At 65.9% G+C, this 226,871-nt stretch carries 218 protein-coding genes, 1 tRNA gene, 1 pseudogene and 1 riboswitch (1 of these 221 only partly in view); of the genes and pseudogenes, 101 read left to right on the top strand and 119 right to left on the bottom strand.

From position 1 onward, the window contains the following. From ASE90_RS14570 to ASE90_RS14540, 7 genes are all read right to left on the bottom strand, one after another. Window positions 1-94: the 5' end (the start) of a hypothetical protein gene (locus ASE90_RS14570; RefSeq protein WP_056002136.1), read on the bottom strand. Its footprint begins 881 nt before the window's first position; only the first 94 of its 975 coding nucleotides appear in the window; its start codon is at window positions 92-94; the stop codon falls past the left edge of the window. Further along, complete coding sequence (locus tag ASE90_RS14565; protein ID WP_056002133.1) at window positions 87-656, bottom strand: Maf family protein; 570 nt, start codon at window positions 654-656, stop codon at window positions 87-89. The genes ASE90_RS14570 and ASE90_RS14565 overlap by 8 nt, the downstream gene beginning before the upstream one ends. Before the next feature lie 29 nt (window positions 657-685). Beyond that, on the bottom strand, window positions 686-904 hold the full coding sequence (gene infA / locus ASE90_RS14560; protein WP_003049127.1) for a translation initiation factor IF-1: 219 nt from the start codon (window positions 902-904) through the stop codon (window positions 686-688). Window positions 905-1,131: 227 nt separating this feature from the next. After that, on the bottom strand, window positions 1,132-3,087 hold the full coding sequence (locus ASE90_RS14555) for an alpha/beta hydrolase family protein (protein ID WP_056002130.1): 1,956 nt from the start codon (window positions 3,085-3,087) through the stop codon (window positions 1,132-1,134). 123 nt (window positions 3,088-3,210) lie between these two features. Continuing rightward, on the bottom strand, window positions 3,211-5,385 hold the full coding sequence (locus tag ASE90_RS14550) for a sodium-translocating pyrophosphatase (RefSeq protein ID WP_056002380.1): 2,175 nt from the start codon (window positions 5,383-5,385) through the stop codon (window positions 3,211-3,213). 220 nt (window positions 5,386-5,605) lie between these two features. After that, the gene (thiL, locus tag ASE90_RS14545; RefSeq protein WP_056002377.1) at window positions 5,606-6,481 is read right to left on the bottom strand and encodes a thiamine-phosphate kinase; all 876 of its coding nucleotides are present in this window, start codon (window positions 6,479-6,481) and stop codon (window positions 5,606-5,608) included. Further along, window positions 6,478-7,509, bottom strand: coding sequence for a DUF2332 domain-containing protein (locus ASE90_RS14540; RefSeq protein WP_056002127.1), 1,032 nt, complete (start codon window positions 7,507-7,509; stop codon window positions 6,478-6,480). The genes thiL and ASE90_RS14540 overlap by 4 nt, the downstream gene beginning before the upstream one ends. A 50-nt stretch (window positions 7,510-7,559) precedes the next feature. Here ASE90_RS14540 and hisG point away from each other — a divergent pair, with 50 nt between their 5' ends. The 3 genes from hisG (at window position 7,560) to nusB (ending at window position 10,231) form a co-directional block, all read left to right on the top strand. After that, a complete protein-coding gene (gene hisG / locus ASE90_RS14535; protein ID WP_056002124.1) occupies window positions 7,560-8,210 on the top strand; it encodes an ATP phosphoribosyltransferase in 651 nt (216 codons plus the stop codon). After that, entirely contained in the window at window positions 8,207-9,490 is a 1,284-nt protein-coding gene (gene hisD / locus ASE90_RS14530) for a histidinol dehydrogenase (RefSeq protein WP_056002121.1), read from the top strand. Before hisG ends, hisD begins: the two co-directional genes overlap by 4 nt. Before the next feature lie 273 nt (window positions 9,491-9,763). After that, window positions 9,764-10,231: a transcription antitermination factor NusB gene (gene nusB / locus ASE90_RS14525; RefSeq protein WP_056002116.1), complete on the top strand. Its 468-nt coding sequence runs from the start codon at window positions 9,764-9,766 to the stop codon at window positions 10,229-10,231. 378 nt (window positions 10,232-10,609) lie between these two features. Here the strand turns inward: nusB and ASE90_RS14520 are convergent, their stop codons facing one another. Genes ASE90_RS14520 through ASE90_RS14505 form a run of 4 tightly spaced genes read right to left on the bottom strand, consistent with a single transcriptional unit; the run spans window position 10,610 to window position 13,378 of the window. Beyond that, window positions 10,610-11,488 (bottom strand): alpha/beta fold hydrolase, encoded by an 879-nt coding sequence (locus tag ASE90_RS14520; protein WP_056002113.1) that lies wholly within the window; start codon window positions 11,486-11,488, stop codon window positions 10,610-10,612. Continuing rightward, window positions 11,485-12,387: a pirin family protein gene (locus ASE90_RS14515; RefSeq protein ID WP_056002110.1), complete on the bottom strand. Its 903-nt coding sequence runs from the start codon at window positions 12,385-12,387 to the stop codon at window positions 11,485-11,487. The genes ASE90_RS14520 and ASE90_RS14515 overlap by 4 nt, the downstream gene beginning before the upstream one ends. Next, entirely contained in the window at window positions 12,387-13,091 is a 705-nt protein-coding gene (locus ASE90_RS14510) for a glutathione S-transferase (protein ID WP_056002107.1), read from the bottom strand. The genes ASE90_RS14515 and ASE90_RS14510 overlap by 1 nt, the downstream gene beginning before the upstream one ends. Continuing rightward, window positions 13,088-13,378, bottom strand: coding sequence for a BolA family protein (locus tag ASE90_RS14505; RefSeq protein WP_056002105.1), 291 nt, complete (start codon window positions 13,376-13,378; stop codon window positions 13,088-13,090). Before ASE90_RS14505 ends, ASE90_RS14510 begins: the two co-directional genes overlap by 4 nt. Window positions 13,379-13,414: 36 nt before the next feature. Here ASE90_RS14505 and ASE90_RS14500 point away from each other — a divergent pair, with 36 nt between their 5' ends. Then, the gene (locus ASE90_RS14500) at window positions 13,415-14,029 is read left to right on the top strand and encodes a J domain-containing protein (protein WP_056002102.1); all 615 of its coding nucleotides are present in this window, start codon (window positions 13,415-13,417) and stop codon (window positions 14,027-14,029) included. A gap of 177 nt (window positions 14,030-14,206) precedes the next feature. On the opposite strand, the gene ASE90_RS14495 is transcribed toward ASE90_RS14500, so the two are convergent. The 6 genes from ASE90_RS14495 to ASE90_RS14465 are packed head-to-tail and all read right to left on the bottom strand — an operon-like array spanning window position 14,207 to window position 17,738. Continuing rightward, window positions 14,207-14,662 (bottom strand): SRPBCC domain-containing protein, encoded by a 456-nt coding sequence (locus ASE90_RS14495; RefSeq protein WP_056002099.1) that lies wholly within the window; start codon window positions 14,660-14,662, stop codon window positions 14,207-14,209. Beyond that, on the bottom strand, window positions 14,659-15,144 hold the full coding sequence (locus ASE90_RS14490; protein ID WP_056002095.1) for a VOC family protein: 486 nt from the start codon (window positions 15,142-15,144) through the stop codon (window positions 14,659-14,661). Before ASE90_RS14490 ends, ASE90_RS14495 begins: the two co-directional genes overlap by 4 nt. Beyond that, the gene (locus ASE90_RS14485; RefSeq protein ID WP_056002092.1) at window positions 15,141-15,908 is read right to left on the bottom strand and encodes a VOC family protein; all 768 of its coding nucleotides are present in this window, start codon (window positions 15,906-15,908) and stop codon (window positions 15,141-15,143) included. The genes ASE90_RS14490 and ASE90_RS14485 overlap by 4 nt, the downstream gene beginning before the upstream one ends. Beyond that, window positions 15,905-16,630, bottom strand: a complete 726-nt coding sequence (locus ASE90_RS20935; RefSeq protein WP_082449829.1) for a DUF1428 domain-containing protein — start codon at window positions 16,628-16,630, stop codon at window positions 15,905-15,907. Before ASE90_RS20935 ends, ASE90_RS14485 begins: the two co-directional genes overlap by 4 nt. After that, the gene (locus ASE90_RS14470) at window positions 16,627-17,316 is read right to left on the bottom strand and encodes a glutathione S-transferase family protein (RefSeq protein WP_056002089.1); all 690 of its coding nucleotides are present in this window, start codon (window positions 17,314-17,316) and stop codon (window positions 16,627-16,629) included. Before ASE90_RS14470 ends, ASE90_RS20935 begins: the two co-directional genes overlap by 4 nt. After that, window positions 17,313-17,738, bottom strand: a complete 426-nt coding sequence (locus ASE90_RS14465; protein ID WP_056002086.1) for a VOC family protein — start codon at window positions 17,736-17,738, stop codon at window positions 17,313-17,315. Before ASE90_RS14465 ends, ASE90_RS14470 begins: the two co-directional genes overlap by 4 nt. Window positions 17,739-17,807: 69 nt before the next feature. On the opposite strand from ASE90_RS14465, the gene ASE90_RS14460 reads away from it, so the two are divergent. From ASE90_RS14460 to ASE90_RS14445, 4 genes are all read left to right on the top strand, one after another. Then, entirely contained in the window at window positions 17,808-18,482 is a 675-nt protein-coding gene (locus ASE90_RS14460; RefSeq protein ID WP_056002083.1) for a winged helix-turn-helix transcriptional regulator, read from the top strand. 67 nt (window positions 18,483-18,549) lie between these two features. After that, complete coding sequence (cobS, locus tag ASE90_RS14455) at window positions 18,550-19,548, top strand: cobaltochelatase subunit CobS (RefSeq protein WP_056002080.1); 999 nt, start codon at window positions 18,550-18,552, stop codon at window positions 19,546-19,548. Window positions 19,549-19,740: 192 nt separating this feature from the next. Then, window positions 19,741-20,124 carry an acyl-CoA thioesterase gene (locus ASE90_RS14450; protein WP_056002077.1) on the top strand — a complete coding sequence of 128 codons (384 nt, stop codon included), beginning with the start codon at window positions 19,741-19,743 and terminating at the stop codon, window positions 20,122-20,124. Window positions 20,125-20,248: 124 nt separating this feature from the next. Beyond that, window positions 20,249-20,542, top strand: a complete 294-nt coding sequence (locus tag ASE90_RS14445) for a hypothetical protein (RefSeq protein ID WP_056002074.1) — start codon at window positions 20,249-20,251, stop codon at window positions 20,540-20,542. A gap of 249 nt (window positions 20,543-20,791) precedes the next feature. On the opposite strand, the gene ASE90_RS14440 is transcribed toward ASE90_RS14445, so the two are convergent. Continuing rightward, a complete protein-coding gene (locus ASE90_RS14440; RefSeq protein WP_056002071.1) occupies window positions 20,792-22,627 on the bottom strand; it encodes a hypothetical protein in 1,836 nt (611 codons plus the stop codon). A 94-nt stretch (window positions 22,628-22,721) separates the two neighbouring features. Here ASE90_RS14440 and ASE90_RS14435 point away from each other — a divergent pair, with 94 nt between their 5' ends. Then, window positions 22,722-23,153, top strand: a complete 432-nt coding sequence (locus ASE90_RS14435; RefSeq protein ID WP_235531833.1) for a GtrA family protein — start codon at window positions 22,722-22,724, stop codon at window positions 23,151-23,153. 1 nt (window position 23,154) lies between these two features. After that, window positions 23,155-23,877 carry a class I SAM-dependent methyltransferase gene (locus tag ASE90_RS14430; RefSeq protein WP_056002068.1) on the top strand — a complete coding sequence of 241 codons (723 nt, stop codon included), beginning with the start codon at window positions 23,155-23,157 and terminating at the stop codon, window positions 23,875-23,877. Window positions 23,878-23,963: 86 nt separating this feature from the next. On the opposite strand, the gene ASE90_RS20025 is transcribed toward ASE90_RS14430, so the two are convergent. From ASE90_RS20025 to ASE90_RS14415, 3 genes are all read right to left on the bottom strand, one after another. Next, complete coding sequence (locus ASE90_RS20025) at window positions 23,964-24,437, bottom strand: hypothetical protein (protein ID WP_156361594.1); 474 nt, start codon at window positions 24,435-24,437, stop codon at window positions 23,964-23,966. Window positions 24,438-24,609: 172 nt separating this feature from the next. After that, the gene (locus tag ASE90_RS14420; protein WP_056002061.1) at window positions 24,610-25,827 is read right to left on the bottom strand and encodes an ABC transporter permease; all 1,218 of its coding nucleotides are present in this window, start codon (window positions 25,825-25,827) and stop codon (window positions 24,610-24,612) included. Continuing rightward, window positions 25,824-26,744 (bottom strand): ABC transporter ATP-binding protein, encoded by a 921-nt coding sequence (locus ASE90_RS14415; RefSeq protein ID WP_056002059.1) that lies wholly within the window; start codon window positions 26,742-26,744, stop codon window positions 25,824-25,826. Before ASE90_RS14415 ends, ASE90_RS14420 begins: the two co-directional genes overlap by 4 nt. Before the next feature lie 60 nt (window positions 26,745-26,804). Here ASE90_RS14415 and queG point away from each other — a divergent pair, with 60 nt between their 5' ends. Then, on the top strand, window positions 26,805-27,863 hold the full coding sequence (queG, locus tag ASE90_RS14410; protein WP_056002056.1) for a tRNA epoxyqueuosine(34) reductase QueG: 1,059 nt from the start codon (window positions 26,805-26,807) through the stop codon (window positions 27,861-27,863). A gap of 143 nt (window positions 27,864-28,006) precedes the next feature. Here queG and ASE90_RS14405 read toward each other — a convergent pair whose 3' ends face one another. The 3 genes from ASE90_RS14405 to ASE90_RS14395 all read right to left on the bottom strand — a co-directional run bounded on the left by ASE90_RS14405 (window position 28,007) and on the right by ASE90_RS14395 (window position 30,544). After that, window positions 28,007-29,434: a GGDEF domain-containing protein gene (locus tag ASE90_RS14405; protein ID WP_082449826.1), complete on the bottom strand. Its 1,428-nt coding sequence runs from the start codon at window positions 29,432-29,434 to the stop codon at window positions 28,007-28,009. A 43-nt stretch (window positions 29,435-29,477) separates the two neighbouring features. Next, window positions 29,478-30,140 carry a peptidoglycan-binding protein gene (locus tag ASE90_RS14400; protein WP_056002050.1) on the bottom strand — a complete coding sequence of 221 codons (663 nt, stop codon included), beginning with the start codon at window positions 30,138-30,140 and terminating at the stop codon, window positions 29,478-29,480. 62 nt (window positions 30,141-30,202) lie between these two features. After that, window positions 30,203-30,544 carry a hypothetical protein gene (locus tag ASE90_RS14395; protein ID WP_156361593.1) on the bottom strand — a complete coding sequence of 114 codons (342 nt, stop codon included), beginning with the start codon at window positions 30,542-30,544 and terminating at the stop codon, window positions 30,203-30,205. Between the two features lie 95 nt (window positions 30,545-30,639). On the opposite strand from ASE90_RS14395, the gene ASE90_RS14390 reads away from it, so the two are divergent. Further along, on the top strand, window positions 30,640-31,656 hold the full coding sequence (locus tag ASE90_RS14390; protein WP_056002043.1) for a glycosyltransferase family 2 protein: 1,017 nt from the start codon (window positions 30,640-30,642) through the stop codon (window positions 31,654-31,656). A 217-nt stretch (window positions 31,657-31,873) separates the two neighbouring features. Here the strand turns inward: ASE90_RS14390 and ASE90_RS14385 are convergent, their stop codons facing one another. From ASE90_RS14385 to ASE90_RS14370, 4 genes are all read right to left on the bottom strand, one after another. Further along, window positions 31,874-32,125 carry a ribbon-helix-helix domain-containing protein gene (locus ASE90_RS14385; protein ID WP_056002040.1) on the bottom strand — a complete coding sequence of 84 codons (252 nt, stop codon included), beginning with the start codon at window positions 32,123-32,125 and terminating at the stop codon, window positions 31,874-31,876. Further along, a complete protein-coding gene (gene cobT / locus ASE90_RS14380; protein WP_056002036.1) occupies window positions 32,122-33,951 on the bottom strand; it encodes a cobaltochelatase subunit CobT in 1,830 nt (609 codons plus the stop codon). The genes ASE90_RS14385 and cobT overlap by 4 nt, the downstream gene beginning before the upstream one ends. A 196-nt stretch (window positions 33,952-34,147) precedes the next feature. Next, entirely contained in the window at window positions 34,148-36,238 is a 2,091-nt protein-coding gene (locus tag ASE90_RS14375; RefSeq protein ID WP_056002033.1) for a RelA/SpoT family protein, read from the bottom strand. A gap of 51 nt (window positions 36,239-36,289) precedes the next feature. Then, entirely contained in the window at window positions 36,290-36,589 is a 300-nt protein-coding gene (locus ASE90_RS14370) for a CC_3452 family protein (protein WP_414889316.1), read from the bottom strand. A 146-nt stretch (window positions 36,590-36,735) separates the two neighbouring features. Between ASE90_RS14370 and ASE90_RS14365 the strand changes: the two genes are divergently transcribed. Then, complete coding sequence (locus tag ASE90_RS14365; protein WP_414889292.1) at window positions 36,736-37,203, top strand: winged helix-turn-helix transcriptional regulator; 468 nt, start codon at window positions 36,736-36,738, stop codon at window positions 37,201-37,203. Between the two features lie 16 nt (window positions 37,204-37,219). On the opposite strand, the gene ASE90_RS14360 is transcribed toward ASE90_RS14365, so the two are convergent. The 3 genes from ASE90_RS14360 to ASE90_RS14350 all read right to left on the bottom strand — a co-directional run bounded on the left by ASE90_RS14360 (window position 37,220) and on the right by ASE90_RS14350 (window position 39,367). Further along, window positions 37,220-37,483, bottom strand: coding sequence for a DUF2061 domain-containing protein (locus ASE90_RS14360; RefSeq protein ID WP_056002024.1), 264 nt, complete (start codon window positions 37,481-37,483; stop codon window positions 37,220-37,222). A gap of 105 nt (window positions 37,484-37,588) precedes the next feature. Beyond that, the gene (locus ASE90_RS14355; protein WP_056002022.1) at window positions 37,589-37,987 is read right to left on the bottom strand and encodes an MAPEG family protein; all 399 of its coding nucleotides are present in this window, start codon (window positions 37,985-37,987) and stop codon (window positions 37,589-37,591) included. A 168-nt stretch (window positions 37,988-38,155) separates the two neighbouring features. Then, a complete protein-coding gene (locus ASE90_RS14350; protein WP_056002019.1) occupies window positions 38,156-39,367 on the bottom strand; it encodes an LL-diaminopimelate aminotransferase in 1,212 nt (403 codons plus the stop codon). Window positions 39,368-39,444: 77 nt separating this feature from the next. On the opposite strand from ASE90_RS14350, the gene ASE90_RS14345 reads away from it, so the two are divergent. From ASE90_RS14345 to clpS, 3 genes are all read left to right on the top strand, one after another. After that, window positions 39,445-41,190 (top strand): PHA/PHB synthase family protein, encoded by a 1,746-nt coding sequence (locus tag ASE90_RS14345; protein ID WP_056002016.1) that lies wholly within the window; start codon window positions 39,445-39,447, stop codon window positions 41,188-41,190. Between the two features lie 118 nt (window positions 41,191-41,308). Continuing rightward, window positions 41,309-42,106: a phasin family protein gene (locus ASE90_RS14340; protein WP_056002368.1), complete on the top strand. Its 798-nt coding sequence runs from the start codon at window positions 41,309-41,311 to the stop codon at window positions 42,104-42,106. 135 nt (window positions 42,107-42,241) lie between these two features. Next, window positions 42,242-42,592 carry an ATP-dependent Clp protease adapter ClpS gene (gene clpS, locus ASE90_RS14335; RefSeq protein WP_056002365.1) on the top strand — a complete coding sequence of 117 codons (351 nt, stop codon included), beginning with the start codon at window positions 42,242-42,244 and terminating at the stop codon, window positions 42,590-42,592. Window positions 42,593-42,618: 26 nt separating this feature from the next. Here clpS and ASE90_RS14330 read toward each other — a convergent pair whose 3' ends face one another. Next, a complete protein-coding gene (locus tag ASE90_RS14330) occupies window positions 42,619-42,957 on the bottom strand; it encodes a hypothetical protein (protein WP_056002013.1) in 339 nt (112 codons plus the stop codon). Window positions 42,958-43,100: 143 nt separating this feature from the next. On the opposite strand from ASE90_RS14330, the gene murA reads away from it, so the two are divergent. Together murA and ASE90_RS14320 are read left to right on the top strand one after the other, a co-directional pair. After that, entirely contained in the window at window positions 43,101-44,384 is a 1,284-nt protein-coding gene (gene murA / locus ASE90_RS14325) for a UDP-N-acetylglucosamine 1-carboxyvinyltransferase (protein WP_056002010.1), read from the top strand. A gap of 107 nt (window positions 44,385-44,491) precedes the next feature. Continuing rightward, window positions 44,492-45,631, top strand: a complete 1,140-nt coding sequence (locus tag ASE90_RS14320) for an aldose epimerase family protein (RefSeq protein ID WP_056002007.1) — start codon at window positions 44,492-44,494, stop codon at window positions 45,629-45,631. A 67-nt stretch (window positions 45,632-45,698) separates the two neighbouring features. Here ASE90_RS14320 and ASE90_RS14315 read toward each other — a convergent pair whose 3' ends face one another. From ASE90_RS14315 to cysD, 4 genes are all read right to left on the bottom strand, one after another. After that, window positions 45,699-46,652 carry a cation diffusion facilitator family transporter gene (locus tag ASE90_RS14315; RefSeq protein ID WP_056002004.1) on the bottom strand — a complete coding sequence of 318 codons (954 nt, stop codon included), beginning with the start codon at window positions 46,650-46,652 and terminating at the stop codon, window positions 45,699-45,701. A gap of 193 nt (window positions 46,653-46,845) precedes the next feature. Further along, window positions 46,846-47,592, bottom strand: coding sequence for a 3'(2'),5'-bisphosphate nucleotidase CysQ (locus ASE90_RS14310; protein WP_156361591.1), 747 nt, complete (start codon window positions 47,590-47,592; stop codon window positions 46,846-46,848). Continuing rightward, window positions 47,586-49,508 carry a sulfate adenylyltransferase subunit CysN gene (gene cysN / locus ASE90_RS14305; RefSeq protein WP_056001998.1) on the bottom strand — a complete coding sequence of 641 codons (1,923 nt, stop codon included), beginning with the start codon at window positions 49,506-49,508 and terminating at the stop codon, window positions 47,586-47,588. Before cysN ends, ASE90_RS14310 begins: the two co-directional genes overlap by 7 nt. Then, window positions 49,508-50,425, bottom strand: coding sequence for a sulfate adenylyltransferase subunit CysD (gene cysD, locus ASE90_RS14300; protein ID WP_056001995.1), 918 nt, complete (start codon window positions 50,423-50,425; stop codon window positions 49,508-49,510). The genes cysN and cysD overlap by 1 nt, the downstream gene beginning before the upstream one ends. Before the next feature lie 396 nt (window positions 50,426-50,821). Between cysD and ASE90_RS14295 the strand changes: the two genes are divergently transcribed. From ASE90_RS14295 to ASE90_RS14265, 7 genes are all read left to right on the top strand, one after another. Continuing rightward, the gene (locus tag ASE90_RS14295; protein ID WP_082449825.1) at window positions 50,822-52,186 is read left to right on the top strand and encodes a GGDEF domain-containing phosphodiesterase; all 1,365 of its coding nucleotides are present in this window, start codon (window positions 50,822-50,824) and stop codon (window positions 52,184-52,186) included. Window positions 52,187-52,226: 40 nt separating this feature from the next. Next, window positions 52,227-54,665 (top strand): ATP-binding protein, encoded by a 2,439-nt coding sequence (locus ASE90_RS14290; RefSeq protein ID WP_082449824.1) that lies wholly within the window; start codon window positions 52,227-52,229, stop codon window positions 54,663-54,665. A gap of 61 nt (window positions 54,666-54,726) precedes the next feature. Then, complete coding sequence (locus tag ASE90_RS14285; protein ID WP_056001989.1) at window positions 54,727-55,116, top strand: response regulator; 390 nt, start codon at window positions 54,727-54,729, stop codon at window positions 55,114-55,116. 123 nt (window positions 55,117-55,239) lie between these two features. After that, on the top strand, window positions 55,240-55,446 hold the full coding sequence (gene rpsU, locus ASE90_RS14280; protein WP_056001986.1) for a 30S ribosomal protein S21: 207 nt from the start codon (window positions 55,240-55,242) through the stop codon (window positions 55,444-55,446). Window positions 55,447-55,534: 88 nt separating this feature from the next. Further along, window positions 55,535-56,149, top strand: a complete 615-nt coding sequence (locus ASE90_RS14275) for an FKBP-type peptidyl-prolyl cis-trans isomerase (RefSeq protein ID WP_056002359.1) — start codon at window positions 55,535-55,537, stop codon at window positions 56,147-56,149. A 126-nt stretch (window positions 56,150-56,275) separates the two neighbouring features. Then, entirely contained in the window at window positions 56,276-57,313 is a 1,038-nt protein-coding gene (locus ASE90_RS14270; RefSeq protein WP_162235102.1) for a M48 family metallopeptidase, read from the top strand. Between the two features lie 253 nt (window positions 57,314-57,566). Next, on the top strand, window positions 57,567-57,785 hold the full coding sequence (locus ASE90_RS14265) for a hypothetical protein (protein WP_200909493.1): 219 nt from the start codon (window positions 57,567-57,569) through the stop codon (window positions 57,783-57,785). A 145-nt stretch (window positions 57,786-57,930) separates the two neighbouring features. On the opposite strand, the gene ASE90_RS14260 is transcribed toward ASE90_RS14265, so the two are convergent. Then, a complete protein-coding gene (locus ASE90_RS14260) occupies window positions 57,931-58,713 on the bottom strand; it encodes a metallophosphoesterase family protein (RefSeq protein ID WP_056001980.1) in 783 nt (260 codons plus the stop codon). 143 nt (window positions 58,714-58,856) lie between these two features. On the opposite strand from ASE90_RS14260, the gene galU reads away from it, so the two are divergent. Beyond that, complete coding sequence (gene galU, locus ASE90_RS14255) at window positions 58,857-59,723, top strand: UTP--glucose-1-phosphate uridylyltransferase GalU (RefSeq protein WP_056001976.1); 867 nt, start codon at window positions 58,857-58,859, stop codon at window positions 59,721-59,723. A 34-nt stretch (window positions 59,724-59,757) separates the two neighbouring features. Here the strand turns inward: galU and ASE90_RS14250 are convergent, their stop codons facing one another. Genes ASE90_RS14250 through ASE90_RS14210 form a run of 9 tightly spaced genes read right to left on the bottom strand, consistent with a single transcriptional unit; the run spans window position 59,758 to window position 67,046 of the window. Continuing rightward, on the bottom strand, window positions 59,758-60,093 hold the full coding sequence (locus ASE90_RS14250) for a DsrE family protein (RefSeq protein WP_056001974.1): 336 nt from the start codon (window positions 60,091-60,093) through the stop codon (window positions 59,758-59,760). After that, window positions 60,081-60,830 carry a HesA/MoeB/ThiF family protein gene (locus ASE90_RS14245; RefSeq protein ID WP_056001971.1) on the bottom strand — a complete coding sequence of 250 codons (750 nt, stop codon included), beginning with the start codon at window positions 60,828-60,830 and terminating at the stop codon, window positions 60,081-60,083. Before ASE90_RS14245 ends, ASE90_RS14250 begins: the two co-directional genes overlap by 13 nt. Continuing rightward, the gene (locus tag ASE90_RS14240) at window positions 60,827-61,249 is read right to left on the bottom strand and encodes a hypothetical protein (protein ID WP_056001969.1); all 423 of its coding nucleotides are present in this window, start codon (window positions 61,247-61,249) and stop codon (window positions 60,827-60,829) included. Before ASE90_RS14240 ends, ASE90_RS14245 begins: the two co-directional genes overlap by 4 nt. Then, window positions 61,246-61,683, bottom strand: coding sequence for a dUTP diphosphatase (gene dut / locus ASE90_RS14235; RefSeq protein WP_056001966.1), 438 nt, complete (start codon window positions 61,681-61,683; stop codon window positions 61,246-61,248). The genes ASE90_RS14240 and dut overlap by 4 nt, the downstream gene beginning before the upstream one ends. After that, complete coding sequence (locus ASE90_RS14230) at window positions 61,680-62,486, bottom strand: alpha/beta hydrolase family protein (protein WP_156361590.1); 807 nt, start codon at window positions 62,484-62,486, stop codon at window positions 61,680-61,682. The genes dut and ASE90_RS14230 overlap by 4 nt, the downstream gene beginning before the upstream one ends. After that, window positions 62,473-63,648 (bottom strand): bifunctional phosphopantothenoylcysteine decarboxylase/phosphopantothenate--cysteine ligase CoaBC, encoded by a 1,176-nt coding sequence (coaBC, locus tag ASE90_RS14225; RefSeq protein WP_056001963.1) that lies wholly within the window; start codon window positions 63,646-63,648, stop codon window positions 62,473-62,475. Before coaBC ends, ASE90_RS14230 begins: the two co-directional genes overlap by 14 nt. Then, window positions 63,645-64,733 carry a hypothetical protein gene (locus ASE90_RS14220; RefSeq protein ID WP_235531830.1) on the bottom strand — a complete coding sequence of 363 codons (1,089 nt, stop codon included), beginning with the start codon at window positions 64,731-64,733 and terminating at the stop codon, window positions 63,645-63,647. Before ASE90_RS14220 ends, coaBC begins: the two co-directional genes overlap by 4 nt. Continuing rightward, the gene (ubiB, locus tag ASE90_RS14215) at window positions 64,730-66,262 is read right to left on the bottom strand and encodes a 2-polyprenylphenol 6-hydroxylase (protein ID WP_056001960.1); all 1,533 of its coding nucleotides are present in this window, start codon (window positions 66,260-66,262) and stop codon (window positions 64,730-64,732) included. The genes ASE90_RS14220 and ubiB overlap by 4 nt, the downstream gene beginning before the upstream one ends. Before the next feature lie 52 nt (window positions 66,263-66,314). After that, window positions 66,315-67,046, bottom strand: a complete 732-nt coding sequence (locus ASE90_RS14210; RefSeq protein WP_056001957.1) for a class I SAM-dependent methyltransferase — start codon at window positions 67,044-67,046, stop codon at window positions 66,315-66,317. 96 nt (window positions 67,047-67,142) lie between these two features. On the opposite strand from ASE90_RS14210, the gene mutM reads away from it, so the two are divergent. From mutM to dnaA, 3 genes are all read left to right on the top strand, one after another. After that, the gene (gene mutM / locus ASE90_RS14205) at window positions 67,143-67,955 is read left to right on the top strand and encodes a bifunctional DNA-formamidopyrimidine glycosylase/DNA-(apurinic or apyrimidinic site) lyase (RefSeq protein WP_056001954.1); all 813 of its coding nucleotides are present in this window, start codon (window positions 67,143-67,145) and stop codon (window positions 67,953-67,955) included. 91 nt (window positions 67,956-68,046) lie between these two features. After that, the gene (gene rpsT / locus ASE90_RS14200; RefSeq protein ID WP_056001951.1) at window positions 68,047-68,310 is read left to right on the top strand and encodes a 30S ribosomal protein S20; all 264 of its coding nucleotides are present in this window, start codon (window positions 68,047-68,049) and stop codon (window positions 68,308-68,310) included. A 460-nt stretch (window positions 68,311-68,770) separates the two neighbouring features. Then, complete coding sequence (gene dnaA / locus ASE90_RS14195; protein ID WP_056001948.1) at window positions 68,771-70,183, top strand: chromosomal replication initiator protein DnaA; 1,413 nt, start codon at window positions 68,771-68,773, stop codon at window positions 70,181-70,183. Between the two features lie 185 nt (window positions 70,184-70,368). On the opposite strand, the gene ASE90_RS14190 is transcribed toward dnaA, so the two are convergent. The 4 genes from ASE90_RS14190 to secB form a co-directional block, all read right to left on the bottom strand. Next, window positions 70,369-72,000, bottom strand: a complete 1,632-nt coding sequence (locus ASE90_RS14190) for an alpha-D-glucose phosphate-specific phosphoglucomutase (protein ID WP_056001945.1) — start codon at window positions 71,998-72,000, stop codon at window positions 70,369-70,371. A 103-nt stretch (window positions 72,001-72,103) separates the two neighbouring features. Then, window positions 72,104-73,108, bottom strand: coding sequence for a tryptophan--tRNA ligase (trpS, locus tag ASE90_RS14185; RefSeq protein ID WP_056001941.1), 1,005 nt, complete (start codon window positions 73,106-73,108; stop codon window positions 72,104-72,106). A 12-nt stretch (window positions 73,109-73,120) separates the two neighbouring features. Further along, complete coding sequence (gene murJ, locus ASE90_RS14180; RefSeq protein ID WP_056001938.1) at window positions 73,121-74,701, bottom strand: murein biosynthesis integral membrane protein MurJ; 1,581 nt, start codon at window positions 74,699-74,701, stop codon at window positions 73,121-73,123. Window positions 74,702-74,916: 215 nt separating this feature from the next. Then, a complete protein-coding gene (gene secB, locus ASE90_RS14175; protein WP_056001935.1) occupies window positions 74,917-75,417 on the bottom strand; it encodes a protein-export chaperone SecB in 501 nt (166 codons plus the stop codon). Between the two features lie 179 nt (window positions 75,418-75,596). On the opposite strand from secB, the gene ASE90_RS14170 reads away from it, so the two are divergent. The 4 genes from ASE90_RS14170 (at window position 75,597) to ASE90_RS14155 (ending at window position 79,225) form a co-directional block, all read left to right on the top strand. Continuing rightward, the gene (locus tag ASE90_RS14170; protein WP_414889282.1) at window positions 75,597-76,241 is read left to right on the top strand and encodes a Tim44/TimA family putative adaptor protein; all 645 of its coding nucleotides are present in this window, start codon (window positions 75,597-75,599) and stop codon (window positions 76,239-76,241) included. A gap of 5 nt (window positions 76,242-76,246) precedes the next feature. Further along, entirely contained in the window at window positions 76,247-77,524 is a 1,278-nt protein-coding gene (locus tag ASE90_RS14165; protein ID WP_056001933.1) for a murein transglycosylase A, read from the top strand. Then, window positions 77,505-78,047: a Smr/MutS family protein gene (locus ASE90_RS14160; RefSeq protein WP_056001930.1), complete on the top strand. Its 543-nt coding sequence runs from the start codon at window positions 77,505-77,507 to the stop codon at window positions 78,045-78,047. Before ASE90_RS14165 ends, ASE90_RS14160 begins: the two co-directional genes overlap by 20 nt. A gap of 245 nt (window positions 78,048-78,292) precedes the next feature. After that, complete coding sequence (locus ASE90_RS14155; RefSeq protein ID WP_156357741.1) at window positions 78,293-79,225, top strand: hypothetical protein; 933 nt, start codon at window positions 78,293-78,295, stop codon at window positions 79,223-79,225. Window positions 79,226-79,275: 50 nt separating this feature from the next. Here ASE90_RS14155 and ASE90_RS14150 read toward each other — a convergent pair whose 3' ends face one another. After that, a complete protein-coding gene (locus ASE90_RS14150) occupies window positions 79,276-79,719 on the bottom strand; it encodes a J domain-containing protein (protein ID WP_056001925.1) in 444 nt (147 codons plus the stop codon). A 122-nt stretch (window positions 79,720-79,841) separates the two neighbouring features. Here ASE90_RS14150 and ASE90_RS14145 point away from each other — a divergent pair, with 122 nt between their 5' ends. The 3 genes from ASE90_RS14145 to ASE90_RS14135 all read left to right on the top strand — a co-directional run bounded on the left by ASE90_RS14145 (window position 79,842) and on the right by ASE90_RS14135 (window position 84,111). After that, on the top strand, window positions 79,842-80,582 hold the full coding sequence (locus tag ASE90_RS14145) for a WecB/TagA/CpsF family glycosyltransferase (protein WP_056001922.1): 741 nt from the start codon (window positions 79,842-79,844) through the stop codon (window positions 80,580-80,582). A gap of 105 nt (window positions 80,583-80,687) precedes the next feature. Further along, window positions 80,688-82,835, top strand: coding sequence for a cellulase family glycosylhydrolase (locus ASE90_RS14140; protein WP_056001919.1), 2,148 nt, complete (start codon window positions 80,688-80,690; stop codon window positions 82,833-82,835). A gap of 286 nt (window positions 82,836-83,121) precedes the next feature. Then, the gene (locus ASE90_RS14135; protein WP_056001916.1) at window positions 83,122-84,111 is read left to right on the top strand and encodes a glycosyltransferase; all 990 of its coding nucleotides are present in this window, start codon (window positions 83,122-83,124) and stop codon (window positions 84,109-84,111) included. A gap of 39 nt (window positions 84,112-84,150) precedes the next feature. On the opposite strand, the gene ASE90_RS14130 is transcribed toward ASE90_RS14135, so the two are convergent. The 4 genes from ASE90_RS14130 to ASE90_RS14115 form a co-directional block, all read right to left on the bottom strand. After that, on the bottom strand, window positions 84,151-85,017 hold the full coding sequence (locus ASE90_RS14130) for a hypothetical protein (protein WP_156361589.1): 867 nt from the start codon (window positions 85,015-85,017) through the stop codon (window positions 84,151-84,153). After that, window positions 85,014-86,384 (bottom strand): GNVR domain-containing protein, encoded by a 1,371-nt coding sequence (locus ASE90_RS14125; protein ID WP_056001912.1) that lies wholly within the window; start codon window positions 86,382-86,384, stop codon window positions 85,014-85,016. Before ASE90_RS14125 ends, ASE90_RS14130 begins: the two co-directional genes overlap by 4 nt. Further along, a complete protein-coding gene (locus ASE90_RS14120; RefSeq protein ID WP_056001909.1) occupies window positions 86,381-87,721 on the bottom strand; it encodes an AAA family ATPase in 1,341 nt (446 codons plus the stop codon). The genes ASE90_RS14125 and ASE90_RS14120 overlap by 4 nt, the downstream gene beginning before the upstream one ends. Before the next feature lie 69 nt (window positions 87,722-87,790). Continuing rightward, complete coding sequence (locus ASE90_RS14115; RefSeq protein ID WP_056001906.1) at window positions 87,791-88,942, bottom strand: hypothetical protein; 1,152 nt, start codon at window positions 88,940-88,942, stop codon at window positions 87,791-87,793. Window positions 88,943-89,233: 291 nt separating this feature from the next. Here ASE90_RS14115 and ASE90_RS14110 point away from each other — a divergent pair, with 291 nt between their 5' ends. From ASE90_RS14110 to ASE90_RS14075, 8 genes are all read left to right on the top strand, one after another. Beyond that, on the top strand, window positions 89,234-90,418 hold the full coding sequence (locus tag ASE90_RS14110) for an outer membrane beta-barrel protein (protein WP_056001903.1): 1,185 nt from the start codon (window positions 89,234-89,236) through the stop codon (window positions 90,416-90,418). After that, window positions 90,415-91,206, top strand: coding sequence for a polysaccharide biosynthesis/export family protein (locus ASE90_RS14105; RefSeq protein ID WP_082449820.1), 792 nt, complete (start codon window positions 90,415-90,417; stop codon window positions 91,204-91,206). Before ASE90_RS14110 ends, ASE90_RS14105 begins: the two co-directional genes overlap by 4 nt. Window positions 91,207-91,267: 61 nt before the next feature. Next, on the top strand, window positions 91,268-92,806 hold the full coding sequence (locus ASE90_RS14100) for a lipopolysaccharide biosynthesis protein (RefSeq protein WP_056001897.1): 1,539 nt from the start codon (window positions 91,268-91,270) through the stop codon (window positions 92,804-92,806). After that, window positions 92,803-93,882, top strand: coding sequence for a cellulase family glycosylhydrolase (locus ASE90_RS20220; protein WP_056001894.1), 1,080 nt, complete (start codon window positions 92,803-92,805; stop codon window positions 93,880-93,882). The genes ASE90_RS14100 and ASE90_RS20220 overlap by 4 nt, the downstream gene beginning before the upstream one ends. Then, entirely contained in the window at window positions 93,879-94,997 is a 1,119-nt protein-coding gene (locus ASE90_RS14090; RefSeq protein WP_056001891.1) for a glycosyltransferase family 4 protein, read from the top strand. Before ASE90_RS20220 ends, ASE90_RS14090 begins: the two co-directional genes overlap by 4 nt. Window positions 94,998-95,158: 161 nt before the next feature. Then, window positions 95,159-96,547 carry an exopolysaccharide biosynthesis polyprenyl glycosylphosphotransferase gene (locus tag ASE90_RS14085; protein WP_162233640.1) on the top strand — a complete coding sequence of 463 codons (1,389 nt, stop codon included), beginning with the start codon at window positions 95,159-95,161 and terminating at the stop codon, window positions 96,545-96,547. A gap of 114 nt (window positions 96,548-96,661) precedes the next feature. Beyond that, a complete protein-coding gene (locus ASE90_RS20930) occupies window positions 96,662-97,219 on the top strand; it encodes an acyltransferase (protein ID WP_321163787.1) in 558 nt (185 codons plus the stop codon). Between the two features lie 135 nt (window positions 97,220-97,354). Continuing rightward, entirely contained in the window at window positions 97,355-97,819 is a 465-nt protein-coding gene (locus ASE90_RS14075; protein WP_056001882.1) for a PilZ domain-containing protein, read from the top strand. 4 nt (window positions 97,820-97,823) lie between these two features. Here the strand turns inward: ASE90_RS14075 and ASE90_RS14070 are convergent, their stop codons facing one another. From ASE90_RS14070 to ASE90_RS14060, 3 genes are all read right to left on the bottom strand, one after another. After that, window positions 97,824-99,134: a hypothetical protein gene (locus tag ASE90_RS14070; protein ID WP_056001879.1), complete on the bottom strand. Its 1,311-nt coding sequence runs from the start codon at window positions 99,132-99,134 to the stop codon at window positions 97,824-97,826. A 148-nt stretch (window positions 99,135-99,282) separates the two neighbouring features. Continuing rightward, the gene (locus ASE90_RS20365; protein WP_056001876.1) at window positions 99,283-101,250 is read right to left on the bottom strand and encodes a M10 family metallopeptidase; all 1,968 of its coding nucleotides are present in this window, start codon (window positions 101,248-101,250) and stop codon (window positions 99,283-99,285) included. Next, window positions 101,250-101,690 carry a hypothetical protein gene (locus ASE90_RS14060; RefSeq protein ID WP_156357738.1) on the bottom strand — a complete coding sequence of 147 codons (441 nt, stop codon included), beginning with the start codon at window positions 101,688-101,690 and terminating at the stop codon, window positions 101,250-101,252. The genes ASE90_RS20365 and ASE90_RS14060 overlap by 1 nt, the downstream gene beginning before the upstream one ends. Window positions 101,691-102,409: 719 nt before the next feature. Between ASE90_RS14060 and ASE90_RS14055 the strand changes: the two genes are divergently transcribed. After that, window positions 102,410-103,222, top strand: coding sequence for a hypothetical protein (locus ASE90_RS14055; protein WP_056001870.1), 813 nt, complete (start codon window positions 102,410-102,412; stop codon window positions 103,220-103,222). A gap of 597 nt (window positions 103,223-103,819) precedes the next feature. Here the strand turns inward: ASE90_RS14055 and ASE90_RS14050 are convergent. The 10 genes from ASE90_RS14050 to murB form a co-directional block, all read right to left on the bottom strand. Next, window positions 103,820-107,545 (bottom strand): Calx-beta domain-containing protein, encoded by a 3,726-nt coding sequence (locus ASE90_RS14050; RefSeq protein WP_082449816.1) that lies wholly within the window; start codon window positions 107,543-107,545, stop codon window positions 103,820-103,822. Between the two features lie 144 nt (window positions 107,546-107,689). Continuing rightward, window positions 107,690-107,935, bottom strand: coding sequence for a hypothetical protein (locus ASE90_RS14045; protein ID WP_235531827.1), 246 nt, complete (start codon window positions 107,933-107,935; stop codon window positions 107,690-107,692). Between the two features lie 143 nt (window positions 107,936-108,078). Next, window positions 108,079-110,010: an Ig-like domain-containing protein gene (locus tag ASE90_RS14040; protein ID WP_056001861.1), complete on the bottom strand. Its 1,932-nt coding sequence runs from the start codon at window positions 110,008-110,010 to the stop codon at window positions 108,079-108,081. Window positions 110,011-110,429: 419 nt separating this feature from the next. After that, entirely contained in the window at window positions 110,430-112,019 is a 1,590-nt protein-coding gene (locus tag ASE90_RS14035; RefSeq protein ID WP_056001858.1) for a hypothetical protein, read from the bottom strand. Continuing rightward, window positions 112,019-112,285, bottom strand: a complete 267-nt coding sequence (locus tag ASE90_RS14030) for a spike base protein, RCAP_Rcc01079 family (RefSeq protein WP_056002344.1) — start codon at window positions 112,283-112,285, stop codon at window positions 112,019-112,021. The genes ASE90_RS14035 and ASE90_RS14030 overlap by 1 nt, the downstream gene beginning before the upstream one ends. Window positions 112,286-113,117: 832 nt before the next feature. Next, window positions 113,118-114,842 (bottom strand): TolC family outer membrane protein, encoded by a 1,725-nt coding sequence (locus ASE90_RS14025; RefSeq protein WP_056001855.1) that lies wholly within the window; start codon window positions 114,840-114,842, stop codon window positions 113,118-113,120. Window positions 114,843-114,990: 148 nt separating this feature from the next. Next, a complete protein-coding gene (locus tag ASE90_RS14020) occupies window positions 114,991-116,376 on the bottom strand; it encodes an HlyD family type I secretion periplasmic adaptor subunit (RefSeq protein WP_056001852.1) in 1,386 nt (461 codons plus the stop codon). Then, a complete protein-coding gene (locus ASE90_RS14015) occupies window positions 116,373-118,217 on the bottom strand; it encodes a type I secretion system permease/ATPase (protein WP_056001849.1) in 1,845 nt (614 codons plus the stop codon). The genes ASE90_RS14020 and ASE90_RS14015 overlap by 4 nt, the downstream gene beginning before the upstream one ends. Before the next feature lie 46 nt (window positions 118,218-118,263). Continuing rightward, window positions 118,264-119,556, bottom strand: coding sequence for a UDP-N-acetylglucosamine 1-carboxyvinyltransferase (locus ASE90_RS14010; RefSeq protein ID WP_200910907.1), 1,293 nt, complete (start codon window positions 119,554-119,556; stop codon window positions 118,264-118,266). Beyond that, window positions 119,553-120,572: a UDP-N-acetylmuramate dehydrogenase gene (gene murB / locus ASE90_RS14005; RefSeq protein WP_082449815.1), complete on the bottom strand. Its 1,020-nt coding sequence runs from the start codon at window positions 120,570-120,572 to the stop codon at window positions 119,553-119,555. Before murB ends, ASE90_RS14010 begins: the two co-directional genes overlap by 4 nt. Before the next feature lie 430 nt (window positions 120,573-121,002). Between murB and ASE90_RS14000 the strand changes: the two genes are divergently transcribed. Beyond that, complete coding sequence (locus ASE90_RS14000; RefSeq protein WP_056001846.1) at window positions 121,003-121,983, top strand: SDR family NAD(P)-dependent oxidoreductase; 981 nt, start codon at window positions 121,003-121,005, stop codon at window positions 121,981-121,983. 125 nt (window positions 121,984-122,108) lie between these two features. Here the strand turns inward: ASE90_RS14000 and dapE are convergent, their stop codons facing one another. Further along, complete coding sequence (gene dapE, locus ASE90_RS13995; RefSeq protein ID WP_056001843.1) at window positions 122,109-123,239, bottom strand: succinyl-diaminopimelate desuccinylase; 1,131 nt, start codon at window positions 123,237-123,239, stop codon at window positions 122,109-122,111. A gap of 91 nt (window positions 123,240-123,330) precedes the next feature. Between dapE and ASE90_RS13990 the strand changes: the two genes are divergently transcribed. Continuing rightward, complete coding sequence (locus ASE90_RS13990; protein ID WP_082449814.1) at window positions 123,331-124,356, top strand: esterase-like activity of phytase family protein; 1,026 nt, start codon at window positions 123,331-123,333, stop codon at window positions 124,354-124,356. 274 nt (window positions 124,357-124,630) lie between these two features. Here ASE90_RS13990 and rpmB read toward each other — a convergent pair whose 3' ends face one another. Further along, window positions 124,631-124,933, bottom strand: a complete 303-nt coding sequence (gene rpmB / locus ASE90_RS13985) for a 50S ribosomal protein L28 (RefSeq protein WP_056001840.1) — start codon at window positions 124,931-124,933, stop codon at window positions 124,631-124,633. A gap of 167 nt (window positions 124,934-125,100) precedes the next feature. On the opposite strand from rpmB, the gene ASE90_RS13980 reads away from it, so the two are divergent. Continuing rightward, window positions 125,101-125,334 (top strand): hypothetical protein, encoded by a 234-nt coding sequence (locus ASE90_RS13980; protein ID WP_056001837.1) that lies wholly within the window; start codon window positions 125,101-125,103, stop codon window positions 125,332-125,334. A 60-nt stretch (window positions 125,335-125,394) separates the two neighbouring features. After that, window positions 125,395-125,826, top strand: coding sequence for a nucleoside deaminase (locus ASE90_RS13975; protein ID WP_056002335.1), 432 nt, complete (start codon window positions 125,395-125,397; stop codon window positions 125,824-125,826). Window positions 125,827-125,828: 2 nt separating this feature from the next. Here ASE90_RS13975 and ASE90_RS13970 read toward each other — a convergent pair whose 3' ends face one another. Beyond that, window positions 125,829-126,506 (bottom strand): OmpA family protein, encoded by a 678-nt coding sequence (locus ASE90_RS13970; RefSeq protein WP_056002334.1) that lies wholly within the window; start codon window positions 126,504-126,506, stop codon window positions 125,829-125,831. Between the two features lie 174 nt (window positions 126,507-126,680). On the opposite strand from ASE90_RS13970, the gene ASE90_RS13965 reads away from it, so the two are divergent. The 3 genes from ASE90_RS13965 to ASE90_RS13955 all read left to right on the top strand — a co-directional run bounded on the left by ASE90_RS13965 (window position 126,681) and on the right by ASE90_RS13955 (window position 129,011). Continuing rightward, window positions 126,681-127,985: a hemolysin family protein gene (locus tag ASE90_RS13965; RefSeq protein ID WP_056001834.1), complete on the top strand. Its 1,305-nt coding sequence runs from the start codon at window positions 126,681-126,683 to the stop codon at window positions 127,983-127,985. Window positions 127,986-128,033: 48 nt separating this feature from the next. Beyond that, window positions 128,034-128,468: a hypothetical protein gene (locus ASE90_RS13960; protein ID WP_056001831.1), complete on the top strand. Its 435-nt coding sequence runs from the start codon at window positions 128,034-128,036 to the stop codon at window positions 128,466-128,468. Window positions 128,469-128,660: 192 nt separating this feature from the next. Beyond that, window positions 128,661-129,011, top strand: coding sequence for a hypothetical protein (locus ASE90_RS13955; protein ID WP_056001827.1), 351 nt, complete (start codon window positions 128,661-128,663; stop codon window positions 129,009-129,011). A 319-nt stretch (window positions 129,012-129,330) separates the two neighbouring features. Here the strand turns inward: ASE90_RS13955 and ASE90_RS13950 are convergent, their stop codons facing one another. Further along, window positions 129,331-129,999 (bottom strand): hypothetical protein, encoded by a 669-nt coding sequence (locus ASE90_RS13950; protein ID WP_056001826.1) that lies wholly within the window; start codon window positions 129,997-129,999, stop codon window positions 129,331-129,333. A gap of 3 nt (window positions 130,000-130,002) precedes the next feature. Then, window positions 130,003-131,271, bottom strand: coding sequence for a phosphoribosylamine--glycine ligase (gene purD, locus ASE90_RS13945; protein ID WP_056001823.1), 1,269 nt, complete (start codon window positions 131,269-131,271; stop codon window positions 130,003-130,005). Here purD and xseA point away from each other — a divergent pair. Genes xseA through ASE90_RS13920 form a run of 5 tightly spaced genes read left to right on the top strand, consistent with a single transcriptional unit; the run spans window position 131,270 to window position 135,356 of the window. Further along, a complete protein-coding gene (gene xseA, locus ASE90_RS13940; protein WP_056001820.1) occupies window positions 131,270-132,643 on the top strand; it encodes an exodeoxyribonuclease VII large subunit in 1,374 nt (457 codons plus the stop codon). The genes purD and xseA overlap by 2 nt on opposite strands. A gap of 15 nt (window positions 132,644-132,658) precedes the next feature. Then, window positions 132,659-132,856 (top strand): DUF2093 domain-containing protein, encoded by a 198-nt coding sequence (locus tag ASE90_RS13935; protein ID WP_056001818.1) that lies wholly within the window; start codon window positions 132,659-132,661, stop codon window positions 132,854-132,856. Further along, window positions 132,853-133,659 (top strand): M23 family metallopeptidase, encoded by an 807-nt coding sequence (locus tag ASE90_RS13930; RefSeq protein ID WP_056001815.1) that lies wholly within the window; start codon window positions 132,853-132,855, stop codon window positions 133,657-133,659. The genes ASE90_RS13935 and ASE90_RS13930 overlap by 4 nt, the downstream gene beginning before the upstream one ends. Before the next feature lie 57 nt (window positions 133,660-133,716). Continuing rightward, entirely contained in the window at window positions 133,717-134,244 is a 528-nt protein-coding gene (locus ASE90_RS13925; protein ID WP_056001812.1) for a superoxide dismutase family protein, read from the top strand. 35 nt (window positions 134,245-134,279) lie between these two features. Continuing rightward, the gene (locus tag ASE90_RS13920) at window positions 134,280-135,356 is read left to right on the top strand and encodes a lactonase family protein (RefSeq protein WP_056001809.1); all 1,077 of its coding nucleotides are present in this window, start codon (window positions 134,280-134,282) and stop codon (window positions 135,354-135,356) included. Between the two features lie 181 nt (window positions 135,357-135,537). Here the strand turns inward: ASE90_RS13920 and ASE90_RS13915 are convergent, their stop codons facing one another. After that, a complete protein-coding gene (locus ASE90_RS13915; protein WP_235531825.1) occupies window positions 135,538-136,086 on the bottom strand; it encodes a 5'-methylthioadenosine/S-adenosylhomocysteine nucleosidase in 549 nt (182 codons plus the stop codon). Continuing rightward, window positions 136,049-136,654, bottom strand: a complete 606-nt coding sequence (locus ASE90_RS13910) for a hypothetical protein (protein WP_056001802.1) — start codon at window positions 136,652-136,654, stop codon at window positions 136,049-136,051. Before ASE90_RS13910 ends, ASE90_RS13915 begins: the two co-directional genes overlap by 38 nt. A gap of 496 nt (window positions 136,655-137,150) precedes the next feature. On the opposite strand from ASE90_RS13910, the gene acnA reads away from it, so the two are divergent. Together acnA and ASE90_RS13900 are read left to right on the top strand one after the other, a co-directional pair. After that, window positions 137,151-139,826, top strand: coding sequence for an aconitate hydratase AcnA (acnA, locus tag ASE90_RS13905; RefSeq protein WP_056002331.1), 2,676 nt, complete (start codon window positions 137,151-137,153; stop codon window positions 139,824-139,826). An 85-nt stretch (window positions 139,827-139,911) separates the two neighbouring features. Then, the gene (locus tag ASE90_RS13900) at window positions 139,912-140,916 is read left to right on the top strand and encodes a glycosyltransferase (RefSeq protein WP_056001800.1); all 1,005 of its coding nucleotides are present in this window, start codon (window positions 139,912-139,914) and stop codon (window positions 140,914-140,916) included. Between the two features lie 30 nt (window positions 140,917-140,946). On the opposite strand, the gene ASE90_RS13895 is transcribed toward ASE90_RS13900, so the two are convergent. The 4 genes from ASE90_RS13895 to ASE90_RS13880 form a co-directional block, all read right to left on the bottom strand. Continuing rightward, entirely contained in the window at window positions 140,947-141,714 is a 768-nt protein-coding gene (locus tag ASE90_RS13895; protein WP_156361587.1) for a hypothetical protein, read from the bottom strand. A 276-nt stretch (window positions 141,715-141,990) separates the two neighbouring features. Further along, window positions 141,991-142,737, bottom strand: a complete 747-nt coding sequence (locus ASE90_RS13890) for an HAD-IIB family hydrolase (protein WP_056001794.1) — start codon at window positions 142,735-142,737, stop codon at window positions 141,991-141,993. 64 nt (window positions 142,738-142,801) lie between these two features. Further along, window positions 142,802-143,182 (bottom strand): hypothetical protein, encoded by a 381-nt coding sequence (locus tag ASE90_RS13885; RefSeq protein WP_056001791.1) that lies wholly within the window; start codon window positions 143,180-143,182, stop codon window positions 142,802-142,804. Beyond that, window positions 143,175-143,849, bottom strand: a complete 675-nt coding sequence (locus tag ASE90_RS13880; RefSeq protein ID WP_321163786.1) for an EI24 domain-containing protein — start codon at window positions 143,847-143,849, stop codon at window positions 143,175-143,177. Before ASE90_RS13880 ends, ASE90_RS13885 begins: the two co-directional genes overlap by 8 nt. 149 nt (window positions 143,850-143,998) lie before the next feature. Here ASE90_RS13880 and ASE90_RS13875 point away from each other — a divergent pair, with 149 nt between their 5' ends. Then, complete coding sequence (locus ASE90_RS13875; protein ID WP_056001785.1) at window positions 143,999-144,997, top strand: adenosine kinase; 999 nt, start codon at window positions 143,999-144,001, stop codon at window positions 144,995-144,997. 72 nt (window positions 144,998-145,069) lie between these two features. Here ASE90_RS13875 and ASE90_RS13870 read toward each other — a convergent pair whose 3' ends face one another. From ASE90_RS13870 to ASE90_RS20015, 4 genes are all read right to left on the bottom strand, one after another. Continuing rightward, complete coding sequence (locus tag ASE90_RS13870) at window positions 145,070-146,626, bottom strand: amino acid permease (protein WP_056001782.1); 1,557 nt, start codon at window positions 146,624-146,626, stop codon at window positions 145,070-145,072. Window positions 146,627-146,737: 111 nt separating this feature from the next. After that, window positions 146,738-147,115, bottom strand: coding sequence for a histidine triad nucleotide-binding protein (locus tag ASE90_RS13865; RefSeq protein WP_056001779.1), 378 nt, complete (start codon window positions 147,113-147,115; stop codon window positions 146,738-146,740). Between the two features lie 4 nt (window positions 147,116-147,119). After that, window positions 147,120-147,437, bottom strand: coding sequence for a phosphoribosyl-ATP diphosphatase (locus ASE90_RS13860; protein WP_056001776.1), 318 nt, complete (start codon window positions 147,435-147,437; stop codon window positions 147,120-147,122). A gap of 1 nt (window position 147,438) precedes the next feature. Next, window positions 147,439-147,585: a hypothetical protein gene (locus tag ASE90_RS20015; RefSeq protein WP_156357734.1), complete on the bottom strand. Its 147-nt coding sequence runs from the start codon at window positions 147,583-147,585 to the stop codon at window positions 147,439-147,441. 171 nt (window positions 147,586-147,756) lie between these two features. Here ASE90_RS20015 and ASE90_RS13855 point away from each other — a divergent pair, with 171 nt between their 5' ends. Then, complete coding sequence (locus ASE90_RS13855) at window positions 147,757-148,521, top strand: hypothetical protein (protein WP_056001774.1); 765 nt, start codon at window positions 147,757-147,759, stop codon at window positions 148,519-148,521. Window positions 148,522-148,703: 182 nt separating this feature from the next. Here ASE90_RS13855 and ASE90_RS13850 read toward each other — a convergent pair whose 3' ends face one another. The 9 genes from ASE90_RS13850 to ASE90_RS13810 all read right to left on the bottom strand — a co-directional run bounded on the left by ASE90_RS13850 (window position 148,704) and on the right by ASE90_RS13810 (window position 157,139). After that, window positions 148,704-149,156 carry a MaoC family dehydratase gene (locus ASE90_RS13850; RefSeq protein ID WP_056001771.1) on the bottom strand — a complete coding sequence of 151 codons (453 nt, stop codon included), beginning with the start codon at window positions 149,154-149,156 and terminating at the stop codon, window positions 148,704-148,706. Between the two features lie 39 nt (window positions 149,157-149,195). Further along, entirely contained in the window at window positions 149,196-150,455 is a 1,260-nt protein-coding gene (locus ASE90_RS13845) for an ectonucleotide pyrophosphatase/phosphodiesterase (RefSeq protein ID WP_056001768.1), read from the bottom strand. 67 nt (window positions 150,456-150,522) lie between these two features. After that, window positions 150,523-151,623 (bottom strand): redox-regulated ATPase YchF, encoded by a 1,101-nt coding sequence (ychF, locus tag ASE90_RS13840; protein ID WP_056001765.1) that lies wholly within the window; start codon window positions 151,621-151,623, stop codon window positions 150,523-150,525. Between the two features lie 65 nt (window positions 151,624-151,688). Further along, window positions 151,689-152,270: a TIGR02466 family protein gene (locus tag ASE90_RS13835; protein WP_056001762.1), complete on the bottom strand. Its 582-nt coding sequence runs from the start codon at window positions 152,268-152,270 to the stop codon at window positions 151,689-151,691. Window positions 152,271-152,308: 38 nt separating this feature from the next. After that, window positions 152,309-153,190, bottom strand: coding sequence for an alpha/beta hydrolase family esterase (locus tag ASE90_RS13830; RefSeq protein ID WP_056001759.1), 882 nt, complete (start codon window positions 153,188-153,190; stop codon window positions 152,309-152,311). A 306-nt stretch (window positions 153,191-153,496) separates the two neighbouring features. Further along, a complete protein-coding gene (locus tag ASE90_RS13825; RefSeq protein WP_056001756.1) occupies window positions 153,497-154,366 on the bottom strand; it encodes an AraC family transcriptional regulator in 870 nt (289 codons plus the stop codon). A gap of 167 nt (window positions 154,367-154,533) precedes the next feature. Then, window positions 154,534-155,100 carry an aminoacyl-tRNA hydrolase gene (gene pth, locus ASE90_RS13820; RefSeq protein ID WP_056001753.1) on the bottom strand — a complete coding sequence of 189 codons (567 nt, stop codon included), beginning with the start codon at window positions 155,098-155,100 and terminating at the stop codon, window positions 154,534-154,536. Between the two features lie 199 nt (window positions 155,101-155,299). Beyond that, entirely contained in the window at window positions 155,300-155,974 is a 675-nt protein-coding gene (locus tag ASE90_RS13815) for a 50S ribosomal protein L25/general stress protein Ctc (RefSeq protein WP_056002328.1), read from the bottom strand. Between the two features lie 295 nt (window positions 155,975-156,269). Further along, window positions 156,270-157,139, bottom strand: coding sequence for a TraB/GumN family protein (locus tag ASE90_RS13810; protein ID WP_056001750.1), 870 nt, complete (start codon window positions 157,137-157,139; stop codon window positions 156,270-156,272). A 125-nt stretch (window positions 157,140-157,264) separates the two neighbouring features. On the opposite strand from ASE90_RS13810, the gene ASE90_RS13805 reads away from it, so the two are divergent. The 4 genes from ASE90_RS13805 to ASE90_RS13790 all read left to right on the top strand — a co-directional run bounded on the left by ASE90_RS13805 (window position 157,265) and on the right by ASE90_RS13790 (window position 163,318). Next, window positions 157,265-158,131, top strand: a complete 867-nt coding sequence (locus tag ASE90_RS13805) for a glycine--tRNA ligase subunit alpha (protein ID WP_056002326.1) — start codon at window positions 157,265-157,267, stop codon at window positions 158,129-158,131. Then, a complete protein-coding gene (glyS, locus tag ASE90_RS13800) occupies window positions 158,128-160,353 on the top strand; it encodes a glycine--tRNA ligase subunit beta (RefSeq protein WP_056001747.1) in 2,226 nt (741 codons plus the stop codon). The genes ASE90_RS13805 and glyS overlap by 4 nt, the downstream gene beginning before the upstream one ends. 101 nt (window positions 160,354-160,454) lie before the next feature. After that, complete coding sequence (ppdK, locus tag ASE90_RS13795) at window positions 160,455-163,115, top strand: pyruvate, phosphate dikinase (protein ID WP_056001744.1); 2,661 nt, start codon at window positions 160,455-160,457, stop codon at window positions 163,113-163,115. After that, complete coding sequence (locus ASE90_RS13790; RefSeq protein WP_056001741.1) at window positions 163,112-163,318, top strand: hypothetical protein; 207 nt, start codon at window positions 163,112-163,114, stop codon at window positions 163,316-163,318. The genes ppdK and ASE90_RS13790 overlap by 4 nt, the downstream gene beginning before the upstream one ends. A 40-nt stretch (window positions 163,319-163,358) precedes the next feature. Here ASE90_RS13790 and ASE90_RS13785 read toward each other — a convergent pair whose 3' ends face one another. Beyond that, entirely contained in the window at window positions 163,359-163,967 is a 609-nt protein-coding gene (locus tag ASE90_RS13785; RefSeq protein ID WP_056001738.1) for an NAD(P)-dependent oxidoreductase, read from the bottom strand. 53 nt (window positions 163,968-164,020) lie between these two features. On the opposite strand from ASE90_RS13785, the gene ASE90_RS13780 reads away from it, so the two are divergent. Then, on the top strand, window positions 164,021-164,440 hold the full coding sequence (locus ASE90_RS13780) for a winged helix-turn-helix transcriptional regulator (RefSeq protein WP_082449846.1): 420 nt from the start codon (window positions 164,021-164,023) through the stop codon (window positions 164,438-164,440). A 4-nt stretch (window positions 164,441-164,444) separates the two neighbouring features. Here the strand turns inward: ASE90_RS13780 and ASE90_RS13775 are convergent, their stop codons facing one another. The 8 genes from ASE90_RS13775 to ASE90_RS13740 form a co-directional block, all read right to left on the bottom strand. Beyond that, window positions 164,445-164,990 (bottom strand): hypothetical protein, encoded by a 546-nt coding sequence (locus ASE90_RS13775; protein WP_056001733.1) that lies wholly within the window; start codon window positions 164,988-164,990, stop codon window positions 164,445-164,447. A 72-nt stretch (window positions 164,991-165,062) separates the two neighbouring features. After that, window positions 165,063-166,055 (bottom strand): type II secretion system F family protein, encoded by a 993-nt coding sequence (locus ASE90_RS13770; protein ID WP_200910905.1) that lies wholly within the window; start codon window positions 166,053-166,055, stop codon window positions 165,063-165,065. Window positions 166,056-166,059: 4 nt separating this feature from the next. Further along, window positions 166,060-167,037: a type II secretion system F family protein gene (locus tag ASE90_RS13765; protein ID WP_056001730.1), complete on the bottom strand. Its 978-nt coding sequence runs from the start codon at window positions 167,035-167,037 to the stop codon at window positions 166,060-166,062. Between the two features lie 16 nt (window positions 167,038-167,053). Continuing rightward, a complete protein-coding gene (locus tag ASE90_RS13760) occupies window positions 167,054-168,331 on the bottom strand; it encodes an AAA family ATPase (protein ID WP_056001726.1) in 1,278 nt (425 codons plus the stop codon). Further along, a complete protein-coding gene (locus ASE90_RS13755) occupies window positions 168,328-168,978 on the bottom strand; it encodes a CpaD family pilus assembly lipoprotein (protein WP_056001723.1) in 651 nt (216 codons plus the stop codon). Before ASE90_RS13755 ends, ASE90_RS13760 begins: the two co-directional genes overlap by 4 nt. 11 nt (window positions 168,979-168,989) lie before the next feature. Then, window positions 168,990-170,654 carry a type II and III secretion system protein family protein gene (locus tag ASE90_RS13750; protein WP_056001720.1) on the bottom strand — a complete coding sequence of 555 codons (1,665 nt, stop codon included), beginning with the start codon at window positions 170,652-170,654 and terminating at the stop codon, window positions 168,990-168,992. Next, window positions 170,654-171,691 (bottom strand): Flp pilus assembly protein CpaB, encoded by a 1,038-nt coding sequence (gene cpaB, locus ASE90_RS13745; RefSeq protein WP_056001717.1) that lies wholly within the window; start codon window positions 171,689-171,691, stop codon window positions 170,654-170,656. Before cpaB ends, ASE90_RS13750 begins: the two co-directional genes overlap by 1 nt. Before the next feature lie 44 nt (window positions 171,692-171,735). Further along, the gene (locus tag ASE90_RS13740; RefSeq protein ID WP_056001715.1) at window positions 171,736-172,209 is read right to left on the bottom strand and encodes a prepilin peptidase; all 474 of its coding nucleotides are present in this window, start codon (window positions 172,207-172,209) and stop codon (window positions 171,736-171,738) included. Window positions 172,210-172,255: 46 nt separating this feature from the next. Between ASE90_RS13740 and ASE90_RS13735 the strand changes: the two genes are divergently transcribed. The 4 genes from ASE90_RS13735 to ASE90_RS20210 all read left to right on the top strand — a co-directional run bounded on the left by ASE90_RS13735 (window position 172,256) and on the right by ASE90_RS20210 (window position 176,173). After that, window positions 172,256-173,215 carry an alpha/beta fold hydrolase gene (locus tag ASE90_RS13735; protein ID WP_056001712.1) on the top strand — a complete coding sequence of 320 codons (960 nt, stop codon included), beginning with the start codon at window positions 172,256-172,258 and terminating at the stop codon, window positions 173,213-173,215. Further along, complete coding sequence (locus ASE90_RS13730) at window positions 173,212-174,303, top strand: NAD(P)/FAD-dependent oxidoreductase (RefSeq protein WP_056001709.1); 1,092 nt, start codon at window positions 173,212-173,214, stop codon at window positions 174,301-174,303. Before ASE90_RS13735 ends, ASE90_RS13730 begins: the two co-directional genes overlap by 4 nt. A gap of 77 nt (window positions 174,304-174,380) precedes the next feature. Further along, on the top strand, window positions 174,381-175,958 hold the full coding sequence (locus tag ASE90_RS13725; RefSeq protein WP_056001706.1) for an aldehyde dehydrogenase (NADP(+)): 1,578 nt from the start codon (window positions 174,381-174,383) through the stop codon (window positions 175,956-175,958). Window positions 175,959-176,029: 71 nt separating this feature from the next. After that, entirely contained in the window at window positions 176,030-176,173 is a 144-nt protein-coding gene (locus ASE90_RS20210) for a hypothetical protein (RefSeq protein WP_162233638.1), read from the top strand. Between the two features lie 632 nt (window positions 176,174-176,805). Here the strand turns inward: ASE90_RS20210 and ASE90_RS13720 are convergent. Genes ASE90_RS13720 through ispH form a run of 4 tightly spaced genes read right to left on the bottom strand, consistent with a single transcriptional unit; the run spans window position 176,806 to window position 179,823 of the window. Next, a complete protein-coding gene (locus ASE90_RS13720; RefSeq protein ID WP_056001703.1) occupies window positions 176,806-177,471 on the bottom strand; it encodes a hypothetical protein in 666 nt (221 codons plus the stop codon). Beyond that, window positions 177,468-177,920 carry a ribonuclease HI gene (gene rnhA / locus ASE90_RS13715; RefSeq protein ID WP_056001702.1) on the bottom strand — a complete coding sequence of 151 codons (453 nt, stop codon included), beginning with the start codon at window positions 177,918-177,920 and terminating at the stop codon, window positions 177,468-177,470. Before rnhA ends, ASE90_RS13720 begins: the two co-directional genes overlap by 4 nt. Further along, window positions 177,917-178,870 carry a homoserine kinase gene (gene thrB, locus ASE90_RS13710; RefSeq protein WP_056001699.1) on the bottom strand — a complete coding sequence of 318 codons (954 nt, stop codon included), beginning with the start codon at window positions 178,868-178,870 and terminating at the stop codon, window positions 177,917-177,919. Before thrB ends, rnhA begins: the two co-directional genes overlap by 4 nt. Beyond that, a complete protein-coding gene (ispH, locus tag ASE90_RS13705; RefSeq protein ID WP_056001693.1) occupies window positions 178,870-179,823 on the bottom strand; it encodes a 4-hydroxy-3-methylbut-2-enyl diphosphate reductase in 954 nt (317 codons plus the stop codon). The genes thrB and ispH overlap by 1 nt, the downstream gene beginning before the upstream one ends. A gap of 240 nt (window positions 179,824-180,063) precedes the next feature. On the opposite strand from ispH, the gene ASE90_RS13700 reads away from it, so the two are divergent. From ASE90_RS13700 to ASE90_RS13670, 7 genes are all read left to right on the top strand, one after another. Beyond that, window positions 180,064-180,714 carry a hypothetical protein gene (locus ASE90_RS13700; RefSeq protein ID WP_056001690.1) on the top strand — a complete coding sequence of 217 codons (651 nt, stop codon included), beginning with the start codon at window positions 180,064-180,066 and terminating at the stop codon, window positions 180,712-180,714. 339 nt (window positions 180,715-181,053) lie between these two features. Further along, window positions 181,054-181,142, top strand: a riboswitch (glycine riboswitch). A gap of 174 nt (window positions 181,143-181,316) precedes the next feature. After that, the gene (gene gcvT / locus ASE90_RS13695; RefSeq protein WP_082449845.1) at window positions 181,317-182,543 is read left to right on the top strand and encodes a glycine cleavage system aminomethyltransferase GcvT; all 1,227 of its coding nucleotides are present in this window, start codon (window positions 181,317-181,319) and stop codon (window positions 182,541-182,543) included. A 14-nt stretch (window positions 182,544-182,557) separates the two neighbouring features. After that, on the top strand, window positions 182,558-182,929 hold the full coding sequence (gene gcvH / locus ASE90_RS13690) for a glycine cleavage system protein GcvH (protein WP_056001684.1): 372 nt from the start codon (window positions 182,558-182,560) through the stop codon (window positions 182,927-182,929). Between the two features lie 147 nt (window positions 182,930-183,076). Continuing rightward, window positions 183,077-184,435 carry an aminomethyl-transferring glycine dehydrogenase subunit GcvPA gene (gene gcvPA, locus ASE90_RS13685; RefSeq protein WP_056001681.1) on the top strand — a complete coding sequence of 453 codons (1,359 nt, stop codon included), beginning with the start codon at window positions 183,077-183,079 and terminating at the stop codon, window positions 184,433-184,435. After that, the gene (gene gcvPB / locus ASE90_RS13680; RefSeq protein WP_056001678.1) at window positions 184,432-186,006 is read left to right on the top strand and encodes an aminomethyl-transferring glycine dehydrogenase subunit GcvPB; all 1,575 of its coding nucleotides are present in this window, start codon (window positions 184,432-184,434) and stop codon (window positions 186,004-186,006) included. The genes gcvPA and gcvPB overlap by 4 nt, the downstream gene beginning before the upstream one ends. Window positions 186,007-186,054: 48 nt before the next feature. Next, the gene (locus tag ASE90_RS13675; RefSeq protein WP_056001675.1) at window positions 186,055-186,558 is read left to right on the top strand and encodes a CcdC protein domain-containing protein; all 504 of its coding nucleotides are present in this window, start codon (window positions 186,055-186,057) and stop codon (window positions 186,556-186,558) included. Window positions 186,559-186,601: 43 nt separating this feature from the next. Then, entirely contained in the window at window positions 186,602-187,453 is an 852-nt protein-coding gene (locus ASE90_RS13670) for a formate/nitrite transporter family protein (RefSeq protein ID WP_082449811.1), read from the top strand. 1 nt (window position 187,454) lies between these two features. On the opposite strand, the gene ASE90_RS13665 is transcribed toward ASE90_RS13670, so the two are convergent. Further along, window positions 187,455-188,351: a DMT family transporter gene (locus ASE90_RS13665; protein WP_056001672.1), complete on the bottom strand. Its 897-nt coding sequence runs from the start codon at window positions 188,349-188,351 to the stop codon at window positions 187,455-187,457. A gap of 381 nt (window positions 188,352-188,732) precedes the next feature. On the opposite strand from ASE90_RS13665, the gene ASE90_RS13660 reads away from it, so the two are divergent. Further along, window positions 188,733-189,998, top strand: a complete 1,266-nt coding sequence (locus tag ASE90_RS13660; RefSeq protein ID WP_414889257.1) for an aminoacyl--tRNA ligase-related protein — start codon at window positions 188,733-188,735, stop codon at window positions 189,996-189,998. A 212-nt stretch (window positions 189,999-190,210) separates the two neighbouring features. On the opposite strand, the gene ASE90_RS13655 is transcribed toward ASE90_RS13660, so the two are convergent. Further along, complete coding sequence (locus tag ASE90_RS13655; protein ID WP_056001666.1) at window positions 190,211-190,666, bottom strand: DUF3597 domain-containing protein; 456 nt, start codon at window positions 190,664-190,666, stop codon at window positions 190,211-190,213. A gap of 111 nt (window positions 190,667-190,777) precedes the next feature. On the opposite strand from ASE90_RS13655, the gene ASE90_RS13650 reads away from it, so the two are divergent. Then, the gene (locus tag ASE90_RS13650) at window positions 190,778-193,024 is read left to right on the top strand and encodes a ribonuclease R family protein (RefSeq protein WP_056002315.1); all 2,247 of its coding nucleotides are present in this window, start codon (window positions 190,778-190,780) and stop codon (window positions 193,022-193,024) included. 94 nt (window positions 193,025-193,118) lie between these two features. Then, a complete protein-coding gene (locus ASE90_RS13645) occupies window positions 193,119-194,387 on the top strand; it encodes a methyl-accepting chemotaxis protein (protein ID WP_056001663.1) in 1,269 nt (422 codons plus the stop codon). Between the two features lie 101 nt (window positions 194,388-194,488). Here the strand turns inward: ASE90_RS13645 and ASE90_RS13640 are convergent, their stop codons facing one another. Continuing rightward, entirely contained in the window at window positions 194,489-196,267 is a 1,779-nt protein-coding gene (locus tag ASE90_RS13640; protein WP_056001660.1) for an ABC transporter transmembrane domain-containing protein, read from the bottom strand. Window positions 196,268-196,479: 212 nt separating this feature from the next. On the opposite strand from ASE90_RS13640, the gene ASE90_RS13635 reads away from it, so the two are divergent. Further along, on the top strand, window positions 196,480-197,712 hold the full coding sequence (locus tag ASE90_RS13635) for a polyhydroxyalkanoate depolymerase (protein WP_056001657.1): 1,233 nt from the start codon (window positions 196,480-196,482) through the stop codon (window positions 197,710-197,712). A 60-nt stretch (window positions 197,713-197,772) separates the two neighbouring features. On the opposite strand, the gene ASE90_RS13630 is transcribed toward ASE90_RS13635, so the two are convergent. Then, complete coding sequence (locus ASE90_RS13630; RefSeq protein ID WP_056001654.1) at window positions 197,773-198,252, bottom strand: pyridoxamine 5'-phosphate oxidase family protein; 480 nt, start codon at window positions 198,250-198,252, stop codon at window positions 197,773-197,775. A gap of 125 nt (window positions 198,253-198,377) precedes the next feature. Between ASE90_RS13630 and ASE90_RS13625 the strand changes: the two genes are divergently transcribed. From ASE90_RS13625 to ASE90_RS20715, 3 genes are all read left to right on the top strand, one after another. After that, window positions 198,378-198,452: transfer RNA gene (locus ASE90_RS13625), tRNA-Gln, on the top strand. A gap of 96 nt (window positions 198,453-198,548) precedes the next feature. Further along, window positions 198,549-199,166, top strand: coding sequence for a hypothetical protein (locus tag ASE90_RS20720; protein WP_235531823.1), 618 nt, complete (start codon window positions 198,549-198,551; stop codon window positions 199,164-199,166). 151 nt (window positions 199,167-199,317) lie between these two features. Next, the gene (locus ASE90_RS20715) at window positions 199,318-200,655 is read left to right on the top strand and encodes an integrase (RefSeq protein ID WP_235531821.1); all 1,338 of its coding nucleotides are present in this window, start codon (window positions 199,318-199,320) and stop codon (window positions 200,653-200,655) included. A 23-nt stretch (window positions 200,656-200,678) separates the two neighbouring features. Here ASE90_RS20715 and ASE90_RS13615 read toward each other — a convergent pair whose 3' ends face one another. Next, window positions 200,679-202,022, bottom strand: a complete 1,344-nt coding sequence (locus tag ASE90_RS13615) for a sigma-54-dependent transcriptional regulator (RefSeq protein WP_056001651.1) — start codon at window positions 202,020-202,022, stop codon at window positions 200,679-200,681. Beyond that, window positions 202,019-203,761, bottom strand: a complete 1,743-nt coding sequence (locus tag ASE90_RS13610) for a sensor histidine kinase (protein ID WP_056002311.1) — start codon at window positions 203,759-203,761, stop codon at window positions 202,019-202,021. The genes ASE90_RS13615 and ASE90_RS13610 overlap by 4 nt, the downstream gene beginning before the upstream one ends. Before the next feature lie 162 nt (window positions 203,762-203,923). Here ASE90_RS13610 and ASE90_RS13605 point away from each other — a divergent pair, with 162 nt between their 5' ends. The 11 genes and pseudogenes from ASE90_RS13605 to ASE90_RS13555 all read left to right on the top strand — a co-directional run. Then, window positions 203,924-204,247 (top strand): hypothetical protein, encoded by a 324-nt coding sequence (locus ASE90_RS13605; RefSeq protein WP_056001648.1) that lies wholly within the window; start codon window positions 203,924-203,926, stop codon window positions 204,245-204,247. Between the two features lie 14 nt (window positions 204,248-204,261). Next, entirely contained in the window at window positions 204,262-205,530 is a 1,269-nt protein-coding gene (locus ASE90_RS13600; protein WP_056001647.1) for an SDR family oxidoreductase, read from the top strand. Next, entirely contained in the window at window positions 205,523-205,996 is a 474-nt protein-coding gene (locus ASE90_RS13595; RefSeq protein WP_056001643.1) for a DUF2269 family protein, read from the top strand. Before ASE90_RS13600 ends, ASE90_RS13595 begins: the two co-directional genes overlap by 8 nt. Continuing rightward, the gene (locus tag ASE90_RS13590) at window positions 205,990-206,526 is read left to right on the top strand and encodes a DUF4166 domain-containing protein (protein ID WP_056001640.1); all 537 of its coding nucleotides are present in this window, start codon (window positions 205,990-205,992) and stop codon (window positions 206,524-206,526) included. The genes ASE90_RS13595 and ASE90_RS13590 overlap by 7 nt, the downstream gene beginning before the upstream one ends. Next, window positions 206,519-206,920: a thiol-disulfide oxidoreductase DCC family protein gene (locus ASE90_RS13585; protein ID WP_056001637.1), complete on the top strand. Its 402-nt coding sequence runs from the start codon at window positions 206,519-206,521 to the stop codon at window positions 206,918-206,920. Before ASE90_RS13590 ends, ASE90_RS13585 begins: the two co-directional genes overlap by 8 nt. A gap of 215 nt (window positions 206,921-207,135) precedes the next feature. After that, window positions 207,136-207,853 (top strand): annotated as a pseudogene (locus ASE90_RS13580) (transposase); the annotation flags it as partial. Continuing rightward, the gene (locus tag ASE90_RS21030) at window positions 207,748-208,128 is read left to right on the top strand and encodes a type I restriction-modification enzyme R subunit C-terminal domain-containing protein (protein WP_156361604.1); all 381 of its coding nucleotides are present in this window, start codon (window positions 207,748-207,750) and stop codon (window positions 208,126-208,128) included. The pseudogene ASE90_RS13580 and the gene ASE90_RS21030, both read left to right, overlap by 106 nt. Before the next feature lie 33 nt (window positions 208,129-208,161). Continuing rightward, window positions 208,162-209,643, top strand: a complete 1,482-nt coding sequence (locus ASE90_RS13575; RefSeq protein ID WP_056001634.1) for a class I SAM-dependent DNA methyltransferase — start codon at window positions 208,162-208,164, stop codon at window positions 209,641-209,643. Then, window positions 209,640-210,998, top strand: a complete 1,359-nt coding sequence (locus tag ASE90_RS19330) for a restriction endonuclease subunit S (protein ID WP_082449809.1) — start codon at window positions 209,640-209,642, stop codon at window positions 210,996-210,998. The genes ASE90_RS13575 and ASE90_RS19330 overlap by 4 nt, the downstream gene beginning before the upstream one ends. 15 nt (window positions 210,999-211,013) lie before the next feature. Then, window positions 211,014-211,934: a restriction endonuclease gene (locus tag ASE90_RS13560; protein ID WP_056001625.1), complete on the top strand. Its 921-nt coding sequence runs from the start codon at window positions 211,014-211,016 to the stop codon at window positions 211,932-211,934. Between the two features lie 266 nt (window positions 211,935-212,200). After that, window positions 212,201-212,498: transposase (locus ASE90_RS13555; RefSeq protein ID WP_156361603.1), on the top strand; the 298-nt coding region annotated here is incomplete at its 5' end. Window positions 212,499-212,924: 426 nt separating this feature from the next. Here ASE90_RS13555 and ASE90_RS13550 read toward each other — a convergent pair. After that, entirely contained in the window at window positions 212,925-214,205 is a 1,281-nt protein-coding gene (locus tag ASE90_RS13550; protein ID WP_056001619.1) for a hypothetical protein, read from the bottom strand. Between ASE90_RS13550 and ASE90_RS20010 the strand changes: the two genes are divergently transcribed. Then, window positions 214,204-214,440 carry a hypothetical protein gene (locus ASE90_RS20010; RefSeq protein WP_156361586.1) on the top strand — a complete coding sequence of 79 codons (237 nt, stop codon included), beginning with the start codon at window positions 214,204-214,206 and terminating at the stop codon, window positions 214,438-214,440. The two genes, ASE90_RS13550 and ASE90_RS20010, sit on opposite strands and share 2 nt — an antisense overlap. Window positions 214,441-214,584: 144 nt before the next feature. On the opposite strand, the gene ASE90_RS13545 is transcribed toward ASE90_RS20010, so the two are convergent. Next, on the bottom strand, window positions 214,585-215,541 hold the full coding sequence (locus ASE90_RS13545; RefSeq protein WP_082449807.1) for a Gfo/Idh/MocA family protein: 957 nt from the start codon (window positions 215,539-215,541) through the stop codon (window positions 214,585-214,587). A 305-nt stretch (window positions 215,542-215,846) separates the two neighbouring features. After that, the gene (locus ASE90_RS13540; RefSeq protein ID WP_056001616.1) at window positions 215,847-216,692 is read right to left on the bottom strand and encodes a TrmB family transcriptional regulator; all 846 of its coding nucleotides are present in this window, start codon (window positions 216,690-216,692) and stop codon (window positions 215,847-215,849) included. A 305-nt stretch (window positions 216,693-216,997) separates the two neighbouring features. On the opposite strand from ASE90_RS13540, the gene ASE90_RS13535 reads away from it, so the two are divergent. The 3 genes from ASE90_RS13535 to ASE90_RS20705 all read left to right on the top strand — a co-directional run bounded on the left by ASE90_RS13535 (window position 216,998) and on the right by ASE90_RS20705 (window position 220,701). Continuing rightward, the gene (locus tag ASE90_RS13535; RefSeq protein WP_162235099.1) at window positions 216,998-219,478 is read left to right on the top strand and encodes a S8 family serine peptidase; all 2,481 of its coding nucleotides are present in this window, start codon (window positions 216,998-217,000) and stop codon (window positions 219,476-219,478) included. A gap of 67 nt (window positions 219,479-219,545) precedes the next feature. Continuing rightward, a complete protein-coding gene (locus ASE90_RS19315; RefSeq protein ID WP_082449805.1) occupies window positions 219,546-219,857 on the top strand; it encodes an I78 family peptidase inhibitor in 312 nt (103 codons plus the stop codon). 226 nt (window positions 219,858-220,083) lie between these two features. Then, complete coding sequence (locus ASE90_RS20705; protein ID WP_235519880.1) at window positions 220,084-220,701, top strand: YdeI/OmpD-associated family protein; 618 nt, start codon at window positions 220,084-220,086, stop codon at window positions 220,699-220,701. A 181-nt stretch (window positions 220,702-220,882) separates the two neighbouring features. On the opposite strand, the gene ASE90_RS13525 is transcribed toward ASE90_RS20705, so the two are convergent. Beyond that, window positions 220,883-221,263 (bottom strand): winged helix-turn-helix transcriptional regulator, encoded by a 381-nt coding sequence (locus tag ASE90_RS13525; RefSeq protein ID WP_056001611.1) that lies wholly within the window; start codon window positions 221,261-221,263, stop codon window positions 220,883-220,885. An 86-nt stretch (window positions 221,264-221,349) separates the two neighbouring features. Here ASE90_RS13525 and ASE90_RS13520 point away from each other — a divergent pair, with 86 nt between their 5' ends. Together ASE90_RS13520 and ASE90_RS13515 are read left to right on the top strand one after the other, a co-directional pair. After that, the gene (locus tag ASE90_RS13520) at window positions 221,350-222,117 is read left to right on the top strand and encodes an NADPH-dependent F420 reductase (RefSeq protein ID WP_082449804.1); all 768 of its coding nucleotides are present in this window, start codon (window positions 221,350-221,352) and stop codon (window positions 222,115-222,117) included. A 57-nt stretch (window positions 222,118-222,174) separates the two neighbouring features. Further along, window positions 222,175-223,164, top strand: a complete 990-nt coding sequence (locus ASE90_RS13515) for a zinc-dependent alcohol dehydrogenase family protein (RefSeq protein WP_056001608.1) — start codon at window positions 222,175-222,177, stop codon at window positions 223,162-223,164. A 528-nt stretch (window positions 223,165-223,692) separates the two neighbouring features. On the opposite strand, the gene ASE90_RS13505 is transcribed toward ASE90_RS13515, so the two are convergent. The 4 genes from ASE90_RS13505 to ASE90_RS13490 are packed head-to-tail and all read right to left on the bottom strand — an operon-like array spanning window position 223,693 to window position 226,858. Next, the gene (locus tag ASE90_RS13505) at window positions 223,693-224,277 is read right to left on the bottom strand and encodes a hypothetical protein (protein WP_056001602.1); all 585 of its coding nucleotides are present in this window, start codon (window positions 224,275-224,277) and stop codon (window positions 223,693-223,695) included. Between the two features lie 60 nt (window positions 224,278-224,337). Beyond that, entirely contained in the window at window positions 224,338-225,396 is a 1,059-nt protein-coding gene (locus ASE90_RS13500) for a DUF2235 domain-containing protein (RefSeq protein ID WP_056001598.1), read from the bottom strand. Window positions 225,397-225,432: 36 nt separating this feature from the next. Further along, window positions 225,433-225,765, bottom strand: a complete 333-nt coding sequence (locus ASE90_RS13495; protein WP_056001595.1) for a hypothetical protein — start codon at window positions 225,763-225,765, stop codon at window positions 225,433-225,435. 10 nt (window positions 225,766-225,775) lie between these two features. Then, complete coding sequence (locus ASE90_RS13490) at window positions 225,776-226,858, bottom strand: hypothetical protein (protein ID WP_056001592.1); 1,083 nt, start codon at window positions 226,856-226,858, stop codon at window positions 225,776-225,778. Window positions 226,859-226,871: the final 13 nt, after the last annotated feature.

Raw genomic sequence — 226,871 nt, 5'->3', positions numbered from 1 at the left:
CGTCGGGTTCGATCCGGGCCTCGACAATGTCGCCGTCGACGATACGCGCGGCGCGGACTTCGCCGATGCCGCGCTCGACGATCCAGTCAGCCAAGCGCAACGCCGGCGGTTTCGAGCAGCGCGCGGGTATCGAACAGCGGCAGGCCAATCACGCCCGAATGGCTGCCGGAAAGGAAACGCACGAAAGCTTCCGCGCGCCCCTGAATCGCATAGCCGCCAGCCTTGCCCAACCCTTCGCCGCACGCGATGTACGCGTCGATCTCGCGCGGTTCGAGCCGCTTGAAGGCGACGATCGTATCGGCGATGCGAATGCGCGCCTGTCCGTCGGGCATCAGCACGCATACCGCCGACAGGCAGTGATGGCGACGCCCCGACAGCAGACCGAGCAGCTCGCGCTGCACGTCCTCGCTGGTGGCGGGGGGCAGGATGCGGCGACCGAGCGCGATCGTCGTGTCGCCGGCCAGCACCACCGCACCCTCGACCGGACCGATCGCGCGCGCCTTCGCCTCGGCAAGGCGCAGCGCATAGGGACGCGGCAATTCGCCTTTCAGCGGGGTTTCATCGATATCGGGTGCCTCGACGCGATCGGGCACCGCGCCGATCCGCGCCAGCAGGTCGCGGCGGCGGGGCGAGGTCGAGGCGAGAATCAGGCGCATGGCCGCAGGTCCGGTCACGCGGGGTCCGCTTACTTGAAGCGGTAGGTAATGCGACCCTTGGTCAGGTCATACGGGGTCAGTTCGACCAGCACTTCGTCACCGACCAGCACGCGGATGCGGTTCTTGCGCATCTTGCCGGCAGTGTGTCCGAGGATTTCGTGATCGTTCTCGAGCCGGACGCGGAACATCGCGTTGGGCAGCAATTCGACCACCTGGCCGCGCATTTCGAGAAGTTCTTCCTTCGCCAAACAAATACCTCGTGAATAAGGGCGCACCGGAACCGGGCGGGTCCCCATAGGCGCAAACCATAAAAAAGGAAAGCGCGAACGGCCGGACCCGTGGCTGACACGGCCGGTCGTCGTAGTTTGGACGAAAATAGGCGCGGTGCCGGGCGGGCGCAAGGTGCGGGTGGTCCGCACTCGCACGTCACCCCCGGGTCTAGCCTTCGGGTGACGGTAGGTGGGGGATTGCCCGGTCAGGCCGGGTTATGCTCCTTCAGGAACGCGGTCATCTCTTGCAGGAATTGCAGCCGGTCCTCGCCACGGGAGAAGAAATGGTCGCCGAGCGGCTGTTCGACATAGCGATAGGATTTGCCCGCCCGTTTCAGTTCGGCGGCAAGCATCCGCGACTGTGCGACCGGCACGCGCTTGTCGACCTTGCCATGCATCAGCAGGATCGGCGTCGAGAAGTCGGCGGCGTGGAAGCGGGGCGAGACCGTCTGGAAATCGGGTGCCTGGCTGCGCAGCCAGTCGCCGATGGTGCGGCCGTTCAGGAACTGGCTGTCATAGCGGCGCAGCGCCGCCAGATCGGACACGCCGGCATAGCTGATCGCGCAGCGGTACAAGTTGCCGTCGCGCTGGGCGGCGCGCATCGCCGCATAGCCGCCATAAGACGCGCCGACCATGCAGGCGCGCTTGGGATCGGCGATCCCTTCCTTTGCCAGATGGGTGACCGCGTCGTTCAGATCGTCCTGCATCTTCAGGCCCCATTCGCCGGCCCCCTTCCGGGCGAAGGCGGTGCCATAGCCCGACGATCCGCGATAATTGGGCTGGATCACGACATAGCCGAGCTCGGCCAGATATTGCGTCCACCAATCCCAGCCCTCGCTGTCGCGGGCCGAGGGGCCACCATGCGGCAGGACGATCAGCGGCAGGTTCTTCTGGTTCAGCCGGTGGCGCGGCATGGTCAGTACCGCCTCGATCAAGGTTCCGTCGCGCGCGGCATAGCGGATGGTGCCGACCGGCGAGAGGCGGCGGCTCTGCAACGTCTTGCTGTTCCACGCGATACGCTGCATCCGGCTGAACGCGCTGTCCCAGTAATACAGGCCGCCGGGTTGGGAGGCTGCCGCGACCTCCACCAGGAACTTGTCGCGCTTGCGGTCCCACGACACGATCCGCGCGCGACGGTCGCCGATCGAGGCGTTGATGTCGGTTTGCAGTGTCTTCAACTTCTCGTCGAACCATGTGGTCCGTCCGTAGCGTTCGGTTACGGTCACGCCGGCGACGTCGTTCTCGTCGGCATTGTCGATGATGCCGTCGATGTCGTACCCCTCGAGCGAATAAAGTTTCTTCCCCAGCGCGAGGTCGGGCAGCGATACCTGATAGACCGAGGTGAAGCCGCCTTCGTCGTCCAGCGCGATCGCGCTGCCGTCGGTGCGGAAGGTGATCGGGATGGTCAGACCGTCGTCGTCCTTGCGTTCGCGCCGGGCGATGACACGGAAGCTTTCGGTATTGTTCGCACGGTACAGCAGCGCGGAGCGCCGCGACTGGTCGTTATATTGATAGGCGGCACGGACCTGCCCCTGTCCGTCGGCATACCAGCTATAGACGTTGGGGCGGCCATCGGCGACGCGGCGCGATTTGCCGGTCGATACGTCGACTTCGAACACGGTCGGGTTGAAGTCGGATTCGTTTTCGATCCCCGTCTGGCGCGACAGCAGGATGCGCGGGCTGCCGTCATGCGCGACCCACAGCACATCGTCGGCGCGCAGGCCCGATTTATCCCAGTCGAGCCGACGGGTCGTCTTGAAATCGGCCTTCACGCTCAGCACGCGGGTGACGTAATATTCGTTGCCGTAGAGCAGTTGCTGCGTACCCAGCCCGACGATCAGCCAGTCGTCATTGACCCAGCGCCACCAGTTGATGTCGGTATCCTCGGGCGTGCCCAGCCCGACGTTGCGGGCATCGCCGCTCAACTGCGACAGCACCAGCACCTGTTTGCCGCCGATCGCGCTCTTGGCGACGACGCGGGTACCGTCGGGCGACAATTTGGGCGATTCGATCGATGGCAGTTCGGCGAACGCCTCGATCGGGACCGGCGTGGCGGGATCGACCTTGGCCGCATCGACCTTGGCGGATTTGTCCGCAGGCGGCGGCGTCTGTGCCGGAGCGACGGTGGCAAGGACAAGGCCGATGGCCGCAACGAACCGCATGAACCCCCCTGTTCGGGGGCGGCCGGGATGCGCGCCCCGCGCACCTGTTCCGGCAAGACTGGACGCCCCCATCCGCCGTCGATCCTAACGCGGCGGACGGGGGACGCAATCGATCAAAGGAACCTATCCGGCGGTGTGTCCGGCAAGGGCCGCCAGCAGCAACAGCGCGACGATGTTGGTGATCTTGATCATCGGATTGACCGCCGGGCCGGCAGTATCCTTGTACGGATCGCCGACGGTATCGCCGGTCACCGCCGCCTTGTGCGCCTCCGATCCCTTGCCGCCGTAATTACCGTCCTCGATATATTTCTTGGCATTGTCCCATGCGCCGCCGCCGCTGGTCATCGAGATGGCGACGAACAGGCCGGAGACGATGACGCCGAGCAGCATCGCGCCGAGGGCCGCGAACCCCTGCGCCTGTCCGGCGACCCACGTCATGATGTAATAGACCGCGACAGGGGACAGGACGGGGAGGAGCGAGGGGATAATCATCTCGCGGATCGCGGCGCGGGTGACGATATCGACGGTGCGGCCGTAATTCGGACGGCTTGTGCCGGCCATGATACCGGGATCGGCAGCGAACTGCGCGCGGACATCCTCGACCACCGAACCCGCCGCGCGGCCGACCGCGGTCATGCCGAACGCCCCGAACAGATAGGGGAGCAGCGCGCCGAGCAGCAGCCCGACGATGACATAGGGGTTGGACAGCGAGAAATCGACGGTCAGGTCGGGGAAGAACAGCTTCAGGTCGGTGGTGTAGGCCCCGAACAGGACGAGCGCGGCGAGCGCGGCGGAGCCGATCGCATAGCCCTTCGTCACCGCCTTGGTCGTGTTGCCGACCGCGTCGAGAGCGTCGGTGCGGCGGCGGACCTCGTCCGGAAGGTTGGCCATCTCGGCGATGCCGCCGGCATTGTCGGTCACCGGGCCGTACGCATCGAGGGCGACGACCATACCGGCGAGCGCCAGCAGCGCGGTCGCGGCAAAGGCGACGCCGATGATGCCGGCCAGCTGGTAGGACGCGATCACCGCGATCACGATCACCAGCGTCGGCAATGCCGTCGATTCGAGGCTGATCGCGAGGCCCTGAATGACGTTGGTGCCATGACCGGTGACGCTGGCCTTCGCGATCGACTTGACCGGGCGATAGGCGGTGCCGGTGTAATATTCGGTGATCCACACGAGTGCGGCGGTGACGGCGAGGCCGATCATCATGCACCAGAACAGGTCCATGCCGGTAAAGCTTTGTCCGGCGACCGGGGCCTGTGCCCCCAGCGCCCCCTCGACGGTCAGCGTATCGCCGCCGGGATCGAGGAAGCCCGCGCCGCCGATCACGGCGTTGAGATCGCCCAGCGCCCAGCTGGCCGCGAACCAGATGGCGGGGACCGCCAGCAGCGCGGTGGTCCAGAACCCCTTGTACAGCGCGCCCATGATCGACTGCCCCTTGCCCAGCCGGACCATGTAGGTGCCGAGGATCGAGGTGACGATACACACCCCGCCGACGATCAGCGGCAACGCCATCAACCGCAGCAGTTCGGCGGGCGGTGCCTGAACCAGCAACGCGATCGACACCATCGTCAGGCCGATGGTGACGACATAGGTTTCGAACAGGTCGGCGGCCATGCCGGCGCAGTCGCCGACATTGTCGCCGACGTTATCGGCGATTACGGCTGGGTTGCGGGGGTCGTCCTCCGGGATGCCCGCCTCGACCTTGCCCACCAGATCGGCGCCGACATCGGCCGCCTTGGTAAAGATGCCGCCGCCCAGCCGCGCGAAGATCGAGATCAGCGATGCGCCGAAGGCAAGCGCGGTCAGCGCCTCGATGACTTCGCGGTCGCCCGGACCGTGGCCGGCGATGGCGACGAGGTACCAGAAGATGCCCGAGATCGCGAGCAGGCCGAGGCCGGCGACCAGCATCCCGGTGATCGCGCCCGAGCGGAACGCCATGGTGAGGCCGCCCTGCAGCGAGCCTCGCGCGGCCTCTGCGGTACGGACGTTGGCGCGGACCGAAATTTCCATGCCGACATAGCCCGCGACGCCCGACAGGATCGCGCCAATCAAGAACCCGACCGTCGACAGCGGCCCGAGCGTGGGGAACAGGATGATGGCGACGATCACGCCGACGATGGCGATGGTGCGATACTGGCGACCCAGATAGGCCTTCGCCCCTTCCTGGATTGCGGCGGCGATATCCTGCATCCGCGCGTCGCCCGGCGAGGCGCGCAGCACCTGCATACTCGTGAACACACCGTACAACACGGCCAGCGCACCACACGCCATGGCCAGATAGACTATCGTCATCCGCAACCCCTCCTGCATGGGGCCGCCCGGCTGTCTCGTCGGGTCGAACCCCTTGGAAGCGGGGCAGCTTATGCGCATGGGCGGGGGAGGCAACCGTTAATTCCTCCCCGTGCCGGGGAGGGGGACCGTCGCGCAGCGGGGGGCTTCCACAGGTGGATCGTTCGGGGACACCCCCCTCCACCAGCCTTCGGCTGGTCCCCCTCCCCGTGCCGGGGAGGATTTAGTGTTGGTAGCCTAGTCGATTGGGGAGAGGGACGGGGTGGCCTGCATCTACCAGTGACAGGCCTGTGCCGACGGCGAATGTCCCGATCCGGGTCGCTGCTACCGGCGGCGTGGTATTGCAGGCGAAAAGCAGTTCGTAATCGTCGCCCGCCGTCGCTGCCGTCAGCGCGTCATGGCCGAACGCCCGCAAGTCGGGCGACAGCGGCACTGCCGCCAGATCGATCGTCACTGCCAGTCCGCTTGCCGCCGCCATGCGCGTCGCGTCGATCAGCAGGCCGTCGGACACGTCCATCATCGCGTGGACGAGTGGTGCCAGCGCCCGTCCTTCGGCAAGGCGCGGGGTCGGGCGGCGGTAGCGGTTCAGCAGCGCGGCCGGCCCCGCCGCGCCTTGCGCGATGGCGAGGCCCGCGCCGGCATCGCCGATCGTGCCGGTTACCCAGAGCGCATCGCCCGCCTTCGCGCCGTCGCGACGCGGGGCGCGGGCGCTACGGCCGAGCGCGGTCAGCGACAGGAAGCGGGGGCTGTCGGCGGGCAGCGTCACCGTGTCGCCGCCGAGCAGGGGGCAGTCGAAGGCGCGGAGCACGTCGTCGAGGCCGGCTAGGAACGCGCGGTCCCATGCATCGTCGCCGATCGGAACCCCCAGCATAACCCCCACCGGCACCGCACCTTTGGCGGCAAGGTCCGACAGGTTGGTTGCGACCAGTTTCCACGCGATATCGGCGGGGGGATCGCTGGCAAGGAAATGGACGCCCGCGACGATCATGTCCTTGGTCAGGACGAGGTCGCCGAGGTGCGCGGCGTCGTCGGTCAGGCCGTGTGCGCCGGGGTGGAGCGGCAGGGTGCGCAGCGCGGCGAGGAAGTCGGCCTCGGTCACGTCGCAGCGATCCACGCTCCATGGGCGTGGGCGGTGGCGAGCATCTGCGGTTCGCCATGGCCGGGCCAGCTCTGCACGATCAGCTCCTGCCGTTGCAGGACGCGATCGGGCTCCATCCGGACCCAGGCGAGCGGGCGGTCGGTGGTGGCGGCATCGGCGGCTTCCGCCATCATGCGGTGTATCGCGGCACGACGGTCGTCGCCGAGATATTGCCAGACGACCGAGTGCATCAGCACGCGGGTGACGCCGGTCGCCTGCGGTTCGGCGAGGCGATCGCGCAGCCAGCCGACGGCATCGCCCGCGACCAGATCGACCGGGTCCGCGCGCAGCATCGCGGTCGCCGCCCCCAGCCGTTCCTGCCGTTCGGGCTGGTCGGCCCAGATATAGCCCGACAGGCGGGTCGCGACCGCGGGGTCGGTGGCGTCGAGCGGCTGGATATCGACGCCGCGCACCCGTTCGATCCGGATCGGCACCTCCGGGGGCGGGGTGCCGCGCCAATCGGGGACGATCGCGACCGGGGCGTCGGCGCGGCCGACCGGCACCCCGCCCAGATCGAAGCGGTAACGATCGATCAGCAGGTTGAGGCCGGCGCTCGACCCGATTTCGAGAATGTCGAGGACGGGACCGTGCCGCCGCGCGACTGCCAGCAGCCCAACCATCAGCACGCCCGAGCGCATCGGCTCGTTGGTCTGCGGCGGGCCGTCGAGCCATGGCAGCAGCATCGCGTCATGGTCGTCCAGCGCCCGGTGCAGGATCGCCTGCGGCTCGCCGGCACCGGCGAACAGCGCGGTCAGATCGCGATCGATGCCGCTCCGGGCCAGCGCATGCAGCCCCCCGACCAGCCGCAGCGGCAGCGCGTCGGGGATCGGATCGCCCGGCCAGTCGAGCACGCGCCGCCCGGTCCGGCCGTCGCGAGCCAGCGCGGTGGCGAGCGCGTCGCAGACGCGGGCGGTGATCGGTGCCGCCATCGCGGCGCAGAACGCCGCCTGCTGGCGGAAGGCGAGGCGATTCGTCGGTTCATCGGCCATGGAGCGCGTGTTGCGCCCGCCGTGCGCCCCAAGTAAAGCGCCAGTCGCCCATGACCGACCCCATCATCATCGCCGTGCCCAAAGGGCGTATCCTCGAAGAAGCCATGCCGCTGCTCGCGCGCGCCGGCATCGTGCCCGAAGCGGCGTTCCGCGATCCCGACAGCCGCGCGTTGCGCTTCCGCACCGACCGCGCCGATATCGACCTGATCCGGGTGCGTGCGTTCGACGTCGCGACGTTCGTCGCCCATGGCGCGGCGCAGCTGGGCATCGTCGGGTCTGACGTGCTGGCCGAGTTCGACTATTCGGAGCTGTACGCACCGGTCGACCTGAAGATCGGGCATTGTCGCATCTCGGTCGCCGAACCGGCACGCCTTGCGGCGACCGACGATCCGCGCGGGTGGAGCCATGTGCGCATCGCCACCAAATATCCGCACACCACCCAGCGCCACTTCGCGGCGCGGGGCGTTCAGGCCGAGTGCGTGAAGCTGAACGGCGCGATGGAGCTGGCCCCGGTGCTGGGCCTCGCCCCGCGCATCGTCGATCTGGTGTCGTCGGGACGGACGCTGAAGGAGAATGGATTGGTCGAGGTCGAAACCATCGCCGAGGTGACGTCGCGGCTGGTCGTTAATCGCGCGGCGTTCAAGACGCGTGGGGCCGTCGTGCCGCTGGTCGATGCGTTCCGCCGGGCGGTGGCGGCATGATCCGGCTGGATACGAGCGCGGCAGGGTTCGCCGCCGACTTCACGGCGCTGGTCGATGCCCGGCGCGAGGCGGACAGCGACGTGGCGCGCGACGTGACCGCGATCCTGCGCGCGGTGCGCGACGACGGCGATGCGGCGGTGCGGGCATTTACCGAGAAGTTCGATGGCCATGATCCGGATGCGACCGGCTGGCGTATCGAGCGAGCGACGTGCGATGCGGCGATGGGGGGCCTCGACCCCGACCTGCGCGCGGCGCTGGAACTCGCGCATGACCGAATCGTCGCCTACCACGCCAAGCAGCGGCCCGAGGATCGCGACGAGGTCGATGCCGATGGCGTGCGGCTGGGCGCGCGGTGGAGCGCGGTGGCGGCGGCGGGGGTCTATGTCCCCGGCGGCCGCGCGGCCTATCCGTCGTCGGTGCTGATGAACGTGGTCCCGGCCAAGGTCGCCGGGGTCGAGCGGATCGTGATGGTGACGCCGACGCCCAAGGGCGAGGTCAATCCGCTGGTGCTGGCCGCCGCCGCGCTGGCCGGGGTCGACGAAGTGTGGCGGATCGGCGGGGCGCAGGCCGTCGCCGCGCTCGCCTATGGCACCGACCGGATCGCGGCGGTCGATGTCGTGACCGGGCCGGGCAATGCGTGGGTCGCCGAGGCGAAGCGCCAGCTATACGGCGTGGTCGGCATCGACATGGTCGCCGGCCCGTCCGAAATCGTGGTCGTCGCCGACGGGCAGAACGACCCCGAATGGATCGCCGCCGACTTGCTGAGCCAGGCCGAGCATGATCCGACCAGCCAGTCGATCCTGTTCACCGACGATGCCGGCTTTGCCGACCGGGTGGCCAAGGCGGTCGACGGCCAGATCGCCGACCTCGCGACCGGACAGGTGGCGCGGGCGAGCTGGGATGCGAACGGCGCGATCGTGATCGTGCCGACGCTGGCCGATGCGATCCCGTTGGTCGATCGGCTCGCGCCCGAGCATCTGGAGTTGGCGGTCGGCGATCCCGAACCGCTGTTCCGGGCGGTGCGCCATGCCGGATCGGTGTTCCTCGGGCGGTACACGCCGGAGGCGGTCGGCGATTATGTCGCCGGGCCGAACCACGTGCTGCCGACCGGACGGCGGGCGCGGTTCGCATCGGGGCTGTCGGTGCTGGACTATATGAAGCGGACGAGCTTTCTGGGGCTGGACGCGGCGGCGCTGGCGAAGATCGGGCCGGCGGCGGTGACGCTTGCCGGGGCCGAAGGGCTGCCGGCGCACGCGAAGTCGGTGGCGATCCGGTTGTAAAGAGACGCGTTTGACGACCCGTCACCCCGGATCAAGTCCGGGGTGACGAACGGTGTGGTCGCGTCGATCGATGCATCGTACCGGGGCTCCGAAACGGCGGAAATCCGCCAAAGGTCACAAAAGTCACACTCGCCACGCATTCGTGCGGCGGTCGGACCATGGGCGGTGGACAGGCGGACGGTTCAAAGAGCGCGGCGACGCTGGCACCATCGGGGGCTGTAGGAAAGCGCCCCCTCGACTTGGGCGGCCGACAGCGGCTATGGGGCGGCGCTTATGACCAGCAAGAATTCCCGCCCGCGCGGTGCCCGTCAGGCACGCGCCGCCGCCCGGTTGGCCGCCGTTCAGGCGCTGTACCAGCATGAGATGGAAGCGACGCCGATCCCGGCGCTGCTCCACGAATTCCACCAGCACCGGTTGGGCGCGACGATCGAAGGCGTCGAATATGCCGAGGCGGACGTCCAGTTCTTCGACGACGTGGTCAAGGGCGTCGATGCCCGCCGCGAAGAGATCGACGCGATGATCGCATCGAAGCTGTCGACCGGGTGGACGCTCGACCGGCTGGACAAGCCGATGCGGCAAATCCTGCGCGCGGGCACGTACGAATTGCTGGCGCGGCCGGACGTGCCGGTGGCGGCGGTCATCAGCGAGTATCTGGACGTGGCCGATGCGTTTTACGACCGGCGCGAAAAGGGGTTCGTGAATGGCTTGCTCGATTCGGTGGCGAAGGTGGTTCGGGGGTAGGCTCTCGCGTTCCCTCGACCCTTCCGCCCTCGTTTGCTTCGAGCTTGTCGGGAACCGTAGTCGAGCAGGGGTGCCCCAAGCAGGCGGGTTCTCGACAGACGCTTCTCGACTTCGCTCGAAGCTGCTCGAACTGAACGGGGTGGGTGTGGGAAAGTTTGGCTTTCCTCGCCTTGCTTCCCAGACCGTTCGTCCTGAGTAGCCGCTGAGCTTGTCGAAGCGGCGTATCGAAGGGCCGCTGACCAAGTGCTTCGATACGGGCCTTCGACTTCGCTCAGTCCCTACTCAGCACGAACGGTGGGGGTTGCCGACGCCGAGCGTTTCCGGGTGGCCGGCGTCGCCCCCGTCAGCACGAACGGTTGGGGGCAGTTCTGGTGATCGTTAGCGCAACCACCCCCTGATCGCCCGGTTCACCGCCTCCGGTGCCTCCCATGGCACGAAATGGCCGGCATCGACCTTCACCACCGTCAGGTCGGGCACGACCGCCTCCAGCCCCTCGACCTGCACCGACAACAGCGCCTTGTCGCGCAGGCCCCACACGACCAGCGTCGGCTGCGTGACCGGGGGGAAGGGGGCGTCGATCCAGGCCGGACGCTCGGGCGTTTCGCCGGGTGCCGGCACGACGATCGCCGAGGCGCGGTACCAGTTGAGCATCGCGGTCATCGCACCGGGTTGCGACCATTCATCGAGATACGCGGCCTTGTCCTGCCCGGCGATGGCGCGGGTGACCAGTTTGGCGAAACCGGTCGCGAAGAAATGTTCGAGCCCCGCGCCGATCAGCCCGCGATCGATCGCCGTGTCGCGGAATTTGGTGATGTACCGGCTGGCGGCGCGCTGGTCGGGATCGTCGAACAGCGAGCGTTGGAAGATCAGCGGATGCGGCGCATTGAGGATGATGAGGCGTTCGATCCGGTCGGGATGGCGCAGCGCCGCCATCCACGCGATCGCGCCGCCCCAGTCATGGCCGACCAGCGTGAACCGGCCGACGCCCAGCGCGTCGGCAAGTGCGATCAGGTCGGCGACGATGCGGTCGGGGGAATAGTCCGCGACCGCCGCCGGCTTGTCGGAACGGACATAGCCGCGCTGATCGGGGGCGATGACGTGATGGTCGCGCGCGAATTCGGCGAACTGGTGCCGCCACGTCCGGTGCGATTCGGGGAAGCCGTGGAGGAAGATCATCGCCGGTGCGCCCGCATCGCCCGCCACCGCGACGTCGAGCGACACGCCGGTCGACAGCGCGATGCGACGCGTCGCGGTCACGGATAACTGACCGTTTTGGGGATTTCGGGGATCGGGATGAATTCTTCGGCATCGTCGGGGACTTTGGGGAAGTTGCCCGCTTTCCAGTCGGCCTTTGCCTGATCGATGCGGTCGCGGCGCGAGGACACGAAGTTCCACCAGACATGGCGCGGGGTCGTGAACGCCTCGCCACCGCACAGCATCACCCGCGCGCCGGACGACGATCGCAGCGTCGCGGCGATGCCGGGGCGCAGCACGTAGAGCGTCATCGGTTCGAGCGCGACACCGTCCAATGCCGCGTCGCCATGGGTCAGATACAGCGCGCGTTCGTCGGCACCGGCATCGATCGGGATCGCGCCGTTCGATTCGAGGAGGATGTCGGCATAGATGGTCGCGGCGTACTGGGTAGTCGGGGCCGACACGCCCCACAGGTCGCCCATCACGACGCGGGCGGTCGCGCCGCCGCCGCTGACGATCGGCAGGCGATCGGCCTCGACATGCTCGAACGCCGGATCCATCTCCTCGCGGTCCTCGGGCATCGCCAGCCATGTCTGGATGCCCGACAACAGCGGGCCACCGGCGCGTTCGTCGTCCGGCGAGCGTTCGGAATGGACGATGCCGTGGCCGGCGGTCATCAGATTCACCGCGCCGGGTTCGATCCGGGCAAAGGTGCCGAGCGAGTCGCGATGGTCGATCGCGCCGCCGAACAGATAGGTGACCGTCGACAGGTTGATATGCGGGTGCGGGCGCACGTCGATGCCCTGACCGGGGTCGAGTTCGGCAGGGCCCATCTGATCGAAGAAGATGAACGGGCCGACCATCGTCCGCGTCTTCGTCGGCAGAGTGCGATGCACCTTGAACCCGCCAAGATCGTGGGTAATCGGCAAGATCGTCTGCAGAAAGAAGCGGTCGTTTTCCATCAGTCGGCGTCCAGTTCGGGATAGTGGCGGAAAATGCCGTCTTCATTGAAGGGGATACGCCGGTCGCTGGCAAGATAGTCGGCGATGCCGGGCAGGGTGGCGACGGCGTTGCGGATCGCGATCAGCCGGGGCAGGCCGGGTTCGAGCACCTTCATCCGGTTGGGGAAGGCGTAGCGCAACCCGTCGACCAGCTGGAACAGCGACGTGTCGACATAGGTCCAGCGGTGGTCGATCGCCCAAGGATTGTCGTTTTCGCGCAGCAGGTCTTCGAAATAGGTCAGGAACTTGGGCAGGCGTTCGGACAGGAACCGGCGGGCGGCGCGCGATGCCTCCGCCTGCTGGTCCTCGTAATAGTCGCCGGTCCCCACCGGATGATGGACGGCGTGGATTTCGGTCACGAGGTCGGCGATGGTCAGCTGCCACTGATTGGCCCATTGCCGGTCGCGGATGCTCGACAGGCTCAAGCCATGGCGTTCGCCCAGATATTGCAGGATGTTGGCGACCTGCGCGATGACGAAATTGTCGAGCGAGAGATAGGGCGGGGCGAAGGGCGGGCGCGGGTGCCGTTCCAGCATGTGCAGCATCGCCTCCACGCCGTCCTCGCGCGCGCGATCGCGATAGGCGATGCCGGCCCCCTCCAGCGCGAGGCGGACGAATTCGCCGCGGCCCTGTATCGTCGGCCAGTACCAGAGGTCGTAACTCAATCGCCGTCTCCCGGAGCGCGGGCGCGAATCGCCAGCGCATGGATGCGGGTGGCCAGCAGGTCGGCAAGCGCCCGGTTGACCATCCGCTGCCGCCCAACGCGCGACTGGCCGACAAAGCCCGCCGCGACGATGTCGACCGAAAAATGGCTCTCGCCGGTGCCATCGTCGCCCATATGGCCGGCATGGTGGTGGCTGTCGTTGGTCACGACCAGCTGGGTCGGGGACAGGGCGTCGTGGAGCCGCCGGGCGATCAGATCGGCGAGCGGCAAGGTGGTGGTGTCGGTCATCGCGCCTATATAGCCCCTTTTGCCAAAGGGAGTCGCGTGGCGCGCGAGAAGATCAGCAAGGATCGCCCCAATGCCCGGTTCCACGGGCGGGTCGAGGCGAATGGCCGGCCGTGCGAGGTGCCCGGATGCACCGACGCGGGCGAATTCCGCGCGCCGCCGGTCGAGGGTGCACCGCAGGGCGGTGAGCGGCCGAACGCCTATCGCTGGTTCTGCCTCGAGCATATCCGCGCGTTCAATGCCGGGTATAACTATTTTGCGGGGATGACCGCCGAGGAGATCAACGACGCGCAGCGCCCCTATGCCGGTTGGGACCGCGAGACGCGCGCCTTTGCGCGGGCCGGCGTCGATCCGGGGCCGGCATGGGCCGATTTCGCCGATCCGCTCGACGCGATCGGCGCGAAGTTCCGCGACGCGCGGGTGAACCGGGCCGAGCGCAGGGACGGGCGGTCGCTCAGCCCCGCCGACCGGTCGGCGCTGAAGGTCATGGGGCTGGACATCGATGTCGACCGGACCGGCCTGCGCCAGCGTTATTCGGAACTGGTGCGGCGCTATCACCCCGATCGCAACGGCGGTGACCGGCAGCATGAGGCGGCGTTGCAGAAGGTGATCGCGGCGTATCAGCAGTTGAAGGGGGCGGCGGCGTTTGCGTGAGCGAGGGCCGCTTCCTCAACGCCTATTACCGTTTGCTTCGAGCGTAGGTTCGAGCCTGTCGAGAACCGTAGTCGAGACGGCGTTGCCTTGGGCTGGCGGTTCTCGACGGACGCTTCTCGACTTCGCTCGAAGCTGCTCGAACTGAACGGTGGAGAATCGGCAGAAGTACAGAGATTTTCACGCGAAATTGACCGCGACTGCCTCCAATTGCTGCGCGACCATGGCCCAGCCGCCTTCGAAGCCCATTTCGGCGTGCATCTTCGCGGTTTCCTCGTCCCAGTGGCGGGCGGCGGCGCGGTAGAGGGTCGCGTCGCCATCGGCCTCGAAGGTGAAGAGGCCGACGAACGCCAGCCGCTGCGGCTGCGGTATCCAGCCGGGGGCGAAGGCGTTGGTGAAGGCGACGCGTTCGTACGGGACCGCCTCTAGGATGACGCCTTCGCCCATCATTTCCTCACCCGCCGGCCCGCGCATCGTCGTTGCGAACCGGCCGCCGGGGATGAGGTCGAGGGCGATCAGGTCGGTGGTCCAGGGGCGCGGGGCCCACCATTTGGGGAGATGTTCGGTCCAAGCCTGCCACACCGCGTCGACGGGGGCGGCGATGCGGCGTTCGATCGCCAGTTCGTGTTCGGTCATCGGTTCTCTCCGCTGCGAGCGGCATCGATAGCGGCAATGTCGATCTTCTGCATCGTCATCATCGCCTGCATGACGCGCCCGGCCGCTGCCCGATCGGAATCCGCCATCCCGGCCATCAGCGCGCGCGGCGTGATCTGCCACGACAGGCCGAACCGGTCCTTGCACCAGCCACAGTCGCGCGCCTGTCCCCCATCGGCGACGATCGCGTCCCAGTAGCGGTCGGTCTCCGCCTGATCGTCGGTCAGCACCTGAAACGAGATCGCATCGGAAAAGGGCGTCGGCGGGCCGTGGTTGAGCGCGAAACAGGGCTGGCCGAGCAGGGTGAATTCGACGACCAGCGCGTCCCCCGCCTTGCCGCCGGGAAAGTCGGCGGCGGCCGCGTGGATGCGCCCGACCGCGCTGTCGGGGAAGGTCACGGCGTAGAAGCGTGCGGCTTCCTCCGCCCGGCCGTTGACCACGAGGCACAGTTGCAGTTTGCTCATCGCCGCGGACCGACCAGACCGAAGCGGGCACCCTGCGGATCGGTGGCGACGATCGAATAGCTGCCGCCGGGGATCTGGTCGGGCCCTTGCAGGATGGTGCCGCCGCCGGCCGTGATGCGGTCGGCCGCATGGTCGATATCGGCGACATGGGTCGAATATTGCCAGCCGGGCTGTCCGCCCGGCACCATGCCCATCGCCGCACCGATCGCGACGTCGCCGCACAGCAGGAATTTGTAGTCGCCGAACGACCCCATCGGCATCGACCCTTCCTGTCGCCAGCCGAACCGGTCGACATAGAAGGCGATGGCGCGGTCGAGGTCGGGCGCCATCAACTGGTTCCAGACGAAATGCCCCGGCGTCGCCTGATCGGCGGCCTGGAAGACGGTGCTGGTCGCGTCGCTTGCGCTGCGCATCAGATAGAGCGCGGCGTTTTGCGGGTCGGTGAGCATCGCGATGCGGCCGACGCCGGGGATGGTAGTCGGGGCCATGTGCTGCGTACCGCCGGCCGCGATGAAATCGGCAGCGGCGGCATCGACATCGTCGACAGCGACATAGCCGAGCCAGACCGGTGCCGGCATCTCCGGCGGCATCGCCATCAGCCCGCCGATCATCGCGCCGTCGGGGGCGACGAACAGGCGGTAATCCATGCCGGGCATCCCCGAATCCTGCACCTGCCAGCCCACGATGTCGGCATAGAAGGTGGCCGCCGCGTCGATGTCGCTGGTCAGCAATTCATACCAGATGAAGTCACCCTGCCGGTTCATGCGCCTGCTCCCATGCGTTGGTCGAAAACGGGTAAGAAGCCGCCATATATCATGCGCCGGCCATCGAACGGCATTTCGCGATCGACCATGCGCGGGTCGGCCATCACCGCCTGCCAACCGCGATTGCGGGCGTCCTTCGACGGCCATTCGATCCATGAATAGCAGGCGACTTCGCCATCCTGCAGGTCGACGGCACGGGCATAGTCGGTGTGCTTGCCGGCGGGCACGTCGTCGCCCCAGCCCTCCACCACGCGCAGCGCGCCGTGATCGCGGAACACCTGTGCCGATTCGGCGGCGAACGCGATATAGGCGTCACGCTGCGTCGCGGAGACCGGGGTCAGGCAGCCATCGACATAGCCGGGCGCGCCGCCGTCGCCGCTGACCATGACGCCATCGAAGCCGCCATAGATCATGCGCTTGCCGTCGAACGGCATGTCGAGCGCCTCCATCCGCGGATCGGCCATCATCGCCGCGCCGGCCGCATCGCGGGTCGCGCGGTCGGGATATTCGATCCAGCTGAACAGCACGTCTTCGTCTTCGGTCAGCGCGACCGATCGTGCGAAGTCGGTATGCTTGCCAGCGGGCACATCGTCGCCCCAGCATTCGATCAACCGCACCGCGCCGAGATCGGCGAAGATCGCCGCCGCCGCCGCGACATGCTGTTCGTAGGCGGCGCGAATGGCGCGCGGCACCGGGGTCACGAACCCGTCGATATAGGTCATGCGCAGTCTCCCTTGGCGGCCCATTCGGCATAGCCGGCAGGCGGTTCGCCGGTGAAGCCGGCCAGTTGCGCGGCAAGCGCGCGGTGAAAGGCGGGGCGGGCGGTGCCCCGTTCGACATAGGCGACCAGCGTCGGATGGGCGGCGAGCAGGTCGCTGCCATCCATGATCCGCAGCACCGCGACCATCATCAGGTCGCCGATGCCGAAGTCGCCATCATACCATTCGCGTGTTCCCAGCCGCGCCGCGACCTCGCCGAACCGCTCGGCGATGCGCGCCTCGACCGCGGGCAGGCGCGGTTTCGACCAGGGTTCGTCCCGTTCGAACAAGGTGGCGATGGCATGGTCCATGATCGGGGGTTCGACCGTGTTGAGCGCGGCGAACAGCCATTCGATCGCCCGCGCCTTCGCGGTCGGATCGTTCGGCAGCAGCACGCCATGCCGTTCGGCAATGTGCAGCACGATCGCGCCCGATTCGAACAGGGTCAGATCGCCGTCCTGATAGGTCGGTACCTGTCCAAAGGGTTGCCGGGCACGGTGATCGGGGCGCTTCTGCGCACCCTGTGACAGATAATCGACGTCGTAAAGCTGGCCCGCCTCTTCCAATATCCAGCGGACGCGGAGGTCGCGGACCTGCCCCTGCGCGAAATCGGGCACCCAGTCGAAGGCGGTGATGACCGGCCGGGTCACGCCGCACCATCGGCATGGACCGCCTCGGCGGCGGCCATGTCCATGGTGAACGGACCCCAGCCATGGCCGTCGAGATCCTCGAACGCGCGGCTGTACATGAAGCCTTCGTCCTCGGGATCATGCAGTTCGCGTGCCCCCGCCGTCAGCGCGGCTTCGGTGATCGCATCGACGGCGGCGCGATCGTCGAACGACAATGCCAGCAGCACGCCGCTTTCGGTCTTCGCGTCGATGATCCGCTTGGGGGTGAAGGTCGCGTAGAAGTCGCGGTCGAGCAGCATGACGTGGATGGTTTCCGACCACGTCATGCCCGATCCGCGATCGTTCGAGAAACGGTCGTCCTTCACGAACCCGATCGCTTCGTAAAAACGGGTCGCCGCAGGCACATCGGCCACTGCGAGGTTCACGAAAATCATCTTCGGCATGGCACCCTCTCCCCGGACCAGCGAATCACTGTTTGTCTTGGGTGCGCCCGTGGGTTAGAAATTGCAACGATGGAGTTAGAAAAAGTAACCAAGACCGACAAGCGACGCTACGACGATGCCTGTGGTGCGGCGCTGGGCATGGAATATGTCGGTGAGCGATGGGCGCTATTGCTGATGCGCGAATTGTTGCTGGGGCCGCGCCGTTTCGGCGAGTTGCGCACCGGGTTGCCGGGGATCAGCGCCAATGTGCTGACGCAGCGGCTGGCGGGGCTGGAGGCGGCGGGGATCGTCCATCGCCACCGGCTGCCGCCGCCTGCCAACGTGCAGGTATATGAACTGACGCGCTGGGGGTATGAGAGTGAGCCGGTGGTGCTGGCGCTGGCGAAATGGGCGCTGCGGTCGCCGACGCACGACCCGACGCTGCCGTTCTCGGCGGTATCGCTGTTGCTGTCGCTGAAAATGCTGCTGGTGGCGGAGCGGGCGGGGGATTGGCGGGCGACGGTCGCGTTCCGGTTCGGCGAGGATGCCTATGTTGCTACCCTGGCCGATGGCGCGCTGCACGTCCGGCGCGGCGCGGCGACGGCGGCGGTGAATGCGACGCTGTCGGGCGCGCCGTCCGCGTTCCTGCCGGTCGTCTATGGCGGACGACCGCTGGCGGCGGCGGACGCAATCGTGGTCGAGGGGAACCGGGCGATTGCCGAACGGTTCACGACCCTGTTCCGCCTGCCGCCAAAGGTTGAGTAGGCGACCCCGATCGTCCTAAAGGACGCCGCGACGCTCCCGCCGGTGCGCCGACCCGCGAAAGGCCCGCATGACCACTACCGATACCCAGCCCGAAGCCGCAACGACGATCCTGAGCGCCCCCGACCGGATGGTGAAGGCGCGCGACCTGTTCGGCATCGACAGCGATCTGGAAGTACCCGCCTTTTCGGTGGCCGACGAACGCGTGCCCGATGCCGATCCCGCCTATGTGTTCGATCCCGACACGACGCTGGCGATTCTCGCAGGCTTTGCGCACAACCGGCGGGTGATGGTGCAGGGCTATCACGGCACCGGCAAGTCGACGCATATCGAACAGGTCGCGGCGCGGCTGAACTGGCCGTGCATCCGCATCAACCTCGACGCGCATATCAGTCGCATCGACCTGATCGGGCGCGACGCGATCGTGCTGAAGGACGGGCAGCAGATCACCGAATTCCGCGAAGGGTTGCTGCCATGGGCGCTCCAGACGCCGACCGCGCTGGTGTTCGACGAATATGACGCCGGTCGCCCCGATGTGATGTTCGTGATCCAGCGCGTGCTGGAGACCGAGGGCAAGCTGACGCTGCTCGACCAGAACCGCGTGATCCGGCCCAACCCGTATTTCCGCCTGTTCGCGACCGCGAATACCGTGGGGCTGGGCGATACGTCGGGGCTGTATCACGGTACGCAGCAGATCAATCAGGGGCAGATGGACCGGTGGAACATCGTCGTCACCCTGAACTACCTGCCCGCCGCCACCGAAGCGCGGATCGTGCTCGCCAAGTCGGGCGAATATGACAAGGTCGGCGGCAAGGACGCGGTCGAAAAGATGGTGCGCGTCGCCGACATGACCCGGCGCGGATTCGTCAATGGCGATATCTCGACCGTCATGAGTCCGCGTACCGTGATTACATGGGCACAGAACGCGCTGATCTTCGGCGATGTCGGTTTCGCGTTCCGGTTGTCGTTCCTGAACAAATGCGACGAGGCGGAGCGGGCGCTGGTCGCCGAATATTATCAGCGGGTGTTCGGCAAGGATCTGCCGGAGAGCGTGGTGGCGAAGGCGTAACCTCGTCGTAGCGCGGTGCGTGAGACGTCTGCGAGCGTCTCACGCACCAACCGGGTACGCTGGCGGGGACTTTTGCAGCGGCCCGGCCGGCGCGGGAGCGTTTTTGGGAACCGTGGCCGAATGGTCCATGCCGTCACTCGGTCCGGCGTGAGTCTCATTGACTCGCATGTCAGCAGGGGCCACCGTTTTTCCATGGCACATCAGCATCCGCTTGCCGTCGCGCCGGGCGACATCGATCATATGGGACACGTCAACAACGCGGTGTACCTGTCCTGGGTGCAGGACGCGGTCGTCGCCTATTGGGAACGGGTCGCGCCGGCCGAAGCGGTGGCGAAGCATCTGTGGGTCGCGCTGCGCCACGAGATCACCTATCGCCGGCCCGCCTTCCTCGACGACACGATCGTCGCGACGGTGATGGCGGAGCGGGTCGAGGGGGTTCGCGCCTATTTCTCGACGCTGATCAAGCGCGGCGAGGAGGTACTGGTCGAGGTGCAGAGCACGTGGTGCTCGCTCGACGCCGCGACGAAACGCCCGGCGCGCCTGGCGCGCGACGTGGTGAACCGGTTCCTGCCCTAATTCCGATTTCGTTTTCTGCAATTGCGGTAAGAACCTGTGCAGTTGCGATATCGCGCTGCAACATGCACATCTCTGGCAACGAAACGACGCACGAGCGTCCATCCCAACCAGCCGGAGAAACATCATGCGCAGCTTTGCCGCCGCCGCCGCCTTTCGTGTCGCCCTCGTCGCAGCGGGCATGCTGATCCCGACGCTCGCCTCGGCGAACGAGATCGAGCGTGACGGCTACAAGTTCGACTATACCCGCAGCGTTGCCGACAATGGCGCGACGGTTCTGTCGGGTACCGTCCTGACCAGCGGCGAGCCGTTCCGCCTCGAAGTGCGCGACCGCAACGTGTCGGGCGAAGTCGGTGGCCGTCCGGTCCGCTTCCGCATCGCCAAGCCGCTGTCGCCGGCGCAGCAGGTCGCTGCCCGCTAAGCGATCCGGCCTCCACGGTCCGCGACGCCCGTCCCCGGCAAGGGGGCGGGCGTTTTGCGTTTCGGGATCGTGGGCAGCAACGGCGACTCAACGCAATCGTCCCCGACCTTCGCCGGATTTGCGACGGCGGCATTTCTCGTGTCCCCTGGTTAGAGGTGCGGGCCATCGTCTTGCTTGGCACGTAGCCACCGCCTGTGCGGGCGCACCGTAAGGTTTCGTATTGATGCCGACCTTCGCGCTTCGGCGAGCCTACCGCGCCATCCCGCTATAATCGATCCGCCACAGCCGGAGCGGCGACCCCTTGGGCAGGGCGACCGGGATCAGCCAGCCGGGCACCTTGTTATGGGCGAGCAGATCGTAGAAGCCGCCCGGCGACCGCGCGCGATAGACGGTGGTTTCGGCCATGTTGGGGCAGGTGAGCAGATAGGTCGCGCCATGGCGGCGGGCGATGGTGCGGAAATTGTCCGGGTCGCCCTGAAACGCGTGGTGTACGTCGAGGATCGCATCGCCGTTGCGGTGATAGGGGCCGGTGATGCCGTCATGATGGGTCGCGACGATCAGGCGCGGCCCCAGATCGACATGGGTGAACATCACCGCGGGGGGCAGGCGGTTCAGCGCCTGCAACGCGGGCAGGCTGCCGCAACGGGCACCGGCGCGCAGTATCTGTTTCGTGCGGGCGTCCTGCGGCTTGATGCGGACATGGCTGGTCAGGCCGCTGTCGGGCAGCATCGACAGCAGCTTGCTGACCTGATCGACGAACAGGTTGCCGAGCAGGAGCAGCGAGATCACCGCCGCCGTGCCGAGCACCCGCACCGCCGCGTGCTCGCGCGACAGCAGCCACGGCACGACCACCCATGCGAGCGCCACCGTTCCGGGAATCGCCAGCAACTGTGCGGCCGGCCCCGAGCGGATCTGCCAGAACAGCATCGCCACCGCGAAGGTCGTGAACAGCGTCACGACCGCCCAGCCGACGAAATCGGCCGAGCGCCGCGCGCGCCATGTGGCGAAGATCGCACCGAGCAGGCCGATGATCGGTCCGGTCACGATCAGCAGGATGGTGCGGCCGGGCATGGTGTAGAGCGGTTTCGCCTCACGGACATTGTTCAGCCACGTGCGCGCCAGTTCCTCCGACACGCCTTCGGGACGCGCGAGGCACTGCGGGAACAGCGTCGCGAACGCACCGGCGAGCGCGCCGCCCGCGATCAGCGTCAGGATCAGGCGCAGCGGCCACGTCTTCGGTCCGATCCGGGCGATCAGCACCAGCAGCGCGCCGCCCGCGACCACCGCCGACAGCCAGACCGGTGTCAGCGCGTCGCAGCGCATCGCGTAATTGGCGTTGGAGGCAAAAGCGACGAAACCGATCGCGCTCGCGCCGGCCAGCGTCGCGCCGTAGACGGTCAGCCGCCGCGCCTCCGCCCGGTCCCACACCCAGCGCAAGGCGACGATCGCGCCGGCCATCGCGCAATAGGGCAGGAGTTCGAGACCGATGGTCAGCGACGCGGCCGAGGACAGGCCGACGACCATGCCGCCGCGGCCCTGTTTGCGATCGGCGATGCCGGCGACGGTCCACGCGAGACAGGCAAGCTGCCAGCCATGATGGTCGATGCGTTCGGGCATGAACATCAGCAGCGTCGACGAACAGCCGAGCAGGAACAGCACCGCCAGCGGCCATGCGACCGGCGCGACCAGCCGCCGCACCGTCACCGACAGGGCGATCAGCGCGACCCCCATCGGCAGCAGCGGCGCGATGCCGACCGCCAGCTTTTCGGCCCAGACCGGCCCGGCAATGGGTTTGAACAACAGGATCAGCCCGGCGATCGGCAGGTCGACCAGCCGCGACCAGTGGATATCGAGACCGTTCGGCGGGTTCAGCCGGTATTGGCGCAGATCGTACCAGCCTTGCCCGCCCATCCATGCGCGGACCTGCATCAGCCGCATATTGTCGTCGGTATCGGACAGCGCCAGCCAGTGGACCGCGTTCCACCGTTGCCACAGGAACCATGCCGCCATCACCACCCAGGCAAGCAGCAGCCAGCGCAGCCAGTGCCGGTCGAGGAAATGGCCCGTGGATGGAAGCCTGGTCAAAACTACTTTCCCCCGCGCCCGCCGCGATCTACGGCGGCAGTCCAGCCATGGTGGCAACAGCGGCGCTGTATCGGATGGCGCGCAAAGGACAAGGGTGGGCACGCGGGTGATCGCGCGGATCGAACGACTGATACCGGACGGGGTGCTGGGCCAATTGATCCGGTTCGGCATCGTCGGCGGGCTGTCGACGGTGATCTATGCGATCGTGTATCTGCCGCTCGTCTCTTACATTCTGCCGACCGGCTATGCGTTCGTGGCAGTCGTACCCGCGTTCGTTGTTGCCGCCGCCTTTGGCTGGATCGCGCATGGCCGATGGAGCTTCCGCGACCATGGCACACGGTCGGGCGGTGCCGAACAGCCGATGAAGTTCCTGGCGGTGCAGGGGTTCGGCATGGTGCTGAACGGCCTGTTCACGTTCGGGCTGGTCGATCTGGCGGGCATGGCGCACTGGGTGCCGTTGGTTCCGGCGGTGCTGGTCACGCCCTTCGCTACCTTCGCGCTCAATCGTTCATGGGTATTCGGATAAGATGGACCGCATCGTTTACGACCGCATGGCGGCGCACGACTCGACGCATTGGTGGTATCGCGCGCGGCGCGAGATCCTGGCCGACTATGTCGAACGCTATGCCGGGCTGCGGCCGGGCGCGCGCATCCTCGAAATCGGGTGCGGCACGGGGCATAACCTGCCGATGCTGGCCGGGTTCGGCACGGTCGACGCGATCGAGATCGACCCGGCGGCCCGCGCAATCGCCAGCGAGCGGCTGGGCAAGCCGGTCGGCACCGCACCGCTGCCGACGCTTGCCGGGGTCAGCGCGCAATACGACATGATCGCAGTGCTCGACGTGGTCGAGCATATCGAGGACGATGTCGCGACATTTCGCGGCATGGCCGATCGGCTGGCACCCGGCGGCAAGATTCTGGTCACGGTGCCCGCGCATCAATGGATGTGGAGCGCGCACGACGTGGTGAACCACCACCACCGCCGCTATTCCAAGCGCACGCTGGCCAAGGCGATCGCCGACGCGGGCCTGAAGCATGAAGGCCTGCGCTATTTCAACTCGCTGCTGTTTCCGGCTGCCGTCGCCGCGCGGGTCGCGGGCAAGATTCGCGGCAAGGACGACAGCGACGATTCGCCGCCGCCCAAGGTTCTGAACACCGCGTTCGAGGCGATCTTCCGGCTAGAGCGGCATCTGCTGGGGCGCGTGCCCATGCCGCCGGGGCTGTCGATCGTGACACTGGTGACGAAGTAGCTGGCTGCCGCTGAGGCAAAATCAGAGTTTTGCATCAGCGCAACTGCCTAAAGCGGTCGGGTTTTTTTACGCTCAATAGCGCTCGCTTATCCGCCCGACGCGTCGTCGAGCGCCACAACCGCCTGCTTCAGAATACTGCCCGCCCATCGGTCGTCGTCAGCTTCACGTCGCAGCCATTCATAATCCTGCGCGAGCATCCGGCGTGTGGCGTTTGGCGCGTAGGTCGCAAGATCGCGCCAAACCACGAGGGCGATGACGGTCAGGTCTCCGGAGTAGAGGTCGCACTCGGCTAGCGGATGCCGTTTGACGAAGATCGTCACCGGGCGGGCCAGCCATCGCAATCCCAAGCGTTGGCCAACCAGCATACGACATTGAGCACAAGTAAGATCGGCTGCCGGTTGAAGCCACGCATCAGCTACCCGGCGCTCTAATCCGGAGGAGAAAACACCTACGCTTGTCTTTGCTGTGTCGCCTGTCAGTTCGCAGAGGGATGCAGATGGCAACGTCTGATCGGGGATGAAGCCGAGTAGCCGAGCAGCGCCATTGCGGGTATTGATCATGAGGCAGATATGACGTGTTCGGGCCGGCACGGCCACGGCCGCTTCTTACCAATTTTCCAAGTTAGCGACGCAAAACACAGGTAATGCATCACCTCAGAATGCGGACGTTCCGGATACCCGCTGAATGCGTCAATCCGATACATGAATGCTGGCGGGCGTCACCGGCCGTCCACTACCCCCGCTTGAACCATCGGAACTTCGGCCCTGCCGATTGCAGCACGCCGCGCCGGAACAGTCGCGCGCCGATCACGATCGTGATCGCCACCCACAGCAATTGCCACGCCAGCGCGGCGATGTGCGGCCACCATTCGCCGCTGGTCGCGGCGCGGGCGGCCATGGCGAAGGGGCTGCTGAACGGGAAGACTTCGGCGGCGAGCGCGATCCAGCTGCCCGGCCGACTGATCGCGGCGAATGCGAAGCCGAACATCGCCATCTGAAAGATCGTGATCGGCAGCGTCAGCATCTGGATTTCGCGCGGGGTCGATGCCTGCGCGCCGACGGTCAGGAACACCGAGCCGAGCAGCATATAGGCCATGGCGAAATACAGGATGTAGAGCAGCAGGAAGCCCGGAAAACCGATGGCGGGGGCGATGTCGGTCAAGCCGGCGACCAGCTGGGGGGGCAGCAACCTGCCGATATTGGCGCCGACGGCGGCCCAGAAGGCGAGGAACAGCACCGCCACGCCGAACATGCCGAGCAGCTTGCCGAGGAACACCGATTCGAGCGGGACGGCGGCGGCCAGCACCTCGATCACCTTGTTCGATCGCTCCTCTGCCATGGTGCCGACCGCCTGTCCGGCCAGCATCAGCGTGACGACGAACAGGGTCACGACCGCGAAGAATCCGGCGGCTTTCTTGCCGCCGAGCGACGTGCTGTCGCGCTCGATCCGGGTGAATACCGGCGTCGACAGACGCGCATCGCCGAGGTTGGCGCGTCGATCGCGCACCGCCTGTTCGGCCAGCCCCGCCAGATAGGGGGCGGTCGTCGAAACCAGGCTGGCATGGATCAGCTGCGGCCGGTCGAGCGGGCCGTACAATACGGCCGGCACGTCGACATCGGGATCGGACAGCAGCGCGCGGGCCTGAACCGCCGGGTTGGCGTCCGGCGCGACGATCGCCAGCGCAGGCGGGCCGCTCTCGCGCGGGATGCCGGGGCGGATCAGCGCGTCGGCGGCGCGCAGTCGCCGGGCGTCGGCAGGCGTGGCGATGGCGTAGATGCGAACCTTGTCCTCCGCGCTCTTGCCCACCGTTGCCGCGCCGATGCCGCCGATCGCGCCGAAACTGCCGAACAGCAGCGGGGCGAGCAGGAAGACGAGGAACATCGGCGTCATCACCGTGGCGATAAAGTCGCGGCGGGCGATGGTCAGCGTCTGACGGATCAGCCGGCTCATGCGGCCCGCTCCGCATCGGCTTCGCCGACGATCCGGACGAAGGCGTCGTGCAGCCCCGGTCGTTCGATCGACAGCCCCGCTATGCCATAGCCCGCGTCGATCAGCCGCACCAATATCCCCTCGATCCCGTCAGCCGGCAGGGTGAAGCGCCACCCGCCGCGTTCTTCGTGCGCATCGTCCGGCAACAGCGCGGCGATGCCGGGCGCGGGGTGATGGGGCACATAATGCGCCTTCATCGGCAACATCGCGCGGGCATCGTCGACCGTCCCTTCGAACCGGCGCTTGCCGCCGGCGATGATGCACAGCCGGTCGCACAGCCGTTCGGCGTGCGCCATGACGTGGGTCGAGAACAGGATCGTCGCCCCCCGGTCGCGCTCAGCCCGGATCAGCGCCTCCAGCCGTTCCTGATTGACCGGATCGAGCCCGGAAAAGGGTTCGTCGAGGACGAGGAATTCGGGTTGGTGGACGACCGATCCCAGCAGCTGCACGAATTGCGCCATGCCTTTGGACAGCTTGCGGATCTTGCTGTCGATCGCGTGACCGAGGCCCGCCTGTTCGAGCATCACCGCAGCGCGCTTGCGCCCGACCGACCAGTCGAGCCCGCGCAACGCGCCCATGAACGCGATCGCCTCGCGCGCTTTCATGCCGGGATACAGGCCGCGTTCCTCGGGCAGATAGCCGACCTGATCGGAGGCATCGCGCGGTGCGGCCCGACCCAGCAGGGTGCGATGTCCTTCATCGGGTTCGATGATGCCGAGCAGCATCCGCAGCGTCGTCGTCTTGCCCGCGCCATTGGGGCCGAGCACGCCGTACACCGCGCCGTAGGGCACATGCAGATCGATGCCGTCGACGACCCGCCGGTCGCCGAAGCGTTTGACCAGTCCGTCCGCGCTCAGCGCCCAATTTCCGTCCGGCAAACGAGATCCCCCCTGAACGTCGCCCTTTAGCGCGCGTCGGATAGAGGGTAGCGGGGGGAGGTGACCGGAGACAAGGGCCAGCCGAGCGATATCGTCGCGCGTATTCGTGCCAAAGCGGCCGAATGCGGTTTCGTCGCGTGCGGCATCGCCCGTGCCGATGCCGCGCCGCGCACCGCCGAGCGCCTGCGCCAATGGCTGGACGAGGGGCGGCACGGGTCGATGATCTGGATGGAGGAACGCGCCGAACAGCGCGGATCGCCCGACGCACTGTGGAGCGAGGTGCGGTCGGTGATCGCGCTGGGTATGAGCTATGCCCCCGCCGTCAATCCGCTGGCGCTGGCCGAGGTCGGGGATCGGGGGCGCATCTCGGTCTATGCGCAGGGCAGCGATTATCATGACGTGGTCAAGAAGGCGCTGAAGACGCTCGGCCGCTGGCTGGCGCAGGAATCGGGCTGCGATCTGAAGGTCTTCGTCGATACCGCGCCGGTGATGGAGAAACCGCTGTCCGAAGCGGCGGGGCTGGGGTGGCAGGGCAAGCACACCAATCTGGTCAGCCGCGACCATGGCAGCTGGCTGTTCCTCGGCGCGATCTATACCACGCTCGACCTGGCCCCCGATGTCGCGGCGCGCGACCGGTGCGGATCGTGCGACGCGTGTCAGCGGGCCTGCCCGACCGATGCGTTTCCCGCGCCGTACCGATTGGATGCGCGGCGCTGCATCTCGTATCTGACGATCGAACATGCCGGACCGATCCCGGTCGAGCTTCGCGCGGGCGTGGGCAACCGCATCTATGGCTGCGACGATTGTCTGGCGGTGTGCCCGTGGAACAAGTTCGCCGATGCCGCCGCCGCCAACCGCGCCTTTGCCGGACGGGCGGAGTTCGCCGCGCCCCGGCTGGCCGACCTGATCGCGCTGGACGATGCCGGGTTTCGCGAGGTGTTTCGCGGGTCGCCGATCAAGCGGATCGGGCGCAACCGGATGGTGCGCAACGCGCTGATCGCGGCGGGGAATAGCGGCGACCGCGCGCTGATCGAACCGGTGCGGGCGGCCTGTGCCGATGCCGATGCGGTGGTGCGCGATGCGGCGGAATGGGCGTTGGCGCGGCTCGACTCCGTTTGAAAATGCGTCGAGACGCATTTTGCGGTACCGGCCCGCTCCCCCACCCCACCACCCAAGTCAGTATAATTGCATGGGTGGTGGGGTGGGAGAGCGGGCCGGTGCCGCCCCGAAGCTAGCTCTCGCGCGAGCTTCCAAACAGATTCTTACGCCGCGTGCGCCAGATCGGGCCCGTCGAGCCATTCGACGCGGTTCCGCCCGCTGCGTTTCGCGCGGTACATCGCTTCGTCGAGACAGCGGAGCAACGGCGCCGCGTCGGTAGGCGTGCGGGTCAGGTAACAGGCACCGATGCTGGCAGTTGCGTGGATCGCGGTGCCGTGCCAGTCGACGCGCTGCGCCACGATCGCGGAACGCAGTCGTTCGGCGGCATCCTGCGCGGCGGCGCGATCGGTTGCGGACAGGAGGAGTGCGAATTCCTCCCCGCCCAGCCGCCCGCACAGATCGTTCACGCCGCAGGCATTGCGCAGGGTAGCGGCGGCAGCGCACAGCACCGCATCGCCCGCCGGATGGCCGTGACGGTCGTTGATGGCCTTGAAATGGTCGAGGTCGAGCCACAGCAGCGCAAGGCCGTGGCCCGGCAGCTGGTTCAGCCTTAGCCGTTGCTGTAATTGCTGTTCGAACGCGCGGCGGTTGAGCAGGCCGGTCAGCCCGTCGTGATCGGCGGCGTCGCGCAGCTGGCGCAGCAGCGCGTCCTGCACCGCCATCGCGCTGCTGATCGTCAGCGGCACGAGGACGAGGAAGGCGACCGCGATCCGCACCGACAGCACCAGCCGGGGGATCGCCATGTCCTGCCCGATCTCGACGATGCCGAGGCCGATGGTGATGAGGCAGCCGGTACCGAGCAGCATGGTCAGCACCGCGGTGATCGCGACCGGATAGGTGAGCGCACACAGCAGCAGCGCGGGCATCGGGAACATGATGCTGCCCGGCCCGTCGAATTGCACCGCCGCGACGCACGACAATGCCAGCGCGACCGCCGGCCAGATCGGGGGTTCGGCGATTCGCGGTGGCTGGGCATCGGGGTGGCGCAGCGTCAGCAGGACCGGCAGCACGACCAGATAATTGACCAGTTCGCTCGCCGGCCATGTCATCAGCGTCTGGCTGGCGGAGCCGCCGAATTCGACCACGACCAGCACCGCACCGATCAGCGCCGCGACGAAGCAGGCCGGGATCAGTCCGGCGAGGATGCGCAGCACCGAATGGACGCGCTCCAGTCGCAGGTCGGCGGGATCGAGCCGTCGCAGCGCCACCGTCGCCGCGAAGGTCCCGGCGGTATTGGCGAGCGCGAAGAACGCGGACAGGGCGATATTGCGGTCGAACAACAGGTCGGTGGCGACGAATCCCATGAAGGCTCCCGCCCAGCCCGACGGCCGGAACAGGCGCGGCATACGCAGCATCAACCCGACCAGGATCGCGTTGGCGGGCCAGAAGGCGACCGAAAAGGCGTGGCGGGTCAGCAGCCCGATCAGCGCCCCACCCGCGACCATGGCCGCGACCAGCAAAAAACAGCGCAGCGCCGTCGCGCCGGGTACGGCACGCGCCGACATCGGCAGGGGCAGGGCGGAGGACGACATGGCCGGGAACGCTACGTCGCAGAGATGAAGAATCGGTAACGCTTTACGTCAGCCCGCTCTCGCGCCGGACGCTCGCCAGTTCGGCATTGCGCCGGCCCTGCAGGTGCGCCCAGTCGCGAAACGTCCAGTCGCCGCCCCAGATCAGCCCCTCCGCCTTGCCCGCCGCGCCCAGCGCGCGGAAGAAGACATGGCATTCGGGTTCGGTCCAGTACCAGCGGTCGTCGACCAGATCGGCGGCCCATGCGGCGGGCAGGCCGTCGGGGGTCTGCGCATTGTGGAAACCGAAGCCGACCTGCGTCACCCCCTCGCGCAGCAACCGCCGCTGGACGGCGACCGATCGCCAGCCATAGACGATCGTCGGGCGCAGGCCGTCGCGCCGCAGCGTGTCGATGACGCGGACGATGTGGCCTCGGAAGCGGGGATGGAGGCTGGCAAGCTTGCGCTCCTGCGGCCAGTTGCGGCTGTCGCCGTCCCATGTCGCGCGCGCGCCGGTCAGGCGGGCGATGGTCCGCCCGCCGGGGTCGATCCGGCCATCGGCTTCCATGTCGAACCGGACCTGCGCGGTGCGGATCGCGGCGATCAGGCGCGGTCCGGCGAGGCCGTCGACCGCGCCGGGATCGATACCGATCCGCAGCAACAGCCACTGGACGGCGCGCACATCGTCCGCACGGTTGGTGCCGTCCTCGCCTACGCTCGCCTCGATCATCGCTTCCGCTCCGCCATTTGCGCGATCGGGCTGGCAAGCGAAGTCCTACATTGCAACCCAGCTCATTTCGGACGGGCGCGTGCCGCTGCCACCTCGCCGCGCAGCGCCAGCGTACGGTCGGCGAGCGCGGGCGCATTCATCGCGATCGGTCCGCCCTGTCGATACTGACGATTCAGCCGCTCGATGACCGCGCTCTGGATCATGAGCGCCCGGGCCTCGGCCCGGGTCAGGTCACCACGCCGCCGCCCGTCGCGGATCGACCGGTTGATATCGTCCAGATCGCTTGCGACCAACGACGTTGCCGGTGGCGGTACGTCGCGCACCGCGGAGCGCCCTCCGTCCCAGATTTGCGCCACGGCCGGCGGGGCGGCGGCGAGCAACAGCAACGACAGCAACACGCGCATCGGCATTCCTCCAGCGACGCCTGATCCTAACCGGGATCGGGCGACATCGCCATCCGGCTTTTCCAACCGCGTCGCATGGAGTAACGCAGCCGTCCATGATCCGTCCCGCGCTCTCCGTCGTCGTCCCCTGCTATAACGAGGCCGCCTGTCTCGACACGCTGCACGCCCGCATTTCGGCGGCGGCGCAAGCGGTTGTCGGCGACGATCACGAGATCGTCCTGGTCAATGACGGGTCGCGCGACCAAAGCTGGCCAGTGATGGAACGGCTGGCGGCGGCCGATCCGCGGCTGGTCGCGATCAACCTGTCGCGCAACCACGGACATCAGCTGGCGCTGACCGCCGGGCTCGACCTGTGCGCGGGCGAACGCATCCTCATCATCGATGCCGATCTGCAGGACCCGCCCGAATTGCTCGGGCCGATGCTGGAAACGATGGCGGCCGAGGGCGCAGACGTGGTCTATGCGGTGCGGCGCAAGCGCGAGGGCGAGACCTTCTTCAAGAAACTGACCGCCGCCGCCTTCTACCGCGTGCTCGACCGGGTGACCGATACGCCGATCCCGCTCGATACCGGCGATTTCCGGTTGATGACGCGGCGGGCGCTCGACGCGTTTCTGAGCCTGCCCGAACAGGCGCGCTTCATCCGCGGCATGGTGGCGTGGGTCGGGTTCCGGCAGGTGCCGTTCCCCTATGACCGCGACGAACGGCTGGCGGGCGAGAGCAAATATCCGCTGGGCAAGATGATCGGATTCGCGCTGGACGCGGTGACCGGCTTTTCGACCGCGCCGCTGCGCCTCGCCAGCCATTTGGGGCTGGTGCTGACCGCGCTGTCGCTGTTGCTGTTCGCCTATATCGCGATCGGCTGGCTGTCGGGCAGCGCGGTGCAGGGGTGGACGTCGACGATGCTGGTCGTCGTGTTCCTCGGCGCGGTGCAGATGTTCGTGCTGGGGATGATCGGCGAATATCTCGGGCGGCTATACGTCGAATCGAAGCGGCGGCCGCTCTATCTGGTCGCCGACGTCGCCGGACCGGTGAAGGGGCGGGCGAGCCTTGGCTATCGTTCGGGTGATCGGGGCGAGGTTACCGTGTCTCCGATCCTGCCGGATCAGCAGTAGAAGGCTGGTTCACGCGAAGGCGCGAAGGCGCGGAGTAGAAGAAGAGATTTGGTTCGCGCGAAGGCGCAAAGAGCGCAAAGGGGTCGCGCTTTGGGCCATCGCCCGCGAGCGGAAGACTCCCTCTCTCGTTGCAACAAGCGATGAAGCCGTTATAGCGGCCGACCTTCCCGGGTCCGCGACCCCTTGGCGTCCTTTGCGCCTTCGCGCGAAAACAACCTTACCCAGCGCCAACCTCCCCCAACAACCAAGACCGGATCGCGCTCGCGAGGTTGGGTGGATCGTCTCCCTCGATTCGCACCGCGTCGATCGCCGCGACCAGCGCCGATAGCGGCAGCGACCGTCGGGTCGCCGCGGCCTCCAGTGCCGCCCAGAAGCCGGGTTCGAGGCTGATCGAGGTCGCGTGGCCGGCGATCGTGATCGATCGCTTGACCGGCCCGCGAAAGCCGCCGGGCGGGGCGGTCGGCTTCATGGGGTGTCGAAAAGCGACGCCAGCTGCTCGATCATCGTTCCGGCAAGTTGTTCCGCATCCATGATCGTGACGGCGCGGGCATACCAGCGGGTCACGTCATGGCCGATGCCGATCGCGACCAGTTCGACCGGCGACTTGCCCTCGATCCACGCGATCACCTGGCGCAGATGCCGTTCCAGATAGCTGCCCGAATTGACCGACAGCGTCGAATCGTCGACCGGCGCGCCGTCGGAAATGACCATCAGCACCTTGCGGTCCTCGGGCCGCGCCAGCAGGCGGCCATGCGCCCAGAGCAGCGCCTCGCCGTCGATATTTTCCTTCAGCAGCCCTTCGCGCATCATCAGCCCGAGCGACTTCTTGGCACGGCGCCATGGCTCGTCGGCCTGTTTGTAGACGATGTGGCGAATGTCGTTGAGGCGACCGGGCTGGGGCGGGCGTCCGGCGACGAGCCACGATTCGCGGGCCTGGCCGCCCTTCCACGCGCGCGTCGTGAAGCCGAGAATCTCGACCTTCACCCCGACGCGTTCGAGCGTCCGGGCAAGGATGTCGGCGCTGATCGCGGCGATGCCGATCGGGCGGCCGCGCATCGATCCCGAATTGTCGATCAGCAGGGTGACGACGGTATCGCGGAATTCGGTATCGCGCTCGATCTTGTAGCTGAGCGACTGGGCCGGGTTGATGACGACGCGCGCCAGCCGCGCCGCGTCGAGCATCCCTTCCTCCTGATCGAAGTCCCACGACCGCGACTGTTGCGCCATCAACCGGCGTTGCAGCCGGTTGGCGAGTTTGGTCACGACCCCCTGCAACTGCACCAGCTGCTGATCGAGATAGGCGCGCAGCCGTTCGAGTTCGTCAGCCTCGCACAATTCGGTCGCGGCGATCACTTCGTCATATTTGGTGGTGAACGCACGATATTCGAATTGCGCGTTCAGGTCGGCGAAGGGGCGGTTCGGGCGGACCGGCATCATGCCGCCTTCGTCCTCGCCATCGGCCATGTCGTCGCCTTCGGCGTCGATGTCCTCCGACAGGTCGTCGGACTGACCATCGGACTGTTCGTCGCTGCGATCCTCGCCGCGCGCCTCGACCTGACCTTCGCCACCCTGCTGTTCGCCCGAATCGTCGCCATCGTCCTCGGGGGTCTGTTCGTCTTCCCCTTCCGAATCGTCGCCGCCGTCATCGGCCTGTTCGGGTTCGATCTCGCCCTCGACCAGTTCGAGGTCCTCGAGCAGGCGGGTGATGCCGCGCGCAAAGGCGGCCTGATCGGCGACCAGTCCGGCAAGGCTGTCGAGTTGCGCACCGGCGCGCTGCTCGATCCAGTCGGTGATGAGCGCCATGCCCGGTGCGGCGGCGGCGGGCGGGGCACGGCCGGTCAGCCGTTCGCGCACCAGCATCTGCACCGCGGTCGACAGCGGCACTTCTGCGCGGGTACGGGCGCGGGTGATCGGGTCGGAGCGCATGCGCATGGTTAGCGCATGGTCGAGATTGTCGGCGATGCCGTCATACCCGGCCGACCCCAGCGCATCGATCCGCGCCTGTTCGACCGCGTCATAGACGGCGCGCGCGACCGCATCGCCGGGTGCGGTACGGGCGTGGAGCGCGGCATTGTGATGGCGCATACGCAGCGCGAAGCCGTCGGCATGGCCGCGCGCCTCGGCCACCTGATCGGCAGGCAGCGCGCGGGCGGGCATCGGCACCTTGATATGCTTGCCCGACGCGGTCGGCGCGTCGGCGGTGAAGGCCAGTTCGACCTCGGGTTCGTCGGCAATCGCGCGCGACGTGCCGCGCAGGACGTCACGAAACCGGTCGAGCGGGGATTCCTGTGCCATGGCTGTGCTTTGGGGATTGGGGGCGGGGGAGGCAAGGGGGACGGTGCAGTTCCTCCCCGATACGGGGAGGGGGACCGTCCGCGCAGCGGATGGTGGAGGGGGTTGTCGACGAAGCACGACCGTAGTGGAGCAGGACCCCCCCTCCACCAACTGCGCTGGTCCCCCTCCCCGTGCCGGGGAGGAATAGGATTTGGGGTTAGCCGCGTTCCGCCTTGTTCACCGCATCGGCCGCGCGCAGGCCGGCGAGCAGTTTCATCAGGTGCGCCGCGTCGCGGACCTCGACATCGATGGTGTTGGTGTGGAAGGTCGTGTCGCGATTATCGAGCCGTAGCCCGAGGATGTTCGCCCGGTGGCCGCCGATGACGGTCGCCACCGCACCCAGCGCACCGGGTTCGTTCTTCAGCGTCACCGCGATCCGCGCGGTGGCACCCTCGGCATTGTCGCCCCAGGTCAGATCGATCCAGTGATGCGGGTCGATCGCCTCGATCGTCTCGCAGCCGATTTCATGCACCTCGAACCGGCCATCACCGCGGCGGATGCCGATGATGCGGTCGCCCGGCACCGGGTGGCAGCAGGTGGCGAGGTCGTAGCCGACGCCGGCGGTCAGCCCCTTGATCTCGATCGGGGCGCGCTGCGCCGGGATCGGTTCGATCTTCGGGTCGGCAATGGCCCCGGGCATGACCGCCTCCATCACCGCTTCGTCGGTCAGCTTGCCATGCGCCAGCCCTTCGAACAGCGTCGCTTCGTCGGCGATCTTCAGCCGCTTCAGCCCTTCCGCCAGCGCGTCGATGCCGGGCGGGACCGGCAGGCGCGCGATCAGTTCCTGATACAGCCGCTTGCCCAGCGCCGCCGTCTCGTCGCGTTCGCGCAGGCGGATATAGCGGCGGATGGCAGCGCGAGCCTTGCCGGTGATGGCGAAGTTCAACCAGTTGGCCTGCGGACGCTGCGCCTTCGACCGCAGGATCTGGACCTGATCGCCGTTCTTCAGTTCGGTGCGCAGCGGAACGACGCCGCCATTGACCTTCGCGCCCACCGCCTGATCGCCGAGATCGGTATGCACCGCATAGGCGAAGTCGATCGGCGTCGCGCCCTTGGGCAACTGATGCAGTTCGCCCTTGGGCGTGAAGGCGAAGATGCGGTCGGCATACATCGCCATGCGGGTATGTTCGAGCAGTTCCTCGGGGCTCTCGGCATTGTCGAGAATTTCGACGAGGTCGCGAATCCAGCGGACCTGCGTATCGGGGCGCACCGCGTCCTGCTTGTACGCCCAGTGCGCCGCGAGGCCGAACTCAGCCTGCGCATGCATCTCGCGAGTGCGGATCTGCACCTCGATCCGCATGTTTTCGGCATGGATGACGGCGGTGTGCAGCGAACGATAGCCGTTGCGCTTGGGCGTCGAGATATAATCCTTGAACCGTCCCGGCACCATCGGCCAGCGCCGATGGATGATGCCGAGCGCCCGGTAGCATTCCTCCTCGCTGTCGACGATCGCGCGGAACGCGACGATGTCCGACAGTTGTTCGAGGGTGACGTGCCGCTCCGACATCTTGCGCCAGATCGAATAGGGATGCTTGCGCCGGCCCGATACCTCGGCGGTGATGCCGTGGCGGTCGAGCATCGTCTTCAGGTCGCCGCCGATCTTGGCGACGCGGTCGCCGCCGCCTTCCTCCAGTTGTTCGAGGCGGCGGGTGATCGATTCATACGCTTCGGGTTCGATCTCGCGAAATGCCAGCGTCTGCATCTCGTTCATGAACTCGTACATGCCGATCCGCTCGGCGAGTGGTGCGTAGATGTCCATCGTCTCGCGCGCGATCCGCTTGCGCTTCTCGGGCTTCGCGATGTGATGGAGCGTGCGCATATTGTGCAGCCGGTCGGCCAGCTTCACCAGCAGCACGCGAATGTCGTCGGACATCGCCAACAGGAACTTGCGCAGATTCTCGGCGGCGCGCTCGTTCTCGGTCTGCGCCTCGATCTTGCTGAGCTTGGTCACGCCCTCGACCAGTCGGGCGACGTTGACCCCGAACTTGGCCTGGATTTCCTCGTGCGTCGCCACGGTGTCCTCGACCGTGTCGTGCAGGATCGCGGTCGCAATCGTCTCGTCGTCGAGGTGCAGGTCGGTCAGGATGCCGGCCACCTCGATCGGGTGGCTGAAATACGGGTCGCCCGATGCCCGCTTTTGGCTGCCATGCGCGTGCATCGAAAAGACATAGGCGCGGTTCAGCAGCGCCTCGTCCGCGTCCGGGTCGTAGGTCTTGACCCGCTCCACCAATTCATACTGCCGCAGCATGCGATCTAGATGGAGCGGGCCGGGGCGGCTTTGCAACCGTTTTCGCGTCGATCAGGCACCTTTGGCGCGAATGTTGCACTTTGCGAGTTGTTCGGGGGGAAATGGGGTGCCGTTGGCGGTGAAGGCGGCGAGCGGGCCGAGCTGCGCGGCGGCGAGCTGGCACATGGTCAGGTGACTGCCTTCGGCGCGCGGGGTGGCGCAACGCTCGGCAGTGCACTTCCATAGCGTGCTGCGGGTAAGGATCGTGTCGACGGCCGGCGCGGTCGCGGGCACGGCGCTATAGCCGCGGTTCGGCTGTGCTGCGGCGGCGAAGGGCAGGGTCAGCACAGCGGCGGTCAGCAGGGCGAACATCTTCACGGGCAACAGCTCCATCCAGAGATTACGGTGTCCCGCGCCTAATCTACATGAATGTAAGTTGCAAGTTGCGATGTTTGCTGCGGGCGCGAAAGAAGTGCTATTCCTTTGCCCGCCGCCATGCGCTAGAATCGAAGCGGATGATGACCGTCCTTCGAGAACCGCTACGCGACCTTGCCGATCAGTGCAGCCTGCCCGCCGCGCTGGAGGCGATGGGCGAACGCTGGTCGTTCCTGATCCTGCGCGCATCGTTCAACGGGCTGTCGCATTTCGAGGAGTTCCAGTCGGAACTCGGCATCGCCCGAAACATCCTTGCCAATCGTCTGTCGCGGCTGGTCGGGCACGGCATCCTCGAACGGCGCGCGGTCGAGAGCGATCGTCGCAAGATCGACTATCGCCTGACCGAAAAGGGCTATGCGCTGCAACCGACCATGGTCGCGCTGCGGCAATGGGGCGAGCGGTGGGAAACCGGCGTGGCGGCGACGCCGGTACTGGTCGATGCCTGCGACCGTCGCCCGGTGCAGCCGGTCGCGGTGTGCAGCCATGACGGGCGGGTGCTGGGCAAGGGCGATCTGATCTGGTCGCTTGAGGAAGACGTCGTTCGCGACTGACCGGCCTGGCCGGTCGTCAGCTCGTCGGCAGGGTCGTGGCGTCGGTGGTCGCGGCGGGATCGGCGCGATGGCCCCAGCGGACCAGCGACCATGCGCGTTCGTGGAAATAGAACAGCGTGATCTTGGTCAGCACTTCGGTTCCGGCGATCGCCCCGGCCAGCTTCGCCGAGCCGGAGAATAACAGTCCCAGCAGGAAAGTGTCGATCGATCCGACCGTCCGCCACGACACCGCCTTCACGAAGCTGCGCGGATGGCTTTCGAGACCCTTGAACACGAACATGACGCCGACGCTCCAACCGCGGGGGATCGCGGCACGGCGCGAAGCTGCGGCAATCGATCGCAGCGGCGTAGCGAGATTATGTTATGACGGAAGAAGTGGCGCTTTTCACAGCAGCCGGATCAGCATCAGCAACAGCCCCAGCATCGACACGATCCACGCCATGCTGCGCAGATAGGGCACGCCGAACAGGTAGAGCGGGTGATAGATGATGCGCGCCACGAACCACAGGATCGCCCCCGTCGCGCCCAACCCGCCGGTACGGCCGCTGACCGCCAGCGCGAGCGCAAGGCCGATGAAGGCGGGATAGCTTTCCTTGAGATTGTCGAGGGCACGCTGCGCGCGGCCCGCCATAACGCCCTTGGGCGCATTGTCACCGTCGCGGGGGCCGGCATTCCATTGGGTGCCACGTTCCTTCGTCGCGAACTGGCCTTGCAGCAGGATCGCGATGGTCAGCAGCACGACCGACCAGCCGAGCAGGGTGAGTTCGATCGGCAGGTCGTTCATTGGTGCGCTCCGGAAGGGGTGGGTGTATAGCGGTGGACGAGCTGCGGGGTTCCGCCGTCTGCCTTGTCATTCCCGCGCAGGCAGGAACCCCTATGCGTTGAGGCCAGCGAACGACTTGCCGACGTTGCGTCTATGGATTCCCGCCTGCGCGGAATGACGATGCGGGAGTTACCCAGCGTTGCGTCCAGCCGGCGTATTCACCCCCATCGACTGAAGATACTTCTTCACGTTGCGTGCCGCCTGTCGCAGTCGCTGTTCGTTCTCGACCATTGCGATGCGCACATAGCCTTCGCCATTCTCGCCATAGCCGACGCCCGGCGCGACCGCGACCTTGGCCTCGGTCAGCAGCTGCTTGGCGAATTCCAGCGATCCCAGATGCGCCAGCGCCGGCGGTAGCGGTGCCCACGCGAACATCGACGCGCGCGGGGAGGGGATGTCCCAGCCGGCACGGCCGAAGCTTTCGACCAGTACGTCGCGGCGCTTGTGATACAGTTGGCGGTTCTTTTCGACGATATCCTGCGGACCGTTCAGCGCCGCGCAGGCCGCCGCCTGGATCGGGGTGAAGGCGCCGTAATCGAGATAGGACTTCACCCGGGTCATCGCCGCGATCAGCTTCTTGTTGCCCACACCGAAGCCCATCCGCCAGCCGGCCATCGAATAGGTCTTGCTGAGCGACGTGAATTCGATCGCGACGTCCTTCGCGCCCTTGACCTGCAGGATCGAAGGGGTCGGGCAACCGTCATAATAGAGTTCGGAATAGGCGAGGTCGGAGATGATCCACAGCCCATGTTCCTTCGCGAAGGCGACGACGCGTTCGTAGAAGGCGAGGTCGACGACCTCGGCGGTCGGGTTCGACGGGTATCCCATCACCAGCACGCTGGGGCGCGGCACGGTGAATGCCATCGCGCGTTCGAGGCTTTCGAAATAATGTTCGTCGGGCGTGGTCGGCACGGCGCGGATGGTGGCGCCGGCGATGATGAAGCCGAACATATGGATCGGGTAGCTGGGATTGGGCGCGAGGATCACGTCGCCCGGCGCGGTGATCGCGGTGGCGAGGCTGGCGAGACCCTCTTTCGACCCCATCGTCACCACGACTTCGCTGTCGGGATCGACATCGACGCCGAAACGGCGACCGTAATAATTCGCCTGCGCCCGCCGCAGGCCCGGAATGCCGCGCGACTGCGAATAGCCGTGCGCCGATGGCTTGCGCGCGACCTCGACCAGCTTTTCGATGACGTGGTCAGGCGGTGGCAGATCGGGGTTGCCCATGCCGAGGTCGATAATGTCCTCGCCACCGGCACGCGCCGCCGCCCGCATCGCGTTTACTTCCGCAATGACATAGGGGGGCAGGCGTTTCATGCGGTAGAATTCGTCGGACATTCTCGTTCCTTTCGATGCGGTCCTTACGCTACGAAGCCGCTAACCGGTAGAGCGCCCGGGCCGCCATGGAGAGGAAAATGACCGAATCGACCGAGAAGCCGACCGGAACGGCCGATCCGGCCCTGCCGACCATGTCGCTCGAGGAGTTGCAGCACTGGACGCAGATGCTCGGCCGTGCGCAGCAGATGATGCTCGAACAGGGCATTGACCTGATGGAGCGCGTGCCCGCCTTGCCCGACCCGACCAGGATGCTGAAGGTGCAGACCGATTTCTGGACCGATACGATGAAGCTGTGGCAGCGCTTCCTCGACCCCGCCAACGCGACGCCGGTCGACGAATCGCCCGAACGCGCCCGCGACAAGCGGTTCAAGGCCAAGCAATGGCATGACGACCCGGTGTTCGCGTTCATCCGCCAGAGCTATTTCCTGATCGCCGACCACATGCTGAAAGGTGTCGACGCGATCGACGGCGTCGACGCCAAGCAGAAGGAGCAGCTCCGCTTCGCCACGCGCGGGCTGATCGACGCGATGAGCCCGACCAACTTCCCCACGACCAACCCGCTGGTCGTCGAGAAGATCATCGAGACGCGCGGCGAGAACTTGCTGAAGGGCATGCAGAACATGCTGGCCGACATGGCCAGGGGGCAGATGACGCAGAGCGATACCAGCGCGTTCGAGCTGGGCCGCAACGTCGCGATGACACCGGGCAAGGTCATCAAGCGCACGCCGCTCTACGAACTGATCCACTATGCGCCGACCACCGAAAAGGTCGGGGCGATCCCGCTGCTGATCTTCCCGCCATGGATCAACCGTTTCTACATCCTCGACCTGACGCCAGAGAAGAGCTTCATCCGCTGGGCGGTCGAGCAGGGCCTGAGCGTGTTCGTCGTGTCGTGGAAGTCGGCCGATGCGTCGATGAAGGACGTGACGTGGGACGATTATGTCGTGCGCGGGCAGATAGATGCGATCGACACCGTGCGCGCGGCGCTGAACGTCGAATCGGTGCATACCATCGGCTATTGCGTGGCCGGGACCACGCTGGCGGCGACGCTGGCGTTGCTGGAGGCGCGCGGCGAGGCGGCGAAGGTCGCCACCGCCACCTTCTTCACCGCGCAGGTCGATTTCAGCCAGGCCGGCGAATTGTCGCTGTTCGTCGATGACGAGCAGCTGAAGATGATCCGGCAGGTCGGCAAGGACGGCTATCTCGACGGGCGATACATGGCCGCGACGTTCAACCTGTTGCGCGGGCGCGACCTGATCTGGAACTACGTCACCAACAACTATCTGCTCGGCAACGATTATGCGCCGTTCGACCTGCTGCACTGGAACGCCGACGTCACCAATTTGCCGGCGAACTGGCATCTGGGGTATCTGACCGACCTGTACCGCGACAACCGGCTGGTGCAGGCGGGGTCGATGACGGTCGACGGCACGCCGATCGACCTGACGACGATCAAGACCCCGTCTTATATCCAGGCAGGGCGCGAGGATCATATCGCCCCGCCCGAAAGCGTGTGGAAGATGACCGAGCATTTTGCCGGGCCGTTGCGGTTCGTGCTGGCCGGGTCAGGGCACATCGCCGGCGTCGTGAACCCGCCGTCCGCCGGCAAATATCAATATTGGACCAACGACGAACCGGCCGACTCGCTCGCCGCCTTCGTTGCGGGGGCGAAGGAGACCAAGGGCAGCTGGTGGCCGGACTGGCGGCAATGGATTGCGGCGGCGGACGGCGATGCCGTGCCGGCGACCGGGGCGCGCATTCCCGGTGGCGGCAGTGCAGCAGCATTGGGCGACGCGCCGGGCGAATATGTCCGAACCCGATAAGAACATTTGATTTTTCTATCTGTATATTTATGTTGCGGTGCAACAAAATCGTCTTGAAAGCGTCATGCCGATCGACTAGGTGATGCGCCGCAGCAGTAATCAGATGGAGGATGTCCGAGTGGCCATCAGAGGTCCGAAGACCGGCACGCGCAAGCCTGCCATTTCCCGATCCACCCGACCGGCCGCCGTCGCGCCTGTCGAGGCTGCCGCGTCGGAACCGTTCGTGCCGCCCGTCGAACCCGAGCAGGCGGAAATTCCGCCCGTGCCGTTCGTGGCAGCGCCCAAGCCGGCTCCCGTCGAATTGCCTTTCAAGGCCGAAACCGCCGCCGCCGTCATTCCGACGCCGCCGGTCGAGCCGGTCGTGGAAGTCGTCGAAACCGCGGTCGAGACCAGCACGGTCATGGCCGAGGAAACCACCGCGGCGGTCGAGACCGTAACCGCACAAGTCGAGGAAAAGACCATGGACGTCACCAACGAAGCGACCGCCACCGCCCAGAATGCCGCCAACAAGGCGCAGACCATGATGACCGACATGAACGAGAAGACCAAGGCCGCCATGGAAAAGGGCGCCAAGGGCTTTGAGGAAATGAACGAAATGGCCAAGGGCAACATCGAAGCGATGGTCGAAGCCAGCCGCATCGCCGCCAAGGGCCTCGAAACCCTGGGTCAGGAAATGGCCGACTTCGGTCGCAAGTCGTTCGAACACGCGACCTCGACCGCCAAGACGCTCGCGACCGTGAAGTCGCCGGCCGAGTTCATGAAGCTGCAGTCGGATTTCGTCCGCCAGTCGTTCGACTCGTTCGTTGCCGAAGCATCGAAGACCACCGAAATGATGATCAAGCTGGCCGGCGACGCCGCGCAGCCGATCAGCAACCGCGTTGCGGTCGCCGCCGACAAGGTGAAGACCACCGCGTAAGCGGTCGGTTACCTTTACGGACTAACGAAGGGGGCGGTCGCGCGAGCGGTCGCCCCTTTTGTCATTTCCAAATCGGCGCATATGACCACGCACCCCCTTGCCCTGTCCGGCCCGCATGCCATATTTTGTGGCGACATGTCTCGACAGCTTTGCATCCAGATGGCCGGCGACGACCGCGACCATGACGACGACCGCTCGACCGGTCTCGGCGTCGCCACCCAAACCCGCGTCAAGAAGCCTACGCCCTACCGCGTGCTGATGCTGAACGACGATTACACGCCGATGGAATTCGTCGTCCTGTGCCTGCAACGCTTCTTCCGCATGAGCATGGAAGAAGCGACGCGGGTGATGCTGCACGTCCACCAGCGCGGCGTGGGCGTGTGCGGTGTCTTCACCTACGAGGTCGCGGAGACGAAGGTGGCGCAGGTCATGGACTTCGCCCGCCAGAACCAGCACCCGCTGCAGTGCACGCTGGAGAAGGCTTGAGTCCGGCTTCCGCCTGATACCCTTCGTCAGTTCATGCGACTGGTCATCCGGTCGCAAAGCCGAAGATGAATCGCATGGGTGACGACGAGCAACAGCGCCGCCGTTAGCAGGGCGGGCAATACCGACCCGTCCGACCCCGGCGGCTGGGTCTGCACGGGTGCGGTAATCTGGATGGTGATCAGGAGGATCGCCGCCAACACCGGCGTGAACGCCAGCGCGAGGCGGCGCGGCGCGGTCCAGTTCACACGACCCGACAGAGACCATTGCATCGGCAACCTTGCGATCTCGCGGTGTCCCCGATCAAAACGGATCGACATGACGATCAGCGTTGCGAGCGTCAGCAACGTAACGGCGATTCCGGTCACCGATCATCTCCACCATAGTCCCGATGACGAGAGAATGACCCGAACACCGCAGCCAGGCAACGGGCGACATACATCCTCCCCGTGCCGGGGAGGATTGCTGTGCACCTCTTGCACACCCTCGCGTACTCACTAGAAGCTGCCCCATGGATCGTATCGTCATTCGCGGCGGCAATCGCCTGTCGGGCCGCATCGTCATTTCCGGGGCGAAGAACGCCGCACTCACCCTGTTGCCGTGCGCGCTGCTGACCGAAGAGCCGCTGACGCTGCGCAATCTGCCACGGCTGGCCGACGTCGATAGCTTCGGCCATCTGCTCAACCAGTTCGGCGTGTCGACCACGATCGAGGGATCGCACCCCAGCGAATTCGGCCGGGTGATGACGCTGCGTGGCCAGCGGTTGACGTCGACGGTCGCGCCCTATGACATCGTCCGCAAGATGCGCGCGTCGATCCTCGTCCTGGGGCCGCTGGTCGCGCGCGCCGGTGAGGCGACGGTGTCGCTGCCCGGCGGCTGCGCGATCGGCAACCGCCCGATCGACCTGCATCTGAAGGCGCTGGAGGCACTGGGCGCCGAAATCGAGCTGGCGGCGGGCTATGTGAAGGCGACCGCGCCCGGGGGGCGGTTGCCGGGCGGACGCTATCGTTTCCCGGTGGTGTCGGTCGGCGCGACCGAGAATGCGGTGATGGCGGCGGTGCTGGCGAAGGGCACCAGCATCCTCGAAAACGCGGCGCGCGAACCGGAGATCGTCGACCTGTGCCGCTGCCTCGTCGCGATGGGGGCGAGCATCGACGGCATCGGCAGCGACACGCTGACCATCGAGGGGCGCGACAAGCTGCATGGCGCGACCTATGCGGTGATGCCCGACCGGATCGAAGCGGGCAGCTATGCCTGTGCCGCCGCGATCACCGGTGGCGCGGTCGAGCTGGCCAATGTCGTCGCCAGCGACATGCGCGCGACGATCGACGCGCTGGTCGAGGCGGGCGTGGCGGTGCGCGAGGAAGCGACCTCGCTGTTCGTCGAGGCGAGCGGCGACATCCGCCCGATCAACCTGTCGACCGCACCCTATCCGGGGTTCGCCACCGACATGCAGGCGCAGTTCATGGCGCTGCTGGCCCGCGCCGACGGTGCCAGCGTGCTGACCGAAACGATCTTCGAAAACCGCTATATGCACGTGCCCGAACTGGCGCGGATGGGCGCGGACATCACCGTCACCGGCCGATCGGCGGTGGTGCGCGGGGTCGCCGGGCTGGTCGGTGCGCCGGTAATGGCGACCGACCTGCGCGCGTCGATGAGCCTCATCATCGCCGGGCTTGCGGCGGAGGGTGAGACGTCGGTCAGCCGCGTCTATCACCTCGATCGCGGCTATGAGCGGCTTGAGGAAAAACTGCAGGCGGTGGGTGCCGATATCGAGCGCCTTGGCGACGGCTGAGCGTTGACCCGCTCCCCGCTTGAACAAGCCGTTATTGTCTGACTATACCCCTCCCGATGAACCGGACGCGGCGCGATAGCCCCGCCGGTGGCTTTGGGAGGGTGACGATGAAAAAGGCGATTTCGGTCAGTGCGTTGGCGGTAGCGACGCTGTGGTGTGCAGGCACCGCCAACGCGGCAACGGCCAAACGGTCGAGCTTCGGCAAGTTGCCCGACGGTACCGCGGTCGAGGTGGTGACGCTGACCGGCAGCAACGGCGTCAGCGCCCGGATCATGACGCTGGGCGCGACGTTGCAGGCGCTCAACGCCCCCGATCGTCAAGGCAAGGTCGCCGACGTCACGCTCGGCTATGACGATGCCGCCAGCTATGTCACCGCGCCCAATTACTGGGGCCAGACGATCGGCCGCTATGCCAACCGCATCGCCGGCGGCAAGTTCACGCTCGACGGCAAGGCGTATCAGCTGACCCAGAACGACAAGGCCAATTCGCTGCACGGCGGCACGGTCGGCTTCGACAAGCGCGTGTGGCGGATCGTGGCGGTCAAGGACGGCCCGAGCGCGTCGGTGACGATGACGCTGAACAGTCCGGCGGGGGATCAGGGCTATCCCGGCACGCTCGACGTGACGGTGACCTATGCGCTCGACGACAAGGGCGCGCTGACCATCGATTTCGATGCGAAGAGCGATGCGCCGACCATCGTCAACCTGACCAACCACGCGCTGTTCGACATGGGTGGCGAGGGCAGCGCCCTTGGCACGATGACCCACAAGCTGACCATCCCGGCCAGCCGCTATACCCCGGTCAACGACGCGCTGATCCCGACCGGCGAACGTCGCCCGGTCGCGGGCACGGTGTTCGACTTCACCCGCGGGCGGATCGTCGGACAGGATGTCCGCGACGGCCGCGATCCGCAGATCGTCGCCGGGCGCGGCTATGACCATAATTTCGTGCTCGACGCCGGGATCACCCGCGAACCCAAGCTCGCCGCGCGCCTCGAAGATCCGGCGTCGGGCCGCGTGCTCGAAGTGCTGACGACCGAACCGGGCGTGCAATTCTATTCGGGCAATTTCATCGTCGGGACGCTGATCGGCAAGAACCGTCATGTCTATCGCATGGGCGACGGCATCGCCCTCGAACCGCAGAAATTCCCTGATACGCCGAACCAGCCGGCGTTCGGATCGGCACGGGTCGAACCGGGCAAGCCGTACCACCACCGCATGGTCTATCGTGTGTCGGTGGCGCGGTAAGTTTCACTAGGGGAAATCGTATCCCCGCCTGCGCGGGGATACGCTTATGGGGCGCAGACCATAGCCTTCAATGTGCGTGGGTCAGCGCGCAATCGTCGCCAGCCTCGACCTGCACGGTCGCATGGCCGATGCCGAACGCCTGCTCCAGCCGTCCCGACAGGTCGGTCAGGAACGCGTCCCCCGGATGCCCGTCTGGCATCACCAGATGCGCGGTCAGCGCGGTTTCGGTCGTGCTCATCGGCCAGATGTGCAGGTCGTGCACCCGCGCCACGCCGGGCAGGCCGGCCAGCAGCGCCTCGACCGCAACCGCATCGATCCCGCGCGGCACCGCCTGTAGCGCGAGGAGCAGCGATTCGCTCAGCAGACTCCACGTCCCGATCAGGATGATCGCGACGACCGCGAGACTGACGACCGGATCGATCCATCCCGCCCCGGTCCACAGGATCGCCAGCCCGGCGATCACCACCCCCGCCGACACCGCTGCATCGGCCGCCATGTGTAGATACGCGCCCCGGATATTGACGTCGCCATGCCGCCCGCGCGCGAACAGCAGCGCCGTGGCAAGGTTGACGACGATCCCGGTCAGCGCGACCCAGACGATCGGCCAGCCATCGATCGGGCGCGGATTGCCCAGCCGCTGGATCGTTTCGAGCAGGATCGCCCCGACCGCGATCAGCAGCACCAGCGCGTTGGCGAGCGCGGCAAGGATCGTGGACGCGCCGAGGCCATAGGTGAACCGCCTCGACGCCGGTCGCTTGGCCAGTTCGACCCCGCCCCACGCGATCAGCAGCCCCAGCACGTCCGACAGATTGTGCCCGGCATCGGCAAGCAGCGCCATCGAATCGAACCAGAAACCCGCCGCCCCTTCGATCAGAACGAAGCCGATGTTGAGCAGCGTTCCGATCGCGAAGGCGCGGCCGAAGTCGGCCGGTGCGTGCGAATGTCCGTGATGCCCGTGCGACCCGTGCTGCTGATGGTCGTGCCCGGAATGATCGCCATGGTCGTGATGATGAATGCCCATGGTCCGCTTCTGACAGGTGGGTCGCGGAGTGACCAGATGCGATACGGTTCGTGGCCGCAACCGGGGGCGGCGGGGACGACGGACATGGGCCACAGGCTGGCATCGATCGCAGCCTGTTGCCGGCGAACGGATCGAAGCGTCGGACCCGTCCCGATCGGTCAAACCATGGCATCGGCCGCTTGGAAGCCGTGCGCTACCGATCCAGTTCCAGACCGGCGATGATCGGCAGGATCCGCGCCGCATCGTCGCGCCGACAGATCAGCAGATCGGGCAGCCACGTATCCTGACAATTATAATAAAGCGGCGACCCATCGATCCGCGACGCGTGCAGTCCGGCCGCCAGCGCCACTGCGACCGGCGCACAACTGTCCCATTCATACTGCCCGCCAGCATGCAGATAGATGTCGGCCTCCCCGCGCACCACCGCCATCGCCTTGGCACCGGCCGATCCCATCGGGATCAGTTCGGCGTCGATCGCTTCGGCGACCGCCAGCGCCTGTGGCGCGGGGCGAGTGCGGCTGACGACCATGCGTGGGCGGGCGGGGCGGGGCGGCACCACCGGTGCGGGGCTGCTCGACAAGGTGACGCCCAGCGACGGCAACGCCACCGCTCCGGCCTCGGCACGGCCGCCGACCGCGAGCGCGATATGCACCGCCCAGTCGTCGCGTCCCTCGGCATATTCGCGGGTGCCGTCCAGCGGATCGACGATCCATGTCTGCGCGGCGGCGCAGCGCGCCTTGTCGTCGGCGGACTCTTCGGACAGCACGAACGCATCGGGGCGGGCGGTGCGCAGTCGTTCGAGGATCAGCGTATTCGCTTCCCGGTCGCCGCGGTCGCCCAGCGCCTTGCCGGTCTCGCGCCCCTCCGCCCGGATTGCGAGCAACAGCTTGCCGGCCTCGGCGGCGATCGCGGTGGCGAGAAGTGCGTCGTCGGTCACAATACCGGCGCCCAGATGCCGAGCACATGTTCGACGATGCGTTCGGCGGCGGCTTCCGGCGTTTCGCGCGTCGTGTCGACATGGATTTCCGGTGCGAGCGGCGGTTCGTAGGGGCTGTCGATGCCGGTAAAGTTGGCCAGTGCGCCGCTGCGCGCCTTGGCATACAGCCCCTTCACGTCACGCGCTTCGGCGACGGCCAGCGGCGTATCGACGAACACCTCGACGAACTCGCCCGCGGGCAGCATCGAACGCGCCAGATCGCGTTCGGCACGGAACGGCGAGATGAAGGCGGTCAGCACGATCAGTCCGGCATCGGCCATCAGCTTGGCGACCTCGCCGACGCGGCGGACATTTTCGACCCGGTCGGCATCGGTGAAGCCCAGATCGCGGTTCAGCCCGTGGCGGACATTGTCGCCGTCGAGCAGGAAGCTGTGCTTGCCCAGCGCGTGCAGCTTCTTCTCGACCAGATTGGCGATGGTCGACTTGCCCGACCCCGACAGGCCGGTGAACCACAGGACGCGGGGGGATTGGTTCTTCTGCGCGGCGTGCGCCTGCCGCGTGATGTCGATCGACTGCCAATGCACATTCTGGCTACGCCGCAGGCAATAGTCGATCATGCCGGCGGCTACGGTGGCGTTGGTGATCTTGTCGATGAGGATGAACCCGCCGAGGTCGCGATTGTCGGCATAGGGTTCGAAGGCGATGCCGCGATCGGTGAAGACGTCGGCCACGCCGATATCGTTCAGCAACAGCGTCTTGACCGACAATTCGGCCAGCGTGTTGACGTCGATCGCATGGCGCGGGGGCTGCACCGTCGCCGAGACGGTGCCGGCCCCGGTCTTCAGCCAATAGGCGCGACCGGGCAGCATCGGTTCGCCGTCCATCCACACGATCGTCGCGCGAAACTGGTCGGCGACCTGCGGCGGCGCATCGGCGGCGGCGATCACGTCGCCGCGCGAACAGTCGATCTCGTCGGTCAGGGTCAGCGTCACCGACTGACCGGCGACCGCCTCCGTCAGATCGCCGTCCATCGACACGATCCGCGCGATGCGCGACGTCTTGCCCGACGGCAGCACCCGCACGGCATCGCCCGGACGGATGGTGCCGCTGGCGATCAGGCCGGCGAAGCCGCGGAAGTCGAGGTCGGGGCGGTTGACCCATTGCACCGGCAGGCGGAACGGCTGCGTTGCCGCCGCATCGCTGTCGAGCGCGACCGATTCGAGATGCTCGATCAGTGCCGGGCCGCCATACCATGGCGTGTTGTCGGAGAGGGCGGCGATGTTGTCGCCCTTGAACCCCGACAAGGGAATCGCGGTGAAACCGGCGATGCCGATCGATTCGGCAAAGGCGGCATAGTCGGCGACGATGCGATCGAACGTCGCCTGGTCATAGCCGACCAGATCCATCTTGTTCACCGCCAGCACGATGTGCCGGATACCGATCAAATGCGCGAGATAGCTGTGCCGCCGCGTCTGGGTTAGCACGCCCTTGCGCGCGTCGATCAGTATCACCGCCAGATCGGCGGTCGACGCGCCAGTCACCATGTTGCGGGTATATTGTTCGTGGCCAGGCGTATCGGCGACGATGAACTTGCGCTTTTCGGTCGCGAAGAAGCGATAGGCGACGTCGATGGTGATGCCCTGTTCGCGCTCGGCGGCAAGACCATCGACCAGCAACGCGAAGTCGATCTCCTGCCCCTGCGTGCCGACGCGCTTCGAATCGCTCTCCAGCGAGGCGAGCTGATCCTCGAAGATCATCTTCGAATCATAGAGCAGCCGGCCGATCAGCGTCGATTTGCCGTCGTCGACCGATCCGCAGGTGATGAAGCGGAGCAGCGACTTGGTCTGGTGCTGCGCCAGATAGGCGTCGATATCCGCCGCGATCAGGGCATCGGGCGTGTAGGCGGGGGCGGTTGCCATCAGAAATAGCCCTCCTGCTTCTTTTTTTCCATGCTGGCCGACCCTGCGTCGCGGTCGATCGCCCGTCCCTGCCGTTCGGAGGTGGTGGTCAGCAACATTTCCTGGATGACGTCGCTCAATGTCGCCGCCTCGCTCTCGACCGCGCCGGTCAGCGGGTAGCAGCCCAGCGTGCGAAACCGGATCGACCGCTCGACCGGTACCTCGCCGGGCAACAGGCGGAAGCGGTCGTCGTCGACCATCAGCAACATCCCGTCGCGCTCCACGGTCGGGCGGGGGGCAGCGAAATAGAGCGGCACGATCTCGATCCGCTCGCGCAGGATATATTGCCAGATGTCGAGCTCGGTCCAGTTCGACAGCGGGAAGACCCGGATCGATTCGCCCTTCGCTTTCCGCGCATTATACAGATGCCATAGTTCAGGTCGCTGCGCCTTCGGGTCCCAGCGATGGTTGGCCGAGCGGAAGGAAAAGACGCGTTCCTTGGCGCGGCTCTTCTCTTCGTCGCGGCGGGCACCACCGAACGCGGCATCGAAGCCATATTGATCGAGCGCCTGCTTCAGACCCTCGGTCTTCCATAAATCGGTGTGCAGGCTGCCATGATCGAACGGATTGATGCCGCGCGCCTGTGCATCGGGATTGTGGTGGACCAGCAACTCCATGCCGGCATCGCGCGCCGCCTTGTCCCGCAGATCGTACATCGCGCGGAATTTCCACGTCGTGTCGACATGCAGCAACGGGAAGGGCGGCGGGGCCGGATAGAATGCCTTTTTGGCGAGGTGCAGCATCACCGCCGAATCCTTGCCCACCGAATAGAGCATCACCGGGCGTTCCGCCTCGGCGACCACTTCGCGCAGGATATGAATGCTTTCCGCCTCGAGTCGTTCGAGATGGGTCAGGCGGTGGGATACGGGATCGGTCATGGTCCCGTTGCAGGTAGCGACCAACGACCGAGCGACAAGACAACGATTCTTCGTGTGCCCGCCAGTTCAGCTTTGCCGCATTCGAACGGAGCGGGTGAAGGGGAACGCCATTTGGGCCGTTCCAGCGGGGTGTTCCGCAAAAACGCCTGGATCGTTGCGGCGAACCGTCCCGATCCAGGCGAATGTTCCGTTCAGATCGGGCGAAGGTCTTCGCCGTAATGATCACGGAACAGTGCGAAAAACGCCTGCATTTTCAGTCTCCCAGTAGCGCCGAAGCGCGGCACCTTATTAACCGGAAATTAACCATAGGCCAATCTCAAATTACAAGAAAACCATCTCGTCGCGATTGGGAGCGTTAACGGATGCTTCGGGGTTTGCGGGGTAGCGTCAGACATCATGGCACGCGCCGATTCGGAACATATCCCGCTGGTCGGGCCGTCAGGACACGGGAGGGGGCAGCGGCCCCTGTCGCCGGTCGCTGTGCGCGACGGATCGATCTCGGCATGCGCCGTCGCGCCCTCTGCCGGATATCGCTTCCTGTTTCTCGCCGAAATCGAGGACTTCGCCGCGTTGCGACGGCAGTTCGGCGTCGTCGGCGCAGGGGTGGCGCTGACCGACATTGCCGCGCGTCTGAGCGCGATGATCGCCGATAGCCGGATCACGCCGGTCGGCCGGAGCGGATTGGAGATCAAGTTCGAGCGCGATTCGGCCACGGCCGGCAACGCCATGGCCGAGCGTATCCGCGCGGCGATGGTGCAGCCGTTCGACCTGAACGGCGAAAGCTATCGCGTGACGTTGCGAATCGGCGGCGTGGGTGGCCGGGTGCGCGAGGCCGACGAGGTCCGGCTGATCGAGGCGGCCGAGCTTGCGCTTGTCGACGGACAGCAGATCGGCGCGGATGTCGTACGCGATCTGAACGACCCCGCCGCGGGTCACGACCCGGTCCAGCTGATGCGCGACCTGCCCGGCGCGATCGAGGACGGGCAGATATTCCTGCAATATCAGCCCAAGGTGCGGGTGCGCCAGCAATGCGTGGCGAGTGCCGAAGCGCTGGTGCGGTGGCGGCATCCGACGCGCGGGCTGGTGCTGCCCGGCGATTTCATCGAGGCCGCCGAGCGATCGAACGTCATCGGTGCGCTGACGCTGTGGACCATCCGCCGGGTGATCGCCGATCAGCGCATGCTTGCGGCGGCTGGCTACGACATTCCGATCTTCATCAACATGTCGGGCGTCTTGCTGTCCGATCCGGTGTTCGTCCGCGAGGCCTGCCGACTCGTCCGCGAAGGCGACGCACGTGTCGGGTTCGAGATCACCGAAACCGCCGTCATCCGCGATCCCGAAAGCGCGATCGCCAATCTGCGGACGTTCAGCGAGATCGGCGTGCCGCTGGCGATCGACGATTATGGAGCCGGCCTGTCGTCGCTGGCCTATCTCAAGCGTCTGCCCGCCAGCGAATTGAAGATCGACAAGCTGTTCGTCACCCAGTTGACCAGCAGCAACCGTGATCCGCTGATCGTGCGCTCGACGATCGATCTCGCCCATGCGCTGGACATGGAAGTGACCGCCGAAGGCGTCGAAACACCCGCCGCGCTGGCGCTGCTCGGCGTCATGGGCTGCGACATGGTGCAGGGCTATCTGATCAGCCGCCCGATCGAGTTCGCTGCGTTCCGCACCTTTTTGCTGGAAGAACGCCATCTTGCGGCGATGGCCAGTCCGCGCCTGTCGTTCCTGCGCAACGAAGGTCAGTGGAAGACCGGTTAAGCGGTACCAATCATTAACCCAATCGGGTTAGTTTGCTCCAATGCGCTTGCGTCTCCCGCTCCTTGCCCTGACTCTCTTAATGGCGACCAGCGCGTTGCCAGCAAGTGCGCAGCCGGGCGTCGACCCGCTGGACCGCCGTTTTGATGTGATTCGCGCCGCGCTGGTCGCCGAACCCCGCGCCGGTTTGCGGGCCGGGCAGGAACTGGAGCGTGTCGCCCTGCAGCGTGACGGTGCCTCCTCACGACTGGTCGCCGCCAGCATCTGGTTGCAGGCCGAGGCTTATATCCGGCTCGATCAGGAAGCGGCCGCCAAGCGCGCGGTCGACCGTTCGCTGGCGATCCTCGCCAGGCTCTCTCCCCGTGTCGCGATCGAGGGCGACGCGCTGCGTACGCGGGGCGACTTGTCCGCCGATGAGGGGCAGGTGGCAGCGGCGCTGGGCGATTATCAATCGGCCTATCGCGTCTATCTTGCCGCCGGTGATCGGCGCGGGCAGGCCATGGCGTTGCTCAGCATCGGTGCCCTGTATCGGCAGGGCAGCGATTTCGAAGCGGCGCTTCGCTATTACGAGCAGGCGATCGAGACCTATGGCGGCGATCCCCTGCTGTCGGTTTCGCTGCTGAACAATCGCGGCAACGTGATCAGCGAGATGCGCGACTATCAACGCGCGATCGTAGATTTCGAACGGGCGCTGGTCGCGGTACGCCGGCTGAACAATCCGTCGTTCGAAGTGCAGATCCTGCGCAACCTCGCGCGGACGCAGCGCGCGGCGGGCAATGATGCGGCGGCCTGGCAGTCGGTCATGGCGGGTATGAAGATCGCGGAAGCGGTGGGGTCGAAGGCCTCGCTGGACCAGCTGCGCACACTGGCGGCACGGGTGGCGATCGATCGCGGCGACACGGCGTTGGCGGTGCAGCTGGTCGATGCCGCATTCGACGGGGTCGATCTGCGCACGACCGGGCTTCCCGCGCGCGACAATCATCAGAACGCCTATGCCGTCTATTCGGCGGTCGGCGATGCACCGAAATCGCTCGCCCATCTGGAAGCACTCAGCCGGCTGAACGAACAGGCGACGAAGCTCACCACCTCGACCAAGACCGCGTTGATGGCGGCGCGGTTCGATTTTCAGAACCAGGAACTGCGCATTGCCCGGCTGAAGCAGGAGGAACTGCGCCGCAACATCGTGTTCGAGCGGGCGAGCGCGCGATACCAGCGCATCCTGTTCGGCGGCATCGCGGCTGCGGTCGCGGTGCTGGTCGCGCTGTTGACCTTCGGTCTCATTACGCTTCGCCGGAGCCGGAATGCGGTACGCGACGCCAACGTCGAATTGGCGGCGAGCAATGTCGCGCTGGAAAAGGCGTTGAAGGCCAAGGGTGATTTCCTGGCGACGACCAGCCATGAGATCCGCACCCCGCTCAACGGCATCCTCGGCATGGCGCAGGTGATGTTGCGCGATCAGCGACTGACGCCCGACCTGCGTGACCGGTTGGGCATCGTCCACGACGCCGGGGTCACGATGCGCGCGCTGGTCGACGATATTCTCGACGTCGCCAAGATGCAGTCGGGCAATCTGTCGGTCGAACGTATTCCGACCGACCTGATCGAGACGGTCGAGACGCTGGCGCGATCGTCGCGGCGGCACGCGGAGGATTGCGGGCTGCGCTTCACGCTCGGGATCGGGCAGGTCCCCCGCTGGATCGAGGGGGATCCGGTACGGCTGCGTCAGATCCTCTTCAACCTGCTGTCGAATGCGTTGAAGTTCACCGAAACCGGCGGCATCGGCCTGCGAGTCGAGGGTGACGACCATCATGTCCGGATCGCGGTGACCGATACCGGCATCGGTATCGCCGCCGACCGTATCGATGATGTCTTCGAATCGTTTCAGCAGGCCGACAACAGCACGACGCGCCGCTTCGGCGGTACCGGCCTCGGGCTGACCATCTGTCGCAACCTCGCCCGTGCGATGGGTGGAGACATTCGCGTCACGAGTGTCGCGGGCAAAGGGTCGACCTTCACGCTCGACCTGCCGGTGACGCCGGCGACTCCGGGGGAAACGGACGGGGGCGACGTGGCCGGTCCGGACAAGCTGGTCATTCTCGAACGCAATCCGATCGCGCGGGGGATGATGCGGACCCTGTTTGCCGATCACAGCGCGGCGATCGCGTTCGTCGACGACGTGGCGACGGTGCGCGAGCTGTTGGCCGGGGGCAGGGTGCTCGCCTTGTTGATGGATATGAAAGCAGTCCGCGCTGGCAGCGATGTGCCGGAGCGCGATCTTGCCGAGATCGGGACGGAGTTGCGGACAGCGCCGGTGCCGGCCGTTCTGATGCGCAACGCAGAAGAATATGACGTAAATGTCGACGAGGGCGTCATTACATTGCTAAACAAGCCGGTTTCCGCTAAGCAACTTATCGATGCATTGTTCGTCGTTCGGGATAACCAGGGTGCGGTGCCAACAGCCCTTGTTTCAAATGCGGCGTAGCGATAGCGGATTTCGATATGCAAAGCTTTGAAAACAGGGCGATCCTTCGGATCGGTGACGCATGAGGATCCTGTTCGTCGAGGATGACGCGATGAATCGCCGGGTCGTCCGCGACATGCTGGACGTCGCCGGTGCGACCATGGTCGAGGCGGATCTGGCCGAAGCCGGGCTGCGCCGGATCGACGAGGAAGAATTCGATCTGGTCCTGCTCGACCTGCGGATGCCCGGCATGGACGGGTTCGAGGTCATCCGTCGCGTGCGGGCGCGCGAGGATGCGAAACAGACGCTGCCGATCATCATCGTCACCGCCGATACGGCGATCGACCTGACCGAGCGATGTCTTGCCGCGGGCGCCGACGAAGTTCTGTTCAAGCCGGTGGCGATGGATGCGTTGTTTGACGCGATCGGCCGGATATTGGCCCGACGCGCCGGAGGCGACCTGCTGTTCTGACCCCGGCAGGCGCTCACGCTTGCCCGCAGAGAGCACTCCTGTTAGGGGAAAGCGTCACGCCGCGGCCATGCTTCGGCGAACCCTATTCTATTGCAATGAAAAGACCCGGAGTTTTTCGACCTCATGCAGATCATGGTTCGTGAAAATAATGTCGATCAGGCCCTGCGCGCGCTTAAGAAGAAGCTGCAGCGCGAGGGTGTGTATCGCGAAATGAAGCTGCGTCGTCATTACGAAAAGCCTTCGGAAAAGCGCGCTCGCGAACGGGCGGCAGCGATCAGCCGGGCGCGCAAGATGGAGCGCAAGCGCCTCGAGCGCGACAGCGCCCGGTAATTCCGCGATTGCGGTCCGCCGGCGATGATGCCGACGATGCCGCCGGTTTCCTGAGATCGGGTGCGCGAGGCGTGCCAAAGGGGTGTCGATGTCGGTCACTGCCGTTCCGCTGCAGCCTGTCAAGCAGCGTCATATCGTCTGGGTGTGGATCGGGATCGCGCTCGCGTTGCTGGTCGCGGCCGGTTTCGCCTGGGTTGGTTCGCGCAGCGAAACGGCCTCGTTCCTTGCCGCCAATGCATCGCGGCCCGGCGTCGTCACGACTGCCAGCGGTCTGCAATATGAAGTGCTGACCAAGGGTAGCGGCCCGACCCCGACCGATGCCGACGTGACGCTGATCAACTATGTCGGCAAGTTGACGGACGGCACGATCTTCGACCAGAGCCGCAACCCGACCCCGATGTCGCCCAAGCAGGTCGTTCCGGGGTTCGGAGAGGCGTTGAAGCTGATGTCGAAGGGGTCGCGATATCGTTTCTGGTTGCCGCCGGCGCTCGGCTATGGCGCACCGCGTCCCGAAGGTGCGCCGCCGATGTCGCCGGAGGTCAAGAAACTGTCGAAGCAGGTGCTGGTGTTCGATGTCGACATGATCGAATTCATCCCCGAGGCAGTGCTGCAGCAGATGCAGATGCAACAGATGATGCAGCAGCAGGGCGGTGGTGCCGGCGCACCGCCCCCCGGACAGGCGCTTCCGCCCGGCATGCGTTAAACGCGAGACCGGTTCGATCGAGAACGGCGTCGGAGGTTTCCGGCGCCGTTTTTCGTTTCGGTGGGCCGATACCCGGCAGCCTGTCCGGCATCGCCTTGGGCTTTGCGATCATGCTATCGGTGACGGATGTCCTTTCGCTTTCCTTGGATCGCCGAGCATCGCCGGGTGGTTCGGACACGGCACCCCGTTTTGCTCGCGACGATATTGCTGACGATCGGTGCTGCGCCGAATACCGCCGTCACCACCGGGACGGACCAGGCAACCCTGGAAACACTTCGCGCTGCCGATCTGCGGCTGGGGGCGATCGGCTATCGGCTGGCCCACGCCAATGCTGCGCTGTGCGCCGATCGCGCGCCCGTCACCGGACTGATCGTGCACGCCATCGATCAGTATGACGTCAGTGAGCAGGCGACTGCCCGCACGACCTTCGGCTTCGAATCCGCGATCGCGGTCGAAGCGGTCGTACCCGGCAGTCCCGCCGACCGCGCCGGGGTGCGAGCGAACGATTCCATCGTCAGCGTAAACGCACGGCCGGTGCCGGTCGCGAGCGGCGGTGGTCATGTCGCAACCCGCGACGCCTTCGCCGTGATGCTGGAAGCGCAACCGTCCGATCGACCGTTGGCAATGATCCTGCGCCGTGCAGGCCAGGAACGCCCGGTGACCGTCCCGGCCTCACCCGGATGTCGAACGCTGTTCGAATTGCGGGTCGGACCATCGATGGATGCCGTCGCCGATGGCCGGCTGGTGCAGATTTCCAGCCAGTTTCTCGAACGTTTCGACGATTCGCAACTTGCCGTCGTCGTTGCGCATGAATTGTCGCACAATATCCTGCGCCACCATGTCCGCCTTGAAGCGGCGAAGGTAAGTCGTGGCCTGCTGCGCGAATTGGGCCGAAATGGACGCATCTTTCGCATGACCGAAGACGACGCCGACCGGCTGAGCGTCCATCTGCTCCGCAATGCGCGTTGGGATCCGGCGTCGGCCGTTGCGTTCTGGAAAGGACCCGGTGCCCGGATCGACGGCGGCATTTTTCATAGCCGGACCCATTCATCCGCAGGAAAACGTGCGGAAAATATCGCCTTGGAGATCGCGGCGATCCCGCCCGGCGCGCCGATCCCGTACGTGCCGCCGATCATAGCGACGCGCGACCAGCCGCTCCGATAATCCGATCATCATCGGACGCAGTGCGCTTGCCCTAATTGGTACCGCATTGCATACTGAACTTCCGCGATTGCGAACGAAACCGGGCACGCCCCGGTGAGTTTCAGCCGTGCGCAAGGCGTATTATGCTCGTCCGGAACCGGAAACGGTTGGCCGTGATTGGTATGATTAAGCTTGCAGGGGGGCGGACCGTATGCGAAGGGCCGCTCGACGTGTAGAGATACAAGGGAGTGTTGACATGGGTTTTGCTAAGAACATGCTGATCGCGGCTTCGGCCGTTTCGATGACCGTTGCTCCGACGGTTGCGACCGCCGCCAACGCTTCGAAGCTGTCGGTTGCTCGCGCTTCGGCTCCGGCCGCCAAGGGCGAAAAGCTGGCCGGCGGCGGCATCATCGTGGCGCTTCTCGCCGCGGCTGCTGTCGTTGCGGGCATCGTCGTTGTTGCCGATTCGGACAGCGATTCGGACAGCAACTGATTGCTCGCGCGGGAAACCGCGCTTCAGTCTAGGGAAGGGGCGCTCCGTTGGGGCGCCCTTTTTCGTTCGTCCGGCGATCAACGCATCGGGCGATGCCAGTCACAGCGGCTTGCCGTGCTTGTCATTGTTCAGGAACGGTTGGCGTTTACGCCGCTGCGGCGTAGTTGCCTGCGGACAGGGCCGTCGACAGGAACCGCCGCGTGTCCCCCTCCAGCACCAGCGCGGTCAATCGGCCGGTGCGATAGGCACCGGTGTCGATGCCGATGCGGTTGGCGCGGATGTCGGGATCTTGCGTTACGGTGTGGCCATGCACGACGAAACGTTCATAGCGGCCGACATGGTCGAGAAATGGCGAGCGAATCCAGCGCAAGTCCGAGGATTTCTGCGCATCGAGCGGAACGCCGGGGCGGATGCCGGCGTGAACGAACACATACTCCCCAACGACCAACTGGTCGGGCAGGCCGCGTAGAAAGTCGAGATGCGCCGCCGGCACATGCCCGGCGATCAGGCGCTGGACGCCCTTCAGATCTTCTCGCTCATAGGCCGCTTCGTCGACGCCGTAGCTCAGCAGCGTTTCCTTGCCACCGGCGCGTGCGAAGACGCCGAGCGCCTGGCGGGCACCTTCTGCAGCGGAGAGCAGCAGTTCCTCGTGATTGCCGCACAGGCAATGCACATCGACGCTGGCCGCGCACATCGCCATGACCCGGTCGACAACGCCACGCGATTCCGGGCCTCGATCGATCAGGTCGCCGAGGAAAACCAGCACCGGCCGCCGTCCGCCGCGTGCCGGATCGGCGTCGATCTGCCCAAGCAGATCGTCGAGGCAATCGAGCCGCCCATGCACGTCACCGATCGCATACACGACGACATCGTCGGGAACGCGTGGGGCGGGGGTTGCGGGCCTGCGAAATAGCTTGGAGAACACCATGATCCGCGTCGCCCTTAGGGGAAAGGGGCTGTACGATCAATGAACTGCCGCAATGCCGCAGCCGGCAGTACGGCAGGCAAACGTCGTTTGCCAATTCCGCAGCGTATCTCTATCGCGGCGCAGCAAATTTTGGGGATGAAACGATGACGATCAAGAAGGTTCGCAAGGCAGTCTTTCCAGTCGCCGGCCTCGGCACCCGGTTTCTTCCCGCTACCAAATCGATGCCGAAGGAAATGCTGACGGTCGTCGACAAGCCGTTGATCCAGTACGCCGTCGAAGAGGCGCTGGAGGCCGGCATCGAACAGATCATTTTCGTCACCGGCCGCGGCAAGGGCGCGCTGGAGGATCATTTCGACGTTTCCTACGAACTGGAAGCGACGATGAAGGCGCGTGGCAAGTCGATGTCGCTGATCGAGGGCATCCGCCAGAAGCCGGGCAGCCCGGTCTATGTCCGCCAGCAGGAACCGCTGGGCCTGGGCCATGCGGTGTGGTGCGCGCGTGAGATCGTCGGCGACGAGCCGTTCGCGGTGCTGCTGCCCGACGAACTGATGGTGGGCGGTTTCCTGCGTCAGATGGTCGAAGCCTATAATGAGGTCGGCGGCAACGTCATCGGCGCGCTGGAAGTGCCCGACAGCGAGACCGACAAGTACGGCATCATCTCGCCCGGCAAGCAGGACGGCCGCCTGACCGAAGTCACCGCGCTGGTCGAAAAGCCCAAGGGCAAGGCGCCGTCGAACCTGATGATTCCGGGCCGTTACATCTTGCAGCCCGAAGTCATGCAGATTCTCGATTCGCAGGAGCCGGGTGCGGGTGGCGAAATCCAGCTGACCGACGCGATGGCCAAGCTGATCGGCAACCAGCCGTTCCACGGCTTCACGTTCGACGGCAAGCGGTACGATTGCGGCGACAAGGCCGGCTGGGTGCAGGCGAACATCGCCGTGGCGCTGGGTCGGGCCGATATCGGTCCGGCGGTGCGTGCGTTCGCGCAGGAAGCGCTCGCCAACGGTTGAGCGGGTCGGGCGGGGGCCGCGGCCTCCGCCCCGTCTACACGGTGACCAGCCGGTCGTCGGCAAGCGTCGCGAGCAGGTCGATCATGCCACCTGCCGCGACCGCCGCTTCGTCCGCCGCCAGCCCGGCGAGCGCGAGCCCGGTCTGACAGGCGATCAATTCGACGCCGCTCTCGATCGCGACGGCCCGAAGCCCGGTCAGGTTCGGCAAGCCCTCCGGCGCGCTCCCGGCCATCGCCAGCAGCGCCACGGCTCCCTCATGCAGATAGACCCGCGTTCGGCCGCCCAGCGCCGCTGCGGCGCAGGCGATGGTCAGGGCGGCGCGGAAGCGGTCGGGGTCGGGCGCGACGACGACGATCGTCAGCCCGCGCATCGGCAGCCCGGATCCTTCGGCAGCGACAGGGTGCGGAAGCGGAAGGCGAGCAGGTCGGCGACCAGCAGCTTGCCCGCCGGATCGTCGCCGAAGCCGACGATCGCGCGGATGGTCTCCAGCGCGGCGAGGCTGCCCATCACCCCGGTCAGCGCGCCCAGCACCCCCTGATCGGCGCAACTGGCATCGGCGCGGGCGGGATCGTTGCCGACGAAGCAGCGATAACAGGGCAGATGCGCTTCCCAGCCGCGAAAGACCCCCAATTGCCCCTCGAACTGGCCGACCGCCGCCGAGACCAGCGGAACGCGCGCCGCCAGCGCGGCATCGGCGACGATCAGGCGGGTGGCGAAGTTGTCGCAGCCGTCGAGGATCACGTCCGCCCCGGCGAGCAGCTTGCCGGCGTTGGCCGCGTCGATCCGCGTGGCGACCGGCTCGACCGTGACATACGGGTTGATGCGGCCGAGTGCCTGCGCGGCGGCGGTCACCTTGGCCGTGCCGATATCGCCGTCCCCGAACAGCGTCTGGCGTTGCAGGTTGCTGGCGTCGACCCGGTCGTCGTCGATCACGATCAGCGTGCCGACCCCCGCCGCCGCCAAATATTGCAGCGCGGGCGAACCGATACCGCCCGCGCCGATGACGACGACACGCGCGGCCTTCAGCGCCGCCTGTCCCGCGCCGCCGATCTCGCGCAGGACGAGGTGGCGGGCGTAGCGATCGAGTTCGGCGTCGGAAAAGGTCATTCGGTCCAGTCGAACCGCAACGATGCGCGGTACCAGCTGCCACCTTTGACGAAGTGCGGCATCAGATTGCCGCGTGCGAAGCTGACGACCAGCCCGGCACCATATTGTTCAACGGTCGGACAGCCGATCGCACGGGGGATGGTGGCACGGACCAGATCATCCTCGCCGATCAGCACCGCGACGTCGACCTGCAACTGGGTGCGGCCCATCACCGGCATGGGGCGCGGGCATTCGTTGCGACGCAGTTCGGTCACGACGAAATTGACCATCGACGTCGTCGGTTGCGGAGTCCGGCGATAGGGCAGGGGCGGCAGGGCGGCCCAGTCGATCGGCGACCGGGCGATCGGGGGAGCGGCGGGCACCGGCGTCGGCACCAGCGGCATCGCCTGCACCAGCGTTAAAAGGGTCAGCAGCGTCATCGCCCGGTCGAGCCGAATCCGCCGGTGCCGCGTGCGGTATCGTCGAGCGTATCGACCTCGATCACGTCGGCGCGGGTGACGGCGGCAGGGACGAGCTGCGCGATGCGTTCGCCGCGCACGACGCGGAACGGTTGGTCGCCGAGATTGGCTAGAATCACCTTCACTTCCCCGCGATAATCGCTGTCGATCGTCCCGGGGGTGTTCAGGCAGGTGATGCCATTTTTAAGCGCGAGGCCCGAGCGTGGGCGGACCTGTACCTCGAACCCATCGGGGATCGCGATAGCGAAGCCGGTCGCGACGGCGTGGCGCGCACCGGGGGCAAGTTCGACCTCCTCGGCGGCGACCACGTCCATGCCCGCCGCACCGGCGGTGGCATAGGCGGGCAGCGGCAGGTCATGCCCATGGGGCAGGCGCCGCAGGCGGATCGGGATCACGGCGTCACCATCGCATTGCGTTGCGGGGCCGTGGGCGGCGCGGCGGCCATGCGGCGTACCGCATCGATCAGGTCGCCGTCGCGCAACAGGTCATGCCCGCGCCCGGGCAGGACGCGGTAATCGGTGGCGATGCCGCGCAGCGCCAGCGCCTCGGCATAGCCGCGCGAAAAGCGCAGCGGCGTTTCCCGGTCGTCGGCACCCACCAGCAGCGCGACGCGGGTCGATGGCGCGACGCCGCCGACGGTCTGCAAAGGATCGAAGCTGTCCACTGCCGTCCTGAACCCGGCCGCCCCCTGATTCGCGCGATATTTGCGCCATTCGGGCAACATGCACGGGCAACCCGCCAGCACGACGCCGTCGACCAGCCCCGGACGGACCCCCATCAACGTCGCCGCCATCGCCGCCCCGCCCGATTGCCCGACGAGGATCACGCGCGCCTGTGGATAGCGGGTGCGCCAGCCCGCAATCGCATCGGCGACCGCCGCCACACGATCGGCGGTATAGCTGTCGCCGTCGGTCCCGCCGCGGGTGCCGGGCGATGCGTTGCCCGCCATGTCGCGATAACCGGGCCGCAGCAACGCGACCGCGCGCGCGCCGGGGATCGCGTCGGCAATGGCATGAGCGGCGTCGTTGAACGCGGCGGGCACCATGCCGTCGCCGTCGCCGTGCAGCACGAGGACGAGGGTGCGGACATCGCGCGACGCGGTCGGGCCGAAACTGGCACCGGCCAGCGTCACCGGCGGCGGCGCGGTCGTGGCGCAGCCGACAGCGGCAAGGAGCAGCAAGGGACTAAAGCAGCGCATCGGCAATCCGGTCGGCCAGCCGGGCCGCGATATCGGTCTTCGCGGCGTCGGACCAGCGTTCGACACCGTCAGCGGTGACGAGGTGGACCGCGTTGCGATCCCCGCCCATCACATCGCCCGACACGTCGTTGGCGACGATCCAGTCGGCATTCTTGGCGCTGCGCTTGGCGGTGGCATGGGCGAGCACGTCGTCGGTTTCGGCCGCGAAGCCGACCAGCAGGCGCGGGCGGCGCGGCGACCGGCCGAGCATGGCGAGGATGTCGGGATTGGGCAGCAGGGTGAGCGTCGGCGGGCCGTCGCCCTTCTTCAGTTTGGACGGGGCGGCCTCGACCTGCCAGTCGGCGACGGCGGCGACCATGACGGCGGCGTCGGCGGGCAGCGCCTGTGCCACCGCATTGGCCATGTCGCGCGCCGATTCGACATCGACCCGCGTCACCCCCCGCGGGGTCGGCAGAGTCACCGGCCCGGCGATCAGCGTCACCTGCGCACCGCGCGCAGCGCACGCGGCGGCGATGGCGAAACCCTGTTTGCCCGAGGAGCGGTTGGCGAGATAGCGGACCGGATCGATCGCCTCATGCGTCGGGCCGGCGGTCACCAGCACATGGCGACCGGCCAGCGACGGGTTGGTCGGGGTCGTCATCGCCTCGATCGCGGCGACGATCGCGGGCGGTTCGGGCAGGCGGCCGGGGCCGAATTCGCCGCAGGCCATTGCCCCGTCATCGGGGTCGAGGACGGTCACGCCGCGCCGGCGCAGGGTCGCGACATTGTCGGTGGTCGCGGCATGTTGCCACATGCGGACGTTCATCGCCGGGACGGCCAGCACCGGCTTGTCGGTGGCGAGCAGCAGCGTGGTGGCGAGATCGTCGGCCATGCCCGCCGCCATGCGGGCGAGCAGATCGGCAGTGGCGGGGGCGACGACCACCAGGTCGGCCTGGCGGCTAAGCTGGATATGGCCCATTTCCGCCTCGTCCTTCAGGTCCCACAGGCTGGTATGGACCGGCTGTTCGCTCAGCGCCGCCAGCGTCATCGGCGTCACGAACTGCGCGCCGCCATCGGTAAGCACGCAGCGGACGCTATGGCCGCGGCCGCGCAACAGGCGGATCAGCTCGCACGCCTTGTACGCGGCGATGCCGCCACCGACGATCAGCAATATGCGTGTCATCGGGTAATTCTCTGCACCCGAACACGCCGCCTGTCGAGGATCGGCCGGGCCAGATCGCGTACCGCGTCGGGAAGAAACGCCATGCCCACCAGATAGGCAGGGGCGGCGGCGAGCGCCCAGTAGAAGTTGTCGGTGCGTGCGAACACCGCGATCGCCAGCGCATATCCGCCAAAGGTCAGCGCGGCACGTCCGCCGAGCGGGCCCGGTGCCGCCGCCCAGCCGAGCATCGCCAGCATCGCCAGCGGCGCGCCCAGCCACCATGGCAGGATGATGAGCGCGGTCGATCGTGCCATGGCGGAAGCGAACAGGCCGGGGCCGTGCAGACCGCTCCAGCCGGGCGACACCGCGTCGAGCGGCCCGGCGACCAGCGCGACCGCGCGGGCATGGAGCAGCAGGATGGCGACGAACACCAGCAGCGCCGCGACCCAGCCCAGCGCCTCGCGCCGACGCCCGTCCAGCAGTGCCGCCGCCAGCATCGCCAGTGCATAGAGCGCCGCCGTTTCCCGGATCACCATCGCGCACAGTGCCAGTGCGACCGCCTCGACCCAGCGGTCCTCGCGCCGGATCGCCAGCGACCATGCGATCAGCAGCCCGGCCCATAGGTCGTGGAACGCCACCAGCGACGGCTGGACGAACGCGACCATGCCGCCGGCCAGCAGGAACAGCGCGGCGATGCGCGGCGGGCCGCGTTCGAACCAGCCGCCGATCCGCCGGCTCCATGCCAGGCCGGCGGCGGCGGCGATGGCGATCAGCAACAGGATCGAGACGAGGTCGGGCAGCGCTGCCTGCACCACGCTCAGCGTCGGCAGGCGGATCGCGGGGAAGGGGTGGAGCGGGGTACGATTGGCGCGCAGTTCCTGCGCAGCAACGGCATAATAATCGCCACCGCTCCGCAGACCGTCGACGACCGAGGCATAGATGTCGACACCGAGCGGCGCGTCGCGGGCCGTGTCCTCGGCCGGCAGGAACCAGGCCGATGCCAGCAGGGCAAGCGCCAGCAGCGCGATGCCAAGCGCCATGCCGGGCCGCAGCGTCGCGAACCGGCTGGAGCACGACAGCCAGACCGGCGGTCGCGCGCGGATCATCCCAGCAGCATCGCCGAGGCCGCACCGACGAGGCCGCCGACGATCCCGACCGCCGCATAGCGCCAGCCGCCGCCGACGCGGACGACGGCGACCTCGGGCAGCGGCGGGGAGGGCGGGGCACCGCCGGGCGCGGGATAGCGCGCCTCGATATTGCGGATCAGGTCGGGCAGCCGGGCAAAGGTGCGCAGGTCGGTGATGATCCGGTCGGCGACCATCGCCTCCGGCCCCAGCTCATCGCGAATCCAGCCGCGCACGAACGGCGCCGCCGTCTCCCACAGGTTGATGTCGGGATCGAGCGCGGTCGCGACCCCCTCGACCATCACCATCGTCTTTTGCAGCAGCAGCAGGTGCGGCTGCGTTTCCATGTCGAAGTCGCGGGTGATGTTGAACAGCGAATCGAGCATCATGCCGACCGACATGTCCTTGACCGCCAGCCCGCGCATCGGTTCGCCGACGGCACGCAGCGCGGTGGCGAATTCGGCGACGTTGTGATGGGCGGGGACATAGCCCGCCTCGAAATGGATCTCCGCGACGCGCTTATAGTCCCCGGTAATGAGGCCATACAGGATCTCGGCCAACCAAACCCGCGCCCGGCGGTCGATCCGGCCCATAATCCCGAAATCGATCGCGGCGATGCGACCATCGGGCAGGGCGAACAGATTGCCCTGGTGCATATCGGCATGGAAGAACCCGTCGGCGATCGCCTGTCGCAGGAACGCGCGGACCAGCCGTGTCGCCATCGCGTGCAGGTCGTGCCCCGCCGCGATCAGCGCCGGGCGGTTCGACAGTTTGATGCCGTCGATCCACTCGGTGGTCAGGATCTTGGACGTGGTCCGCTGCCAGTCGATGTCGGGAATGGTGAAGTCGGGCTCCGCCTCCATCCCCTGTGCCAGTTCCGACGCGGAAGCGGCTTCGCGGCGCAGGTCGAGTTCGCGCGCGGTCCAGCGCTTCATCGTCTCGATCACGAGGCGCGGGCGCAGCCGCCGCAGTTCGCCGCCCATCGTCTCCATGCGGGCGGCGGCCCATTCATAGGTGTCGATCGCGTCGAAGAACTGGGCCTCGACGCCTGGCCGCAGCACCTTCACCGCGACCCGGCGGCCGTCGGTGGTGATGGCGCGGTGGACCTGTGCGATCGACGCGGCACCGACCGGGCTTTCCTCGATCGACTGGAACAGGCGCTCGATCGGCTGGCCCAGCCCCGACTCGATCGCCGGGCGCACCACGGCCCATGACAGCGGCGGCAGCGCGTCCTGCAGCGACAACAGGTCCTGCGCCACATCCTCGCCGACCAGATCGGGGCGGGTGGCGAGCGTCTGGCCCAGCTTGATCGCCGCCGGTCCCAGCGCCGCGAACGCCTCGGCATAGCGCGGAGTCGCGGGGACGCGCGCGCCCAGCCGGGCGAGACGCACGACCCGGCGCAGGCGCGGCGGCGTGCGCGGGTTGCGCTCGAGCTCGATCAACGCGCCATGGCGCGCGAGCGTGCGCCCCCATTTCAGGATGCGCCAGTAATGGGTGAGGGTCGACGTCATGCGGCCTTTTGCCCTGGACCCCCGCCTGCGCGGGGGTTTGATGCATGCCGCATCAAATCTTCCACCCGCTATGGATCGCGACCAGCCCGCCCATGATCGGTTCCACCCGCGTGCGGATGAAGCCCGCCTCGCCGATCATCCGTTCGAAGGTCGGCATGTCGGGGAAGCGGCGGATCGATTCGATCAGATAGCGATAGCTGTCCTCGTCATTCGCCAGCAGCTTGCCGAGCTTGGGCACCAGCTTGTGCGAATAATGGTCGTAGACATCGGCAAAGCCCGGCCACGTCGCCGTCGAGAATTCGAGACAGAAGAAGCGCCCGCCGCGCTTCAGCACGCGGTGCGCCTCGCGCAACGCCTTGGGGATGTCGGTCACGTTGCGGATACCGAACGCGATCGTATAGCCGTCGAACGCCCGGTCGCCGAAATCGAGAGTCTCGGCATTTTGTTCGGACCAGAGCAGACCGTCGATGCCACGCTTTTCGGCGCGTTCCATGCCCACGCCCAGCATCGCCGGGTTGATGTCGGCGACGGTGATGTGCGCGCCGGCCTTCGCCATGCGGAACGCGATGTCGCCGGTGCCGCCGGCCATGTCGAGGATCGATTCGCCCTTTTGCGGCTTTACCCGCGCGACGAACCGGTCCTTCCACAACCGGTGCATGCCCCCCGACATCGCGTCGTTCATCAGGTCGTAGCGCGAGGCGACGCTGGCGAAGACATCGCCGACGCGCTTGGTTTTTTCCGCGGGAGCCACATCTTCGTAACCGAAGGATACCGTGTCGTTCATGGAGACTGCCCTAGCGGTGCCTTGTGGCCGGAGCAAACCGAACCTAGCTTTCCGGCGTACATACCGGTGCCATCGACCGGTCAGCCGAAAGACCGCATGCCCGAACTTCCCGAGGTAGAAACCACCGTTCGCGGTCTGGCACCCGTATTGACCGGTCAGCGGCTGGCGCGGGTCATCGCGAATCGTGCCGATCTTCGCCGGGCGATGCCGGTCGATCTGGGGCAGCGGCTGACCGGGGCGACAGTGACCGGCCTGTCGCGTCGCGCCAAATACGGGCTGATCGAGACCGATCGCGACGATACGTTCATCTTCCATCTCGGCATGTCCGGCCGCTGGCGCGTCGATCCGGTCGAGCTGCTGGCCCATGATCATCTGGTACTGGCGACCGATGCCGGGCGGCAGGTGGTGCTGAACGATCCGCGCCGCTTCGGGTCGGTCGACCTGTTGCCGACCGCCGGGGTCGCGGCATGGCCGCCCTTTGCCGCACTAGGGCCCGAGCCGCTGGGACCGGACTTCACCGCGGAGCATCTGGAGCGGCGGTTCGCGGGGCGGATCGCACCGGTCAAGATCCTGCTGCTCGATCAGCGAATCGTCGCGGGACTCGGTAATATCTATGTGTGCGAGGCGCTGAACGTCGCGGGCATTTCGCCGACTCGACCGGCGGGGCAAATCGCGCGCGAACGGCTGGCGCCGCTGGTGGATGCGACCCGCGCGGTGCTGTTATCGGCGATCGAGGCAGGGGGATCGACCCTGCGCGATTATGCCCGTCCCGATGGCGAACTGGGCTATTTCTCGAAACAATTCAGGGTCTATGGTCGCGAGGGCGAACCATGCCCGTGCGGCGGCATCGTCGAGCGGCGCGTCGACGGCGGCCGCTCCACCTTCTGGTGCCGATCCTGCCAGCAATAGTTGACCTGGCGCGCCCGACCAGTTAAGGGGCGCACCTTCTCCGGTCGGATTGTTCGATCGGCACCAATCATTTGCGAGAGTCGAGGACGGCATGGCGAATACGCCACAGGCGAAGAAGCGTATCCGGCGCAATGCGCGTCGTGCGGAAATCAATGGTGCGCGCGTTGGCCGCATCCGTACCTTCGTAAAGAAGGTCGAAGCAGCGATCGTCGCGGGTGACCGCGAAGCGGCGACCACCGCGCTGGCGAGCGTGCAGCCGGAACTGGCCCGTGGCGTTGCCAAGGGCGTGCTGCACAAGAACACCGCAAGCCGCAAGTTCTCGCGTCTGACGAAGGCGGTCGGCGCGATCGCCTGATCGCTTCGTCCCCGTCGGACAGGATCAACCCCGTCGACCCTATGGTCGGCGGGGTTTCTTGCGTCGCCTGATCACGGTGTCACACGTCGGTCCGAAGCGCCCGTCCCGCGCTGGAATGGTTCCTGCAAACCGCGCCGAATCAACGCCCGGGAAAACGGCGGAAATCCGTGGATTCGAGGATTCGGACCAAGCGAAAGTTCGCTAAGATATTGACGTAAAACGCTAAAAAATAAATCCAACGGGTTTCCGCCGCTGGGGCGCTGTCAACCGCCTTTATTTCGGTTTCGTGACTTGATCGATCGGCGTCGCGGTTCCTAAACAGCACTTCCCGACGCCGATAGCGGTGGTCGGGGCCCGCACGAATCTCCGTGTACGATCGTCGCTCCGGCGCGGTCAGGGGGGCTTTTAAACGATGGATGAACCGTGGCGGAGAAGCTGATTCTCCGGGCGGGAGGGGTGTATCTGCGTGACGAAACCGGTGGATCATGGTCAGGTTGAGGTTGCCGCGGCATGGGCCTGCGTGCGCCAGAACCTGCGTGCGTCCGCCGGACAGCGGCTGTTCGACCGGTGGCTGAAGCCGATGGAACTGGTCGCCCCCGATGGCGATGGCGTCGTCCGCCTGACGCTGCCGTCGGCCTTCATGACCGATTGGGTCCGCAATCATTATGCCGAACGCCTGACGCACGAATTCCGGGCGCAATTGCCGGAAGTGCGCGACGTGGTGGTCGAAACGGCGAGCGCGCTGCAATCGCGAATCGTACCGCCGGCCGTATTGCCGGAATCGGCGCCAGCCCCCGTCGCGCCGCCGGTGGCCTTCGCGGCCGCCGTGCCGCAGCGGGTGCCCGGCGACCGTCCGGTGTTCGATCCGCGCTATCGTTTCGACCGGTTCGTCGTTTCGGCATCGAATCGAGTCGCGTTCAATGCCGCCAAGGCGGTGGCCGAGCCGGGCGCGCCGCGTTTCAGCCCGCTATTCCTGCATAGCGGTACCGGCCTTGGCAAAACGCATCTGATGCATGCGATCGGTCATGCGTTCCTCGACGCCGATCCGGCGGCAAGCGCGACCTATCTGCCGGCCGAGCGGTTCATGTTCGAATTCGTCGCGGCGATGCGCGCGCGCGATACCCATGGATTCAAGGCGCGGCTGCGCGGGGTCGATCTGCTGATGATCGACGACCTGCAATTCGTGGCGGGCAAGGATGCGACGCAGGAGGAATGCCTGCACACGATCAACGCGTTCATGGATGCGGGCAAGCGGGTGGTGATCGCCTGCGACCGTTCGCCGGGGCTGCTGGAGGGCATCGATCCCCGGCTGCTGTCGCGGCTGGGCGGGGGGCTGGTCGCCGACATCAAGCTGCCGGAAACCGAGCTGCGCCATGCGATCCTCGCGGCGAAGCTGGCCGAGGTGCCCGGCATCGTCGTGCCCGAGGATGTGCTCGAACTGCTGGCCGGACGTATTCGCGGCAGCGTGCGCGAACTGGAAGGTGCGCTGAACCGGTTGATCGCCTATGCCTCGCTGACCGGCGATACGATCGATATGGCGTTCGCCCATGCGACGCTGGGCGAGATGCTGGCCGGGCCGGCCAAGCGGGTCACGATCGATGACATCCAGCGCGCGGTGTCCGCGCATTTCGAGGTCAAGCAGCTCGACCTGATTTCTGCCCGGCGGGCGCAGGCGATCGCGCGGCCGCGGCAGGTGGCGATGTATCTCGCCAAGCGGCTGACGACGCGCTCGCTGCCCGAGATCGGGCGCAAGTTCGGCAATCGCGACCATTCGACAGTGATCCACGCTGTTCGGCGGATCGAAGAACTGCGCGGGGTCGATCGCGAGATCGACAGTGCGGTGCGGACGTTGCTGCGCTCGCTCGAGGGTTGAGCGGATTTACGTAGAATTGATTCACGCGAAGGTGCGAAGACGCGGAGGAGTTGCGTCAGACGCTACCCTTGCCCGCGCGGGCGGCATTTCCTGCGCGGTCGCCGCCAGCGCAGGCGTCTCCCGATCGCGGAGGGGGTGCTGCGAACACAACCCCTCCGCGCCTTCGCGCCTTTGCGTGAACCCTTTTACGTAATGACGTCCGGCTCGTTGCGGCCGGTATGCTGCTGGATCGCGGCGAGCGTCTCGGCAGCGGCGACCAGCGGGGCCAGCGCATTACCGGTTTCCTGCGCCAGATCGCCCTCGGCCGGTTCGTAGCGTTCGATATAGACACGCAGCGTCGCGCCCTGCGTGCCGGTACCCGACAGGCGGAACACGATGCGCGATCCGTCGGCGAACAGGATGCGGACGCCCTGTTTGCGGCTGACCGATCCGTCGGTGCTGTCATGATAGGCGAAGTCGTCCGCCTCCGACACGGTCAGGTCGCCGATCATGGTGCCCGGCAGCGTAGCGAGACGATCGCGCAGCGACGCCACCAGCGCGTCGGCCCCCGCCTGTTCGACGCCCTCATAGTCATGCCGGGCATAATAGTTGCGGCCATGGCGCGCCCAATGATCCGCCATGATCTCGGCGACCGGCTGGCGGCGGGCGGCAAGAATGTTGAGCCAGAGCAGCACCGCCCATAGCCCGTCCTTCTCCCGGACATGGTTCGAGCCGGTGCCGGCGCTTTCCTCGCCACAAATGGTGACTAGGCCGGCGTCGAGCAGATTGCCGAAGAATTTCCAGCCGGTCGGCGTTTCGTACAGCGGCACGTTCAGCGCCTGCGCGACGCGGTCGGCGGCGGCGGAGGTCGGCATCGAACGGGCGATGCCGGCGATGCCGTCCTTGTACGCCGGGGCGAGATGGGCGTTGGCGGCGAGTACCGCGAGCGAATCGGACGGCGTCACGAAGATGCCGCGGCCGATGATGAGGTTCCGGTCGCCGTCGCCGTCCGACGCCGCGCCGAAATCGGGTGCGTCGGCAGCCATCATCCGTTCGTACAATTCATGGGCGTGGACCAGATTGGGGTCTGGGTGATGCCCGCCGAAATCGGGCAGGGGGGTGCCGTTGACGACGGTACCCGGTGCGGCACCGAGACGGCGTTCGAGGATCTCGGTCGCATAGGGACCGGTCACCGCGCTCATCGCGTCGAACGACAGGCGGAAGCCACCGGCGATCAGGTCGCGGATCGCGGCGAAATCGAACAGCGTCTCCATCAGGTCGGCATAGGCGGCGACCGAATCGACCACCTCGACGGTCATGCCGTCGACATCCTGTTCGCCGAGCGAATCGAGGTCGATGCCGGTCACGTCGCTGATGGCATAGCGGTCGATCTCCAGCGTGCGGGCATAGAGCGCGTCGGTGAAGCTTTCGGGCGCGGGGCCACCGTTCGACACGTTGTATTTGATGCCGAAGTCTTCGTCCGGGCCGCCGGGATTATGGCTGGCCGACAGGACGAGCCCGCCGATCGCACCGCGCTGGCGGATGACGTTCGAGGCGGCGGGGGTCGACAGAATGCCGCCCTGTCCGACGATCGCGCGGGCGAAGCCATTGGCGGCGGCCATGCGGATCGCGGTCTGGATGACCTCACGGTTCAGATAGCGGCCGTCGCCGCCGATCACCAGCGTCGCGCCGGCCTTCCCCTCGACCACGTCGAACACCGACTGGATGAAGTTTTCGGCGTAATGCGGTTGCTGGAATACCCGCACCTTCTTGCGCAGGCCCGACGTGCCGGGCTTCTGATCGGTAAAGGGCTTGGTGTCGACGGTGGTGCTGGTCACGAACGGCTTCCCCTGTAGTGGGTGTTCCCGAACGCATAAGGTGACGAAGGTGCCACGGACAACACATAATTATCCGTGGCATCCGATTAAATAAAACAAATATTCAAACTTGCAGCCCCAACGCCTGCTGCGCCGCCAACAGGGTAGGCCGGGCCAGCGCCTCGGCTTTCGCCGCGCCCTTGGCCAGTGTCGCTCCGACCGCCGCGCGATCGCCGAGCAGCGCCACCAGCCGGTCGCGGATCGGGCCGAGCTTGGCGACCGCCAGATCGGCAAGCGCGGGCTTGAACGCGCCGAACCCCTGGCCGCCGAAGTTGGCGAGTACGTCCTGCGACGTCTCCCCCGACAGCGCGGCATAGATGGTGACGAGGTTGCGCGCCTCGGGCCGCTCCGCCAGCCCGGCGACTTCGGACGGCAGGGGTTCCGGATCGGTCTTGGCCTTGCGGAACTTGGCCATGATCTGATCGTCCGAATCGATCAGGTTGATGCGGCTCAGGTCCGACGGGTCGGACTTGGACATCTTGGCGGTGCCGTCGCGCAAGCTCATGATTCGCGGCGTATCCTCCGGAATCATCGGTTCGGGCAGCGGGAACAGATCGACGTTGAAATCGAGGTTGAACTTGGTCGCGATGTCGCGCGCGAGTTCGAGATGCTGCTTCTGGTCCTCGCCGACCGGAACGTGCGTCGCCCGGTACGCAAGAATGTCGGCGGCCTGGAGCACCGGATAGGTGAACAGGCCGACACTGGCACCTTCGCGGTTCTTGCCGGCCTTGTCCTTCCACTGGGTCATGCGATTGAGCCAGCCGACGCGGGCGGTGCCGCCAAGGATCCACGCCAGTTCGCTATGCGCCGGCACCCGCGCCTGATTGAACAGGATCGAGCGGTCGGGATCGATGCCGGCCGCCAGCAGCGTTGCCGCCATTTCGATCGTGTTCGACGCCATTTCCTGCGGGTCCTGCGTCACGGTCAGCGCGTGAAGGTCGGCGAGGAAGAACAGGCAGACCTCGTCGACGCCCATCCGGTCCTGCAACCGTACCCAGTTGCGGATCGCGCCCAGATAATTGCCGAGGTGAAGGTTGCCGGTGGTCTGGATGCCGGAGACGACACGCATTTCTGTTTCCTATCAGGCGGCGCGCCGACGCAGCAGCGCGCGGAGATCGGCCAGCCGGAACGCTCCGGTGGCAAGGCAGGCAAGGCCGTAGACGACGGCCCCGGCGCCGACCAGCGCGACCATGCCGATGATGCGGGTCAGCACTTCGCCGGTGGTCCATGGCGCGACGATGCGGTCGGCGAAGAACAGCGCCGCACCCATCAGCAGCGCGGCGATGGCGAAGCGCGGCAGGCGATGGGTCAGTTGCCGGTCGAACGCGAAATGGCCGCGTCGCCGGAGCGTGACATAGAGCATGGCGAAGTTGACCCATGCCGCGACGGCGGTGGCGAGCGGTGGACCAATATGGGCGATGGTCGGGATGAAGGCGAGGTTCAGGACGATGTTGATGACGATCGATATCATCGCGAACCGCACCGGCGTCCGCGTATCCTCGCGCGCATAGAAGCCGGGCGTCATCACCTTGATCAGGACATAGGCGGGCAGGCCGAGCGAGAAGGCGGCCAGCGACTGGGCGCTGCGCAGCGTATCCTCGGGACCGAAGGCACCATGCTGGAACAGCGCCCGGAGGATCGGTTCGGCGACGGTCAGGAAGGCGATGGTCGCGGGCAGCGTCAGCAACAGTGCCAGTTCGATACCGCGATTCTGGGTGTCCATCGCCGCCGCGTCTTCCTTGCGCGCCAGTTGCCGCGAAATGGTGGGCAGCAGGATGGTGCCGAGACCGATGCCGATCAGCCCGAGCGGCAACTGGTTCAGCCGGTCGGCATAATAGATGTACGAGATCGATCCCTGATCGAGCAGCCGCCCCGACAGCGCGGTCGAGATCAGCAGGTTGATCTGCATCGCGCCCGCCCCGATCGCGGCGGGGACGATCAGGCGCAGCATCTCGCGCACTTCGGGGGTCAGGCGCGGGCGTTGCGGGCGGAGCGAGACGCCGGCCTGACGACAGGCGAACATCACCCAGCCGAGCTGCAACGCGCCGCCGACGGTGACCGCCCAAGCCTGTACCCGCGCCGTCGCGTACGGATCGGGGCCGTGGAAGAACAGCAGCCCGGCGACCATCGCGACGTTCAGCAGGATGGGTGCTGCGGCATTGACCCAGAATTTATCGAGCGAATTAAGGATCGCGCCGAGAAGCGACACGATCGAGATCAGCAGCAGATAGGGAATGGTGATCCGCGACAGCATGACCGCATAGACGAATTGTTCGGTCGTCGGGTTCTTGAACCCGCCCGATAGGAGATATGTGAGCGGCCATGCGGCGATCAGCATCACGACCGTCGCGGCGATCAGCACCGGCAGCAGTACCGACAGCACCGCCTGCGCGAAGCCGAGCGCGGCGGGCAGCCCCTGACCCTCCGCCGCCGCATCACCCTCGGCCACCTTCTTGTTGAAGAGCGGCACGAAGGCGGCGTTGAACGCCCCTTCGGCAAACAGGGCGCGGAACATGTTGGGCAGGCGAAAGGCGACGAGGAACGCGTCCGACGCGAACCCCGCGCCGACGAACGTGGCCTGAAGCGAGTCGCGGCCCAGTGCCAGCACGCGGCTGGCCAATGTCAGCCCGCCGACCGACCCCAGTGACTTCGCGAGTTTCATGTCGTCAGTCCGCGGCCGTGCTCATCAGGACCGATCGACATTCAACGACTCCATCTTGCTTCGTCATTCTCGCGTGGGCGGGAATCCATGGCCGCGACGGTTTCCAATGGATTGGCGACCTCTGCGCATATGGACTCCCGCCTGCGCGGGAGTGACGACAGGACGTCCGTCGGTCACAGCCCCGCGCGGCGAACGGAATGTCGATCGGCTCCAGTTCAGGCGTGGCCGGCGACTTCGCCGAGCGCGCCCTGCTGTTCGGCCTGCGACAGATAGAGCTGCGCGAAGTCGATCGGTTCGAGCAGCAGCGGCGGGAAGCCGCCATCGCGCACCGCATCGGCCAGCACGCGGCGGGCGAAGGGGAACAGGATGCGGGGGGCTTCGCCGAGCAGGAAGGGTTGCAGATGTTCGGCCGGAATGTTGCGCAGGCCGAACAGGCCGGCGAACGACAGGTCGACCAGATACATGACCTGATCCTCGACCTCGGCACGCGCTTCGATCTTCAGCACGACTTCGTGGACATCGTCGCCGACCTGGTTGGCGCCGATGTTGAACTGCACGTCCAGCTTGGGCTGACCGGCGATCTGATAGACGCCCGGCGCGCCGGGATTCTCGAACGAGAGGTCCTTGACGTATTGCGTGATGACGTTGACCGCCGGCTGGCTGTCGTCCCCGTTGGCAAAGGCGTCGATGCCGCCTGCGGCGTTCTGTTCGTCCATGTCGATCCCTGTCGGCTCGGGCGGATAGCTTTGGCGCTTCCCGCGTTAAGATGGCGCGGACTAGCAGCGGCCCGACCACGATTCAACGGGTCGACCACCCGGGCGAACGTAAGGCCGTCACGCCGTTTGTATCCGCGCTCGTTCGGTCCTATGTCCGATCGATGGAAGGAAGTGAAGGCATGGTGGTTTTTGTCGTCCTGCTCGCGATGGTCGCGGCGTTTCTCGCAATGCGGCTTTATGCCGTGCTGGGGAAGCGTACCGGTCATGAACCCTTGCCGCGCACCGCGGACGAGCGGATTGCGACGCCCGCGATCGCGCGCCCGATCGAAGTGACGCCCGAAGCGCGTGTGCTGGGTCCGCGTTATGTCGATAGCGGGGCCGAAAGCGGTCTGCGCGCGCTGATCGCCGCCGACCCGTCGTTCGACGTCGCGCAGTTCGTCGAAGGGGCGAAATCGGCCTATCGCATGATCCTCGAAGCCTTCTGGAAGGGCGACGAGTCAACGCTGGAGTGGCTGACCGAGCGCGATGTGCGCGACGCGTTCGCGCAGGCGATCGCCGATCGCAACGCGGCGGGCCATGTCCTCGACAACCGGCTGGTATCGATCGAACGCGCGGTGGTGACCGAGGCGTCTGTCGAAGGCGGCATAGCGCGCGTGTCGGTCCGCTTCGATGCCGATATCGCCGCGATCACCCGCGATGCCGACGGCAATATCGTCGCGGGTTCGATGTCCGATGCGGTCGAGACGCATGACGTCTGGACGTTCCTGCGGGTGCTCAAGAGCAACGACCCGAACTGGAAGCTTGCCGATACCGACGAAGCCTGACGTCGATGCGCAAGGGGGGATCGGCGGCGCTTGCCGCGCTGCTGCTGGTTGGCTGTTCGAATGCGATCGTGCCGCGGGGCGTGGAGACGACGACGTCGGCGCGTCCTGCCGCCCGCGCTCAGGCACCGGTGCAGCGCCCGGTTGCGGTTCGTCAGCCGACCGGTGCGGTCCCGCTGCCGCCGATTACCGGCGGCACTGCGGTCAATGGCGCCGCCACGGCGCTTGCGGCGGGGGTCGTTGCCGGACCGCCAGTCGCGACGCTGCCACTGACCGAAGAGTCCGCCGCGCGCGCGCTGGCGGCGTTTCGCATCTCCTGTCCCTCGCTGGTGCGGCGGACCGATCCGACCGGGCTGACGCAGGGGGCCGACTGGCAGGGCGCGTGTGATGCGGCACGGTCGACCGGGACGGGGCAGGCGCGGGCATTCTTCGGGCAATGGTTCGAAACCGCGCAGGTCGGCGACGGCAAGGCGTTCGCCACCGGCTATTACGAACCGGAAATCCACGGATCGCGAACGCGGCAACCGGGCTATGAAACACCGGTCTATGGTGTGCCGGGCGATCTGGTCGAAGCCGATCTCGGCCTGTTTTCGACCGATCTGAAGGGCAAGCGGGTTCGCGGTCGGGTCGATGGCGCGAAGCTGATACCCTATTATGATCGAACGGCGATCGAGGAAGGCGCGCTGGCCGGACGCGGCCTCGAAATCGCGTGGGCGGCCGATCCGGTCGAGATGTTCTTTTTGCAGGTCCAGGGTTCGGGGCGGCTGCGGCTGCCCGATGGCGGAGTCATGCGCATCGGCTATGCCGGGCAGAATGGTCGCGACTATACCGGCATCGGCAAGCTGATGCGTGACCGCGGGCTGATCGGACCGGGGCAGGCGTCGATGCAGGGGCTGATGGCGTGGCTGCGCGCCAATCCCGAACAGGGGCGCGCGGTGATGCGCGAGAACAAGAGCTTCGTGTTCTTTCGCGAACTGACCGGGCCGGGGCCGCTGGGCGCGATGGGCCTGCCAGTGACCGGCAATGCCAGCGTGGCGACCGATGTCCGCTTCGTGCCGCTGGGCGCGCCGGTGTTCCTGTCGATGGATCGCACCGATGCGTCGGGCCTGTGGGTGGCGCAGGATACCGGCGGCGCGATCAAGGGCACCAATCGTTTCGATACCTTCTGGGGGGCGGGCGACGAAGCGCGGGCGATCGCGGGCGGCATGAGCGCGCGCGGCACGGCGTTCCTGCTGGTGCCGATCGGAACCGTTGCACGGATCGCGAGTGGCCGGCCGACGCCTTGATCCGGGTGAGGCGGCGCTGTGGGCGCGGGTCGTCGCGGCGGTAAAGCCGCTGCACGGCGCGCGACCCGTCGCTCCTCTCGCGGTGCTGGAACAACATGGTGCACCCAGACCCAAACCAACCCGCCCGGTCGCGGCACCCGCCGTCAAGCCCGCGCGCGGGGCACGGACGCCCGGCGATACGCTCGACGCCAGCTGGGACCACAAGCTTGCGCGCGGGCTGGTCAGTCCCGATGCGACCATCGATCTGCACGGCCACACGCTGGCGGCGGCCCATGCCCGGCTCGATCAGGAACTGGGACGGGCGATCGTGCGGGGCGACCGGGTGTTGCTGGTCGTGACCGGTCGACCGCCACGTGCCGAATCCGAACGACCCCATGCCCGCGGGGCGATTCGGGCCGCAATCGGCGACTGGATCGCGGCTGGCCGCCATGTCGACCGCATCGCATCAATTCGCGGTGCCCATCCAAGGCATGGCGGAGGGGGTGCGCTCTACCTAATATTGCGGCGCAACCGGACGGGTTGAAAATTGCCACAGGCGGCCTGTCTCCCGTCCGTGGTAACCAATGGATTCCCCGTCGGAAATGGCCAAAGTCAAGGGATCGTAACGGATACGTACTGATCCCGATATCGTTTGCGGGAACCAGTTGCATTTCAACTAGTTGGTCCCGGTTTGGTACATTTTTGCCACGCTTGTGCTGTCCCGCAACAAGACATATGTAAAAGCCTGTCTCCGACCGGGAACGAAATGGTTACTCGACAGTAAATGCGGTGCTCGTCGAGGAGACGTTGCTGACCCGGGGGAAGACATTCGACAAACCTGTTTCCTGCCTGTGTGCGGAAAAAGGGGGACTGAATGGTGCAGGGAGTCGATCGTCGACCACCGCGCACCTCCGGGGCAACAAGGAGGATTATTTTATGGCTTTCGGTGATAACAGTGTTCTGATCACGACTGCGACCCAGCAGAACGTGGTCGCCAACGGCAACAGCGACACCTACCAGGCCGCAGACGGCGCGAACGCGTTCGTGATCGCAAACGGCAATGTCGGTAACGACCTGTTCCTCGGCTGGGGCGCGAACGACTCGATCATCAACAACCGTCAGATCTTCGACGGAAACGGCGATGGCTTCATTCAGTTCGGCTCGAACGGCGTTCTCGACATCGATCGCGTCAGCCGCCGCAACGCCGGTCAGGACCAGCTGCAGCTCGCCGGTGAAAACGCCAACATCACCGAACTGCGCTATCTCGGTGAAAAGAACGGCGGCTACGTCTATGCCGACTCGGCAACGCTGAAGAACCTGTGGGAACCCTTCGGCCGCACCAACGTGATCGAAGGCACGGTCGGCGACAACTCGTTCAACATGGCAGGCGGCGCCAAGGTGCTGTTCCATGACAACGCGCTGGGTCTGAACCTCGGTGGCGACACGATCAGCAACTTCGGCAGCGACGATCTGCTCGTCAGCACGTCGATGATCTTCGACAGCGACATGAACGACACCGTCACCTTCGGCAAGAACGGCGTGCTCGACATTTCGGGTTCGACCGGTCCTGCGGCGACCGACCCGATGGGTGGCCCGGGCGGCCAGCTGGGCTTCACCGATCAGACGTCGGTCAAGTATCTCGGTTCGAACGAAATCGGTGGCGTGACGTATTACTATTACGGCACGACCGACTCGACCTTCGACCCGACCCCGAGCGCGTAAGCGTCTCTCCGGTAACGGACGGAAAGCCCGGCACGAAAGTGTCGGGCTTTTCATTGTTCCGGCCCGATGACCGCCGCTGCGATTGCGGCGCCGTCGCCCCGGTCGCGCTGATAGGCGCGGATATCAGGGGAAAGCACATAGGCGACGAGGGCGAGCGCAACGGCCGCCGACGCACCGTCGCGGACCCGCACGGCCCGGTATCGCGATCGAGACACCGCAGCGCGATCCGAAGTCCGGCGAACGGATTGTCGCCGTTCGGTTCCGGGCGGCATCGGTCGCATGACCTTCCGTCGGTCGGCGATCCGACGCCGTTCGGGATCGGATAGCGTGCGGTAGGCGCTGATGATCGCCGCTGCGCGATCGGCGGCATCGGCATCGCACGACCGGTCGGGATGCCAGCGCGCGATCATCCGGCGAAAGGCGCGCTTGATCTGGTCCGGATCCGCTCCACGATCGATATCGAGTACCGTATAGGGATCGGCAGTATCGGTCATCGGCCCGCCTCGATTGACTATCCGTCCGAGGCATTGCTACGAGCGCGGTTGCGGGGCGGTTGAGCAACAGGCTTAGCGCCGGGTTCACCATAGTGCGCACATACCAACCCGACGGAGCAGGAATGATCGAGGCGGAAACCAGCAGGATCGGCCCGGTCGACATCGCCGTTCTGACGTTCGACGAAGCGGTTGCGGCGGTCGACGACCGTATCGACGCGGCCGATGGCGGCAGCGTCACCTTTTGCAACGCGCACAGCGTCAACCTGGCGCGCGTCGACCGGCGGCTGGTCGATGCCTATTCCGACAGCCTCGTGCTGAACGACGGGATCGGCGTCGATATGGCACGCAAGCTGTTATACGGTGCGCCGTTCCCGGCGAACGTCAATGGCAGCGACTTCATCCCGATCTTCTTCGAACGGAGCCGCCACGACCTGCGCCTGTTTCTTCTCGGCAGCCGGCCGGGCATTGCCGCACAGGCAGGCGCGATCATCACCGAGCGTTATCCGCGACATCGGATCATCGGCGTGCGCGACGGCTATTTCAAACCGGACGAAGAGCCAGCGCTGGTCAACGAGATTGCGCGATCGGGTGCGAACCTGCTGATCATCGGCATGGGCCAGCCGCGCCAGGAGATTTTTGCGGCGGAACATGCGGCAAGGATCGGGATGGCATCGATGAGCGTAGGCGCGTTCCTCGACTTTACCTCGGGTGCGATTCCGCGTGCGCCGGGCTGGCTGCGTGCGGCCCGGCTGGAATGGGTCTACCGCCTCGCGCTGGAGCCGCGGCGCATGTTCGACCGCTATGTCCTCGGTAATCCCCGGTTCATCCTCGGCGTCCTAAAGGATCGCAGGCGTAACGACTAAAATGTGATGAACGACGTGTTAGCCGGATCGCGCAACCGATTATCGACAGGCCTGGAAGTATAAAGACCGGGAAGGTCGCAAACTGCGACGGCTGCGGGGTCTGAAATGCTTGGTATCAACCTGTCTGGTGCGGAGTTCGGCAAGGGCGACCGCTATGGCTATGACTATGTCTACCCATCGCTGAAGGATCTGACCTTTTACGCGCAAAAGGGTATCGAACTCGTTCGTCTTCCGGTGAAGTGGGAACGTCTGCAGGACAAGCTGGGCGGGCCGCTCGACGAGCAGGAAATGGCGCGGCTGACCAAATTCCTCGACAATGCCCAGAGCCTGGGCATCAAGGTCGTCGTCGACGTCCACAATTTCGGACGCTTTGCCGGCAAGGCGATCGGCACGGCCGATGTTCCGGTCGAGAAGTTCGCCGATTTCTGGGCGAAGCTGGCCGATGCCATCGGCGACAAGCCGGCGGTGTATGGCTATGACCTGATGAACGAGCCGCACAACATGCCGAACAAGACGGTGTGGCCGGCGGCAGCGCAGGCGGCGGTCGATGCGATCCGGGCGCTGGGCGACAAGACCACGATCTTCGTCGAGGGCGAGAGCTGGGCCAATGCGACCAATTGGGGTTCGAACAACCCCAATCTGGACATCAAGGATCCGGCCGACAACATCGTCTACGAAGCGCATCTCTACCTCGACAAGAATCAGTCGGGTACCTATGCCGGCAGCTACGATCAGGAAGGGGCCACCGCCGATATCGGCGTAAAGCGCTTGCAGGCGTTCGTCGCGTGGCTGGAGGAAAAGGGCGCGCGCGGCTTCATCGGCGAATTCGGCGTCCCCTCGGACGATCCGCGCTGGCAGGTCGCGCTCGACAACATGCTCGACGCGATGAACGATTACGGCCTGTCGGGCACCTATTGGGGCGCAGGCAAGTGGTTCAACGGCTATAATGTCGGCCTGCTCGACAAGAATGGCAACGGGAAGGCGTCGCTCGACACCTTGCTGGCGAACCTGGCCGATGGTCGCGATGTCGGGCTCGCGCAGTTGTGGGCCCCCGATCCGGTCTCGACCGGTACGGTCAATAGCACGACGTCGGTGCCGCGGATCGGCACCGCCGCAAATTACGACAAGGTCGATTTCTCGACCGCCACGGCAGGTGTCACCGTCAAGCTCGACGGCGTGAAATATGTGTCGATCGAGGAAGTGGTCGGCAGCAATTTCAAGGACGTGCTGATCGGTGACAATGCCGCCAACACCCTGATCGGCGGCAAGGGCAACGACGTGCTCGACGGCGGGGCGGGGGCCGATATCCTGACCGGCGGCCTCGGCGACGACGTCTATTATGTCGATAACGCCCGCGACGTGCTGACCGAGCGGGTCGGCGAGGGCCATGACGTGGTTCATGCCACCGTGGACTGGGTTCTCGGCAATTCGTTCGAGGATCTGAAGCTCGACGGCACCGCGATCAGCGGCACCGGCAACAAGCTGGACAACGTCATCATCGGCAACGCGCTGGGGAATATTCTGAACGGCGGCTGGGGCGATGACGTGCTCGACGGTCTGGGCGGTGCGGACCGCCTGATCGGCGGCACCGGCAACGACACCTATTATGTCGACAATGTCGGCGACGAGACCGTCGAGGCGTACAAGGCCGGCAACGACACCGTCATCGCGACGATCGACTGGACGCTCGCCGCCAATGTCGAGAACCTGACGCTGTCGGGTGGGGCACGGCGCGGGACGGGCAACGGCAGCGACAACAAGCTGACCGCCAACGACGCCGGCAATTACCTGTACGGATTGAAGGGCGACGACATCCTGACCGGCGGCGCCGGCAAGGACTGGCTGGAAGGCGGCGAGGGTGAGGACAGGCTGTCGGGCGGGGCCGGCGACGACATCCTGACCGGCGGCACCAATCGCGACTGGCTGACCGGTGGAGCCGGGCGCGACACCTTCCGCTATCTCGCCGGCAACGAATCCAAGGGCAGCACGATGGACCGCATCCTCGATTTCACGCGCGGCGAGGACGTCATCGACCTGTCGGCACTGGACGCCAACAGCAAGATCGGGGGCAATCAGGCGATGACCTTCATCGGCACCGCCGAATTCGGTCGGAAGGCCGGGCAACTCCGCTACGAAGTGATCGACGATTACACGCAGGTCGAAGTCGATCTGAACGGCGACGGCAAGGCGGATTTCGGCATCCGGCTGGAAGAGTTCCACTACAAGCTGGCGGCCAGCGACTTCATCCTCTGATCGACGATCTGCGTCGCGCCGACGATACCGTTCGTCCCCCAGGGAGACGGACGGTATCGTCATGCCGGAGACGGGTCGCTGCACGTACTTGCTGCGGTGGGAACGAAGCCGTACATCGACCATTCCGCCTGCATCGGTCATCGCGGGAAAAAGACGGGCAGCCATCGCTATCGAAGTCCGGCGGACTGCAGGCGGAGTGTCTCGTACTTGCAGGCCAGACTTCGCGCCCGGCATGGCCTGCGGTGCCGGTAAGGACGGTCGCGACAGGACGATAGAGGGAAAGCGAATGACCGACCTGCCCCGCGTGTCGGTGGTGAGTGCCTTCTACAATCGTGGCAGCCGGGTGAGGGAATCGGTCGGTACCATCCTGGCGCAGACCTATCCGAACCTCGAACTGGTGATCGTCGACGACGGATCGACCGACGATACGCTGGCGCAGTTGAAGACGTTCGACGATCCCCGCCTCAAAATCATCTCGCGCGACAATCGCGGCTTCGTTGCCTCGATCAACGAAGCCATCCGGGCGAGCAGCGGCGCGATCGTCGCCATCCATGGTTCGGGCGATCTGTCCTTTCCCGACCGGATCGCGCGACAGGCGCAGGTGCTGGTCGACGATCCGTCGGTCGGCGTGGTCGGATGCTGGGTCGAGGATGACGAGACGGTAGGGGACGGGACGCTGGTATTCCGGCCACCCGCCGGCCTGCCGTTTCACGAGGTCCTGCTGGGCCGCAACCTGTTCACTCATGGCGAGACGATGTTCCGCCGGGCGTTGTACGATCGGGTCGGCGGTTACCGCGAGTTTTTCCGCTATGCGCAGGATCGCGACCTGTGGCTGCGCATGTCGCGCCATACCGATTATGCGATCGTTCCCGACATCCTGTACCGGCGGTTCAAGCCGGCGGGCGGGGTCAGCGCCGATCCGCAAAAGCTGGTGCTGCAGGCCTATCTGTCGGACTTCGCCGTGCAATGCGCGCTGGCGGTGGACCGGGGGGAGGACGATCCGATCGACCGGCATGGATATCTTGCCCCGTTCCTCCGCCAACGACCGGAAGTACTGGCGCGCAAGCTCGCCTGGTATGGCGCGCGCTTGATGGTGAAGGGCGATTTCGCGCGGGGGTGGCCGGTGATCGAACAGGCGCGCCGTGAGGCGGGAAGCTGGCAGGTGCGGATGATCCACGCATTGGCCGGGCTGCACACGTCGCCGGTGATCTGGGAGCGAATCGGGCGGCCGGTCCTAGCGCAGCGGCTGGCATATTTTCGCCAGTCCGACGACTGACCGGACAGGACGGCTCCGCGAGACCGTCCTGCCCGCAGTTCAGCGGATCAGGATGCTGCCGAGAACCGGTACGTCGGCCGCTTCGAGGCGCGGCAACAGCGCGTCGAGCGCGGCAAAGGGCGTCTGGGTGCGTTCGATCACCAGCAGCAGCCCATCGGCGCCACGCGCGATCGCGGCGATCATTTCGGGCGGCTGATGACCGGCGTCGACGATCGCGAAGCGATGGCCGAGGCGGATGGCGCGGATCTGTTCGACCAGTGAGACGCGCTCGACCGTCTCCGGCAGCGCGGCGATTGCCGGGCCGGCGGCGATCAGCGACAGGTTCGGCACCGGCGTCTCGGTCACGGTCGCTTCGCGGTCCTCGGCACCGGACAGGAGCGAGGTGACGCCTTCGACCGGGTCGACCGCGAACAGGCTGTGATGGGTAGGGGCGGCGAAGTTCGCATCGACCAGCAGCCCCGGTTGGCCAAGCTGTGCGACGAGCGTCGCCAGGTTCGCGGCGACGCCCGGCGCATCGTCGGTCCCGACCGCGGCGACGACGATCACGCGCAGGTCACCGCGTTCGAGATCCTCGATCGCGAACAGGCTGGAGCGCAGCGCGCGCAGCTTTACGGTCAGTGGATTGTCGGGATCATAGGCGGCGACGACGGCGCGGCTGACGCCGGTGGCGTCGGGATCGATCAGCGTGCCTGCCTCGGCCCGGGTCGCCAGCGTACGCTGAACCTGTTCGGGCGGGACGACGCCGAGGTCGACGACTGCTTCGGTGAAGCTGGCCCCGGTCCGTGCGCGATACGCCTCGATCCGGTCCAGTTCCTCGCGACCCAGCCGGTTGGCGTCGATCAGCGCAGTTTCAACGTCGCTGTAGCGATCCGCAGCTGACCGCGACGTGCTGGAACGCAACCTCATGCCGATGCTTCCTTTCCGGCGAAACCAACATTGACCGAACCACGGCTGAGATCGACCAGTACCGGCAATCCGGTCGCCCGTTCGAACCCGTCGATGGTGCGTACGCGGGGCCGGCGCCATTCGAGGAATAGCGCGAGGATGACCCCGGCGAATATGCCGCCGACGATGCCGAGCAGCACCCGCAAGCCGACGTCCGGGCTCGACGGAAGTGTCGGCGCGGTCGCGCGGTCCAGCACGCTGACGTTGGTCTGCGGAATTTCGCTCTGAAGGCGGACTTCGTTCAACCGTGCGGTGACCGCGTCATAGGCAGCGCGCGACGAGTCGACGTCGCGTTGCAGCACCGCCATTTCGTCCTGCGCGCTGGCCAGCCGCAGCACCCGCTCGCGCTGTGCCGCGACCAGACCACGCAGATTGGCCTCGCGTGCCGAGGCGGCGGCGCTGTCGGTGCGCACCGCGTCGACGACCGTGCCGACGGCCTGCCCACGCCGGGCGCGCAATTCGGCGATCTGTGCCTGTGCCGCAACGACCATCGGATGGTTCGGGCCAAGCGACTGACGCAATTGTTGCAATTCCGCCGACTTGGTCGCGATCTGCCCGTCCAGCCCCTGTACGACGGCGGATTGCTGTGCCGAGGACGACGATCCGACCGAGGTGTTGGCGCGGGCACGGGACTGGGCCGTTTCCGCCTGCGCCGTGGTCATCTGTTGCGACAGTTCGCTCAGCTGCGCCTGTTCGATGTCGAACCGGCCAGCGCCGACGAGGCCGCGTGCCTGCTGGAAGCCGCTGAGGCGACGCTGCGCCTGTTCCAGACGGTCGCGCGCCTCGTTGATCTGCGACCGGAACCACTGCGAATAGACGCGGGCCGGATCGATGCGCAGTTGCAACTGCGTCTGCACATAGGCTTCGGCAAAGGCGGTCGCGAGCTGGGCGGCTTTTTCGGGATCGGCACTCTTGTAGTTGAGCGACAACACATTGGTCGTGCGGGTAGTCACCACTTCGAGCGGGGCGACCAGCCGGCGGCCGATCCATTCGCGCAGGCCGATGCGTTGTTCGCCCGATTCGCGGTAGCGCCGGATCAGGTCGGGATCCTTGTCGTACCCGAGCTTTTCGGCGACACGCTGCGCGACGACGCCCGACCGGATGATGTCGACCTGCGTACCCAGCACCGACGCCGACGCCTTTGAGGCGCCGTTGCCGCCGGCGACCGGATCGGATTGCTGCAGATCGAACAGCAGGGTCGACGATGCGGTGTAGGTGCGCGGCGACTGCCACGTCCAGATCGCGACCGCGACGATGCAGGCGAGCGCGACGAGCGCGACCAGCCGCCAGCGGCTTTTCAGCGACTCGAGATAGTCCCAGACATTCATTGCATGGTTCCTTCGTCGGCGGCCGATGCGGGGGCAGTGCCCGTCCGCGTCGTCACGCACATCGCCAGCAGCAATTGCGGCGCGAGCACGTCGTCGAACGCCAGCCGCTGCGATCCTTCCTGCATCCGCCCGAGCGCGGGGGCGAAACTTTCGATCAAGTGGGGCACCTGCGCCGGATCATGGCCGTCGCGGATCAGGGCGTCGGTCAGGTCGGCGACGGTGAATTCGAGGTGGTTGGCGCAAGCGCGCGCAAAGCTTTCGAGCAGCGCGATCGGATAGCGGCGTTCGCCGATCAGCCGCGTGAACAGTTCGTCGTCGCGCGGATTGGTCGTCCGCCAGACCGCCTGTGCGCGGCGCAACCCCTCGGTCATCGCCGCATCGTCGACTTCCTGTTGCCCGCGATCGATCGCGACCAGACAGGCCTGCAGGCTGAACAGCCGCATGTGATAGGGCGAACCGCATGCCGCCCAGCGCAGCGCTTCCAGCGCGCTGGGTGCCATGGTCAGGCCGATGGCGTTGCTGGTCAGGCGGATGAAATTCTTCACCTCGGCATCGGCGATCGGTTTCAGCCCGACCGCGGTCAGGTGGCGGCGGACCGAAGCATGGACGTCGATCAGTTCGCTGACGTCGCCCGAGATGCCGACGAACAGCAGCCGCACCCGCGACCGCATGTCGGACAGCAGTTTCAGCAGCAACGCCAGTTGCGCCTTGGTCTCGGTATCGTCGAGCCGGTCGAATTCGTCGAGAATGAAGACGACGTCGTCGCGGTCGGCCCGCGCCAGCAGCGCGGCGACCGCGCGCGGCGTCGGCGCGGCGGACAACAGGTCGATCGCCTTGGTATATTCGTCCCCGCGCAACCCGAACGGGGCGGGGCCGAGTTCATGGAGATAGGGCAGGATCACCTGACCGAAGTCCCCGGTGCCGGCGCACGACAGATAGATGATCGTCGCGCCGCGCGCGTCGGCCATATCGCCGAATACGCGGACCAGCGATGTCTTGCCGCTGCCGCGCGGGCCGTGGATCACGGCGTGCATGCCCGATTCGAGCACCGCCTCGCGCAGCGTCTTCAGTTCGAGCTCCCGCCCGAACAGGTCGCGTGGATTGTCGACGGGCTGATTCGCGCCGAACAGGCGGACGGCGAGTGCGCGGGTACGCTCGATACGGCGTTCGGGCGACATGTCGGGGGTGGCGGCCCGGGCCGGTGCCGTCGGCGCGCGGGGGACCGGCGGGCGGGAAGCCTGCGCCGCGACCTTCAGCGGGCTGGGCAGCATCCGGCCGGTATCACCGTTGAGCTTTCGCATCAGCAGACGGACGCGCGCCATCAGTTGATCGAACATTCCGCCTCCTTCCCCGCGGGCTGGCGCTGGCCAGTCCGGACCTTGCATCGCATAAACGTCATCAAATGCCTATCGGTTCGAATGCGGTAGGGCGTGGCCCGGCAACGCGGTGTCCGGATAGCGTTCGGGGTGCAGCAACCGTTCGCCGATCCCGTCCCATGTCGGGAAAGCGCGCGGTGCCACGCTGCCCGCTGCCGCCAGCGCGTCGCGTATTGCCGCCCCGATCGATACGGCATCGTCGTTACGATACCCGAAACGCGACGCGACATCCCCGCACGCGAAATCGGGACAAACGGCGGGCAGGCCGAGATATTCGTACTGTGCGAGCTTCAGACTGGACTCCGCCAGATATTCGACGCCGGCCGCGCGGTGATAGGGGGCAAGCCCGATCGTCGCATGACGCAGATAGGGCAGGGTCGCGCGGAACGGCATTTCGTCGTGCAGGATGACGTTGGGCGGCGCGTCGAACTTCGCGCCGCTGCCGATCACGTGGAATTGCACGTCGGGAAACGCCGGCGCGGCGATACGGAAGAAATTCTGGTCGAACAGCATCGCCCCGACCGACACCGCGTTCACCGTGCCGGGCGCGTACGGATTGACGCCGTCGTCGACGAAATCGTCGGGATCAATGCCGAAGCCGATCCGCGTCAGCCGATCGGTCGCCCAGCCGAAATCCTCCGCCATCACGCTGGAGCGCAGGCTTACGTGATGGACCAGCGCGCCATCGACCTCCAGCCGTTGGCGGACATAGGGATGGGCTCCGACGGTATCGAGCCGGTCGGTCGCGTAATAGATGATCCGCGCGGTCGGGTTCAGCCGGCGCATCCGCCGCAGCATGACCGCCGCGACGGTCGCCTCGACCACCAGATAATCGGCCTCCGCGAACATCCGGTCGACGTCGCGATTGGGCAGTTCGGCATAGAGCGGGAACAGCGTGCCCATCACCTTGTCGCCCAGCTTCGATCCCGTGGCAAAGGGGTGGAAGGCGGTGCGCCATAGATAGCAGCGGATATTGTCGACCGTTTCGAACCGGTTGGCCCGGTCCCACAGGAACAGTCGCGAATCGCCCTTGCGCCGCGACAGCCGGCTGAACCGCGTCGACAGGAAAGTGACGTCGTACCCGGTATTGGCCAGCGCCTTGGCGATCGGATGGATGCTCGCCCGCTTGGCGGTGCGATAATCGTGAAACGCGGACACGAACACGACCCGTCCCTTGCTCATGTCGCGCTCCCTGTGGCGTGCTGCGCGCATTCTCGATCCGCGCGTTCGGCGACGCAATGGCTTGCCACGGGCGCAGGGTCAATGGTGCGAAGTCAAAATGATGCCGCAGTGCAGCATTGAATATACTTTTCGCGCCGCAGTCGATAGTTACGGCGACCCGATCGGACGATCGGACCAGTTGCGTGCCGGGTACGCCCGTATCGTAACGGTCGCGTACGGGTTTTGACCGGACGATCGGAAAGTCATAGAGCGGTTGGCCGGATGCGTCGCATCCGACAGGGAGTTCGGGGAATGAAGGGTCCAGTCGCCATCGCCGCGACCGCTGGCGCGGTCGGCCTTGTCATGGCCGCGGCACCCGCGCGGGCGCAGGAAAACAAGTTCGACCTGTCGCTGGCGTTGGTCGAAACCTACGACACCAATATCCTGCGCCTGGGCGAGCAGCGGACGAACCAGCCGACCGACAACCTGTCGACCGCACCCCGGCTGACGCTGGATTACAGCCGGCAGCTGGCGCGGCAGCGGATCTTCGCCAATGGCTATGCCGGCTATGTGTGGAACAACCGGTTCGACTTCCTGAATCGGCAGGATATCGCGCTGACCGGCGGTGCCGACATCCGCGTCGGGCCGAAATGCCGGGCGACGGTGCTGGGTACCTTCGTTCAGGCGCAGTCCGATCTGGAGGATCTGGGCGTCGTGATCAGCAACGTCGCGACGACCACCGATTATTCGATCGCCGCCAGCTGCCCACGCCCCTCCGGATTCTACCCGATCGCCTCGGCCGGCTATTTCAAGGTCGACAATGAACGCCGCCAGCTGCGGAACCAGAACATCATCGATGGGCGGGTCGGCATCGGGTACAGCCTGCCCAGCCTCGGCACCGCGCAGTTGTTCGGTGCGTTCTCAACCATCCGGCGCGCGCGGTTTTTCGAGACGCCCGAGGGATCCGTCCGCGACGTGACGCAGATCCGGTCGGCCGGTCTGCGCGTGGGGCGCGACGTCGGCACCCGGATCAAGGCGAGCGGGGAGGTCGGCTATACCTCCGCCGATCCCGCATCGCCGCAGGCGACGCCGTTCAGCGGCATCACCTATTCGATCAACGCATCCTATACCCCGATCTCGCGATTCGTGCTGTCGGCCGCGTTCGGCCGGTCGGTGTCGGCGCGCGGCAACCTTGGCGTCAGCTATATCCTGCGCGATCAGGTCGACTTCGGCGCACGGCTGACGGTCAGCCGGCGGACATCGTTCGGCGCGAGCGTCCAGCTGTCGCAGCGCGATTACAAGGGGGAAGACCCGTTGTTCGTCGCGGAGCCGCGCCTGTCCGATACGCAGCTTAACGCTCAGGCCGATGTCCGCTACCGATTGGCGCAGCCGATCACGCTGGAACTGGCCGCCCGGTACCGGCAGCGTACGGCCGAAAATGATTTTTACGATTATGACAGCTTTGCCACGACATTGCGGGCGATGCTGAGCATATGATGGGAAAGGATATGGGGATGAAGGCGTTCGTCAGTCTGGCCATCGCGATTGCGATGCCGTGCGCCCTCGCGCAACCCGCCGCCGCGCAGGCGACGTGGGATGGATATCGGCTGGGGGCCGAGGACCAGATCGAAGTGTCGATCTATGGTCAGGGCGGTTCGGTGACCAAGACCCGCATCAAGTCCGACGGATCGATCACCCTGCCGCTGGTCGGCCGGGTCGAGGCGTCGAACCGTACGACGCAGGCGCTGGCCAGCGCGATCCAGGAACAGTTGCGTCGCGGCGGTTACGTCAACGATCCGATCGTCAACGTCGAGATCGCCGAATATGCCAGCCGCACGGTCACCGTGCTTGGCGAATTCGCCAAGCCGGGGGTGGTGCCGCTCGACCGGCCGACCCAGCTGAGCGAACTGGCGGCGCGGGCCGGCGGTCTGCGCGAGGGCGGTTCGGACATCGTCGAACTGCGCCGTGACGGCAAGGTGACGACCTATAGCCTGACCCAGATCGCGCGCGGGCAGCAGCCGGATGTCGCGATGCAGCCCGGCGATGCGGTCTATGCGATCGCGGCGCCGCAATATTATGTCTATGGCCAGATCGGCAATGCCGGCGCATTCGGGATTGCGCCGGGCATGACCATCCGTCAGGCGCTGGCCCGCGCCGGCGGCCCGACCCTGTCGGGGTCGGAGCGCAAGGTGACGCTGTATCGCGGCGGGCGTGAGCTGGAGGCCGAACTGGCCGCACCGGTCCTGCCCGACGACGTGCTGTTCGTCCGCGAGCGCATTTTCTGATCCGGACGGCGGGCGCTCGGTTCGGGCGTCCGCCGACCCGTTCGCACCGGCCCCGCGATCGATGAGCGACGACAGCCGTATCGACGATCGCGACCCGTTGGTGAATGCCGGTCCGCCGGGGTCGATGAAGCGCACCCTGGCGGCCGGGGCGGGGTGGACCACCGCGCTGCAACTGGCGTCGAAGGCGATCGAACTCGGCTTTACCGCGGTCCTCGCCCGCATCCTGTTCCCGCATGACTTCGGCGTGATTGCGGGCGCGACGATCTTCATCGAACTGGCGCTGTTGCTGGCCGAGGTCGGGATCGGCGCGACGATCGTCCAGATGCCGGGGCTGACCCGCGACGACGTCCGTGTCGCCGGCACGCTCGTGTTCCTGAGCGGCATCGGTTATTTCCTTCTGGCACAACTGTTTGCGCCGCTGGCGGGTGCGTTTCTGAACATCGATGGCGTGACGCAGGTCCTGCGCGTGCTGGCGCTGGTGTTCGTGATCCAGTCGTTCGGGATCGTGCCCGAAAACCTGCTGGTCCGCCGCCTCGACGTGCGACGGGTGATGATCGCGCAGGTGCTGGCGCGGATCGTCGGGACCGGCGGGGTCGGCATCGCGCTGGCATGGCTCGGCTGGGGCTATTGGGCCTTGGTGGCAGCGGCGCTGGTCGAGACGGTGGTCAAGGCGGCGTGGCTGGTCGCGATCGTCCGTCCGCCGATGCGGCCGCTGTTGACCCGCGCCGGTACGAAGCGGCTGATGGGGCGCAGCGCCGGTTTCTCGGTCGCGCGCATCCTGAACTTCTTCGCGCTGCGTTCGAACAATCTGGTGGTCGGGCGGACGATGGATGCCGCGGCGCTCGGCATCTATTCGCGCGCCTTCAACCTGATGAGCGTACCGTCCGAACTCTATACCCGCATCGCCGAACGGCTGGTGTTTCCGGCGATGGCGCAGGTGCAGGACGATGCCGTGCGGTTGCGGGGGGCGTTCCTGCGCGGGACCGAACTGACGGCGGCGATCGGGATGCCGATGTCGGCGTTGCTGGCACTACTGGCCCCGGAAGTCATCGAGATCATTCTCGGGTCGCGGTGGGCGGCGGTGATCGGGCCGTTCGCGATCCTGTGTTCGGCAAGCTATTTCCGCCTGGGTTCGAAGATCGGCGGATCGTTGCAACGGGCAAAGGCCGCGACCGGTGCGATGATTACGAACCAGATCGTGTATCTGGCGATGGTCGTCGGCGGTGCGTTGATCGCCTATCCCTATGGTATCGAAGCCGTCGCACTGGCAGGGAGCATCGCCGTGGTCGCATCCTATATCATCATCAACGTCAACGCCTGTCGCATCGCCGGCGTCGACCTGCGCGGGTTCGTCGCCAGCCATCTGCACGGCGTGCTGCTGGCGGTGCTGGGCGTCGCGGTCGTGCTGCCGGTCGTGACGGCGTTGCGGCGGGCGGCGGCACCGGCGGTGGTGACGCTCGGCGTCGCCGGGGCGGTGCTGGTGGTGGTGGCGCTGTTGCTGTTCTGGCGACGGCCGAGATGGTTGTTAGGGGATTTTCTGGTGTCGCTGATGAACGATGCAGCCCGATCCCTTGCCCGGCGGCGGGGGGCATTGTCGTGACGCGTGCCGCTTGGCTGCTGGCCGCCGTGATGCTGGTCGCGGGATGCAACGGGCAGGGCGAGGCCCAGCCCAACGATCCGCCACGCCGCCCCGCGCCGCCGCCCCGCTTCGGCGTCAATCTGTCGGGGGCCGAGGGCAAGGAGAGCGATGCGCCGCGCCCGACGCTGGCCGATGTGCGCAACGCCGTCGACCGGCTGCGCTTCGGCCTGATCCGCTACCCGTTCCGCCCGAGCCGGATGACGCCCGACCGGGTCGAGGAGCTGAAGGCGATCGCCGCGTTCACGCGGTCGCGCCGGGTGCCGCTGATCCTCGACAATCACAATTCGCGCTGGAACCCGGTCGGCGAGCAGGTCGCGTTCTGGACCGATCTGGCGCGCCAATTCCCCGACGACGGGTCGGTGATGATCGATCTGGTCAACGAACCCGGCAACGTCCAGTGGATGCAGTGGGCCAGCGAGGCCAAGGCGGTGATCGCCGGATTGCGCCGGGGTGGCATCCGCCATCCGATCCTGCTGCAATGGCCGGGATATTCGGGCATCCAGCGTTTCGACAAGCATGAGCGAGCGGACGGCGCGTGCCAGAGTGCCGGCTGCGCGCTCGATCGCACGCCGGGGCCGCTCGACCCGATCGACCGCACGTTCCTGAACGGCCATCGCTATTTCGACTCGGACGGTTCGGGCACGAAGCGCGATTGCACCAACGACAAGGGCGAGCCGCGCACCGACAGCGGATTCGACCGGTTTGCGAAGCAATTGCGGCGACGCGGCCTGCGCGGGTACATCACTGAATCGGCGTTCGGCAACTATGCCGCGGTGCCGCCCGGCTGCGTGGCGGTCGGGGCCGATGCGGTGGCGCAACTGCGCGCGAACAGCGACGTGCTGCTGGGCATCACCTGGTGGGGTGGGGGCCGCATGTGGCCCGACCGTTATCTGTTCAAGATCGAATGTTCCAAGGACGATCGATTCACCTGTCCTCCATCGGAGTATCAACGGATGCTGAACCCGGCCCTTTCCGCCGGCCCGGGACCGATCCCCGGACCCGACTTGCGCACCGACGGCGCGGAGCCGCGTCCATGAGCGCCGATCGCCCCCTGTCGATCGTCCATGTCGTTCGCCAGTTCCATCCCGGGATCGGCGGTATGGAGGAATGCGTCCTGCAACTGGCGCGCTACCAGCAGCGCGACGGGCATGGCGTGCGCGTGGCGACGCTCGACACGATCTTCGACGACGATGCGACGGCAACGCTGCCGCACCACGACGCGATCGACGGGATCGAGATCCGCCGGGTGCCGTGGAAGGGGTCGAAGCGCTATCCGATCGCGCCGGGCGTGCTGCGCCATCTGAACGGCGCGGACATCGTCCATGTCCATGGCGTCGACTTCCTGTTCGACTATCTGGCGCTGACCAAGCCGATCCATGGCCGCACGCTGGTGCTGTCGACCCATGGCGGGTTCTTTCACACGCAATTCGCCGGTCAGATGAAGCTGCGCTATTTCGCGACGGTCACCCGCACCGCGATGCGCGCCTATGCCGCGACCGGGGCGTCGAGTACGCAGGATTACGACCGGTTCCAGCAGATCCATCCGCGCAATTTGCGGCTGATCGAAAATGGCGTCAGCCTCGACAAGTTTCGCGGGCTGGCCGATCCGTCGGCGCACACGATGCTGTATTTCGGCCGGCTGGCGCCGAACAAGGGGCTGTTCGAACTGCTGCCTTGGTTCGCACGGGCGCGCGCGGTCGATCCGGCGTGGCGGCTGGTGATAGCGGGCAAGCCGATGGGCGTGGAAGCGGCGGACCTGCGCGAGCGTGCCGCCGCGGCAGGGGTCGCCGATGCGGTCGAGGTGGTGGTGACGCCGACCGATGCCGAGATCGCGGATATCGTGCGCCGGTCGTCGGTCTACGTCTCGGCATCGAGCTATGAAGGCTTCGGCCTGGCGGCGATTGAGGGGGCGTCGGCACATCTCTACCCGGTACTGAATGCCATTCCCGCGTTCGAACGAACGATCGAGACGATGGGGTTCGGCCGCATCGTCGATTTCACCGATCCGGCATCGGGCGCGGCGTTCGCGCGGGACTGGTCGACGATCGACCGGCCCGATCCCGGCGCGCTGGATGCACTGCTCGACGCACGCTTCGGCTGGCGGGGGCATGTCGATGCGTTTTACGACTTGTATCGCGCCGCCGGGAAGTAAAGAGATGGTAACGCTTTTACCGTAACGCCATCTGTACAACGCCTCGCGCCGGACTTGCGCCGCAAGCGCAACTGATCCATGGACACGCGGCGCATGCACGGGCTTCAAGACCAAGACCAATTACAGCCGTTAACGGCGTATAGCGGACATCGGGGATCAGGGTGACAGGAATACCAGCCGATTCCGGAACGGATATTGCTGGCGCGGCCAGAAGTTCGCGTTTCTGGCTGACCCCGCATGCGCTTCGCCTGCGCCTCTATGTGATATTGCTGGCGCTGGACATCGCCGCAATCGCGTTCGGCTTCCTGTTGCCGAGCCACTTGCTGAAGTCCGATTTCAAGCTGTTCGAGCTGCTGACGTTGACGGCGATCGTCTATACCGGAATCGCGTTCAATTCGGGCGCATTCTCGCTGCGGTCGGCGCAGGACGTGTCGGTCGACACCGCGCCTGCGGTCCGGGCGCTGCTGTTCACCTACGGCGTATTGTTCCTGCTGTCGTACTTCCTGAAGCTGGAGCGCGATCTGTCGCGCCTGCTGATCGGGATCGCGATGGTCGTCGGCACGCTGACGCTGGTCGTGTTCCGGCAGATCGTCGCGATCTATGTCGAATCGCGGCTGCGCGACCGGTTGCTGGTGCAGATGCTGATCCTCGACGGAGCGGACATCGCACCGCTTCCCGGGTACCGCGTGGTCCGGGCCAGCGATATCGGCCTTGTCCCCGACCTGCGCGATCCGGCGATGCTCAACGCCTTCGGTTCGCTGATCCGCGAATGCGAACGGGTGGTGGTCGCTTGTTCCGAAGGACGCTGCCAGGACTGGGCGATGCTGCTGAAGGGCGCAAACGTGCGCGGTGACGTGGTGGTCGATACGATCTCGCATTTCGGGGCGCTGGGCGTATCGCATATCGGCGATCGGCCGACGCTGACCGTGTCGGTCGGGCCGCTGTCGCTCCGCGATGCCTTTGCGAAGCGGGCGTTCGATCTGGCGGTATGCGTGCCTGCGCTGATCGCGCTGGCGCCGGCGCTGTTGCTGACCGCGCTGCTCATCAAGCTCGACAGCCCGGGTCCGGTGCTTTTCCGCCAGCGGCGGGTCGGGCGCGGCAACGAATTCTTCGACATTCTGAAGTTCCGCAGCATGCGCGTCGAGAATTGCGACGCCGATGGCAACGTGTCGACCAGCCGCGACGACGACCGTATCACCCGCGTCGGCTATTTCATCCGTCGCACCAGCATCGATGAATTGCCGCAGTTGCTGAACGTGTTTCTCGGACAGATGAGCATCGTCGGTCCGCGTCCGCACGCGCTGGGCTCGCTGGCGGGTAATCACCTGTTCTGGGACGTGGACACGCGGTACTGGCATCGCCATGCGCTGAAGCCCGGTATCACCGGTCTGGCACAGGTGCGCGGCTATCGCGGGGCCACGAACCATGTCGAGGATCTGACCCGCCGGTTGCAGGCCGATCTGGAATATGCCGCCAACTGGTCGTTCTGGCGCGACGTCACGATCCTGGCGATGACGGTCAAGGTCGTCGTGCATAAAAATACGTATTGAACCAATATACTTATCGTTCGTTCGCCATGAATGGGCGGGGGAATTGATTTGAGTGTATTTTCGCGCGCGGCACCTCTTCTCCGGCTGCTGCTGCGGTTGCGACCGTTCGCAACCTTGTTCGCAAATCTGCGTACGCCGTTTCGGGTTCTGATCTACCGGCGCGCGCGGCTGTCGATCGCCGGACCATTGAGCGGCAAGGGGCGATTGGCCATCGGCAAATGCTGGCCCGGGCAGGTGTCGCGCGGGACCGAAGTCGCGGTGCGGCCCGGCGGCGCGATGCAGGTCGACGGCATCTTTGCCTTGCATCGCGGTGTCGAGATTCGCGTTGGAAAGGGCGGGCGGTTGACGCTCGGCAGCGGCTATCTGGCCGACGACGTGCGGATCGATTGCCATCAGGCGGTGACGATCGGACACCGCGTCGCGATCGCCGCGCGGACCGTCATCATGGATACCGATCATCACGACCTGACCGGGTCGCGCGCGCGGACCGCGCCGGTGGTGATCGGCGACGATGTCTGGATCGGGCTGGGAGTGATGGTGCTGAAGGGCGTGACGATCGGATCGGGCGCGGTGATCGCCGCCGGATCGATCGTGGTCCGCGACGTCGCGCCCCGCATGCTGGTCGCAGGTAGTCCGGCGCGCGATATCCGGCCGGTCACCTGGTCGATATAATAACTAAATTTGATGGTGAACAATAATGGCGCAATGATTTACTCGCCGTTTACCAATTATCGCTTAGTAACCATCAATTCGATCTCCGCAGAAAAGCTTTGGTAAGACCTGATCCGCTATCTGGTGTGCAGCCAGATGGAGGATGCCATGAGTCTTCAGGCACGCATAATTGAAGAACAGTTTATCGGTCGTCGCGATGACGATCGTGTATCGGTCGGTCGTGCGTGCGTGTTGCGCGCTGCGGGGCGTCCGCCAGTGCATAGCGCACTGCTCGACCTGACCCGACACGGATGTCGTATCCGCACCGGCCATCCGCTCGGCGTCGGTGAATCGGTCTTGCTGGGCCTTGCCGGGGTCGGCACGGTCGAGGCGACCGTCGTGTGGGGCGAGGGTACCCAATATGGCTGCGAATTCATCGGGGCGTTGCCGTCAGGTGCGGTGTCCGACGCGACTCGCGGCAATGTCATCAGTTTCGATGTCGCACCCGCTGCACAACCGTTCAAATGGTCGCCCCGCCAGCGGTTGATGACGCTGGCGGTCTATGCGGCGACGCCGTGGCTGGCGATCATGGCGGCGATCCATTTGTTCCGGTCACACTGACCGGTCAACCGGCGGCGGCGTGTCGCCGGGCCATGCGCTCGCGCGGTGTCAGTCGGTGGGCCTCGGCCTGCCGACGCGCCCCTTCGTCCTGCGCCGACAGATAGGTTGCCCGGCAATAGCCGAGCAGCAGCCAGAGCAGCGGTGCCGACTTCATCGAGAAGGTGCCAGTGCCGCCGACCAGCAGCCAGACATAGATGTACAGCGCGGACGCCCATGCCGCCCGTCGCGACATGTCCGAATTCTGAGGCACGACGACGATCAGATAGGCCCAGTAGACAAAGGCACCCGCCAGTCCCATCGACGCGATCACGAAGCCATAGCCGGTATCGCCGGTCCGCGCGATGAGCGCGGGCACGCCGAACAAGTAATCGCCGGCATTGTAGGATGTCAGATAACGATAGGTCACGCCGAGCCGCCCGACCGGATCGTCGCCGGTCCGCCAAGGGATGAATTCGAACAGCACGAAGGTCGCGCCGATCGACACGACGGGCATCAGCCCCTGCCAATAGCGCGGCAGGCGCGGAAACAGGAAATACCCGATCAGGAACAGCGGCGCGAGCAGCGCCGACATGCGCGCATTGTTGGTGACCACGATCAGGAACACGGTCGCCAGCGCCAGCGCCCGTTCGGCGATGCTCAGCCGCTGCCACAGAGTGCACAGATACACCATGATGACGATCGAGAAGCAGTTGATGCTGACCTGTTCGAGAAAGATCGACGAGGTGCGCGGCCCGTCATACAGGCCGAAGGTGAAGCGCCCGCTGTAGGAGATCGTCCCGATCGCCAGCGAATTTTCGTCCATGAATTCCTTGACGACGAAACCGCGCGTCTTGGTCAGATAGCTGGCTGGCTGGAAGATCGAGGCATAGGTGTCGACGCTGCTGATTTCGAGCAGCAATACGCCCAGCGCGATCCCGCAACTGACCGCAAAGGCAATGCGGACCATCCGTTCGTCGCAACGAATGCCGAGGATCGTGAAGGCGGCGATGATCAGCGCGTTGCGCACCCCCTCGATCATCGGGCGTTCGAACACCAGCGACCCGACCATCGCGACCGCGACGATGCCGGCGACGAACAGCAGCGGCGCCATATCCTCGCGGCGGATGCCGTCACGGACGAACGACAGACCGATCGCGCTGACGATGATCAGCAGTTCGGCCGCGATGACGATCGCATTGTTCATCGGTGCACCGACCGCAGCGACGGCGGCGAAGATGCCGTTATAGGCGATCGCGAACGGCGGGATCAGCGTCATCGTCCAGCGCAGCGCCGCCGAGTCGCGGCGGGTGCCGGCCTGAAGTTCGACGCGGTTCATCGCGCCGCCGCGTGCTTATGGCCAAACGTCACGGCGATCGATCCCTTCCCAGCGAAGCCCCGCCAATAGCAGAGCCTTGGCCGGTTTGCGAAGGGGGGAAGGGGGTGGCACGATCCCGCATCGGGGATCGCGCCACCCCCCTTGGTCATCAGACGTCGACGCTGCCCATGCCGACGCTCGAACCGACGGCGCTGTAGATATAGAAGCGCAGTCCGTTCTGTTCGATCATCGCGTCGAATTCCAGCGCCCGCGTGCCGGAGATGGCAACGGTGCCACCCATGCCCGACAGGTCGAGGACGCCATCGTTGAAGCGGATGATGCCGTCATCATTCCCGTCGAACAACGCCGTCGTGGTGACAATGATGTCGCGCGCGGTGAAGCTCAGCGAGTCGTTGCCGAGCCCGGCGATCGGGTTGGCGGTATCGAAGAAGAAGATGTCGCTGATCTTCTTGTTGCTCGACGATTTGAGGACATCGTCGCCAAAGCCGCTCTCTGCGACCTGCTGGTTGCGACCGGCGACCGGGCGAACGCGGGCGTCGCCATAATAGAAGGTGCCGTCGATGTTGCCCATCAGACGCAGCCCGGCCGCCCCGTTCGCACCAGCCAGGGTGGCCGCATCGCCGTCGCTGGTGTCGAGGGCCAGCGTGCTGCCGCGCCACGTGACGATGCCGTCATTGTTATTGTCGCGAATCGCCCGATCGACCGCCAACACGTCGCCGCGTTGCCAATCGGTTACCGTATCGACGCCCGAGACGCCCGAGGTTCGCAGTTCGAAGATGTCGCGTCCCGCACCGCCGGTCAGCTTGTTGGCGACCTGGTTACCGATCAGCCGGTCGTTGCCGCCGCCGCCGATCGCATTCTCGATCGTCACGCCATACGCGATCGAAATATTGTCCTTGTACAGGCCGCTGGTCAGGCCGAGGTCCTCACGCAACGCGGTATAGGCGTCGAACGTCGCCTGCGAACGAGCTGCCAGACCCTGCGCGGCGCGATTGGCATTGACCTGTTCGAGCGTCAGGAACGCCTCGATCCCGCCACCCGACGAAAACGCGCCGGCGTTCAGGTCGATGACCGACGGCGTGTTCCAGCCCGAGAAATCGAGCGTGTCGTTGCCACCGGCGTCGTAGACCGCGACGATCGGTGCCGCGTTCTTTGCAAAGTCGTACTCGGCGCGGTTCGCGGTCGAATTGAAGCCATAGACGGTGTCGCCGGTCCGCGTCGTCCGGTCAGCGCCATAGATTTTCTGGATGGCGACGATGTCGTGAACCATCGGGGTCGACGCATAGCCGAAGCGGAGGTTGGCCCAATCGATATGCTGCGCGCCGGTTTCGTAGGCGTCGAAATAGCTCATGATCGAATATTGCGCCGAATCCTGCGCATAGGCGGCGTCGTTCGCATAGGTGATCGGATCGGGCTGGCCATCGCCGTCGTCGTCGTCGAGCGCGTCGTAATTGCCCGGATGGCTCAGCCCCAGCGAGTGGCCGAGTTCGTGGATGATCGTCGTCTTGGCATAGAAGCTGTCGCGCACCGGAAAGAAGTTCGAACTGACGAAGCCGTCGATCCAGACGTCGCCGCTTAGCCGGCCATAATCCTCGAACCCGTCCTGGAGCGCCTCGGCGTCGAAGATGTTGCCGAACGGCAGATAGGCATAGGCCTGCGCACCACCGGTAGAGGTGTTACCGAAGGTGATGTCGGCATTGTACGACTTCGTTTCCTGAAAGCTGATCGCGATCAGATCGTCCCACAGGGCTATACCCGCGCGTGCCAGGATACGCTGATCGGCATTGAAGGCCGAAAAATCGTCGCTGTAGTACGCCTCGTTCAACGCGATCGTACCGGTCGCGTTGACGTAATAGCTGTTCGCCAGTTCCTCCGCGCTGTTCCAGAACCCGAAGTTCAGGACCCCGTCGCTCAGTTCGCCATAATTGTTGTAGGTCCAGTTCCAACCCGAACGGGTCAGGATGTTCCCGGCCTGGGTCGCCGTGGCGATCGGCTTGTTCGCATAGGTCTGACCCGCGAACGGATCGAGCGACAATGATTCGACGACATCGTCGGCACCACCCAGCGGCCAGTCGCGTTCGACTGGCGTGCCCGGTACCAGAGCACTATTCTCCATCACTCTATCTCCCCTGTAAGTCGGTTATCCGGTCGTACGCCGCGCCATGGCAGCGCGCGGTCCAGCGCGCGTTCGGCGAGGGAAGCGAAATCCTCCCTCTCGCCGGCGACGATCGCCGGACCGTTCCATTCCCCCTGTGCATCGTCCATCACGATAGATGGCCGCACCAACAGCGTGATCGCCGGTTGGCCATCGACCGGCGTCAGATCGGCGGTGATTTGCACACGCGACCGTTTGGCCGCGTCGGTGCCGTCGATCGGCACCGGCGCGCCTCGCCGTGCAGTCGCGACCAGCGTCGCGCATTGTTCGGGCGTGGCAGCAACGCAGGTCAGTCCGACCGACCTGACCCCGCGCCACAATGGCGCGGCGATCGAGCGTTTCGACATGGCGGCGGCGAAGCTGGACAGGGCGGGTGGCATGGCATTCGGCAAATCGGGCAACGCTACGCTCCCTGTACAACTGCGCAGATGATGCGCGGATTGGGGCACTGCGCAAACTGATAATTAACGTTTGTTCATCAAACACCCGCAATTGTGACGAAAATGGCACAATACTGTTCCGAAGCGGGAAAGTCGGCACAGTTTCGACATTGTGCGCCGCCGCAACCGACTTGCATCCGGCATCAGTTCTCGTAGAGCGATGCCGGGGAAAACAAGGGGTCCATGTCCGAAACGACTGGGCAGGGTTGGAGATCGTTGTAGCGCCGACAATGTCGGTAACGCGACGTCGCGAGAGCGCATCCTTCCGCACCTGGCTGGAACGGTCCGGCGGTTTCGATGGAAACCGTAATTTCGGCAATGGTATCTCGTGCTCGCTGTTCCGGTGTTTCGCCAAATAAAGCCATAGTAAAAAAGTCAGCTCCGATCCGCGGCTGGTTCAGGTCGTCGCACGTTTGCGGCGGCCGAACGAACCGAAACGGATCGATACTTCATACGATGTAGAAACGATCGGTTGCGGAACGTCGCGTCGTCCTGCGTCAACAAAATTAGAACGTTAATCGCTGTCCTAAAGCTGGATCGGCAGGATTCCTGTTCATGTCGAAGCCTTCATAATTCATTGACGGTTCGCGACAATCTACGTAAACGCCTTCTTAAGCACGGTGCGCCTTCAAACGGCGGGCGTGCCGAACGACTTTTTTTAGTACTCAGGGAGAAACGTCATGGTTGATTCGGTTCCGAAGTTCCGCGACAACAGCAATCTGATCTCGACCGCCACGAAGGTCGACATCGCGCTCAACAACACTGCCGACACCTATAACGGCAGCGCCGGCGCGACCGCGTTTGTGTTTCAGGAAGGCAACGCTGGCGACGACACGCTTCTGGGTTTCGGCAGCAATGATTCGATCCTGAACTACAAGAAGATCTTCGACGGTAACGGCGATGGCTTCATCCAGTTCGGTCCGAACGGCGAGCTCGACATCGACCGCGTGAGCCGCAAGAATGCCGGCAACGACCAGATCCAGGTTGGTGGCGACAACGGTCCCGTCACCGAACTGCGTTATCTGGGCAGCAAGGGCGCTCCGGGCGACCTGCACGTCTATGCCAATTCGGCGACGCTGAAGAACCTGTGGATCGAAGAGTTCGGTGGCCGTCCCAACGTCATGGAAAACAAGGTCGGCAACGAAACCTATGATTTCGGCGGCGGCAACAAGACCCTGCTGATCGACAACGCACTCGGTCTGAACATGGGTCAGGACGTGCTGACCAACTTCACCGCAGGCGACAAGCTGGTCACCACCGCCAAGCTGTTCGACAACACCACCAACGATGTCGTTGGCTTCGGCAAGAACTTCGTCCTCGACGTTTCGGGTTCGATGGGGCCGCAGTCGACCGATCCGACGACTGGCCCGGGTGGCCAGATCGATTTCTCGACCCCGGATATCACGAAGATCAAGTACACCGGGTCGGAAACGATCAACGGCGTGACCTACTACGTGTACGAAGCACCCGACGCTTCGACCCCGCCGCTCTAAGCGGACGGTAAATCGTCGCTTCTGCGGCGATCGGTAAGGGAGGCGCTGGCGAAAGCCGGCGCCTCTTTTTTGTGCGGACGATGGGTCGATCGAGCGCCGACCGATCGCCGGGATGGCGGCCGTGCTGCCGTATTGCATCGAGCATGGACAATCGTTTCGGTACGATCGCGCCCATGGCCAGCATGCGAGCCTGCACCTGCGTGAAAGACGTTCGCTCGCTATTCCCGGATGGCGTGCGAGGTCATGCCATCGGTTTCGATAAGGGCGAGGGAGCACGATCCGGCGCATATTCGCTGTGGGCGGCGTGCCGACCCGAATAGTCCGGGAACGCCGGCCTTATGCTTGCGGTATCGGCAGTAGAGCGGTCTCCGACCATGTGAACCATCAGCCTCGTCTTGCGAGTGACCGCTGCGCGGCGGGCCGCTTTCGTGTTCACGGTGGTGTTGCTCGTCCGTCGCGATGCTCCGGCGTCGCTCGCTGCTCGCGCCCTGCCGCAAATCGAAATCCGATACCCCAACCCGATCGGAGAAAGGCTTTGGACGAAAAAAGGGGCGGAGCCGCGAACCGGTTCCGCCCCTTCGTCGTTGCCCGCGCCGATCAGAGCAGCGCGAGCGCCTCGACCGGATCGGTGGTCGAGCCGACCGCGTTGTAGATATAATAGGCGACGCCGTTCTTCATCAGCATGCCGTCATATTCGATCGTACGGACGCTCGATCCGTTGACTGCTTCGATCGCGATCGAACCGCCACCCGACAGGTCGAACACCTTGTTCGAGCCGGCGCCGATTATGCCGTTCTTGTTGTTGTCGCGCAGGCGGACGGTGGTGACGAGGAAGTCTTCGGACGAAAAGTCCTTGATCCGGTCCTTTCCGCCGGCTCCGGTCGCGTCGTAGAAGAACGCGTCGCTGCCGGCACCGCCCCACATCGTGTCACTGCCGGCCCCGCCGATCAGCAGGTCGTTGCCGTCGCCGCCGAACAGCTGGTCGTTGCCGACCAGCCCCTCGATCCGGTCGTCGCCGCCAAGCCCCTCGATCCGGTCGATCGCGGCAGTTCCGCGCAGGCGTTCCCCGAAAGTGCGGAAGTCGAACTGGGCGAGCGCGGGGTCATGGTCCGACAAGGCCGGGTTGGACCCACCGCGGTTGTTATAGCCGGTGTTGATGTGGACGACGTCATAGCTGGCGACCGCGCCCAATTGCTGGTCGACAATGACATGATCGATCGCCTGCGACCGGCCATCGAACATATAGGTGTAGCGTTCGGCCTCGGTCAGCTCGGTCACGGTCAGATTGTCGAACCGTGCGCCACCTGCGCGGGCATCGCCGTTGGCGTCGACATAACCGGTCGCGGCTTCCATCGCCCGGTTGAAGTAGAATTCGTTCCAGTCACCGCCCGCGACAATCCGGTTGTCGGACGATGCCGACTGGATCGTATCGAGCATGTGCCAGACGTCTTCGGCGATGGCGTTGCGCTTTGCCCAGCCGGCATTGGTCGGCTGACCATTGTCGATATTCTGGTCGAGCTGCCAGAATTCGCCCGATCCGCCCTTTGACGGCAGGTGGTTGGCGGCGACATAGACGTCGTTGCCGGCAAAGCTGAACTGGCCCAGCAGCGATTTGCGGGTGTTGGTCCAGTCGGCACCGTTGACCTGGCCGGCGATCTGGCTGTCGTCATGGCCGATCCGGTCGCCGGCATCGCGCACACCGTCGCCGATCCGGTCGGTGAAGGCACGGCGCTGTTCGATCGTCGCGTCGGCAGTCAGGTCGCCGAGCTGCACGCGGTTGGTATTGTAGAGGAAGCCGACGCGAATATTGCCGTTGGGTTGGCCACCTTCGGCATTATAGACCGGCAGTTCGTCGACCCACTGATACCGCTGTCCCGTCGCCGCGTTGACCGCGTCGACCAGCTTCTGCCACGTCAGCGAGGCGTCGGTACCGGTCGAGGAGGTGCCATCGCCCGCGGTCGCGCCGTTATTGTCCTGGATTTCCTCGATCGTCAGGATATCGGGCGTCTTCAGATTGACGGCGATGGCATCGGCGATCGCGGTGAAGCGCGCGTCGGCATCGGTCGCGGCAAGGTTTTCGACGTTGAACGTGCCGATGGTCAGCGCGCGGGCATCGGCGACGATCGTCGTCACCTCGCGTACCGGCGTCACGTCTTCCTTGATCGTCACCGGATCGGTCACGAACAGCTTCAGGTCGGTAAAGTCGAATTCGACGATGCCGGTCACGTCGCCCAGCTTGTCGCCGGCCGATGCGGCGGTGACGAGATCGGCCGGTGCGGCGGTGGCGAAGTCGGTGAAATCGAGTTCGAGGATGTCGGGATTGGTGTCGCCGTCATGGATATAGCGCCCGCCCGAACGAACGTCGTCGCGGGTATCGGCAGTGTCGGGCGGCGACAGCTTCGGATCGCCCCCGATCGTGTAGCCGCCGCGGCTGTTGATCTGGTCGGCATCGGCGTGGACGGTCGAATAGGCTTTCATGAACGGCTTGCCGCCCGAGACGCCGACGAAGCCGTCGGCGACGACCATGTCGGGCACGGTGACCCGCATCCCCTCGATCGTTTCGAAGAAGTCGAGCGCGTCCTTGGCCGGATCGAACCCCGCACCGCCGACCGAATCGAAATAATTGGGGACTTCGTCGGTCAGGATCGCGCTGGGGATCGCACGGCCGGGCGATCCATCGAGGATCAGGGTCGGCAAATCCTGGTTGCTGGCATCCACGGTGATGCCGCTGACGCCGGTCAGCACGGTGCGCGGCATGTTGGTGAACGCCTGATATTCCATCACCTGCGCGGTGACGGTCACGAGGTCGCCGACCCGCAGATTCGGCGCAAGCGCGGCCAGCGTCGTTCCGACGTTGCGGTCGTCGCGGGCCATCACGAAGATCCCTTCGGACGTCAGCGCACTCATATCCCAGTCGGCGGTTTCCTCGGTCAGGTAGAAACCCTGCCGCGCGCCGGTGCCGTCGAGGGCGGTCACCACCGCCTGCACGGTAACGGTGGTCGTCGACCGGATATTGAAGCCACCGACCCCTTCGGCCGCGAGGACGGGGCTGAAGAACGCCGCGCCCTGTACGTCATGGATGCGGAACAGGTCGTCGTTGACGATCGTCGCTTCGCCGAGCGAATCGGTCAGCGTCGCACCATTGGTGGCATCGGACAGCGCCACGTAGAATTTCTCGTTGCTTTCGCGAACGGTGTCGCCATTCACCGCGATCGAGATGGTCGCCGTCTGCTGACCCGCGGCGAATTCGATGCGGCCGTCGGCACCGACGAAATCGCTGCCCGCGGTCGCGGTGTTGCTCATTGTTTCATACGTGACCGAAAACGCGCCATCGCCGCCGGTGCGCGTGACGGTGAAGGTCGCCAGCGTCTCGCCCGAATCACCCTCGACCACCGAAACATCGCCGATCGAAACCGATGGCGCGGTGCCATCGTCGTTGACGATTGTGCCGGTCGCCTCCGCATCCCCGATCGTCGCGCCGCCGGTGGCGTTGGTCAGCGTCAGGGCGATCGTCTCGTCCGATTCGCGGACGGTGTCGCCCGCGACCGTGATGGTCACGGTCTTTTCGGTCTCGCCAGCGGCGAAGGTCAGCGTGCCGGCAGGCAACGACCCGACGACATCGTCGGCATCGGCCGATCCGAAGGTCGCGGCATAGTCGACGGTGACCTCGCCGTCGCTGCCACCGTCGCGGGTGACGGTGAAGGTCAGGTCGGTCGTGCCGGCATCGCCTTCGTTCACCGATACATCGGCGACTTCGAACGCACCGGCATTGCTGCCGCCGCCGACATCGAAGCCGCTGGCATAGGTGACACCGGCAGTATCGTTGGTGGTCCAGTTCTTCGCATCGGCGATCGCGGAGAGGATTTCCGCGCGGGTGCCGGTCGTCGGGCCGGTATAGGCACCGTTGTCGTCGCCGAATGCCAGCGCATCCGCGCCGGCGGTCAGGCCGGTCGGCACCGCGCTCGTGTTCGAACTCGTCGCGTCGCCGGCGAACGCCGTCTTGCCGTCGGCGAAGTTCAGCGCGAACAGGAAGGTCGGATTGGCGGCGCTGCCGGTATAAGCGAGGATCTGATCGCCGCTCGCGGACGGATTGAGCGCCCCGGTCAGCCCGGAAATGGTCACGACCGTGCCGATTTTCGCATCGACAGGCACGGTATAGGAGACCGTCCCTTCATTGGCACGGAAACCGCCCGCCGCCAGCCAGCCATTGTCGGTGAAATAGAGGGTCTGCCCGGCCAGATCGGCCAGCAGGACGAATGCGAACGACTTTACCCCGGCATCGGCACCATAGCCGACCAACGCGATATCTCCAGCAACTGCCACGCCATGTCCCCTTGTGATGTGTCCACTGGATAGGGTGGTTACATGACAGCGATATTAATTTCCCGTAATCATATTGAAGGATGTCCCGCCCGGTCGCAGGCGGCGATCACCATGACGGACCAGGAGAGGCCCGGCCCGGCCGCGTTACGCGCTGAAACAATCGTGCATGAACGGCGGGATCGTCTGCATCCACACGCTGGCGAACGGGGTAGCGGCCTCGCCATGCGCCGCCGGAGCGGTCGCGCTGATCGCCAGTACCGCTTCGGCAATGGCGCGGACTTCGCTGGGCGCAAGGATTTCACTGACCGGGTCGCCGCCCATCAGTTCGACTTCGGCAATGATGGCGCAAAGATTATCGAGATGCATGGCTTCCTCCCACCGATTCCCCATCGGTAGCCTGTAAAGGTGAAGAAACGATGTGCCAAATGAACGCGGCGCTTTTCGGCACCATTATCTCGCATCCGGCACGGCGCGGAACGGCAGAACGCCGGCCCCTGTGGGACCGGCGTTCGCTTGTGTCCCTATGGGACGGTTCAGAAGCTCAGATCGCTCGCATCGGCGGCGGTCGATCCGACCAGCGAGTAGACATAGTAGGTCAGCCCGTCGCGGACGACCGATCCGTCGAATTCCAGCGAGTCGATCGCGGCACCCTTGGTATCGCTGACCAGCAGCGAGCCGGTGTCGCCGGGCAGCGCGAACTTGCCACCGGTGGCGCTGATGATGCCGTCGCTGTTGTCGTCGGCCAGCTTCGTGGTCGTGACGACCAGGTCGTGCCTGCCGAAGTTGCCGATCGTGTCGCTGCCCAGGTCGAGGCCGTGGTTGGTGTCGAAGAAGAACACGTTCTTCGACTTGTTGCGGGCGTCACCCATGAAGGCGTCGTCGGCGGTGGTACCTTCCTTGGCGCTCTTCGGACGGGCGCTGGCGTCGGCATAGACCGCATGGCCCGCATCGTCGGTACCGAGGAAGCGCAGCTTCGACACACCTTCGACCACGACCGTATCGCCATTCTTGCCGCCGTCGATCGACACCTTGCTCTTCGACAGGGCGATGATGCCGTCATTGTTGCCGTCGTACAGCTTGGCATCGGTGACGAAGAGGTCGCTCTTGCCGAAGCCGACGATGCGATCCTGACCGGTGGCGGCAGCGTTCGAGAAGTGGAAGACGTCGGCGCCGGCGGTGCCCTTCAGGATTTCGTTGGCGCTGGCATTGCCATGGATCACCGATGCGGCTTGCAACAGGTCGAGGAACGGATCGGTCGAGACCGGCGGCAGGACGATCGGGTCGACGACCGGCGGCAGAACGATCGGGTCGACGACCGGCGGTTCCTCGATGACCGGGGCGGCCTCGATCGACAGATCGACGGTGGCGTTCGACGTATGCACACCATCCGATGCGGCATAGGTGAAGCTGTCGCCGCCGCTCCAGCCGGCGTCCGGGGAGTAGATGAACGAGCCGTCGGCCGAGAACTTGATCGTGCCATGGTCCGGGCCGTCGAGCAGGCTGGCGGTCAGCTTCTTGCCCTCGGGGTCCTTGTCGTTCGACAGGACGTTGCCGGTCACCGCATTGTCCTGGTCGCCGTCAAAGGCATCGGCCACCGCTTCGGGAGCGAGGTCAACCACGACCGGTGCCTTGCCAGCGTCGATCTGTGCGATCGTCGCCTTCAGATTGTCGGTGACGCCCATGTACAGCGTGATCTTGGTCGATTCGCCGGGCTTCAGCGTGCCGAGGCCGAAGGTGAGGTTCAGCGTCTGGTCGACCGTCTTGGCATATCCCTGCGCCTGCGACGCGGCCGTCGATGCATAGGGGTCGAGATTGACGAAGCCGTAGAAGGAAGCGGTCGCCCGCGTGTCCTGCGAATACAGGAAGAAGGGGGTGTCCTTCTGAAGCATCGCCGTAACCAGCGCGCCGTCGCCCTGCTTTTCGATCTTGTTCGCGGTGTCGTACTTGCCGGCCTGATCGGGATCGGCGGTCCGCATGTAGCGAACATCGTTCATGGTCGTCGCCGAATTGTTGGTCAGCGTGACGTCGATCTTGATGTACTTGGCGTCATTGGCCAGCGTGATGGTCTGCGCGACACCCAGATTATCCTTGGTCGCGCCGTTCCAGATCGCCTTGCCTTCGGTTTCGGTGCTGGCATCGCTCAGCTTGCCGTTGATCTGGTGATAGCCGGTCAGCAGCTGGTTGCTCTGGACGATCTTGTTCGAACCGATCGTGTAGCCGATGTTGAAGCCTTCGATCGAACGACCCTGCAGCAGCGCGTCGTCGAGCGTGGTTGCGTTGCCCTGACCGAACCCGTCGAGGTCGGCGAACATCCCGACGCGCAGGAAGCCGCTGTCGGCGTCGGTTGCAAAGCCCTTGGGCGCGTTCTTGGTAGTGCCAAGGTTGCCATCGGCGTTGATGCCAATGCTCAGATAGGTGCCCTGAAGATGAAGTTCGCCGTTTGCGACTGCGCTGTTCATGGTCATCGATTTTCCCCGCCGAAAATGATTGTGAAATCTCGGTGGAACTCGCGGTGAGCAGTGTTTGTCTGCTTCGCAAACCCAAGGACCATAAACACCGAATCCCTTTTCCGATGTTCTAAAGTACTAGGTTATAAGGATGTTTACCGAAGATTGTTGGACGCCCGAACGACGTCGGATCTTCGTGAACTCTGGAACTACAGCGTCAAAACTGTCGATTTCCAGCCTATTGCGTGTATCGTCGTGATACGGCAAATGGTGGATCTGCCATTTACCTTGGCGACCAAGTACAGGACTGAATGTCGTTCATCGACGGCAGTACACCAGTGACCGCCAGCGTAACGAATTCTGTCTGATCCGGGGACGCTCGTCCCTCCGTGGGACGGGCCGGCGCTGGCTGTCCGCGCCGCGCGCCGGCGCGTTCGTCATGGCATATAGGTCAACAGGCGATTTCGTGCTGCATTGCCCGAATTCGTTGCGCCGTCATTGGCGATCCACAGCGAATTGCCCTGGATATGAACGCCTTCGACCGATTCGGCTCCGGTCAGGACGTCGATCGCGATCTGATTCGGCCCGCCATAATCGCCGGTACGCAGGCGAAGCAGCGATCCGGCCGCGCCGTTCGCGCCAAAGCTGACGACGATATCGCCGATCGCATAGTCACCCTGCGCTGCATCGACGACGAACACATGGTCGCTGTTCGCGGGAAGTTCGATGGCGCCGGTGCGTGGCCGACCCTGCCGATCATAGAGTACCAGCTCGTTCTGGTCGCGCACGATCCAGAAACCGTCGCGCCGCGAATCAAAGGCGATGCCGTTGTCGCCCGGCAGGACGAGGGTCGGCGCGCCCGCCAGCGCGGCCGTCGCCGGATCGAAGCTCGCCAGATAGGTCTTGTCGCCGCTGCTGCTCGCCTGTTTCAGCAGGAACCAGATTCGTCCCGTCGTCCGGTCGCAGGTCATGCCCTGGCACGATCCGGCAAAGTCGCTCGACAGTCCCAGCCGGGTCAGGTCGAATTCTTCGTCGATCGCCGACAGGTCGGGCTTCATCCGGGTGAACAGCAACGCGGTCCGGGTCGGTCGGCCATTACCCAGATACCAGCGACCGGCCAGATCACGGGTGATGCCGGTGACCGCCATGCCGCTGCCGGCGACGATCGGTGCCGATCCGTCGGGCAGGGCGATGCTTTGCGTGGACGACAAGGTCCGGGTGGTCGGGGCGGGCAGGGGGGTGACGCCGACATCGCGCATATAGCTGGCCAGTGCCGCCGCCAGCGTCTGGTGCTGCGCATCGAACAGCGTGCCGCCGGCAACGAACGCGCAGAATTGCCCCTCGGAATAGATGTCGTTGGTCAGCCCCAGTCCGATCGTCGCCGATGCCGGCGCGGTCGACGGCGCCGAACTGGTGCTGCCGGTCACCCGACCGTTGATGATCTGGCGCAATCGCGACGAACTACTGCGGTCGATGGCGGTAAAGCCATAGCCGGTTTCGACGGTGCCGCCCGCAACCAGCGTCGTTCCGTTCAGTCGGCCGGTGCTGGCGTTGCCGACGTTGCGCGGGTTGATCAGCAGCGAACTGCCGGTGATCGTGCCGATCGGGGCCGCGGGATTGCGCGCGTCCTTACGCGTCCATGCGCCCACCATTGCGGCGTTCCGCTGGAACTGCGTACCCGAAACCGGCGACAGCGCGGTGTCGATCCAGTCGTCCAGCCCGTCGCACCAATAGCCGCGATCGGGCACGAACACAGGCGCGCCACCGCCGATCGCCGCGTCGCGCCGGCCGGTCCAGTTCAGCAGCGCCGCTTTCGGACCATGCGCGGCGAGGATCAGCACGGTATCCAGCCGGCTCCAGATATCGGCATCGATCAGCGCGCCGATCAGCCGGTCGATCTGCACCATCCGGTCGAAGGAGGGCGGCGGGTCCATCCGCGCGATCAGGTCGCGGGTCGCGCCACGCCACGCGGGCGTGGCCCTGCGCCGCCCGCGCGATGCGGCGATATTGAAGGCGAACCCCAGCATCAGCCGAGCGCCACGATCGCGGTGGCGGTCGTTCCGGTCGAGCGCACGAACTGCGCCCGCACCGGCAGGACGCTGCCCCCCGGTACCGCGCTCAACACGATGTCGGCACTGCTGTCGACGCAGCGCAACGTCACGTCACCGCCGCCGCCGATATAGAGCGCCTTGGGCAGACGGAGCAGCGGCGCGCTGTCGCTCGGCGTCACTGCGGTGGCGGTGCGGGCCGGACCGACCGGCGAATCGGTGAAGGACTGGAACGGATCGGACATGAACATTCTCCCGCTGATGATCCGGGTGGATCGTTCATGGTTCGTTCCACAAGTCGCAGCTTGTAGGAAAGTGTTTTTGCGAAGCCACGGTCGGACGGAGCATGCTTGACGGGTATCGGATCGAGTCCCGCCTGTGCGCGGAAGGGCGGCACCCGAGCGGCGGTAACGCTGCCGTGGTACCGGCGCTTCCGGCGGCGTCCTGCTCACTGCGGCATCTTCGCGACGATACTGGATGTGCGGGAGCCAGCATGCCAAGCGCGGCAAAGGTGGACGGACGGACAAATCAGGTCTGTTTGAAATACGCCCACGCACAGGGCGGACACCGCAGCAGACAAGCAGCGGCGTGCGCAGGTTTGCCCGAATGCGGGTTCGCCGGAAGGTAAGATTTTGCGCGAACCATCCGGCGGTGAACAGTTCGCAAGCCACCCGCCGGAACCTCGCGGATGTACTCGACCGCCAAGGCAGAGTGGGTCGGCATCGCCACGAGTAAACCAGCGGGCGCCTTATCGCGAACCGCGCGCACCGCACGTCCGGTATTGCCGCAGAGGCAGCGGCAACCCGCTAGGACCGATCGACATTCAGCGAGAACCACGGAATTTCGTCATTCCCGCGCAGACGGGAATCCATAGACGCTGACGGTTTGGCTGGATCCGCGACGCTGACGTATATGGGCTCCCGCCTGCGCGGGAGTGACGAACGGGGATCGAGCGCTATTCCTGCGCCTAGCGAACTGAATGTCGATCCCGCCTAGGACGTGTCGATCGATCCGCTGCCGATCCGCCACCGCCCGGAAAAAACGCGGCCGGACCAGAAGCCCGACCGCGCCAGATCCTCAGTCGTCCTTGCGGGCGGCCGCCGGGTTGCGTCGCGTCGACGGCGGCGCGACATCCTCGGCCGGGAGCGCGATCGCACCCGGATCGCTGAACACCGGCAACGCGGTGCCGAGCGGACGGCCGGGCAGCGGGGCGGTCGGCGGCAGCAGGTCCGGCGGGCCGGCGACCGGCACTGCCGGCGGCGCCTTGGGATCGTCGGGCGCGCGCGCCAGCTTGTCGAGGACGCTGACGAAGGGCTGGAAGGGATCGATCTGCATCGCCTTCTGCTTCTTCAGGTTGCGCTCCATGTCATAGGTCGCGGCACCCGGATTGAGCAGCGCGGTTTCGAGGCGACCGATATAGGTCAGCAACGTCGCCTGCGAGCTGTAACGCTGATATTCCGCATTCGCGACCAGCTGCTGCGAGTTGAGCAGCCGCTGCTCCGAATCGAGCACTTCGAAATTCGAACGGAAACCTTCCTGGAACCCGCGCCGCACACCTTCCAGCGCGCGGGCGGCCGCCTCGACGCTACGCAGGCCGATCGTCTGCTGCTCGCTCGACGAGATCGTCTGGTTCCATGCCTGCTGCACCTGCGACGACACGCCGCGGCGGGTCGCCTCGACAGTGAACGCCTGTGCCTGCTGATTGGCCAGCGCCTGCCGCACGCGCGAATCGACCACGCCGCCGGTCAGCAGCGGCACGGTCAGCGTCGCCGACGCGCTGGCGCCGCGACGCAGATTGTCGAAACCGATGCCGTTGGGATCGTTAAGGCCGATCGACGCATCGGCGCTCAGCACCGGATTACGCTCGGCACGCTCGGCGGCGATCCGCGCCCGCGCACCGCGTTCGTTCAGGATCGCCTGCCACAGTGCTGGGCTTTCCTGTTCGGCGCTGCGAAACGCGAGATCGATCGACGTCGGAATGCCCGGCAGCACCGGCGGCGGGGTCAGATTACCCGGATTGCGCCCGACCGCGACGGCGAAGCGGGCGCGGCTGCGTTCGAGATTGGCCTCGCCCTGCGCCAGCTGCGCCTGCACCAGCCCGAGCTGGGCCTGCGCCTGATTGATGTCGGTCTGCGTCAGGTCGCCCGCGCGTTCGCGCGCCTGCGCCTGATCGACCTGCCGCTGGTATGAATCGACCGAGCGCCGCTGGATCGCGATCAGCGTCTGGTCGCGCAGCACCGATGCATAGGCATCGACGACTTCGAACAGGATGAAGCTTTCCACCTCGCGCAGCCGTTCGCGTGCCGACAGCACATCGGCCTCCGCCGCCGATACCTGCGCGGCGGTACGGCCGCCGTTGAACAGGATCTGCGACGCGGTCAGCGACGCGCCGGTCGCGCGGTTCCGGTTGGTGACCAGATCGTTGAAGAAGATCTGGCGCTGGACCTGTTCCTGATAGCGCACCGTGCCGACGACGCTGGACCGCAGACGATAGGGCGAGCTGGCCTGGATGACGCTTTCGTCGATCGAGCGCAACTGGGCACGCTGCGCCTCGAGCTGCGGATTATGACGATAGGCATCGGCGACCGCCTCGGCCAGCGTTTCGGTCCGCGCATTGGGATCGGCGGGCAGGGTCGGGATTTCCGACGACACCGGGTCCGACCGCATCGGGTTGATGGCGGGCTGCGCCGGTCGCGTGGCCGGTCGCGTCGTCGGACGGGCGACCTGCGCCATCGCCGGGGTTACCCCGGTCAGCGCCACCGACAGCAGCAGTAGTGCGCGCGAACGATATCCCGCCGACATAAAATCCCCCTTGTCAGAACCTGCCCCCGGCTTCCCTCTCCGGACGGGCGGTCGTGTCGATGCCGCGATCCTTATCGCAGCGCCCGACAGAAGTAACCCTGATAAGTGCCGGACGAAGCGTGTTCCCGCCCGTCCGGCACAGGGTAGATCAACGCTCGTGCAGCGACCGGCGGAACGCCTCGGTCAGCGGATCGAGCATATATTGCAGCGCGGTGCGCGGACGCAGCTTCACCAGCACGCTGACCGGTACGCCCGCGCGGATGCCGGTATCGGCCCCGCGCACTTCCTTCAGCATCGCGATCTGCGACTGCGGGACCACGATCTCCGCGGTGAAGTAGCTGCGACCCGACTTTTCATCGGTCAGGCTGTCGGCCGACACGTTGCGAATATTGCCGAGCAGGATCGGCAGGTCGCGTTCGTGCAGCGACAGGAACTTCACCTCGGCCTGACGCCCTTCATAGACGCCGTCGATGTCGCTCGGGTCGAAATTGGCGCGCACCACCAGCGGTGCGGCATCAGGAACGATGTCGAGGATCGGCTGACCGGCCTGCACCACGCCGCCTTGTGAGAAGACGCGCAGTTCGACCACCCGGCCGGCAACCGGCGCGCGGATGACGGTGCGTTCCAGCTGCTCCTTCGCGGCGATCCATTTCGGCATTATCTCATTGAGCTGGAACTGGGTGTCGCGCAACAGCGTCGCTGCGTCTTCGATATAGCGACGCGAGGTCGCGACCGACGATTCGCGCGCCTGGCCCACCTGTTCGCGGGCCGCACGGGCGCGCGAGGCATAGTCGGCATCGGCCCCTTCGAGCTGCTGGATCGACCGTTCGATCTGGCGGACCGAGTTGCGCGAGACATAGCCTTCATCGGCCAGCCGCTTGGTGCTGGCCAGCTGTTCCTCCAGCGAGCGGCGCTGTTCGGAACTGGCGCGCGACTGTGCCGAATAACCGCCGATGCTCTGCGACGCTTCGGCCTGTTGCTGGCGGATGACCGCGCGGTTGGCGTTGAGCGCGTTGTTGCGGGCGCTCTGCTGCGCGATCTGCAACGTCTTGGCGCGTTCGACCAGCACCCGGTCATCGCCGGTCGCCTGCTCAAAGCTTGCCGGCCACTGGATCGGCGTGCCGCGGATTTCGGCTTCGAGGCGGGCGCGCTGTGCCTGCAGATCGATCACGCTGCCGGCCAGCGCGCGTTCGGTCGCCTGAACTTCCGCACCGCGCAGGCGGATGATGACCTGCCCCTGGTTGACGTGCTGTCCTTCGCGGACATCGAGATGTTCGACATAGCCGCCGTCACGGTGCTGCACCGTCTGGCGATTGCCCGACACCACGACCCGGCCGTCGCCCGCCGCCGCCGCATCGAGCCGGGCGAACGCCGCCCAGCCGAGCAGCACGACAAAGAACAGTACGGCGATGATGACGCCGGCGCGCAACGCCCTGTTCGGCGAGTCGTCGATTTCCAGCCGCTCGCGGATCGCCTGCGCGACCGGTACGATGTTCTGCCCCGTCTGGGGAGCGTTTACCAGTTCGCCGCTCACGCTTCACCTCCGTTGGCGCGGTTGCCCGTCGCATCGTTCTGCGCACCGTCATTGCCCGGCAATGGCGGGGCGGGCGGCGGGTTCACCGGTCCTTGGCCGGCCTGGGGCGGGGTGCCGCCACCCGGCGCACCAGCGCCCTGCTGCTCCATTTGCGGTGCGGCGGGACGGATCACCTTGCTGCGGTCGTCATAGATCTGGATGACGCCGTCGCGCAGCAGCATGACCTTGTCCACCGCCTGCAACAGCCCCGTACGGTGCGTCGATACGACCACGGTCGCGCCCCGTTCGCGCAGATGCTGCAGCGTCTCCATCAACCGCCCCTCGGCACTGATGTCGAGATGCGCGTTCGGTTCGTCGAGGAACAGGATGCGCGGCGCGCCGAACAACGCACGGGCCAGCGCCACCACCTGCCGCTGTCCGGCCGACAGACCTCCGCCCTCGCGCATCGCCAGCTGGGTGTCATAGCCACGCTCGAAGCGCAGGATCAGGTCATGCGCGCCGGCCAGCTGCGCCGCGGTCACCACCTGCGCATCGAGCTCCGGCCCGCTCGCCCCGTCGAACTGGCGAAAGCGCGAAATGTTCGAATGGACCGTTGCCGGGAACAGTGTCGGCGTCTGCGGCATATAGCCCATATGCCGGCCCAGCTCTTCGCGGTTCCAGTCGTTCAGGCTGGCGCCATCGACGCGGATCTCGCCCTCGTCGGGATCGATCGCCCCGGCCAGCGCGCGCAGCAGCGTCGACTTGCCGGCGCCCGATGGGCCGACCAGCGCGACGATGGTGCCAGGTTCGATGGTGAAGCTCAACTTGTTGAGCAGCACCCGGTCCGAGCCGGGCACGCGGATCGTGAGGCCGTCGACCTCGATCCGGCCGACCGGATCGGGCAGCGAGGTGCGCTGTACGGTCACGTCGGGCAGGAGGCAGAAGGCGTTCAGACCCTTGTACGCGTTCTGCGCGCTGATGACGTTCTTCAGCGCATTCAGGATCTGTTCGACCGGCTGCAACGCGCGGCCTAGGATCAGCGACGCGGCAAAGATCGCGCCGCCCGAAATCTGCTGGTTGATCGCCAGATAGGCACCCAGTGCCAGCGCCATCGACTGCAGGAACAGGCGGAAGAACTTGGTGATCGCAAGGAAGACGCCCGACGTGCCGGCGATATCGCCCTGCGCCCGGACCAGATCGGCCCGCTCGACCAGATGGCGGGTGACCAGCGCGCTGCGCATGCCCAGCGCCCGGGCGACCTCGGACGCCTGGATCGAATAATCCTGCGATCGATACGCCATGGTCGTGCGCTGCCCGACCTCGTTCAGCTTGTTCTTGGTCGTCTTGTCGCTCAGCACCGCCAGCGTGATCAGCAGCGCCGAGCTGATGAGCGCCAGCAGACCGATCAGCGGGTGCAGCAGGTACGAGATGATGATGTAGATCGGTGCCCATGGGGCGTCGAACATCGCGATGATCGCCGGCCCGGTCAGCGTGCCGCGCAGCGTATCGAAATCGCGCATCGCCTGCGCACGTTGTGCCGGCGACGCCCCGTTGCTGCCGAGGATGCGGTGCAGGATGTTGCCCGCCGCCATCTTTTCCAGCCGCATGCTGGCCTGCAGCAGCAGCTTCATGCGCACCGTGTCCAGCGCGGCGAAGACGATCAGCGATATCGCGAGGATCAGCGACAGGACCAGCAGCGTGGCGACCCCGCGCGTCGGCACGACACGGTCGTACACCTGCAACATGAAGATCGAGGGCACGAGGTACAGGATGTTGATCAGCCCGGAAAAGATGCCAGTGGCGATGAAATGCCGCCGGCACTTGCGCAGGGCTGCCTGCAACGGGTTCGATTCGTAGGACATGGGAAGAAGCCGAATCCCTTTAATACGGGCCAGTTAGATGCGCGCGTTATGAACCATGATAGGAAAGCGTGGCATTAAGACCGCGCGCCTTCTCGAGAAACTTATCATAGCCGCGTTCGATCTGCCACGCATCGCTGATCCGTGTCTGTCCCGCGGCTTTCATACCAAGTAATGCCAGCGCCGCCCCGGCGCGCAGATCGGCGGCGCGAACGTCGGCCCCGGTCAGCGTCTGCGTGCCGATGATATGCGCGGTGCCGTCGCGCACGAAACTGCGCACGCCCATCCGCTCGAAATCGGGCAGATAGGCATAGCGGCCGGCAAAGCGCAGGTCGACGATCCGCGATTCGCCCCGTGCACACGCCCCCAGCGCGGCGAACAGCGGCTGCATGTCCGAATTGATCCCCGGATAGGGGCCGGTACTGATCTCGACCGGATAGGGACGGCCCGACCGGACGATCGCGACATTGCCGTCGCGAAAGATCTTCGCGCCGCTTTCGCGCAGGAAGATCAGCGGGACTTCGAGATCCTCGAACGGAAAGTCGCGGATTTCCACATCGCCGCCGGTGATGACCGACCCGACCAGCCACGTCATCGCTTCCATATTGTCGGGCATCACCCGCCGGCTGGTGCCCGACAGTTCGGCCACGCCGGTAATCTCGATGCTTTCCTGCCCATAGACGGTGATCGTTGCGCCCATCGATCGCAGGAAATCGCACAGGTCGAGGATTTCGGGCCGGATATGCGGGTTCCACAGCCGCGTCGTACCGCGTGCGAGCGAGGCGACGAGCAGCGCGTTCTCGGTTGCGCCGGTCGAACGCAACGGCAGCACGATCTCGGCCCCGGTCAACCCGTTGGGCGCTTCGGCATATAGTCGACCCTGCTCGCCCCATACCCGCGCGCCCAGCCGCGTCAGTACCAGTTCGTGCAGGTCGTAGCCGCGCCCGCCCAGATCGCATCCGCCGGGCAGCGGCACGCTGCCCGCGCCGGTCCGCGCGACCAGTGCGCCGAGGATCAGCAGCGTGTTGCGGATCGACCGTCCGTCCCACACCAGTTCGGCCGGCGGCGGCGATGCCTCCTCGATCGTCAGCGCGTCGCCCGCGATCGTGCAGCGTTTGCCCAACGCCTCCAGCATCCCGACATGGACCTGCGCATCGAGCAGCCCTTGCGGATAATTGTCGAGCACGATCCGCCCGGACGTCAGCAGCGATGCCGCCATCAGCCGCAGCACGCTGTTCTTGGCCCCGCTGACGGTGACGATTCCTTCGAGCCGCGACGGTTCGACGCTCAGGATGCGGGTCGACGGTCGCGCGACGCGCGGTGTGTCGACGGCGATGGTCACGCCGGGTCGGCCAGCAGTTCGGCGACTTCATGCGCCGGACGCATCACGCCATCGGGAGCGAGGTGGCGGACTTCGGCGTCCATCGCGATCCCCGACATGGCGGCGACCGAGCGTCGCGCCAGACGGATCAGGTGCAACACGTCCTGCGCCCGCGCGCCGCCATTGTTGACGATGAAATTGGCGTGGTCCGGCGAAATCTGCGCGCCGCCTGCCGATACGCCCTTCAATCCGGCCCGTTCGATCGCGAGGCCGGGTGGGCCGATCAGCGAATAGAGCGCCGGGTCGCTGACGAACACCGACCCGCAATTGGCGCGCACCATCGGGAATTTGGCGCGTCGCGCGGCAAGGATCGACAACGCCTCGCGCCGCAACGCCTGCCGGTCGCCGGTCGCGAAGCGCAACTGCGCCGCGACGACGATCAGGTCGCCGCGCTGCAGTCGCGACGCGCGGTACCGATAGTCGAGATCGTCCTGCGTCAGCCGCTGCATCCGCCCGACATGATCGATCGCGTCGACCCGCACGACATTCTCGCCGATGCCCTTGCGCTGGCTGCCGCCGTTCATCGTGATCAGGCCGCCCAGCGTCCCCGGAATGCCGATCGCATGGACCGCGCCCGCCAGACCCCAGTCGATCACCTGCCGCACGAACGCCGGGACCCACAGCCCCGCACCGGCCTCGACCACGTCATCGCCGAGGTTGCGGATACCGCCGAGTCCGCGCCCGATGCGCAGCACGACGCCGCGAAATCCGGCATCGTCGAACAACAGGTTCGATCCGTCGCCGATGACGATATGGCGCGCATCCTGTTCGGCGATCACCGCCAGCGCGGTGGCCAGCGTCTCGACCGATTGCGGGGTAACGACGATATCGGCCGGGCCGCCGATCCGCCAGCGGCCAAGCGTCGCCAGCGGGACATCGGTCGCGACTTCGCCCGACGGGAGCGCGCTGCGCAGCGCGGCGGCGACGCCGGCGTCCGGCGCATGGCCCGGCGGGGCGAGATCGGCAGCGAAAGTCATCCGTCCCTGTTCCCCGTTGGCCAGACGATCCCGGCACCTGCCAAGTCCGCCGCGGTTCGGCCCAGATCCGTCGGCGGTTCCGCGTCCGGCAAGGTCGTTGATCGGCGGTGCCTTAGATCGTCCGTGCCGATGGGTCCAGTCCCGCCGCATTGCCGTCCAAGTCATTGGAAAATCGATACACGCCGGATCATGCGAATTTGTTAACGGCCACCGGTATATCCCGAACATCGTCGGCCGCACGTCTTGCATGGCGGCGGTTGACCGATATGCTACGGGCTCCATTGAGTGTTTCTGCGTATGCCGATGTTGCACCGCGGCACGATACCAACTTGTTGCGGTAAGGGAAACGAATGATACGCGACCGAGGAACCGGTTCGGGACAGGCGATGCAGAACGATCCGACCATGGGCATCGCGGCGGGCCGGCGCTGATGTCGGGTCCGATTCTGGTGACCGGCGCGGCCGGCTTCGTCGGTCATGCGACCGCGCATCGCCTGCTCGCGCGCGGCGAGCGGGTGATCGGCATCGATATTCTCAACGATTACTACGACGTAACGCTGAAGGAAGCCCGGCTCGCGACGTTCGACGGGATCGATGCCTTCACCTTTCACCGGGTCGACGTGTCCGATGCCGATGCAGTCGCGGCGCTGGTCCGTGACCATGCTATCCGCCGCGTCGTCCATCTGGCGGCACAGGCGGGGGTTCGGCACAGCATCGACAACCCCTTCGCCTATGAACGCTCGAACGTCGGCGGCCAGCTCGCGATTCTGGAGGCCTGCCGCCACGCGCCGGGCTTCGAACATCTCGTCTACGCCTCGTCCAGTTCGGTCTATGGCGACAAGCCGATGGGCGGGGAGGGGTTTCGCGAGGACGAACCGGCGAACCGGCCGGTCTCGCTCTATGCCGCGACCAAGCGCGCCTGCGAACTGATGAGCCAATCCTACGCCCATCTCTATCGCATGCCGCAGACCGGCCTGCGCTTCTTCACCGTCTACGGCCCATGGGGCCGGCCCGACATGGCGTACTTCAGCTTCACCGATAAAATCGTCGCCAGCACCCCGATCGAAGTCTTCGGCGAAGGCCGGATGGCGCGCGATTTCACCTATATCGACGATATCGTCGACGGCATTATCGGCGCACTCGACCATCCGCCGACGCCCGGCGACCACCGCATCCTCAATATCGGCGGCAGCCAGCCGGTCGGGCTGATGGACATGATCCAGACACTCGAACGCGCGATCGGTCGCGACGCGGTGAAGATCATGAAGCCGATGCAGCCCGGCGACGTCACCGCGACCTATGCCGACATCTCGCAACTCCGCGCGCTGACCGGCTACGAACCGAAGGTGCGGCTGGCCGAGGGGCTGGGCCGGTTCGCCGAGTGGTACAAGGGCTATTACAAGGTGAACTGATGGCTACTCGGTCGCGATCGTCGTCATTCCAGCGAAGGCGGGGATCTATAGCCGCGATAGTGCGATTCGATCGCTGACATCAGTGTGAATGGATTCCCGCCTGCGCGAGAATGACGAACGTCGCCTCATTCTCCGGCCAGCGCCGCCCCCACGATATCGACGTAGATCGCCGTCAGCAGCCGCAGGTCGTCGACCGCTACCGCCTCGTCGACCTTGTGCATCGTCGCATTGAGCAACCCGAACTCCACCGTCGGGCACAGTGCCGACAGGAACCGGGCATCGGACGTGCCGCCGGTCGTCGACAATTCCGGCTTCAGCCCGGTATGCTTGCCGATCGCATCGGCAATCAGCGTCGAAAACGCCCCCGGCGCGGTCAGGAACGCCTCGCCCGACACCCGCCCGACGACCTGTGCTTCCGGCGCATGTGACCGCACGATGCCGGCGATCCGCTCGACCAGCGCGTCGCCGCGCTGTTCGTCGTTGAAGCGGATCGATAGCCGCGCCGCCGCATGGCCGGGGATGACGTTGGTCGCGGGATTGCCGACGGTCAGGTCGGTGATCTCGATATTCGACGGCTGGAACCACGCATTGCCCCGATCGAGCACGATCCCCTCGATTTCGGCCAGGGCGGCGATCAGCGGGGTGATCGGATTGTCGGCCAGATGCGGATAGGCGACATGCCCCTGACGCCCCGGCACATCGATCCAGATATTGACCGATCCGCGCCGCCCGATCTTCACCATGTCACCCAGCCGTTGCTGCGACGTCGGCTCGCCGACCAGGCACAGGTCGGGCGCGATGCCCCGCGCCGCCATGCGATCGATCAGCGCGCGGGTGCCATACACCGCCGGTCCTTCCTCATCGCCGGTGATGATCAGGCTGATCGTACCCGCGTCGACCGGCACGCGCGCCGCCGCCGCGACGAACGCCGCGACCGCGCCTTTCATGTCGACCGCGCCCCGCCCAACGATCATGCCGTCGCGGATCGTCCCGCCGAACGGATCGCCCTGCCATCCCGCCCCGGCGGGTACGACATCGACATGGCCGGCAAAGGCGAAATGCCGTCCGCTGCCCCCCCGCACCGCCAGCAGGTTTTCTACCGGCCCATCCGGCGCCTCGCCGACGGTGAACCGGTCGACATCGAAGCCGATCGCGGTCAGCGCGGTCTCCAGCACGTCGAACACGCTGCCGGTCGCCGGGGTCACACTGTCGCAGGCGATCAGGCGGCAGGTCAGGTCGACGACATCGGCAGACATAGGCTTCTCCACGCGTATTTCGTCGCGGCTGTACCCTATGCCGGGGCAAACGCCACTGGCGCTGGGGCGTTCGGACGCTACAGCCGGGGCGATGCGAATCCTGTTCGTGATATTGGCGGTGCTGCTGCTCGTGCCCAGCTGGAGTGGGGCCGAGCGGCTGCCGCTCTATGCGAAGGTGCCGACGATCACGGCCGAGCGGGTCGCGCTCTATCCCAAAAACCCCCGGCGGCGCGATCGCGGATCGTTCACCTATCTCGGCGGGGTGGTCCTGCGCGGTAACGATCCCGCCTTCGGGGGCTTTTCGTCGATGCACGTCGACGGCGACCGGTTCAGCCTGTTGTCCGATGGCGGGTCGCTGGTCCAGTTCACCATGGGTGCCGACTGGACCCCGTGCGACGTCGCCGTCCGCGAAATCGCCGGTCCCGGCACCGGCTGGGAAAAGCGCGATCGCGATACCGAATCGCTGGCGGTCCGGCCCGACGGATCGGTGCTGGTCGGCTACGAACGCCACAACCAGATCTGGCGCTTCACCGCCGACCTTTCGCGCCCTCTGTCGCACGCCGCGCCACAGCGCATGGCCGACTGGTCGGCGAACAGCGGTGCGGAGGCGATGGCGCAATTGCATGACGGCAGCGTCGTCGTGTTCAGCGAAAGCCATGGCGAGAAGGGGCGGCGGGGCTATAGCGCGATCCGCTTCCTCGGCGACCCGACCGATCCGAAGACGCCGCGCTACGGCTTTCGCTATGCGTCGCCCGCCAGTTTCGTGAACACCGACGCCGCGCAACTGCCCGATGGGCGGCTGCTGGTGCTGACCCGCCGCACCCGGCTGAAGGACTTTTTCACCACCGGCATCGAACTGGTCGACCTGCGCGGCGTCCGCCCCGGCCAATCCCTGCGCGGCCGCACGCTCGCCCGGCTCGTGCCGCCGACCCTGCACGACAATTTCGAAGCGATGGCGATCACCCGCGAAGGCGGACGGCTGATCCTGTGGCTGGCGAGCGACGACAACCAGTCGATGCTGCAACGCTCGCTGCTGTTGAAATTCGCGATCGGCCCGCTGCCGGAGTCATGGCAGCCGAAACCGAAGCAGAAGAAAAAGCGCAAGAACCGAGGCTGAACCCATCGTCATTCCGGCGAAAGCCGGAATCCATGAACCCGACCGGCCTCGACTCGGTCGAAGCGTCCCGCATCCATGGATTCCGGCCTATGCCGGGATGACGGGGTTTGCAGGACATCGCCCGTCATTCCCGCGCAGGCGAGAATCAACCGCACCGCAACGTCCATCGGTTCGGAGCGATGGTCGGAACAAAAATCAGGCGTCGGCATCACCCACGACAAAACCCCCGGCACCGCTTGGGTGCCGGGGGCATATCTTACGTCACCCGAACCGCTTATGCGGCGGTGGGGGCGACCTTCTTCGCGACCTTGGCAACGTCGCGCTTCAGGCGACGGGCGCGCAGCGACAGGTCGTCGTCACGGGTCTTGAGCAGCCAGTTGTCGAGGCCGCCGACATGCTCGACCGAGCGCAGGCCGTGCGTCGATACGCGCAGACGGATCGAGCGCTCCAGCGCTTCCGACATCAGCGTGACATTCTGCAGGTTCGGCAGGAAGGTCCGCTTGGTCTTGTTGTTCGCGTGGGAAACGTTGTGACCCACCTGCCGGCCCTTGCCGGTCAGCTCGCAGATGCGCGACATGATCGTTGATCCTGATTCTGTGTCGGGACACATGCCCCGGAAAGACGGCGCGGATAGCGTCGAACGGCGCGGACGTCAACCGTTGCGCGCCGTTGCAACCCTCATCGCCGCCCCGGCGTTGTTACGGCATCGATTCGGACAATGGCACATTACAAGGGAGTGGCGGAATGCGCGCAATATTGGTTCTGCTGGGGGTCGCGGCGTTGATCGTCGCCGCGTTGATGAGCTTCGGCTTCATCGGCATCGATCAGACCCGGACCGCCGCCCTGCCGCAGGTACGGGTCGAAGGGGGGCAGGCACCCAAGTTCGACGTCGATGTCGGCAAGGTCGATGTCGGCACCGTCAACCGCACCGTCGAAGTGCCGGCGATCAAGGTCGAACGGCCCGCCACCGCACAATAAGCCGCTGGCAGCGTAGAACCGCCGATGGCAAGGGGATGCGCGATGTTCGACGCGTCCCCCATGCATCTGGCCCTCGCCGCCGCCCGCGCTGCCGCGGATGCCGGCGAGGTGCCGGTCGGCGCGGTCATCGTGCAACGGGGCAGGGTGATCGCGACCGGTGCCAACGCGCCGCGTACGCGCAACGACCCGACCGCCCATGCAGAGATACTGGCGATTCGTGCCGCTGCGCAGGCGCTGGGCCGCGACCGGCTGGAAGATTGCGATCTGTGGGTGACGCTGGAACCATGTGCGATGTGCGCCGGAGCGATCGCCCATGCCCGCATCGCGCGCCTCTATTATGCGGCGGACGATCCCAAGGGTGGGGCGGTCGCGCACGGTCCGCGCTTTTTCGGACAGCCGACCTGCCACCACCGCCCCGACATCTATCCGGGGATCGGTGAGATCGAGGCCGCGGCGCTGCTCCGCGATTTCTTCGGGCAGCGCCGCGGATAGGATCAGCGCAGTTCGTTCTGCGCGATCGGCACGATCTTGACCTCGACCCGGCGGTTTTCCGCACGACCTTCTTCGGTCTCGTTCGACGCGATCGGCTGCGTCTCGCCGAAACCGCGCGTACCGATACGCGCCGACTGCACTCCCTTGCTGCTCAGATAGCTGGCGACCGCGCTGGCACGCCGTTCCGACAGCGTCTGATTGTACGCGTCCGACCCGGTCGAATCGGTATGGCCGTACACATCGATATAGGTCTGGTTATATTCGCGCAGCACGTCGGCGACCTGGTCCAGCGTCGGCCGGAACTGCGGCTGGACATTCGAACTGTCGGTGGCGAAGGTGATGCCCGACGGCATGTTGAGGACCAGATCGTCGCCGCGCCGCGTCACTTCGACATCGGTGCCGGCGGTCCGGGCGCGCAGGTCGCGCTCCTGCTTGTCCATATAGGCGCCGATCCCGGCCCCGGCCAAACCGCCGATGCCCGCGCCAAGGATCTTTTCGGTCCGGTCGCGCCGTCCGCCTACGAGATCGCCAAGCAGATAGCCGCCGACCGCGCCGCCGATGCCGCCGATTGCCGCGCGCGAAATGCTGCGCTGGCCGGTTTCGGGATCGGTCACACAGGCCGATGTCAGCATCGCTGCCGACAGCGCACCCGCCACCCAGAGTTTCGAACGAGCTGCCATCATAATTCTCCGCGGTATCCGATTTCGTCGTCGCCCGGGAAAACCGGACAGGACCGGCATTGTTCCGCAGCCGTTTTGAACGGACGCTGACCGGCACGGTCGGCCAAATCGTCCCTCGACCGCGACTCGCCGGTTGTGCGGCACGCGGCATTGCTGCATGGGAGGGGCAGTTCGATGGAACCTCTTTCTCCCTTCCCCTGGTTCGACGTCGTCATCATCCTCGCGCTGGTGGCGTTGAACGGTGTGTTCGCCATGTCCGAACTCGCCATCGTTTCCGCGCGCAGGGCCCGACTGGAAGGCCTGGCGAAAGCGGGGGGCAGGGGCGCGCAGACCGCGATGCGGCTGGCCGACGATCCCGGCAAGTTCCTGTCTACCGTCCAGATCGGCATCACCCTGATCGGCATCCTGTCGGGTGCGTATTCGGGAGCCAGTCTCGGCGGACCGGTCGGCGAACGGATGGTGCTGCTGGGGCTGCCCGAATCGCTTGCGGCCAATGTCGGGTTCGGCGTCGTCATCGGCGTGACCACCTTCGCCAGCCTCGTCATCGGCGAGCTGGTGCCCAAGCAGTTCGCCTTGCGCAGCCCGGAACCGATCGCGGTGCTGGTCGCGGTACCGATGCTGTGGCTGTCGCGCATCACCGCGCCGTTCGTATGGCTGCTCGACAACACGTCCGCGCTGATCTTCAAGCTGCTGCGCATGAACCGCGAATCCGAAAACCGGGTGACGGCGGAGGAACTGCACCTGCTGGTCGCCGAAGCCAGCAAGTCGGGCGTGATCGAGGAGCATGAACGCTCGATCATCTCGGGCGTCGTCCGCCTCGCCGACCGGCCGGTGCGCGAAGTCATGACCCCGCGGACCGATGTCGAATGGCTCGACGTCTCGCTCGACGAAGCCGGCATCCGCGCGGCGATGGCGGCGACGCCGCACACCCGCCTGCCGATCGCCGAGGGATCGGTCGATGCGGTGATCGGCGTCGTGCAGGCGCGCGACATCGTCGCCGCCCTATGCCGGGGCGAGCCGCTCGATCTGCGCGCGCTGCTCCACGAAGCACCGGTGCTCCCCGATCAGGTCGACGCGATGGATGCGTTGCAGGCGATCCGCCGCGCCGCCGTGCCGATGGGCCTCGTCCATGACGAATATGGCCATTTCGAAGGGATCGTGACCCCCGCCGATCTGCTGCGCGCCATTGCCGGCGACTTCGCATCGGATGCGGAGGAGGGCGACCACCCCCTGATCGTCCGCCGCGACGACGGATCGCTGCTGGTATCGGGCCAGACCCCCGCCGACCAGCTTGCCGAACGCATCGGCATCGACCTGCCCGAGGACCGCGATTACGCCACCGTCGCCGGCCTTGCGCTCGCGATCCTCAAGCATCTTCCAACCGAAGGCGAGCATTTCGCCGAACAGGGCTGGCGCTTCGAGATCGTCGACATGGACGGGCGCAAGATCGACAAGCTGTTGGTGCAACCGGTCGAGTAAAGGTTCGGGATGTGGCAGGCGCGATCTTCACCGTGGCGGTTGCTCGGCATGTTGATCCCATCGTTCCTGCTGGCTGTGCTCGGCGTTCTGGCGATACTCGATGGTGATGTCATTTTCGGGTTTGTCGGACTGCTCGGCATCGTGGCGTTTGCTACAGCTTGCTCGCTCGTCATTGGCCGTATGCGCCGGAGTCGCAGGATTGAAATCGAGGTGTCGGAAGATGGTCTGTGCTGGCGAGCGTGGAGTGACGACGTCATCGCGTGGCACGAAATTCGCCATGCCGAAGTGCGCCGGCAAGGGCCGATGCGTCACCTTTGTCTCTGGCTGAACCGGGAGCCGGAGTTCCGTAGCCACTTCGCTACGTACGGCGCGGCCAAGTCCAAAACCATGGGCTATGGCGACGTGGCCATCAATACGATCGGCACGGACCGAAGGTTCGACGATCTGGTCGATACCGTCCGACGGTACGTTACCGTTGGCTGACGATAGTGGCATTTTTCGGCTGCGTTCGATCGCAGGCGGAGCGCGATCCGCAACAGGTCTCGCGCCAACGGTCTTTGGCGGTTCACGCCTTTAACAGGCTGCTGGAGCAATAAGTCGTGCAGCGATCCGACCCATGTTGCAATGCAATGTAAAATGTTGCGCTGCGATTGTGTCGGGTGGTAATCATGCTCCATGCAGATTTCTTCGGAATATGCGTCGCTGGTACAGTGGATACGCGACAACACCGACGCGTCGGACGCGGTGTTGCATATCCATGCCGGCATGATCGTGCTGATTCTCGCCCGGCTGGTGACCCGCTATCCGCTGTCGCACCCGGTCCCGTTCATCGTGGTACTGGTCGTTGCGGCGGGGAACGAGGTGCTGAACCGTCTGAACTTCGGATCATGGCGGTGGAGCGACACGACGGTCGATTTCACCTGCTCGGTGTTCTGGCCGGCGATGCTGTTCGTCGTGCTGGCGATGCAGCAGCGGGTCGAGCGACGCCCCGCGCTTCGGGGCATGCCGGCAAACCGACCGTGCTGAAGATAGCCGGCATCACCCTCACCCTTCTGCGGCGCTGCCGCTTCCTCCCTCTCCCATCGGGAGAGGGAAGGGGCCCGCCCGGCCGAGCCGGGTGGGAAGGGTGACGGTAACGCGCTGAGTACTAGTCGCGATCGACCTTCAGTTCGCTAGGCGCAGGAATAGCCTTCGATCCCCGTTCGTCACTCCCGCGCGGGCGGGAGTCCATATACGCCAGCGTCGCGGATCCAGCCAAACACTCGGCGTCTATGGATTCCCGCCTGCGCGGGAATGACGAAATTCCGTGGTTATCGCTGAATGTCGATCGACCCTAATCGCCCCCTCACAACTTCCCGAACACCGCCTCGAACCCGGCGATATCCCCGGCCGCAAGATAGCGCGCCTGTTCGACCCAGCGGTCCTTCGCCATGCGCGGCGCGAACGTGCCCAGCCGCGACGCGACATCGTCCGCCTCGGCCGGCTGCAACCGGGCCAGCGTCGCGATATCGGGGATGCCCTGTTCGACCAGCATCGCCGCGACCTTCGGACCCAGCCCCTTCAACCGGGTCAGATCGGACCCGGCCGGCGCGGCGGGCACCACCGGCGCGGCGGTTTCGACGAACGGCGCACGCGCCGGCTCGGGCGCGGCGACCGGCGGTTCCACGGGGATTGCGGTCGGTTCCTGCACGACCGGCGCAGCGGGCTCCTCCACGACCGGTGCGACCGGTTCGATCAGTATGGGCGCTGGCGGTTCGACCCGCGCCGGCTCGCTCGGCGCGATCGTTTCCGCCGGCCGGTCGGGATCGGCCGCCGGCACGTCGCCGGTCCGCTCCAGATGCCCGGCATCCTCCAGCTCACGCGTCGCCGAGCGCCGCTCGCGCGCCAGTTTCATTCCATAGCCGATGCCGATGATGACCAGCACCGCCAGCAGCGCGATGATGACGAAATGCACCGTGGTCAGCGCGCCCAGAAAGCCCGGCGATTGCAACGGGGTCGTACCGCTATCCTGCATGCTCTAATCCTGCCCATTCTCACGTGCGACTTCGCGCCAGCCGATGTCGCGGCGGCAAAAACCGGGGAAGTCCAGCGCATCGACGCCGCGATACGCCGCCGCCTGTGCGGTGGTGACGGTCGCCCCGCGCGCGGTGACGGCCAGCACCCGGCCTCCGGCAGTGACAACGCCCGCATCGCCCATCCGGGTTCCCGCGTGGAACACGGTCGTGCCTGCCGCCTCGGCCGCATCGATCCCGCCGATCGGTTTGCCGGTCTCGGGCGTCCCCGGATAGCCGGGCGCGGCCATGACCACCGTCAGCGCGCTGTCGTTCGAAAATACCGGCGCTTCCGCTTCCGCCAGCCGACCCTCGGCCACCGCCAGCAACAGTGGCAACAGATCGCTGTCGAGCCGCGCCATCAGCACCTGACATTCGGGATCGCCGAACCGCGCATTATATTCGATCAGCTTGGGGCCCCGATCGGTCAGCATCAGCCCGGCATAGAGCACCCCCGAATAGGGCGTGCCGCGCGCCGCCATCGCCGCGACGGTCGGCCGGACGATCGTGTCGATCGCCAGTTGCTCCAGCGCGGGCGTCAGTACGGGGGCCGGCGAATAGGCACCCATGCCGCCGGTATTCGGCCCGACATCGCCGTCGCCGACGCGCTTGTGGTCCTGCGCCGATCCGAACGGCATCAGCGACACGCCGTCGGTCAGCACGAACAGGCTGGCTTCCTCGCCGCTCAGAAACTCCTCGATCACCGCCTCGCCGCCGGGCTTGTCGAAGATCGCGGCCAGCGCGTCCTCCGCCTCGGTCCGGTCCATCGCGATCGTCACGCCCTTGCCCGCCGCCAGACCATCGGCCTTGATGACCACCGGCAGCGAGAAGGGGGACAGCGCGGCGATCCCGCTGTCTAGGTCGGTGACGCGGACATAGCCGGCGGTCGGGATATCGGCCTCGCGGCACAGGTCCTTGGTATAGCCCTTCGATCCTTCGAGCTGCGCGGCCGCCGCCGACGGGCCGAAGGTCGCGATGCCCGCCGCCCGCAGATCGTCGGCCAGCCCCGCGACCAGCGGCGCTTCGGGCCCGACCACCACCAGCCTGACCGTCCGTTCGACGCAGAACCGCACCACCGCGGCGTGATCGTTCACGTCCAGCGGCACCAGCGTCGCGTGGTTGCCGATGCCGGGGTTGCCCGGTGCGGCATAAAGCGTACCTAGGAGCGGCGAACGCGCCAGCTTCCACGCCAGCGCATGTTCGCGCCCACCCGATCCGATCAACAGGACATTCATGGACGATCGCTTCCCCGGTTTTCAGTCGAGCCGGCTCGTAGCCGAGCAACAGCCCGGCGACAACGCCGCGCCCGAAAGCGTGTCCGAACTGGCCGGTCGCCTCAAGCGCATGGTCGAGGGCGAATTCGGCCGCGTCCGCCTGCGCGGTGAGATTTCGGGCTACAAGCGCGCGTCGTCGGGCCATGTCTATCTGTGCCTGAAGGATGATTCGGCGCTGATCGACGGGGTAATGTGGCGTGGCTCGGCGGGCAGCCTGCCGTTCACGCCGCAGGACGGTGTCGAGGTGATCGCCAGCGGCAAGCTGACCACCTATCCCGGCCGCTCGCGCTATCAGATCGTGATCGACCGGATGGAACTGGCCGGTGAAGGCGCGCTGATGGCGCTGCTCGAAAAGCTTAAAGGTAAGCTGGCGGGCGAGGGGCTGTTCGACCCGGCGAAGAAACGCCGCCTGCCGTTCCTGCCGCGCACCATCGGCATCGTCACCTCGCCCACCGGCGCGGTCATCCGCGACATCCTCCACCGGCTGGAGGATCGCTGCCCGACCCATGTCATCGTCTGGCCGGTCAAGGTGCAGGGCGAAGGCTCGGCGGCGGAGATCGCTGCGGCAGTGCAGGGCTTCAGCGCGCTGCCGGAGGACGGACCGGTCCGCCGCCCCGACCTGCTGATCGTCGCACGCGGCGGCGGCTCGATCGAGGATTTGTGGTCGTTCAACGAAGAGATCGTGGTGCGCGCGGTCGCCGCCTCGCCGATCCCGGTCATCTCTGCGGTCGGCCACGAAACCGATACGACGTTGTGCGATCACGCTGCCGATCTGCGCGCGCCGACGCCGACCGCCGCCGCCGAGATCGCGGTACCGGTCCGCGCCGAACTGGCGCACACCATCGCCACGCTGTCGCTGCGCACCCAGCGGATCGTCCGCCGCTATCATGAACGCGGGACCGAGCAGCTGGCGGCGCTGGTCCGCGTCATGCCGCGCCGCGACGCGCTGCTGGGGCCGCAGCGCCAGCGGCTCGACGATGTCGCCGCCCGCCTGTCGCTGGCGCTCGAACGCCGGGTCGCGACCGCGCGCCGCAATCTCGACCGCCATGGCCATGCGCTCAGGCCAGCGATGCTGACCCAGCGGCTGGCGCAGGCCCGCGCGCAGTTCGAGGGGACGGCGCGGATGCTGGCGCAGGTCGATCCCGACAATCTCCTGCAAAAAGGCTATGTCCGCGTCACCGCCCGCGCCACCGGCAAGACGGTGACGTCGGCCGCCGAAGCGCGCGCGGCGGGCGCGCTGCAACTCCACTTCGGCGACGGCGCGCTGGACGCGAAGGTTGAGCGCACCCCTGGCCGCGCCTATGTCTCGCCCGCGCAACCCACCTTGCTGTAGAACCGGACCCGATCGATGCTGACAACCGAAAGCCGCCCCGCCAAGCTGCACTATCTGACGAACAATTTCCGGGTGCTGGTCGATGGCGACTTCGTGACCTGCGCGGTCACCGGCGCGCGTATCCCGCTCGACGAACTGCGCTACTGGAGCGCGGCGCGGCAGGAACCCTATATCGACGCCGAGGCATCGACGAAGGCGATGGCCCCGCAGTGATCGCGTTCGCCGCCACGCTGCTGGTGGCGGTCCAGCCCGCACCCGCGCCCCCGATCATGCTGGCCGGATCGCCGGGGCAGGGGGCGGCGATGACCGGACAGGTTCCGCCCGGCACGACCCTGACCCTGAACGGACAGCCGGTGGCGGTCGCGCCCGACGGCGCGTTCCTGATCGCGTTCGACCGCGACGCCGGCCCCGCCGCCACGCTGGTCGCGACCCTGCCCGATGGCCGCCGGCTGGTCCGCCCCCTGACCATCGCCCCGCGCGCATGGCGGATCGAGCGCCTGACGACCCTGCCGCGCGTGTCGCAGCCCACTCCCGAATTCCAGCGCCGCCGCGCCCCCGAACTGGCGCAGATCGCCGCCGCGCGCGACCGGGTGACCGATGCGCAGGGCTGGCGACAGCGGTTCGTCTGGCCGGTCCGGGGGCGTATCTCCGGCCTGTTCGGAGCGCAGCGTATCTATGCCGGCGAACCCGGCGCCTATCATTCGGGCGTCGACGTTGCCCGCCCGTCCGGCACGCCCGTCGCCGCGCCCGCCGACGGTGTCGTCATCCTCGCCGCCGCTACGCCCTTCACTCTCGAAGGCAATTTGCTGATGATCGACCACGGCATGGGATTGAACAGCGCGTTCCTGCACCTGTCGCGCATCGACGTGGCGGTCGGCGACCGGGTCACGCAGGGGCAGGTCGTCGGGGCGATCGGCGCGACCGGCCGCGCCACCGGCCCGCATCTCCACTGGGGCATGAAGTGGCACGATGCGCGCATCGACCCGCTGCTGCTCGCCGGACCGATGCCTCAGTAAAGGAACCGCCGGGCGCTCCCGATCATTGCGTCCCCGAGATTACAGGGAATTCCGATCATGCTGCGTGCCACCATCCTGACCGCCGTCGCCGCCGCCGCGCTTGCCGGCTGCACCACCACCACCGCCGGATCGGGCAGCGCCGCCGGGCGCAGCGCCACCGCGCCGCTCCGCACCGCAGCCGGTGCCGATGTCGGCACCGTCACCGCCACGCAGACCGCGAACGGCATCCAGATCCGCGTCGACGCGCGCGGCATGCCCGCCGGTGTCCATGGTGCGCACGTCCACACCATCGGCCGCTGCGATGCGCCCGACTTCACCACCGCCGGCGGTCACTGGAACCCGACGTCGAAGCAGCACGGCACCAGCAATCCCGCCGGTCCACATGCCGGCGACGCGCCCAACCTGACGATCGGTGCAGATGGCACCGGATCGGTCACCGTCGAGCTGCCCGCCGGCACGATGGACGGTCTGCTCGACGTCGATGGCGCGGCCTTCGTCATCCACGCCAATGCCGACGACTACAAGACCGATCCGTCGGGCAATTCGGGCGGGCGCATCGCCTGTGGCGTGTTCGCCCCCGCCTGATTGCGCGCACGTCCAGCCACGGGCATAGCGTCGGGATGATCACCCGACGCACGCTCTTGGCCGGCATGGCCGCCACCGCCACGCTCGCCGCCGTCCCCGTCCGGGCGGCCGGGCGTGGGCCGGACCTGATCGCCGGCACCTATGCCAGGCCGGGCGGAAAAGGCCTGTACGCGCTCCCCGCGCGCGGCACCGGCTGGAGCGTCGGCACCGCCGACACCGCGCTCACCAACATTTCGTTCGGTGTATCGCGCGGCGCGATGCGGTATCTGGTCCGCGAGTCGGCCGCCGGCCGGCTGATCGCCACCGATCATCAGGGCAAGATCTTCGCCGATCTGCCCAGCGGCGGCGACGATCCCTGCCACGTCGCGCTCAACCATCGCGGCAATCTGCTCGCCGTCGCCAATTATTCGTCGGGTACCGTCGCGCTCTACCCGCTCGCCGCCGGCCTGCCGCAGCCGCCGATCGTCCGCCGCCATAGCGGTACCGGCCCGAACAAGGATCGGCAGGGCGCCCCGCACGCCCACTGGGTCGGCTTCACCCCGAACGATCGCTTCTGCCATTCGGTCGACCTCGGCGCGGACACCATCTTCGCCTATCCGCTCGACAGCGGCGAGATCGCCGAGCCGGTGGTGGCATGGCGCGCACCGCCCGGCGCCGGCCCGCGCCATATGGCCTATCACCCGACGCTGACGATGGCCTATGTCGTCACCGAACTGGCCAACACGCTGGTCACGCTGGATGCTCAGGCCGATGGCAGCTTCACCACCCGCGCCACCATTTCGCTGCTCCCGCCCGGCTGGACGGGGCAGTCGCAGGCCGCCCACATCGCCATCGACAGCGCCGGCCGTCGTCTCTTCGCCTCGAACCGCGGCCATAACAGCATCGCGGTGTTCGACCTCGCCGAAGACGGCACCGCGACGCTCGTCCAGCATATCGACTGCGGCGGCGACTGGCCGCGCTTCTTCCTGTTGCTGGAGGAAACCGGCCAGTTGCTGGTCGCCAACGAACGCAGCGGCACCGTGGCGGTGTTCGACGTGACCGTCGACGGCCCGGTACGCCCGACGCCGGCGCGGCTGGCCATTCCCGGCGTGGTGTTTCTCGACAAGGCGTAGGGAAAAGTCGGTTCACGCGAAGGCGCGAAGACGCGGAGGGGTTACGTCCGGGGTGACCGTACCCGCGCCAGCGGCCTCTCGCTCGCTGGCAACGGATAATTCCGTCTCCCGTTCGCGAGCGCTCACCCGGAACGCAACTCCTCCGCGTCTCCGCGCCTTCGCGTGAACCCTGATCTTCCTTCTACCGCAGCAAATCCACCGCCACCGCCAGCCGTTCGTCGAGCACCCCAAGCATCGCCGTCCACCCGCCCAGCGCTTCCAGCTCGCCCGGCCCGTCCGAAACCCCACGCAACCCCATCACCGGCACCCCGAACCGCCCGCAGGCACGCAGCACCGCGAACGTCTCCATATCGACCAACTCGGCATCGATCGCGTCATACGCGTCACCGCCGACGATATCCGCCCCGGTCGACAGCCGCGCCACCGGCCAGTCGAGCGGCGTCGCCAGCGGCAGTTCGGCGGGATGATCGGCAAAGGGCGTCACCCCTTTCGGCACGCCGATCCGCGTCGCATCCATGTCGCGCCACGACACGCTGGCGACCTGCCAGATCGACCCGAGCGGCAACCGCCGCGACCCCGCCGATCCGATCGACACGACCAGATCGGGCAGGTCCGTCATCCCGGCCAGCGCCTGAGTCGTGCCGATCGCCGCCTCGACCGGCCCGACCCCGGTAATGACCGGCACGAAGCGTTCAGCCAGACAGGGTCCATATTCGTGGTCCGTCGCCATGACGAACAGCACGCGCCGTCCCCCGATCCGCGTCACCTGCATCGTTATTCCCCGTCTGTGTCGGTGCCGTGGTGGCGACCGGGGCCGCCGCGGGCAAGGCCTTGCGCGCCGCCTCGGTCTCCATCCGGCGCTTCAACCCGCGGAGATTGGCGAGCAGCATCGCATCGGTCTCTGCCTGCGTCGCACGGTCCCATCCGCCCTTCAACGGCCGGTCCTCCGGGTCCTCCGACCCGGCGGACACGCCGCGCGTCAGCAGCAACCGCAACAGCCCGTCCGAATAGCGCCGCCGATGCCCGACGATCTTGCCGCCATGCCAGACCGGCTCCTCCCACCCCAGCACCGCGCGTTCATAGGCCGCCTGCTCGATCGTCGGCGCGACCTTGGCCAGCGCCCGCCGCCACGCCCGGTCGAACGCCGCCGACCGGTCGCGCATCCGATAAGCGGAGGCCGTCGAAATCTGCGCCCGCGCACAGGCGTCGCGCACCGATCCCGTCTCGCTCAACGCCCGCAGGAACGCCCGCTGCCGCTGCGGCGTCCACCCGTCATGCCGCACCCGATATTCCGCCATCGCCCATCCCCCGAGATTGTGACGGAACGTTAAGGGAACGTCTACGCTGTAGGAAAGGACTATCTCCCCGCGATGGGAGGGAAACCGCTGCGAAAATTCGGCACCCCTCGTCCAGCGTACCCCCGCGCAGGCGGGGGTCCAGGACCAAGCAGAACAACGAGTTGCGTGTGCCGCCCTGGACCCCCGCCTGCGCGGGGGTACGGCGGGGTTCCGTCATAACCTGAGGCGTCCGCCCAGAAACCCTGAAAAGGGAGGGGCCTATTCAAACCCCGCTCTACCCCGACAAAACGGAGATTATCGCTATTGCAAAGCGAAAGCATTTGTGATGGACTAAAAGTCGTCCATCGACCCCCTGTCCGACGGATTCAACCACTTCCCCCGGCTTTATACGGTTGCTAAGGCGCACCGGTACAGCTCGATAACCTCCCGCGGCGGCATGCACGTCGACGGCCTTCGGCCGATCGATCCCGCCCGCGACCAACTGGGAAGGATCCGCATGACCGCAATCGGCCAGGACACGCTCGGCACCCGCGATACGCTCGATGTCGACGGCAAGACCTATTCCTATTATTCGCTGGCAAAGGCGTCGGCAAAGCTCGGCGACGTGTCGCGACTGCCCTTCTCGATGAAGGTGCTGCTCGAAAACATGCTCCGCTTCGAGGACGGCGTGACCGTCACGCCCGAGGACGCGCAGGCGATCGTCGACTGGCAGAAGGATGCCCGGTCGGACCGTGAAATCCAGTATCGCCCGGCGCGCGTGCTGATGCAGGACTTCACCGGCGTTCCCTGCGTGGTCGATCTGGCGGCGATGCGCGATGCGATCACCAAGCTTGGCGGCGACGCGGGCAAGATCAATCCGCAGGTTCCGGTCCACCTCGTGATCGACCACTCGGTCATGGTCGACGAATTCGGCACGCCCAAGGCGGCCGAACAGAATGTCGAGCTGGAATATCAGCGCAACATCGAACGCTATGAATTCCTGAAATGGGGATCGAAGGCGCTCGACAATTTCTCGGTGGTCCCGCCGGGTACCGGCATCTGCCACCAGGTGAACCTCGAATATGTCGCGCAGGCGGTGTGGTCGTCGGAATCGACCGATGGCAGCGGCACGATCGCCTACCCGGACACGCTGGTCGGCACCGACAGCCATACGACGATGGTCAACGGCCTTGGCGTGCTCGGCTGGGGCGTGGGCGGCATCGAGGCGGAAGCGGCGATGCTGGGTCAGCCGGTGTCGATGCTGATTCCCGAAGTCGTCGGCTTCAAGCTGACCGGCAAGCTGGGTGAGGGCATCACCGCCACCGACCTCGTGCTGACCGTCACGCAGATGCTGCGCGCGCGCGGCGTGGTCGGCCGTTTCGTCGAATTCTACGGTCCGGGCCTGTCGTCGATGACGCTGGCCGATCGTGCGACGATCGCCAACATGGCCCCCGAATATGGCGCGACCTGCGGCTTCTTCCCGATCGACGACAAGACGATCGACTATATGCGCCTGACAGCGCGTCCGGCCGAAGTAATCGCGCTGACCGAAGCCTATGCGAAGGCCAACGGCTTCTGGCGCGACGAGAACGCCGTCGATCCGATCTTCACCGACACGCTCGAACTCGACATGTCGTCGGTCGTGCCGTCGCTCGCCGGTCCGAAGCGTCCGCAGGACCGCGTCGAGCTGCCGAACGTCGACGACGTCTTCAATGCCGACCTGACCAACGTGTACAAGAAGGCCGCTGCCGTCCGCACCCCGGTCGAGGGTGCGACCCATGATATCGGCGACGGCGACGTCGTCATCGCCGCGATCACCAGCTGCACCAACACGTCGAATCCGTCGGTGCTGGTCGCCGCCGGCCTCGTCGCGCGCAAGGCGAATGCGCTCGGCCTCAAGCCCAAGCCGTGGGTCAAGACCTCGCTGGCACCGGGTTCGCAGGTCGTGACCGACTATCTCGACAAGGCCGGGCTGACCGCCGATCTGAACGCGGTCGGCTTCAACCTCGTCGGCTATGGCTGCACGACCTGCATCGGCAATTCGGGTCCGCTGGCCGCGCCGATCTCGGCGGCGATCAACGGCAACGACATCGTCGCTGCCTCGGTCCTGTCGGGCAACCGCAACTTCGAAGGCCGCGTGTCGGCCGACGTCCGCGCCAACTTCCTCGCCTCGCCGCCGCTGGTCGTGGCGTACGCGCTGAAGGGGACCGTGACCGAGGATATGGTGTCGACCCCGATCGGGCAGGGCACCGACGGGCAGGACGTGTATCTGAAGGACATCTGGCCGACCAACGAAGAGGTCGCCGACCTGATGGCCGCCAACATCGACGACGGCATGTTCCGGTCGCGCTATGGCAACGTCTATGCCGGCGACAAGCACTGGGCGGGCATTTCGGTCGAGGGGTCGGACACCTACAACTGGCCGACGTCGAGCACCTACATCGCCAATCCGCCCTATTTTGACGGCCTTACGATGACCCCGAACCCGACGTCGGACATCATCGAGGCAAAGCCGCTGGCGATCCTCGGCGATTCGATCACCACCGACCACATCTCGCCCGCCGGCAGCATCAAGGCGGACAGCCCGGCCGGAACTTTCCTGCAAGAACATCAGGTTAGCCGTCGCGACTTCAACAGCTACGGCGCCCGCCGCGGCAACCACGATGTCATGATGCGTGGCACCTTCGCCAACATCCGCATCAAGAACGAAATGGTCCCCGGCGTCGAAGGCGGCATGAGCCGCTATGACGGCGAGGTCATGCCGATCTACGACGCCGCCATGCGCCACAAGGCCGACGGCACACCGCTGGTCGTCATCGCCGGCAAGGAATATGGCACCGGCTCGTCGCGCGACTGGGCGGCAAAGGGCACCAACCTGCTCGGCGTCCGCGCCGTCATCACCGAAAGCTTCGAACGGATCCACCGTTCGAACCTCGTCGGCATGGGCGTCCTGCCGCTGCAGTTCGCCGAAGGCGTGACCCGCCAGACGCTCGGCCTGACCGGCGACGAAACCTTCACGATCCAGGGGGTTGCCGGCATCCGTCCGCGTCAGGACGTCGACGTCATCATGGTCCGCGCCGACGGCACGACCGAGACGTTCCAGACCAAGTGCCGCATCGATACCGTCAACGAACTGGAATATTTCCTGAACGGTGGCATCCTGCAGTACGTGCTGCGCAAGCTGGCCGCGTAAGCGCGCCACTTGACGGCTAGGGCGGGCCGCGTCTCCGACCGGAGGCGCGGCCCGTTTCGTGTGCGGGGGCAGGGGGGGACGGACCATGGCGAGCATCACGGTCATCACGGTGTTCCACAATCGGGCCAGCCGGGTCCGGCCATCGATCGAATCGCTGCTGTCGCAGGATTGCGACGATGTGCGGATCGTCGCCATCGATGACGGTTCGCGCGACGATACGCTGGCCGAACTTCGCGCGCTGTCGGCACCGAACCTGACGGTGATCGCGCAACCGAATACGGGGTTTACCGCAACGATGGCAGCGGCCTGCGCGGCCGCCGACACCGACTTCATCGCCGTCCATGGCGCAGGCGACGAGAGTCTGCCGGGACGGTTGCGCGCGCAACGCGACTTCCTGCTCGCGCATCCCGACGTCGTCGCCGTCGGCTGCGCGATCGAAAATGTCGAGGAGGGCGGCAAGGGGTATGTCGTCCAACCCGCCGCAGCGATCCGCAAGGGACCGATGGTCACCGGGTTCGGGATATCGCACGGCGAGGTCATGTTCCGCCGCTCGGCCTATCTCGCGGCGGGCGGCTATCGCCCGTTCTTCCGGGTGGCGCAGGCAACCGACCTGTTCCGGCGGATGAGCCGGATCGGCGATTTCGGCTATGTCGATCGGCTGTTGTACCGGCGGTTCCTGTTCCGCGACGGCGTCAACGCCTCCGCCCCCAAATTCGCCGAGCATGAACTCTATTCGGCGGTCGGCCACGACGCCTTTGTCGATGCGCTATCGAGCGGGGCTAACGCGGATGTCATCGACCGCCACGGCGTCCTCGCGCCCTATTACATGCCGCGATCCAAGAAGATCGCCGGCGGCCTCGCCCGGGCAGCGGTCGTCCACTGGTTGCAGGGCGACGATCGGACGGCACGGCTTCTCGCCCGCCGATCGCTCGCCGAAAAAATGACGCTGCGCGGCTCGATCGTCGCCACGCAACTGATGCTGTCGAAGATGGGCCTACGCGACGTGATGCAGCGTCTGGCGGTCAAGACCAATCGCGGCCGCAACGAATATGCGCTGTCCCGCTTCTACCGCCCGCCCGCCGGAAAATAGCGCGATCGTGCCGTCGACCGGCATGGCGGATCAAGGCGTCGCGACCGTCCCTTGCCGCATGAGTGAGCCGAGGGCCGACAATGCCGCCATTGGCTCCGGCACACCGCGGGCATCGATTTCGTTTACGTTGTCGGTCCCGCGCCGTTCGACCAGCGCGATCCAGCCGCGCGCGTCGTTTCCCTCGACCAGCCCGGCCTCGACCAGATCGCCGCCAGCGATCTCCCGGTACACGAACCCGTTCGATGGCGCGATCCAGATGACCCGTCGGTCGGTCACCGCCATCGTTCCGAAGCTGTCATACCATAGCTGCTGCATCGCTTCTGGGCCGTGGAGGATCGCCATGCCCAACGGACCGGAAAAGACAAACAGGACAAAGACAAACCAGAACGTCCTGAGCCAGGGATGGACATCGCCGGTCCCGACCGACCACAGCATCAGCAGAATACCGGTCAAACCGACTGCAAACAGGCCAAGCACGGTCAACCGCGTCGAGGTCAGGCTACGCCAGCCCTGTTTCCCTTGCCACCAAATGACCTCGCCCGGCACTAGCAGCGCGGCATCCATGCCGCTGCCTGCATCGGCGCAAGCGCCATCGCGGTTCTCGCGATAAGCCCGCAATATCGACTTGCCGAGCCACCAGAGCAGCAGTCCGGACACGAACAGTAATGGTGGCAAGGCGACCAGTTGGACCTGCCAGGTCGGCACCTCGGTCCGCACCCCGGCGTGCCGACGGGCCCATGTCATGTCGTCGGGTGACGTCACGACGGCATAAATCGCCGCGATCAGGATCACCAGCATCGGCCCGACCACGATCAGTACCGTCAATGTTCGTGCCGTCCACCCGCGGGACCACCGTGTCCGTTTCATGCGCCACCTGCCCCGGCCTCGTCCGACATCGCCACTGTCCTACAGGGGAATGTTGAGCCTATCGTTGCGGGCGCTCTTTCTACGGTCGATTCAAATCAGACGTCGAATGGCCGGGCGCGAAGCGTGCGACGAAAACGCGGCAAGTGTGACTTTCGTGACCTTTGACCCGCAAACCCCGCCCCGCGCGCGGCGGGGCAGGGGGCGTGGTTACTTCTGGCAGGCGACGATCGCCTCGATCACCGCCAGCGTTTCCTGCGGGTCGCGGATCTTAACCGTGTCCATGCCCGCGGCCTTCGGCGCATAGTCGTTGCCGCCGGGGAAGATCGCATCGCCGATGAACAGCATGTCGTCGGTGGCGATGCCGCTGACATCGGCCAGCTTTGCGAGGCCGGTCGCCTTGTCGACGCCTTCCTTGGTGATGTCGATCGACGTCGCGCCGCCCATGTTGATCGACAGGCCCGGTAGCCGCTGCTTCAGGTCGGCCTGAATGATCTTGCGCTTCTCGAACTTGGGGTCCCAATGTTCCTTGGCATCGATCGGGGCCTGCTGGCCCAGTGCCGAGAACGTGATCTGGCTGCCGCGATCCTCGATCCGCTCGCCCCACGTCTGTTCGGGAACGAAGCCGGTCGCCTCCAGCGCCGCATCGAACGCCGCAAGGATCTTGGCCTTGGTTTCGTCGTCGAACAGGTCGGCATAGACCGCGTTCCAGCGCCCGTCGCCAAAGATGTAGAGCTTGGTGCCGCTGGTCGGCATCATCCACAGGCGGGTAAGATCGGCGCGGTCGGGCAGGCGGGTGGCGACCTGCTTTTCGAACTGCGGCCAGTCGCCGCCGGAGATGATCGCAACATGCGCGACGCCCAGCAGGTCGGCGAGTGCTTCGCCCATCGCCTCGGTCAGTTGCTGTTTGCTTTCGGCCAGGGTTCCGTCGAGGTCGAAGGCTACGAGTTGCTTCATGGATGTACTCCGGCGTGGGGCGGTCGGCGGCGTCGTGCCACCGGTTTGGAAAGGTTGCGAGGCGTCAGCGGCCACCGTCGCGGCGGGTCAGGGCGGCGACGCAGCTGGCGCGGTCGATGGGTGCGCCGTTGCGCTGGCGGGAATCGATATGGCGCACCACCGGCACGCCCCCGGCCTGCGGCGGGTAGAGATAGGCGTCGAGCACGCAGATGTTCGATCCGAACTGCAGCTTGCGCCCGGCCCCCTCGGTCAGGTCGAGTTGCGGCTGGCCGAACAGGCCGGTCAGGGCATTGGCATTCTGGCCCAGCACGCGTTCAAGGCCGACGGTGCCATAGGTCGGGCGCGGGGGGACGGGCAGGACGTTCTGGCGCACGACCGGTCCGGTCGATGCTGCGCAGGCCGACAGGGTCAACCCCGCGACGACTGCGATGAAACCGCTACGCATGTCCGTCCCCCCGCGGGCGTCGCCGGTGGAACCGATGCGTCGCCATCGCCGCACCGATCAGGGGCGCAACGAAACTCACAAACGGCACAAGCAGCAATCCGGTTCCGGCAAGCCCCAGCACGAAGCGTCGCCCGCCCGTGGCGGACCGTTCGGCGGCCATGGCTGCCGGCGGCAAATGACGTGCCGCGACCATGTCCGACAGGTCGCGGCCGAGCAGCCAGCCATTGACGACGAAGAACACCGCCGCCGTCCCGATCCCGGTTGCCAGCAGCACCAGATAGAGCGGCAGGAAGAACAGGTTGACCACCAATGCGCGGAGCGCCGACATCCCGCTCATCGCCAGCGACCGGCCGAGCGGTACCGGGCGGGCGGTGGCGAGCGCGGCGGGGTAATGCTTCGCCTCGACCGCCTCGACCACGTCGTCGGCGAACACGCCGATCACCGCGATCGCGACGATGCGGAACAGCAGCCACGCGATCCCGATCGCGGCGATGGCCGCCGCCACCGCCGCCAGCGTGCCGGCATCGTCACCCAGCAGCAGGAAATCGGCGGTCAGCCAGTGCGCACCCCACGCGATCGCCGCGCCGAGCAAGGCCAGTAGAAACAGGGTCAGCGCCAGCGACTTGGCCAGCACACGCAGAAACGCGCGGTCGCCGAGTTGGCGCACGGACAGAAGAAAGCTTTCGATCATCGCCGGCGACGATGCGGGGAGTGCCGCCCGCCGTCAACGCCTTGCCTGCCCCCACGCCGCTGGCTAACGCGAACGCCTATGTCCCCGCCTATGCTGGCGGCGGATCGATTGTTCGGAGACCTTATTTGACCCAACCCACGCTCGACGTCGTCGCGATCGGCAACGCCATCGTCGATATTCTGGCGCAGTCCGACGATGCCTTCCTTGCCGCCGAGGGCATGACAAAGGGGTCGATGCAGCTCGTCTTCTCGCCTGCCGATGCCGATGCGCTCTATGCGAAGATGGGGCCGGGCCGCGAGATTTCCGGCGGGTCGGCGGCAAACACCGTTGCAGGCATCGCTGCGCTGGGCGGCAAGACCGGGTTCATCGGGCAGGTCGCCGACGATCAGCTGGGTGCAGTGTTCGCGCATGACATCCGTGCCGCCGGCGTCCGCTTCGATACCCCGACCCGTCCCGGCGAACCGACGACCGCCCGCTGCCTGATCTTCGTCACGCCCGACGGGCAGCGGACGATGAACACCTTTCTCGGTGCGTCGCAGTTCCTGCCGGAAGCGGCACTGGATGCCGACCTGATCGCCAGCGGCGCGATCCTGTATCTCGAAGGATATTTGTGGGACCCGGAAGAGCCGCGCGCCGCGATGCGGGCCGGCATCCGCATCGCGCGGGATGCGGGGCGCAAGGTCGCCTTCACCCTGTCCGACACCTTCTGCATCTCGCGCCACGGCGACGATTTCCGCGCGCTGATCGCCGAGGGGCAGGTTGACATCCTGTTCGCCAACGAGGGCGAGCTATTGGCGCTGGCCCACGTCGATAATTTCGACGTGGCGGTCGAGCAGGTGAGCGCGCAGGTGCCGGTGCTGGTGGTAACCCGTGGCGAACACGGCGCGATCGCGGTGACCGGCGGCGAGCGCACCAGCGTGCCCGCCCAGCCGATCGATCGCGTCGTCGACACGACCGGCGCAGGCGACCTGTTCGCCGCCGGCTTCCTGCACGGCCAGTCGCATGGCTACGACATTGAACGCTCGCTGAAGCTCGGCGCACTGTGCGCTGCCGAGATCATCTCGCACTATGGCGCGCGCCCCGAGGCTGATCTGACCAAGCTGATGGTCGAAAAGCTGGGCTGACATCGCCCTCAAATAAAACGGCCCGGAAAGTGTTTTCCGGGCCGTTTTTCGTGTCTGGCTACTGCTGCGGCATCATGCCGCAGGTGTCTCGCCGGGGTGGTTGTCGAGGTCCGTCACCATGACGTGGCCACGACCCAGATGGCTGTTTTTATAGCTGTAGGCGTAATAGATCACGAGACCGACCGCCCCCCACGCTGGCAACACCAGCATTGCTTCGAACGGCAGGTTGACGAACAGGAAGATGCAGCCCGCGATCGTCAGCGGACCGACCAGCCACAAGGCCGGCGTCCTGAAGCGGCGTTCGCGATCAGGTTCGGTACGGCGTAGCATCATGACCGCGATCGCGACCATCATGAAGGCGTAGAGCGTGCCTGCGTTCGCGATATCGGCGAGCTTGCCGACCGGGAGGAATGCCGCCGATAGAGCGACAACCGCGCCGGTAATTATCGTGACGACATATGGCGTCTTATACTTCGGATGGATTTTGGACAGGCCTTCCGGCAGCAGGCCATCACGCGACATCACGAAGAAGATGCGCGTTTGCCCAAAGATCAAAATCAGGATCACTGAAGGCAGCGCGACGAAGGCGGCGATACCCAGCATGTTACCGACCGTGCTGAACCCTATAACCCGCAGGACGTGGGCCAGCGCCTCCTTCGAACAGACCAGCGAATCCGCGTATTGCGGCAACGCGCACTGCCGCGCCAGTTCCTCCGATCCAGCGGGGAAGGGGATGCCGTTGGGTCCCATGATCGGCGTGCCGCCGATCGTGCCGATCGCTCCCGCCGCGACCAAGATATAGAAAACGGTGCAGAACAGCAGCGAACCGATCAACCCGATCGGGACGTTGCGTTGCGGGTTCTTGGTTTCTTCGGCGGCTGTCGAAACCGCGTCGAAGCCGACATATGCAAAGAAAATTGTCGCGGCAGCGCCGACCGCGCCGATCCCGGTGCCAAAGCCGCCAAAAACGCCGGCGGGCAGGAATGGATTGAACCGTGCCATCTCGACCTTGGGCAAGGTCAGGATCAGGAACGCGGTGAGCGCCGTGACCTTGATCGCGACGAGGATTGCGTTGAAGCGGGCACTTTCCTTGGTTCCGACGACAAGCAGCCAGGTAACAAATGCTGCTATAACGACGGCGGGCAGGTTGATGAGCCCACCGGGCGATCCGCCAAATGCCAAGGGGCCGGCCGACAGCCAAGCGGGCATTTGCATCCCTAAGAATTCTCTGATTACCGTGCCCTGGAAATAGTCGGACCATGTAACCGATACCGCCGACGCGGCGACGGCATATTCGAGGACCAGCGCCCAGCCGACCGTCCAGGCGAGCAATTCACCCATAACCGAATAGGTATAGGTATAGGCCGACCCGGCGACCGGGATCATCGCGGCGATTTCGGCATAGCACAGCGCAGCGACGATACAGATGGCACCGGCGATAGCGAATGCCAGCATCAGACCTGGACCGGCCTTCTGCGCGCCGGAAGCGGTCAGTGCGAAGATGCCCGTGCCAATGACGCACCCGATACCGAACAGGGTAAGTTGGAACCACCCGAGCGTCGGCTCCAGCGACTTGGCCTTGGCGGTAGCAAGAATGGCGTCGAGTGGTTTGACGCGCCCGAATTTCATGAAGCGATCCCCTGGATGCACCGCGCTTGCACGGGCGGTGCCCTTTTTTGAATTGCGTGATGCTACCCGCAAAAACCGTCCGTGCAATTCCTTTCGTGTAATAAAGCTGTCCTATCGCGACAGCATCGGTCCCAGCGGCTGCCCGCCGAACAGGTGGAGGTGCAGATGCGGCACCTCTTGTCCGCCGTCTCCGCCGATATTGGCGAGCAGGCGATAGCCCGGTTCGACCAGTCCGTTGTCGCGGGCAATCTGTCCCACCGCGCGGACGAAACCCGCGATTTCCGCATCGCTGCCGCGCGCGGAGAAATCGTCCCACGATACGTACGCGCCCTTCGGAATCACCAGAATATGCACCGGGGCCTGCGGGGCGATGTCGTGGAAGGCGAGGGCGAAATCGTCTTCGTACACGCGCTTCGCCGGAATCTCGCCGCGCAGGATGCGGGCGAAGATGTTGTCGGGGTCGTACGCCTGGGTGGCATTGATCGGCATGGGATCACTCCTTGGGACGGGCGGCCTTTTCGGCGATGCCCGAGCGGCCTTCGCGGGCGGTCAGTTCGGCGCGGACGTCGTCCAGCGTGATGCCGCGATCGGCGAGCAGCACGGTCAGATGGAACATCAGGTCGGCCGCTTCGCCGATCAGGCCGGCGCGATCGTCGCTGCAGGCGGCGATGACGCATTCCACCGCCTCCTCGCCGACCTTCTGCGCGATCTTGCCCGTGCCGCGTGCATGGAGCTTGGCGACATAGGATTGGGTGGGATCGCCGCCGATCCGGCTGACGATTACCGATTCGAGCCGATCGAACGCGTCCATGTCAGTCCTTGCGCTTGCGGTTGCGGATCGCCCGCCGGGCCAGCACCACCATGAATACGAACGCCGCGAATGCAGCGACGTCGGACACGGCAAAGCCCTCCCGGGGAGGAACGACACCGGAATGGGCGGCGAGGGCGGCAGTGGGCATGGGCACGCTCTATGCGGTTTGGACGGCAGCGGGCAAGCGGCACGATGTCGTGCCGTGCCGGGACGGCGGCGTGCAGGAACCGGCCGCGTCGACCGGTCGTTTTACGTCATTATCCATTATCGGGCGCGGCAGCCGTTATCGACAGGCCCAGCGACCCGCGGGAGCAATTGCATGTTTTACCGGCTGCGCGCGATCGTGCTGGCATTGGCGGCGGGAGCAGGCGTGTCCGCCTGCGCCTATGGCGATCTTGGCTATGGTGGCGTCGGGGTCGGCGTCGGATCGGGCTATTACGGCGGCGGTGGTTATGGGGGCTATGGTGGCTATGCCGATCCCTATGCTGCCGGGTTCGGCGATCCGTATTGGGGATGGTTCGGCGACTATTATTATCCGGGCACCGGCTATTACGTCTATGACCGCTATCGTCGGCCGTTCCGCTGGAACGATCGCCAGCGTTATTTCTGGGAGCAGCGGCGCGGCCAGTGGCGCGGCGACTGGGGCAATGGGCGGCCGCGTTGGGATCGGTGGGACCGACCGGGGTTCGACCGGCGGCCCGGCTTCGAGAATGTCCCGCGCGGGACCAGCCAGTCCCCGCTGCCCGGTCGTCCGGGCGGCTGGCGTGGCAGGCCCGATGTGCGTCCGGATGGTGCGGCACGGCCGGGCTTCGATCGGCGACGCGGGTTCGAATATGTGCCGCGCGGATCGACCCAATCGCCGGTCCCCGGTCAGCCGGATGCCTCGCCGGGCAACGCGTCCCGGCCGGGTTTCGAACGACGGCGAGGATTCGAAAATGTGCCGCGCGGGTCCGGCCAGTCGCCAAGGCAAGGGGCTGGAGCGGTCCGTGGCTTCGAGCGGCCCGAAGGGGTTCGTCCGGCCGGCGGTCGCATCCGGGGACCGGAAGGACGCGGACCGGGGCGTGGCGGACGGCGACCGGATTAGGGCCACGCTCTTACCGGTTTCGAAGGTTTTTAGACCGCGCGAAGTCGTGGAGTCTGCGAACGTCACGCGAAGCTTCGTATTCCTACAACGCCCCGGTATAGACGGTGGTACCAAGAAGGGCCCCGCTGGAATGGCGGGACGAGTTCGTAATGGCGTGCGGCAAAGAGCGGAAAAGAGGCGTATCAGGCCTTGCCCGCCCGCGTCGCGATCAGTGCTTGCGAAATGAACGTCAGCACCACCTGATCCGCCTGATTACGGACCGTCACCTCGCTCGCCACATTGCCCATTTCCGGACGGCTGCGCGACGCGCGAACCGACCGGACCACGGTTTCGCACGACAGGGTGTCGCCGGGATAGACGGGTCGCTTCCAGCGTAGTTCGTCGATGCCCGCCGCACCGAGGCTGGCGATCGGGTTCGCGGTCCAATGATCGACCAGCATCGCCATGGTCATCGCGCAGCTATGCCAGCCGCTCGCCGCCAGCCGCCCGAAATGGGTCTGCGCGGCGGCTTCGTCGGAAAGGTGGAACGGCTGTGGGTCGTACTCCCGGGCGAAGTCGACCACCGCGTCGCGTTCGACGCGGTAGGAGCCGAAGCGGGCGGTTTCGCCGACGGCGATGTCCTCGAAATAGCGCATGGCGGCAGTTTCAGGACGAAACCCACCGGCTGGCAAACATTATCGCAGCGCCGCCGCCGCGATGCCGCCATCCCCGTCGAGCGTCGGATCGGTGGGTAGTCCGAGCATCCGACGAAGCAGGGGGGCGACCGCCGTGTTGCGGAACGCCGGCAGCTTGACGCCCGGTCGGAAGGCAGGGCCGCCGGCGACGAACAGCGCCTGCATATCCGGCGCGGCGTCATCATAGCCGTGCGCGCCTCCCGTCAACGGCCGCGTCGGGGCGGTCGCCAGGATCGTCCAGCCGATCTCCGCAAGGCACAGGAACGACGGCACGCGCGGATGGGTGCCGTAGCGCAGCCGCGCCGGGATCTGTGCCTTCGGCCAGCATTGCATATGCGGCTGTGGCTGGCCGAGCGCAGCGGCAAGTACGGCTTCCTTGCCCGGCATCGGTTCGATCGCGGCATAGGGACCGGTTTCGATCAGGCGATAGCTGTCGACCGGTGCGATGCGGTCGAACGCAATGACCCGGTCGGTAGCGACCGCTGCCATGCCGTGATCGGCGACGACGATCAGATTCGCCGGCTGATTCAGAGCCGCCAGTTCGCGCTGCAACCGGCCGATCGCGGCATCGACGCGGGTCATCGCGCCCAGCGTCTCGGGCGAATGCGGGCCGTCGTCGTGGCCGGCGACGTCGACATCGTCGAAATAGAGGGTGACGAACCGCGGGCGGGTCGCCGCCGGTCGCCGCAGCCAGTCGACCACCGCATCGACGCGCTGTTCGGCGGTGATCGCCTGATTGAACGCCTGCCAGTCCGACGCGTGGTGGCCGCCGGTATAGACGCCGTGGTCGGGCTTGCCGGTACCGCCCCACGCGACTTCGCTGCCCGGCCAGAACATCGTCGCGCTGCGCACGCCGCCCTCCTCGGCAGCGATCCAGATCGGCTTGGCGGTGTTCCACCAGAAGGGGTCGTCGGTCGCCATGGTGAAGACCTCACCGGGGCGATTAGCGTCCTCCATCTTGTTGCCGACGATGCCCGACTTGTCGGGGCGCACGCCGGTCGCGAGCGTCCAGAAATTGGGGAAGGTCTTGGTCGGGAAGCTCGGCTGCATCGACGCCGACACGCCGTCCGCCGCCAGCCGCGACAGGTTCGGCGCGATCGCTGGCGACAGATAGTCTGGCCGGGCGCCGTCGACGCCGATCAGGATCGTGACCGGCGCCTTCGCCTCGGCGACCGCAGCGGGCGGTGGCGCTACCGATCCGGTCTGGATGACGCAGCCCGACAGGGCTGCGAGCGCGACGAACAGGGCGGGGATACGCATGACAGGTCTCGGTACAAGGACACGTCGTTCGTCTATCGCCCGCCGGTGACGGGAATGTGGCGTGCGATCAGACGTTGAAGCGGAACAGCATCACGTCGCCGTCCTGCACGACATATTCCTTGCCCTCGGCGCGTAGCTTGCCCGCATCGCGCGCGCCGCTTTCGCCCTTGCACGCGACATAGTCGTCGAAGGCAATGGTTTCGGCGCGAATGAAGCCGCGTTCGAAATCGCTGTGGATCTCGCCGGCCGCCTGCGGTGCCTTCGCTCCGACCGACACGGTCCATGCGCGGGCTTCCTTGGGGCCGACCGTGAAGAAGGTCAGCAGGTGAAGCAGCGAGTAGCCGGCGCGGATCACGCGGGCTAGGCCGGTTTCGGCCAGACCCAGATCGGACAGGAATTCGGCGCGGTCGGCGGGTGCCATCGTGGCGATTTCGGCCTCGATCGCGGCGGAGACGACGACAGCTTCGGCACCTTCCGCCTTGGCCTTGGCAAAGACCTTGGCGGACAGTTCGTTGCCCTCGGCCGCGTCCTCTTCGTTGACGTTGCAGACATAGAGGACCGGCTTGGCGGTCAGCAGCTGCGCCTGTGCGAACAGCCGTTCCTCTTCCTCGTCCTTGATCTCGGTCAGGCGCGCGGGCTTGCCTTCGCGCAACAGGTCGAGCGCGCGGCCGAGGACGACGACGCCGATCTTCGCTTCCTTGTCGCCCTGCTGCGCCTTCTTGGCGAGGTTCGGCACGCGCTTTTCGAGCGATTCGAGGTCGGATAGCATCAGCTCGGTTTCGACGGTATCGGCATCGGCGATCGGATCGACCCGGTCGTCGACATGCTGGATATCGTCATTCTCGAAACAGCGCAGCACATGCACGATCGCGTCGACTTCGCGGATGTTGCCGAGGAACTGGTTGCCGAGACCCTCTCCCTTCGACGCGCCGCGCACGAGGCCGGCGATGTCGACGAACGCCAGCTGCGTTTCGACCTTCTTGGCCGACCCGGCGATGTCCGACAGCGCATCCAGCCGCGGATCGGGGACGGCGACGTTACCGACGTTCGGTTCGATCGTGCAGAAGGGGTAGTTGGCCGCCTGCGCTGCCTGAGTCTGCGTCAGGGCATTGAAGAGGGTGGACTTGCCGACATTCGGCAGCCCGACGATACCGCAGCGAAAACCCACTTGGCGCAATCCCGGTGATGATGGAAAGCCCGCCCCTTAGCGGCTGGCGGCGGTCATTGCAAAAGCTACCAGCGATAGTTGAAGCTGACGCTGATCCGCTCGCCCTTGCCGGCATGGGGCATGACCTCGTGCCGCAGCCAGCTTTCCCACAGCAGGAGCGTGCCGGGCCGGGGCACGACGGTTTCGAACGTGCCGGGGCGGGTGGGAGCGGCCATCAGCATCGGCAGGCGCGGGTCTTCGAAGCGGATGCCGCCGGCCCCCTCGGGAACCGCGACATAGACGGTGCCGGAGACGACACTGTGCGGGTGGAGATGGCCCGAATGGCCGCCGCCGGGTTTCAGCAAGTTCACCCACAGGCTGTCGAGCTTCAGCTTGCCGCGCCCAAGCTCCATGCCGCAGGCGGCGGCAAATTTCGCGACATTGCGGTCGAGGATGCGCTTGAGATCAGCGAACACCGGATCGCGCAGTGGCAGGTCGTTCAGCGAGGCATAGGAGGTATAGCCGTGATAGCCATGCTCCTTCGACCAGCGTCGCCCGGCCATGTCCTCCTCGGCCAGTGCGCGGACCGACGCGTCTAGCTCGGCGACGAGCGCGTCGTCGAAGGTCGCTTCGTAGAGGTGGGTCGGGAACAGGGCGCGGACGGTCATCGGTGCGACTTGGCCGATCGGAGGCGCTTTGGAAAGGGTCAGCGGCGGTGCTGCGACAGGAACGCCCAGAGCGCGTCGTTGTCGACCACCCAGCTATGCCCGCCGCCGACGGTGATCCGCCCGACCACATCCGCGCCGCCCCGGCAGCGTGTGTAGCGTTCCTCGTAGACCTTGGTCGCGACCCAGCGGGCCGTGGGGGCGGCGGTGCAGCGGTTGAGCGACGCCCAGCGCCGTTCGGCGGCGTGCATGGTGTAGGACCAGTATTTTGCGCCGCCGCCTTCGATCGGGTTGGTGGTGTCGGCATCGCCGGCGAAGGCGATGACCGGAACCGGCTGGCTCGGGCGGCAGGTGGCGGGATCGGGGCGGGTCGGATCGCTGGCGAGCGGATTGCCGGCGCGCAGGCCCACGACCGGGGCGATCGCGGCGAAGCGGTCGGCCGCGACGCAGCCGAGCCACGACGTCATCCGCCCGCCGCCCGACAGGCCGGTGGCATAGACGCGGGCGGGATCGACACAGCCGGCCTTCGCCAACCGGTCGATCAGCGCGCCGAGAAAGGCGACGTCATCGGGCGCGTCGGGACCGGGGATCGTCCCGGCGACGGTGGGCACACCGGGGATGTTCCAGACGAAACCCTTGTCATGGGGGATGCCGGCGTCGGGGGCGGCGACGACGAAGCCGTGCTGGTCCGATGCTGCGGCGAGGTTCGAATCGCGGAGCATCGCCGGTCCGGTGCTGCCGCTGCCATGGAGCAGGATGACCAGCGGGGCGGGGGTGGTGGGGCTCGGCGGCAGGTGGACCAGTACCGATCGGTCGCCGACGGTGACCTGCGACTCGCCGGACAGGGTGCAGCGCGGGGCGGCATGGACGGCGCCGCCGGACAGGGCGAGGAGGAAAGCGAGCATTCGGAGGAGCTTGGCCATGGACGCTTTCCTATCGGCGCGGGCCGGCTTGGCGCAAGACCGGGCCAAAGGTCACAAAAGTCACACTCGTGCGCGTTTCGCGGTCGGGTCGCGTTGGTGGTGGCCGTGGTCGGCGGGCAAGGGATCGGTCCGGCGAGGATGGCTTGTCCCGAAGGTGTAGGAAAGCGGTTATGCGATGACGCTGCCCATGCGTCGCCGTACCCCGACTGAGGCCGGGGTACGGATTTCGAAGTCTCTGACGTCTCGGCTCGATCCGGGGCTCAAGGCCGGAGTGACGGGGTTGGGAGCGCGCGCCCCCAACCCCCTCTAGCGCAGCGGCAGGAACAGGTCGGTGATCGCCTCGCCCTCGGGCACGTCGGGGAAGAAGCTGACCCGCTGACAGAATAGCGGAACGTCGCGCAACTCCTCGCCGCTGTCGGGCAGCCATTCGCGGTAAAGGTGCAGCGCGGCGGCCTCCAGATCGTCGCTACGCCCGGTCACGCGCAGCACAGCGCAGCGGCCGGCGGGGATCAGGCCGGGGGTCACGCCGTCGCTTGCCGGGAAGCGGCGGTCGGTGCCGACGCACAGGTCGATGCGGACCGGTCCCGCCGCCGGGTCGGTGGGATCGGTATGGAAGATGTTGAAGGTCGGGCTGTCGGCGGGCGACAGGCGGTTCGCGCGACGCCACGCGATGAAGCGGCGGATCGTGTCGCCGATCGCTGCCATGTCGCCGTCATGCGACATGAGCGCGATCGGCGTGGCGGGGAAATCGCGGATGGTGATCGGGTCGAAATGCTGCATCGTTCGGTTCCTCAAGTCGTCGAGCGGCAGAAGCGCCGCACGCCACGGCGCCCAATCGGGCGCGGAACGGAAATCGGACGGCGATTGCCCGAAGCGCTTGCGAAAGACGCGGGCAAAGGCGTCGGGGGCGTCATAACCGGCATCCAGCGCAACGTCGGTGATCCGGTCGCGATCGCGATAGGCGAGCTGGTACGACGCGCGTTTCAGCCGGGCGAGCTGGACATAGCGATGCACCGACAGGCCGAAGCACGCGGTGAATTGCCGATGGAAATGAAATTTCGAGAAGGCGGCAACCGCACTGATGGTTGCGAGGTCGAGATCGTCGTCCAGATGCCGGTCGATATGGTCGAGCGCGCGGCGCATGCGGTCGTGATAGGTGCGTTGCGCCGGCGTCATGTCCGTTCCTTGTGTGGCACGGCGATGTAGGCGCGGGAAGGGGCGGGGCGCTCGACCGATCTTGCGGTTTGGGGGGAGGGGACTCTTTCGTCACCCCGGATTAAGTGCGCGGTGACGATGCCGTTGTTGTAGTGCTCGACAATTTTCCTCGCCGTTCACAGCCCCTCTCACCCCATCCGCCGTGCGATTTCGTTCATGAAGCGGACGTCGTCGCCTGCCGCCAGCCATGGGGCTTCGGCGGCGACCGCGCCGAGCAGGTCGGTCAGGTCGTCGAGTTCGGCCTTGGCAAAATTGCCGAGGACATAGGGGCTCACCCGGTCCTTGTGCCCCGGATGGCCGATGCCGAGGCGGATGCGGCGGAAGTCGGGGCCGATATGCGCGTCGGTCGAGCGCAACCCGTTATGGCCGGCATGGCCGCCGCCGGTCTTCACCTTCAGCTTGAACGGGGCGAGGTCGAGTTCGTCGTGGAAGATGGTGACGTCGGCCGGCGTCAGCTTGTAGAAGCGCATCGCTTCGCCGACCGAACGGCCGCTTTCGTTCATATAGGTGCCGGGTTTGAGCAGCAGGATCTTCTGCGTGCCGATCCGACCTTCCTGTACCCAGCCCTGGAAGGCCCGTTTCGGGGCGGTGAAGCCATGGACCTCGGCGATGGCGTCCACCGCCATGAAGCCGATATTGTGGCGGTGCATGGCATATTGCGGGCCGGGATTGCCGAGGCCGGTCCAGAGCTGCATCGAGGGGTCCTTTGGGCTGGCTGGCGGGTGGCTGTAGCGGGTGTGGGGGCGTTGGTCACGGGTGGGAGCGTTTGGTTCCGGCGGAAGAAGAGGCGCGACCCCGGATCAAGTCCGGGATGACGTGGTGCTCCAAAACGCAAAAGGAGCGGGACGACCTCGGCCATCCCGCTCCTTCGTAGCGCCGGAAAGGCGGGGCGGATCAGCCCTCGGCCTTGTCCTCGCCTTCGCCTTCGCCTTCGGCAGCGGCTTCGGCCGACTGCGCTTCGGCGACTTCGGCGTCGAGCGCCTCGTCCTCGGCAGTCAGCGTGGTCGGCTGGCTGATCGTCGCGACGGTGGCGGTGTCGTCCCCGGCGGTCGCTTCGGCGCCGTTCGGCAGCGTCACGTCCGACAGATGGATCGAATCGCCGACTTCGCGTCCGGTCAGGTCGACGACGATCTCGGTCGGGATGTTCGACGCTTCGACGGTCAGTTCGATCTCGTGCGCCACGACGTTCAGAACACCGCCATCACGCTTGATGCCGGGTGCGTCGTCTTCGTTGGTGAACACCACCGGCACGGCGACGGTCACGGTCGCATCCTTCGAGATGCGCAGGAAGTCGACATGGATCGGCTGGTCGGTGACGACGTCGAAGGCGACGTCCTTGGCCAGCGTGCGCACCTTCGTGCCACCGACATCGACCATGATCACCGAGTTCATGAAGTGGCCGGTCATCAGCTGCTTCATCAGTTCACGGGCGTTCAGGTGGATGCCCTGTGGGTCCTGCTTGTTGCCATAGATTACGGCGGGGACGCGGCCATCGCGACGCAGGGCACGGGAGGCTCCCTTGCCTGCCCGATCGCGCGTCTCGGCCGACAGGTGCAGCGTATCGCTCATCATGTCTTCCTTGAATGCTTGGTTTATCAGTCTTGCGCGGCCGGGCCTCCAGGGATGACCCCGGCACGAACAAGCGCGGGCGCATAGGGGAGTTCGGGGGGAAAGGCAAGGTTGGGGGCCTGGCCCATATTACTGACTGCCTCAAATCCGTTTGCTTCGAGCGGAGGTTCGAGCTTGCCGAGAACCGTAGTCGAGAAGAGGGTGCCCCAAGCGACCGCGTTCTCGACGGACGCTTCTCGACTTCGCTCGAAGCTGCTCGAACCAAATGGGGTGGGTGGTGGGGCAGCGGCGGCGGCTACTGCACCCGCGTCACTTCTATCCCCATCGCATGCAACCGCGCTGGCACGCTGCCCGCCCCGGCCAGATGCCCCGCGCCGACCGCGACGAATCGCGTGCCGCCTTGCCGCATCCACCTGGCGATCGTCCGCGCCCATGCCGCATTGCGCCGGTCGAGCAGCGCGGCGCGGACCGCCGGGCCGGCGTCGTCCATGTCGCTTGCCAGCAGGCGGTCGAGCGTGGCCACATCGCCCCGACCCCATGCGGTGACGACGCGGTCCATCGCCGGCACCGGATCGGGATCGTCGAGCACGCGCGCCAGCATCGTGCGCTGCGCGGGTTGCGGCAACGCGGCGAAGATGGCGAGTTGCCGGTCGAGGGTTTCGAGCGGCTCGATCACCGTACCGCTGCGATCGGCGAGCGTCGCCAGCAGCGTTTCGGGCGCGGGGGCCGGGCTGTAGCCGGCACGGGCGAGCGGCTGGCCGGCGAGGGTGGTGGCGGCGAACCACGGATCGGTCGCGTCGAACGCCTGTGCCGGAAAGCCGAGGTCGTGCGCCCGCTTGCGCAAGCGCCGGTCGAGCGCGGGCGGCAGCGGGGCGGGGCGGACCGGCGCGACCGCGACCAGCGCCTGCGCCATCGCGTCGGGAGTGGTCGGCGCGATTTCGAGGGTCAGCACGTCACTGTCGGCAACGGCCCGCGCGACCGGACCGGTCAGCCACGGCGTGCCGGGACGCAGCAGATGCACCGTGCCGAACAGCCAGATCGTCGTATCGGCATCGCGCGCGACCCACAGCGCCGGGGCGAGCGCTGCCGGGGCCGCAAGCGGGCTGGCGAGCGAGAGCCAGCCGAGCACGAGGGCGATACAGGACAGGAAGCGTCGGGACGACATGCGCGTCGGCTTAGCGGGGCCGGTGCCCCGGCCGCAACCTTGACCCGCATTCGCCCCAAGGGCTAGGCGCGAAGGCTCTTGCATCAATAGGCGAAACCATGTCCGCCCCGCTCAGCTTCCAGAAAATGATCCTGACGCTCCATGACTATTGGAGCGATCGGGGCTGCGTCATCCTGCAACCCTATGACATGCGGATGGGCGCGGGCACGTTCCACCCCGCGACCACGCTCCGCGCGCTGGGGCCGGAGCCGTGGAATGCGGCGTTCGTCCAGCCCTCGCGGCGGCCGACCGACGGGCGCTATGGCGAGAACCCGAACCGGTTGCAGCATTATTATCAGTATCAGGTGATCCTGAAGCCCTCGCCGCCCGATCTGCAGGAGCTGTATCTGGGGTCGCTGGCGGCGATCGGGATCGACTTCACGCAGCACGACATCCGCTTCGTCGAGGACGACTGGGAATCGCCGACGCTGGGCGCGTGGGGTCTGGGCTGGGAAGTGTGGTGCGACGGGATGGAAGTCACCCAGTTCACCTATTTCCAGCAGATGGGCGGGTTCGATTGCAAGCCGGTCGCGGGTGAGTTGACCTATGGGCTGGAGCGGCTGGCCATGTATATCCAGGACAAGGACAGCGTGTACGACCTCGCGTTCAACGACGCTGGCGTCACTTATGGCGACGTGTTTCTCGAAAACGAGAAGCAGATGTCGAAATGGAATTTCGAGGTCGCCGATACCGACGGGCTGTTCGACCTGTTCAAAAAGGCTGCGGCGGAGTGCGAGAATGCGCTGGCCAACGACGTACCGATCGCGGCCTATGAACAGGCGATCGAGGCGAGCCATGTGTTCAACCTGCTGAATGCGCGCGGCGTGATCTCGGTCGCGGAGCGGCAGGCCTATATCGGGCGGGTGCGCGATCTGGCGAAGGCCAGCTGCGCGAAGTTCATCGAGACGCAGACGCCCAAATGGCAGGCGAAGTTTCCGGGGTGGGTGGCATGACCGATTTCCTGCTCGAACTGCGGTCGGAAGAGATCCCGGCACGGATGCAGGCAAAGGCTCGCGAGGATTTGTCCAAGCTGTTCGTCGGTGAACTGGCGAAGGCTGGCATCGCGGCGGCGCGGATCACGACCTATGCGACGCCGCGGCGGCTGGTGCTGATCGCGCACGACCTGCCCGAGCGGACCGAGCCGGTGCGCGAAGAGGTGAAGGGGCCGCGTGCCTCCGCCCCGCCACAGGCGCTGGAAGGATTTCTGCGCAAGACCGGGCTGACGCGCGAAGCGCTGACCGAGCGCGACGGCGTGTTGTTCGCGGTGACCGAAGTACCGGGGCGCGAGACGGCGCAGGTGCTTAGCCTCGCGATTCCGGCGATCGTGCGCGCGTTCCCATGGCCCAAGTCGATGCGCTGGGGGGCGGTGTCGCTCAGCCCGGAAAGCCCGCGCTGGGTGCGGCCGTTGCAGGGCATCGTCGCGCTGTTCGGCAGCGATGTGGTGCCGTGCGAGGTTGCTGGCGTGACCAGCGGTGCGGTGACGCTGGGGCATCGTTTTCACCATCCGGCTGCGATCACGATCGGGTCGGCGGCGGACTATGTCGAGAAGCTGCGCGCGTGCCACGTGATCGTCGATCAGGACGAGCGCGCCGCGATCATCGCGGTCGGGGCCAAGATGGCGGCGCAGGGTGCCGGCCTCCGCCTTGTCGAGGATGAGGGACTGCTGGCGGAGAATGCCGGCCTCACCGAATGGCCGGTGCCGTTGATCGGGCGTTTCGACGAAGCGTTCCTCGCCGTGCCGCCGGAGGTGATCCAGCTGACCGCGCGGGTGAACCAGAAATATTTCGTATGCCGCGATGCGGAGGGCAAGCTGGCCAACGCGTTCGTCTGTACCGCCAATATCGATGCGGCGGAGGGCGGCGAGCGAATCGTCGCGGGCAATGCCAAGGTGCTGGCGGCGCGGCTGTCGGATGCGAAGTTCTTTTACGAGACCGATCTGAAGACGCGGCTGGAGGACCAGTTGCCGAAGCTCGACAAGATCGTGTTTCACGAGAAGCTGGGCACGGTTGCCGACAAGGTCGAGCGGGTGGCGAAACTCGCGCGCTGGCTGGTCGAGAGTGGTGTCGTAAAGCTCTCTCCCCCTCGGGGGGGAGGGTTGGGAGAGGGGCTTTCAGAAGCCGCTTCGCTTGCGGCCAGTCCCCTCTCCCCGACCCTCTCCCCTGAAGGGGAGAGGGAGAAGATGGCCGACATGGCCGAGCGCGCCGCAAGGCTCGCCAAGGCCGATCTGGTCACCGGCATGGTTGGCGAGTTCCCCGAATTGCAGGGGCTGATGGGCGGCTATTACGCCGCCGCGCAGGGCGAACCGGCGCAAGTCGCCGAGGCGGTGCGCGATCATTACAAGCCGGTCGGGCAGGGGGATGACGTCCCGACCGCGCCGGTGACGGTCGCGGTGGCGCTGGCGGACAAGCTGGACAGCATCGTTCAGTTCTTTGCCGTCGGGTTGAAGCCGAGCGGATCGAAGGATCCGTTCGCGTTGCGCCGGTCGGCTTTGGGCGTGTTGGCGCTGCTGCTCGACAATGGCGTCCGGGTATCGTTGTCGAAAGCGACTGCGGCGGCAGGTGCGAGCGCACACGAAGATGTCCTCGACTTCTTCGCCGACCGCCTCAAAGTGCAGCAACGCGAAGCCGGCGTCCGCCACGACCTGATCGACGCCGTCTTCGCGCTCGGCGGCGAGGATGACCTCGTCCGCCTGCTCGCCCGCGTTCATGCGCTCCAGTCGTTCGTCACCACCGAGGACGGGACGAACCTGCTCGCCGGGTACAAGCGTGCGGCGAATATCCTGAAGAAGGAAGCGCCGGGGACCAGCAAGTCTATCCCGGAAACGGGTGAGGAAGACCCGCTGGCGATGGTCGAGGACCCGGATTTCGTGGCCGTCGTCGCCGAATATGCCCGGACCGAGCGCGAGAAGCGCGACTATGACCGCGCGCCGGCTGAAGCCGCACTGATCGCGGCGCTCGATGCGGCCGAGCCACGCGCCGCGGCCGCGATCGAGGCCGAGGATTTCGCTGGTGCGATGTCGGCGCTGGCGTCGCTGCGTGCGCCGATCGATGCGTTCTTTACCGACGTGACGGTCAACGATGCCGACCCGCACAAGCGCACCGCGCGCCTGTCGTTGCTGGCACGGGTGCGCGATGCGGTACACCGGGTTGCCGATTTCTCTAAAATTGAGGGCTGACCTGCCGGTTTAACCCGTTTAACGGGACGTAAGGGCCAGGCCCGATCGAATCAGATACCCCGCCGCGGGACCACCCGCGCGGAGAGCATGGGGAACGAGCAATGACGCACTATGTCTATCGCTTCGGCGGCGGGGTTTCGGACGGGGGATCGGGCGACAAGGTATTGCTGGGCGGCAAGGGTGCGAACCTTGCCGAAATGGCGTCGATCGGCCTGCCGGTGCCGCCGGGCTTCACCATCGCGACGACGATGTGCACGCGCTATTACGAAGAAGGCGAGACGTTCCCGGAAAGCGTGCAGGACGAGGTGAAGACCGGGATCGCCCATATCGAGGCGATCACGGGCAAGCGCTTCGGCGATGCCGCCGACCCGTTGCTCGTATCGGTCCGGTCGGGCGCGCGCATTTCGATGCCGGGCATGATGGACACGGTCCTGAACCTCGGCCTGAACGACCAGACGGTCGAGGGGCTGGCGAACGTGTCGGACGATGCGCGCTTCGCATGGGACAGCTATCGCCGCTTCATCCAGATGTATTCGGACGTCGTGCTGGAACTCGACCATGGCCGGTTCGAGGAAACGCTGGAAATCGCGAAGGAAGATCGCGGCTATTATCTCGACACCGATCTGACCGCCGACGACTGGCGCGCGCTGGTCGCCCAGTACAAGGACATTGTCGTCGAATTGTGGGGCAAGCCGTTCCCGCAGGACGTGCACGACCAGTTGTGGGGCGCGATCGGCGCGGTGTTCGGGTCGTGGCAGGCGGATCGGGCCAAGGTCTATCGCCGGTTGAACGACATTCCGGGCGACTGGGGCACGGCGGTCAACGTGCAGGCGATGGTGTTCGGCAATATGGGTGACACGTCGGCGACCGGCGTGGCCTTCACCCGCGATCCGTCGACCGGACAGAACGCCTATTATGGCGAGTTCCTGATCAATGCGCAGGGTGAGGACGTGGTCGCGGGCATCCGCACGCCGCAATATCTGACCCTGGCCGCGCGCGAGGCGGCGAACGCCAAGCCGCTGTCGATGGAAGAGGCGATGCCCGACGCCTATGCCGAACTGGCGGCGGTATTCGACCAGCTGGAGCGGCATTACCGCGACATGCAGGACATCGAATTCACAGTGCAGCAGGGCAAGCTGTGGATGTTGCAGACCCGGTCGGGCAAGCGCACCGCCAAGGCCGCGCTGAAGATCGCGGTCGACATGGCCGAGGAAGGGCTGATTTCGCGTGAGGAAGCGATCGCCCGCGTCGATCCGCAGGCGCTCGACCAGCTGCTCCACCCGACGCTCGATCCGAAGGCGGCACGCGACGTGCTGACCAAGGGGCTGCCGGCATCGCCCGGTGCGGCGAGCGGTTTTGCGGTGTTCGACAGCGATACGGCGGAGCGGCGCTCGAACGCCGGCGACGCGGTGATCCTGATCCGCACCGAAACCTCGCCGGAAGACATTCACGGGATGCACGCCGCGCGCGGCATCCTGACCGCGCGCGGCGGCATGACCAGCCACGCGGCGGTCGTGGCGCGCGGCATGGGACGGCCGTGCGTGTCGGGTGCAGGCAGCATCTCGATCGATGCCAAGGCGGGGGTGATGAAGGTCGCCGGTCGGGAGATTCGCGAGGGCGATATCGTCACCATCGACGGTGCGACCGGCGAAGTGATGGCCGGTGCCGTCGCGACGGTGCAGCCCGAACTGGCCGGCGATTTCGCCACGTTGATGGAATGGGCCGATGGCGTCCGCCGCCTGAAGGTTCGTACCAACGCCGAAACCCCGCTCGATTGCCGCACCGCGCGCGATTTCGGCGCGGAAGGCATCGGGCTGTGCCGGACCGAGCATATGTTCTTCGAACAGTCGCGGATCACCGCCGTGCGGCAGATGATCCTTGCCGAGGACGAAGCGGGACGTCGTGCCGCGCTCGACCGGTTGCTGCCCGAACAGCGCAGCGATTTCGTCGAGATTTTCGAGGTGATGGTCGGGCTGCCGTGCACGATTCGCCTGCTCGACCCGCCGCTGCACGAATTCCTGCCGCATGAGGAGGCCGAGTTCGCCGAAGTCGCGCAGGCGGCGGGGATCGAGGTCGAGCAGTTGAAGCGCCGTGCCGCCGAGCTGCACGAATTCAACCCGATGCTGGGCCATCGCGGCTGTCGGCTGGGCGTGACCTATCCCGAAATCTACGAGATGCAGGCACGGGCGATCTTCGAAGCGGCGGTGATCGTCGCCGAGAAGTCGGGCGAGGCACCGATTCCCGAGGTCATGATCCCACTGGTCGGCACCAAGCGCGAGCTGGAACTGATGAAGATCGTCGTCGACAAGGCAGCGGAAGCGGTGTTCGCCGACAAGGGACGCCGGATCGAATATCTGGTCGGCACGATGATCGAATTGCCGCGCGCCGCGCTGAAGGCCGGTGAGATCGCGGAAGCGGGCGAGTTCTTCTCGTTCGGGACCAACGATCTGACCCAGACGACGTTGGGGGTCAGCCGCGACGATGCCAGCCGGTTCCTGGGTGCCTATGTCGAAAAGGGCATTTACGCGCGCGACCCGTTCGTCTCGATCGACGTCGAGGGTGTCGGCGAATTGATCGAACTGGCCGCCGAGCGCGGGCGCAAGACCCGGCCCGACATCAAGCTGGGCATCTGTGGCGAACATGGCGGCGATCCTGCGTCGATCGCGTTCTGCGAGACGGTCGGGCTCGATTACGTATCGGCCAGCCCGTATCGCGTGCCGATCGCCCGGTTGGCGGCGGCGCAGGCGGCGTTGAAGAAGTGAGCGGCGCACGGACGAACGATGCGGCGCGGGTGACGAAGGACGGGTTCGATCGCATCGGCCCGTTCCACCCGGCGTTCGTCTGGGGCGCGGTGATCGTGCTCGACCTGATCGTCGTGCTCGCGATCCTGCTGGCGGTCACCAAGATCGGCGACAAGGTCGAGGACATGGTGTTCCCCGGCGGCCCCGAATGGGTGACGTTCTGATAATGCCCCGCCCCGGTCGAAACCGGGGCGGGCCACTGCCTCAATAGGCGGCGGTGAAGCGGGCGCGGGGGTGGCGATGGGTCTCCAGCTCGTCGACCATCGCGATCGCGAAGTCGGCGAAGCTGATCCGGCTGACCCCGGCATCGTCGGTGACCAGCGTATCGGTGCCGAGCCGGAACCTCCCGGTGCGCTCGCCCGGTTCGATCAGCGCGGCGGGTGAGAAGAACGTCCAGTCGACGTCCTGTACCGGGCGCAGCGCGTCGAGAAAGGCGATGCCGCCCATCGCAATGTCGCGCCATGCGGCCGGAAAGTCGGGCGAATCGATCAGCCGCACGCCCGGCGCGACCTCCAGGCTGGCGGCACCTCCGGTGACCAGCAGTCGTTCGACACCCGCCTTACGCAACGCCGCCAGCAGCGTATCGGCGGTGACGTCGAAATGCAGCGCGCTGATGACCGCGTCGGCCCCGGCGATCCGTTCGGCCAGTTCGCTTGGATCATGAGCATCGCCGGTGATCCGGGTTACGCCGGGAAGGTCGGGGATGGCATCGGGCTTGCGCGCAATGGCGCGGACGCGGTGTCCGCGGCTGGCGAGTTCGCGCGTAATTTCCGAACCGGCATTACCGCTCGCGCCCAGTACTACAACATCCATCTTCACTCTCCATTGGTATCCAATGGTTACTACGTGCTATGTAGATACCCATGATGCAAGAAGGCACTTTTTCGATACCCGGTACCGTGCCGGAAACCGGGTGGCGCAAGGGCGACGTGTTCGCCGCCGATTGCCCGACCCGGCTGTTGCTCAACCGGATCGGTGACAAATGGAGTGTGTTAGTGCTGTTGCTGCTAAGCGAACAACCGGGCCGGTTCAACGAATTGAGGCGACGGATCGCCGGGGTGTCGCAAAAGATGCTGAGCCAGACGCTGCGGATGCTCGAACGGGATGGGCTGGTGACACGCAGTGTCGTTGCGACCAAGCCGGTCGGCGTGACCTATGCGATCACGCCGATGGGAGGCGAACTGATCGACGCGTTACGCACACTGATGATGTGGTCGGAACAGCGGATCGGTGCGGTGCTGGCCGCCCAGCGCGCCTTCGACGCGCGGGAACCCGGCGCCGTCTAATCTATCATCCCCAGCGGCTGCCATGGTCGTCGTCGCGGCCTTCGCGGAGCATCGCCGCCTGTTCGCGCCAGCGTTCGTGGTCGATGGTGCCGGGGTGCAGCCGTAGGTCGTCTTCCAGCGCGCGTTCGTCCGCTTCGCTCAACGCCTCGATCGAGCGGTAGGTCTTGATGCCGCGCGCGTTCAGCACCGACTCCAGGTCGGGATCGATGCCACGAATTCGCGAGAGATTGTCGCGGCCCCAACCGAAGAAGCCGCTACCATGACCGGTACTGGCCGCACCGGCGGTCGCTGCGGCAGCGGTGGTGGCAGTCGAAGCGGCGGGGCGTTCCTTCAGCAGTCGGTCGCGCTCGACCTCGACCTCGTGCAGCCGGGCTTCGCGGGTCTTCAGGTCGGTGGCGACTTCGGTGCGATACGCCTTGTGGGCGGCTTCCTCGTCGCGGAACCGCTGTTTCCACTTCTTGCCGCCCGACGACGAGGCGAGGCCGAAAAACCAGCCGGCGAGAAGAACGAGCGCGAGAACCGCGAATTGCGTCGGCGTCTGGAACAGCATGTGCGGGCCCCTTCGGTGATTACGGGGCGACAACGGTCGGGCGGGGGCGGCGTTCCGCACCCCGGCCGCGCGTTACTTGCTGAACGCGTCGCTGATGCTGCAGGCCGCCGGACCGAGGATGACGACGAAGAGGGTGGGGAGGATGAACAGGATCAGCGGCACGGTCATGATAGCGGGAAGACGTGCCGCCTTTTCCTCTGCCCGCATCATGCGTTCGTTGCGGAATTCCGCCGACAGGACGCGCAGCGCGCTGGCGAGCGGGGTGCCGTATTTCTCGGTCTGGATCATGGTCGTCACCACGCCCTTCACCGCGTCGAGGTTGATCCGCAGCGCGAGGTTTTCGAACGCCTGCCGCCGTTCGGTCAGGAAGCCCAGTTCGATCGCGGTGAGCGAGAATTCCTCGCCCAGTTCGGGATAGGCGCGGCCCAGTTCGCGCGCGACGCGGGTAAAGGCGGCATCGACGGTCAGGCCCGCCTCCGCACAGATCACCAGCAGGTCGAGCGCATCGGGCAGCCCCTTGCGAATCGCCTCGGTCCGTTTGCTGATCCGGTTCTTGAGATAGATGTCTGGGCCTTTGTACGCGAGGATCAGCGTGCCCGCGACGAGGCCATAGGCCTTTAACGGCGACCAGTCGGCGAAGCTTTCAGTGCCATAGACGATATAGATCGTCGGGAGACCGAACAGGATCGGCAGCATCAGCCGGCCGAAAATGACCGCGACCGCCAGATCCTTCGACCGGATGCCGGCCTGCATCAGTTTCAGCTGTGCGGCCTTCAGCTGCGAATCCTGCAACATCTTCATCGAGCCGAGCAGCTCGCGGATGCGGTCGGTCGCCTCGTTCTTCTGCACCAGCTTGGCGCGGCGCTTGCTGGTGGAGGCGGTGATGCCCGCCTTCAGCTGTTCGCGGCGGTCGTTCAGCGCCTTCACCCGGCGTGCCATCGGATCGCGGACCGACGTCGCGACATAGATCGCGACCAGCATCGACAAGGCGGCGATGCCCGACAGCAACGTCGCGACATTGCCCATGTCAAAACCCAGGATGGTCGGGGCGGTCGGTGTCAGCATCGCATCAAATCTCGAAGTTGATCATCTTGGACATGATGAACGCACCGATCGCCATCCACAGCACGCCGCCCGCACCGATGATCATCAGCCGCTGATCGACGAAGAAGCTTTGCATGTATCTGCCGTTGATGGTCCAGATCAGCGCGAAGACGATGAACGGCAACGATCCGATGATATAGGCCGACGCCTTGGATTCGGACGACATTGCCTTGATCTTCAGCTTCATCTGCGACCGCTTGCGCAGCACGTCGGCGAGGTTGGCGAGCGTTTCCGCAAGGTTGCCGCCGGTCTCGCGCTGGATGGCGATGGTGATGATGAAGAACTGGAATTCGGGCGTGCCGAGCCGGTCGCCGCTCTCCTGCAACGCAGCGTCGAGCGAACGGCCGATCTTCATCCGGTCGCTGACCAGCCGGAATTCCTCGCCCACCGGACCGTCGACTTCCTGACCGACCACGGTCATGGTTTCGGTGATCGGCAGGCCAGAGCGCAGACCCCGGACCAGCAGTTCGATCGCGTCGGGAAATTTCGCGGTGAAGCGGGCGATGCGCCGCTTGATGAAATAGCTGACGACCATGTGCGGCAGGCCGAGCCCGACCGAGATCGCCATGAACAGCGCCAGCAGCGCCGGCATCCCCTTGAACAACAGATATGCGAAGAGGACGGCGATCACGCCCAGCGTCGCCTGCCCATATTGGGCGAGGGTCCAGTTGTGGCCGGTGCGTTGCAGTCTGAGTTGCAGTTGTTCAACATTGGGGAGGAGCCGGGCGGCGGCGCGGTCGCCGCGCGTCGCGCCCCGGTTGCCGATGCGGCGCATCTGCGCCTCCATCGCGGTCGCGCTGGCGGACGAGGCATGGCGTTCGCGGACCGCCAGCAGCCGGCGACTGCGGGCGCGTTCGCCCGATGGCCCCGAAAAGGCGAAGGCGAGCAGCGTCAGCGTCAGCAGCGCGCCGGCACCCAGCAACAGGATCGGGAGGATCGCCATGACCGTGCCCGCGCTCCTACTTCTTCGCCTTGACCGGCAGGCGCGCGCGCAGCTTCGCGAGTTTGCCGACCAGCGACGTGCCCCCCTTGGCCGGTTCGGCCGCCGCGTCGTCCTCGACCTCGGTCAGGCGGCACAGATGCCGCGCGAGATCGACCAGCGGCGCGATGGCGCGGTTGCCCTTCGCTGCTTCGGCCAGCGGCTTGCCGAGCTTCGCCGCCTGCGCCGCCAGCTTGCCGTCGAACGCCAAGGTGAAGTCGAGCTTGCGTTCGATCGACCCTTCGAAATCCTTGCGGCTGATTTCCTGCGCGGCCAGCGGCTGGACGCGGTTGGCGAGCAGCAGAACCTTGACGTGCGGCGCGTTGGAGCGGAACCACGACAGCAGCCGGATGGTGTCGCGCGCCGCCGCCAGCGTCATTTCGGTGACGATGACCGCGGTCTGCACTTCCTCGATCAGATGCGGGTGGTTGACCAGCATGCCGCGCGGCAGGTCGACGATCGTGCATTCGAACGCGTTCCGCATTTCCTCCTGCAACTGGTAGAAGGCGCTGCCGTCGGTGTCGATCGGGGCGTTGATCGGCGCTTCGGCCGACAGCACCGACAGCCGTTCGCCCGCCCGCACCATCGCGCGTTCGATGAACAGTCCGTCGATGCGGCTGGGATTTTCGATCGCATCGGTCAGGCCGCGACCGGGTTCGAGGTCGAGCGCCAGCGCACCGGTGCCGAAATGCACGTCGAGGTCGAGTAGCGCGGTCGTGCGCTTTTCCCGGTCGCCCATCAGCCATGCGAGCGAGGTCGCGACGGTCGATGCGCCCGCGCCGCCGCGCGTGCCGATGATCGCGGTGGCGCTGTGCGGGCGTTCGGTGCTGGTCTCCGCAGCCTTCGGCGCGTTCAGCAGGGCATGGGCCTGTACGATCGCATCGCGGACCATGTCGGGGTTGAGCGGCTTCAGCAGATAGTCGTGAATGCCGCTGGCCACGAGATCGCGGTACAGGCGGACGTCGTTGACCTGACCGGTGGCGATCACGATCGTGCCCGGTTCGCAGACCTCGGCGAGGCCGTTGATATCGTTCAGCGGATCGCCCGATTCCGACAGGTCGACGAACAGCACATGCGGGCTGGCCGAGACCGCCAGCGTCTGCACCGCATTGCGCAGACCGCCCTTCAGCACCTTCTCGGTCGGCCAGCCATGTTCGGTGGCGACGCTGCGCAGCGTATCGCCGGAAAATTCGTCGCAGACAAAGGCGATAAAGGGGTCGCGGGTGGCGGATTTGCCGAGTGAGAAGGGCGCGTTCACTGCTTGCTGCTCCCGCCCGATCCACCGGCGCTGCCGGCGCTGTTGGTGACCTGTCCGCCATTGCCGCTGGGTGCCGCACGCCGCAGCGCGCCGACCGCCTTGCTGTTCACCATCGTGTCGGTAGTGCCCGGCGCCGATTGACCGAGAACCAGATCGCCGGGACGGGCGACCATCGCGGCAAGGTTCGAATTGGTCGCGCAACCGAAATCGGACGAGGTCTGCGCCTCAAAATTGGGCTGATAGGTGCGCGACGTGTCGGGACAGCCCGGCACCGACGCGGTCATCCGCGACACGACAACGCGGACGGTGCCCGGTGCGATCGCGCCCGGCGTCGGCGGAACGGCGTCGGCGAGCAACAGCCCGACACGCGCCGCTTCTGCCGCGACATCGGCCTGCACGCCGCTATCGTCGCCGGCACCGTCGATGCCGATCTCGTCGCCATAGCGCAGGCGCATGGTTTCCAGCCAGCCGGCGAGGCGGGCGCGTTCCCCGGGAGCCAGACCGCCGGGACCGGCGGCGACGTCGAACGCATAGGCGGCGCGCGAGACGACCGGCTGGTGGACCGATTCGACGCCGTGATTGACGGTGCCCGAACAGCCGCCGATGGCGAGGGCGGAACCGAGCGCGAGGATGCGAAGGAGGGTCATCGAAGCGTGCCTCACTGAATGCTGAAGCCGGGGGCGATCGGCCCGGCCTTGCGGTCGCCCTTGCGCGGGGCGGGCGGGGCGGGGTCGACGGTGTCGGTGGCGGGTTCGACCGGCACCGGCGCGGTCAGGCCGATCGACGGCCGGGCCGGACCCTGCGGTGCCATGGTCGGCACCGGGCGCGGATCGGGGCGGCGCTGCCCCTGCAACTGGCCCATCAGCACGCGTTCGACATCGCCGGGGCTGGAATAGGCGTCGGTCGGCAGCGCGATGCGCGACTGGCTGTCGACTGGCTTCACCAGATAGGGGGTGATGACGATGACCAGTTCGGTTTCGCTGCGGGTGAAGCCGTTCGAGCGGAACAGCGACCCGAGGATCGGCAGGTCGCCGAGGCCGGGCGCCTTGTCGATCGAATTGTCGTGGCTGTTCGACAGCAGGCCGCCGATCATCATGCTCTGCCCCGATCCCAGTTCGACCGTGGTTTCGGCCCGGCGGGTGGTGAGTGCGGGAATGGTGGTCCCGTCGATCTGGACCGCGCCCGCCGCCGACAGCTGTGACACTTCGGGCCGGACGCGCAGCGAGATGCGCCCGTCGGCCAGCACGGTCGGGGTATAGGCAAGGCTGACGCCATATTGCTTGTACTGCACCGACACCGCGCCGAGGCCCTGGCTGACCGGGATCGGGATCTCACCGCCGGCAAGGAACGATCCCGTCTCTCCCGACAGGGCGGTCAGGTTGGGATTGGCGAGCGTCGTCACCTGACCGATGCGTTCGCCCAGATCGAGCGCGCCGAGCAGTTCGAGACCGAGCAGCCGGCCGGCGAGGTTGAGCGTCGTTCCGGTCACGCTTTTGGCCGGGGCGGTGAACACGGTGTCGCCGATCCGGGCGTGGTTGGCGTCGATGGCCTGCGAGGATCCGGGGATGCCGGGCACGGTGGTGATCGTACCCTGCCGCCCCTGCGCGATACCGAACAGGAAGCCACCCGAACGGTCGCGCGACGTCAGGTTGACGCCGATATTCTTGACGAAGTTGCGGCTGACCTCCGCGATGCGGACCTGCAGATTGACCTGTAGCGGCGTTGCGAGCTTCAGCCGGTTGATGACCGCGATCTTCAGCACCGCATTCGGATCGGACGTCGCAACGCCGGGGTTGAGCAGCGACACGACCAGCCGTTCGGCCTGCGCACTGTCGGCGGGCGAGGCGATGGTGCCGTTCAGCACCGCCAGCTGGCCGACGGTCGTCACGCGGATATCGGCCTCCGGCATCGCCGCCTTCAGCATCCGGTCGAGCGAGGTCAGGTTTTGCCCCACCCGGACATTGGCCGAATAGATCACCGCGCCGCTGGCGTTGGTGGCGAACACCGTCGCTTCGCCATCGGCCTTGCCGAACAGATGGATCTGGCGCGGATTGCCGACATAGACGTCGGCCGCGCCGGGATTGGATACCCACACGTCGACGACGTTCGAGGGCAGGGTGATGAGTTCGCCCTGACCGATCGACAGCTGGACGTCGTTGGTCGGCCGCTGGACGCCGGTGGCGGGCGTGCCGATGCGGGCGGCACGGACGGCGGGTGCCGCAGGTGCCGGCGCGGCGGCGGCCACGGGCAGCACCGGCCCGGCGACCAGCGCGATCGACAGCGTCGCCGCCAGCGACCGATGGAGCAGATGGAGTGCGCGCATCACTTGTTTCCCCCGACCGACACGTCGGTCACATCGTTGCCGCGGGTGATCCGCACCACCGGACCGCGCGGCGCGGCAGGTGCGCCGGGCGCGGGACTTGCCGCGACGGCCATCGTGCCGCCCGAGTTGTCGGTCGTGTCGCTGCCCTTGCCGGGGACCGAGCTGCGCTGGAACCGCGACACGTCGGCACCGGTCGAAAAGGTCGACGGGCCGTCGAGCGGGCGGCTGGCGATGCGATCGAGCGCCGCCTTTTCCGCCTTCGCATCGCCATTTGCCGGCAGCTGCACGTCGCCGCTGGCGATGGCTTCCTCCAGTTCGGATTTGTTGTCGGCGATCGAGCGCAGCGACAGCGACAGCGTGCCGACGGTCTGCGCGACGGCGATCTTTTCGGCGATGCGCGGCGTCGCCTCGACGGTGACCGTCGAATAGGTCGACACGACGGTGCGGCCCTGATCGTCGCTGTTCTTGTCGGTGCGCTGGTCGGTCGCCAGCACGCGCAGGTTGCGCAGGAACGTCTCGGACGCTTTCAGCGGCGGGCCGTCGCCGCCGCCGGCCACGGTCTGGGTCAGCACCAGATCGACCCGGTCGCCGGGAAACACGAAGCCCGCGACCGCGCTCTGCGCCGATACCGGCACCGTCACCGCGCGCATCCCCGGACCGAGCGCGGCCGCGAGGAAGCCACGGTCGCCCGGCTTGACCAGCGATCCTTGCGTGATCGGCTGTCCGGCGGGGATCGCGAAGCGGACGACGGTGCCGACCAGATTGCGCGCATCGGGCGAGGATTCGAGGAAATAGGCGTTTTCGACCAGTTCCTTGGGCCATGGCTGGAACCGGAGGGCGGCGGCGTCGATGATCGTACCGATCGCCAGCGCCCTGGTCGCGACCAGCACGCGGGGACCGTCGATCGGCGCTTCGGCAGGTGTGCTGGCCGCCGCGACAGGGGCCGATGCCCCGACCATCAGGCTGCGCGCCATCAACGCCGTCATCGCGGCGATGACCAGCGCGCCGGCCAGCAGGAACAATTTGCGTGAGTCCATGACCTCATTGGCCTTTCAGTTCGTCTGGCCGGTTCGATTCGTGGTCAAATATGACCGGAATGGGTTAAGATCGGGTTGGCGATTGCCAGCATCCCCGCCACCGCGATGGCGATGCCATAGGGGATTTCGGGCACGTCCTTCCCCCGGCGACGCCACCGATCGACGAGGAACAGGATGGTCAGCGCCCCGCCCAGCAGCGACATGACCAGCAGCATCGACAGCACCGCCCCCGGCGGCAGCCACAGCGCCAGCGCCCCGATCAGCTTCACGTCGCCGCCGCCCATCTGTCCGGCGGCATAGGCGGCGACGAACAGCGCGAAGACGCCGGTCGCCACGCCCGCCTGCCACGCCATGTCGATGCCCGACAGGTCGTTGGCCAGCCACCACAGCGGCGCCAGCAGCGCGATCGCCGCATTCTTCCGGTTGGCGATTTCACGGGTGCGGGCATCCTCGATCCCCGCGGCCATGAGCAGCAGGACGAGCGCGAGCGCGAGCCACGGAACGAGATTTCCCCACATGTCGTTAACACTAGACGTGAGGGGTTTCTAAACCGTAACCGAACCCATGGCCGCCCACGCCCTGTACCGTCGCGCGATTCCCGCCGCAGCCGCCATCACGCCATGGCATGCCCTCGATGGCTGGGCGCATCGCCGGTTCGACTGGGCCGCCGCCGCCAACGTCCGCCCGCGCGGGAGCCTGTTGTTCCAGACCGGGCGCGGCGACGTGTTCGAAAAATATCTCGAAGCCTTTGCCCATTGGCATGTCCGTGGGTGGAGCATCACCGCGTTCGACTGGCGCGGGCAGGGTGGATCGGGACGCTGCACCCCGGCGGGCGATTGCGGCGATATCGACCGGTTCGAAACCTATCTCGACGACCTCACCGCCTTCTGGAGCCAGTGGCAGGCGGCGGGGCCGCGCGCGATCATCGGCCATTCGATGGGCGGGCATCTGGCGTTGCGCGCGGTGGTCGAGCGGCGGATCGATCCGGCCGCCTGCGTGCTGGTCGCGCCGATGCTGGGGCTGCGTTCGCCGATCGGGCCGCGGTTCGGCGAGCGGATGGCGCGGGTGCTCGGCGCGATGGGCAGCCCGCTCCGGCCGGCATGGAAGGGCAACGAACGCCCGCATACGGTGCGCCCACGCGAGTCGATGCTGACCCATGACCCGGCGCGCTATGCCGACGAATTGTGGTGGCACAGCGCCAACCCCTCGCACCATACTGGGCCGCCGAGCTGGCGCTGGGTGATCGATGCCTTCCGCTCGACGCGCGAACTGCGGGCCGATCCGCGACTGGCGGAGACGCGGGTGCCGGTGCAGATGCTGGTCGCCGATACCGACGCGCTGGTCGATCCGCGCGCCGCGATCGAGGTCGCGGGGCGGTTGCCCGATGTCGAGCTGCTGCGGTTCGGGGCGGAGTCGGCGCATGAAATCCTGCGCGAGGCCGATCCGGTGCGTGGCAAAGCGATCGCGGCGATCGACACCTTCCTCGACGCCCGCGCCCCCGCGCCGCACCGGACGCACGCATGACGCGGCGGCGGGTCGCGATCATCGGCGCGGGGATGGCGGGGGCCAGCCTTGCCGCCGAACTGGCACCGCAGGACGATGTGGTGCTGTGCGAGGCCGAATCGCAACCGGGCTATCACGCGACGGGCCGGTCGGCGGCGTTCTGGTCCGAAACCTATGGCGGGCCGCTGGTCCAGCCGCTGACGACGGCATCGGGGCCGCTGCTGCACACGCCGCCCGCCGAGTTCGCGGGCCACGGGTTCTTGCGGACGCGCGGCGAATTGCTGCTGGCGCGCGATCCGGCGGTGCTCGACGCATTGGCGCAGGACTTTGCGAGCAGCGGCGTGCCGATCGAGCGGCGCGATCCGCATGGCGTTGTCGCGGGCCTACGCGGCGAATGGCATGGTTTGTGGTCGCCGGGCTGCGCCGATATCGATGTCGGGGCGCTCCATGCCGCCTATCTCGCCAAGGCGCGACGTGGCGGGGTGGAGGTTCGGTGCGACACCGGGTTGAAAGGCGCGCGGCGAGTCGGCGAATTTTGGGAGCTCCAGACCGTGTCGGGGCCGATCGTCGCAGACATCGTGGTCAATGCCGCCGGAGCATGGGCGGACGATGTCGCCGCCCTGTTCGGGGCGGCACCGCTCGGCATCCGGCCCTATCGCCGGACGGTGGTGCAGGTGCGGATCGATCCGCCCGCGTCACCCGACCTGCCGCTGGTGATCGACACGGCGGGCGGATTCTATTTCAAGCCCGAACCGGGTGGGCGGCTGTGGCTGTCGCCGCATGACGAAACCCCCGATCGTGCGCACGACGTCGCGCCCGAGGAGATCGACGTCGCGCTGGCGATCGACCGGTTCGAGGCGGCGGTCGATTGGCGGGTCGAAGCGGTCGAGCGGCGTTGGGCCGGCCTGCGCAGCTTTGCGCCCGACCGGTTGCCGGTCTATGGGTTCGACGCGCGGGTGCCGGGGTTCTTCTGGTGCGCGGGGCAGGGCGGCTTCGGTATCCAGACCGCGCCCGCCGCCGCACGGATGTGCGCGGCGCTGCTCGGACAGGGCGATGTGCCGGAAGGGGTCGACCCGACACTTTATTCGCCGCATAGATTGTCGGAGTAATTACCCGAGTCGGCCATTTACGTTAGCGCTATCAGTTCCTATCTGGGCGGCAACGCGACCATCACAAGAGGATGCACATGACGATCACCGGCGAACTGTTCCTGGGATCCAAGCGGGTTGCCCGCGACGATCTATTCCAGGCCTATGACCCCGCGACCGGCGCGCTGTTCGGCGAAGGTTTTTCGAAGGGCACCAAGGAAGACGCGGAAGAAGCGTGCGCCCGTGCGGCGCAGGCGTTCCCGATCTATGCGGCGCTGCCGATCGAACAGCGCGCCGGCTTCCTCGACGCGATTGCCGACGAGATCGAGGCGCTGGGCGACGAGCTGATCGAACGCGGCAGCCGGGAAACCGGCCTGCCGACCGCACGTCTGACCGGCGAGCGCGGCCGCACCTGCGGTCAGCTACGCCTGTTCGCAAAGGAAGTGCGCGACGGCGCGTGGCAGCAGCTGCGCATCGATCATGCCGATGCCGCGCGCGCGCCGGTGCCCAAGCCCGACCTGCGGCTGCGCACCGTTCCGGTGGGTCCGGTCGTCGTGTTCGGCGCGTCGAACTTCCCGCTCGCCTTCTCGACCGCCGGTGGCGACACCGCGTCGGCGCTGGCCGCCGGTTGCCCGGTGATCGTGAAGGCGCATCAGGCGCATCCGGGCACCGCTGAACTGGTCGCACTGGCGATCGTCCGTGCGGCGGAAAAGACCGGCATGCCTGATGGCGTGTTCTCGATGGTATCGGGGTCGGGTCAGGTCATCGGCACCGCGCTGGTCGCCGATCCGCGCGTGCAGGCGGTCGGCTTCACCGGTTCGCGCAGCGGCGGTACCGCGCTGATGAAGGTCGCGCAGGAACGGCCGCAGCCGATCCCGGTCTATGCCGAGATGTCGTCGATCAACCCGGTCGTGCTGATGCCCGAAGCGCTCAAGAATCGCGGCGAGGCACTGGCCAAGGGCTATGTCGGGTCGCTGAGCATGGGCGCGGGCCAGTTCTGCACCAATCCGGGTCTGGTGCTCGGCATCGACGGGCCGGAGCTCGACGCGTTCCTCGACACGGCGGGCGACGCGCTGCTCGGCACCCCGGCGCAGGTGATGCTGAGCGACGGCATCCACAAGGCGTTCGAGGAAGGCCGCGCCAAGCTGGCGTCGAGCCCGGCGGTGACGCTGGTCGGCGAAGGGCAGGCACCGGAAGGCCCGACCCGTGGCCGCGCCGCGATCTTTGCCGTGTCGGGCAAGGACTTCATCGCCGATCCGGCGCATGCGCACGAAGTGTTCGGCATGTCGTCGATGGTCGTGAAGTGCACCGATGCCGACGAACTGGTCGAGGTGTTGTCGAAGCTGGAAGGGCAGCTGACCGCGACCTTGCAGATCGACGAGGGCGATTACGAGGACGCGCGCAAGCTGATCCCGGTGCTGGAACGCACCGTCGGCCGCATCCTGTGCAATGGCTGGCCGACCGGCGTCGAAGTGGGCCATGCGATGGTCCATGGCGGGCCGTTCCCGGCGACTTCGGACGGGCGCACGACCTCGGTCGGCACGCTGGCGATCCACCGCTTCCTGCGGCCGGTGTCGTATCAGGACTTCCCGGAAGCACTGCTGCCCGACGCCCTCCGCGAGGGCAACCAGCAGGGTGCGCTGACGCGGATCGACGGAGCGTGGACGGTCGGCTGATCGTTTCCTGACTGGAAAGAACGGGGCGGCGGGTCGTTGATCCGCCGCCCCTTTTCGTTTTGGATAGCGTGATGGACGACGATACGATCATCGATACCCCCGAAGGCCCGAAGCGTTGGGGGGACTGGAAGAAGAAGAACCCGGTGCAGTTGCCGTCGCGGCGGACCAAGGGGAAGGACCTGCCGAACAAGGTGAAGATGCGGACGGATGAATAGGGCTGTCCGTTTGTCCTGAGTAGCCTTTGAGCTTGTCGAAATGGCGTATTGATGGACGGTTGAGGTTCGGGGCGGTGCTTCGACACGGCCTTTGACTTCACCCAGTCCCTACTCAGCACGATTGCTGGGGGGAAATGGCTCTTCTTTTCCCATTCCGTTCGGTTCGAGCAGCTTCGAGCTTGTCGAGAAGCGCCCGTCGAGAACGGGTCGTTTGGGGCAGGCAGGTTCTCGACAGGCTCGAACTGACTGGAGGAAAGGGCGGTTGATCGCCCTCCACTGATGCTCTCGCGGAGCCCCGTTCTCGACAAGCTCGAACCAAACGGGGGAGGGGGCGTCGAAATGGGAGACGGGCTTCAACCAAACGGGAGGATGACTTTAACCGAGTGGGAAGGGCATTCCGATCAAGCAGGAATGGAGGCTCCCAGGACCGATCGAAATTCAGCAGTAACCGCGGAATTTCGTTATTCCCGCGCAGGCGGGAAGTCATATCCGCTGACGGTTTGGCTGGATTCGCGACGCTGGCGTGTATGGACTACCGCCTGCGCGGGAGTGACGATAGGGGATCGAACGCTATCCCTGCGTCCAGCGAACTGAATGTCGATCCCGCTTGGCAAACGGTGAAGGAAAACCCCCTACCGCCGCCCGGCCAGCCAGATCACATGTCGCGCACCCTTGGTCCCCCGCGCCCGCACCACCTGCTCATCCACCGCATAGCCGCTATCGCGCAACCGCTTGGTGAACGCGGGATCGGCATAGGCCGACCAGATCGCCAGTACGCCGCCGGCGTGCAGCGCGCGCTTGGTGACCTGTAGCCCGCGGGCCGAATACAGCTTGTCGTTGCCGGCATGGGTCAAGCCATCGGGACCGTTGTCGACGTCAAGCAGGATTGCGTCCCAGCCGCCGTCCTCGATCGCCCACGCTACGTCGCCCACCGCGATCCGCACGCGCGGATCGTCGAGGCAGCCGTCGAAGATGTGCGCCAGCGGTCCGCGCGCCCAGTCGACGATCTTGGGTACCAGCTCGGCGACGACCACCTCGGCATCGGCGGGCAGAATCTTCAGCGCGCGGCGCAGGGTGAAGCCCATGCCGAGGCCGCCGATCAGCACCCGCGCGCCCTTGCGTGCCGTAAGGTGGGCGCAGCCGAGATCGGCCAACGCCTCTTCCGACGCCGACATGCGGCTGCTCATCAATTCGTTGCGGTCGAGGACGATCATGAAGTCGTCGCCGCGCTGGACGAGGCGCAATTCGACATTGTCGCCGGGCACGTGCGCGGTGTCGATCAGGACGCGTGGGATCATTGGTTCAGGGCTGCATCGCTGGCGAGCCGGTCGGCGCGCTCGTTATCGGGGTGGCCGGCATGGCCCTTCACCCACACCCATTCGATGCGGTGCGGTTTGGCGGCGGCGAGCAGTTGCTGCCACAGTTCGGCGTTCTTGACCGGCTGCCGGGCGGCGGTCTTCCACCCGTTTTTCTGCCAGCCTTTGATCCATTTGGTCAGGCCGTCCATTACATAGCGGCTGTCGGTCGACAGGATCACGCGGCAGGGACGTTTGAGTGCGTTCAGCCCCTCGATCGCGGCCATCAATTCCATGCGGTTGTTGGTCGTCTCGCGCTCGCCGCCCGACAATTCACGCTCGCGGCCATCAGCGGCGCGCAGCACCGCGCCCCAGCCGCCACGGCCGGGATTGCCCTTGCACGCGCCATCGGTCGCGATTTCGACGCGGGGAAGTTCGGGCGCATCGGTCATGCGAAGGCGGCCGGGTTCGCGTCGTACCAGTCGAGCCGGCGCAGATAGGCGAGCGGGTCCTTGCGCGTCACCAGCGCGTCGGCCGGCGTATTGATCCAGTCCCACGCGCGGGTCAGCAGGAAGCGGATGCAGGCCCCCTTCGCCAGCAGCGGCAGCGCGGCGACCTCGGCCTCGGTGAGTGAAGCCTGTGTCCGATAGCCGGCCAGCAGCGCCCGTCCGATCGCGGGGTCGAGCGGCGCACCCTTCGCATCGAAGCTCCATGCCGAATGGGTGATCGCGACGTCATAGGCGACGATGTCGGTGCAGGCGAAATAGAAGTCGATCAGCCCGGTGACGCGGTCGCCGAGCATCAGCACGTTGTCGGGGAACAGATCGGCATGGATCGCGCCGGTCGGCAGGTCGGCGGGCCATGCCGCAACGACCGTATCGAGCGCGCTGCCGACCCGCGCGCGCAGGCCGGGCCGGATCGAATCGAGCTGGGGCGCACAGTCGGCGAACAGCGTCGGCCATGCGCCGACACCCATCGAATTGGCGCGCGTCGGCGCGAAGCCGGTCAGGCCGCGATGGAGCGCGCCGAGCGCCGCACCGGCGGCATGTGCCTGTTCGGGAGTCGGATGGCTGACCGACACGCCCGACAGGAATTCGATCAGACAGGCGGGGCGACCCTCCAGCGTCTGGATCACCTGTCCCGCGCGATCGGGCAGCGCGCGCGGCACCGGATTGCCGGCATCCGCCAACGCATCGGTCATCGCGAAGAAGAAGGGCAGGTCGGCCAGATCGACCCGCTTTTCATACAGCGTCAGGATGAAACGGCCGGTGGTGGTATCGACCAGATAGTTGCTGTTCTCGACCCCTTCGGCGATGCCCTTGGCCGAAATCAGGTCGCCATGGTCATAGCCCGACAGGAAGCGCGCGAGCGCCTCTGCCGACACCTGCGTATAGACGGCCATCAGGCGGCTTCGAGGCCGCGCGGCAGTTTGAACGCGATCGTTTCACGGGTCATCTCGACCTCGGACTCGGTGACGTCGTAGCGGGTAGCGATGCGGTCGACCAGTTCGCGGACCAGCACTTCGGGCGCCGACGCACCGGCGGTGATGCCGAGCGTGCCGACCCCTTCCAGCCAGGCGAAGTCGAGTTCGGCGGCGCGCTGGATCAGGCGGGCACGGGTGCCCTCGCGCTCGGCGACCTCGACCAGCCGCACCGAATTGGACGAATTGGGCGCGCCGATGACGAGCATCATGTCGCAGCTTTGCGCGATCGCCTTCACCGCATTCTGCCGGTTCGACGTGGCGTAGCAGATGTCGTCGGCCTTGGGCGCGACGATGCTCGGGAAGCGGGCGATCGTCGCCTCGACGATGGCGCGGGTGTCGTCGACCGACAGCGTCGTCTGCGTCAGGAAGGCGAGGTTGTCGGGGTCGGCGGGCTGGAGCGCGGCGACGTCCTCGACCGTCTCGATCAGCGTCATCTGCCCCTCGGGCACCTGGCCGAAGGTGCCGATGACTTCGGGATGGCCGGCATGGCCGACGAACAGGATGTGGCGGCCGCTGGCGACCAGCCGTTCGGCCTGGCGATGGACCTTCGACACCAGCGGGCAGGTCGCGTCGAGATATTCGAGGCCGCGCTGGCTGGCCGCCGCCGGGACCGATTTGGGCACGCCATGCGCCGAGAACACGACCGGCACGCCGTCGGGCACCTGATCCAGTTCCTCGACGAACACCGCGCCCTTTGCCCGGAGCGAGTCGACCACGAACTTGTTGTGGACGATTTCGTGCCGGACATAGACCGGCGCGCCGTGTTTCTGGATCGCGAGCTCGACGATCTGGATGGCGCGGTCGACGCCGGCGCAGAAGCCGCGGGGGGCCGCGATCAGCAATTCGATGACGGGGCGTTGGGTGTCGGTCATGGTGCCAGCGCTTACAGCTTGTTTGGGGGCACGCCAAGCCGTGCCCGGCGGTGCCGGCCCGCTCCCCCTCCCCGCCACCCATTCAGGATACTCACGTGGGTGGCGGGGAGGGGGAGCGGGCCGGCACCGCCTGACCCGAAAGCGACTCGATTGCTTGCACGCGCGAAAGGCGGTTCCTATGAAGCGTCGCTATCAGGAGGCGCGGCATCGCCGCACCCGTGCATAAGGTATCGTGTTCCCGTGACCCTCCGCAAAACTGCCGCCGTTGCCGCCGTCGCTGTCCTGGCGCTGAGCGGATGCAAGCGTACCGGCGAACTCGACGTGACGCAGGGCGTCGGCATTTCGGCGGTGCGGTCGGCCTGTCCGGTGGCGGGCGTACCGGCGGGGACCGGCGACATCACGCTGTTCGACCCGCCCGCCAGCCGCGAGGCGAAGGCGATCGACGTCGTCGCGACGCTGACGAACCTGCGCGCCAATTGCGCCGAGGGTGCCGACACGATCAACAGCACGCTGACGTTCGACGTGCAGGCGCGGCGCAACACGACGCAGGGTGCCCGGACGGTGACGCTCCCCTATTTCGTGTCGGTGGTACGCGGCGGCACGCAGGTCGTGTCGAAGCGGCTGGGGCAGGTGACGCTGAACTTCGCCGATGGCGCGGCGCGCGCGCAGGCACAGGGGCAGGGGACCGCGATCGTCGACCGCGCCGCCGCGACGCTGCCGCAGGAAACCCGCAACCAGATCAACCGCCGCCGCAAGCCCGGGGATCAGGACGCGGCGACCGACCCGCTGGCCGATCCGGCGGTGCGGCAGGCGGTGCTGGCCGCGACCTTCGAGGCGCTGGTCGGCTTCCAGCTGACCGACGAGCAGCTGAAGTATAACGTCACGCGGTAAGGCCGGGCGGGCCATTCCCTCCGTCATTCCCGCGAAGGCGGGAATCTATTGCCGCAACGGCGGCGAATCTTGCCGCAACGTCAGCGTGTAGGGATTCCCGCCTTCGCGGGAATGACGAGTGTGTGTGTTGGCAAACTCCGTCATCCCGGCGCAGGCCGGGACCCACGGACAGGTGACGTCGCGGTTCGATCGATACCGCCCGTATCCATGGATCCCGGCCTGCGCCGGGATGACGATTGCAACTGAAGGCCGCTCTCCGTCCGTTTCATTCCCCGCTTTCCCGATTGACTAATCCCCGCCCTCAAGCCAGAGCTTGCGCCATCGACAGGCTTACAGCCGACGCCATGCGCGGGAGAGTGCGGACGTGTCCGCCGCCGAAGGAGCAACCGCCCCGGAATCTCTCAGGCAACAGGGACCGCGCAAGGGCACAAGATACTCTGGAAAGCGTCGCGGCCGTATCGGCCGGACCACCGAAGGGGTAAGCATGGGCCAAATGCCCGTGCGAAAGCTCTCAGGTTCCGTGACAGAGGGGGCGACGACCGATGCGGCACCTTTCGTGCCGTCCGGCGTCGTTGAACCGATTCACGAAGGACCTGGCGCATATGAGCGATACCGCCCCGAACAGCGAACCCGCCCACGAACTGCGCGCCGATGGCAGCGATCCCGTCGAGGAACTGCCGCCGCAGACCCTGCCGCTCGACGCGTGGCACCGCGCCAGAGCTGGGCGGATGGTCCCGTTCGCGGGCTATACGATGCCGGTCCAGTATGAAGGCATCATGGCCGAGCATCTGTGGACCCGCGAGAGCGCCGGCCTGTTCGACGTCAGCCATATGGGCCAGTTGCTGATCCACGGACCGGACGCGACGGCGGCACTGGAAGCGTTGCTGCCGGGCGACCTGAAGATCCTGAAGCCCGCGAAAATGCGGTATTCGCTGCTGCTCGACGAGCAGGGCGGCATTCTCGACGACCTGATGGTCACGCGGATCGATGCTGCCGGGCCGGAAGTGCCGTTCCCGCTCAAGGCGGAGGGCGATGACGTTGCGGCCGACGACGAGGACGCCTTCTACATGGTCGTCAACGGCGCGACCAAATATGACGATATCGGCCATCTGCGCGAGCATCTCGCCGATGCGATCACGCTCAACCATCTCGACGACCGCGCGCTGCTGGCGTTGCAGGGGCCGAAGGCGGTCGATGCGCTCGAACGCATCCTGCCGGGCGTCGCCGCGCTGACGTTCATGACCGCGGGCGGGTTCGACTGGAACGGCCATGCGTTGTGGGTCAGCCGTTCGGGCTATACCGGCGAGGACGGGTTCGAGATTTCGCTGCCCGAGGACGCCGCCACCGCCTTTGCCGACGCGATCTGCGCCGAACCGGAGGTCAAGCCGATCGGCCTTGGCGCGCGCGACTCGCTGCGCCTCGAAGCCGGTCTGCCGCTCTACGGCCATGACCTCAGCCCCGACACCACGCCGGTCGCCGCCGATCTCGGCTTCGCGCTGTCGAAGCGTCGCCGCGAGGAAGGCGGCTTCCCCGGTGCCGAACATATCCTTGCCGAACGCGCGGCGGGTCCGGAAACGAAGCGGTTCGGCTTGATCATCGAGGGTCGCCAGCCGGTGCGCGAAGGTGCCGAGGTGATCGACGCCGATGGCAATGCCGTCGGCCACGTCACCTCCGGCGGGTTCGCGCCGAGCATTTCCGCGCCGATTGCCATGGCCTATTGCCCGCCGGCGCTGGCCGAGGCCGGAACCGTGATGCTGCGCCAGCGCGGCAAGGTGCATGCGGCACGCGTCGTGCCGATGCCGTTCGTCCCCCATCGTTACGTCCGCTAAAGGGAGCTTGCCGGATGAGCCGTTATTTCACGCAGGAACATGAATGGATCGAGGTCGACGGTGAAGTCGCGACCGTCGGTATCACCGAATATGCCGCCGGCCAGCTGGGCGACATCGTGTTCGTCGATGTTCCCGAAGAGGGCAAGCAGCTGTCCAAGGGCGACGACGCCGCCGTCGTCGAATCGGTCAAGGCCGCGTCGGACGTCTATACCCCGGCATCGGGCACCGTGCTGGAAGGCAACACGGCGCTCGCCGACAATCCCGCGCTGGTCAACGAAGACCCCGAGGGCGAGGGCTGGTTCTTCAAGCTGACCCTGCGCGACGACAGCGAGCTGGGTGAGTTGATGGACGAGGACAAATACGCCGCCTACGTCGCGCGGCTGTAACGGATCGCGCCCGGCACCATCGTCGTCTCGGCGCAGGCCGGGACCCATGGATACGGGCCGTTCCGACGTTTCGATGCCGCCCGTGTCCATGGATTCCGGCCTTCGCCGGAATGACGGATGCGATGGCGGTTCTGCAGTAGGACCATCATGCGCTATCTTCCCCTGACCCCGACCGATCGCGCCGAGATGCTGGCCGTCATCGGTGCCGACAGCATCGACGACCTGTTCGTCGACGTCCCCGAATCCGCACGGCTGGGCACGCCGGTGCCCGGCCTGCCCAACCATGCCAGCGAACTGGCGGTCGAGCGGCATCTGTCGGCATTGGCGGCGAAGAATGTCGCGGCAGGGTCGGTGCCGTTCTTCCTCGGCTGCGGTGCCTATCGCCACCATGTGCCCGCCAGCGTCGATCACCTGATCCAGCGCGGCGAGTATCTGACCGCCTATACGCCCTATCAGCCGGAAATCGCGCAGGGCACGTTGCAGATGCTCTTCGAATTCCAGAGCCAGGTCGCGCGGCTGCTCGGCTGCGATGTTGCCAATGCGTCGATGTACGACGGGTCGACCGCCTGCTGGGAGGCGGTGACGATGGCCCGCCGGGTGACGCGCAAGGCGAAGGCGGTGTTTTCGGGCGGGGTGCATCCGCATTACGTCTCGGTCGCGAAGACCATGGCGAAGTTCACCGGCGACGTACTCGACACGACCTCGCCATGGCTGGTCGCACAGACCGATGACGACCGGCTGATCGAGAAGATCGACGCCGATACGTCGTGCGTCGTCGTGCAATATCCCGATATCCTCGGCCGCATCCCCGACCTGCAACGCATCGCCGATGCCGCCCATGCGGTGAAGGCGCTGCTGGTCGCGGTCGTGACCGAGCCGGTCGCGCTGGGCGCGATTGAGGCACCGGGCAATCTGGGGGCCGACATCGTCGTCGGCGAGGGCCAGTCGCTGGGCGTCGGCCTGCAATTCGGCGGCCCCTATGTCGGGCTGTTCGCCTGCTCGGAAAAGCTGGTGCGGCAGATGCCGGGCCGGCTGTGCGGCGAGACGGTCGATGCCGAGGGCAAGCGCGGCTTCGTGCTGACGCTGTCGACCCGTGAACAGCATATTCGCCGGGAAAAGGCGACGTCGAACATCTGCACCAATTCGGGGCTATGCGCGCTCGCCTTCTCGATCCATCTGACCCTGCTCGGGGAAAAGGGGCTGCGGCAACTGGCCGAGGTCAATCACGCCAAGGCGTGCGCGGCGGCCGAGCGGCTGACGCAGATACCGGGCGTCGAGCTGGTCAACGACATGTTCTTCAACGAATTCACGCTGAAGCTGCCGAGCGAAGCACGGCCGGTGGTGCGCGAACTCGCCGATCGCGGCGTGCTGGCGGGCGTGTCGCTTGGCCGGCTCTATCCGGGTGAGGATGCGCTGGCGAACGGGCTGGTCGTGGCGGTGACCGAAACGGTGACCGTGGAAGATATCGAAGCGCTGGCAGCGGCGCTGACGGAGGTACTGGCATGAGCGTGAACCAGAGCGGCTGGCGTCCGGCCATGGGCGAGGCAACGGGCGAGGGCCAGACGACCTTCACCGGCAACCGCGCGCTGATGCTCGAAGAGGCGCTGATCTTCGAGATCGGGTCGGCCGAGACGACCGGCGTCGATTTCGACGAAGCGCCGAAGGTCGCGTCGCGGCTGGGCGGCCATGCCCGCAAGAGCGCGATCGGCCTGCCCGGCCTGTCGGAGCCGGAAACGGTGCGCCACTATACCCGCCTGTCGCGGCAGAATTATGCGATCGACCTCGGCCTGTTTCCGCTGGGGTCGTGCACGATGAAGCATAATCCGCGCCTGAACGAGCGGATGGCGCGGCTGCCCGGCTTCGCCGATCTCCACCCGCTGGGTCCGATCGACACGGTGCAGGGTGCGCTGGAGGTGATCCATCAGCTCGCACACTGGCTGGTGACGCTGACCAACATGGATTCGGTCGCGATGAGCCCGAAGGCCGGCGCGCACGGCGAGCTGTGCGGCATCCTCGCGATCAAGGCGGCGCTGGAGAAGCGCGGCGAGGGGCATCGCAAGATCATCCTCGTTCCGGAAAGCGCGCACGGCACCAACCCCGCCACTGCCGCCTTTGCCGGTTTCACCGTCAAGGACATTCCGGCGACCGCCGATGGCCGCGTCGATACGCAGGCGCTGAAGGACCGGCTGGGTCCGGACGTCGCCGGCGTGATGATCACCAACCCGAACACCTGCGGGCTGTTCGAGCGGGATCTGAAGGAAATTTCCGACGCGGTCCATGCGGCGGGCGGATACGTCTATTGCGACGGCGCGAACTTCAACGCGATCGTCGGCCGGGTGCGTCCGGGCGATCTCGGCGTCGATGCGATGCACATCAACCTGCACAAGACCTTCTCGACGCCGCATGGCGGCGGCGGTCCGGGGTCGGGGCCGGTGGTGTTCTCGAAGGCGCTGACCCCGTTCGCGCCGCTGCCCTTCGTCGAGAAGCAGGACGGCAAGTTCGTGCTGGTCGAGGAAGAAATCGCCGGTGAGCATCATGCCGACAGCTTCGGCCGGATGGTCGCGTTCCACGGTCAGATGGGCATGTTTACCCGTGCCCTGTCGTACATCCTGAGCCACGGCGCGGATGGCCTCAAGCAGGTGTCGGAAGACGCGGTGCTCAACGCCAACTATGTCCTGCGCAGCCTCGACGACACGCTCGACGCGCCGTTCGGCAAGAGTGGGCCGTGCATGCACGAGGCGCTGTTCAGCGATGCGAACCTTGCCGAGGGCTTCTCGACGCTCGACGTGGCGAAGGGGCTGATCGACGAGGGCTATCACCCGATGACGGTGTATTTCCCGCTGGTCGTCCACGGCGCGATGCTGGTCGAACCGACCGAGACCGAGAGCAAGGCGGCGCTCGACCAGTTCATCGGCGCGCTGAAGTCGGTCGGCGAACGCGCCAAGGCGGGCGATACGGCGCTCAAGTCCGCGCCGCACTTCGCCCCGCGTCGTCGGCTCGACGAAACGCTGGCGGCGCGCAAGCCGGTGCTGGCGTGGAAGGAAAGCGTTGCGCCGGTCGCGGAGGCGGCGGAATAGTCTGCTCCGTCCCGCCCGGTGGCCGGGCGGGACGGAGGAGATACCGAGATGGACTGGTGGCCGAAACTGATCCCGATCGCGGTCGCGGCATTGATCCTGTCGCTGCGCTGGTGGCGGGGGCGGGGTCTGCGCCGGCTGCGGTTCGAGACGTTGTGGGTAGTGCCGGTCATCGTCACCGTCGTCGCGGTCGCGCTGTTCGGATCGATGCCGCCGACCGGCTGGGGCTGGGCGGTCTGTGTGATCGCGGCGGCCGCCGGACTGGTGCTCGGCTGGCAGCGCGGCCGGTTGATGCACATCGAAATCGACCCGGAAACCCACCGGCTCAGCCACCGGCAATCGCCCGCCGCATTCCTGTTCCTGTTCGTCCTGCTCGCGGCGCGCACGGTACTGAAGGAGGTCATGGCCGAGGGCGGGGCGAGCGCGCTGCACATGAGCGCGACCACGCTGACCGACGCGTTCATGGCGCTGGGCTGGGGCCTGATCGTCGCGCACCGCGCGGAAATGTTCGTCCGCGCCCGCGCGCTGCTGGCGGCGGCACGACCCCGCACCTGACGCTGGCGGAACCGGCCGGTCCACCGACGGTTGCCTTTTGCCTATGGCCGATCCGCAATCATCCCCGCCCGAAATTGCCGATGAAGAACAAAAGGTCGCGCTGAACCCCAAACAGGAAGAGGTCGTCGACGACCGGCGTGCCGCATCGGCGCTGATCGTCCACGAAGTCGTGCGACGGCAGGGGATCGAGGAGCTTGAACGCCCGGCCGCGTCGCTGATGTGGTCGGGGATTACCGCGGGCATCGCCATCGGCCTGTCGCTGCTGGGCAAGGCGGTGATGGATACCGCGGTGCCGGACGGACCATGGACGCCGCTGTTGCAGGCGCTCGGCTATTCGCTCGGGTTCGTCGTCGTCATTCTCGGGCGGATGCAGTTGTTCACCGAGAGCACGCTGTCGGCGGTGTTGCCGCTGGCGACCGAGCCGACCGGGCACAACCTGCTGCGGACGTTGCGGTTATGGGCGATCGTGCTGGCGGCGAACCTGGTCGGGACCTTCGCCTTTGCGGGCTTCGCGATGCTCGGCGGGCTGGGCGTCGAGCAGGCGGACGAACTGGTCCGGGTTAGCGGCGCGATCTTCGACCATCGCGGCCTTGCCGGGTTTCTGGCCGGCATCCCGTCGGGCATCCTGCTGGCGAGCGTGGTGTGGACGCTGCCGAGCGCGGAGGGGCAGAAGATCACGCTGATCGTGCTGCTGACCGGGCTGATCGATCTCGGCGGCTTTGCCCATATCGTCGCGGGTTCGGCGGAAATGTGGGTGCTGGTCCTGCATGGCGACATGGGTGCGATGCAGGCGCTGACGTTCTTCGTCCCCGTCCTGTTCGGCAATATCGTCGGCGGCAGCATGCTGTTCGCGCTGCTCGCCCATGCGCAGGTCCGTGGCGAGATCGAGGACTGAATCAGTCCTCCTCGACCATCGACCGCACCTTTTGCCGGCCGAGACGGTGTTCGCGCCACACGATGAACAGGCCGCTGGCGATGATGATCGGCGCACCGACCCACGTCATCGACGTCGGCAGCACCCCGAACAACAGCCAGCCGTAGACGGTCGCCCAGATCAGCCCCGAATAATCCATCGGCACCACCGTCGCGACCGGTGCCGCACGCGACGCGGCGGTCAATGCGATCTGCCCCATGCCGCCGACCATGCCGATCGCGATCAGGTTTGCCCATGTCAGCCAGTCATGTGACCGGATGTTGAAGGCGTAGGCCGTGGCGATGAACGGCAGGGTCAGCGTCGAGAACCAGAACACCGTCGTCCCAGCCGGCTCGTCGCGCAACTGGCGCAGCGCGATCGCGACCAGCGCGACGAACAGCGCCGCCATTAACCCGACGAACGCCCCGAACAGTGGCACATGGGCACTGCCCGGTTGCGCCACGACGAGCACGCCGACGAACCCGACCAGCACCGCGCTCCACCGTTGCCAGCCGGTCGGTTCGCGCAGCACCAGTGCGCCGAGCAGCGTGGCAAAGATCGGCACGGTGAACTGGAACGTCGTCGCCTCCGCCAGTGGCAGCAGCAGGACCGCGCCGAAGGTGAAGACCATGCCGACCAGCCCGATCATCGACCGCGTCAAATGCCCTTTGATCCGCGTGGTGCGCAGCGATTTCAGGCCCGGTCCGGCAGCGACGAACCCCAGGACGACCGGCAGCGCGCACAGTTGGCGATAGAACATGGTTTCGGGCAGCGACGCGCCGCGCGTCTCCGCCAGCTTCACCAGTGCGGACATGGTGGACAGAAAGAAGATCGCGAGCAGGCGAAGCGCCAGCCCCTTCAGGATGCGGTCGCCGGGCATCGGGGGCACCTACAGCCTGTCGCGCACCGACGCCACCCCACGAAGGTTGCGTCGCGGTGGACGCGCGTATCGCCGCTTGGCGAACGGCCCCGTTTGCCGCTATCGCCCGGTCCCATGAAGCATGCTCTCAACGTCACCCGCGAACAGGATTTCGCCGCCTGGTATCAAGCCGTCATCGCCGAGGCCGATCTGGCCGAGGAATCCGGGGTACGCGGGTGCATGGTCATCCGGCCATGGGGCTATGGCATCTGGGAACGGATCCAGCGGCTGCTCGACGACCGGATCAAGGCGACGGGACACGAGAATTGTTATTTCCCGCTGTTCATCCCGCTCTCCTATTTCGAGAAGGAAGCCGAGCATGTCGACGGTTTTGCCAAGGAAATGGCGGTCGTCACCCATCACCGGCTGATCGCCGATGGCAAGGGTGGACTGACCCCCGACCCCGAAGCCAAGCTGGAGGAGCCGCTGGTCGTACGCCCGACGAGCGAGACGGTGATCGGGACCGCGTTCTCGCGCTGGGTGCAGTCGTGGCGCGACCTGCCGGTGCTCATCAACCAGTGGGCGAACGTCGTCCGCTGGGAAATGCGCACCCGCATGTTCCTGCGCACCGCCGAATTCCTGTGGCAGGAAGGGCATACCGCTCATGCCACCGCGCAGGAGGCGCGCGAAGAGACGCTGAAGATGCTCGAAGTCTATCGCGAGTTTGCCGAGACCTGTCTCGGCCTGCACGTGATCGCGGGTGAGAAGCCGGAGAATGAACGTTTCCCCGGCGCGGTCGCGACCTACAGCATCGAAGCGATGATGCAGGACGGCAAGGCGTTGCAGGCGGGTACCTCGCATTTCCTCGGCACCAATTTCGCCCATGCGCAGAATATCCGCTTCCAGAATGCCGAAGGACAGTTCGAACATGCCAACACGACCAGTTGGGGCGTATCGACGCGGATGATCGGCGGGGTCATCATGGTGCATGGCGACGATGACGGGCTGCGCGTGCCGCCGGCGATCGCGCCGTGGCAGGTGGTGATCGTGCCGATGCTGCGCGACGCGCCCGAGGACGAACCGCTGATCGCCTATTGCCGTGAATTGCAGGCGGCGCTGGCGAAGCAGACTGCGCTCGGCGAACCGGTCCGTGCGCTGCTCGACCTGAAGCCTGCCAAGGCAGCGACCAAGCGCTGGGGCTGGGTCAAGAAGGGCGCGCCGGTGATCGTCGAGGTCGGCGGGCGCGACATGGCCGGCGGCAATGTCTCGGTCGTGCGTCGTGACCGGTTGTACCGCGCCGATGGCAAGCTCGATTCGCAGGTCGTGGCGCAGGCCGATTTCGCGGCGTCGATCGGCGAGACGCTCGGCGATATTCAAGCGACGTTGCTGGGGCAGTCGACCGAGCGGCTCCGCGCGCAGATCGTCCCCATCGACGATTGGGCCGGCGTCGAGGCGCATTTCGCCGAGGGCATCCGGAACCCCGGCTGGGTCGATGTCCGCTGGTCGAAGCCGACCGGCGACGCATTGGAAGCGGTGGTGCAGCGACTGAAGGGGTTGAAGCTGACCATCCGCAACGCGCCGCTCGGGCAGACCGGGTGCGACGACGGCCCGTGCGTGTTTACCGGTGCGCCGGCGGTGGAGCGGGTGCTGATCGGGCGGGCGTACTGATCGGCCTTGCTTCCTCTCCCCCACGGGGGAGAGGGATGCGGAGACTGGGGCGTTGCGAAGCAAAGGCTTAGTTATAGCTGGGAGAGGGGGGTGGCGTTTGCATGCCAGCGCACGGGCTTCAGGCTCGCTCTGCCCCTCTCCCAACCTTCGCTAGCCAGCGAAGCTGGCAAGCTTCGGTATCCCTCTCCCCTGAAGGGAAGAGGGCAGTTGGGTCAGTCCTTCAGATTGCCCGGTACCTGACCGCCTGCATTGCCCAGTTCCTGCAATACCGCCTTGTGCAGCCAGATATTCATCTCGGCGCTGCCGTCTTTTGCGCCGGTATAGCCCAGTTCGGTCGCCAGTTCCTTGCGGTTGTCGAGGCTGGAGTCGAGATCGAGCAGCTTCATCAGGTCGACGATCGACGTCCGCCAGTTCAGCGCCGGGTTGCCCTTCTGCTGCGCGATCCGTTCGATCGCGGTCATCGGGTCGACCGGCTGCGGCGCGGCCGGGGCGGCCGGGGCGGGGGCGGGTGCAGCGGGGGCGGGTGCCGGCGCGTGCTGCTGGGTCGGGGTTGGTGCGGGCGCCGGCTGCGGTGCCGGCGCTTCCTTCTTCTTTCCCAGATAATTGTCGCCGAACGGGCCGCCGTCCTTGCCGAAGATCTGCGTCTTGATGCGTTCGAAGATTCCCATGACCGTTTCCTGTGTTCGATAAGCTCGGCGGCCTAACGGACGGGCAGCCCTTCGGCTCCCATGCGCGATACGCCATTGGTCCCGGGCCTGGCACGTCCTATGTCGTGGTCGATGGTACGCACCAAAACGCCGCCCGGCCTGCCCACCCGCGAGCAGATCCTTGATTTCATCCAGACGTCCGACACACCGGCGGGCAAGCGCGAGATCGCGCGCGCCTTCGGCCTGTCGGCGCAGCAGAAGATATCGCTGAAGGCGATGCTGAAGGACATGGCCGACGAAGGCCTGATCGACAGCGCCCCCGGTCGGGCGTTCCACAAGATGGGCGGTCTGCCGAAGGTCACCGTGCTGCGCGTCGCCGATGTCGATGACGGCGGCAATGTCTGGGCGGTGCCCGAACGGTGGGAGGCGGAGACGCCGCCGCCGCGCGTCCGGGTGCGCGAACGCGGCCGGCGCAGCGCGCTCGGCATCGGCGACCGCATCCTCGCGCGCACCGAAGAGGCGGGGGCGGGCTGGGCTGCCTATCCGATGAAGAAGCTCGACCGCGCCGCCGATGCCGTGCTGGGTGTGCTGCGGGCCGAGGGCGACAAGCTGTGGTTGCAGGGCGTCGACAAGAAGGAGCGCCGCGAGGTGCCGGTGGCCGACGCCGGCGGCGCTGCGCCGGGCGATCTGGTGCTGGCGGCACTCGGCGGCCGTCCGCCGCGCATCACCGCGCGCGTGGTCGAACGGCTGGGCGATCCGTTCGAAGCGCGCAGCTTCTCGCTGATCGCGATCCACAAGCACGGCATCCCCGATGTGTTTCCGGACGAAGTGCTGGCGGAGGCGCGCAAGGTCGCCGGGTATCCGCTCGGCGACGATCGCGAGGACCTGCGCCACCTGCCGATCGTCGCGATCGATCCGATTGATGCGCGCGACCATGACGATGCCGTCTGGGCCAGTCCTGACGACAGTGCCGACAATGACGGCGGCTGGCGCGCGATCGTGGCGATTGCCGACGTGTCCTATTACGTTCGCCCCGGCTCGGACCTCGACAAATCGGCGCGGTCGCGCGGCAACAGCGTCTATTTCCCCGACCGGGTCGTGCCGATGCTGCCCGAAATCCTGTCGGCGGACGTCTGCTCGCTGAAAGCCGGGCAGGACCGCGCGGCGCTGGTCTGCCACCTGACGATTGCGAAAGACGGCAAGCTCAAGGACTGGCGCTTCACCCGCGCGGTCATCCGGGTCGCGGCGAACATCGCCTATGAACATGCGCAGGCCGCGATCGACGGCGTCGCCGATGCGCCGGTCGCGCGCGACCTGATCGACGGTGCGCTGAAGCCGCTCTGGGGCTGCTGGGTTGCGCTGGCGAAGGCACGGGCGCATCGCGAGCCGCTCGACCTCGACCTGCCCGAACGGCGGATCGTGCTGGACGAAAAGGGGCGCATCCTGTCGGTCGCCCCGCGCGAACGGCTCGATTCGATGCGGCTGATCGAGGATTTCATGATCGCCGCCAACGTCGCCGCCGCCAAGGCCCTGGAGGCGAAGAAGGCACCGGTGATGTACCGCGTCCACGAACCGCCGACGCGCGAAAAGCTGGTGGCGCTGAAGGACTATCTCGAAACCTTCGACGTGCCGTTCGCTTTGGGGCAGGTGATCCGGCCGGCGACGTTCAACCATGTGCTGGCGCGGATCGGCGATGCCGATTTCAAGCCGCAGGTCATGGAGCAGATTCTCCGCACCCAGACGCAGGCATTTTACGGCCCGCAGAACCATGGCCATTTCGGCCTCAGCCTCGGTAGCTATGCCCATTTCACGTCGCCGATCCGCCGCTATGCCGATCTGATCGTCCACCGTTCGCTGGTCGGCAGCTACAAGCTTCGCGAAGGCGCGCTGCCCGCCGACGATGCGGCCAATATGGAACGGGTGGGCGAGGCGATCAGCGGCCTCGAACGCCGCGCGATGGAGGCGGAGCGCGAGACGGTCGACCGCTACGTCGCCGCCTATCTGGCCGAACATGTCGGCACGGTGATGGAGGCGCGGATCACCGGCGTCGCTTCGTTCGGCTTCTTCGCGACGATCGAGGGGGTGGGCGGCGACGGGCTGGTCCCGGCACGCGACCTCGGCGCCGAATATTTCCGGTTCGACGAAACGTCGCAGTCGCTGATCGGCGACCATAGCGGCGAGACGTTCAGCGCCGGCCAGCGCCTGTCGCTCCGGCTGGCCGAAGCCAATCCGGTGTCGGGGGCGCTGCGGTTCGAACTGCCCGATGGCAAGGGATCGGCGGGCGGTGGCGGCGGCGACCGGCGCAGGGGGCCGCCACAGCGCGTGCTGAAGCGTCGCGGTCGTCCCGCCAATATCCGGCATCAAGGGCGCAAGCACTGACGACCGGCCGATAACAAAAAAACCGGGTGTGTCATCGCGGTGTCACGCCCGGTTAGTCGCCGGTTTACCATCCGCCCCCTAGGTCGGTCGGGTGATGACCGCTCTCTCCCGCCTCGACCCCGGTATTGCCGCCGAGCATCTGACCATCGGGCAGGATGCGACGCTGAGCGCGATCGTCGAGCGGTTTCGCGCGCATCACGACCTGCGGCTGCTGGCGGTGCTCGATGCGCAGCGTCGGCCGGTGGGGGTCTTGCGTGAGGTCGATGTCCGCGCGCTGCTGTTCAATCCGTTCGGCCATGCGCTGCTCGACAATCCGAGTTTTTGCGCGAGCACGACGCGTCTGGTGCGCCGGGCGCCGATCGCCGATGCCGATACGCCGGTGCCCGAACTGGTCGGCCTGCACAGCGACGACGGTGTCGTACTGGTGCGCGACGGCGTGTTCGCCGGGCTGCTCGACGCGACGCGGCTGCTGCGGATGGCGGCGCGCTGGCATGGCGACATGTCGGTCGAGGCGCGTACCCGTGCGGAACGGGTGCGACGGGCGGCGCATGCCTTCGAAACCGGGATCCGGCAGTTGTCGTCCGATATCGGTATGGCCTGCACCGCCATCGGGCAGGTAGCGGCCGACCTCGATCATCGTGCGGCGACGACGCGCGGCGGGGCGATGTCGGTCGCGGCGGCGGCGCATCAGACAGCGCGAGGCATGGTCGACATCGAACAGCGCGGACGGGCGCTCGCCGCCTCGTTCGAACGGATCACCCGCGATACCGATCATGCCGACCGGTTGCGCCGCGACGCCGGCGATCTGGTCGAGCGCAACCGGGGTCATGTCCAGTCGTTGTCCGACGTCGCGACCACGATCGAAGCGATGCTTGACCTGATCCGCGGCCTGACCCGGCAGACGAACATGCTGGCGCTGAACGCAGGGATCGAGGCGGCGCGCGCCGGGGCGGCGGGGCAAGGCTTCGCGGTCGTCGCGGGCGAGGTCAAGTCGCTCGCGCGCCAGACAGAGACGGCGGCGGGCGATATCGCCTGCCGGGTCGATGCCGCCCGCGTGCTGCTCGGCGACGTCACCGGTGGACAGCGCGTGGTCCAGTCCGCCATCGCCGCGATCGGCGCGATCACGACGACCATCGCCACCGCCATCGCCGCCGAGCGCGCCACGACGCAGGCGATCGCGGTCCGGGTAGAGGAAGCGCGCGGCGCCGGTGCCGATATCGACGCACGGGCCAGCGGTATCGTGGCGGCGGCCGACGGGATCGGCGATCAGGCGGGCACGCTCACCCGGCTGGTCGGCGGGTTGGCGACGCTGAGCGAGCAATTGCAGGGACGGGCAGGGGAACTGGTCGCGGCGGTGGCGTGACGGGGACCGCGCGAGCGTCAGCCCTTCGGTTCGAGCCGCTTCTCGACTACGCTCGAAGCTGCTCGAACCGGGCGGAGGGGGGTCGGGTGACCGCCAAACCCTCAACCCGCTTCGTGAAACTGCAAATTCGCCAGCCGCGCATAGAGCCCGCCCTGCCCGATCAATTCGCCATGCCGGCCGGTTTCGACGATCCGGCCATGATCCATGACGATGATCCGCGATGCCGCCCGCACGGTCGCCAGCCGGTGCGCGATCACCAGCGTCGTGCGATCCGCCATTAGCCGGTCGAGCGCATCCTGCACCAGCCGCTCGCTCTCGGCATCCAGCGCCGAGGTCGCCTCGTCGAGCAGCAGCAGCGGCGCATCGCGCAGCAACGCGCGGGCGATCGCCACCCGTTGCCGCTGCCCGCCCGACAGCCGCGCGCCGCCTTCGCCCAGAAACGTGTCGAGCCCGTCGGGCAGCGCGCGCAGAAAACTCGTCGCGTTGGCGGCATCGGCAGCGGCCCAGAGCTGGTCGTCGCTCGCGTCCCAGCGACCATAGCGCAGATTGTCGCGGGCGGAGGCGGCGAAGATTACCGTTTCCTGCGGTACCATCGCGATCCGTTCCCGGACGGCTTCGGGATCGGCGTCGCGCACATCGACACCGTCTACTGCTACCACGCCCGATGCCGGGTCGTAGAAGCGCTGGATCAGCTGGAACAGTGTCGACTTGCCCGCCCCCGACGGGCCGACCACCGCCACGGTTTCGCCGGGCGTCACGTCGAGCGTAAAGTCTGCCAGTGCCGCGACGTCGGGCCGCGTCGGATAGTGGAAGGTGACGTCGCGGAACGACAATGCGCCCCGCGCCGGTTCGGGCAGCGCGATCGGCTGCGGCGGCGCGGCGATCACCGGCCGTTCGGCCAGCAACTCGGCCAGTCGCCCGGCCGCCCCCGACGCGCGCAACAGGTCGCCATAGACTTCGGTCAGCGCGCCGAACGATCCGGTGACCAGCGCGGCGGTGATGACGAACGCGGTGATCGCGCCGCCGGTCGTCCGTCCCGCCGCCACGTCGCTGACCGCATCCCACATGATGAGCGTGATCGCGGCGAACAACATGCCGATGACGAAGGCGGTCATGATCGCGCGCGTCGCGAACCGCTTCTTGGCGGTTTCGAACCCGCGATCGACGGCGGCGTCGAACCGGTCGCCCTCGCGATGCTGCTGCCCGAACGCCTGCACGATCTTCATCGCCCCCAGCGTTTCCGACGCGATCGACCCGATATCGGCGATCCGGTCCTGGCTCGATCGCGACAATTTGCGCACGCGGCCGCCCAGCCACATGATCGGCAGCACGATCACGGGAATGCCGACGATCAGGTAGATGGCCAGCTTGGGCGCGAGCGCGAACAGGTACAGCACCCCGCCGATCCCGACCAACAGGTTGCGCAGCGCGATCGATACCGTCGTACTGACGATCCCCTCGACGATCGCGGTATCGGCGGTCAGCCGCGACGCGATCTCGGACGGCCGGTTCTCCTCGAACCAGCCGGGCGACAGCGTCAGCAGGTTGCGATGCACCGCCATGCGCAGGTCGGCGACGGTCCGCTCGCCCAGCCACGACACGAAATAGAAACGCCCGGCGGTGGCAATCGCCAGCACGACGACCACGCCCAGCAGCCCTTCGAAATAGGTGCCGATCCGGCTGAGGTCCGCGCCCGCCGCGAATCCATTGTCGACCACCTGCTTGAACGTGCGCGGGATCCACAACGTGGCCAGCGCGGCGGTGACCAGCGACACCAGGGCGCCGGCCAGTTGCGGCTTATAGCGAAAGGTGAATCGCCAGACGAGCCGGAGCGCCGGCAGCATCTTCGAACGGTCGGGGGCGGGGGCCGGATCTGCCATGGCGCGCGGCTTAGCGGTTGTGCGAACCGACCGCAAAGGGAACCTCTGCGCCACTTCGTTGCTTACACGTATCGACCGATACGGTGCCGGATCACCCTTACCGTTTTGGTACGGCATTTGGTGTACGACGTTCGGAGCGTTGCCGGTGGCAACGAATCGCTATATTTTTACTGGTACGGGTAGTCCCCGTCAGACCAGTTTCGGGGATGCCCATGTTGTATAACGCTTATGAATGGCAACGATCGTTGCTGGCCGGTGCCAGCGCGATGGCGAATTTCGGGGCTGGCCTGCTGCAGAATCCCAGCAATCCCTTCGCCTATTTCGGCGGCGGACCGGTATTGGGCTCGGCGCTCGCCGTCTTCGCCCATGCTTCTGCCCCGCGCGGCAAACCCGCCTTCAACCTGACCAGCACCGTCGTCGACGGGCGGACGGTGGCGGTGCGTGAGGAAATCGTGCTGCGTCGCCCGTTCGGCCAGTTGAAGCGCTTCATACGCGAAGGTGTCGAGGGCGGTCCCAAGCTGCTGATCGTCGCGCCGATGAGCGGCCACTATGCCACGCTGCTGCGCGGCACCGTCGAACGGATGCTGCCGAGCGCCGATGTCTACATCACCGACTGGCGCGATGCGAAGTTGGTGCCGTTGTCGGCGGGGCGGTTCGATCTCGACGATTACATCGATTACGTCACCGCCTTTCTTGAAAAAATCGGTGAGACCGGCGATGCGCGCGCGCATGTGCTGGCGGTGTGTCAGCCCTCGGTTCCGGTCTATGCCGCGACCGCGCTGATGGGGGCGGACCAGCATCCCAACCGTCCGCGCACGCTGACCATGATGGGCGGGCCGATCGACACGCGCGAGGCCCCGACCGCGGTCAACACGCTGGCGACCGAACGTCCGCACGCGTGGTTCGAACAGAATGTCATCGCGACCGTACCGATGACCTATGCCGGTGCCGGTCGCCGCGTCTATCCGGGCTTCCTGCAACTTGCCGGGTTCATGAGTATGAACCTCGGCAGCCACATGATTTCGCATTACGAGATGTTCAAGCATCTGGTGCAGGGCGATGGTGAAGGGGCGGGGACTACGCAGCGCTTCTACGAGGAATATCGCGCGGTCTGCGACATGACCGCCGAATTCTATCTGCAGACGATCGACGTGGTGTTCCAGACCCATGCCCTGCCCGAAGGCACGATGCTGCATCGCGGGCGGCCGGTCGATCCGGGCGCGATCACCGACACCGCGATCCTCGCGATCGAAGGGGAGCGCGATGATATTTCGGGCTTGGGCCAGACCCGTGCCGCGCTCACGCTGGCGACCGCGCTGCCGGAGGGTATGAAGCAATACCATATTGCACCCGAAGTCGGCCATTACGGCATCTTCAACGGTTCGAAATGGCGCAATCGCATCGCGCCGGTGCTGGAGGAATGGATCGCCCGCCACGGCGGATGATCTCCAACGCAGCGATTTAGAAGAAAGGGCGGGGGCGCGTAACCCCCGCCCTTTTTTCGTTCAGACGTCGACCTTGGCGTGACTGCCGGCCTCGTCGCGACCCTTGATCGTTTGGCCGGTGAACATCTTCATCTTGCCGAGCAGCGACTGATCGGTTTCCCAGATTTCTGCGCTGTCGAGATCGAACCGCAGCATCAGCAGCGACGGGTCCTGCCGGCCCTGTTCGTACCAGGCTTCGACCTGCTTCGACCAATATTTGTCGATCAACGCGGTGTCGGTCTCTTCGGTCAGCGTACCGCTGATGCAGGCGAACAGGTCATGCCCCTTGGCGATGAACTGCACCATCGCCGGACCACCTTCCGCCGCCCGGTTGTCGCGCTTGGTATAGAACCAGAACTCGCTGTCGGCGTCCTCGTCCAGCACGGCATACATCGGTTCGGAATGCTGGTGCTTGCCGGTCAGCCCGAGCATGACATAGGGGCTGGCCGCCATCGCCTTCCACATGGCTTCGCGGATTTCGGTGGGGCTCTTGTCGGACATCGGCTTTCCTTCTTGACTATGCCCCGCCTCAACGACCCAGAGCGCACAGGTTTCCCGCACAATCCCGGTTGCACAACATCGACAATCCCCCTAGTGCCTCCCTCCACCGCGCCAGCCGCGGTCGCTGGGGCGTCGCCAAGCGGTAAGGCACCGGTTTTTGGTACCGGCATTCGTAGGTTCGAATCCTGCCGCCCCAGCCAGTCATTGATTGCCTCAGCTAAGAGGACGGAAAGCTGCGGTTTCCGGTAACTTAGCGGGACTTCAACCATCGCAGTGGCGTCAACTGACGCCAGTCGATGGAGCAAGTCCCTGATGCCAGCGATCGAGAACGTCACCCGCCGCAGCGCCGTCTATTGGTGGCGTCGCAGGCTACGTTTGGCGCCTGCGACGCCAATCCTATAACCGTTGTGACGATGGTCAGCCTTCTGACGAAGGATCAGCCGGTCGCGCGTCGACGCGCGGTGGCGATGACCGGGCGGAGCGAGACGGTACGGATGAGCCTGTACGAAAAAATCGAGCGTGAGGGGCTGACCGCCGATCAGGCCAGTGCCGTGTTCCAGGAGGAGATGGTCCGCTACCGGAACATGCTCGCCTATCAGCACCAGTCGATCCAGCAGGACGGCGAAGGCCGCGTCGCGGAACGCTTCGCGCAGATGCGGGCCATCTATGGCGCGGTGAACCGCGATTTCGCCGACAACGGCTTCAGCGATTTTCTGGGACTGGAATACGTTGGCGGCTTTGAGCGTCGTTTCGCCGACCTCGACGACGAAGCGCGCGCGCACCTCTACGCTATGCTCGGTCGAGCCCCCGACCTGCCGGAGCACCTGCTGAACGAGGCGCGCGACCTGTTGCATCGCGTGGGGATTGACGACTCCGGCGACCGGAGTGAGGCGGCCCGACAGATCATGTGTTAGGCCCGAGCGGCGGCGGCGGCGTCGTACGCCGATCCAGCGTTGCAGGACATGGCCAACCGGATGGCCGTTGCGGCGGCCATTATGCGGCCCTTGGGCGTGATGTCCCCTTCCCATGTACGGAGCCGTGCCTCCGACAGCCGCTGTCGCGTCCGTGCCCACCGCAGCGAATGTCGCGGCGGACCCCGAGCAATTTAATGAGGAGGATGGGGAGGACGAGAAAGCCGAACGGCAGCGCTACGCGCGGATGACCCCGTTGGACGTAGTCGAGGCGTATATGAGCCTCAAGCCGAAGGCCCGAGGACGCGTCGCAACGACCAAAGCAGGCGCAAACAAGCCGAAGTCGCAGGCTAAGACCTGGGGTGACAGCCAACGGCGTCAGTTCAAGGCGGCGGCCTTCCTGTTCGGTAAGTCGAATGGCGGCAAGCCGCTGGCGCGAACAAGGCAGGAGGATCTCAATCAGTTTTACGACCAGCTCAACCGCATGCCTTCCACGCATCACAAGTCAGCACGGCATGAGCCGATGACGATCGAGGACATCTGCGTCGAGGGCGCCGACCGGGTGGAGGAAGCGGAGAAGCGCGGAGAAACCATCACTTTCACGATCGGATTGGACGTCGGTACTATCAACAGACACTTTGCCAATCTAAAAAAGCTATGCGCCTGGCTCGCCAGCAAGACGACGATGCGAACGCTCGATTTCTCCGACTATATCTTAATGGAAGAGGAGCGCGACGAACGGACGGAGCGTGATCCATACACCATTCAGCAAGGCCAAGAACTATTCGCGCTAAGGATGTGGACCGGTAGCCCAACGCTGGATGGTCGGTTCGCGAAGGGCTGCGGCGGCCGGATCTGGCGTGATGCGGTCTATTGGATTATGCCGATTGTCTGGTACTCGGGAATGCGGCGCGAGGAAGCGTGCAAGCTGCTCGTTGAAGACATCGGCGAGGAAGACGGCGTCCCATATTTCGGCATTCGCAACACCCGCGCCGGGCGGGTGAAGACGGCCAAAAGCACCAGGAAGGTACCGATTTGCGCGGAACTTCGCCGGCTCGGGCTGTTGGATTACGTCGCCGCGATGCGGGCGGCTGGGGAAGAATATCTATTCCCGGAAATCGTACCCGGTAAAGGTGGTCGACCACTGCGTGATGTGTTCTTCAACACCATTTGGCTGAAGATCAAGCCGTTGCGGGCGCTCATCAAGCCGGGTCAGGCGGTTCATAGCGGCCGGCACATGGTCAGCACCGAGTTGAAGGCGTTGCAAACCTTTGAGGAAACGCGGGCGGACCTTCTCGGGCAGCAGATCGGTGGCGAGAATGCCGTCCGCTATGCCGGGGCAACGCGGCTGCAGATCCTGGCGGATGTCGTGGACCGCCTGCCCATCGTCACCAGCCATCTGCCGTTGCCCGAAACCATCAACCTCTTGCCGAAGCATCTGCGCTGCGCCCGCCCGACACGTCAGTCGGCGGGCCGGAGGTCGAGAGGCTGACGGATGCGGTTACAGGACCGCGGTCACCGAAGCCCCATACGATCCATCTTCTTGAGCAGGCCTACGCGCGAGAGGCCTAGTTCGCGCGCGGTGTGGGTGTGGTTGTGGCCGGTGCGCGCCAGTGCCTCGACGATGCGACGGCGTTCCAGCGCGGCGACTTCGTCTTCGAGGCTTTGGGGGGCGGCGGGGAAGACGCTTTCCGACGGAGCGTCGCCAACGGCGAACGCGAGATCGTCGGCGGTGACGATCGTGCCCGCCGCGCCCGGGATGGCGAGGGCGGCGGCACATTCGACCGCGGCGCGCAATTCGCGGACGTTGCCGGGCCATGCCCTCCCGCCGAGCCATTCCGTCGCATCGGGCGAGAAGCTGGCCCGCCCTTCGCTCGCCCGCCGCAGGAACAATCTGGCGAGCAGCGGCACATCGGTCGCCCGCTCGACCAGCGAAGGCGTGCGTAGCACCACGCCCTTGAGGCGGTAGAACAGGTCCTCGCGGAAGCCGCCCTCGGCCACGGCGGCGGGGAGGTCGCGGTGGGTGGCCGCGACGATCCGCACATCCGCCTCGCGCGGGGCACGGGCGCCGACGGGCTGGTAGCTGCCGTCGTTGAGGAAGCGGAGCAGCTTGACCTGCATGGCCGGCGGCATCTCGCCGATCTCGTCGAGGAACAGCGTGCCGCCATGCGCGGTCTCGATCAGGCCGGGTCGGTCGGCGGTGGCGCCAGTGAAGCTGCCCTTGAGGTGGCCGAACAGCTCGCTCTCCAGCAATTCGGCCGGGACCGCGCCGCAATGGATCGGGACCAGCGGTCGGGCGGCGCGCGGCGAGGTAGCGTGAATCGCGCGGGCGACCAGTTCCTTGCCGGTTCCGCTCGGCCCCAGCACCAGCGCGGGAAGACGGGTCGGTGCGACCCGGCGGATCAGGTCGCGCAACCCTGCCATCGCCGGTGAGGTGCCGACCAGCCCCATATCCTCGTTGGCTCCGGCCTGTGCGCGCAGCGTGGCGACCTCACGCGCGAGCCGCGCCCGCTCCAGCGCGCGAGCGACAACGACGCGCAGCAGGTCGGGATCGACCGGCTTGGCGAGGAAATCCCATGCGCCCGCCTCGACCGCCTTCAGCGCCAGCGCATGATCGGCATGACCGGTCATTACTACCACCGCGGCGGGCGCAAACGCCGGGATGAGCGTCAGCCCCGCAGCCGGGTCATGATGCGGCGGCATTGCGAGGTCGAGAAGGACAAGGTCGGCAGGTTTCGCCTTGAACGCCGCCACCGCCGCATCGCCATCGCCGACGACCTCGACGTCATGACCAAGCCCGCGCAACCACGCGCCGGTCAGCCGCTGAAAGGCGGGTTCGTCATCGGCGAGCAGGATCATCGGGACGCTCCGAAGGTAAGGCGGAAACAGGTCGACCAGCCGGGTCGCTCGGCCAGCGTCACGGTGCCGCCATGCGCCTCCATGATCCGGCGGACGATGGCGAGGCCCAAGCCGGTGCCGCCGGGGCGGCGTGAGACGAAGGGGCGGAACAGGCTGTCGCGGATCTCGGGCGCGATCCCGGGACCGTCGTCGCAAATGTCGATCGTGACGGGCGGACCAGCCTCAGCGACGATCGCGACGCGGGTGCCGAGCGCGCGGGCATTGTCGACGAGGTTGGTCAGTGCGCGCAACAGCGCGTGGCGATCCGCCGTCACCATCAGCCCCTCGGGCAGTTCTGCTTCTACGCCCAGCGATGCAACAAGGTCGGCAGCGCGCAGCGGCTGCGGCACGATCGTCCACGCGCGGGCATAGTCGAGGATGTCGGTGACGAGATGGTTCATCCGCGCCACCTGCTCGCCGATCTCGGATCGCACCGCCGGCGGTGCGCCGGTCGCGGCCATCTGGACGATGCCGAGCGGGTTACGCAGGTCGTGCGCGACGGTCGCCGCCAGCGCCCCCAACTCGGCCAGTCGCGCCTCGCGTTCGGCATCGACCATGCGGCGGGCGGCGGAGAGGCGGCGGGCGCTTTCGGCGACCAGACCGGCAAAGCGTTCGGCGACATGGCGGGTGGCGGCCGGAGCGTCGTCCCAGCCTTTCAGGGCGACCGCCTCGCCCGTGATGGTGAGCGTCGGCCCATCGGCCGGCAGGTTCAGCCGCTGGCGCAGCAACCGCAAGGCAGCCTCGCCCAGCGCGGCTTCGTCGGGGGCTTCCGCCAGCCGGTCACGCCATTCGGCCACGTCCGCCTCACTGATCCGTCCGCCGGGGAACACAACCCGGTCGGCCAGCCGCTTCAGCGGGGCGAGGATCGCCAGCCCCAGCGCCAGTGTCGCCGCCAATGCCGCCCAGGTCGCGAACAGCCCCACCGGACGGCCCGCCATCGCCAGTGGCAAGGACGCGATCAACGCGCTCGCCGCGCCCGCGCCGGCGACCAACATTAGCCACATCAATCCGCGCCGTGCCCAGATGTCGGCCGCCATGAACCGGTGCCGCACGATGCCGTAGACCAAAGCGACCGAGTAGAACGGCAGCAGCAGCACCGGCCACGGATAGGCATCGATTCCAATCGCCGGAAAGGCGAAGCCGGTCAGGGCGACCAGCCCGATCAGGCTCGACACGAACACTGCCCCCGCCTGTCGCCGATGGGCGCCGTCCTGCTCGCGCCACGTCTGCGCCAGCCGCACATGCCCGGCGACCGACAGCAGCGCCGCCAGCCCCAGCACGCACCAGCCGACGACCGACGGCACGAACATCCCGGGAAAACCATGCCACGGCACCACCGCCCCGACGCCGAAGACCAGTCCGACCAACGCCGCGAACGCTGCCGTCGCATAGCCGGCGATCGCCACCTGCCGCACGACGCCGCACAGCGCAAAGGCGAAGGCCAGATGCAGAAACCCCGCCGCGGGCAGCGGCGATAGCGCGATCAGCGTCGCCGTCACCGGCGTCGCCGCCGGCCCCATCAGCGCGGGAAGCATCTGCGCCACGCTCCACAGCCCGACGCCGAGCAGAAACACGGCGAGCAGGCTCGACCCCGGCACCGCCCGCGCCCGCAGCACGACGAACAACGCCAGCAACGCGCTGGCGATGGCGGTCAGCGACAGCGCACCGATATAGGCGAAAAGGCCGACAGCTATATCCATCGTTGACAGCATAGCAGCTTGTTCCGTTCACGGCGTTGACAATCGCGCACTACCTGCCGGACGGAAAGCCACGCATTTCCGCCATCCGTGGCAATTGGCATGCCATTCGCAAAGGGCCTTCCAAGCCGGGCGATCATCGTCCGGCTTGGAAGGAGACCAACCATGTTGTTGCCCATTGCAGCCCTGCTCGTAACCTATGCGTTGACCGGCCTGATCGCGCTGCTGGCCGTCGTGACGCTCTGGCGACCGCTGTCGATCCTGCTCGCCGAACTGTGCGGCACCGAGGACCGCTCGCGCTTCTGGACGGTGTGGTCGACGGTGATGATGGTCGCGACGCCGATGCTGTTCGTATCGTGGCGCGGCATCGCCACCGATCCGACCGAACTGGTGCAGGGGACGATGACCAGCGCGCTGATCGGCGTGCTGATGGCACTGGTCGGGATGGGCTTTGCGGTGTGGAGCCGCACCCCCCGCGCCGCCGCCTAACGGGAGCGGGGGCGATGCATGTCCTGATTGTTGGCGCGAGCGGCTTCATCGGTCGCCACCTCGCCGCCCGGCTGGTGGCGGAGGGCGTCAGCGTCACCGCCGCTGGCCGCGCGCCGAATCGCTTGAGGCGGCGATTGCCGGGCGCCAACGCGATCCGCTGTGATCTCGCCACCGACCGCGCAGACGACTGGCGCGAGCGGTTGGCGGGCGTCGACGCGGTGGTCAACTGCGCTGGTCTGTTCGGAGACGACCGGGGCTATGCGAACGTCCATGCTGGCGGACCGATCGCGCTGTTCGATGCCTGCCGCACCGCCGGGGTCAGTCGCGTACTCCAAATTTCCGCCTTGGGGGCGGCGGCCGATGCGCCCAGCGCCTATCACCGCAGCAAGGCCGCTGCCGACGATCATCTGGCGGGGATGGGGGACGCGATCGGCTGGGCGATCGTCCGGCCGTCGCTCGTTATCGGCCATGGCGGGCAGAGCAGCGCGCTGTTCACCACGCTCGCGGCGCTGCCGGTCACACCGGACCTTGGCCGTGCCGATGGCCTGATCCAGCCGATCCATGTCGACGATCTGGTCGAGGTGCTGGTTCGCCTTCTTCATGCCTCGTTGCAGCTGGCCGCGCGGATCGATGCGGTCGGACCCGAGCCGATGACCACGGCGGCGTTGGTGGCGACGATGCGCGGCTGGCTGGGCTTGCCGGATACGATACGCGTGACGGTGCCGCGATGGCTGATCGCCGGAGTCGCTCGCCTCGGCATCGGTCCGGTGACGAGTGAGGGGCTGGCGATGCTGGTGGCTGGCAACACGGCGTCCGTCGAGCCGCTCGTTGCCCTCACCGGCTTCCGACCGACACCGATCGCCCAGGCCTTGGCCCGCCGCCCGGCGAGCGAAGGCGATCTGCGGACGGCACGGCTTGCGCCCATTGCGCCGATCCTTCGCGTCGCGCTCGCACTGGTCTGGTTCGCGGGTGGAGCGATACCGCTGTTCGTCACCCCGGCGGCGACGAACATGGCGTGGATGGCGCGGGTCGGCCTGTCGGGGAGTGCGGCGACGATTGCATTATGCGCAGGCGCGCTGGCCGACATCGCGGTCGGCGCTGCGTTGCTTCTGCGGATACGAGGCGCGGCGCTCGCGGGGATCGCCCTGATGGCGACCTACACGCTGATCCTGACCCGTATTGCGCCGGAACTATGGGCCGATCCCTTCGGCCCTCTCGCCAAGAACATCGCCGTCCTTGCCCTGTCGCTTGCCGTCAATGCGCTGGAGACACGTCATGGCTGATTATCTGCTTTTGAAAACCGTCCATATCCTCAGCTCGACCTTGTTGTTCGGCACCGGGCTCGGCACCGCCTTCCACGGGTGGATGGCGAACCGCTCCGGTGACGCGGGCGCGCGGCGGGTGGTCAACCGTAACGTCGTCCTCGCCGACTGGTTGTTCACCACCCCCGCCGTCATCGTCCAGCCGGTGACCGGTGTGTGGCTGGCGCAGATTGCGGGCTTTCCGCTGACGACGGGCTGGCTCGCGGCGTCAATCGCGCTCTATCTGATGGTTGGGGCCTGCTGGTTGCCGGTGGTCGGCATCCAGATCCGGATGCGCCGCATCGCCGATGCCACCCCGGCGGACATGTCGCTTCCGGCGCGTTATTTTCAGCTATCGCGGACGTGGTTCCTGCTCGGCTGGCCCGCGTTTATCGGGGTGCTCGTCATCTTCTGGCTGATGGTGACCAAACCGGAGATCGCATGGTGACCCAGCCCGTGTTCCACCGTCTGCTCGGCAGCGCGATCGACGACCTGCCGCCGACGTTGCGCGAGGCCCATGACAGTCCGATCGACCAATGCTGGCGCGGCGTGGCGCAGGTCGAGACAAACCCGAACCCGCTGGCAAGGCTGCTCTGCCGCCTGATGCGCCTGCCCGCCGCGGGGACGGCTATTCCGGTGACGGTCAGGTTCGAGCGGCGCGGTGCCGCCGAACACTGGCATCGCGATTTCGCCGGACGCCGCTATCGCAGCACGCTCATCGAGCGCGACGGGTTGATGATCGAACGGATGGGCATGGCGACCAACATTTTCCGGGTATCAGTGGAGGGCGGCACGCTCCGGCTGGACCTGATCGGCTTTCGCTTCCTCGGGCTTGCGCTGCCGACGGCACTGCGACCGCACTGCCACGCCCGCGAAAGCGAAGAGGATGGGCGTTACATCTTCGACGTGCCCGTCGACCTCTGGCCCTTCGGCCAAATCATCCGCTACACTGGTCGCATGGAGCGGATCGATGACTGACGGCCCGATCATCCTGTTCGACGCGCAGTGCGTCCTTTGCTCTGCTAACGCCCGCATCATCCTCCGCTACGACCGCCAGCACCGCTTCCGGCTGGCCGCGATGCGGGGCGCGACAGGGGCTGCGCTGTTTCGCGAGCATGGCATCGATCCGACCGACCCCGACACGATCCTCGTCATCGATGGCGATCGGGTCTGGCGCGACAGCGAGGCGGTGATCGCGATCTACGTTGGTCTCGGCTGGCCTTGGCGCGTCGCGGGCGCGCTCCGCCCGGTACCAAATTGGCTGCGCGACCGGGTCTATCGATGGATCGCCCGCAACCGCTATCGCCTGTTTGGTCAAAGGCAGACGTGCTGGCTGCCGGCGCCGGAAGATGCTCGCTGGGTTCTGCCCTAGCGGCATCACGAACGCAGCTTTGCGAGGAGGACGGTGTGGCGACTTACACGGATCGCACGAAAACGACTTCCCCGATACTTGACGCGGTGGTTCGTTCGTATTGTTCGGCGCCGGAGCGGGGACGGCTGGCTTTGGGAGATTGTGTTGAAAAAGGCCGTCTTGCAGTGATGTGGGTGGTATGATTCAATCTCTTCGAGGTAAGCGGAGACGGGCCGATGATGGGCGAGCGGACGGTGGCGCAGGAGGCGCTGTTCTACAGCTTCAGCCTGGAGCGGCACGTGCCGGCGGACCATCTCCTGCGCTCGATCGACCGGTTCGTGGACCTGTCAGGCATCCGCGAGGATGCTGAAGCTCTTCTATAGCGAGACGGGTCGCCCTTCGATCGATCCGGAGTTGATGATCCGGATGCTCATCATCGGCTATTGCATGGGCATCCGATCCGAGCGGCGGTTGTGCGACGAGGTGCATCTGAACCTGGCCTATCGCTGGTTCTGCCGGTTGGGGCTGGACGGCGACGTACCGGACCATTCGACCTTCTCCAAGAACCGACACGGGCGCTTCCGCGACAGTGACCTGTTGCGCCGCGTGTTCGAGACGACGGTCGCGCGCTGCATGGCCGAAGGCCTGGTGGGGGGCGAAGGGTTTGCAGTCGACGCCAGCCTGATCCGCGCCGATGCCAATCGTCAGACCGGCGGTCCGGGCAGCGACGGCGTGCCGCCGGACGCCGACAGTCGTGCGGTACGCGAGTATCTGGCCGTTCTCGACGATGCTGCGTTCGGCGCAGCGACACCGGTAGTGCCGAAGTATCTGGCGCCGGCCGATCCGGCATCGCGCTGGACCAGCGCGCATCGCGGGCCGGCCTTCTACGCCTACTCGACCAACTACCTCATCGACCTCGACCACGCCGTCATCATGCGGCGCTCGGCGATCCGCTGGTCCCCTATGCCACCCGCGTCGAGAGCGGGGTCGGGCGCATCCTGGCGGGCCGCGACTGGACGCCGACCCAGCGCCGCTGGCTGCAACGCATCGGCCGGGCGCTCAAGGAGCAGCCGGTCGGCGATCCCGCAATCCTGTCTGACCCGCTATTCGCGCAAAATGGCGGTTTCGACGCGATCGACCGCGAATTCGACCATCACCTGCGCGATGTGCTGATGGACCTGAACGTCGCCATCTGGGATAGCCGTGGCGATACCGACCAGGCGGCCTAATCCGCCCATATTGACGACAAGGACGACGATTACGTGAATCCCTCCGCCGAACTGGTGAACAAGCTGTGGCGGCTTTGCGCCATGCTCCGCAAGGACGGCATCACCTATCAGCAGTACGTCACCGAGCTGACCTATCTGCTGTTCCTGAAGATGGCGTCCGAGCAGAAGGACGAGAGCCGCATCCCCGAGGCCTATCGCTGGTCGCGACTGAAGGCAGCGAACGAGGCGGAATTGCTGACCGTCTACAAGCGTGCGCTGATCGACTTGGGCGATCCCGCCAAGGTGCCCGACCGCTCGGTCGTCGCCATCTTCCAGAACGCGTCGACCATCGTGCGCGAGCCCGCCAATCTGCGCCGCCTGATCGATGCGATCGACGGGCTGCACTGGTTCTCCGCCGAGCGTGATGCGTTCGGCGACGCCTATGAGGGTCTGCTCCAGAAGATGGCGGAGGAAACCAAGCGCGGGGCGGGGCAGTATTTCACCCCGCGCGTCCTGATCGACGTGATGGTCGAGCTGATGAAGCCGCAGCCGGGTGAGGTGATCCAGGATCCGGCGGCGGGCACCGGCGGCTTCCTGATCGCCGCCGACCGCCATATGCGCGAGGCGACCGACGACTATTTCGAGCTGTCGCCCAAGCAACAGGCGTTCCAGCTGCGCGAGGCGTTCCGGGGGGTCGAGAACGTCCCCGACACCTTCCGCCTGCTGCTGATGAACCTGCACCTCCACAAAATCGACCCCGATTATCTGGATATGGGCGATACCCTGTCGCCCAAGGGCAGCGAAGCGCGGTTCAAGCGTGCCGACCTGATCCTGAGCAACCCTCCCTTCGGCCCGGCGGGCGGGCCGCCGACGCGCGACGACCTGACCATCACCGACCGTGTCTCCTCCTACCAGTTGCCGTTCGTCGAGCACATCATCCGCGCGCTCGCGCCCGGCGGCCGCGCGGCGGTGGTCGTGCCTGACAACGTCCTGTTCGATGATGGGCGCGGTAAGGCGTTGCGGCGGATGCTGATGCATCGGTGCGACCTGCACACCATTCTGCGGCTGCCGACCGGCATCTTCTATGCGCAGGGGGTCAAGACCAACGTCCTGTTCTTCGCCCGCTCGACCGAAGCCGACCCGGCCGAGGACGCGACCAAGGCGGTGTGGATCTACGACATGCGCGCCGGCGCGCCCGCCTATGGCAAGACCAACCCGCTGAAGCGCGCCGACTTCGCGGGCTTCGTGGCGGCGTTCGGCGACGATCCGCATGGCCGGGCGGCGCGCACCGACGAAGGCGAAACCGGCCGCTTCCGCCGTTTCGACCGCGCCGCGCTGGAGGCGCGGGGCGACAATCTCGACATCAGCTGGCTCAAGGACACCAGCGCCGACGCCGAGGACGGCCTCGACACGCTCGAGGACATCGCGGCGGCGATCGAAGGCCATCTGATGGCCGCACTGGAGGAAATCGGCGCGCTGGTTGCGGAGCTGGGGAGCGAGACGGAAGAGCCGGTCGTGGCGGAGGCAGCGGAGTGACGTTGCCGACGGGGTGGATCAAGACGACCGTTGGCGACGTTTCCGTGACGAAGCTCGGCAAGATGCTCGACGCGAACAAGAATAAGGGTGAACCCGTCGTATATCTTCGCAACGTCAATGTGCGGTGGGGTGCATTCGACCTTTCAGATCTGCTGGAGATGCGTGTTACGGCCGAGGAGCGCGACGAATTGGCGGTTCGCGACGGCGACCTTTTTATGTGCGAGGGTGGCGAGCCGGGACGTTGTGCCGTTTGGCGTGGGGGCGAACGAGATCTGGTTTTTCAGAAAGCGATTCACCGCATTCGTCCGCTTGATGCAGTTGATGCCGATTACATCGCAGCGTTCATCGCCCATCTTGCCGCCATAGATGGATTATCTGACCTGCTTACTGGGACTACCATCAAGCATTTGTCGCAGGTGGCGCTGCAACGGATCACATTTCCGGTGCCTCCCGCCGCTGAGCAGGGCCGTATCGTTGCCAAGCTGACTGCGCTGACCGTCCGTCTTGCTCGCACGCGGGACGAGTTGGAACGGGTAGCCGCGTTGGCGGCGAAGCTGCGCCAGTCAGTGCTGTCTCAGGCGTTTTCCGGAAATTTAACTGCCGCTTGGAGAAAGCGGGAAGGGTACGCGGACGTTGATTGGCAAACCTGCCCGTTATCGGAAATCGCCGACGTTCAGGGCGGCATCCAGGTGGGGAAAAAGCGTCCCGCCGATGCTGTGCTCGTTGAAGTCCCCTATCTCCGCGTCGCGAACGTGCAGCGAGGATGGTTGAGGCTGGACGAGATCAAGACGCTCGCCGTGACGGCCGAGGAACGCGATCGCCTTCTCCTCAAGGATGGCGATATCCTCATGAACGAGGGCGGTGATCGCGATAAGCTGGGGCGCGGCTGGGTTTGGCGCGATCAGGTTCCGGACTGCATCCATCAGAACCACGTCTTCCGCGTTCGGCTCAAAAATCCGGATTTCCCGCCGGAGTTTATATCGCATTACGCCAATGAGTTCGGGCAATCCTATTTCATCGACCAGGGCACGCAGACGACCAACCTCGCTTCGATCAGCAAGCGTCGCGTGATGGCCCTACCGGTTCCGGTGCCGCCGGTGGCCGAAGCCAGGGAGATCGTGCTCCTAATTACTGCCGCCTTCGCCCGGGCCGACCGTCTTGAAGCCGAGGCGGCCCGTGACCGCGCGCTGCTCGACCGGATCGAAGCTGCGATCCTCGCCAAGGCGTTTCGCGGCGAGCTGGTGCCGCAGGAACCGAATGACGAACCGGCAAGCGTGCTGCTCGACCGTATCCGCGCCGAACGCGCCGCCGCGCCCAAGCCGAAGCGTGGGCGGGCACGCAAGGCCGGGGGCTGAGCAGGGAGGGGACGCATGGCCATTCCCGACTATCAGGCGCTGATGCTGCCGGTCCTGCGTCTCGCCGCCACCGGCGTCACGCGCGTGCCCGATGCGGCGGCGGAGATCGCCGACCATCTCGGCCTGACCGAGGCGGAGCGCGAGGAGATGCTGCCCAGCGGGCGGCAGCGCGTGCTGCACAACCGCATCCACTGGGCGAAATTCTATATGGCGAAGGCGGGGCTGATCGACAGCCCCGCGCGCGGCCGCTTCGTCGCCAGCGCGGAGGGCAAGGCGCTGCTCGCGACCCAGCCGGCGGCGATCACCGTCGAGAAGTTGAAGACCTATCCCGCCTTCGCGCAATTCTATGCCGGAGACGCGCAGGCCTCGCCCGCCGAGGCCTCGGTCGCCGAAGCCGCCGCCACCGCGACTGCCACGCCCGAGGAACAGATCGATGCCGCGCATGGCGTTCTCCATGCGGCGTTGAAGGCGGAGCTGCTCCAGCGCGTGCTGGCGCAGAGCCCGGCCTTTTTCGAACGCGCGATCGTCGATCTGCTGGTGGCAATGGGCTATGGCGGCAGCCATGAGGGGGCCGCGTTGAGCCTTGGGCGCAGCGGCGACGGCGGTGTTGACGGCGTGATCGACGAGGATCGCCTCGGTCTCGACCGCATCTATATCCAGGCCAAGCGCTATGCCCCGCATGTCGGCGTCGGGCGGCCGGACGTGCAGGGCTTTGTCGGCAGCCTGGTCGGCTTCGGCGCAACTAAGGGCGTGTTCGTCACCACCTCCAGCTTCAGCGCGCCCGCGATCGACTTCGTCCGCCACCTGCCGCAGCGCGTGGTCCAGATCGACGGCACGCGCCTCGCCGAGCTGATGATCGAACACGGCGTCGGCGTCCGGGTGAGCCGGACAATCGCGGTGAAGCGGCTGGACGAGGACTTCTTCGCGGACGAGTGATGGATCAAATATGCGACATATCAATAGATATGACGCATATTTGATGCTAAATATCTGGAATGGTAGCCCAGTCGCGATATGCTGAAAATGCGCTCAGGTTGATGGCCGATACGCTACGCGCCGCGCGAACAGAGCAGCGCCTATCGCAAGCGGACCTCGCCGGTCGGGCTTGGGCGGATCTCCAAGATGGGCGACAAGTATCTGCGTACGCTACTCGTCGTCGGAATGACGTCGCTGATCAAAGGCGTGAAGCGAAAGCCGGAGANCTGGTTAGGCCTGACGCCGCGGCAGCATTCGAGTGGCGGCAAAGAGAGGCTTGGGCGGATCTCCAAGATGGGCGACAAGTATCTGCGTACGCTACTCGTCGTCGGAATGACGTCGCTGATCAAAGGCGTGAAGCGAAAGCCGGAGACCGCCGATCCGCGGCTCGTGGCTTTGCTCGCGCGCAAGCCTGTACGGGTGGCCACTGTCGCGATGGCGAACCACACCGCTCGGGTGGCCTGGGCCATCATGGCGCGAGGCGAAACATACCGGGCCGGGCACCAGCCCAGGCTGGCGGCTTGATGATTTAGCTGGCTCAAACAAAGGAGATCAGCTTCACGAGGTTGCGAGAGCGATGCGATGTGATGGCGAACCGGTCAGACCGGGAGCAGGGACAACCCAGCGGACGTTCAAGGCGTCATAGCCTGTTGAACGAATTGGGACCCAGCTCGCGGATTCCATCAGGGCCAGCAGTTCTTTACCGACTGCACAAACAGGCCGAACAGAGAACTGCACCCGACCCTACGTCAGATCGTCAAATTACCCTTGCAACGCGGGAGCCATCCACAGAGAAGTTCTTTACCGACTGCACAAACAGGCCGAACAGAGAACTGCACCCGACCCTACGTCAGATCGTCAAATTACCCTTGCAACGCGGGAGCCATCCACAGAAAACGTCTGGTGTTTGATATCGGAGAAGGCGGTGCGAATGGCCGATAATGGGTCTTTTCATTTCTTCGGTTTAGCGCTTCCCCAAATCCTCAGCTCGGCAAGCCCGGCACCGACGACGTACGAATTTGCCGATGCCAACACCTCGGCAATCTTCTGCTCCGGTTTGACGTTCGCGATCCCTGGTTGGACGACGACCATCTCGAACGATGCGGGCGCGACACTAGCCAGCGCCGCCAGCAAGGCTTCATCCCCCCGAATAAATTTTGCTTGACCCGTGCCGTTCCGGAAGCGCTGAAGCAGTCGGGCGACCAAACGACGCAAGTCGCACCAGATCAGCCCCTTCACCGCCTGGCCGCATACCTCATAGACATCGCCGACGCGGTTGCCAGGCGACGTCCCGCCGGAACTCTTACAGTGGTAGAACAGAATCTGTACCCCTTCGGCTAGGCGCGAAAATGTGACAAAGTCCGCTGTCTCACCGCTCCCGTGATCCCAATAGACCACTTCGTTCTCGGACCTGTCCAAAGCACGCGCCAAGTAGCCTTGGATCGACGCGGGCTGCGCGGCTCCCTCGGCGAACTCGATCTGTACGTCCACGCCCTCACTCGCCCAGTCGATCGGCTCCACCAAGGAGATGTCGAACGGTTCGAAGCCGTCGGCCGGAGGCGCGTAGTGGACGGCCCCGGTAAGCCGGGAGCCGTCCACCAGCAAAAGGTGCAGCGGATCATCGTTGAGGACGTTCACCAGGTCCTCGGTTGAGCGATGTCGAACTACCTCGACCCGCGTCTGAGCGTCGTTTAGGTAGGCGAACAGCGGTGTGCGGCTGATGTCGTACGTTAGCCGCGTCGAAAGTTCGTCACCATCGACACGGAGGACGACCCGCTGGTCGTCCGAAGACTCCACCCACAACGACATGTCGCTGATTGGACCGGTCTGCCGGTGCCCTGAGGCCAAGTAGGCCACCAACGGCGGGGCAACGTAGAAACCTCGGTCTTCCCAATCCGCCAACATCACAGGAGCCGGGATTTTGGAGACAGTTTTACCGGTCTGGAGCAGGTCGATCTTGCTCCCCGTCACGGCCGCTTTGCGGTCGTGGAGCTTGCGCGCGACCCCGCCGCACCATTCGAGCAGCTCGAAAAGCCGGAGCGACCTGTTGCTCCAGATCTTGGATGCGCTGCTGAGACCGATTGTTATGGAGGCGCCCCCCTCGAGCGCGGTGCCGAAAACGTGGCCACGATGGTAGAGGCGAGCATCGCTAGGGCGGATCGCCTCATCGGCCCGCGGGCCCGTGATCATGCGGTAGGACTCGGTCGTGCTGGACTGCTGGCGATTGCGCATGCCCTACCCGCTCGCAGCCATATTGGCAGCAGGTGCATTTGCTTTGACGGTGCCGGCTGACCCGCTGGCGGCGGATCTCACCGGCGAACATTGGACCAAACCTGTTCCACCACAGCCGCACCGTCTCATGGCAGATGTCGATCCCGCGTTCGAACAGCAGGTCCTCCACATTTCGCAACGACAGCGGGAAACGTACGTACATCAGCACCACCAGCCGGATCACTTCTGGCGATGAGTTGGAGTAGCGGAACGGGCTGGCTGGCTTTCGCGGACGGGGCATCGGAGCCCCCTACCCCGCCCTGCTTACCGGAAGGTGCATTTGGTTTGACGCAGCCAACGTTCGCGTTCCGTTGGTCGCTTCCCAACTCCCGATATTCATTCAGATAAATTGCTGTTTGCCACCGTTTCTGCAGTCTGCGCCAACAGCGATTTCTCCACGAATGCATGTCTCCGCATGGTGGACAACAGCCTCGCAAATCGCATGCGTCGCCAAGATGGCGGCCGTATCGACCAGCCTGCGCTCACGAACCGCGATCAGGAAGTCGTCGCACATCGCCTCGAAGCCGCGTTGCCGTCCGACCGAGATCCAATCTGCCCGCCTTTGCACGCTTTGCGTACCCTGCGCTTCGACACGCTCGGCAAGATTCCACACGCTGTGCCGTGCCCCATCGCCAATCACGTCGAGACGCTCCTCGTCGAGCCCGCTGTTACGATGCATCATGCCGATTGCGGTGAACCCGTTGCCTGCCAGCGTGAGCGTGATGCTATGTAGCATATCGTCCACTACATGGGTTTCGATGGTGCGTCGGCAAATTGGCGCAGGGGCAAGCGAAAGCAGCGTATCGACGACATGAATGAAGTCGTCGAAAACGACGCGTCGAGGCAAGTCCGGTTGCCGGTGGCGATGCTTTTCCATGACGATGAGGTTCGCACCGACGGTGCGCAAGGCGACATAGTCCGGTGCGAATCGTCGATTGAAGCCGAGAACGAGCGGCGTGGCCCGCGCCACAGCCAGAGTAACGAGCGCTTCCGTTTCGGGGAGAGTATCCGCGAGCGGTTTGTCGACGAAGGTTGGAATACTCCGGTCGATCAGAAGCCTGACAAGTTCGCCATGTGCCGGCGTAGCCGCGTGGACGAATGCGGCATCGAACGACGTCGCGGAAAGCGCGTCGGCCACACTGACGTGTCGATTGACGATGCGGAACTCGCGACCGACCTCGTCGAGAACGACTTCGTTCCTGGTCGTGAGATGGATATCGAGATCGCCGCGTCGCGACAGCACCGGCAGATACGCCTTGCGGGCAATGTCGCCCAGCCCGATCACGAGTATGCGCATGTCTATATCTTCCGGTCAGCTACGATCACCGTTCACATCAGGTAAGGGTCTTCGAGCCTTTGCGTTCCCTCTAACCAGTCATCAGGGCGACCCAGTTCCGGACGTTCAGCCCCGACCAAGCGTTTCCCAACATGGGGCGTCCGTTAATGTGACCGACCCGGCAAGTCGGAAATTGTCTTCCGCTTACAGAACTGTTGCGCAAGGTCCGCCTATGTAGCGATTTCGGAACAGCTACTCCGGGATACTGACTTTGGGGCACCCGCCTGGCCCTGTTGGGGATAGCATCAGCCGCGACGACGCGCCTGTCAGTGATCTTGTTCGTTAAGCAGCGATTTAAGTCCGGGTGGCGTCGAACCCTGCAATGACAAATGCCGCAATGGGTCGGATGCATCAGCACGCAAAGCAACCAGTCGGATGTCCGCGGCGACGGCGCTATGGAATACACAACTGAGAAATACGCTGTCGGTCCAAACACCATTCAATACCTTGGTCATATCACGTGACAACTGTGCGACCAAATACTGACGGCCGTCGGCGATGATGATCAGGCCTAGTCCTGGCCAGCGAGACGATACAAGTTCGGCAGCATCCTTGTTGAGCGGCATATCGGCTCCGGCATCGCCAGGACGATACGCGATCCCGGCAACGGTTACTCCCCGCGAGCGAACCGCTTCAACATCTTCGCGCAGCAGGTCATAGATTTCGGGGAAGAAATCGATCAGCACAATTTCCTTGGCCGACGCCAGCATCGTGCGGGCACGTTCGAATATCTGTTGCACGCCCTGCACCGAATAGACGCGTTCGTCGTTTTGCGGTGTATATACCGCTTTAAGCTTTGCCAACGCATCGGTGTGGCGTTCCTCGAACGAATCCTTTAGCGTCTTCATCAACTGCTGCGGTGAGACCGGACTGTAGGTGCGCGTGTCTTCAAGATCGTCGCTGACGAGGACCGCGCCCTTCTGGGTCAGACTGTTGAGCGACTGATACACATTCGCCGCCGCCTTCCCAACGCGTTGGGCAAGCCGATATCCCGATGCCGAGCCTGTGCGCAGCAATTCGCAGTAAAGCCGTGATTCCAGTTCGGTGAAGCCGAACGATGTGAGGGCAAGATCGACCGAACTTTCCTTATTCATCGTCTGCAGAATGCCCATCCGTTACCGTTACGCCGCCGACTATTCCGGGCAGAGCAGATTGGGTCAAGAGGGGACGGAGTGCCGGTGACCGGCAATCGTTCCAGTGCCCATTGGGTACAAACCATGCCAAACAAGACCGTATAAAATGCTTGACAGCGTGTAACTAGCAGTCACTAATAGGGATCGTTAACCAAGAAGCTCGACGGCGGGACACAGTCTCAGCCGGCAATCATCCGATTGCCGGGACGTCTCTCCTTGTCTTCCTGCAATGGTCGAATGGCCAGCCTTTCGAACGACCCGGTAATTGAATGGGAGTGCGCAAGATGATCGAAACGAAACCCGCTGACGGCACCGCTTTGCCCAAAGTCGCAACCTGGAGCTTCGACCCTGTCACGGATACAAGCCCGTCCGGGAATCCAGTTTATGCGACAATGGCGACCTCTTCAGGCGCATCCGCAACGTCCGCATTCGTCGCGCCAGGACTGACGGATCCGGAAGCTGCCAGGCAATGGCACTTGGGCAAGCTGGGCGATATCGCCACCATTTGGCAAGATTTTACGGGAAAAGGCGTCAAGGTTGGCGTCTATGATTCTGGTGTTCAGTACGATCATCCCGATCTCGCCCCGAACTACGATGCCAGCCTTGAGGTAGTTATCGACGGCAAACGGTTTGACGGCGATTACGTACCCTTTTCGGGACCACATGGCACGTCGGTCGCCGGACTGATTGCTGCCGCCCGTGATGGCAAGGGAACCGTCGGCGTTGCCTATGACGCCGGCATTACCGGCGTGAACATCTTTGACCCTTATTCGGGCGGCAAGCTCGATCCCGGCATCTTCATCAACGCCTCCGACCAGACCAAATTCCTCGAAGCGATGCGCCAGACCGCGAAGTTCGACGTCGTCAACCATAGCTGGGGCAGCACCGCCAGCCTGTATGGTTCGCAATTCTCGCGTGGTGTCGAGGGGACCGATGCGGCACGCCTGGTCGCCGCCATCACCTTCGCTGCCGATACGGGGCGCGGTGGGCTCGGTACGGTCCAGGTCAACGCCGCTGGCAACAACTCGATCGACGGACAAGGCGACAGCAGCCATACCGACCGTCACTGGATTTCAGTCGGCGCCTATCGCGAGGTCGATGGCTTGGCTTCCAACTACAGCACGCGCGGGGCTTCGCTACTGGTATCGGCTCCATCGAATGACCTCGCGATTATTGGTGGAACCGGCATCGTCGCCACCGACCTGCTGGGTCGCGATGGGTATAACCTGACAGACGATCCAGGCGGCAAGATCGATTATACCGACCAGTTCGGTGGCACCTCCGCCGCCTCGCCGATCGCTGCCGGCGTCGTGACCCTGATGCTCGACGCCAATGACGCGCTGGGCTGGCGTGATGTGTCGAACATCCTTGCCTATTCAGCAAAACTGCCGGTCGCGTTCGACGACGCCACCCGCACGCTTGAATACACGGACCAGTTCGGCACTGGACGGGCACGAATGAACGAAAGCAGTTTCGTCATCACGGGTCCCGGCAACAACCAGTCGAACGGCGGCGGCCTTCATTACAGCACCGACTACGGCTATGGTGCAGTCGACGCCTATGCAGCGGTGCGCATGGCCGAAGTCTGGTCACTGTTCGGTGCTGCCGAGACCTCGGCGAACGAAGTCCATTACGCATCGAAGGTGTTCGATGCGGACATCACCGCCGTTGGCGACGGCACGCTCGATTTCACTACCTCGTTCAACAAGTTTGCCGGGACGCCGCAGGCGTTCGAGTTCACGATCACCGACGCAGATATCGATCTCGAGCACGTCGATATGACGATCACTTATACTGCACTCGTCGACTTTTCGGACTTTGGCATACCCGGCCTTACCGAGAACGACTTCAGCGCCAACCGCATCAAACTGACTGCTCCGGACGGCAGTTCGGCGTTCGTCGATACACTGCAGAGCACCGGCCCGCGCTCAGCGGATCAGCAAAGTTACACGTTCGGCTTCGCCAACTTCCGTGGTGCGGATGCGACCGGCACTTGGAAGGTCGAACTGGAGGCGAACCTGAGCGGTGTCGTCACCATCAATGACGTAAAGCTGGACCTGTATGGTTCGAAGCCGACTAACGACGATGTCTACAGCTACACCAACGAGTTCTTCACGATGGCGGCGGTCGCGGGCGAGAGCGGCCGAACCACCCTGCTCGACCGTGACGGTGGCATCGACTGGATCAACGCCGCAGCTGTATCAAGCGACGTGACGCTGAACCTGGCGGGCAATGGCGGCGGCGCGAGCTTCGGCAATCAGAAGGCGTTCGCAATCGGTCGCGGCACGGTTATCGAAAATGCCGTTACGGGTGACGGTGACGACATGCTGACCGGCAACAGCATCGCCAACAAGCTGTACGGCATGCGCGGCGACGACAAGCTGTTCGGTCTGGCCGGCAACGACACGCTCGACGGCGGCACCGGCGACGACTGGCTGGACGGCGGCAAGGGCAACGACCTGCTGACCGGCGGTGTCGGCAATGACGACTTCTTCTTCGATAACAAGGCGACATCGGGGTTCGACCGCATCACTGATTTTGGGAAGGGCGATCGACTGTTGGTCAACCGGGCGCTTCGCGACGGGAATGGTGACGGCATCATCACCTTCGGTGCGGACAGTGTGCTTAACCTCGACGGATCCAGTCGCGGTGACCGGGTGCAGCTTGACGGCGTCGATCCGGCAAACGGCCTGAAGTTCGCTGGCATGGAAAACGGCTATTACGTCTATGTTCTGAACGATCCGATTGCGGCGCTGCACGGATGAATGAACTGGCCGCGCCGGTCCTTCCGGCGCGGCCAACCGGTGACAAGGTTGGCTGACATGGGACAATATGACAATGCTTCCTTTCTGGGTTGGATTGCTGAGCGCAGGCCTTGCCATGGGTGACCCGCCCCCTGGAAACCAGCGCCCTGCGGCGCGGCCTTTCGGCTATGATGCGACGAGCCACGCCGACAATTGCGGAGTGGCTTCGATCGAATCCGGTAAGCCGGTACCAGAAAAATTGTTACTGGCAGCTCGGAATACGCCACATCTCGTCCGCATCTTGCTGTCTACGGACCGCGTGACGATGGAGTTTCAGCCAAACCGCCTGACCATTATCATCGATCAAAACGGCACTGTACTGTCGACACGCTGTGGTTAGAACCGACCGATCGACGGCGCAGCGTTTGGACGTCAGCAATGACGAACCTGCTGTCCATATAGTGCGTAATAGATTAATAATAATTACAATACCGCCTGTGATCGAATCGCGTTCGACCCATCTCTGAATACTTGGCACCAGCTGGCCACTCCCCCAAAGCCGCCGCTTGTTCATGTGACCCTCGCCTGATTCAGTCATCTGACTGCAACATGAGGAGAGAGGTGCCATGCCGCTTCTCAGCGGGATTGGCTTTGGTTACCTTCAGGTGATGAACGTTCCTGAAGCCGATGCCCTCGTGTTCGAGAGCTCCAACGATCTTGCTGACTGGCTCGCCGAGTACCACGCGGACCGTGGCGAACTCTGGGTGCGCATCTACAAGGCGGGTTCGCAACAGCGCTCGGTTACGTGGAACGACTGCGTCATAGAAGCGATCCGCTTCGGCTGGATCGATGGCCTGAAGCGTCCAGGCGACGAGCGCTCATACCTCCAGCGCCTGACGCCGCGCCGGGCGGGATCGAGCTGGTCAACCAAGAACCGGGAGCACGCCGATCGCCTGATCGCTGAAGGGCTCATGACCCCGGCCGGGCTCGCCCATGTCGAGGCCGCGCGCACCGATGGACGGTGGGATGCCGCATATGAAGGCTCGGCCACCATGGTCATACCCCAGGACTTTCTGGACGCGCTAGCGACCCTACCTGAGGCCGAAGCGTTCTTCCGAACGCTTGACCGCAAGAACCTGTACCCGATCTACCACCGCCTCCAAACGGCCAAACACCTGGAGACGCGAGCGCGCAGAATGCAAAAAATCCTTGAGCAGCTCAGTCGAGGAGAGCGCTTTCATTGAGAAGACCCATTCTCGGTCATTCAGGCCCTCTCACCTGCTCCCCAACTTCGGACGCTGGTTCATCTTTGCGAATGACTGATTCTGCGGCTCGACTCTCCGCTCGCGAATATCTCAACCGAGACGGAAAGCGGCAATTCTGATTTTCGCGCTTCGCTCAAACCTGCCGACGTCTAACTGGCAGTTACCCTTGCTCTCCCGATCTAGCCAGCGTCTCGGCTTCACGCCGCATGAACGTCCAGTCGATAAGGGCTTCAATCGATGGGCCGAGCGCCAAGCCAATCTCACTCAGCGCGTATTCGACACGGGGCGGAACCTGCGGATAGATCGTCCGGGTAACGATCCCGTCCTTTTCCAGTTCTTTCAGCTGCTGGATCAGCATCTTCTGATTCACGCCATCAACACGTCGTTCCAGTTCCGAAAACCGCAGAGGTGCCCTTGCGGCGAAAAGCTGGAAGATGATCACCATCTTCCACTTTCCTTCAAGCACTCGGAGGGCCTCGCTGGTCGCGGCAGCCCAGACCAGCTGCTGCTGTGAGTCCTCGCATTGCCAGTCACGCGTCATCAGACACTTACCTTTTGGTGGGTTACCCACCTATCGGTAGGTTCTTGTCGATTATAGTACCTGACCATAGTTCCCGGTGCGAAGCAATGATCGAAGAGGAACGACGCATGAAGATCGGCATTCTTGGAACGGGTCACATCGGCAAGACACTCGTCACCAGGTTGAGCGAGGCGGGCCATGACGTGAAGGTGGCCAACTCGCGCGGGCCGGAGACGATCGATCCCGAGCTTCTGTCGGCCGGCGCTCGCGCTGTGACGACCGAAGACGCGCTGACCGACGTGGAGGTGGTCATCCTCTCAATACCGCTCAACCGGATCGCTGATATTGCGCCGCTGGTGGCTCGCTTGCCTGACGAGACGGTCGTGATCGACACCTCCAACTATTACCCGTTTCGAGACTCCAAGATCCAGGTAATCGAAGACGGACAGGTCGAAAGCCTGTGGGTGGCTGAGCAACTTGGGCGTCCGATCGCGAAGGCATGGAATGCGATCGGCTCCGCATCGCTCGCAAAGAAGGGCAAGCCCACAGGTACACCCGACCGGATCGCCATTCCCATCGCGGCCGATCGTGAGCGGGATCGTCAGATCACGCTAAAGCTGGTTGACGATACCGGTCTGGATGCATTTGATGCCGGGTCGTTGGCTGACTCTTGGCGTCAGCAAGCCGGTGCACCGGTCTATTGCACTGACCTGACGCTCGCCGATATCCCTGCAGCCATCGGCGCTGCGGAGAAGGACAGGCTTCCCAAGCGCCGGGATCTGGCGGTCGCTGTAATGCAGGAGCGCCTTGGTGATGGCACTACGAACCCTGACGAGGACTGGGGCGTCCGCCTTGTGCGCGCGATCAACATGTGACCGTCAGCGCGAACCAGCTCCCAAGCCATACCCATCTATCTACCAGAGGATCAGATCATGACCCGTGTTGTACGCTTTCACGAATACGGCTCCGCAAACGTGCTGCGCATCGATGACATCGAGGTCCCTGCGCCTGCCGCCGACGAGGTGCAGATCGCGGTGCGAGCGATCGGCCTTAACCGCGCAGAGGTGATGTTCCGCAACGGTGCTTACCTGCAAGAAGCGGAGTTCCCCTCGCGGCTCGGCTACGAGGCCGCAGGCACGGTCAAGACGACCGGCAGCGACGTATCCGGGTTCGCCGAAGGGGATGCTGTCAGCGTCATCCCGACGCTCGATATGTCGCGTTGGTCCACCTATGGCGAGGTCATCAACATTCCGGCGCGCTACGCCGTGAAGCATCCCGCCGCCCTAACGTTCGAGAAGGCCGCCGCCTCGTGGATGCAGTATGTCACCGCTTGGGGCGCCCTCATCGATCAGGCGAAGGTTACCGCGGATGACTTCGTCATCGTGTCAGCCGCATCGAGCAGCGTCGGCATCGCGGCGATCCAGGTAGCTCGCAGCGTCGGAGCGACTGTGATCGCGACGACCCGGACGAGTGCCAAAGCGCAAGCGCTGACCGATGCCGGTGCGCATCATGTGATCGCCACCGCCGATGGCGACCTGACCGCGCGCGTGAAGGAGATAACCGGCGGCAAGGGTGCTCGCGTGGTGTTCGATCCAATCGGCGGTCCCGCCATCGCCCAGTTTGCCGAAGTCATGGCCGTCGGCGGCATACTACTGGAATATGGCGCGCTCAGCCCAGACGAGGGGCCGTTCCCGCAGTTCGCGGTGCTGGGCAAGAGCCTGACGATCAAGGGCTATCTCTACACGGAGATCGTCAACGATGATGACGCGCTTGCCCGTGCCAAGGCGTTCATCACCGACGGTCTGGAAAGCGGCAAGCTCGACCCGCTGGTGTCGCGGACCTTCCAATTCGATCAAATTCAGGAAGCGACCCGCTTCCTAGAGTCCAACGAGCAGATCGGCAAGATTGTCGTGACTGTTTGATCCGGTATCGGGAGAGCCACAATTTGGCTCTCCCGCATTGAGGCCTGCAAAGCAGGTCGGCGCCTAGGTCAGCGCTGACCCAAATGCGGTCGCTCAGGTCGCCATTAGCGGTGACCAAAAGCGGACGCTTGTTCATGGGCCTGATACGCTCGCAGACTACAAGGCGTTTCGGCGCTCAAGCGATCTTAGCGACCATTCGGAGGCGATGGACTTGGCTCAAGCATCTGTTCGCCGCCAGTGCCTATGACCTCTCCCGTCTCATAGACGCCGCTGCGTATCGCGACTTCGCGCCGGAAATCATCCGCCGCACCGACAAGGATCCCCGCTCCAAGGTCCTGCCTCGGCGCTGGGTCGTCGAGCGCACCTTAGGATGAATAACCAGATAGACGCCTTGTTCATGATTACGATCAGCGCCTCGAAGTCTCCGAGACCGTGATCCAGGTGGGTCTCGGCAGCCTCATGCTCCGCCGGATCGTCCATCCCTGAGCATTGTCAAACGGACTTTCAGCAGAGGCTCGTGATCTTTCCTTATGCTTGGTCTTGGGCATCAACTGCGGACGCCTCGATATTACGTACCCCGCGCTCGCGCTGCACCAGCGCCTGCATCTCGCGGAACACGCGAAGGCTGCACCACAGATATCCCCAAACGAACCCGGCCGCGAAATAGAGGACTAGCACAGCGCCGGCGGCCGCGGGTCCATCGGGCAACTTCCCAGCTGGTTCCAATGTGTTGCCGATGCCCACAGCCAAGCGCGCCGCAGCATCGGCCAACGGTCCAAGCTGGACCAGCGTGGCGCCAACAATGATCTTTGTCAGCCAGTCCGATATCTGTTCCAGGTTGGTATTGGGTACAACGGAGGTGCTGGCTGCAACGTCGGTGGTGGTTTCGCCCGCACGAACCCTCGGGACGCCGAACAGGAACCCCAGCACGGTGCCGGCCAGCCAAGCCGCCGTGCCCACTAGCCAGAGGACACCGAAGATGCGCAAGCTATTCTCGCTATCGTTCCCCCAAGCGAATATCCCAATCGCGATGAGACCGATAAGGTAGGCGATGAACGCCATGTATTCCCAAAAGCGGAGATCATCACCGACGCGCTCATCGTCATTCGCCACAATACGGCCTTCTATTTACGGCGGATGTGTCACCGGGCATTGCCAAGCGCGGACGGGACCTCATAATCCTATCCCCCGCAACTTGAGGTATGCCAACAGATTGGCTGGTTTGTATGGATAAGGTTCGAACGGCTGCTCGTGCTTGGCATACGTCCCCCTGGTCCTCAGACGCACCAGCGCGCTAGGATGCACGCCTTCCGTCCGGTCCTGCCCGATCGGCCGTAGCGTCCTGCCGAGAAGCTTCCAGACGCCCTTGATAGAATCAATGAGCGCCCCTTCTGCGTTCTCCTCTCGCAGCTTGCGTACGCGCCGTTCCAGATAGTCCTCGTCGAAGTCGAGAAGCGGCTTGGCCTTATCCACCATCCACAGGAAGGCTTGGTCGGATAGAACAGGATCGGGATAGCCGCCGCCGATATTTGAATGAGCGCCAGCGAACCAGACTTGGTCCACGTCCTGGTCTGGCCCGATCTCGCTGCTGTCCCATATTGCAGGTAGGAAGTTACGCCGACGCTCGTCGATCGCAAGAGCTTGATAGGCGCGCCTAGTCTTTCGACCCAGTGTGACGTCGTGGAATTCGTATCGGCGGCGGCCGACGCGGCCGAGCAGATTACCTGGGATACCTAGCGATCCTACCGTGTCCCATACTCCGAGCAGATCAACACCAGGCTGCCGATCCGCAAGCCGCACGATATCTTTCAGTGCATCCGGGTGCCGCTCGTCCGGCTTGGTCCGGTAGTAGTTCCAGACATCCTCCAGTCGGTCGAGATCACCTTTGTGCAGCACACCCGCTAGGTTCACCATGCCTGCCAAGCTGCGCACGGTATAGGCGCCTCGCGAGAAGCCGAACATCACGATGCGGTCGCCTGGTTCGTAGTTGACCGCCAGAAAGCTGTAGGCTTCCTGCACGTTACTCCCCAAACCAAGCCCAATCGTGCCGCCCACGAACCGGTCCAGACCGTTCCCCGTCCCCACGCCCTTGTCGTAGTACACCGTCTGCGGATCCCCATTCCGAGATCGCGTCAACACTGCCCGAACCATCTTAGTGACGTTAGTCGGGGCTCCCTTCTGATCGGGCGTGTTCCACGTACCGTCGCAGCAGATCACCAGCGTCTTGGGCATCTTCCCATCCCCCTCGGCTACATTCCCGCAAGCTCTTCAGCCGAAACCTTTCACAATATCGCCCAGCGACGCGGTCACGTCGGCCATGAGGCGCAGCCGCTCTGCATGCCCGGCGGCGCGCTCAGTAGCCGCCCGCAGTGCTGCTGCCGCGTTGACCGCCCGGCCGGCTAGTGCGTTCCAATCATCGGAAAAGCGCTCCATCTCTCGACCGATCAGGTCGGTATAAGCCGCTAGCGCTCGGTCCCGATTTTCACGGACGAGGCGAGCCTCAGCTGGTGTGCCGGCCACCGCCAAGTCCGCATCAAGGCTTGCATGCGCTTCCTCGAAGTTGCGGCGCGCTACGTCGAGCACAGCGTCCAGCGTCGTCATTTCTCTTCTCCTAACCGGTCGTCCGGGCGACGGCGGCGAGCCGTGCCAGCGCAGCGGCCGCGTCTTCCGCTGACACAGGTTTCTTCTCGGCATAGGCCGCATGCTGAAGGTCCAGCGCGGCGAGGGCAGAGATGGCAGCTGCCAACGCATCGGGCGGTTGGCTTGGACGCCGCACTAGTGTCGTCACAACGGCCGCCGCCTCTAATGCTGGATCACGGGCCAAAGCAGCCTTGGCGCCTGCCTCACCGCCCACCGCTACGCCCGCGTGCTCCGCCACACCACGTAGCGCTGGCACGGGATCGAGCGCCTCGGCGCGTACGAGATTGCGTATTGTCTCGGCGCCGAGGTCGGCTGTGATTTTGTCTAAGGCGATATGTAGATCGCGCTCACGCTCCAATGACCGTCGCAACTGGTTGCTGATCATGCGGAGCCGATCGCTGGCGACAAGGAGGCGGCGTCGTTGAGCTTTGTCAGCCAGCGCGCCGCCAATCTGCTGCGCCGCCTTCCCCACGACGGGCGCCAAGGGCGTGACGCCTACGGCCTGACCGAACGCGCTCACGCTGGCCGCTGCGCGGATAACGGCGTCTTCCATGTCCCCCTCAGCGTCGTATGCCGCCTCAGCCGCGAAGGCGCGGTAGGCAACGCTTAGCGCGATTGCTGCTTCGGCACGCAACCGCATCACGCCGTCGAGCCGCGCCGCCTGGCGTATGACCGCGCTGTTCCGCCGAGCTTCGGCGGTGGCAAGGACATCGCAGTCCGGGTTCACCCCAGACACTGCACCTGCACGCGTGACCGCAGGGCGCCCCGCAGCGTCACGGCATTTACTCATGACGGTGTAGGCGTAGTTAAAGCTGTCGTCTGCCGCAGCATCCAGTAAGCGACGGCGGCGGTCGTCTATCTCCTCGACAAGGGCGGTTGAGACGGCGACGCCGGTTCCTGCCAGGCGCCCGGCCCCTGCGCGATCGGCGGTTGCGCATGATGCGAGCATCACACCTACGAGCGCTACTCCCAACGCATGCTGCCCCGCCACCGTCCTCGACCGCCAGGCACCCGCTTTCCCGAAGAAGCTGCAATCCGGCAGATTCCCGATCATCCAAGACGAACAC

Origin of the sequence: Sphingomonas sp. Leaf67, from assembly GCF_001421965.1 — a bacterium.
Lineage (GTDB): Bacteria > Pseudomonadota > Alphaproteobacteria > Sphingomonadales > Sphingomonadaceae > Sphingomonas.
The sequence above is the reverse complement of the archived record's forward strand: the minus strand, read 5'-3'. Positions and strand labels throughout refer to the sequence as shown.

Excerpts from the sequence above, each read along its gene's own strand:
- ASE90_RS14565 (WP_056002133.1), bottom strand. The coding sequence starts at position 656 with ATGCGCCTGATTCTCGCCTCGACCTCGCCCCGCCGCCGCGACCTGCTG.
- ASE90_RS14555 (WP_056002130.1), bottom strand. The coding sequence starts at position 3,087 with ATGCGGTTCGTTGCGGCCATCGGCCTTGTCCTTGCCACCGTCGCTCCG.
- ASE90_RS14550 (WP_056002380.1), bottom strand. The coding sequence starts at position 5,385 with ATGACGATAGTCTATCTGGCCATGGCGTGTGGTGCGCTGGCCGTGTTG.
- ASE90_RS14540 (WP_056002127.1), bottom strand. The coding sequence starts at position 7,509 with ATGGCCGATGAACCGACGAATCGCCTCGCCTTCCGCCAGCAGGCGGCG.
- hisG (WP_056002124.1), top strand. The coding sequence starts at position 7,560 with ATGACCGACCCCATCATCATCGCCGTGCCCAAAGGGCGTATCCTCGAA.
- hisD (WP_056002121.1), top strand. The coding sequence starts at position 8,207 with ATGATCCGGCTGGATACGAGCGCGGCAGGGTTCGCCGCCGACTTCACG.
- nusB (WP_056002116.1), top strand. The coding sequence starts at position 9,764 with ATGACCAGCAAGAATTCCCGCCCGCGCGGTGCCCGTCAGGCACGCGCC.
- ASE90_RS14515 (WP_056002110.1), bottom strand. The coding sequence starts at position 12,387 with ATGGAAAACGACCGCTTCTTTCTGCAGACGATCTTGCCGATTACCCAC.
- ASE90_RS14505 (WP_056002105.1), bottom strand. The coding sequence starts at position 13,378 with ATGACCGACACCACCACCTTGCCGCTCGCCGATCTGATCGCCCGGCGG.
- ASE90_RS14495 (WP_056002099.1), bottom strand. The coding sequence starts at position 14,662 with ATGACCGAACACGAACTGGCGATCGAACGCCGCATCGCCGCCCCCGTC.
- ASE90_RS14490 (WP_056002095.1), bottom strand. The coding sequence starts at position 15,144 with ATGAGCAAACTGCAACTGTGCCTCGTGGTCAACGGCCGGGCGGAGGAA.
- ASE90_RS14485 (WP_056002092.1), bottom strand. The coding sequence starts at position 15,908 with ATGAACCGGCAGGGTGACTTCATCTGGTATGAATTGCTGACCAGCGAC.
- ASE90_RS20935 (WP_082449829.1), bottom strand. The coding sequence starts at position 16,630 with ATGACCTATATCGACGGGTTCGTGACCCCGGTGCCGCGCGCCATTCGC.
- ASE90_RS14465 (WP_056002086.1), bottom strand. The coding sequence starts at position 17,738 with ATGCCGAAGATGATTTTCGTGAACCTCGCAGTGGCCGATGTGCCTGCG.
- ASE90_RS14460 (WP_056002083.1), top strand. The coding sequence starts at position 17,808 with ATGGAGTTAGAAAAAGTAACCAAGACCGACAAGCGACGCTACGACGAT.
- cobS (WP_056002080.1), top strand. The coding sequence starts at position 18,550 with ATGACCACTACCGATACCCAGCCCGAAGCCGCAACGACGATCCTGAGC.
- ASE90_RS14450 (WP_056002077.1), top strand. The coding sequence starts at position 19,741 with ATGGCACATCAGCATCCGCTTGCCGTCGCGCCGGGCGACATCGATCAT.
- ASE90_RS14445 (WP_056002074.1), top strand. The coding sequence starts at position 20,249 with ATGCGCAGCTTTGCCGCCGCCGCCGCCTTTCGTGTCGCCCTCGTCGCA.
- ASE90_RS14430 (WP_056002068.1), top strand. The coding sequence starts at position 23,155 with ATGGACCGCATCGTTTACGACCGCATGGCGGCGCACGACTCGACGCAT.
- ASE90_RS20025 (WP_156361594.1), bottom strand. The coding sequence starts at position 24,437 with ATGATCAATACCCGCAATGGCGCTGCTCGGCTACTCGGCTTCATCCCC.
- ASE90_RS14420 (WP_056002061.1), bottom strand. The coding sequence starts at position 25,827 with ATGAGCCGGCTGATCCGTCAGACGCTGACCATCGCCCGCCGCGACTTT.
- ASE90_RS14405 (WP_082449826.1), bottom strand. The coding sequence starts at position 29,434 with ATGTCGTCCTCCGCCCTGCCCCTGCCGATGTCGGCGCGTGCCGTACCC.
- ASE90_RS14400 (WP_056002050.1), bottom strand. The coding sequence starts at position 30,140 with ATGATCGAGGCGAGCGTAGGCGAGGACGGCACCAACCGTGCGGACGAT.
- ASE90_RS14395 (WP_156361593.1), bottom strand. The coding sequence starts at position 30,544 with ATGCGCGTGTTGCTGTCGTTGCTGTTGCTCGCCGCCGCCCCGCCGGCC.
- ASE90_RS14390 (WP_056002043.1), top strand. The coding sequence starts at position 30,640 with ATGATCCGTCCCGCGCTCTCCGTCGTCGTCCCCTGCTATAACGAGGCC.
- ASE90_RS14385 (WP_056002040.1), bottom strand. The coding sequence starts at position 32,125 with ATGAAGCCGACCGCCCCGCCCGGCGGCTTTCGCGGGCCGGTCAAGCGA.
- cobT (WP_056002036.1), bottom strand. The coding sequence starts at position 33,951 with ATGGCACAGGAATCCCCGCTCGACCGGTTTCGTGACGTCCTGCGCGGC.
- ASE90_RS14375 (WP_056002033.1), bottom strand. The coding sequence starts at position 36,238 with ATGCTGCGGCAGTATGAATTGGTGGAGCGGGTCAAGACCTACGACCCG.
- ASE90_RS14370 (WP_414889316.1), bottom strand. The coding sequence starts at position 36,589 with ATGTTCGCCCTGCTGACCGCCGCTGTGCTGACCCTGCCCTTCGCCGCC.
- ASE90_RS14365 (WP_414889292.1), top strand. The coding sequence starts at position 36,736 with ATGACCGTCCTTCGAGAACCGCTACGCGACCTTGCCGATCAGTGCAGC.
- ASE90_RS14360 (WP_056002024.1), bottom strand. The coding sequence starts at position 37,483 with ATGTTCGTGTTCAAGGGTCTCGAAAGCCATCCGCGCAGCTTCGTGAAG.
- ASE90_RS14355 (WP_056002022.1), bottom strand. The coding sequence starts at position 37,987 with ATGAACGACCTGCCGATCGAACTCACCCTGCTCGGCTGGTCGGTCGTG.
- ASE90_RS14350 (WP_056002019.1), bottom strand. The coding sequence starts at position 39,367 with ATGTCCGACGAATTCTACCGCATGAAACGCCTGCCCCCCTATGTCATT.
- ASE90_RS14345 (WP_056002016.1), top strand. The coding sequence starts at position 39,445 with ATGACCGAATCGACCGAGAAGCCGACCGGAACGGCCGATCCGGCCCTG.
- clpS (WP_056002365.1), top strand. The coding sequence starts at position 42,242 with ATGTCTCGACAGCTTTGCATCCAGATGGCCGGCGACGACCGCGACCAT.
- murA (WP_056002010.1), top strand. The coding sequence starts at position 43,101 with ATGGATCGTATCGTCATTCGCGGCGGCAATCGCCTGTCGGGCCGCATC.
- ASE90_RS14320 (WP_056002007.1), top strand. The coding sequence starts at position 44,492 with ATGAAAAAGGCGATTTCGGTCAGTGCGTTGGCGGTAGCGACGCTGTGG.
- ASE90_RS14315 (WP_056002004.1), bottom strand. The coding sequence starts at position 46,652 with ATGGGCATTCATCATCACGACCATGGCGATCATTCCGGGCACGACCAT.
- cysN (WP_056001998.1), bottom strand. The coding sequence starts at position 49,508 with ATGGCAACCGCCCCCGCCTACACGCCCGATGCCCTGATCGCGGCGGAT.
- cysD (WP_056001995.1), bottom strand. The coding sequence starts at position 50,425 with ATGACCGATCCCGTATCCCACCGCCTGACCCATCTCGAACGACTCGAG.
- ASE90_RS14295 (WP_082449825.1), top strand. The coding sequence starts at position 50,822 with ATGGCACGCGCCGATTCGGAACATATCCCGCTGGTCGGGCCGTCAGGA.
- ASE90_RS14290 (WP_082449824.1), top strand. The coding sequence starts at position 52,227 with ATGCGCTTGCGTCTCCCGCTCCTTGCCCTGACTCTCTTAATGGCGACC.
- ASE90_RS14285 (WP_056001989.1), top strand. The coding sequence starts at position 54,727 with ATGAGGATCCTGTTCGTCGAGGATGACGCGATGAATCGCCGGGTCGTC.
- rpsU (WP_056001986.1), top strand. The coding sequence starts at position 55,240 with ATGCAGATCATGGTTCGTGAAAATAATGTCGATCAGGCCCTGCGCGCG.
- ASE90_RS14275 (WP_056002359.1), top strand. The coding sequence starts at position 55,535 with ATGTCGGTCACTGCCGTTCCGCTGCAGCCTGTCAAGCAGCGTCATATC.
- ASE90_RS14270 (WP_162235102.1), top strand. The coding sequence starts at position 56,276 with ATGTCCTTTCGCTTTCCTTGGATCGCCGAGCATCGCCGGGTGGTTCGG.
- ASE90_RS14265 (WP_200909493.1), top strand. The coding sequence starts at position 57,567 with ATGCTGATCGCGGCTTCGGCCGTTTCGATGACCGTTGCTCCGACGGTT.
- ASE90_RS14260 (WP_056001980.1), bottom strand. The coding sequence starts at position 58,713 with ATGGTGTTCTCCAAGCTATTTCGCAGGCCCGCAACCCCCGCCCCACGC.
- galU (WP_056001976.1), top strand. The coding sequence starts at position 58,857 with ATGACGATCAAGAAGGTTCGCAAGGCAGTCTTTCCAGTCGCCGGCCTC.
- ASE90_RS14250 (WP_056001974.1), bottom strand. The coding sequence starts at position 60,093 with ATGCGCGGGCTGACGATCGTCGTCGTCGCGCCCGACCCCGACCGCTTC.
- ASE90_RS14245 (WP_056001971.1), bottom strand. The coding sequence starts at position 60,830 with ATGACCTTTTCCGACGCCGAACTCGATCGCTACGCCCGCCACCTCGTC.
- ASE90_RS14240 (WP_056001969.1), bottom strand. The coding sequence starts at position 61,249 with ATGACGCTGCTGACCCTTTTAACGCTGGTGCAGGCGATGCCGCTGGTG.
- ASE90_RS14230 (WP_156361590.1), bottom strand. The coding sequence starts at position 62,486 with ATGCGCTGCTTTAGTCCCTTGCTGCTCCTTGCCGCTGTCGGCTGCGCC.
- coaBC (WP_056001963.1), bottom strand. The coding sequence starts at position 63,648 with ATGACACGCATATTGCTGATCGTCGGTGGCGGCATCGCCGCGTACAAG.
- ASE90_RS14220 (WP_235531830.1), bottom strand. The coding sequence starts at position 64,733 with ATGATCCGCGCGCGACCGCCGGTCTGGCTGTCGTGCTCCAGCCGGTTC.
- ubiB (WP_056001960.1), bottom strand. The coding sequence starts at position 66,262 with ATGACGTCGACCCTCACCCATTACTGGCGCATCCTGAAATGGGGGCGC.
- ASE90_RS14210 (WP_056001957.1), bottom strand. The coding sequence starts at position 67,046 with ATGAACGACACGGTATCCTTCGGTTACGAAGATGTGGCTCCCGCGGAA.
- mutM (WP_056001954.1), top strand. The coding sequence starts at position 67,143 with ATGCCCGAACTTCCCGAGGTAGAAACCACCGTTCGCGGTCTGGCACCC.
- rpsT (WP_056001951.1), top strand. The coding sequence starts at position 68,047 with ATGGCGAATACGCCACAGGCGAAGAAGCGTATCCGGCGCAATGCGCGT.
- trpS (WP_056001941.1), bottom strand. The coding sequence starts at position 73,108 with ATGCGTGTCGTCTCCGGCATCCAGACCACCGGCAACCTTCACCTCGGC.
- murJ (WP_056001938.1), bottom strand. The coding sequence starts at position 74,701 with ATGAAACTCGCGAAGTCACTGGGGTCGGTCGGCGGGCTGACATTGGCC.
- secB (WP_056001935.1), bottom strand. The coding sequence starts at position 75,417 with ATGGACGAACAGAACGCCGCAGGCGGCATCGACGCCTTTGCCAACGGG.
- ASE90_RS14170 (WP_414889282.1), top strand. The coding sequence starts at position 75,597 with ATGGTGGTTTTTGTCGTCCTGCTCGCGATGGTCGCGGCGTTTCTCGCA.
- ASE90_RS14165 (WP_056001933.1), top strand. The coding sequence starts at position 76,247 with ATGCGCAAGGGGGGATCGGCGGCGCTTGCCGCGCTGCTGCTGGTTGGC.
- ASE90_RS14150 (WP_056001925.1), bottom strand. The coding sequence starts at position 79,719 with ATGACCGATACTGCCGATCCCTATACGGTACTCGATATCGATCGTGGA.
- ASE90_RS14145 (WP_056001922.1), top strand. The coding sequence starts at position 79,842 with ATGATCGAGGCGGAAACCAGCAGGATCGGCCCGGTCGACATCGCCGTT.
- ASE90_RS14140 (WP_056001919.1), top strand. The coding sequence starts at position 80,688 with ATGCTTGGTATCAACCTGTCTGGTGCGGAGTTCGGCAAGGGCGACCGC.
- ASE90_RS14135 (WP_056001916.1), top strand. The coding sequence starts at position 83,122 with ATGACCGACCTGCCCCGCGTGTCGGTGGTGAGTGCCTTCTACAATCGT.
- ASE90_RS14130 (WP_156361589.1), bottom strand. The coding sequence starts at position 85,017 with ATGAGGTTGCGTTCCAGCACGTCGCGGTCAGCTGCGGATCGCTACAGC.
- ASE90_RS14125 (WP_056001912.1), bottom strand. The coding sequence starts at position 86,384 with ATGAATGTCTGGGACTATCTCGAGTCGCTGAAAAGCCGCTGGCGGCTG.
- ASE90_RS14120 (WP_056001909.1), bottom strand. The coding sequence starts at position 87,721 with ATGTTCGATCAACTGATGGCGCGCGTCCGTCTGCTGATGCGAAAGCTC.
- ASE90_RS14115 (WP_056001906.1), bottom strand. The coding sequence starts at position 88,942 with ATGAGCAAGGGACGGGTCGTGTTCGTGTCCGCGTTTCACGATTATCGC.
- ASE90_RS14110 (WP_056001903.1), top strand. The coding sequence starts at position 89,234 with ATGAAGGGTCCAGTCGCCATCGCCGCGACCGCTGGCGCGGTCGGCCTT.
- ASE90_RS14105 (WP_082449820.1), top strand. The coding sequence starts at position 90,415 with ATGATGGGAAAGGATATGGGGATGAAGGCGTTCGTCAGTCTGGCCATC.
- ASE90_RS14100 (WP_056001897.1), top strand. The coding sequence starts at position 91,268 with ATGAGCGACGACAGCCGTATCGACGATCGCGACCCGTTGGTGAATGCC.
- ASE90_RS14090 (WP_056001891.1), top strand. The coding sequence starts at position 93,879 with ATGAGCGCCGATCGCCCCCTGTCGATCGTCCATGTCGTTCGCCAGTTC.
- ASE90_RS14075 (WP_056001882.1), top strand. The coding sequence starts at position 97,355 with ATGGAGGATGCCATGAGTCTTCAGGCACGCATAATTGAAGAACAGTTT.
- ASE90_RS14070 (WP_056001879.1), bottom strand. The coding sequence starts at position 99,134 with ATGAACCGCGTCGAACTTCAGGCCGGCACCCGCCGCGACTCGGCGGCG.
- ASE90_RS20365 (WP_056001876.1), bottom strand. The coding sequence starts at position 101,250 with ATGGAGAATAGTGCTCTGGTACCGGGCACGCCAGTCGAACGCGACTGG.
- ASE90_RS14055 (WP_056001870.1), top strand. The coding sequence starts at position 102,410 with ATGGTTGATTCGGTTCCGAAGTTCCGCGACAACAGCAATCTGATCTCG.
- ASE90_RS14045 (WP_235531827.1), bottom strand. The coding sequence starts at position 107,935 with ATGGGGAATCGGTGGGAGGAAGCCATGCATCTCGATAATCTTTGCGCC.
- ASE90_RS14040 (WP_056001861.1), bottom strand. The coding sequence starts at position 110,010 with ATGACCATGAACAGCGCAGTCGCAAACGGCGAACTTCATCTTCAGGGC.
- ASE90_RS14035 (WP_056001858.1), bottom strand. The coding sequence starts at position 112,019 with ATGCTGGGGTTCGCCTTCAATATCGCCGCATCGCGCGGGCGGCGCAGG.
- ASE90_RS14030 (WP_056002344.1), bottom strand. The coding sequence starts at position 112,285 with ATGTCCGATCCGTTCCAGTCCTTCACCGATTCGCCGGTCGGTCCGGCC.
- ASE90_RS14025 (WP_056001855.1), bottom strand. The coding sequence starts at position 114,842 with ATGTCGGCGGGATATCGTTCGCGCGCACTACTGCTGCTGTCGGTGGCG.
- ASE90_RS14015 (WP_056001849.1), bottom strand. The coding sequence starts at position 118,217 with ATGTCCTACGAATCGAACCCGTTGCAGGCAGCCCTGCGCAAGTGCCGG.
- murB (WP_082449815.1), bottom strand. The coding sequence starts at position 120,572 with ATGACTTTCGCTGCCGATCTCGCCCCGCCGGGCCATGCGCCGGACGCC.
- ASE90_RS14000 (WP_056001846.1), top strand. The coding sequence starts at position 121,003 with ATGTCGGGTCCGATTCTGGTGACCGGCGCGGCCGGCTTCGTCGGTCAT.
- dapE (WP_056001843.1), bottom strand. The coding sequence starts at position 123,239 with ATGTCTGCCGATGTCGTCGACCTGACCTGCCGCCTGATCGCCTGCGAC.
- ASE90_RS13990 (WP_082449814.1), top strand. The coding sequence starts at position 123,331 with ATGCGAATCCTGTTCGTGATATTGGCGGTGCTGCTGCTCGTGCCCAGC.
- rpmB (WP_056001840.1), bottom strand. The coding sequence starts at position 124,933 with ATGTCGCGCATCTGCGAGCTGACCGGCAAGGGCCGGCAGGTGGGTCAC.
- ASE90_RS13980 (WP_056001837.1), top strand. The coding sequence starts at position 125,101 with ATGCGCGCAATATTGGTTCTGCTGGGGGTCGCGGCGTTGATCGTCGCC.
- ASE90_RS13975 (WP_056002335.1), top strand. The coding sequence starts at position 125,395 with ATGCATCTGGCCCTCGCCGCCGCCCGCGCTGCCGCGGATGCCGGCGAG.
- ASE90_RS13970 (WP_056002334.1), bottom strand. The coding sequence starts at position 126,506 with ATGGCAGCTCGTTCGAAACTCTGGGTGGCGGGTGCGCTGTCGGCAGCG.
- ASE90_RS13965 (WP_056001834.1), top strand. The coding sequence starts at position 126,681 with ATGGAACCTCTTTCTCCCTTCCCCTGGTTCGACGTCGTCATCATCCTC.
- ASE90_RS13960 (WP_056001831.1), top strand. The coding sequence starts at position 128,034 with ATGTTGATCCCATCGTTCCTGCTGGCTGTGCTCGGCGTTCTGGCGATA.
- ASE90_RS13955 (WP_056001827.1), top strand. The coding sequence starts at position 128,661 with ATGCAGATTTCTTCGGAATATGCGTCGCTGGTACAGTGGATACGCGAC.
- ASE90_RS13950 (WP_056001826.1), bottom strand. The coding sequence starts at position 129,999 with ATGCAGGATAGCGGTACGACCCCGTTGCAATCGCCGGGCTTTCTGGGC.
- xseA (WP_056001820.1), top strand. The coding sequence starts at position 131,270 with ATGGACGATCGCTTCCCCGGTTTTCAGTCGAGCCGGCTCGTAGCCGAG.
- purD (WP_056001823.1), bottom strand. The coding sequence starts at position 131,271 with ATGAATGTCCTGTTGATCGGATCGGGTGGGCGCGAACATGCGCTGGCG.
- ASE90_RS13935 (WP_056001818.1), top strand. The coding sequence starts at position 132,659 with ATGCTGACAACCGAAAGCCGCCCCGCCAAGCTGCACTATCTGACGAAC.
- ASE90_RS13925 (WP_056001812.1), top strand. The coding sequence starts at position 133,717 with ATGCTGCGTGCCACCATCCTGACCGCCGTCGCCGCCGCCGCGCTTGCC.
- ASE90_RS13920 (WP_056001809.1), top strand. The coding sequence starts at position 134,280 with ATGATCACCCGACGCACGCTCTTGGCCGGCATGGCCGCCACCGCCACG.
- ASE90_RS13915 (WP_235531825.1), bottom strand. The coding sequence starts at position 136,086 with ATGGCGACGGACCACGAATATGGACCCTGTCTGGCTGAACGCTTCGTG.
- ASE90_RS13910 (WP_056001802.1), bottom strand. The coding sequence starts at position 136,654 with ATGGCGGAATATCGGGTGCGGCATGACGGGTGGACGCCGCAGCGGCAG.
- acnA (WP_056002331.1), top strand. The coding sequence starts at position 137,151 with ATGACCGCAATCGGCCAGGACACGCTCGGCACCCGCGATACGCTCGAT.
- ASE90_RS13900 (WP_056001800.1), top strand. The coding sequence starts at position 139,912 with ATGGCGAGCATCACGGTCATCACGGTGTTCCACAATCGGGCCAGCCGG.
- ASE90_RS13895 (WP_156361587.1), bottom strand. The coding sequence starts at position 141,714 with ATGCTGGTGATCCTGATCGCGGCGATTTATGCCGTCGTGACGTCACCC.
- ASE90_RS13890 (WP_056001794.1), bottom strand. The coding sequence starts at position 142,737 with ATGAAGCAACTCGTAGCCTTCGACCTCGACGGAACCCTGGCCGAAAGC.
- ASE90_RS13885 (WP_056001791.1), bottom strand. The coding sequence starts at position 143,182 with ATGCGTAGCGGTTTCATCGCAGTCGTCGCGGGGTTGACCCTGTCGGCC.
- ASE90_RS13870 (WP_056001782.1), bottom strand. The coding sequence starts at position 146,626 with ATGAAATTCGGGCGCGTCAAACCACTCGACGCCATTCTTGCTACCGCC.
- ASE90_RS13865 (WP_056001779.1), bottom strand. The coding sequence starts at position 147,115 with ATGCCGATCAATGCCACCCAGGCGTACGACCCCGACAACATCTTCGCC.
- ASE90_RS13860 (WP_056001776.1), bottom strand. The coding sequence starts at position 147,437 with ATGGACGCGTTCGATCGGCTCGAATCGGTAATCGTCAGCCGGATCGGC.
- ASE90_RS20015 (WP_156357734.1), bottom strand. The coding sequence starts at position 147,585 with ATGCCCACTGCCGCCCTCGCCGCCCATTCCGGTGTCGTTCCTCCCCGG.
- ASE90_RS13855 (WP_056001774.1), top strand. The coding sequence starts at position 147,757 with ATGTTTTACCGGCTGCGCGCGATCGTGCTGGCATTGGCGGCGGGAGCA.
- ASE90_RS13850 (WP_056001771.1), bottom strand. The coding sequence starts at position 149,156 with ATGCGCTATTTCGAGGACATCGCCGTCGGCGAAACCGCCCGCTTCGGC.
- ASE90_RS13845 (WP_056001768.1), bottom strand. The coding sequence starts at position 150,455 with ATGCGTATCCCCGCCCTGTTCGTCGCGCTCGCAGCCCTGTCGGGCTGC.
- ASE90_RS13835 (WP_056001762.1), bottom strand. The coding sequence starts at position 152,270 with ATGACCGTCCGCGCCCTGTTCCCGACCCACCTCTACGAAGCGACCTTC.
- ASE90_RS13830 (WP_056001759.1), bottom strand. The coding sequence starts at position 153,190 with ATGGCCAAGCTCCTCCGAATGCTCGCTTTCCTCCTCGCCCTGTCCGGC.
- ASE90_RS13825 (WP_056001756.1), bottom strand. The coding sequence starts at position 154,366 with ATGACGCCGGCGCAACGCACCTATCACGACCGCATGCGCCGCGCGCTC.
- pth (WP_056001753.1), bottom strand. The coding sequence starts at position 155,100 with ATGCAGCTCTGGACCGGCCTCGGCAATCCCGGCCCGCAATATGCCATG.
- ASE90_RS13815 (WP_056002328.1), bottom strand. The coding sequence starts at position 155,974 with ATGAGCGATACGCTGCACCTGTCGGCCGAGACGCGCGATCGGGCAGGC.
- ASE90_RS13810 (WP_056001750.1), bottom strand. The coding sequence starts at position 157,139 with ATGTCGTCCCGACGCTTCCTGTCCTGTATCGCCCTCGTGCTCGGCTGG.
- ASE90_RS13805 (WP_056002326.1), top strand. The coding sequence starts at position 157,265 with ATGATCCTGACGCTCCATGACTATTGGAGCGATCGGGGCTGCGTCATC.
- glyS (WP_056001747.1), top strand. The coding sequence starts at position 158,128 with ATGACCGATTTCCTGCTCGAACTGCGGTCGGAAGAGATCCCGGCACGG.
- ppdK (WP_056001744.1), top strand. The coding sequence starts at position 160,455 with ATGACGCACTATGTCTATCGCTTCGGCGGCGGGGTTTCGGACGGGGGA.
- ASE90_RS13785 (WP_056001738.1), bottom strand. The coding sequence starts at position 163,967 with ATGGATGTTGTAGTACTGGGCGCGAGCGGTAATGCCGGTTCGGAAATT.
- ASE90_RS13780 (WP_082449846.1), top strand. The coding sequence starts at position 164,021 with ATGCAAGAAGGCACTTTTTCGATACCCGGTACCGTGCCGGAAACCGGG.
- ASE90_RS13775 (WP_056001733.1), bottom strand. The coding sequence starts at position 164,990 with ATGCTGTTCCAGACGCCGACGCAATTCGCGGTTCTCGCGCTCGTTCTT.
- ASE90_RS13770 (WP_200910905.1), bottom strand. The coding sequence starts at position 166,055 with ATGCTGACACCGACCGCCCCGACCATCCTGGGTTTTGACATGGGCAAT.
- ASE90_RS13765 (WP_056001730.1), bottom strand. The coding sequence starts at position 167,037 with ATGGCGATCCTCCCGATCCTGTTGCTGGGTGCCGGCGCGCTGCTGACG.
- ASE90_RS13755 (WP_056001723.1), bottom strand. The coding sequence starts at position 168,978 with ATGACCCTCCTTCGCATCCTCGCGCTCGGTTCCGCCCTCGCCATCGGC.
- ASE90_RS13750 (WP_056001720.1), bottom strand. The coding sequence starts at position 170,654 with ATGCGCGCACTCCATCTGCTCCATCGGTCGCTGGCGGCGACGCTGTCG.
- cpaB (WP_056001717.1), bottom strand. The coding sequence starts at position 171,691 with ATGGACTCACGCAAATTGTTCCTGCTGGCCGGCGCGCTGGTCATCGCC.
- ASE90_RS13740 (WP_056001715.1), bottom strand. The coding sequence starts at position 172,209 with ATGTGGGGAAATCTCGTTCCGTGGCTCGCGCTCGCGCTCGTCCTGCTG.
- ASE90_RS13735 (WP_056001712.1), top strand. The coding sequence starts at position 172,256 with ATGGCCGCCCACGCCCTGTACCGTCGCGCGATTCCCGCCGCAGCCGCC.
- ASE90_RS13730 (WP_056001709.1), top strand. The coding sequence starts at position 173,212 with ATGACGCGGCGGCGGGTCGCGATCATCGGCGCGGGGATGGCGGGGGCC.
- ASE90_RS13725 (WP_056001706.1), top strand. The coding sequence starts at position 174,381 with ATGACGATCACCGGCGAACTGTTCCTGGGATCCAAGCGGGTTGCCCGC.
- ASE90_RS20210 (WP_162233638.1), top strand. The coding sequence starts at position 176,030 with ATGGACGACGATACGATCATCGATACCCCCGAAGGCCCGAAGCGTTGG.
- ASE90_RS13720 (WP_056001703.1), bottom strand. The coding sequence starts at position 177,471 with ATGATCCCACGCGTCCTGATCGACACCGCGCACGTGCCCGGCGACAAT.
- rnhA (WP_056001702.1), bottom strand. The coding sequence starts at position 177,920 with ATGACCGATGCGCCCGAACTTCCCCGCGTCGAAATCGCGACCGATGGC.
- thrB (WP_056001699.1), bottom strand. The coding sequence starts at position 178,870 with ATGGCCGTCTATACGCAGGTGTCGGCAGAGGCGCTCGCGCGCTTCCTG.
- ispH (WP_056001693.1), bottom strand. The coding sequence starts at position 179,823 with ATGACCGACACCCAACGCCCCGTCATCGAATTGCTGATCGCGGCCCCC.
- gcvT (WP_082449845.1), top strand. The coding sequence starts at position 181,317 with ATGAGCGATACCGCCCCGAACAGCGAACCCGCCCACGAACTGCGCGCC.
- gcvH (WP_056001684.1), top strand. The coding sequence starts at position 182,558 with ATGAGCCGTTATTTCACGCAGGAACATGAATGGATCGAGGTCGACGGT.
- gcvPA (WP_056001681.1), top strand. The coding sequence starts at position 183,077 with ATGCGCTATCTTCCCCTGACCCCGACCGATCGCGCCGAGATGCTGGCC.
- gcvPB (WP_056001678.1), top strand. The coding sequence starts at position 184,432 with ATGAGCGTGAACCAGAGCGGCTGGCGTCCGGCCATGGGCGAGGCAACG.
- ASE90_RS13675 (WP_056001675.1), top strand. The coding sequence starts at position 186,055 with ATGGACTGGTGGCCGAAACTGATCCCGATCGCGGTCGCGGCATTGATC.
- ASE90_RS13670 (WP_082449811.1), top strand. The coding sequence starts at position 186,602 with ATGGCCGATCCGCAATCATCCCCGCCCGAAATTGCCGATGAAGAACAA.
- ASE90_RS13665 (WP_056001672.1), bottom strand. The coding sequence starts at position 188,351 with ATGCCCGGCGACCGCATCCTGAAGGGGCTGGCGCTTCGCCTGCTCGCG.
- ASE90_RS13660 (WP_414889257.1), top strand. The coding sequence starts at position 188,733 with ATGGCGGTCGTCACCCATCACCGGCTGATCGCCGATGGCAAGGGTGGA.
- ASE90_RS13655 (WP_056001666.1), bottom strand. The coding sequence starts at position 190,666 with ATGGGAATCTTCGAACGCATCAAGACGCAGATCTTCGGCAAGGACGGC.
- ASE90_RS13650 (WP_056002315.1), top strand. The coding sequence starts at position 190,778 with ATGGTACGCACCAAAACGCCGCCCGGCCTGCCCACCCGCGAGCAGATC.
- ASE90_RS13645 (WP_056001663.1), top strand. The coding sequence starts at position 193,119 with ATGACCGCTCTCTCCCGCCTCGACCCCGGTATTGCCGCCGAGCATCTG.
- ASE90_RS13640 (WP_056001660.1), bottom strand. The coding sequence starts at position 196,267 with ATGGCAGATCCGGCCCCCGCCCCCGACCGTTCGAAGATGCTGCCGGCG.
- ASE90_RS13635 (WP_056001657.1), top strand. The coding sequence starts at position 196,480 with ATGTTGTATAACGCTTATGAATGGCAACGATCGTTGCTGGCCGGTGCC.
- ASE90_RS13630 (WP_056001654.1), bottom strand. The coding sequence starts at position 198,252 with ATGTCCGACAAGAGCCCCACCGAAATCCGCGAAGCCATGTGGAAGGCG.
- ASE90_RS20720 (WP_235531823.1), top strand. The coding sequence starts at position 198,549 with ATGGAGCAAGTCCCTGATGCCAGCGATCGAGAACGTCACCCGCCGCAG.
- ASE90_RS13615 (WP_056001651.1), bottom strand. The coding sequence starts at position 202,022 with ATGATCCTGCTCGCCGATGACGAACCCGCCTTTCAGCGGCTGACCGGC.
- ASE90_RS13610 (WP_056002311.1), bottom strand. The coding sequence starts at position 203,761 with ATGGATATAGCTGTCGGCCTTTTCGCCTATATCGGTGCGCTGTCGCTG.
- ASE90_RS13605 (WP_056001648.1), top strand. The coding sequence starts at position 203,924 with ATGTTGTTGCCCATTGCAGCCCTGCTCGTAACCTATGCGTTGACCGGC.
- ASE90_RS13600 (WP_056001647.1), top strand. The coding sequence starts at position 204,262 with ATGCATGTCCTGATTGTTGGCGCGAGCGGCTTCATCGGTCGCCACCTC.
- ASE90_RS13595 (WP_056001643.1), top strand. The coding sequence starts at position 205,523 with ATGGCTGATTATCTGCTTTTGAAAACCGTCCATATCCTCAGCTCGACC.
- ASE90_RS13590 (WP_056001640.1), top strand. The coding sequence starts at position 205,990 with ATGGTGACCCAGCCCGTGTTCCACCGTCTGCTCGGCAGCGCGATCGAC.
- ASE90_RS13585 (WP_056001637.1), top strand. The coding sequence starts at position 206,519 with ATGACTGACGGCCCGATCATCCTGTTCGACGCGCAGTGCGTCCTTTGC.
- ASE90_RS13560 (WP_056001625.1), top strand. The coding sequence starts at position 211,014 with ATGGCCATTCCCGACTATCAGGCGCTGATGCTGCCGGTCCTGCGTCTC.
- ASE90_RS20010 (WP_156361586.1), top strand. The coding sequence starts at position 214,204 with ATGCCCTACCCGCTCGCAGCCATATTGGCAGCAGGTGCATTTGCTTTG.
- ASE90_RS13550 (WP_056001619.1), bottom strand. The coding sequence starts at position 214,205 with ATGCGCAATCGCCAGCAGTCCAGCACGACCGAGTCCTACCGCATGATC.
- ASE90_RS13545 (WP_082449807.1), bottom strand. The coding sequence starts at position 215,541 with ATGCGCATACTCGTGATCGGGCTGGGCGACATTGCCCGCAAGGCGTAT.
- ASE90_RS13540 (WP_056001616.1), bottom strand. The coding sequence starts at position 216,692 with ATGGGCATTCTGCAGACGATGAATAAGGAAAGTTCGGTCGATCTTGCC.
- ASE90_RS13535 (WP_162235099.1), top strand. The coding sequence starts at position 216,998 with ATGATCGAAACGAAACCCGCTGACGGCACCGCTTTGCCCAAAGTCGCA.
- ASE90_RS19315 (WP_082449805.1), top strand. The coding sequence starts at position 219,546 with ATGACAATGCTTCCTTTCTGGGTTGGATTGCTGAGCGCAGGCCTTGCC.
- ASE90_RS20705 (WP_235519880.1), top strand. The coding sequence starts at position 220,084 with ATGCCGCTTCTCAGCGGGATTGGCTTTGGTTACCTTCAGGTGATGAAC.
- ASE90_RS13525 (WP_056001611.1), bottom strand. The coding sequence starts at position 221,263 with ATGACGCGTGACTGGCAATGCGAGGACTCACAGCAGCAGCTGGTCTGG.
- ASE90_RS13520 (WP_082449804.1), top strand. The coding sequence starts at position 221,350 with ATGATCGAAGAGGAACGACGCATGAAGATCGGCATTCTTGGAACGGGT.
- ASE90_RS13515 (WP_056001608.1), top strand. The coding sequence starts at position 222,175 with ATGACCCGTGTTGTACGCTTTCACGAATACGGCTCCGCAAACGTGCTG.
- ASE90_RS13500 (WP_056001598.1), bottom strand. The coding sequence starts at position 225,396 with ATGCCCAAGACGCTGGTGATCTGCTGCGACGGTACGTGGAACACGCCC.
- ASE90_RS13495 (WP_056001595.1), bottom strand. The coding sequence starts at position 225,765 with ATGACGACGCTGGACGCTGTGCTCGACGTAGCGCGCCGCAACTTCGAG.
- ASE90_RS13490 (WP_056001592.1), bottom strand. The coding sequence starts at position 226,858 with ATGATCGGGAATCTGCCGGATTGCAGCTTCTTCGGGAAAGCGGGTGCC.